This is a genomic window from Variovorax sp. FW305-3-2-15-B-LB1 (genome assembly GCF_058787635.1).
The window spans coordinates 1-201,829 of sequence record NZ_JBYSZY010000004.1 but is presented as its reverse complement, the minus strand read 5'-3'; the positions used below and the strand labels follow the sequence as shown (position 1 = coordinate 201,829).

Sequence of the window (201,829 nt, the reverse complement as noted above, 5' to 3'; positions counted from 1 at the left end):
GGCAGGCGTGGGGCATGGGCGGCAGGGGACGCATGGGACAAGGCTCCTGGAAACGTGTGCATGCCCATGGTGAACCGATGCTTCTCCCCAAGCCAATGAATGTTCATTGCAAATGAGTGCAAAAAAACTAATATGAATCCGATGGACATCGGCCTCGCCCGGACCTTTCTCGAAGTCGCGGCCACCGGCAGCTTCGTGGCCGCGGCCGAGCGGCTGCACCTGACGCAGACCGCCGTCAGCGCGCGCATCCGCCTGCTCGAAGACCAGCTCGGGCGGCGCCTGTTCGTGCGCAACAAGGCCGGCGCGCGGCTCACCGCCTCGGGCGAGCGCTTCGTGGCCCACGCGACCACGCTGGTGCAGGTGTGGGAGCGCGCGCGCCAGCATGTCGCGCTGCCGCCGGGGATCGAGGAGGGCGTGAGCGTGGGCAGCGAGCCCAGCCTGTGGCATCCGCTGCTGGCCGACTGGCTGATCTGGATGCACCGCGTCTGCCCCGAGATCGCGCTGCGCGCCGAGGTCGACAGCGCCCAGCGCCTACTCGACGCCGTGCAGGGCGGCGCGCTCGACCTGGCCGTGCTCTACAACCCGCCGCAGCGCCCCGGCCTCGTGGCCGAACTGCTGGCCGAGGAGCGGCTGGTGATGGTCACCACCGACCCCGAAGGCCGGCTCGACCGCACGCGCTACGTGTCGGTCGACTGGGGCCCGGCCTTCGCGGCCAACCACGAGGCCGTGTTTCCGGAGCTGGCCCACGCGCCGGTGTCGATCTCGCTCGGGCCGCTGGCGCTCACCTACCTGCTTGCCGTGGGCGGCGCGGGCTACTTCCGCATCGGCGTCGCGCGGCCCTTCCTGGCCGATGGCCGGCTGCGGCTGGTGGAGGGCGCGCCCGAGTTCTCGCACTCGGCCCACGCGGTGTATGCACCGCAGCGTGAGAACGAGACGCTGGCGCGCGTGCGCGCCGGGCTGCGGCTGGTGGCGGCAGCGGAAGAAGGGCGCCAGGGCAGCGGCATGCATTCGCCGGCTTGAGGCGCCGTCCTGCATCGCCGGGTGCTACTTTCAGGTACTTACGCTCGGGCCACCGGGACTCCGACAATCGGACGCATGCCACCCCGCGCAACGCGGGGAAGAAAAATAAGTTCGGGGAGTTTCATGTCCAACCACGGCAGCGTGCCTGTGCGCATGCGTTCGTCGTCACCATCCGCTGACCGCAGCGCCCTGTGGGCCGAGCTGAGCCAGACGGCGCGGCTGTACCGCCTCGAAGCGCCGAGTGCTTCGTCGTCCTCCAACAGCGCCGCGCGCGAGAGCATCGACGCCTTGCGCGTGGAAGGCTGGGTGCAGCGCGAGGCGGTGTCGCAGCTGTTCGAGCTGCGCATCGTGTGCCTGAGCCTGCGTGCGGACCTGGCGCTGTCATCGCTGGTTGATCAACCTCTGACGCTGGTCACCGTGCTGGCCAATGGTTCACTCGCACGACGTACGGGCTTGATCCGCGCCGTCGAATCGCTGGGCGCCGACGGCGGCCTGGCGCGCTACCGCCTCACGCTCGTGCCCTGGCTCTGGCTGGCCACCCAGCAGGGGCGCAGCCAGGTCTTCCAACAGCGCAGCGTCGCGGACATCATCGAGCGCGTGCTCGCGCCGTACGCCGAAGCCGGCAGCTGGGCCTTCTCTTCCGAAGTGAACGGTTTCCTCGCCGACGCCCCCGTTCGCACCTACTGCACCCAGTACCGCGAGAGCGACTACGACTTCTTCTCGCGCCTGCTGGCCGAAGAAGGCCTGGCCTGGCGCATCGAGGAAGATGCCCAGGCCCCGACGGGCCACAAGCTCGTGATCTTCTCGTCCAACGACACCCAGCCCGCCGATGCGGGCTCGCCCGTTCGCTTTCACCGCAAGAGTTCGCAGGAACGCAGCGACGCCGTGCAGGCGCTGGTGCGCCGCATGCGCCAGTCGGTGGCCCAGGTGCATTTGAGCGCCTGGAACGTCGACGGCAAGCGCCAGCTCACAGGCAGCGCCCCGGCGCGCTTTCCGGTCGGCGGCAAGAACGCCCCGCGCCTGGAATACGACGACGTGCTCGGCCTGAACGACCGCAGCCGCGGCTGGGACACCAACCGCACCGTCGAGCGCTACGCCGCATTGATGATGGAAGCGGCCGAATGCCGCGCCGACCTGATGCTGGGCCACAGCACCGTGCGCACCCTGCGCGCGGGCACGCGCCTCGAGATCGACGACGCACCTGCACTCGGGCTGCAGGCCAAGCCGGCACTGCTGCTGGACACCATCGAGCATGTGGGCATCAACAACCTGCCCAAGGACACGGCCGCGTCGATTGCGGCGCAGCTGGGCGAGCTGACGGAACACCTGCTGTTCGATCAGCCGTGCGCATCCGTGACGGCCGAGTCCGATGTGTTCGGGCTGGTGTCTGCAGCAGTGGCAACGAGCAACGACAACCACATCTACCCGCAGCCCCAGAGCCTCGCAACCGCGCAGGCCCAGGGCTACGCCAACAGCTTCTCGGGCGTGCACGCCCCGCGCCCCTGGCGCCCCGCACTGGCGGCAGCCGACGGTGCCCGCCTGCACGCCAGACCCACGGCCAGCGGCGTGCACAGCGCCATCGTGGTCGGGCCCTCGGGCGAGACCTCGCCCAATGGCGCCGACGAGCTGTACTGCAACGACCGCGGCGACGTGCGCGTGCGCTTCCACTGGCAGAACAACGCCAGCGACAGCAGCAACGGCGACAACGCCCAGGACAACCGCAGCACCCGCTGGATCCGCGTGGCCCAGCGCCAGGCCGGCCCCGGCATGGGCTGGCAGTGGCTGCCGCGCATCGGGCAGGAAGTGCTGGTCAAGTTCGTCGACCTGGATGTGGACCAGCCCGTCATCGTCGGCGCGCTGTACAACGGCCGCGGCGACGGCGGCATCGCCCCCACGCCCGGTGGCGTATCGCGAGCCGGTGAAACCAATGAAGATGTCTTCGCCCACGCGGGTAACGCCTCGCCCAGCGCCCAGGCCAACCTCGCGGCGGGCCACGCCCCGCCCTGGCACGGCGCCAGCGCCGACGACAAGGGCCACCGCAATGCAGCGGCCCTCAGCGGCTTCAAGACCAAGGAGTTCGGCGGCGAGGGCTTCAGCCAATTGGTGTTCGACGATTCGAACCAGCAGCTGCGCGTGCAGCTGCACGCCAGCACCGCCCACAGCCAGCTGAACCTGGGCCACCTGATCCACCAGGCCGACAACTTCCGCGGCAGCTTCCGAGGCCAGGGGCTGGAGCTGCGTACCGACGGCTATGCGGCCCTGCGCGGCGGCAAGGGCGTGCTGCTGAGCACGTACCACGGCGCAGGCGGCCAGAAGCTGGAGCCCGTGGGCGACTTCGCCGCCGGCATGGCGCTGCTCAAGCAGGTGCAGCAGCTGGGCCAGGCCCTGAGCGATGCCGCCAGGACCCACGAGACCGTGCAGCTGGCCGGGCACATCGGGGCCGGCAAGGCCGACGAATCGCAGCTGGACAAGGAACGCGCGCCGTACGCCGCGATGGAGCGCACCGCCAGCGGCATGGTCGCCGCCGATGCGCTCGATGCCGCCTACACAGATGCGTCCGACAAGGCCGTCGCCACGGGCGAAGGCAAGGTGCCCCACACCAGCGACGCCGTGATCGCACTGGCTGCGCGCGGCGGCCTGGCGATGGTGGCGGGCCAGCAGCTGCAGGTCGTCAGCGGCGAGACCGCCACGCTGGCCAGCGGCGGCGACATCAACCTGGCGCTGGCCGACGTGCTGCGCGTGCACAGCGGCCAGGCCATCGGGGTTCTGGCCGGGGCGCAGAAGGCCGATGCCGACACGGGCCTGTCGGTCATCGCGGGCAACGACGACCTGGACTTCCAGGCGCAGCACGACGAGTTGCGCGTGCAGGCCAAGGAGGCCCTGAAGATCGCCAGCACCGACCAGACGGTGGAGTTCGCGGCCAAGAAGAAGATCCGCATCGCGACGGCGCAGGGCGCGTCGATCACGCTGCAGGATGGGGACATCACCTTCGAGTGTCCGGGGAAGATCACTTATCACTCGGTGCAGCGGAAGTTGGCTGGGCCGGTGCAGAAGAGCTACCCGCTGCCGGCATTCCCCAAGAGCATCTGCGTGGCGTGCCTCCTGAAGTCGCTCAAGTCGGCGCCGGCCTTCACCCAGGTGGAGTAACGCACGATGAACCTGATCGACAAGCACGTACCCGGATGGATCGACGCCCTGTTTGCGGACGACGGCCCTCTTGCCTCCGGCACCGAGGGATTTCGCTACGCCTTGATCGATTGCGCATTCGCTCCGCAATGCCATCAGCTGCTCGAGAGCCACCTGGGTTCCGGCTCTTGGCGGTCGCTCTACGAGAACATGCCCGGCGCTTCAGACGAAGCGATCCGGCATTCACCGGTTCTGCTGAACATCGATGCCGTCGAGAGGCCCTTGCTCGATCGTGTGCTGCTGCTGACGAATGGCTTGCCGATGCTCAGCTTCATCCGCTCGAACGAACCGCTCGAATCGCTGTTCGAACGCCTGAGCCCCTGGTGCATCGTGAATGCGGACGGGCAGTATTTCGTGCTGCGCTTTCCCGACACGCGCCGCCTGCCGGATGTGCTGGCCGCGCTGTCGCCGTTGCAGCAGATGGCGTTCTGCGGTCCCGGAGCCACATGGCATTTCCGTCGGCGCGACGCCAGCTGGAGCACTTTCCTTGCCCCGGGGAAAATGGCATCCACGTCGCTGGCTCCATGCGCACCGGTACTCGACGGTGATCAATGCGCGGTGCTCATTGCCGGCAGCGAAGCGGATGAAGTGATCGCGAACCTGCTTCAACTCTCGCCAGCCTACGAAGCGCAGCACCGGCCCTCGGTGCTGCACGCACTGGCTGTATGCGGGCTCGCCGCAGCCGATGCCATGCAGTTCGACACGGTGGCGCAACGGATGAGGCTGTGTGAAGTTTTTTGGCAGCACCCCGAACTCAGCCACGGCGCTGGCCCGGACCATGAAGCGCTGCGCGCCTTGATGGTCTAGCGCATTGCCGCAGGAACAACAGATGATTCTCAAAAACTGGCTCCTTCCCCTCGCGCTTCTTGCATCCCTGGCTACGGCAGGATGTGCCACCGGTCGTGCTGACACGGTTCCGGCCTCGGTCAGCGGCGTCAACTACACCGACCAGGACATCCGTTACCGGCTGTTCGATCCCAAGGACCCGAAGCAGACCGTGGTCGCTTCCGAAGAGATCGGTCCGTTTGCCGCAGGAGGCGTGATCTGTTGCTACAACGTGCCGAAGATGTGGGCGCCTGGCATCCAGGTCGGTGTGATCCTGCAGAGCTACGACAACAAGGCGGGCGACTATCGGCCGCGCCAGACCTTCATCGTCGATCTGCCGCCTTACGACAAGAGCGGCAAGGCAGGGGATGTGTGGTTCATCAACTATCCCGATGGAACGGTGGGGGTGGTTTCAACCGCGTACCGTCCCAATGGCGACGAGTGGCCCGGGAAGATCAAGGGGTGGCCCAAGCCTTCATTGGCCTTTCAACGTGAGTTGTGGGAGCGAGACATGCGGTTGGCGCAGGAGAGTCTCAACGCAAGCAAGAAGTCCATGGATGAATTCAATCAGGACCCATTGGCGTCTCTCAAGAAGACTTGGGACTTCTACTTGGAAGAGCGAAAGCAAAAACGACCTCCCAAAGAACTCCAGATGTTTACTGGCCCAGCCGACCCGGAATTTCTCATCCACGAACGTCAGTGGAAGGAAAAATCACTGCAGTACTCACGCGAAAAGGTCGAGCACCTCATGAAGGTGAAGCCATGACTGCGCAGCTCATTTCCTCACTTGATGAGCTTGCTTTTTCAGATCTTTTGAACCGAGAGCGATTTTTCGGAGGGGATCAAAGTGAACGCATCAGAAGAAATTACGAGATAGGTCGGGAGTTGCGCCCCATCGGTCAGCCCGGCAAGTCCTGTGACGTGAACCTCTTCATGGGCTTCTTCTTCGACGGCACGCGCAACAACTACGACCGCAGCACCAGAGAAAAGGATCACACGCATTCCAACGTCGCGCGCCTGTACGGTGCCTATCCAGGCCAGCATGTGCCCGGGGTGCCAGCCGACCCCGATGCGCAGTGGACCACGAACCCCGACAACTACCAGCAGTTCTTCAAGGTGTATGTGCCGGGCGTGGGGACGCCGTTCACGCAGGTGGACGACAGCGGCACCGGCAAGGACGCGCTGCTGGGCAACGCCACGGCGCTCTACGGCGAGCGCCGCATCCTGTGGGCGCTGGCGCAAGCGCTCAACTGCGTCTACCGCTACCTCACCCGAAGCGGCAACGGACCAGGGCTGTTCTCAACCGAAGAAGTGCTGAAGTTTTGCAAGGCTTTCGACCTCGGGCGGGAGGAGCTGCTGGAAGCGGGCAAAGGGCCCGCCGACAAACGCCAACGCGAGAACAAGAATCGTCGCACGCTCGAAGCGATGCTCAACAAGCTGCACGAGTCGGTCAAGCCGCACATGATCGATCCCACAACGGGTCAGTGCAGCAAGGTTGATCCAGGGCGCGTGCAACGCATCTTCGTCAGCGCATTCGGCTTTTCGCGAGGTGCGGCGGAGGCACGGGTCTTCGTCAACTGGTTTCTCGCGATGTGCGAGATCGATGCCGAACTCCGTGGGCAGACCGGGCCGACGCTGGCATCGTTTCCGGTGACCTTCGACTTCCTGGGACTGTTCGATACCGTCGCGTCGGTCGGTGTGGCGGCCTCGTCCCTTTTCGCCGACGGCCATGGCGGCTGGGCTGACGCTGACACTTCGATGCGCATCCCGGCCGACGTGCCCTGCCTGCACATCGTGGCCGCGCATGAGTTCCGTCGCAGCTTTCCATCGGATTCCATTCATGTCGGCAATACGTTGCCTGAGAACTCTCGGGAGTGGGTGTGCCCTGGCATGCACTCGGACGTCGGCGGAGGCTACATGCCGAAGGAGCAGGGCAAGGGGATCGATGAGGCGGGCGAGGACATGCTTTCGCGCATTCCCTTGGCCCTGATGTACCGCGAAGCACGAATCTTGGGCGTGCCCCTGAAACTGGAACTGGCACGCCCAGTCATCCAGAAGCAGTTCATGGTCGCCAAGGACCTGATCCGGGACTTCAACGCTTACCTTGCCGTATGCCGGGTCAAGCAAGGGGTGCTGCGCGACATCATGGCGGAACAGCGCAAGCTGTTCATCCAGTGGCGCAAGTCCTGGGCTGGCCACGCGGCCACGATGCCGTTCGTTTTGCGCGCTTCGAAGGAAGACCAGGCGGACCTCAAGTCGGCCGACGAGCAGTTCGTCAAGGAAGCGAAGGACTTCGAAGCCTGGCTCAAGAAAAAGAAGCGGATCAGCGGCCGCAACAGCCCCGACGGCACGCCGCACGAAGTCGACAACGTGCCCGGCATCGATTCGGAGCGGGTCGGCGAGTGGGGGCGCATCGAGCCGTACTGGAATGAGCCCGTGCTCACCAGCAAGCTGTTCGAAGACCGCGTGCACGACTCGCATGCATGGTTCAAGCTCACCGGGCCCGAAGCGGCCGAGTTCAAGGAGCAGCTCGAAAAACTGGTGGCCCGGAAGAAAAGGGCGGACGAGGCGCACGGGCAGATCGATCCACCCAGGGGCGGGGCGCCCGCCGGGCTGACGCGCCGGCAGGAGCAATGGGTGAACCTGTACCTGACCAAGGGCGAGTACGCGCCCGAATTCACGGAAGGGCGCGAATGGTATGCATGGGGGGCCGGCTACTTGCGCTACCGCCGTGTGTATGCGGGCGCGGACGAGACACGGCTGACCCAGAACCGTCGGCCCGCCGAAAGGGAATCGCGGGAGCCGATGACGGCTTGATCGGAACGGCGGGGCGGCGCCCTGCCGCTCCCTTGTTCAGAACGGATAGTGCCGAGGCGTCGTCTGCACCGTGATCCACCGCAGCTCCGTGAACGCTTCGACGCCGGCCCGCCCACCGAACCGCCCGTACCCTGACGACTTGACACCGCCAAACGGCATCTGCGCCTCGTCGTGCACCGTCGGCCCGTTGACGTGGCAGATCCCCGCCTCGATGCGCTGCGCCACGTTCCATGCACGCGCCACGTCGCGGCCGAACACCGCTGACGACAGGCCGAACTCGTTGTCGTTGGCGATGGTCACGGCTTCCTCCACGCCGTTGACGCGCACCACGGCCTTCACTGGACCGAAGGATTCCTCGCGGTAGATCTCCATCGCCGGCGTCACATGGTCGAGCACGGTCGCCGGCATCAGCGTGTTCTCGGCTTTGCCTCCGCACACCAGCGTCGCGCCCTTGGCCAGCGCATCATCGATGAGCGCGTTGCAGCGCTTCACCGTGCTCATGTCGACCACCGAGCCGAGCACCACCGGGCCTTCACGCGGATCGCCCAGAGGCAACGCCCGCGCGCGCGCCGCGAACTTAGAGACGAACTCGTCGGCCACCGCGTTGTCGACCACGATGCGTTCGGTTGACATGCAGATCTGCCCCGAGTTGGCGAACGAGCCGAAGATGGCAGCGTTCACCGCCGCGTCGACGTCTGCGTCGTCGAGCACCACGAAGGGCGCCTTGCCGCCGAGTTCGAGCACGGCGGGTTTCAGGTAGGTGGCGCAGGTCTGCGCGATGAGGCGGCCCACGCGCGTGGAGCCGGTGAAGTTGACGCGCCGCACCGCCGGGTGCGCGACCATGGCTTCGACCACGGCGCCCGCGTCGGCGGGCGCGTTGGTGACGAAGTTGACCGTGCCCTTGGGCAGGCCGGCCTCGGCCAGCGCTTCGATGATGAGCGCGTGCGTCTCGGGGCACAGCTCGGAGCCCTTGAGCACGACGGTGTTGCCGCAGGCCAGCGGCGTGGCGATGGCGCGCGTGGCCAGGATCACGGGGGCGTTCCAGGGCGCAATGCCCAGCACCACGCCGGCGGCCTGGCGCACGCCCATGGCAAGGCTGCCGGGCACGTCGGACGGGATGACCTCGCCCGCGATCTGCGTGGTGAGCGACGCGGCCTCGGTGAGGATGCCGGCCGCCAGGTGCACGTTGAAGCCGGCCCACAGCGCCGAGGCTCCGGTTTCGCGCGCCATGGCCTGCACGAAGGCGTCGGCGCGCGCTTCGAGTGCGTGCGCAGCCTTGAGCAGCAGGGCGCGGCGTTCGTTGGGGCCGGTCTGCGACCAGGTGGCGAAGGCGCGCTGCGCGGCGTCGACAGCGGCCACGGCGTCGGCCGGCGTGGCGGCGGGGGCGCGCGTGGCGATGCCGCCGTCCAGCGGGTTGCGGCGCTCGAAGGTGGCGCCGCCGGTGGCCGCGCGGCGTTCGCCGTCGATGAGCATGGAGATGTCGGTCATGGGTGTCCTTTGCAAGAAAGAGGAAGAGGGTGTTCAGGCCACGCCCAGGTAGGCCTGGCGCACGGCGTCGGAATGCAGCAGCGCCTGCGCTTCGCCCGAGGCGACGACGCGCCCGCGTTCGAGCACGTAGCCGCGGTCGGCGGCCTGCAAGGCCTTGCGCACGTTCTGCTCGACCATGAGCACGGTCACGCCCTGGTCGGCGATGCGGCGCACGATGGCGAGCAGCTCGTCGACCATGCGCGGCGCCAGGCCGAGCGAGGGCTCGTCGAGCATCAGCAGGCGCGGCCCGCTCATCAGGGCGCGCGCCACGGCGACCATCTGCTGCTCGCCGCCGCTCATGGTGCCGGCGAGCTGCGTGGCGCGTTCCTTCAGGCGCGGAAAGTCATCGAAGGCGCGCGCGAGCCGCTCGGCGCGCAGCCGCGCGGGGATGAGCCAGCCGCCGAGCTCGAGGTTCTCGGTGACGGTCATCTGCGGGAACAGCTGCCTACCTTCTGCCACCAGCGCGAGGCCACGCCGCACGCAGGCTGTGGCATCGGCGGACGGCAAGGCCGCACCGTCGAGCACCGCGTCGCCCGTGCGCGGCAGCAGCCCCGCGAGCGCCTTGAGCAGCGTGGTCTTGCCCGCGCCGTTGGGCCCGAGCACGACGGTGACGCCGGGCGTCACGTCGAGGTCCAGGCCCTGGATGACCTGGAAGCCGTGGTAGCCGGCCGAGAGGCCGCGCACGGTCATGAATGTGCCGCTCATGCCGTGGCCTCCATCTCGTCGCCCAGGTAGGCCTCGATCACCTCGGCATTGCGCACGACCTCGGCCGGCGTGCCGTCGGCGATCTTGCGGCCCTGGTGCAGCACCAGCACGCGCTCGACGTACTTCAGCAGCGTGGTCGCCGCGTGCTCGATCCACACGACGGCGAGGCCGTGGTCGTCGCGCAGGCGGCGGATGCGCCGCGCCATGGCATCGACCTCCGCCTCGGTGAGGCCGGCCGCCACTTCGTCGAGCAGCAGCACGCGCGGCCGGGTGCCGAGCGCCATGCCGATCTCGAGCAGCCGCTGCTGCGAGGGCGTGACGTCGGCCGCGATCTGCGTGGCGAGGCCGCCCAGGCCCAGCATGTCGAGGATCTCGCCGGTGCTGCCCAGGCCTGCGATGGGCGCGCGGCGGCGCCCCGCGAACTGCATGCCGAAGCGCACGTTGTCCTCGAGCGTCATGTCGGCCATCACGCGCGGTGTCTGGAAGGTGCGCGCGATGCCGTGGGCGGCGTACAGGTGCGGGCCGCGCCGCGTGAGGTCGACGTCGCCTTCCACCAGCAGCTGCCCCGAGGTCGGCATGACCACGCCCGAGATCGCGTTGAAGAAGGTCGTCTTGCCCGCGCCGTTGGGGCCGATGATGCCGACCAGCTCGCCCGCATGCAGCGTGGCACTCACCGTGTCGACGGCGGTGAGCCCGCCGAAGCGCACCGTGAGGTCGCGGGCTTCGAGAAGCGGCGTGGCCTTCATGGTGCGTGCCTCCGCAACGCCGCCGCCTTGCGCTGCCACAGCGACGCGAGGCCGTTGGGCAGGTACATCACGCACAGGATCAGCAGCAGCCCCAGCACCATCATGTAGCCGTAGGGCAGCTGCAGCCGCAGCGTCTCCGACAGCAGGCTGAACACGATGGCTGCGGCCACCGGTCCGCCGATGCTGACGGCCCCGCCGATCATCGCGATCAGCACGGTCTGGAAGCCGATGAAGGGGCTGAACACGGCGGCCGGCTCGATGTAGGTCCAGCGCACGGCCATCGCGGCGCCGACCGCGCCGGCGAAGGCGGCGGTGAGTGCGAAGCCGGCGATCTTCACGCGGCGCGTGTCCACGCCCAGCGTCTGCGCGCGCTGCTCGTCGGCGCCGATGCCGGCCAGCGCCAGGCCAAAGCGGCTGCGCTTGACCAGCAGGGCCGTTGCAATCGCAACTCCCGCAATCGCCAGCACAGTGAGGTACACCGTCTCGTTCGACGGCACCACCGTGAGCACGCGGCCCACGGTGCCCGAGACCTGCTTCTCGACGAAGGTGACGGCATGGCGGATCAGCTCGGTCATGCCGAAGGTCAGCACCGCGAAGTAGGTGCCGCGCAGGTGCAGCACGGCCGCGCCCATCAGCACCGCCACCGCGCTCGCGATGGCCGCGCCGCTCAGGATCACCAGCGGCCAGGGCAGCACCTCGAGCAGCGTCGCGCTCGCATACGCACCCAGGCCGAAGAAGGCCGAGGTGGCGAGCGACAGGTAGCGCGTGGCACCGCAGAACAGCGACCAGCTCGTGGCCAGCGCGATGTACATCAGGCAGCCGAGCGCGACAGACGCGATGAACTCGCTCGCGACCCACGGCACGGCGGCCGCCAGCACGAGGCCGATGCCAAGCACCCACCACGGTTTGTTTTGAAAGAGGGAAATCATCTTCTGGAGAACAGTCCGTTGGGCCGCCAGATCAGCACGCCGATGAACACGGCATACGACAGCAGCATCTTGAGCGAGGGGCTCGTGTAGTACATGCCCAGCGCTTCCACCACGCCCAGCAGCAGGCCGCCGACGAGGCTGCCCGCGATGCTGCCGAAGCCGCCGAGGGTGATGACGATCAGTGCCGTCACGGTGTAGGGCTCGCCCATCGAGGGCGAGATCTCGTAGGTCATCGACAGCAGCGCGCCCGCCACGCCCGACAGGCCCAGGCCGATGCCGAACATCAGCGGGTGCAGCCGCTTCGTGTTGATGCCCACGAGCTGCGCGCCGGTGGGCGACTGCATCAGCGCGCGCACTGCCTTGCCCAGCAGCGTGAGCTTGAGCAGCGCGATGAGCACGAGGCTCAGCGCCAGCGCCACGCCGAACAGCACCAGCTTGTTGGCCGTGAAGCGCATCTCGCCCAGCTGCACCGGTTCGGCCAGGTAGTCGTAGCCGCGCAGGTCGCCGCCCCACACGAGCAGGGCGGTGTTCTGCACGAAGAACATCAGGCCGAAGCCGACCATCAGGCTGCGCGCCTCGAACACGTCGACGTTCGGCGCGCGCGCCGCCACCTGCCGGAAGCACAACCAGTGCACCGCCATGCCCAATGCCATCAGCAGCACGAAAGCCACCGGCATGAACACCAGCGGCGAGATGCCCAGCGCCGTGTGCGCCCACCAGGTGAGAAAGGCACCGAGCATCAAAAACTCGCCGTGCGAGATGTTCATGATGCGCATCAGCCCGTACTGCAGGTTCAGTCCGATGGCCACCAGCGCATAGATGCCGCCCGTGATCAATCCGCCGGCCAGGAGCTCGGCCCATCCAGAGAACGACACGCTGTTATTTCCAGGCCGGCTTCGGCATCAGTTGCGCGGTGGCGCGGTCTTTGGGCCACACCACTTCGAAATCGCCGCCCTGCCACTGCGACACGGTGCCGGGGATCGACGCGTTCTCGCTGCCCTCGAAGCGGATCGGCCCCAGGATGGTCTTGAACTCGTTCTTGGCGATCTGCTCGCGCAGCGCCTTGCGGTCCAGGCCCACTTTCTCCACCGCCTGCTGCAGGATCTGCAGGCCGGCCCACGCGTGGCCGCTGGCCCAGCGGTCGGGCTCCTTGCCGAACTTCTTCGTGTGCGCGTCGAAGTAGGCCTTGGCCTCGGGGCTGGTCTTGCCGTTCCACGAGCCCATGCCGATCACGCCCTCGGTGTTGGCGGCCATCACGTTCTTGTAGAGCTGGAAGGCGGTGCCCACCGAGGCGTAGAAGTACTTCGGGTTGAAGCCCACCTCGCGCGCCTGCCGGCTCGCCAGGATGGTGTCCGGCGGGTAGGTGATGCCGATGAAGGCGTCGGGGTTCAGGTCCTTCATGGTGCGCAGCACGGGCGCGAGGTCTTTCACGCCCAGCGGGTAGCTCTTGCGGTCGAGCACCTGGATCTGCGTCTTCTTCAGCGCGTTGTTCAGCGCCGCGAAGTTCTCCAGGCCGAACAGGTCGTCCATGTAGACGATGGTGATCGTCTTCACGTTCTGCGCCACCAGCATGTCGACCAGCGAGCCCATCATCTTGTCGGGCTGTTGCAGCAGCGAGAAGAAGAAGGGCAGGCGCATGTCGATGAGCTTGCGCGACAGGGCCGTGGGCGCGAGCAGCGGGTAGCCGAAGCGGTTGGCCAGCGGCGCGACCGCGAAGTTGGCACCCGACCCCCAGGGCGGCAGCACGAGGTCGACCTTGTCGCTGCCCATGAGCTTTTCAAACGTGCGCACGCAGGTCTCGGTCTCGCTGCGGTCGTCGTAGCCGATGAGCTCGATGGGCCGCTTCGTGCCCTTCACCGACAGGCCGCCCGCGGCGTTGACCTGCTCGGCCCACAGCAGGTAGTTGGGTTCCTGGCTCACTTGCGCGCCCGCGGCCCAGGGGCCGGTGCGGGCGATGGCGTAGCCGATGCGAACGGGCGCGCCTTGCGCGAACAGCTGCGGCGCGACGGCGGCCGCGCCCAGCGCAGTAGCCGTGCCCTGAATCCAGTGGCGGCGAGTCGGGTGAAGCATGAGGGTCTCCTTCCGGGCGTCGGTATGCGCCCGCTGACCGGGATCGTAGAAACGCACGCCCTTTGCCGCTGTGCCTGCCGCGCACAAAGCACTTGACGCAGCGTGCAGGCGCCTAGTGGTTAACCCGCAAAGGCGAGGGCTTTGCGGGCACTCCACAATGCGCGGCATCCCGCTGCCGTGTTGCAATCTTTCGTCTTCACTGCTTTCGCCCCATGACCGCGTCCCTGCTCCTGTCCACCGACGCCATCCCGCCGAAGGAACGCGGGCCACTGTGGTGCGAGTGGGTGTGGCGCCACTTCGGCGGCCTCGGCTCCGACCTGTATGGCGACAGCGATTTCGACGGCCACCTGGCGTCCTCGCACGCGGGCGACGTGATCCTCACGCGGCTGGAGGCCAACCGGCATCGCGTGTTGCGAACCCCGCAGATGGCGCGCCTGAGCGATGCGCCCTACCTGAAGATCGTCGCGCCCTGGCAGGGCTCGGCCGAGGTCACGCAGCGCGGGCGCGCGGCGGCGGTGCGCGCGGGCGGCTGGACGCTGTACGACACCACGCTCGACTACACCGTGGCCAACCCCGAGCGCAGCGACCACCTCATCGTGATGCTGCCGAAAGACCAGATCGCCTCGCCCGCGCTGCCGCTGGGCGACCTCGTGGCGCGGCGCATCGGCGGCGACAGCGGCATCTCGCGCGTGGCGCTGGAGACCATGCGCAACACCTACCTGGAGCTGCCTCACATGAGCGAGGCCGCCGCGCGCGGCGCGGGCGAGCTGCTGATCCAGCTGGTGCGCCTGTCGCTCATGGAGCTGGCGGGCCGCAGCACCGCCCAGACCCAGCGCGAGGCGCTCAAAGACCGCATCCACCGCCACGTGGCGCAGAACCTGCGCGACCCGGCGCTGTCGATCGACGGCATGGCGCTGGCCCTGCGTTGCAGCAAGCGCCTGCTGCACCAGGCCTTCGCGGGCGACGACGACACGCTCACCGGCTACATCCAGCACCAGCGGCTGGCGGCCAGCATCCGCGACCTGATCGATCCCGCGAACGCCGCGCGCTCGATCACCGACATCGCCTTGGGCGCGGGCTTCGGCAACCTCTCGCACTTCAGCCGCGTGTTCCGCGCGCACACGGGCGGCAGCCCGAGCGAGTTCAGGCGGCAGGCGACGACGCGCTAGCGGCCTTGCGGGCCAAGAAATCCCCCAAACGTGGGATGTTCCTCTACACATGTGCGCCCGAAGAATGCCGGACTTCCGCGCCCCTTCGCTTGTGCCGGATCTGCGGCGGGCGCTCGAACGGCCGACGGACAGCGGCAACGAATCTGCTCCTGCACGGAGTCAAAAACCTGAACAGAAAGAACCATGAATACGTTGAAATCCGTCGGCTTTTCATTGCTTGTTGCTGCGTCGTTCACGGCCTGGGGCGCCAGTCCGTTCTTTTATCCACGCACGCCCGATGTCTCCCGCTTTGCCACGCCTCCTTCCTGGTTGCTCAATGCCAAGGGAGATGACGGCTACGTGATGGTCACGGCGGAAACTGATCTGCCACAAGACAAAGGCTGTGTCGCGCTCGGCGATGCGGGATGGTTGAAGACCTTCTTCAAGAAGGAGATACAACTGTCGACCTCTATCGTCATTGATGGTCTCGATGCACCGCAAAGTGGCCGCGAGACGATGCTCCTGACACTGGACGGCAGAAAAAACGCGGGCGGATGCGTTCTTGCCAGTACCGCGCAACAACTCGTTGTGCCCTTGACGCCGACAAGAAAGATTGGTCCTGGCGATCCGGGCGACCTGAAGTTCACTGTGCTCGTTCGGTCCACAACCGAGTCCAAGGCAAATCTCGTTGCTCCGGCGCAATCGATGTTGGCCGTGGCGGCGGTCTTTGCGACCGGAGGCGCCGCAACGACCGTGTCTGGCCTTTCCACGGCATTGACCAAACCGGCGTTCGATCGAGCGGAGAAGTTCATAGACCTTCAGTTTGGCAACACCCTGCCTTCACAGAAGACCGCGTCACTTACTTGGAGGGACCACATCTACACTGGTGTCCAAACAGTTCAAGTGCCGGTTTACATCGGAGAGGCCAAAGGTGGACAGACGGCTTCGCAGGCCAGCGAAGCCTTGCAGAAACTTGCCCCCGAAGAAGCCAAAAAAGCGTTCACGGTTCGACTCCAATTCCGGTACTACAAATCGGTGTTTGATCCCACGCTGACGGCCGAGTCGGCGGTCCCGTCAATCGATACAGTGGGATCCGCCGATGTGCTCGCCTATCCGAATCGCCCGGAGCAGCTGACCTTGCTCCAGATCTTGATGGGTGGAGGCGCCCCATCCAACTTGCTTCAAAGATTGGGGACCTCTTCGGGTGGTGAACTCGCAGAGGCTTGTTCCGACGTGCTTCAAGTCCTGTCCAAAGCCGGACTGAACAAGCTGGATCGTGCGATCACCCTGAAATCTTTTCTCGACGTTGCGAACAAGGGCGTCGATTGGTACGGCAACGCCAAATATGAGAGCTGCTTTGCGAAGCACCAGGACATCAGGCAAATAGTTCGTCAGGTGTATGGCAACGAACCCAGCGTCAAGTTCGTCAGTCTCGAAGCTCAGTCGCTGCCTGGGGTAGCGTCGGCCAGCCAGCGGATGTGGGAAGAGAGCGTTCCGCTCTTGAGCCGTGTTCAGCGTGCATTGCGTGCCGAAGTCAGCCGAGAAGAGCTGATGATGACGGTGACCGCAAATGATGACATTGCACTCAGCATCAGCTCCGCCGGCTGGCCCGTGCTTGCGCCTGCGGCTAATGGTTCGGATACAGCCGCGCCGATTGCCAGGAAAAGCCCCGGAATCCAGAGGTTGGTGGCGAAGCAGATCAAGTCGGCCGGTTGCTTCATGGCCGGCGCTGATCCCGCGAAGGAGAACGCGATGCTCTTGCTCGACGAGCAAGATGAGGTTTGGCTCGCAAAATTCGGGTATGGGACAGGTGAAGGTCGAAAAATCCAGAGTGTCGATTTGTCGAAGCTCAAAAGCACGTCAGATTGGAGCAATCACGTTTCGGAACTAAAGAAGCGCGCGCTCTTCCCTGAGGGTGGGGAGTGCAACTCGAAAATTCTGCCGAAGACTGTCTAGGTCGATTCACCGAATAACGAAGACTTGACCGATGGTCGATAAGTGCCCAATCCGCCGACCGTCGACTGTTTTGAGGTGCGTTCTCCGGATTCACTGCGTCATCCACACTGCACGGCGCATACACCTTGGCGAGCACGTCGCGCGCACCGTCCTTACCGTGCGCCAGCGATAGGCGGGCGCCGCGCACCCGAATCTAGGCCGAGAAGTCGCACGGAGCCTCGGCCTGGCGATGTTCAAGCTGCCGGTGGCCGTGCCGCCCGAGCAGGTGCTGCAGGCCTGGCATCCACGCGACGACGTGGGCCCGGCGCACCGTTGTCTCCGCGATGTGCAGGCCCCGATGCGCGGGCGCGCGTTGGCGGCACACCGCGCGCCGCTTGCAGAGTTGCCATGAATGCTTAAGCAGCGCTTGTGTAGAAGCGGGTATCAAACTTAAATCTTCTTGGTTAACTGGTTTCGCAACGAGCGTTGCCGGCTCAAAAAAAAGATGCATTAACGCGTGCGCAGCCTCGGGAGCGACGCTTCCCGCTGGTATGGTCGTGCGCGCAATTCAGCTCCACGCCATCACGCCCGTTGTCGACGCATTGGGTACTTGCTTCACATGCCCCTTCGTCACGACCGCATCTTTCCGCGCTACGCGTTCTACTGTGTGCTGGCCGGCCTGGCCGCGATCTATGTCTTCTGCGCCATGGTGCTGGTGCCGGCAAAGATCTACATCCTTCCGTACCTCATCACGCCGGACTTCGTGCGCTACAAGGGCGCCTTCTTCGTGCTGGTGCTGGCGATCCCGGCCGCGATCTACCTGATCTGCTGGAAGGGCAGCGACTTCTTCGCGTGGCTGCGCACCCCGCAGGTGCTGACGCTGACCGCGCACGGCCTGCAGCTGGGCACGCAGACGGTTGCCTTTGCCGACGTGACGCGGCTGCGCCATCGCCACAACCGCAACCACCTGCTGCTCACCACCCGCGACGGCCAGACGCTGCGCCTTCGGCTCGACCTGTGGGACGACCCGTATGCGCTCGTCGCCGAAGTGGAAGAGGCCGTCGGCGAGGTGCTGCGCCACGACGTGGAGCGGCGCCTCCATGCCGGCGACACCGTGCCCTTCGGCGCGCTGGCCCTCAATGCCGAAGGGCTGGTGCACAAGGGCCAGCTCATCGCGTGGTCGAGCATAGACACCATCCGCACGCAGTCGGACGCCGAAGCGATGGACGTCGACGAGCACCTGCTCATCGTCGCCAACGGCAAGACCCGCAAGATCGATCGCTCGAAGATCGACAACGAGCCGGTGCTGATGAGCTGCCTCATGCAACGCCTGCCGTCGGCCTGACTCCCTCTTCTTTTTCTTTCTTCAATCTCCAAAGTACAGCGACTCCAAAATGGAAATCTACAGCTCCGCCAGCCAACAGGAAAAAACCCGCCAGGACCGCCCCGTCTTCTACTCCCGCACACGGCTGATCGCCGGTGCCACGCTCTGGGTGGTGGTCGCGGTCGTGCTCGCCGTGCTGTGCATCCGCGCGCAGGACAAGAACATCGGCATCCTCATTGCGGCGGGCTTCGGCCTGCTGGCCGCTTGGCTGGCCGTCAAGTGCATCCGTACGCTGGCCAACATCGCAACGCCCGCCTTCGTCATCGGCCGCCAGGGCCTGACCTTCGAGAACGGCCTGCTGCTGCCGTGGCACAACATCGTCGAGAACACCTGGGTCAACCAGGACTACATGGGCATTCCCATCGGCAAGCAGATCCAGATCAAGACCGATCTGCCCAAGCCGAAGGCCCGCGTGCTGCGCCGCGCGACGGCGCTGGAGATTTCGGGCGACGAGTACCTCGCGCTGTGCGACGCCTATGCGGCGTGACGGGCAACAACCGCGCGTTTGAGCCGCCAGGCGCCTGCTGGTAGGCTGGCGGGCCGCCATCCTCCGGGCTCGCTTTCGCGGGCCTCCCGCGCATGAACGCCTCTCACCGCCGGCCGGTTCCGCTGAACAAGGCCTACCGTCTCCTGAACCACGGACCCACCGTCCTCGTGAGCGCCGCGCACGATGGCCGGCGCAACATCATGGCCGCGGCCTGGGCCATGCCGCTGGACTTCGATCCGCCCAAGGTGGCCGTGGTGCTCGACAAGAGCACCTGGACGCGCGTGCTGCTCGAAGGCGCGGGCACCTTTGCGCTGCAGGTGCCCACGCGCGCGCAGCTCGACCTGACCGAGGCGCTGGGCAACAGCTCGGGCCGCGAGATCGCCGAGCGCGACGGCAGCGACAAGTTCGCCGCCTACGGCCTCTCGACCTTCGCGGGCGAGGTCACCGGCACGCCGCTGCTCGAAGGCTGCGCGGCCTGGCTCGAATGCCGGTTGCTGCCCGAGCCGCCGATCCAGCAGCGCTATGACCTGTTCCTGGGCGAGGTGATCGCGGCGCAGGCCGATGCGCGCGTGTTCTCGGAAGGCCGCTGGCATTTCGAGGGGCATGACGACCTGCGCACGCTGCACCACGTGGCGGGCGGGCACTTCATCGTCGACGGCGAGGCGGTCGATGCGAAGGCGCTGTCGCGCCTAGCGCCGTAGCCTGCATGCCGGACCTGAACCAGATCATCACCGTGGTCGGCTACAGCCTCATGGGCCTGCTGGCGGCCATGATGGGTTCGCTGGGCCTGGCGGCGCTGTGGACCTGGCGCGACTGGCCCGGCGCCGACCGCCTGACCGGCCTGGCCGCGCGGCTCGCGATCCTCACGTGGATGGTGGGTGGCGTGATGCTGATCGTCGGCGGGCTGGCGATGGCCGGGCTGGCGACCTGGGTCATCTTCTGGGCGTCCAAGCCGCTGCCGTCCACGGTGCTCGGTATCGCGGGCTACGTGGCCTCGCGGGCCGTGCTCGTGGGCATGGCGGTGCTGCTGGTGCGCAAGGGCTGCCTGGTGCTCTCCGCCTGGTGGGGCGCGAGGAAAGAAGAGGGCGCGCTCGAAGCGCCAGGCAGCGCTACAGCACGAAAGGAATGAAGCGTCGCGTGCCGCGCATGTACGCGCGGTAGTCGTCGCCGAAATGCGCGAGGCATTCCTTTTCGTCGCGCAGCGCCGTCAGGAAAAGGAACAGCGTGGCCGCGAGCACCAGCGCCAGCGTGAGCCAGGTGAACTGCTTGAGGAAGGCGCCCCAGGCCAGCAGCATCAGCGCCGTGTACATCGGGTGGCGGATGTAGCGGAAGGCGCCGGTGGTCACCAGCGCCGAGGTCTTTTCGAAACCGTACAGGGCCGGGTCGTCGTTGCGCGCCTCGCTCGGCTTGCCCTGCGCCTTGAGCAGCCGCACCGCGTGGATCGGCAGCCAGATCGACAGCGCCAGCAGCACGCATGAGAGCAGCTGCGTGAACGAGAGCGGATCGACATGCCACACCGGCAGGTTCAGCACGATCAGCACCAGCATGCATTCCCACGCGAAGAAGCGGTAGAAGCCGTGCGAGCCGGGCTGGCTCAGCGGCCCGCGCGACACGTACAGCAGCGCGGCCGTGCCGGCGACGAAAAGAAAGAGCTGGAACCAGAGGAGCATGGCGGCCGAATTTACACGGCCCGCAAGACTCAGCCGGAGATCGAAAACCCGCCGTCGACCGGGATGGCGGTGCCGGTCACGTAGTCGGAGGCGGCGCTGGCCAGGAACACGGCCGTGCCCGCGATGTCCGAAGGCTGGCCCCAGCGGCCGGCGGCGGCGCGCGTCTTCACGCGCTCGTACAGGCCCGGGATCTGGGTGCGCGCACCGTCGGTCAGCTCGGTCTCGAACCAGCCCGGAAGGATGGCGTTGACCTGGATCTGGTCGGCCGCCCACGAGAGCGCGGTCGACTTGGTGAGCTGCACGATGCCGGCCTTGCTCGCGGCGTAGGCCGGCGCGTAGGGCGCGCCGAAGATCGACATCATCGAGCCGATGTTGATGATCTTGCCGCCGCCCGCCTTCTTGAGATGCGGGTGCGCGGCGCGGCTGCACAGGAAGGCGCTGGTGAGGTTGGTGTCCATCACCTGGTGCCACTCGGCCAGCGCGAGCTGGTCGACCGGCTTGCGCACCGTGGTGCCGGCGTTGTTCACGAGGATGTCGAGCCGGCCGCAGCGCGCGGCGACCTCGTCGAAGGCCTGCTGCACCGAGGCTTCGTCGGTCACGTCGAGTGCGAGCGCGAAGCTGTCGCTGCCCAATGCCTTCAGCGATTCGACCGCGGCGGCCGACTTCTGCGCATTGCGCGCCGCAATGATGACGCGGGCGCCGGCCTTGGCGAGGCCCTGCGCCATGCCGAGGCCGATGCCGCCGTTGCCGCCGGTGACGAGCGCGACTTTTCCTGTGAGATCGAACATCAGGGGGAGCTTTAGGTGGTGGGTTTCTTGGAGACGAGCGTCAGGATATCGTAGCTCGCGACCAGTTCGCCCAGCTGGTTGGTCACCTCCACGTCCCAGGCCACCACGCCCTGGCCCTGGCCGCTCGCGTCCTTCTTGTTGCGGTCGATCTTGCGCTTGCAGGTCAGGCGCGCCTGGATGGTGTCGCCGATGCCCACGGGCTTGACGAAGCGCAGCGTGTCCAGGCCGTAGTTGGCCAGCACCGGGCCGGGCGAGGGCGACACGAACAGGCCCGCGGCCGCCGACAGCACGAAGTAGCCGTGCGCGATGCGCTTGCCGAAGGGCGAAGCCTTGGCCGCCTCTTCGTCGAAGTGCATGTAGAAGTAGTCGCCCGAGATGCCGCCGAAGGCGACGATGTCGGCCTCACCCACCGTGCGGCGGTGCGTGAGCAGCGAGTCGCCGATGCGCAGTTCCTCGAAGTAGCGGCGGAAGGGGTGCACCTCGCTCTCGCGCAGCGCGGCGCCGCGCACGTGCTCGCCGGTCACGGCCGCGAGCATGGTGGGCGAGCCCTGCAGCGCGGCGCGTTGCAGGTAGTGCTTCACGGCGCGCAGGCCGCCGAGCTCTTCGCCGCCGCCCGCGCGGCCCGGGCCGCCGTGCTTGAGCACCGGCAGCGGCGAGCCGTGGCCGGTCGATTCGGCGGCGGCTTCGCGGTCGAGCACCAGCAGGCGGCCGTGCCAGGCGGCGGCGACCGGGATGGCCTTGGCCGCGATGGCCGGGTCGCGCGTGACCAGCGTGCCCACGAGGCTGCCCTTGCCGCGCGCGGCCAGTGCCAGCGCTTCGTCGATGCCGTCGTAGGGCATGAGCGTGCTGACGGGGCCGAAGGCCTCGACGTCGTGCGCCGCATCGTGTTCGAGCGGCTTGCGGCTCAAGAGCAGCGTGGGCGCGAAGAACGCGCCTTCGCTCACGCCGTCGCCCACCGGCGCGAAGCCGTCGCGTTCGCCGTACACCAGCTCCGCGCCCTGCAGCAGCGTGGCGACGCGCTCGGCCACGTCGGCCTGCTGGTCGCGCGAGGCGAGGGCGCCCATGCGCACGTCTTCGCGCGACGGGTCGCCGATGACGGTCTTGGCCAGTCGTGCGCGCAGCTTCTCGGCCACCGCATCGAGGTGCTGGCGCGGCACGATCGCGCGGCGGATGGCGGTGCACTTCTGGCCGGCCTTGATGGTCATCTCGCGCGCCACCTCCTTCACGAAGAGGTCGAACTCCTCGTCGTCGGGCGTCACGTCGGGCGCGAGGATCGCGCAGTTGAGCGAGTCGGCCTCGGCGTTGAACGGGATCGACTGGCGCACCAGGTTCGCGTTCACGCGCAGCTTGGCGGCGGTGTCGGCCGAGCCGGTGAAGGTGACCACGTCGGGCCCTTCGAGGCGGTCGAGCAGGTCGCCGGTGCTGCCGATCACGAGTTGCAGGCTGCCCTCGGGCAGGATGCCCGACTGCACGATGAGCTTCATCAGCGCCTCGGTGAGGTAGCTGGTGGCCGTGGCCGGCTTGCCGATGCAGGGCATGCCCGCGAGGAAGCTGGGCGCGAACTTCTCGAGCAGGCCCCACACCGGGAAGTTGAAGGCGTTGATGTGCACCGCCACGCCGCCGCGCGGCACCAGGATGTGCGTGCCCGCGAAGCCGCCCTTCTTGCCCAGCGGGAAGGCCGGGCCTTCGTGCACGAGGTTGCCCGAAGGCAGCTCGTTGGTGCCGATGCTGGCGTAGGCGCTGAGCGTGCCGGCGCCGCCCTCGATGTCGATCCAGCCGTCGGCGCGCGTGGCGCCCGTGTGGGCCGACACGGCATACAGCGCTTCCTTGTTCGCGGCCAGGTACTTGGCCAGCGCCTTCAGGCGCTCGGCGCGCTGCTGGAAGTCGAGCTTCATGAGCGCGGGGATGCCGACGCGGCGCGCGTGCGCCAGCGCCTCGGCGAAGTCGATGGCCTCGGCGTGCGTGCTCGCGACGGCCTGGCCGTTGACGGCGCTGCGCAGCGATTGGGCGGCTTGCTGGCCGATCCAGCGGCCGGCGATGTAGCTTTGAAGGGTGGTCATGGCGCGTGTCCTTTGAAGAGGGAAGGCGCAGCGGCGCGGTGCGCGCGCTGCGCGGGGGTCATTTCTTGTTGCCGATGCCCAGGTAGGTATCGATGATTCGCTGGTCGTGCAGCAGATCTCCGGCATTGCCTTCGAGCGCCACGGCGCCCATCTCGAGCACGTAGGCGCGGTCGGCCACCTGCAGGGCGGCGCGGGCGTTCTGTTCCACCAGCAGCACCGACACGCCGTGCCTGCGCAGCTGCGACACCACGCGCAGCACCTCGCGCACCACCAGCGGGGCCAGGCCGAGCGAAGGCTCGTCGAGCATCAGCAGGCGCGGGCGCGCCATGAGCGCGCGGCCGATGGCCAGCATCTGGCGCTCGCCGCCGGAGAGCGTGGAGGCCATCTGCGGACGGCGCTCCTTCAGGCGCGGAAAGATCTCGAAGATCTCGTCCATGCGCGCGCGCTGGTCGCGCTGGCCCTTGCGCCACTGGTAGAAGCCGCCGAGCAGCAGGTTGTCTTCGACCGACATCTCGCCGAACAGCTCGCGCCGCTCGGGCACCAGCGCCACGCCGCGCGCCACCATGGTCTCGACGCCGGGGCGTGCGATGCGCTCGCCGTCCAGCGACAGCTTGCCGGTCGACTGCAGCAGGCCCATGGCCGCGCACAGCAGCGTGGTCTTGCCGGCGCCGTTGGGGCCGATCACGGTGACGATCTCGCCCTCGTTCACGTGCAGGCGCACGCTGTGCACCGCCTCGACGGTGCGGTAGGCGACGCAGAAGTCTTCCAGTTGAAGGATCGGATGGCTCATCGTGCGTCTTCCAGCAGTTCGTCGTCGGCGCCGCCCAGGTAGGCCTCGAGCACGCGCGGGTTGGCCTGCACTTCGGCTGGCGTGCCGGTGGCGATCACGGTGCCGAACTCGAGCACGGTGATGCGGTCGGCGAGGTTCATCACGAACTCCATGTCGTGCTCCACCACGAGGATGCCCAGGCCTTCGGCGCGCAGCTGGCCCAGCAGCTCGGAGAGCGCGCGCTTTTCCAGGTGGCGCAGGCCGGCGGCGGGTTCGTCCAGCAGCAGCACCGAGGGCTGGCCGGCGAGCGCGCGGGCGATCTCGACCACACGCTGTTGCCCCAGCGAGAGCGAGGCGGCCGGCGTGTCGGCGTGCGCGCCGAGGCCGCAGCGCTCGATCTGCTTGCGGGCTTCGGCCATCAGTGCAGCTTCTTCGGCGCGGTCCAATCGCAGCATGGCGGCGAGCCAGCCGCGTTTGGCGCGCAGGTGCGCACCGAGCGCCACGTTCTCGACCACGCTGCGCTGACCCAGCAGTCGCACGTGCTGGAAGGTGCGGCCCAGGCCGCGCGCCGCGAAGGCGCGCGAGGGGCGGCCCGACATGGCATCGCCTTCGAGCCGCACTTGGCCCGAGCTGGGGTCGTCCACGCCCGAGATCATGTTGAAGAAGGTGCTCTTGCCCGCGCCGTTCGGTCCGATCAGCGCGTGGATCTCGCCGGCCTTCAGCGTCATCGAGATGTCGTTGTTGGCGATGAGGCCGCCGAAGCGCTTGCTGACCGCGTCGGCCTGCAAGAGCATCGTGCCTGCCGCCGGCAGCACGCGCTGCGCGAGCTGCGCCGCCGGGGCCGTGGCCGAACCGGCTGCGGGCGCCTTGGCCACCGGCCGCACCCAGCGGCTCACGAGCCGCGCCAGCGTGGGCCACAGGCCGTCGGCAAAGCGCTGCAGCACGAACAGCATCAGCAGGCCGAACACCACCACCTCGAAGTTGCCGCTGGTGCCCAGCAGCGCGGGCAGGATGTCCTGCAGCTTTTCTTTCAGCAGCGTGATCAGCGTGGCGCCGAGCACCGCGCCCCACAGGTGGCCCGCGCCGCCGACCACCGCCATGAACAGCATCTCGATGCCGATGTTCAGGTTGAAGGGCGTCGGGTTCACGAAGCGCTGCATGTGCGCGTAGAGCCAGCCCGACACGGCCGCCAGCAGCGCGGCCAGCACGAACAGCTTGATGCGGTGGCGCGCCGTATCGACGCCCATCGACTCGGCCATGAGCCGGCCGCCCTTGAGCGCGCGGATGGCGCGGCCTTCGCGCGAGTCGAGCAGGTTGTGCAGCGCCCACAGCGCCAGCAGCAGCACGGCCCAGATCACCACGCCGAGCGCGCGCGGCGAGGCCAGCGAGACGCCTGCGACCACCAGCGGCGGCACGCCCGTGATGCCGGTCTGGCCGCCCAGGAACTCCATGTTGCCGAGCAGGAAGTACAGGCTCAGGCCCCAGGCGATGGTGCACAGCGGCAGGTAGTGGCCCGACAGCTTGAGCGTGACCGCACCGAGCGCCCAGGCCAGTGCGAAGGTCAGCACCAGACCGAGCAGCAGGCCGAGCCACGGCACCAGCGCCGAACCGGCGATGCCGCCGAGCCAGCCCGCGGCCGTGGGCGAGGTGCAGATCCACGCCGTGGCATAGGCACCCATGCCGACGAACGCGGCCTGGCCGAAGGAGGTCATGCCGCCCACGCCGGTCAGCATGACCAGCCCGGCGGCCACCAGCGCGTACAGGCCGATGTTGCTGAGCACCGCGACGGTGAAGTCGGGCAGCCAGCCCCAGGCCAGCGCGAGCGCCACGATGCACGCCAGCGTGAGGGTGCGCGGCGTGACCAGCGGACGGCCCGCGTGCGCGGCGGTGGCGGGCGAAGATGAAGTCGACGGCGCGCTCATTCCTCGTCCTCCACGTGGTGGCTGCGCAGCGAACGCCACCACAGCACCGGAATGATCAAAGTGAACACCAGCACTTCCTTGTACGCGCTGGCCCAGAACGAAGAGAAGGCCTCCAGCAGGCCGACCAGCAACGCGCCCGCGAGCGCCAGCGGGTAGCTCGCGAGCCCGCCGACGATGGCGGCCACGAAGCCCTTCAGGCCGATGAGAAAACCGGTGTCGTAGTAGACCGTGGTGATCGGTGCGATCAGCAGACCCGACACCGCGCCGATGAGCGCCGCGAGCGCAAAGCTCAGGTCGCCCGACAGCTCGGTGGGAATGCCCGAGAGCCGCGCGCCCACGCGGTTGATGGCCGTGGCGCGCAGCGCCTTGCCGACCATGGAGCGGCCGAAGAACCAGAACATGGCGATCACCAGCAGCAGCGTGACGCCCACCACCACGAGCGACTGGCCGCTCACGGGGATGCCGCCGATGTCGAAGCGCACGTCCGAGAACGGCGTGGTGCGCGAACCTTCGGCACCGAAGAAGAACAGGCCCAGGCCGACCAGCACGCCGTGCAGCGCGACCGAGACGATCAGCAGCATCAGCACCGTGGCGTCGGCCAGCGGGCGGTAGGCCAGGCGGTACAGCAGCGGGCCCAGCGGCGCGATCAGCACCAGCGTGGTCACCGCCTGCATCGTCATCGACGTGGGCTTGAGGCCCAGCACCAGCACCGCGGCGATGGCCGGGAAGGCGACGCACCAGGTGAAGGCCGAGCGCCAGTCGATGGTCGCGCCGCGCTTCCAGCGCCACACCTCCACGGCCAGCGCCATGACGCCCAGCGCCACCAGCAGCCACAGCGTGGCCGGCGTGCGCCCGCCCTGCAGCGCCGCCATGGAGAGCGCACCGAAGGCGACGAACTCGCCCTGCGGAATGAAGATCACGCGCGTGACCGAAAACACCAGCACCAGCGCGAGCGCCATCAGTCCGTAGACCGCGCCGTTCACGATGCCGTCCTGCCCCAGCAACAGGGCAATCTGCAAGTCCATATGAAAACCTTCGGGCGGGGCCCGTGATTCAGATCAAGAACACCGAGGCACCGGCTGTGCCGGACCTCAGGTGTTGCCCCCGGTCGGGGGTGGGAGAGGCGACACGCAGGGCGCGAAGCCTGGATGGCTTAAGGCTGGTACTTCCAGGCGCCGTTTTCGATCTTCACCATCACGCGCGCGCGCTGGTCCAGGCCCAGGTGGTCGGCCGCGGTCATGTTGAACACGCCGTGCGCGCCCGACACGTCCTTGGTCTGCTCGAGCGCATCGCGCAGCGCGGCACGGAACTCGGGCGTGCCCGGCTGGGCCTTCTTCAGCGCGACCGGCACGGCCGAGCTCATCAGGAGGCCCGCGTCCCAGGCGTGCGCGCCGAAGGTCGAGACCGTGCCCTTGCCGTAGGCGGCTTCATAGGCGGCGACGTAGGCGAGCGCAGACTTCTTCACCGGGTTGCTGGCGGGCAGCTGGTCGGCCACGAGCACGGGGCCGGCCGGCAGGAAAGTGCCGTCCACGTCCTTGCCGCCCACGCGCAGGAAGTCGGCGTTGGCCACGCCGTGCGTCTGGTACATCTTGCCGGTGTAGCCGCGCTCCTTGAGCGTCTTCTGCGGCAGCGCGGCCGGCGTGCCGGAGCCGGCGACCAGCACCGCGTCGGGCTTGGCCGACATGAGCTTCAGCGCCTGGCCGGTGACCGAGGTGTCGGAGCGCGCATAGCGTTCGTTGGCCACGATCTTGATCTTCTTCAGGTCGGCGGCCTTGGCGAACTCCTGCGCCCAGCCTTCGCCGTACGCGTCGGAGAACCCGATGAAGCCGACGGTCTTCACGCCGTTGGCGGCCATGTGCTCGGCGATGGCCAGCGACATCATGATGTCGTTCTGAGGTGTCTTGAAGACCCACTTCTTCTTGGCGTCCATCGGCTCGATGATGCGGGCCGAGGCAGCCACCGAGATCATCGGCGTCTGTGCTTCGCTGGCCACGTCGATCATCGCGAGCGAGGCCGGCGTGGTGGTCGAGCCCAGGATCACGTCGACCTTGTTCTCGGCGATCAGCTTGCGCGTGTTGTTCACGGCGGCCGTGGTGTCGGAGGCATCGTCCAGCACGATGTAGTTGATCTTCTGCCCGCCGATGGTCTTGGGCATCAGCGCGATGGTGTTCTTCTCGGGAATGCCGAGCGACGCCGCCGGCCCGGTGGCCGAGATGGTCACGCCGACGTTGACGTCGGCCCAGGCCGAGAGGGCCGTGGCGCACAGGGCGGCGATCAGCAGGGGCTTGAAGAATTTCATGGTTGGTTTGTCTCCGGGTTGAAAGGGGAAAGGCCGAGGGAAAAGCCGTGCGTTCAACGCTCGTCGAAGGACAGCGTGACGCGTTCGGTCAGGGGGTGGGCCTGGCAGGTCAGCACGAATCCCGCGGCCACCTCATTCTTGTCGAGCGCGAAGTTTCTTTCCATGCGGACTTCCCCGTCCACGCACTTCGCGCGGCAGGTGCCGCACACGCCCGAGGTGCACGAGAACGGCACCTCGAGCCCGGCCGCCGACGCCGCATCGAGGATGCTGGGCTGGCCCTCGGTGTAGGTGATCTCGCGCTGCAGGCCGTCGCGCACGATGGTCACGCGCGCCTGCTTGGCGTCGCCCGGCTGCGCCTCGTGCACCACCGCGCCGACCTGGCTGGCCGAAGGCAGCGCGACGCCGAAGCGCTCGATGTGGATGCGGTCCTCGGGCACGCCCGCGGCGAGCAGCGCGGCCTCGGCCTCGTCGTTCATCTGGAACGGGCCGCACACGTACACGTGGTCGATCTGCGCGGCGGGCACCACCGAGGCCAGGAACTCACCGATCTTCTCGCGGTTCATCACGCCGAAGCCCAGCGGCGAATCGGTGTGCTCGTCGGAGAACACGTGCTGCAGCACGAGCCGCGTCATGTAGCGGTTCTTCAGGTCCTCGATCTCTTCCTTGAACATCGTGGACTGCAGCTGGCGGTTGCCGTAGATCAGCGTGAAGCGGCTCTTGGGCTCGCGCGCCAGCACGGTCTTCATGATCGACAGGATCGGCGTGATGCCGCTGCCGCCGGCGATGCCGACGTGGTGGCGCGCGGCCTCGGGCTCGATAGGCACGAAGAAGCGGCCTTGCGGCGCCATCACCTGCAGGCTGTCGCCGGGTTGCAGGTGGGCGTTGATCCAGTTGGAGAACACGCCGCCGCGCACCTTGCGCACGCCGACGCGCAGCTCGCCGTCGTCGAGGCCGGCGCAGATCGAATAGGAACGGCGCAGGTCCTGGCCGTCGATGTCATGGCGCAGCGTGAGGTACTGGCCCTGCGTGAAGCCGAAGACTTCGCGCAGCGCCGGCGGCACCTCGAACGAGACGATGACGGCCTCGTGCGTGTCGGGCTCGATGGCCTTCACGCGCAGGGGGTGGAAGAGGGTGCTCATCGTGGGCGTGCCTCAGATAGGCTTGAAATGTTCGAAGGGTTCGCGGCAGGCCATGCAGCGATAGAGCGCCTTGCAGGCGGTGGAGCCGAAAGCAGACAGGCGCTCGGTGCGCTCGCTGGCGCAGCGCGGGCAGGCGATGCGCTCGCCGGCCATGCGGCCGAAGAGCTTGATCGGCATGGCGGTGTTGGCCGCCATTTCGGGCGTGAGGTGCGCGGGCGGCGCGATGCCGTAGGCCTTGAGCTTGTCGCGGCCTTCGTCGCTGATCCAGTCGCTGGTCCAGGCGGGTGCGCGGCGCAGCGTGGCGCGCGCACGGCCCAGGCCTGCGTTCTCGATGGCGGCCAGCACGTCGTGCTCGATGGCTTCGGTCGCGGGGCAGCCGGAGTAGGTCGGCGTGAGCACGATCTCCAGGCCGTCCTCGTGCTCGATCACCTCGCGCACGATGCCCAGGTCGCAGACCGACACGGCCGGCACCTCGGGGTCGGGCACCGAATGGAGCACGGCCCACGCCGCGTCAATGCGCGACGCCACGGCGTTCATCACCACACGCCTCCGGGGAAGCTGCGCTGCAGGTGCTGCATCTCGGCCAGGATGTAGCCCATGTGCTCGCTGTGCACGCCGTGCTTGCCGGTGCTGCGGAACGCGGCTTCCTTCGGCATGGCGAGGCCGGCGGCGTCGAGCACCTGCTGCATCTCGGCCAGCCACGGCTCGCGCAGTTCGCTCCAGGCCGGGCCGAGGCCGCTGGCGCTGGCCTGCGCGTCGACGTCGTCGCTGTCGAACAGCTCGGGCACGTAGAGCCACAGCTGCTTGAGCGCCTTCTCGGTGCGGCGGCGCGATTCGTCGGTGCCGTCGCCCAGGCGCACGACCCAGTCGGCCGAGTGCTGCTGGTGGTAGCGCGCTTCCTTCAGCGCCTTGCCGGCGATGGCGGCCACCTCGGCGTCGCTCGACGCGGCCAGGCGTTGCCACAGCAGCTTGAGCAGCGTGGCGACCATGGTGTTGCGCAGCACGGCAAAGGCGAAGTCGCCGCGCGGCAGCTCCACCAGCGTGAGGTTGAAGTAGTCGCGCTCGTCGCGCAGGTAGGCGAGCTGGTCTTCGTCGTGCGCGCGGCCGGCGCCTTCGAGCTGGCCGGCGTGCGTGAGCACCGCGCGGGCCTGGCCGACGAGGTCGAGCGCGATGTTGGCCATCGCGATGTCTTCTTCGAGCACCGGTGCGTGGCCGCACCATTCGCCCAGGCGCTGCGCGAGCACCAGGCAGGTGTCACCGATGCGCAGCAGGTAGTGCACGGCGGGCGTGCGGTTCAGTTCGATCGAGGCTTGCATGGCGTGCCGCTCGCTCACATGTGGTCCACGGACTTGGGCAGTGCGTAGAAGGTGGGGTGGCGGTACACCTTGTCTTCGGCCGGGTCGAAGAACATGTCCTTGTCGCCCGGGTCGCTGGCCACGATCTGGTCGGAGCGCACCACCCAGATGCTGCTGCCTTCCTGGCGGCGCGTGTAGACGTCGCGCGCCATCTGGATCGCCATCTTGGGGTCGGCCGCGTGCAGGCTGCCGCAGTGCTTGTGATCGAGGCCGGCCTTGCTGCGCACGAACACTTCCCACAGGGGCCACTCTTGCTTCACTTCGGTGCTCATGCTGCTTCCTTCATCGGTTGTTTGTTGGCGTGGGCCATTGCGGCTTCGCGCACCCAGGCGCCGTCGTCCCAGGCGTCCACGCGGGCCTGCAGGCGTTCGCGGTTGCAGGGGCCGTCGCCGGCGATCACGCGCCAGAATTCGCTCCAGTCGATGACGCCGAAGTCGTGCGCCTGGCGTTCTTCGTTCCACTTGAGGTCGGGGTCGGGCAGCGTCACGCCGAGGATCGCGGCCTGTTCGACGGTGGCGTCGATGAACTTCTGGCGCAGCTCGTCGTTGCTGAAGCGCTTGATGCCCCAGCGCATCGACTGCGCCGAGTTGGGCGACTGGTCGTCGGGCGGGCCGAACATCATGATCGAGGGCCACCACCAGCGGTTGACCGCGTCCTGCACCATGGCCTTTTGCGCGTCGGTGCCGTGGGTCATCATGGTCAGCAGCGACTCGTAGCCCTGGCGCTGGTGAAAGCTCTCTTCGCGGCAGATGCGGATCATGGCGCGCGCATACGGTGCGTACGAGCAGCGGCAGATCGGCACCTGGTTCATGATGGCCGCGCCGTCGACCAGCCAGCCGATGGTGCCCATGTCGGCCCAGCTGAGCGTGGGGTAGTTGAAGATCGAGCTGTACTTGGCCTTGCCCGTGTGCAGCGCGTCGAACATCTGGTCGCGCGAGGTGCCCAGCGTTTCGGCGGCGGCGTACAGGTACAGGCCGTGGCCGCCTTCGTCCTGCACCTTGGCCAGCAGGATGGCCTTGCGCTTGAGCGTGGGCGCGCGGCTGATCCAGTTGCCCTCGGGCAGCATGCCGACGATTTCCGAATGCGCGTGCTGGCTGATCTGGCGCACCAGCGTCTTGCGGTAGTGCTCGGGCATCCAGTCTTTCGCCTCGATGAAGTCGCCGGCGTCGATGCGCGCGTCGAAGCGTTCCTCGAGACGCAGCTCGTCGGCGGAGCGCACGGCCTTCTGCTTGCCGTCGCCTGCGTCCTTGCCCATCGTGTCCATGGCCTGGGTGTACATGTGCGTGTCCTTTCGGTGCGGTGTGTGGGGGCGCGGGCGCTCAGCGCGGGCGCGTGTCGACGACGCGCCGGGCCTTGCCGGTCTGCGTGCGTTCCATTTCGTCGGGGCCGTGCACGACCACGCGGGTGGAGATGCCGATGAGCGTCTTCACGCGGTGCTGCACCCACTCGGAAATCGCGTTGCGGTCGGCCGCGGCGGCTTCGTGCGGCGTGAGTTCGCAGTGCACCTCGACCTGGTCGAGCAGGCCTTCGCGGCTCACGCGCACCTGGTACAGGCCGGTGAGGGCGCTGTGCGCGAGCACGATCTCTTCCACCTGCGTGGGAAAGACGTTCACGCCGCGGATGATCATCATGTCGTCGCTGCGCCCGACGATCTTGCCCATGCGGCGGAACGATCGCGAGGTGGGCGGCAACAGGCGCGTGAGGTCGCGCGTGCGGTAGCGCACGATCGGCATGGCCTCCTTGCTCAGCGAGGTGAAGACCAGTTCGCCTTCTTCGCCGTCGGCCTTCAGCTCACCGGTTTCGGGGTCGATGATCTCGGGGTAGAAGTGGTCTTCCCAGATCACCGGGCCGTCCTTGCTCTCGACGCATTCGCTGGCCACGCCCGGACCCATCACTTCACTCAGGCCGTAGATGTCGACGGCGTCGATGCCGGCGCGCGTCTCGATGTCGCGGCGCATGGCTTCGGTCCACGGCTCGGCGCCGAAGATGCCGACCTTGAGCGAGCTGTCTTTGGCATCGAGGCCCTGGCGCTCGAACTGCTCGATGATCACCTGCATGTAGCTGGGCGTGACCATGATGATGTCGGGCTTGAAGTCCTGGATGAGCTGCACCTGCTTCTCGGTCTGGCCGCCCGACATCGGGATGACGGTGCAGCCCGCGCGCTCGGCGCCGTAGTGCGCGCCCAGGCCGCCGGTGAAGAGGCCGTAGCCGTAGGCGACGTGGATCATGTCGCCCGGCCGTCCGCCCGCCGCGCGGATCGAGCGCGCAACGAGGTCGGCCCAGGTGTCGATGTCGTTCTTGGTGTAGCCCACCACGGTCGGCTTGCCGGTGGTGCCCGACGATGCGTGGATGCGCGCCACCTGCGTGCGCGGCACGGCGAACATGCCGAAGGGGTAGTTGTCGCGCAGGTCGGTCTTCACCGTGAACGGGAATTTCGACAGGTCGGCCAGCGACTTCAGGTCGTCGGGGTGCACGCCCTTGGCATCGAAGGCCTGGCGGTAGTGCGGCACGTTGTCGTAGGCGTTGCGCAGCGTGGCGCGCAGGCGCGTGAGCTGCAGGGCGGCGATCTCGTCGCGGCTGGCGGTTTCGATCGGCTCGAGGTCGCCGGGGGCGGGGCGTTTCACGGTCATGGTGGGGTGTCTCCTCAAGCGGCCGGGACGGCCGGCCGGCCCTTGGCGGTGTACGAGCGACCGCGGAACATCGCGATGCGCTCGCCGCGCTGGTTGGTGATTTCGGTGTCGTACACGCCGGTGCGCCCGGCCTTGGAGACTTCGAAGCAGCGCGCGGTGAGCACGTCGCCCTCGCGCGCCGGCGCGAGGAAGTCGATGGCGAAGCCCGAGGCCACGGTCAGCTCGTTGTACGAGTTGCAGGCGAAGGCGAAGGTGGAGTCGGCCAGCGTGGCCATGAAGCCGCCGTGGCAGATGGCGTGGCCGTTGAGCATGTCGGGGCGCACGCGCATCTCGAGCGTGGCCTGGCCGGGGCCGACCTCCACGATGCGCATGCCCAGGCCCTTGCTGGCGTTGTCGTTCGCGAACATGCCGTCGCGCACGAACTCGGCGGTCTGTTGCGGGGTGCGGGAAGCGTCGGTCATCTCAGCGGTCCTTGAACACCGGGGCGCGCTTGGCGCGGAAAGCCTCGACACCTTCGCGGTAGTCGTCGGCGTTGCCCATCTCGCGTTGGATGCGCGCTTCTTCGGCAAGTGCCGCGCCCAGGTCGAGGTTTTGCGCGGCGGCCATCGCTTCGCGGGTGGCCACGAGTGCGCGCGTGGGCATGCCGGCCAGGCGCGCCGCCAGCGCGGCGGCGGTGTCGGCCAGGGCCGCGTCGTCCACGCACTGCCAGATGAGGCCGATGCGCGCGGCGTCTTCGGCCGGGAGCTTGTCGCCCAGCATCGCGATGCCCAGCGCGCGCGCCGGGCCCACGAGGCGCGGCAGCAGCCAGGTGCCGCCGGTGTCGGGCACGAGGCCGATCTTGGTGAAGGCCTGGATGAAGCTGGCCGAGCGGCCGGCCACGACGAGGTCGCAGCACAGCGCGAGGTTGGCGCCCGCGCCGGCCGCCACGCCGTTGACGGCGGCAACCACGGGCACTGGCATCGAGCGCAGGCGCCCGACCAGCGGGCCGTAGTAGGTGGAGATGACGTGGCCCAGGTCCTTGGGCGCGGCGCCCGGCGTGGGGTCGGGCGCGACCGACGGGTCGGCCAGGTCCTGCCCCGCGCAGAAGGCGCGACCGGCACCGGTGAGCACCACGCAGCGCACGCTGCTGTCGGCGGCAGCGGCTTCGAGTGCGGCCAGCAACTCGGCGTGCAACCCGGTCGTGAAGCTGTTGAGCGCCGCGGGGCGGTTCAGGCTCAGCGTGCGGACGGCGCCGCTGTCGCTGATGAGTACCAAAGGCTCAGTCATGCGTGTCTCTTTCATCCTTTGTGGGGACGGCTCGGTGCGTAAACACTATTGACCGACCGTTCGGTTGATTTTAGGATCGACCTCGATTCCGGCACAAGCGGGGTGCCTTCAGGGCAAACCCTGAGGCCTGCGAAAAAACAAGGAGACCGAATGCCCAGCTATTCCATCGACGGCGTGATTCCTGTCGTCGACCCGAGCGCCTACGTGCATCCCACGGCCGTGCTGATCGGCGACGTGATCGTGGGCCCGAACTGTTATGTCGGCCCCTGCGCCAGCCTGCGCGGCGACTTCGGCCGCATCGTCTTGCAGGAGGGCTCGAACGTGCAGGACCACTGCTGCATCCACGGCTTTCCCGACAACGACACGGTGGTGGAGGTCAACGGCCACATCGGCCACGGTGCGATCCTGCACAGCTGCATCGTGCGGCGCGACGCGCTGGTGGGCATGAACGCGGTGGTGATGGACGAGGCCGAGGTGGGCGAGAAAGCCATCGTCGCGGCCTGCGCCTTCGTGCCCGCCGGCATGAAGGTGCCCGCGCGTTCGCTCGCGGCGGGCATCCCGGCCAAGGTGCGGCGCGAACTCAGCGACGAAGAGATCGCCTGGAAGCTCGAAGGCACGCAGACCTACCAGGCGCTGACGGTGCGCAGCCTGGCCAGCCTGCACGAGGTGGCGCCGCTCGCCGAGGTGGAAAAAGACCGCCCGCGCCTGCCCGCCACCGACGTGAAATCCCTGATCGCCACCCGCCGCGGCTAGCCCTGCGGCTTCATGCAAGATCGAGCCTGCTGCACGCCAGCAACCGACAGACAACCCAGGAAGAAGACCCGATGCCGCGTGGAAGATCCGCCACCTACGACGACCAGCGCGAACTGATCCTCGCGCAGGCCGCCCAGCTGTTCGCCCGCCGCGGCTACCCCGCGACCTCGATGAACCAGGTCGCCGAGGCCTGCAACCTCTCGAAGGCCACGCTCTACCACTACTACAAGGACAAGAGCAGCCTGCTCATCAGCATCGCCGAGACGCACGTCTCGAAGCTGGCGGCGCTGGTGGCCGAGGAAGAGGCCCAGCCGTCCACCGACGAAGAGCGGCTGCGCCGCTTCATCTACCGCATCGTCGAGGAGTACGCCGGCGCGCAGGACGCGCACCGCGTGCTGACCGACGACGTGCGCTTTCTCGAGGACGAGGACCGCGAGCGCGTGCTCGACCAAGAGCGCGCCGTGGTCGCCGGTTTTGCGCGCGCGGTGTCGGCGCTGCGCCCCGGCGCGCCGAGCGACGAGCTCGCCAAGCCGCTGACCATGCTGCTGTTCGGCATGATCAACTGGATGTTCACCTGGATGAAGCCCGGCGGCCGGCTCGACCACGCGGCCATCGCGCCGATCGTGGCCGACCTGTTCCTGGGCGGCGTGGGGGCGGTGAAGATGCCGCCTGCTGCACCCTCGGCGAGCGCTAAAGAATCCGGTTGAACCAGAGCAGCGACAGTCCCGCCGACAACAGCGTGAGCACCGCCGCGCCCAGCGCGAACAGCGCCGAGATCTCGGTTTCCTTCTTCTCGACCGTGAGCTTGGAGCTCAGCGTCTCGTAGACCTTCTTCAGGTCGCTCGCGGTGCCGGCGTAGAAGTACTCGGCGCTGGTCTTGTTGGCGATGGCCTTGAGCGTTTCTTCGTCGAGCCGCACGCGCATCGACCAGCCTTCGAAGCCGATGGTCTCGCCGTCGACCGTGCCCACGCCCACCGTGTAGATGCGCACGCCGCGGTCGGCCGCGGCCTTGGCGGCGTCCAGCGGGTCGACGCCCGTGGTGCGCTGGCCGTCGGTCAGCATGATGATCGCGGCCGAGGTGAACGAGCCGGGCGCCACGGGCGTGAACTCCTTGAGCTGCTTCTCGTTCTGGTCGATCGGGATGCCGCGCTGGCGGCTGGGGGCGCTGAACTGCGAGATGTCGATGCCCGCGTCGGGAAACAGCGTGGCCAGCGACACCACGATGGCGTTGCCCGTGGCCGTGGCGCGCTGCAGCTGGAAGCTGTCGATGGCCGTCACGAGGTCGTCGTGGTTGGTGGTGGGCAGCTGCGCCACCTGCGCGCTGCCCGCGAAGGCGACGATGCCCACCTTCACGTGGCGCGGCAGGTCCTTGATGAAGCTCTTGGCCGCCTCCTGCGCGGCCACCAGCCGGTTGGGCTGCACGTCGGCCGCGCGCATGCTGCCCGACACGTCCATCGCCAGGATGATGGTCTGCTGGTTCGACGGCAGCACCACCACCGCCATCGGCCGCGCCGCCGCCACCAGCATCGCGGCCATGGCCACCAGGAACAGCAGCGGCGGGATGTGGCGCCGCAGGCTCTGGCCCGGGCCCATGGCCTCGCGCACGATCGACAGGCTGGCGTAGCGCACCGCCATCTTCTTCTTGCGGCGGATCAGCCAGACATACAGGAGCACCAGCAGCGGCAAGGCCGCCAGCAGCCAGAGGAATTGAGGCCAGAGGAATGTCATGCCGCCACCACCGCCTTCCCGCCACCCGCTGCGACGCCGCGGACCCGGCGCTTGCGCAGGTCCGCGAATCGCACGATGGCTTCGACCAGATCGTCGTTGGTCGAGAGTTCGAGGGCGTCGACGCCGGCCCGGGCCAGCGACTCGCGCAGGGTGGTCTCGCGTTCGGCGGCCAGCCGCGCGAAGCGTTTGCGGAACCCCGCGTCATGGGTGTCGACCCACAGCTGCTCGCCGGTCTCGGCATCGCGCAGCGGCACCAGGCCGAGGTCGGGCAGCTCGAGTTCGAGCGGATCGAACAGGCGCACGGCAATCACTTCGTGCCGCTGCACCAGCTGGCCCAGCGGGCGCTCCCAGCCGGGCTCGCTGAGAAAGTCGGACACCACGAACACGGTGGAGCGGCGCGGCATGAGCGAGGCGGCGGAGGTCAGCAGGTCGGCCAGGCGCGTCATGCCCTTCTGCGCGGGCGCGGCCTCGGCCTGGTTCGCGCGCTTTTCCATCGCGTGCAGCAGGTGCAGCACATGGCGGCGGCCGGTGCGCGGCGGGATCACGGCCTCGAGGTCGCGGCCGTAGACCAGCGCGCCGACCCGGTTGCCGTGCCGCGTGAGCAGCCGCGCGAGCACGCCGACGAAGCCGGCCGAGATCTCGCGCTTGGCCTTCAGGCCCGAGCCGAAATCGACCGAGCGGCTCAGGTCGAGCACGAACCACGCGGCCATCTCGCGGTCTTCGGTGAACACGCGCACGTGCGGCGTCTGCAGCCGCGCGGTGACGTTCCAGTCGATGTGGCGCACGTCGTCGTGGTGCTGGTACTCGCGCAGGTCGGCCAAGTCCAGGCCGGTGCCGCGCATCAGCGTGCGGTAGTCGCCCTGCAGCAGCCCGTCGAGGCGGCGGATCACGGTCCATTCGAGCCGGCGCAGCGCGCGTTCGGCCCCGCCGGCTTCGATCGCGAGCCGGTCGTCGTTCGCGGCCTCGGGGGCCTTACGCCACCAGCTTTTCATGTTCGAGGGGCTTGGGAGGAGCGGGGACGGCCTTCATGATCTTCTCGATCAGCCCGTCGGGCGTGAGCCCTTCGGACAGGCCTTCGTAGGACAGCGTCACGCGGTGGCGCAGCACGTCGGGCACCAGCGCGCTCATGTCTTCGGGCAGCGCGTAGCTGCGGCCGCGCAGCAGCGCCAGGGCGCGCGCGCCTTCGGTGAGGCTGATGCTGGCGCGCGGGCTGGCGCCGAAGGTGATGAAGCGGCGCAGGTCCTTCAGGCCGTGCTTCTCGGGCGTGCGCGTGGCCGACACCAGCTTCACGGCGTACTGGATCAGCGAAGGGTCGACGTACACGCGCCGCGCCTCGGCCTGCAGCTCGGCCAGCTGTTCGGTGGTGGCGACCGGCGTGGCCGAGACGGGCGGGCCGATCACGCGCTGCACGATCACGAACTCTTCCTCGTCGCTCGGGTAGTCGACCATCACCTTCATCATGAAGCGGTCGACCTGCGCTTCGGGCAGCGGGTAGGTGCCCTCGGTCTCGATCGGGTTCTGCGTGGCCATCACGAGAAAGGGGCGCGGCACCTTGTGTGTCTCGCCGGCGATGGTGACCTGGCGCTCCTGCATCACCTCGAGCAGCGCGCTTTGCACCTTGGCCGGCGCGCGGTTGATTTCGTCGGCCAGGAGCAGGTTGGCGAACACCGGGCCCAGCGAGGTGCTGAACTCGCCCGTCTTCTGGTTGTAGATGCGCGTGCCCACGAGGTCGGCCGGCACCAGGTCGGGCGTGAACTGGATGCGCTTGAACTGGCCGCGCACGGTGTCGGCCAGCGTCTTGATGGTGAGCGTCTTGGCCAGCCCCGGCACGCCTTCGACCAGCAGGTGGCCGCCCGCGAGCATCGCGACCATCACGCGCTCGAGAAAGCGGTCCTGCCCCACGACCACGCGCTTCACCTCGTAGAGGATCTGCTCCATCAGCTCGGCGGTGGCGGGGGCTGTTGCAAAGGTCGACGAGGTCGGGTTTTCTGTGCTCATGCGAAAGGCTTTCGAAGAAATCAGAAGGGCGGCGAGCCGGCCGCCGAAGCGGCGTTCTCGATCGGCACCGCGAAGCCGATGCCGATGAAGGTGCGCTGCTGCGTCGGGTTGAGGATGGCGGTGACGATGCCCAGCACCTCGCCGTCCATGTTGATGAGCGGGCCGCCCGAATTGCCGGGGTTGGCGGCGGCGTCGAACTGGATCAGGTTACCCAGCTCCTGCTTGCCCTCGGGCGAACGGAAGGAGCGCTTCAGGCCCGACACCACGCCGGCCGACACCGACGGCCCGATGCCGAACGGAAAGCCAACGGCCGCCACCTGGTCGCCGGAGCGCAGGTCGGCGGTGGAGCGCATCACGGCGGGGATCAGGTCGTCGGGAATCTTCTGGGCCTGCAGCACGGCCAGGTCGTTCTCGGGCTGCACGCCGGTGATGACGGCGATGGCCTCCAGGCCGTCGGCGAAGGTGACCTTGATCTTCTCGGCGCCGGCGACCACGTGCAGGTTGGTGAGGATCACGCCCTTGTCGACGATCACCACGCCCGTGCCCACGCCGCGCTCGACCTCGCCCGGCGTGCCGCCGTCGGCGGGCGCCTCGGGCGGCTTGCCCTTGGCCATGTTGCGGCCGCGCTTCTGGGTCTTGGCTTCGGGCGTGGCCTTCTCGGGGCCGTAGCCGACCACGCGCACCACCGAGGGCCGCACGATGTCGGCGGCCTTGGCCGCGGGCGAGGGCAGGGTGGCGGTCTGCAGCGTGCGCAGCACGGCGGCGTCGATGTCTTTCTGCGTGAGCGCCTTGGCGCCCTGGCGCGGTGCCCAGAAGGCGCCGCCGGCGGCGATGGCGATGCAGCCGACGGTGAGCAGCGCGAAGGCGCGGCGCCCCGGCTGCCAGCGTGCGCGAGGGGGTGGGGCTTGCGCGGCGTCGGCCTCGGCCACAGCCGCGGCATCCGCCGGCGACCCGGCCGCCGGTGCTGCGGCCGGCGGCAGCGTGCGGGGCGAGCGGCTGTAGAAAGCGGGCCTGCGCATCGGAGCACCTCCGGCAAAAAAGGACGCGTGAAGGAGTTCACAGTAGCACGCTTTCCGCGCCTGTGCATCCCTTCGGGCATCATCGCGCGATGGCTGCGTTTGTCGATACCCACTGTCACCTCGATGCGCCCGAATTCGGTGCCGAGATGCCCGTCATCCGCGCCCGCGCGGCGGCGCAGGGCGTGGTGCTGTGCGTCATTCCGGCGGTGGCGGCCTTCAACTTCGCCACCGTGCGCGAGCTGGCGCACGCGCAGGGCGACGCCTACGCGCTGGGCATCCACCCGCTGTGCACGGGGCAGGCGAGCGATGCGGACCTGCAGACGCTCGACGACGAGCTGCACGCGCGGCGCGACGATCCGCGCCTGGTGGCGGTCGGCGAGATCGGGCTCGACTACTTCGTCGAAGGCCTGGACGCCGATAGACAGGAACGCTTCTTTCACACTCAGTTGCAACTGGCGCGCAAGCACGGGCTGCCCGTGCTCATCCATGTGCGGCGCTCGGTCGACAAGGTGCTCAAGCATCTGCGCCAGACCGCGGGCGGGCGGCCGTGGCAGGGCATCGCCCACGCGTTCAACGGCAGCGAGCAGCAGGCGCAGGCCTGCATCGAGATCGGCCTGAAGCTGGGCTTCGGCGGCGCCGTGACCTTCGAGCGCGCGCTGCAGCTGCGCCGGCTCGCGGCCACCCTGCCGATGGACGCGCTGGTGATGGAAACCGACGCGCCCGACATCCAGCCGCACTGGCTGTACCGCACGCAGGCGCAGCGCGAGGCGGGCGAAGCACAGGGCCGCAACGAGCCCGGCGAGCTGCCGCGCATCGCCGAAGTGGTCGCGCAGCTGCGGGGCATCGACATCGCGTCGCTGGCCGAAAACACCACGCGCAATGCGGTGGCAGCCCTGCCGAAGCTCCAAAGTCTGCTGAACGTGTCGGAGGGGCGTCCGCCCGCCGCGTAGGCCAAGTTCCCGAGTTGCGCCAGCGCAGGCCATCGGGCCCTTTTTGCTGTCATCCTTGAAGTTCGAAGTGACGTTGGTTGTCCAGTGGCACTGTCGTCACTCCGCACTTCACTCAAAAAAGGAGTCTTTCATGACCACATCTTTTGTTCGTACCCTGCCCGTCGCGCTCGCACTGGCGCTGGCCTCCATCGGTGTGTCGGCCATCGCGCAGACCACCGCGGCCGAGCCCACGACCACCGAGAAGGTGAAGGAAGCCGGCAAGGACGCCGTCGATGCGACCGCACGCGGCACCGAGAAGGCCTGGGACGCCACCAAGAGCACGACCAAGAAGGCCGTGAACGCGACCGAGAGCGGCGCCGAGAAGGCCTGGGATGCCACCAAGAGCGGCACCAAGAAGGCAGCCAACGCCACCGAGCGCGGCACCAAGAAGGCTTGGAACGCGACCAAGAACACCACCAAGAAGGCCACCACCGCCACCAAGAAGGCGGCCGTGAAGACCGGCGACGCCGTGGAAACGGCCGGCCACAAGACGGCCGACGGCATGCGCAGCGCCGGCAAGGCGATCGGCGAGAAGGTGCCGGGCACGGCCGAGAACGAAGCGGCCAAGAAGCCGTAACTTCCATGCACCGGGCTTCGTCCCGTGCTTGACGAAAGAACCCGCTTCGGCGGGTTTTTTCATGGGCGTTCAGGCACACCGCGCGGCAATGCCAAGATACCGCCCATGAAACCGACCGCCATCCCGTCTCCGACCGTTGCCGCCACCGCCGGCATGGTGCTGACCGGCCTCGCGCCCATCGTCTCGCCCCACACACGTGTGCTCATCCTCGGCAGCTTCCCGGGCGTCAAGTCGCTCGAGCGGCAGCAGTACTATGCGCATCCCCAAAATCAGTTCTGGAAGATCTTGCAAGCCCTCTGGCCCGACCCCCTGCTTCCGACGGGCGCAGACAGCTACCGCGCGCGCTGCGACTGGCTGCTCGATCGCGGCCTCGGCGTGTGGGACGTGTACGGCGCCTGCGAGCGCGAGGGCAGCCTCGACACGGCGATCCGCTCGCCGGTCGTGAACGACATCGCCGGCCTGCGACTGCCGAAGCTCGCCGCCATCGCCCACAACGGCGGCGAGAGCTTCAAGCACGCACGCCACACGCGCACCCTCGGGGTGCCGGTGTATTCGCTGCCCTCCACCAGCCCCGCCAACGCGTCGTGGTCCTTCGAGCGCAAGCTCGCGGCCTGGCGCGAGGTCTTCGTTGCCCACCACCTTCTCTGATGGCTTCTTCCGCTTCTTCCAAGAAAACCCTCGTCCTGCCCGAAGTCAATTTTTCCGACTGGGGCGACATCCGCTACCTGCACCTGGGCACCGAATGGGTCCAGGGCTCGATGAAGCTCGACGCACCCTTCGAGATCGAGCTCGAGTACGTGCAGCGCATGATGGCCTGGCTGCTGTTCGTCGACAGCAAGGGCGTGGGCAACCGCCACGCGATGCAGCTGGGCCTGGGCGCGGCCACGCTCACCAAGTTCAGCCGCAAGACGCTGCGCATGCGCACCACCGCGGTCGAGCTGAACCCGCAGGTGGTGTCGGCCTGCCGCGGCTGGTTCAAGCTGCCGGCCGACGACCTGAAGCTGCGCGTGGTGATCGCCGATGCGGCCGAGGAAATCCGCAAGCCCGAATGGCAGGGCACGGTCGATGCGCTGCAGGTCGACCTGTACGACCACGAGGCCGCCGCGCCGGTGCTCGACAGCGAGGCCTTCTATGCCGACTGCCGCGCGCTGCTCACCGAAGACGGCTGCATGACGGTCAACCTCTTCGGCCGCTCGTCGAGCTACGAGCGCAGCCTCGAGAAAATCGCCGCCGCCTTCGGCGCCGACGCGGTCTGGGCCTTCAAGCCGACGCGCGAAGGCAACACGGTGGTGCTGGCCCAGCGCACGGCGTCGCGCCCGAAGCGCGAGGTGCTTGCCGAGCGCGCCCAAACCATCCAGACTCGCTGGGGCCTGCCCGCGCCGAAATGGCTGCGGGTGTTCAAGCCGATGACGCTTTCCCTCACCACCTGATCACCTGACCTCCGGTTCATGAGCGCTGTACCCGCCGCCGCTTCCGCCTCTGCTGCCCGCCACGAAGGTCCGCTCGACCTGCGTCGCCTGATCGAATGGCTCGCCACCGACGGCGTGATCTCGCCGATGGAGGCCAAGCGCACCATCGCGCGCTGCGCCCAGGCCGAGAGCCGACAGGCGCCGCTGGTGCGCCTGGCCAACGTGGCCATGACGCGCGAGGCCGACGGCAAGCCGCTCGACCTCGAAGCGCTCACGCAGTGGCTGGCCGGCCGCGCCGGCCTGGCTTATCTGCGCATCGATCCGCTCAAGGTCGACGTGGGCAAGGTGGCCGACACCATGAGCGCCGGCTACGCCGAGCGCCACAAGGTGCTGCCCGTGCAGGTGCTGCCGAACGAGGTGGTGGTGGCCACGGCCGAACCGTTCCTCACCGACTGGATCGCCGAGGTCGAGCGCCAGTCCAAGCGCACCGTGCGCCGCGTGGTGGCCAACCCGGCCGACATTCAGCGCTACACGGCGGAATTCTTCGCGTTGGCCAAGTCGGTGCGCGCCGCGCAGAAGGCCGGCGGCAACACCGGCGGCGCGAGCTTCGAGCAGCTGGTCGAACTGGGCAAGAGCACGAAGCAGCTCGACGCCAATGACCAGAGCGTGGTGCAGGTGGTCGACTGGCTGTGGCAGTACGCCTTCGACCAGCGCGCCAGCGACATCCACCTGGAGCCGCGCCGCGAGCAGGGCGTGATCCGCTTTCGCATCGACGGCATCCTGCACCCGGCCTACCAGATGCCCATGGGCGTGATGAACGCGATGGTCGCGCGCATCAAGCTGCTGGGCCGCATGGACGTGGTCGAAAAGCGCCGCCCGCTCGACGGCCGCATCAAGACCCGCAACATGCGCGGCGACGAAATCGAAATGCGTTTGTCGACCTTGCCGACGGCCTTCGGCGAGAAGATGGTGATGCGCATCTTCGACCCCGACACCGCGGTGAAAGACCTCGACGCGCTGGGCTTCGCGCAGCACGACGCGCAGCGCTGGGAGCAGCTCGTCACGCGGCCCAACGGCATCATCCTGGTGACCGGGCCCACGGGCTCGGGCAAGACCACCACGCTGTACTCCACGCTCAAGCGCGTGGCGACCGAAGAGGTCAACGTGAGCACGGTGGAAGACCCGATCGAAATGATCGAGCCTTCGTTCAACCAGACCCAGGTGCAGCCGCAACTCGACTTCGGCTTCACCGAGGGGCTGCGCGCGCTGATGCGGCAGGACCCGGACATCATCATGGTCGGCGAAATCCGCGACCTCGCCACCGCCGAGATGGCGGTGCAGGCCGCGCTCACCGGCCACCTCGTGTTCAGCACGCTGCACACCAACGACGCGCCCAGCGCCATCACGCGGATGATGGAACTGGGCGTGCCCTCGTACCTCATCACAGCCGTGATGCTGGGCGTGCTCGCGCAGCGCCTCGTGCGCACGCTGTGCCCGCATTGCAAGCAGCCCGACGATGCGGTCACGCGCGAGAGCCTCGAGGCCATCGTCAAGCCGTGGCAGATCACCGGTCCGGTGCGTGCCTACAAGCCCGTGGGCTGCGTCGATTGCCGCATGACCGGCTACATGGGCCGCATGGGCCTGTACGAACTGCTGAGCGTGACCGAGCCGTTCAAGGACCAGGTCACCAAGGAGCCCAACCTCACGGGCCTGCGACGCCAGGCCGTGATCGACGGCATGCGGCCGCTGCGCCTGGCCGGTGCGCTGCGCGTGGCCGAGGGCGTGACGACCATCGAAGAAGTGCTCAGCGCAACGCCTCCTCTGGAATAGGTCCTCCCCCAGGCTTCGCGCACTTCGTGTCGCTACGCCAACCCCCTCGCCGGGGGCAACACCAGCGGCCCGGCAAAGCCGGTTCCGCGGTGTTTCTTGAAGGGATCCCATGAGTCATTTCGGGTTATCCCTAGTCCTTCGGTTAGTGGAATCCACATCGGCCTGACCGGAGGCTGACTCGACAATCCCGCATCGAAATTGTTCGAGGAGACTGTTCGTGAAAATCAAAAGTCAGAAAGACTTTTTCTCGGGACTGATGTTCACCGTCGTGGGCGTGGCGTTCGCATGGGGCGCCACCACCTACAGCGTGGGCAGCGGCGCCCGCATGGGTCCGGGTTACTTCCCGCTCATGCTGGGCATCCTGATGGCGCTGATCGGCCTGGGCATCATGTTCAGCGGGCTCACCGTTGAAACGACCGATGGCGAAAAAATCGGCAAGTGGGCCTGGAAGCAAGTGGTGTTCATCCTGGGCGCCAACCTCGCCTTCGGCGTGCTGCTCGGCGGCCTGCCGAGCATCGGCGTGCCGGCCATGGGCATGATCATCGCGATCTACGCGCTCGTGATCATCGCCAGCCTCGCGGGCCACGAGTTCAAGCTGCCCACCGTGCTGATCCTGGCCACCGTTCTGGCCATCGGCAGCTACGTTGCATTCATCTGGGCGCTGAAGCTGCAGATCCAGGTCTGGCCGACCTTCATCGGTTGAGAGAAGAAAGCTGCTCACATGGAACTGTTTGAACACCTCTCAATGGGTTTTGGCGTTGCCTTTACCTTCACGAACCTGCTGTACTGCCTGGTCGGCTGCATTCTGGGCACGCTGATCGGCGTGCTCCCGGGCATCGGCCCGGTCGCGACGATTGCGATGCTGCTGCCCGCCACGTATGCGCTGCCGCCTGTGTCGGCGCTGATCATGCTGGCCGGTATTTATTACGGCGCACAGTACGGTGGCTCGACCACCGCGATTCTGGTGAACCTGCCGGGCGAATCGTCGTCGGTGGTGACCGTGATCGACGGCTACCAGATGGCGCGCAAGGGCCGTGCAGGTCCGGCGCTCGCTGCGGCCGGTCTGGGCTCGTTCTTCGCAGGTTGCGTCGGCACGCTCATTCTTGCCGCCTTCGCGCCGCCGCTGACCGAGCTGGCCTTCAAGTTCGGCCCCGCCGAATACTTCTCGCTGATGATCCTGGGCCTGATCGGCGCCGTGGTGCTGGCCTCGGGTTCGCTGCTCAAGGCGATCGCGATGATCGTGCTGGGCCTGCTGATGGGCCTGGTCGGTACCGACGTGAACTCGGGTGTCGCACGCTACAGCTTCGACATTCCCGAACTCACCGACGGCATCGGCTTCGTGGCCATCGCCATGGGCGTGTTCGGATACGGCGAAATCATTGCCAACCTCTCGCGCCCGGACGACGAGCGCGAAGTGTTCACCGCCAAGGTCTCGGGCCTGTTCCCGACCAAGGAAGACTTCAAGCGCATGGTGCCTGCCGTGCTGCGCGGCACGGCGCTGGGTTCGGCCCTGGGCATCCTGCCCGGCGGCGGTGCACTGCTGGCGGCTTTCGCGGCCTACACGATCGAGAAGAAGACCAAGCTGAAGCCGGGCGAAGTGCCCTTCGGCAAGGGCAACATCCGCGGCGTGGCGGCTCCCGAGTCGGCCAACAACGCCGGTGCGCAGACCTCCTTCATTCCGCTGCTCACGCTGGGCATTCCGCCCAACGCCGTGATGGCGCTGATGGTGGGTGCGATGACCATCCACAACATCCAGCCCGGCCCGCAGGTGATGACCAGCAACCCCGAGCTGTTCTGGGGCCTGATCGCCTCGATGTGGCTGGGCAACGCGATGCTGATCGTGCTGAACCTGCCGCTGATCGGCATGTGGATCAAGCTGCTGTCGGTGCCCTACAAGTTCCTGTTCCCGGCGATCGTTCTGTTCTGCGCGATCGGCGTGTACTCGACCAACAACAACACCTTCGACATCTGGATGGTGGGCATCTTCGGTCTGGTGGGCTACACCTTCTTCAAGCTGGGTTGCGAGCCTGCGCCGCTGCTGCTGGGCTTCATCCTGGGCCCGATGATGGAAGAGAACCTGCGCCGTTCGCTGCTGCTGTCGCGCGGCGACTGGAGCGTGTTCGTCACGCGTCCGATCTCGGCCAGCCTGCTGGCGGCCGCGGCCCTGCTGCTCATCATCGTGCTGCTGCCGGCCGTGAAGTCCAAGCGCGAAGAGGCCTTCGTCGAAGACTGATCGACGGGCTTTCTCTGAACGCACAAACGGCGCCCTCGGGCGCCGTTTTTCTTTGGGGGATGCCGTCGTCCCTATCTGCCCAGCGCGCTGAGCACCACCACGGTCATCGCGTGCACGCCGGTCTTGATCGACGGCTCGGGCACCGGCGCGAAGAAGGGCGAATGGTTGCGGGCCAGCGGCTTGCCGCCGGGTTGGGCGGAGGCCGCGATGTCCCGCGCATCGAGCACGCCGATCGTGAAGTACATCGACGGCACGCCGGCGTTGATGAAGGCCGAGAAGTCTTCGCTGCCCGTCGAGGGCACCGTGGATTGAACGACCTGCGCTGCGCCCAGCGCCTGCTTGAGCGCGGCGGCCGCGCGGGTCACGACCGCTTCGTCGTTGACCAGCGCTTCTCCGCCCGACACCAGCTTGACCACGGGTTCGGGCGCGCCGCCCGTCGCGGCGGCGGCCATGGCCATGCGGCGCACGCCGGCCAGCAGCTGTTCGCGCACCTGCGGCTTGTACGAGCGGATGGTGCCGCGCAGCGTGACCGTGTCGGGAATGATGTTGCCGGCGGTGCCGCCCTGGATGGCGCCGATCGTCACGACACCGAATTCGGCCGGGTCTTTCTCGCGGCTCACCACGGCCTGCACGTCGGTCACGAAGCGCGCGGCGATCACGATCGGGTCGATGGTGGTGTGCGGCCGCGAGCCGTGGCCGCCGCGTCCCTTGAAGACGATTTCCAGCGCGTCGGAGTTGGAGCTGCTGATGCCGACGCCGTAGCCGATGGCGCCGTGGGGTGTGGGCGCCGTGTGCAGCGCGAACGCGGCGTCGGGCTTGGGAAAGCGCGTGAACAGGCCGTCCGCGAGCATCGCCTTGGCGCCCGAGACGGTTTCTTCGGCGGGCTGGCCGATGAACATCAGCGTGCCTTTCCATTGGTCCTTGAGCGCGACCAGCGTGCGCGCGGTGCCGAGCCAGCTGGCCATGTGGATGTCGTGGCCGCAGCTGTGGGCCACGAAGCTGTCGCGCCCGCCCCAGTCGGTGCGGGCCTGGCTGGCGTAGGGCAGGCCGGTCTTTTCTTCCATCGGCAGGCCGTCCATGTCGGTGCGCACCATCACGACCGGCCCGGGGCCGTTGCGGTACAGCGCCACGACGCCGGTGCCGCCGACCTTCTCGGTCACCTCGAAGCCGATGGCGCGCATCTCGGCGGCGAGCAGGGCGGCGGTGCGCGTTTCCTTGAAAGCAAGTTCGGGGTGGGCGTGCAGGTCCTTGTAGAGGGCGTCGAGCCGGGGGTACATCGCATCGACGAGCGGCGGGATCGCCGACGCCTGCGGTGATGCGGCGGGCTGGGCCTGCGCGCCTGCGCCGAAGGCGAGGAGGGCGGCCACGGCCAGGGAACGAAGCGCAAAGGTGGAGGTGTGGGTCAACATGGAATGAATGCAGGGGCGCATGAAAACGAAGATCAGAAGATGTGGCGGATGCCGAAGTCGTAGCCCGTGGCGCTGCGCGGGCGCCAGCCGCTGGCGGCCAGGTAGCCCGGATAGGGCGCGTCGCTGGCGCTCGTCACGGAGCCGATCGCCTTGTCGTTCTGGCCGTCCCGGATGCGAACGCGCGCGAACGTGGCGTACAGCGCCGTGCGGCGGGACAGGTGGTGCACGTAGCCCAGCGCCCATTGGCTGGCGCTGGCGCCTTGCGCGGTGTCTCCCGGCAGGCCGGTGGCGCCGGGCTTGTAGCTGACGCGACCGAACGACGCGCGAACGAGCCCCGGGCCCACGGGCACCGTGGCGCCCACCAAATAGCCGTTGTATTTGTCGGTGCGATCCTGCATCCAGGGCTGTGCCTGCGCGCGCCGGTGCCGCAGTTGCGACAGTTCGCCCAGCAGCTTGACGGGGCCGAAGTCGTAGGTGGCGCTGAGGCTGACGGTCTTCAGCCGGTCCTCGCCGCCGGCGTCGACGGGCGGCCGGGCCGCGGCGCCCGAGGGCAGGCGGTCCTTGTTGTCTTCACCGAACGCCAGCGCCACGTTGAGCGGTCCCTTGGCATAGCCGAAGCGCCCGCCCAGGTAGCGCCCGCGCGCGTTCGTCGGCGTCACGTCCGGGCTGTAGCGGATGTTCTCGGGCAAGGCGTACTGGAGCTGCCCGTGGAAGCCGCCGAGGTCCGGCGGCAGGAAGTAGCCGATGCTGTTGCTGGCGCGTGCGTAGTTGTCGCCAGCGGCCACGCCGGCCGGTGCGCCGCCCAGGAGCGTGGACGAGGCGCTGTTGACGCGCGCGATCACCGACAGGCCTGCGCCCTGCACGGCGAAGGGGTCGGCCAGCGAGTCGTTGCGAAAGATCGGCGTGTAGTCGCGGCCCAGCCGCAGCTCGCCGAAGCCGCCCGACAGGCTCAGCGTCGAACGCTTGGCGAACGAGGCCAGGCCCGTCTTGCCGTCGTCGTTGGCGATGTTCGACTCCAGCCAGAAGCTCGCCGCCAGGCCGCCGCCCAGGTCTTCCGTGCCCCGAAAGCCCAGGCTGCTGCCGCGGTAGCCGCCGCGCGACAGCGTGGTCTGGCTTTGCGTCACCCGCGGCACGGCCGCGGCGAGCAGGGCGGCGGCAGGGCGCCGCGGATCGAACGCCGGGCGGTACTCGCTGACGGTCTCGAAATGGCTGACGCCCGCATCCATGACGCCGAACAGCGTCACCGAGGACTGCGCCGAGGCCGCGCCGGCCAGTGCCAGCAGGGCCAGGCCGAGCGGGTGCCGCTTCACGCGAAGAACGCGCGAGCTGAAGCAGAGGGCGCCGGCATCGGCGCCCTCGAGGGAAGGAAAGTTCAAGGGGAGGTCTCCTGTGCGCCACTTCTGTGTCGAGTGGACTGGCGCGACTATCGGACGGCAGGGCGCCCGGGAGGAAATACCGTTTGCTGATGCGACCCCATCGCTATTTCTGATGGTCGGGCGTAAGGCCTCGCGCCGCGTGATGGCCGTGGCAACATTGATGCGCCAGATTCATATATCTATCCGATAAATCCATTTCCCTTTTCAATGCCCCGCGTGTCCAATCCTGCGGCCACGTCGGACAAGGCGCGCTCCCGACACACCACCTCGGACACAATGAATTCCATGAAACGAACCACCCGCGCCGCGCTTGCCGCGGCTGCGCTGGTGCTGGCCGCGGTGCCCGCACTGGCCCAGAACTACCCGAACCGGCCCATCCGCCTGATCGTGCCGTTCCCGGCGGCCGGCGCCACCGACCTCTTTGCCCGCACGCTGGGCCAGAAGATGGGCGAGAAGCTCGGCGCCACGCTGGTGGTCGACAACAAGCCCGGCGCCGGCGGTGCGATCGGTTCCGACCTCGCGGCCAAGGCGCCGCCCGACGGCTACACGCTGCTGCTCGCGACCACGAGCACGCACGCCATCGGCCCGGCCATCACGCCCAAACTGCCCTACGACACGGTGCGCGACTTCACGCCCATCGCCCACGTGGGCGATGCGCCGAGCATCATGCTGGTGCCGGTCAACACGCCTGCGAAGACGGTGCGCGAGTGGATCGACCACGCGAAGAAGAACCCCGGCAAGCTCAACTACGCATCGAGCGGCAACGGCACCATCGTGCAGCTCACGGCGGAGCTGTTCAAGGCGCAGGCCGGCGTGTTCGTCACGCACATTCCCTACCGCGGCACGGCGCTGGCGGTGCCCGACCTCATCAGCGGCAAGGTCGACGTGCTGTTCGACTCGCTGCCCACCGGCATGCCGCACGTGCGCGACGGCCGGCTGCGCGCGCTGGGCGTGACCTCGCTCAAGCGCAGCCCGCTCGCGCCCGAGCTGCCGCCCATCGCCGACACGCTGCCCGGCTTCGAGTCGACCACCTGGTTCGGCTTCTACGGCCCGAAGGGGCTGCCGGCCGACATCGTGGCGCGCGTGAACAAGGCCGCCAACGAGGCGCTGGCCGATCCGGAACTGAAGGACAAGCTCGCCCGCCTGGGCATCGAGCCGGCGAACGCGGGCACGCCCGAGCAGTTCGCAAAGATGGTGGCGACTGACGCCGCCAAGTGGAAAAAGATCGTCGCCGATCGCAAGATCACGAATGACTAACGAGAGCACGCCGACATGAACTTCGACTTCAACAACCCCTACCTCTCGACCCGCCTCCCGGTCTTTGCACGCAACGTGGTCGCGACCTCGCACCCGCTGGCTGCGCAGGCGGGCCTGCGCATCCTGCAGCAGGGCGGCAACGCGGTCGACGCGGCCATTGCCACGGCCGCCGTGATGACGCTGGTCGAGCCCGTGAGCAACGGCCTGGGCAGCGACGCCTTCTGCATCCTGTGGGACGGCAAGGAACTGCACGGCCTCAACGCCTCGGGCCCCGCGCCGAAGGCATGGACGCCCGAGTATTTCAAGGCCAAGTACGGCGCCGACGCCGCCACGCCGCCGATGCGCGGCATCGACTCGGTCACGGTGCCGGGCGCGGTGCGCGGCTGGGTCGCGATGAGCGAGCGCTTCGGCAAGCTGCCTTTCGCCGACCTGATGGCGCCCGCCATCGACATCGCCGAGCGCGGCTACCTCGTGCCGCCGGTGGTGCAGGGCAAGTGGGCGGCGGCCACGCCGATCCTGCAATCGCAGCCCGGCTTCGCGCAGGCCTTCCTGCCCTGGGGCCGCGCGCCCGAGGTCGGCGAGCTGTTCCGCTTCACCGCGGCGGCCCGCGCGCTCAAGGCCATCGCCCGCACCAAGGGCGAGGCCTACTACAACGGCGAGATCGCCGAGGCCATCGCCAAGTTCTCGCAAGAACAGGGCGGCGCGCTCACCGTGGCCGACATGGCGGCCTACCAGCCCGAGTGGGTGAAGCCGATTTCGCGCGACTACCGCGGCCACACGCTGCACGAGATCCCGCCGAACGGCCAGGGCATCGCGGCGCTGATCGCGCTGGGCATCCTCGAGAAGTTCGACATCGCCTCGCTGCCGGTCGACTCGGTGCAGTCGCAGCACCTGCAGATCGAAGCCATGAAGCTGGCCTTCGCCGACGTGTACCGCTACGTGTCGGAGCCATCGTCGATGACGGTGACCCCCGCGCAAATGCTCGATGACGCCTACCTGGCTTCGCGTGCGAGACTCATCGACGTGAACAAGGCGCAGGACTTCAAGGCCGGCAACCCCGTCAAGGGCGGCACCATCTACCTCACGGCCGCGGACGAGAGCGGCATGATGGTGAGCTTCATCCAGAGCAACTACATGGGCTTCGGCTCGGGCTGCGTGGAACCCGAGTTCGGCATCAGCTTGCAGAACCGCGGCCACGGCTTCAGCCTCAAGGCCGAGAGCCCGAACGTGGTGGCGCCGGGCAAGCGCCCGTTCCACACCATCATCCCGGCCTTCCTCACCAAGGACGGCCAGCCGGTGATGAGCTTCGGCGTGATGGGCGGCAACATGCAGCCGCAGGGTCACATGCAGACGCTGGTGCGCATGCTCGACTACAAGCAGAACCCGCAGGCCGCCTGCGATGCGCCGCGCTGGCGCTTCAACGCGGGGCTCGAGATCAACGTCGAGGCCGCGATGAATGCCGGCACGCTGCAAGGGCTGCGCGACCTGGGCCATCACCTCGAGGTGATCAACGACTCCTACCAGGACTTCGGCGCCGGCCAGTTCATCTGGCGCGCGGGCGAGCCTTCGGTCGAAGGCTACGTGGCCGCGAGCGACCCGCGCCGCGACGGCCTCGCTGCAGGCTACTGAGGATCAAGGGATGATCGGGGGATGAACAAGACAGCCGCATCGGTCGGCATTCCCCCGCACGGACACGAGGCCGCCCGCAAGGGCTACGCCACCGGCCTCGTCCTTGCCACGCTGGGCGCCATCGCGTTCAGTGGCAAGGCCATCATCGTCAAGCTGGCGTACCGCTACGGCGTCGACGCCATCACGCTCATCATGCTGCGCATGCTCTTCGCGCTGCCGTTGTTCGCGCTGATGGCGTGGTGGGCCGGGCGCGGCAAGCCTGCGCTCACGACGCGCGACTGGCTCGGCATCCTGGGGCTCGGCTTCTCGGGCTACTACCTCGCGAGCTTTCTCGACTTTGCGGGGCTGGCCTACATCTCGGCCAGCTTCGAGCGGCTGATTCTTTACCTCAACCCCACGCTGGTGCTGTTCTTCGGCTGGCTGCTGTACCGGCGCCGCCCGACGCGCCCGCAGGTGTTCGGCATGGTCGTGAGCTATGCCGGCGTGCTGCTGGTGTTCGGCCACGAGCTGTGGACCGGCGGCGACGGCAAGGGCGGCGGCGCGGCTGCATGGGGCGCGTTCCTCGTGTTCCTGAGCGCGGTGAGCTATGCGGGCTACCTCGTGTACAGCGGCGAGTTCGTCAAGCGGCTCGGGTCGCTGCGGCTCGTGGGGCTCGCCACGACCGTGGCCTGCGTGCTGTGCATCCTGCAGTTCGTGCTGACGCGGCCGATGAGCGCGGCGATGGCGGTCGCGCCCGAGGTGATCTGGCTGTCGGTGCTCAACGCCACGCTGTGCACGGCGGTGCCTGTCCTCATGGTGATGATGGCCATCGAGCGCATCGGCCCCGCCATTGCGGCACAAACCGGCATGATCGGGCCCCTGTCGACCATCCTCATGGGGGTGGTCATACTGGGTGAGCCGTTCACCGCGTGGATCGCGGCCGGCACGGTGCTCGTCATCGCGGGCATCTTCGTTTTCACACGCAAGGGGCGGTAGCCCCTGCAGCATCGATCGAACGATCGACTGGAGCAAACACATGGATCTGGGCATTGCAGGCAGGACCGCACTGGTGTGCGGCGCGAGCAAGGGGTTGGGCTACGGCTGCGCCGAGGCGCTGGTGCGCGAGGGCGTCAACGTGGTGATCGTGGCGCGCGGCGCCGAGGCGCTCGATGCGGCGGCCAAGCAGCTGGTGGCAGCGGCCGGGCCGTCGGGTCCGTTCGTCAAGCACGTGGCGGCCGACATCACCACCGAAGCCGGCCGCGCGGCCGTGTTCGCGCTGGGCCACGACTTCGACATCGTCGTCACCAACGCCGGCGGCCCGCCGCCCGGCGACTTCCGCAACTGGGACCGCGAGGCGTGGATCAAGGCGGTCGACGCCAACATGCTCACGCCCATCGAGCTCATCAAGGCCACGGTGGACGGCATGGCGAAACGCGGCTTCGGTCGCATCGTCAACATCACGTCGAGCTCGGTGAAGTCGCCGATCGACATCCTGGGTCTGTCGAACGGCGCGCGCAGCGGCCTCACGGGCTTCGTGGCCGGCGTGGCGCGCACGTCGGTGGCGGCGCAGGGCGTGACCATCAACAACCTGCTGCCGGGCTCCTTCGAGACCGACCGCCTCAAGGGCACGATGGCCGGCGCGGCGCAGAAGTCGGGCCAGGACTTCGACACCGTGTGGGAAGCGCGCAAGAAGAACATTCCGGCCAAGCGCTTCGGCAACCCGGCGGAATTCGGCGCGATCTGCGCGTTCCTGTGCAGCATGCAGGCCGGCTACATGACCGGCCAGAACGTGCTGGCAGACGGCGGCGCCTACCCGGGCACTTACTGATCGACGAAGCGGCGCGCGCTCAGCGCCGCGACGACACCACGATCCCGCCCACGATCAGCACGAAGGCGGCGCCGTGGTACCAGTACGGCGCCTCGCCGAGGAAGGCCGCTGACAGCACGGCCGCGAACAGCGGCGTGAGGTTCATGAAGATGCTCGCCGCCTGCGGGCCCGCGCGTTGCACGCCGGTGCCCCAGCAGCGGTAGGCCAGCACGGCGGGGCCGATGCCGATGAACAGCATCGCCGCAATGAGCGGCCAGCCCAGGTCGATGTGGGCGTCGGTCAGTGTCCATTCGCCGGTGGCCAGCGCGCCCGACCACGCGACACCGAACACCAGCTGTGCCATCAGGAAGGCAGCCCAGTCGCTGCGCACGTTGGTGGGCTCGTGCGTGCGCGCCAGCAGCCAGCTGTAGAAGGCCCAGGCGATGGTGCCCGCGATCATGTACAGGTCGCCCGGCACCAGCCGCAGCGCGAGCAGCTGCTGCCACTCGCCGCGGCTCAAGACCAGCAGCACGCCTAGCATCGACAGCAGCGCGCCGCCCAGCGCGCGCCGGCTGACGCGCGCGCCGAAGCACAGCGTGCCCACGGCCAGCATCCACAGCGGCAGGCTGGAGCCCACCAGCGTGACGTTGATCGGCGTGGAGGTCTGCAGCGCCAGGTACTGGAAGGCGTTGTACAGGCCGATGCCCAGCAGGCCCAGCAGCGCATAGCGCCGCCAGTGCGCCCACAGCGGGCTGTCGCGGCGCAGCACCCAGGCCGCCAGCGGCAGCAGCAGCACGAACGCGATCACCCAGCGCACGAAGTTCAGCGTCAGCGGCGACACCAGCGCGCGCACCAGCCGGCCGACCACCGCGTTGCCGGCCCACAGCAGCGGCGGCACGGTGAGGAGCAGGGCGGTGAGGGGCGTGAGGCGGTGGTGCGATGCGGACGACATGGCCGCCGACTCTACCGGGCCCGCGCAGTGTCCGTGGCCCGTCGAGAAATGGTCAAACGTGGCACGATGCCCGTCCCATTCTTTTTTCCCCTGCGTGGAGACAGCAACGATGTTGAGCAAAGCCGTCCGTATCGACCGCCACGGCGGTCCCGAGGAACTGAAGGTCGTCGAGGTCGAGGTGGGCGAGCCCGGCCCCGGCGAGATCCGCATCCGCCACAAGGCCGTGGGCCTGAACTTCATCGACACCTACCAGCGCACCGGCCTGTACCCGTTCCAGATGCCGCTGCAACTGGGCATGGAAGCCTCGGGCATCGTCGAGGCGGTGGGCGAGGGCGTGACGCACCTGAAGGCGGGCGACCGCGCCGCCTACGCGAGCCAGCCGCCCGGCGCGTATTGCGAGCTGCGCGTGATGCCGGCCAAGTGCGTGTGCAAACTGCCCGACGACATCTCCTTCGAGACCGGCGCGGCCATGATGCTCAAGGGCCTCACCGCGCAGTACCTGCTGAAGAAGACGCTGCCCGCCGAAGGCCTGCAGCCCGGCGACTTCGTGCTGTTCCATGCGGCGGCCGGCGGCGTCGGCCTCATCGCCTGCCAGTGGGCCAAGGCGCTCGGCCTGCAACTCATCGGCACGGCCGGCAGCGACGCCAAGTGCCAGCTCGCGCTGGCGCACGGCGCGGCGCACGCCATCAACTACAGCACAGAGAACTTCGCGGCGCGCGTGAAGGAGATCACCGGCGGCCAGGGCGTGAAGGTGGTGTACGACTCGGTGGGCAAGGACACCTTCGAAGGCTCCATCGACAGCCTGCGCCCCTTCGGCCTGCTGGCGATCTTCGGCAACGGCTCGGGCCCGGTGCCGCCGGTCAACCTCGGCCTGCTGGCCTCGAAGGGCTCGCTCTACGTGACGCGCCCGACGCTGTTCACGCACATCGCCACGCGCGAGCGCACGCAGGCCATGGCCGACGACCTGTTCGCCGTGGTGCAAAGCGGCGCGGTGAAGATCCCGATCGACCAGCGCTACGCCCTGGCCGACGTGCAGCAGGCGCACCGCGACCTCGAGGCGCGCAAGACCACGGGCTGCACCATCCTCACGCTCTGAGGCTGGCTGCGGGCGGCGGGTGATGTCCTACGCGCGGTGGGGTGTCACACCTTCGACTTGTGGCGGGCGCAATTTGTAGCCTGCACTTGTCCCTTTGCAGAGCCCGCCATGACCACCGTCCGCGCCTTCATCGTCGAAGACAACCCCGCCCAGCGCGCCAGCCTGGCGGGCACGCTGCGCGAGATGGCGCGCATCGATCCGGTCGGCCAGGCCGAATCGGAGGCCGAAGGCACGCGCTGGCTCACGCGCAACCCGGCGCTGTGGGACCTGGCCATCGTCGACCTGTTCCTGGGCGACGGCACGGGCTTCAGCGTGCTCGAGGCCTGCCGCAACCGCGACCCGAAGCAGAAGATGGTGGTGCTCAGCAACCACGCCACGCCAGAGACGCGCCGCAAGTGCGCGCAGCTCGGCGCCGACGCGGTGTTCGACAAGGCCACCGAGGTGGAGGAGCTGATCGACTTCTGCGTGCGCCAGCGCCAGGAGCGCTTCTTCAGCGCGCCTTCGTCGGCGGGGCCGCGGGCGCCTCACTGAGCGCGGCCGTCTCGCGCACCATGCGCCAGACCCGCTGCGCCAGCGGCGACAGCTCGCGGTTGCGGCGCCGGATCAGCATGATCGCGCGCTGCACGTTCGGCACCAGCGGGCGCACCACCAGCCGCGCCAGCCCCTCGGGCGGCAGCGACAGGCCCGGCATCACGCTGATGCCGATGCCGGCCTCGACCATGCGGAACACGGTGGTCGCGTGGCCCAGCTGCTGCTTCACGTCGCAGCGCGCGCCGTGCCGCTCCAGCGCCTGGTCGATGAGGCGCCGGCTGCCCGAGGCATGGTCGAGCAGCACCAGCGGCTGGCCGTCGAGCGCCGACCAGTTCACCGAGGCCTTCTTTTCCGTCAGCCGGTGGCCGGGTAGCGTGACCACCATGAAGGGGTCGTTGAGGATCGACTCGCAGTGCAGGTCGTCGGCCTCGGAGGGCTCGATCACCACGCCGAAGTCGACCTCGCCGCTGCGCACGCTGTCCAGCACGTCCTGCTGGATGCGGTCGAGCAGCAGAAACTGGATGCCCGGCGCCTGCACCGCGCAGGCCGCGATGCAGTCGGGCATGAGGTTGGCCGAGAGCGTGGGGCTGCTGGCCACGCGCACCTTGCCGCCGCGCGCGCTGGCCAGGCCGGCCACGTCCTGCAGCGTCTGGTCGAGTTCGTCGAGCACGCGGTCGAGCCGGGCCGCGAACGAGTGGCCGGCTTCGGTCAGCACCACCTCGCGCGTGGTGCGGTCCAGCAGCTTGAGGCCGAGCTGGGCCTCGAGCTCCGAGATCGACCGGCTCACTGCCGGCTGGCTCAGGCCGACCTGGTCGCCGGCGCGGCTGAAGTTGCGGCCCTCGGCCACCGAGCGAAAGACGCGGAGTTGGCGCAGCGTGACGTTCATGCGCTCAAATCATATATCCATCCGATAAATCCATTTCTCTTTTGAATGGCCGGAAGGTCCAATGCAGGCCATGGCACGTTCACGCTTTCTTCCTGACAACTTCACGCTCACGCTCGTCGCGGTCGTCACCCTGGCCAGCCTGCTGCCCGCCAGCGGCCGCGTGGCCCATTTCTTCGAGGGCCTGACCACGGTCGCGATCGGGCTGCTGTTCTTCCTGCACGGCGCCAAGCTGTCGCGCGAGGCGATCCTTGCGGGCATCACGCATTGGCGGCTGCACCTGCTGGTGTTCGCCTGCACCTTCATCCTGTTCCCGATGCTGGGGCTCGCGCTGCGGCCTGTGCTGGGGCCGCTGGTGACGCCGCAGCTGTACACGGGCGTGCTGTTCCTGTGCGTGCTGCCGGCCACGGTGCAGTCGGCGATTGCGTTCACTGCGATGGCACGCGGCAACATGCCGGCCGCCATCTGCAGCGCCTCGGCCTCGACCCTGTTGGGCGTGTTCATCACGCCGGTGCTGGTGAGCCTGGTGGTGCTGCCTGAAGGCGGCGCGGTGGCGTCGTCTTCGTCGCTCGACGCGATCGGGCGCATCCTGCTGCAGCTGCTGGTGCCGTTCGTCATCGGTCACCTGTCGCGTCCGTTGATCGGCAAGTGGATCCAGAAGCGCGCCGCGGTGCTGAAGTTCGTGGACCAGGGTTCGATCCTGCTGGTGGTCTACACGGCTTTCAGCGCGGCGGTGATCGAAGGGCTCTGGAAGCAGATTCCCGTGAGCGCGCTGCTGGGCCTGCTGCTGGTGTGCGGCGTGCTGCTGGCGCTGGCGCTGGGCCTGACGACCTTCATGGCGCGGCGCTTCGGCTTCAGCGTCGAGGACGAGATCACCATCGTCTTCTGCGGCTCCAAAAAGAGCCTGGCGAGCGGGATTCCGATGGCCAAGGTGCTGTTCGCCTCGCACGCCGTCGGCGCGATCGTGCTGCCGCTGATGCTGTTCCACCAGATGCAGCTGATGGTGTGCGCGGTGCTGGCGCAGCGCTATGCGCGGCGCGCGGCGCCAGCCCCGGCGCCTGCGCTGCGCACGGCCGAGTAGGCTGCCGGCGCAGGGCGTTCACGCACCGGCCGGCGCGTGAACGCAAAACAACACCCGCGAGGGGAGGGCTGGCGTCCACCAGATTCCTCCAATTTTGAACAGGACCATCCGGTCAGCGGCTCGATGAAGAGCAGCTGAAAACCCCGGAGAAACCTGAATGAAGAAATCCCTCACGGCACTCGCCGCGCTGGCCGTCACCGGCCTGGCCTCTGCCCAATCGTCGGTCACCCTGTTCGGCGTCGTCGATGCCGGCGTGAGCTACCAGAGCGCCACCTCGCGCAACCCCGTCACGGGCACCACCAGCAAGCAGAGCCAATGGAGCCTGGCCAACTCTGGCTACAACTCCAGCCGCATCGGCTTTCGCGGCACGGAAGACCTGGGCGGCGGGCTCGCCGCGAGCTTCTGGCTCGAGGCGCCGATCAGCAACGATGACGGCGCCACCGGCATCGCCAACTTCAACCGCCGTTCCACCGTCAGCTTGTCGGGCGGCTTCGGCGAAGTGCGGCTGGGCCGCGACTACACGGCCACGTTCTGGAACGACACGGTGTTCGACCCGTTCGGCACCAACGGCTCGGGCTCCAGCGTGATCAACACGGTCAGCGGCAGCACCGCGCTGGGCAACACGAACTACGTGCGCGCCAGCAACATGGTCGGCTACTTCCTGCCGCCCAACCTCGGCGGCTTCTACGGCCAGCTGCAGTACAGCCTGAACGAGAACACGAAGACCAGCGCCACCGACACCACGGCCGCCACCAGCAGCAGCGCCGGGCGCTATGTGGGCGGGCGTTTCGGCTATGCGAACGGGCCGCTGGACATCGCGCTGGCGGTGGGCCAGAACGTGGCGGTCGACACCACCACGCTCACGCGCAAGGTGCAGACCATCAACCTCGGTGCGTCGTACGACTTCGGCCCGGTCAAGCTGTTCGGAGAGCTGTCGAACGTGAAGAACAAGTTCGACCTCGCGGCGCTGGGCAACAGCCATGACAGTTACAACGGCTACCTGATCGGCGCGAGCATGCCGGTGGGCGCGGGCCTGATCCGCGCGTCGTACTCGACGGTGCGCTACAACGAAGGCGCGGTCGGCGTCACGGGCGACGATCCGCGTGCGAACAAGCTCGCGATCGGCTACGTGCACAACCTGTCCAAGCGCACTGCGCTGTACGCCACCGTGGCGCGCGTGAGCAACCGCAACGACGCGAACTACACGGGCAGCCTCACGGCCGCGAGCACCACGGGCTACGGCAGCACCGGCGTGGGCTACACGGGCCTGCCGCGTTCGTCGACGGGCTACGACTTCGGCATTCGCCACGCGTTCTGATCGGCCTGCCTTCGCGTGCGGTGGCGCTGCCGGCGCACGCGAACGGCCCCTGCCGTCGAACCAGTCATGCATCGATTCACATGATCCGAATTCATCACCTCGCAGGCGTGCTGGCAGCGCTCGGCCTGTCGGGCTGCATCGTGCTGCCGCCCCCTCTTTATCCGCCCGGGCCACCGCCGGGGTTTCGCGGCGAGGGGCCGCCGCCCCCGCCACGCTGCGAGGCCCCGAGCGGCTGCGCGCGGCCGGCCTTTCCCGAAATGCGCTGAGGGCTGTCGACGATGTACGGCAGTTCACTCGGCCTGGTCATTGCCACGCTCATCGGCCTCGGCCTGGCCGGCGTGCTCGCGTTGATGGGTGCGCTGTTCGTCGCCAACGCCCGCGCGGCCGTGCACGCCCGTGGCCTCGCGCAGCGGGCCCGCACCGAGCTGCACCAGCACCTGGCGGACAGCCGCGTGCAGGATCTGCGGCCTTTGCTCGGCGCGACGCCCGATGCTGCAGACGCGTTGCTCCTCGCTGTGGACCTGCCCGCGGAAGCGGTGCCGGTCTTCGGCATTCCGTCGGAGCTGCGCGAGCTGCTGACCAAGGTGGCCGCGCATGCCGCGCGCGTGATGGCGGCGGGCGCGACGCTGCAGGTGCGCGCGCGCATTGAAGGCACGCAGGCCGTCGTTCACTGGCGCGACCTCGACGCAGACAGCGAACGGCCCCCGCTGGCGCGCTTTTTCGATGCGCTCGACGCCGCCTCGCTGGCCAGTGCGCGCATCTGCGAGCGCATCGCGGGGCGCCACGGCGGGCGCATCTATTCGGCGCCGGACGACGGCGGCGTGCTCGGGCTGACGCTGCGCCTGCCGCTGTACGCGCCAGTGACCGCTGGATCAGTCGACTGAAGTGCGCGTCGGCGCCGATACGCCCGAAAGTTCAAGGGCCTCGAGCGCCTCGTACTCCAATGCCAGGAAGTCCACCAGCTTGCGCACCGACGGCAGCAGGCCGCGGCGCGAGGGGAACACCGCGTGCACGATGCCGCTGCGCGGCGCCCAGTGCGGCAGCGCGTCGACCAGGCGGCCGGCCTGCAGGTCGTCGCGCACCATCATCGTCGGCATCTTGGCCACGCCCACGCCCTGCAGGGCGGCATGCCGCAGCGCGGCCATGTCGTCTGTCACCAGGCGGGGCTGGTGGCGCACCTCGGCGCTCGCGCCGTCGGGGCCTTCGAGCGACCAGGTGTGGTGCGGCTGGGCCGGACCGAGGTCCAGGCTGGGCAGCAGGCCGATGTCGGCGGGGCTGGCCGGCGCCGTCAGGCCTTCGAGCAGGCGCGGGTGGGCCACCAGCCGCTGCGTGCTGTGGCCCAGCACCTTCATCACGAGGTCGGTGTCCTCGAGCGGCGGAAAGCGCACGCGCAGCGCGAGGTCGAAGCCCTCGCGGATCACGTCGACGCGGCGGTTGGTGCTCTCGAGTTGCACGGTCACGCGCGGGCACTCGGTCATGAAGCGGGCGAGCATCTCGGCCACCTGGTAGTACACCAGCGCCGGCGGGCACGACAGCCGCACCAGCCCCTGCGGCTGGGCCTGCAGGCGGTCGATGGCCTCCTGCGCGGCGTCGGCCTCGACCAGCATGGCCACGCAGTGCTCGTAGTACTGGCGGCCGATGTCGGTGACGCTGAAGCGGCGCGTGGAGCGCTGGATCAGGCGCACACCCAGCCGCTCCTCGAGCAGCGCGATGCGCCGGCTCAGGCTCGACTTGGGCACGCTGAGCGCGCGGCCGGCCGGGGCAAAACCGCCGTGGTCGACCACCTGGGCGTAGTAGTAGAGATCGTTCAGGTCGCGCATGGCTTTTTGGGGCCCTCCGTGCCGTTGATCGTTCGCCAGATGGAACGATGAGGGCGAATTCTGGCATCTACTCAAAGCATCGTTGCGGCCCCATCCTTGATCCATGGCTTTCCCGTTCCGGGCGAGCCGCCAGATGGAAAGGAACACAGACCATGAAGAAGATCCTCGGCACCTACAGCGCACCGCGCCCGCACTGGGTGGGCGACGGTTTTCCCGTGCGCTCGCTGTTCAGCTACGACACGCTGGGGCGCCACGCCAGCCCCTTCCTGCTGCTGGACTACGCCGGCCCGGCCCAGTTCACGCCGACCGCGCAGCCGCGCGGCGTGGGCCAGCACCCGCACCGCGGCTTCGAGACCGTGACCATCGTCTACAAGGGCGAGGTGTCGCACCGCGACTCGACGGGGCAGGGCGGCACCATCGGCCCCGGCGACGTGCAGTGGATGACCGCCGGCGCGGGCATCCTGCACGAGGAGTTCCACTCCGAAGCGTTCACGCGCGACGGCGGCGAGCTCGAGATGGTGCAGCTGTGGGTCAACCTGCCCGCCAAGGACAAGATGGCCACGCCCGGCTACCAGGCTATCGTCGATGCGCAGATTCCGTCGGTGCCGCTGCCCGAAGGCGCGGGCAGCGTGCGGGTGATCGCGGGCGACTACCTCGGCCACAAGGGGCCGGCGCACACTTTCACGCCCATCGACGTGTGGGACCTGCGCCTGAACCAGGGCGCGCAGGTGACGCTGCCGGTGCCCGAAGGCCACACGGCCGCGGTGGTGGTGCTGCGCGGCACGGTGCAGGTGAACGGCGAGACGGTCGTGCGCGACGCGCAGATGGTGCTGCTCGACCGCGCGGGCGACGCGCTCACGCTGGACGCCAACAACGACGCGGTGGTGCTGCTGCTCAGCGGCGAGCCGATCGACGAACCCATCGTCGGCCACGGCCCGTTCGTGATGAACACGCGCGACGAGATCGTGCAGGCGATGAAGGACTTCGGCAGCGGGAAGTTCGGGCAGATGCCGGAGGCCGTGGCGCATTGAGCGGGCGCCGCGTTCGCCGCCGCCCTGGTTGAAGAATCAGGCGGCGGTGAGCATGCCGCGCGTTTCGATGAAGGCGACCACCTCGGCGACGCCGGTCAGCGTCTTGAGGTTGGTCATCACGTAGGGGCGCTGGCGGCGCATGCGCTGGGTGTCCTGTTCCATCACGTCGAGGTTCGCGCCCACGTAGGGCGCGAGGTCGGTCTTGTTGATGACGAACAGGTCGCTCTTGGTGATGCCGGGGCCGCCCTTGCGCGGAATCTTTTCGCCGGCGGCCACGTCGATCACGTAGATGGTGAGGTCCGACAGCTCGGGGCTGAAGGTGGCGGCCAGGTTGTCGCCGCCCGATTCGACGAACACGATGTCGGCGTCCGGAAAGTCTTCGAGCATGCGGTCGATGGCTTCGAGATTGATCGACGCGTCTTCGCGGATCGCGGTGTGCGGGCAGCCGCCGGTTTCCACGCCCATGATGCGCTCGGCCGGCAGCGCGCCGGCCACGGTGAGCAGGCGCTGGTCTTCCTTGGTGTAGATGTCGTTGGTGATGGCGACGAGGTCGTACTTGTCGCGCATCGCTTTGCAGAGCATTTCGAGCAGGGTGGTCTTGCCCGAGCCGACGGGGCCGCCGATGCCCACGCGCAGCGGCGGGAGCTTCTTGGTGCGGTTCGGGATGTGGTGCAGGGCGGAGGTCATGGGCGAAAAGGTCCGGTTCGGTCAGCTTCGGAAGAGGCGGGAATATTGTGTTTCATGGCGGGCCGACAGCACCGCCAGCAGGGGCGCGAAGGCCTGGCGCTCGTCGTCGCCCAGGGCCATCGCACGCTCGACGGCCGCAGGGATTTCGTTCGCCAGCCGCGCCAGGATGCGCTGGCCCGCGCTCTGGCCCAGCGGCACGGCCTTGACGGCGGCGGCCACCATGTTCTCGGCCCAGCCGAAGGCGAAAGCCAGGCAGCCGTCCTGCACGGTGGCTTCGGTGCGGCTGGCCGCGAACGCGAAGGCCACGGGGTAGGTCGCGGGCAGGCCGGCGAAGACCTCGACCGTGTCGGCATGGTGCAGCTTGAGCCACTCGACGAAGGAGCGGCCCATCTGCTCGGTCTGCAGGAAGAACTCAGCGGATTCGCGGGTGTGCAGCACCCAGTCGTTGAGGGTGCGGATGCGCTGCGCGTCGTTCGCCCGCCAGGCGGTGATCGCCTGGGCTGCGAGGGCGAGGTCGCCGCGTGCGAAGCTCAGGTGCAGCTGGTCGGAGAGCCACTCGGTGGCGCTGGCTTCTGATTGGATGCCGGCCCATTCGACTGCGGCCTCGACGCCCTCGGAATACGAGAAGCCTCCCACGGGCAGGGCGGGGGAGGCGAGCCAGATGAGCTGGAGGAGGCTGTGCGGGGTCGGCATTTCTTGCGCTGTGGTTCAGGGCGCGTGCGCAGGCCACCGGGTACTTCCCTCCGCGAATGTCCCCCGGGGCTTCGCCCCTCCTCCTTGATTTCGCTGCGGGAAGCACCCGGTGTCCTGCGCACGGGAAGGGCGGTGGGTCATTTCAATGCGAGTGGCCGTGGGAGTGGTCGTGGCCGTGATCGTCGTCGAGCAGTTCGGGGGCGAGCACGAGGGGCTTCGGGCCGCTGCTGTGCGAGTGCCCGTGGTCGTGACTGTGGTCATGGTCATGGCTGTGGCCGCTATGCGAATGCCCTTGCGCGCCATACGCGCCGCCTTCGGGCTCGAAGGCTTCCTCGACGGCGACGACGATCAGGTGCATCGAGCGCAGCATGTCGGCCAGCACGTGGTCGGGTTCGATCTTCAGGTGGTCGGGCTTGAGCTCGATCGGCACATGCCGGTTGCCCAGGTGGTAGGCCGCGCGCGTCAGGTCGAAGGGCGTGCCGTGGGCGGTGCAGTGCGTGATGCGCAGCACCGGCTGCGGCGCCGCGATCACGCGCACCAGCGAGCCGTCTTCCGCGACCAGCACGTCGCCGCCGCGCACCGCGGTGCCGCGCGGCAGGAAGATGCCGATCTGCCGGCCCTGCGAGTCGGTGGCGTCGAAACGGCTTTTCTGGCGCACGTCCCAGTCGAGTTCGATGGTGGCGGCACGCTTGAGCAGCACGGGCGCGAGACCGCGGCCCTGGGGCATGAGTTTGTTGGCGGTGAGCATGGCGGGTTGCAGGGTCGAATGAGGCCGATGAATGTAGCGCCTCTTGCAGCCCCTGTTCGGCGTGGTGTCCCAAGCCCGTCGGCGAGGCCAACGTGCCGGGAGCGGGCTTTCTTCCGTTAGCAAATATCGGGCCTTGTGGACTCGGGGGCTTGCCTGCGCGCCCCATCCGCCCCAGCATCCGCGTCATGAACAGCCTGGCCTACCTGACGACCGACGTTGCCACCCCGCTGCGTTTCGACTACTGGCACGACGTCGTGTGCCGCCACTGCATTCCCGCGGCCAGCCGTGCGATGACGGCCGAGCCGTTCGAAGGGCGGCTCGACGTGCGCGAGGTGGGCGCGGTCAGCGTCAACCGCATGTCGGCGCCGATGCATCACTGGTCGCGCGACGCGCCCCACCTGCGCCGGCACCCGCTGGACGACCTGTGGCTGGCGTTCGTGCAGGAGGGCGAGGGCACCTTGGTGCAAGGCGGGCGGCAGGGGCGGCTGCGCAGCGGCGACATGCTGCTCTACGACGCCGGCCGGCCGTTCGAATGCACGCTGGACGCGCGCTCGGTCTACCTGGCGCGCATGCCGCGCCGGCTGCTGCTGCGGCGCTTCGCGAAGGCCGAAGACTTCACCGCCCGCACCATCGCCGCGGACCGCCCCGGCGCGGCGCCGCTGCACGCGATGCTGCGGGAGACGGCGAACCCGGCGTTTGCGCAGCCGCATTCCGCCGCCGCCGAACGCTTCGGCGGCGCGCTCATCGATCTGCTGGCCGTGACGCTCGAACTGCAGCAGGACATGACCGGCGACGCCGGCGCCGAACGCGGCCTGCATGCGCGCATGACGGCCTACATCGAGCGCCACCTGGACGACCCGGCGCTCTCGCTCGAGGCGCTGGCGCAGGCGCACCACGTCTCGGCGCGCACCGTGGCGCGGGCGTTCGCGCGACAGGGCGCCACGGCGATGGGCGCGGTCTGGCAGGCGCGCCTGGCGGCCAGCCGCGAGGCGCTGGTGGGCGGGCGCGCGCACAGCGTGACCGACGTCGCGTTCCAGCACGGGTTTTCCGACCTGTCGCATTTCAGCCGGGTCTTCCGCAAGGCCTACGGCTGCGCGCCGCACACGCTGCTGAAGCCACGCTGAGCGCCGCGCGCGGGGTGTCCGCCCCAGCACAAGTGCATGTCCGGAAGAGACCAGCGCGGGCCGCCGCGCGCCGATAAGGTTCGCCCGGGGTGGCAGCGTCGCCACTTGGATTCGGACCTTCTTTCTCAACCCTACACACGCGGGAGTCAGTCATGGCGGACAAGGAATTGCATCATCTCGAACTGCTGGAAGTCGGCCGGCAGATCCAGTCGCGCGAGCGCTCGTCGGAAGAAGTCACGCGCGCCATGCTCGCGCGCATCGAGGCCGTCGACGGCCGGCTGCGCAGCTACGCGACGCGCATGGACGCACAGGCGCTCGACGAGGCGCGCCGCGCCGACACCGAGATCGCCGCCGGCCGCGCGCGCGGGCCGCTGCACGGCGTGCCGCTGGCCGTGAAGGACCTGCTGTGGACCGAGGGCGTGCCGAGCGCGCACGGCATGACGATCCACCAGGCGTTCCGCCCGACGGAAGACGCGACCGTGGTGCGCCGCCTGCGCGAGGCCGGCGCGGTGATCCTGGGCAAGCTGCAGCAGACCGAAGGCGCCTTTGCCGACCACCATCCGCAGATCGCGTCGCCGGTCAACCCGTGGGACGCCACGCTGTGGCCCGGCGTGTCGTCCAGCGGCTCGGGCGTGGCCACGGCGGCGGGGTTGTGCTTCGGCGCGCTGGGCACCGACACGGGCGGATCGATCCGCTTTCCGTCGGCGGCCAACGGCATCACGGGCCTGAAGCCGACGTGGGGGCGGGTGAGCCGCCACGGCGCCTTCGAACTCGCCGCCTCGCTCGACCACATCGGCCCGATGACGCGCAGCGCGGCCGACGCGGGCGCGATGCTGGCAGCCATCGCCGGCGCCGACCCGCGCGACCCGACGGCCAGCACGCTGCCGGTGCCCGACTATCTGGCGACGATGACGCGCGGCCTGGCCGGCCTGCGCGTGGGCATCGACCCTGCGTGGACGCTGGACCGCGTGGACGCACCCACGCGCGCCACGCTCGCCGCTGCGATCCGCACGGTCGAATCGCTGGGCGCCTCGGTGCGCGAGGTGGTGTTTCCCGACACGACGCAGGCCGTGCTCGATTGGTCACCACTGTGCGCGGTCGAGACCGCCGTGGCGCACGAGGCCACGTACCCGTCGCGGCGCGATGAGTACGGCCCGGGCCTCTCGGGGCTGATCGACCTGGGCCTGTCGCAAAGCGCCACCGACTACCAGAAGCTGCTGCTGCGCCGCGCCGATTTCACCGGCCGCGTGCGCACGTTCTTCGAACAGGTCGACCTGCTGCTGATCCCGGCCGTTCCCTTCGCGGCGCCGACGCTCGAGCGTGCCGGCCAGCTCGGCGTGGACCCGGAGCTGCTGGCGGGCATGCTGCGCTACACCTGCCCGTTCGACCTCACGGGCAGCCCCACGCTCACCTTGCCGGGTGGCGCCACCGAGGCGGGCGTGCCGGTGGCCTTCCAGTTCGTGGCGCCGCACTTCGGCGAAGACCTGCTGGTGCGCGCGGGCTGGGCGTTCCAGCGGGCGACGGACTGGCACCGCCGGCATCCCGCGGTCTGAGTCTTCAGAACAGGAAGTAGCGCTGCGCCATTGGCAGCACCTTGGCCGGCTCGCAGGTCAGCAGCTGGCCGTCGGCGCGCACGGCGTAGGTCTGCGCGTCGATCTCCATCTTCGGCGTGTAGCCGTTGTGGATCAGGTCCTGCTTGCGCACGTTGCGGATGTTCTTCACTGCGCTCAGGTGCTTGCTCAGGCCGTAGCGCTCCTTGATGCCCGCGGCCAGCCCGGCCTGCGAAACGAAGGTCAGCGAACTCTTGGCCAGCGAGCCGCCGTAGGCGCCGAACATCGGCCGAAAGTGCACCGGCTGCGGCGTGGGGATCGACGCGCTGGGGTCGCCCATCGCGGCCATCGCGATGGTGCCGCCCTTGATGATGGTGAAGGGCTTCACGCCGAAGAAGGCCGGCTTCCAGACCACGAGGTCGGCCCACTTGCCGACTTCGATGGAGCCCACCTCGTGTGCGATGCCGTGCGCGAGGGCCGGGTTGATCGTGTACTTGGCCACGTAGCGCCGCGCGCGGAAGTTGTCGTTGCGCTCGCTGTCCTCGGGCAGCGTGCCACGCTGCTGCTTCATCTTGTGCGCGGTCTGCCAGGTGCGGATCACCACCTCGCCGACGCGGCCCATGGCCTGGCTGTCGGAGCTGAACATGCTGATCGCGCCCAGGTCGTGCAGCACGTCTTCGGCGGCGATGGTTTCCTTGCGGATGCGCGACTCGGCAAAGGCCAGGTCTTCGGCGATGCCGGCGTCCAGGTGGTGGCACACCATGAGCATGTCGACGTGCTCGTCGAGCGTGTTCACGGTGTAGGGCATCGTCGGGTTGGTCGACGAGGGCAGGAAGTTCGCCTCGCCCACCACGCGCAGGATGTCGGGCGCATGGCCGCCGCCCGCGCCCTCGGTGTGGAAGGCGCAGATGGCGCGCCCGCCCACGGCGGCGATGGTGTTCTCGACGAAGCCCGATTCGTTCAGCGTGTCGCTGTGGATCGCCACCTGCGTGTCGGTGGCGTCGGCCACGTCCAGGCAGTTGCTGATGGCCGCGGGCGTGGTGCCCCAGTCTTCATGCAGCTTCAGGCCCATGACGCCGGCCTCGATCTGCTCGTGCAGCGCATCGGGCAGGCTGGCATTGCCCTTGCCGAGAAAGCCCAGGTTCATCGGGAACGCGTCGGCTGCCTGCAGCATGCGTTCGATGTGCCACGGGCCGGGCGTGGCGGTGGTCGCGAAGGTGCCGGTGGCCGGGCCGGTGCCGCCGCCGAGCATGGTCGTCACGCCCGAGGCCAGCGCCTCCTCGATCTGCTGCGGGCAGATGAAGTGGATGTGGCTGTCGATGCCGCCCGCGGTGACGATGGTACCCTCGCAGCTGATGATCTCGGTGCCCGGGCCGATGACGATGTCCACGCCCGGCTGCACGTCGGGGTTGCCGGCCTTGCCGATGGCGGCGATGCGGCCGTCCTTCAGGCCGATGTCGGCCTTCACGATGCCCCAGTGGTCGAGGATGAGGGCGTTGGTCATCACCGTGTCGACGGCGCCCTGTGCGCGCGTGCGCTGCGACTGCGCCATGCCGTCGCGGATCGTCTTGCCGCCGCCGAACTTCACCTCTTCGCCGTAGCCGCCGGCGCGCAGCGTGTAGTCGGCTTCGACTTCGATCAGCAGGTCGGTGTCCGCAAGGCGGACCCGGTCGCCCACGGTGGGGCCGAAGATTTCTGCGTAGGCGCGTCGCCCGATGGTGGCCATGTTTTAGAGCTTTCCTTGAACCAGGCCGCGAAAGCCGTAGACGATGCGATCGCCCGAGAAGTCGACCAGCTCGGCCGTGCGTTGCTGGCCCGGCTCGAAGCGCACCGCGGCGCCCGAGGCGATGTTCAAGCGCATGCCGCGCGCGGCGGCGCGGTCGAAGTCGAGGGCGCCGTTGGTCTCGGCAAAGTGATAGTGCGAGCCGACCTGGATCGGCCGGTCGGCCGTGTTGCGCACCACCAGCGTGAGGGCGCGGCGGCCGGGGTTGAGCGTGTGCTCGCCGTCGTCGGTGAGGAGTTCGCCGGGCGTCATGGCCGCCTCAGACCGCCTGGGCCAGCAGCGTGGCGCCCAGGGCAACGACCGCAGCGCCGGCCACGCGGGGCAGCCAGGCGTTGGCATGGCGCAGCGCCCAGCCCAGCGCGATGCCGGCCGCGTGCAGCAGCAGCGTGGCGCTGACCATGCCGGCCAGCGTGAGGGCGGCGCCGTGCTCGCCCGCCAGTTCGTGGCCGTGCGCCACGCCGTGGAAGACGGCGAACAGGCCCACCACGGCCATGGCGACGCCGGCCGGCAGGTGCACGCGCGTGGCGACCAGCAGGCCCAGCACCAGCAGCGAGGCGGCGATCATCGGTTCCACCGCCGGCAGCTGCACGCCGGCCAGCCCGACCAGCGCGCCCGCGAGCAGCATGCCCGCGAAGGCCAGCGGCGCCCACAGCAGGTCGGGCCAGGCGCGGCGCGCGACCAGCGCGCTCCACAGGCCGACTGCGACCATCGCCGCGAGGTGGTCCGCGCCGGTGAGTGGGTGCATGAAGCCGGTGACGAAACCGTGGTGCACGCCACCGTCGACGCCCGTGTGGGCGCCGGCGGCCAGCGGCAGCAGGAGGGTGACGAGCAGGGCGGAAGTCTTTGCGAAGCGCATGGAGGGGTCTTTCTTCTTGTGGCGGAGGTTCAGACGATCGGCTGGTGGACGGTCACGAGCTTGGTGCCGTCGGGAAAACTGGCCTCGACCTGGATGTCGGGAATCATCTCGGCGATGCCGTCCATCACGTCGGCGCGGGTGAGCACGCTGCGGCCCTCGCTCATCAGCTCGGCGACGCTCTTGCCGTCGCGGGCGCCTTCCATCACGGCGGCGGTGATCAGCGCGACGGCCTCCGGGTAGTTGAGCTTGAGCCCGCGCGCCTTGCGGCGCTCGGCCAGCAGCGCCGCCGTGAAGATCAGCAGCTTGTCTTTTTCGCGCGGAGTCAGTTCCATGGCGGGGGTGGGGTCGGGTGGCGGTCGGTGATTATGGGCAAGGCTGTGGCTTTGCAACAGTCGTGCCCTGTTCGCCAAATGCCGTATCCGGTGGCATGAAAGCTGCACCGAAACGGTGTGAACCCCGCCGACGCACCCCTCCTGACTGACGACGCCCCTCAGCGCATCGTCAAGGTGCGGCGCGACTACAACAGCTGGGTCGCGAGCGAAACGCTGGAGGACTACGCGCTGCGCTACACGCCGCAGCGCTTTCGCAAATGGTCCGAATGGCGGGTGGCCAACACGGCCTTCGGGGCGGCCTCGTTCCTGGTGCTGGAGGCGGTCGGCGCCACGCTGCTGGTGCAGTACGGATTCGCCAACGCCTTCTGGGCGATCCTCGTCACGGGGCTCATCATCTTCCTGGCGGGGCTGCCGATCAGCGTGTACGCGGCGCGCTACGGCGTCGACATGGATTTGCTCACGCGTGGCGCGGGCTTCGGCTACATCGGCTCCACGCTCACCTCGCTGATCTACGCGAGCTTCACCTTCATCTTCTTCGCGCTGGAGGCGGCCGTGATGGCCTATGCGCTCGAGCTGGCGCTGGGCATTCCGCCGGTGTGGGGCTACCTGGTGTGTGCGCTGGTGGTGATTCCGCTGGTCACGCACGGGGTGTCGGTGATCAGCCGGCTGCAGCTGTGGACGCAGCCGCTGTGGCTCTTGATGCTGGTGGTGCCTTTTGTCTTCGTGCTCGTGCGCGATCCTGGTGCGTTCGCGGGCATCACGCACTACGGCGGGGCGAAGCCGGGCGCGCAAGGATTCAACCTGCACCTGTTCGGTGCTGCGCTGACGGTCGGCATCGCGCTCATCACGCAGATGGGCGAGCAGGCCGACTACCTGCGCTTCATGCCGGCGCGCACCGCGGGCACGGCGCGCCGCTGGTGGGCCGGCGTGCTGGCGGGCGGGCCGGGCTGGGTGGTGCTGGGCGTGGTCAAGATGCTGGGCGGCGCCGCGCTGGCCTACCTGGCGATCACGCACATGGTGCCGGTGGAGCGCGCGGTCGACCCGAACCAGATGTACCTGGCGGCCTACGAGTACGTGTTTCCGAACTACGGCTGGGCGGTGGCGGCGACGGCGCTGTTCGTGGTGGTCTCGCAGCTGAAGATCAACGTGACGAACGCCTATGCCGGTTCGCTGGCCTGGAGCAATTTCTTCTCGCGCGTGGCGCACAGCCACCCGGGGCGCGTGGTGTGGGTGGTGTTCAACGCGCTCATCGCCTTCATGCTGATGGAGATGAACGTGTTCGAGGCGCTGGGCGACGTGCTCGGCCTCTTCGCCAACATCGCCATCGCCTGGATGATGGCCGTGGTGGCCGACCTGGTCGTCAACAAGCCGCTGGGGCTGTCGCCGCCGGGCATCGAGTTCAAGCGCGCGCACCTGTGGGACATCAACCCGGTGGGCGTGGGCGCGATGGCGCTGGCGTCGGTGCTGTCGATCACGGCGCACCTCGGCGTGTTCGGGCCGCTGGCGCAGGCGTTCTCGGCGCTGATCGCACTGGGCACGGCGCTGGTCGCGTCGCCGCTGCTGGCGTGGGCCACGGGCGGCAGGTACTACCTGGCGCGCACGTCCGACGCGGGTGGCTCGGTGCTGTTTGCGCCGGCGGCGGGCGGGCGCAAGGTGCGCTGGGCACGGGTCGAGCCGTCGCCGGACGAAGGCGGCAGCTACCAGCGCCTGAAGGTGCAGCACTGCGTGATCTGCGAGCGCGAGTACGAAGGCCCCGACATGGCGCACTGCCCGGCCTACCAGGGCGCGATCTGCTCGCTGTGCTGCACGCTCGACGCGCGCTGCGGCGACCTGTGCAAGCCGCACGCGAGCCTGTCGGCGCAGTGGTCCGCCGTGCTGCGCTGGCTGCTGCCGCGCCGCAGCTGGCGCTACCTCGACACGGGGCTCGGGCACTTCCTGCTGCTGATGCTGGTCATCGTGCCGCTGCTGGCGGTGGTGTTCGGCGTGCTCTACCAGCAGGAGCTGCGGGCCCTGAGCGAGGGCGCGCTCGCGCTGGCGGCGCAGGTCGACGTGGCCGGGGCGCTGGTCGCCGTGCAACAGGCCTCGCTGCGCTCGGGCTTTCTCAAGGCCTACATGGCGCTGCTGGTCATCGCAGGCATCGTCGCGTGGTGGCTGGTGCTGGCGCACCAGAGCCGCAAGGTGGCGCAAGAGGAATCGAACCGCCAGACCCACCTGCTGATGCGCGAGATTGCGCTGCACCGCGAGACCGACCGCGCACTGCAGGACGCCAAGCAGAGCGCCGAAGAGGCCCGCGAGATCGCCGAGCACGCCAAGCTCGCGGCCGACCAGGCGCGGCGCGCGGCGGACCTCGCGAACCAGGCCAAGAGCCGCTACATCAGCGCCATCAGCCACGAGCTGCGCACGCCGCTCAACAGCATCCTGGGCTACGCGCAGCTCATGGGCGAGGACCACTCGGTGCCGCCGCACCGCCAGCAGGCCGTGGCCGTCATCAAGCGCGGCGGCGAGCACCTGCTGTCGCTCATCGAAGGCACGCTGGCCATCGCCCACATCGAGGCCGGCAAGCTCACGCTGGACGCGCGGCCGATGCGCTTTGCCGACGCGATGCGCGAGCTGGCCGACATGTTCGAGTTGCAGGCGGCCGAGAAGGGCCTGCGCTTTCGCTTCGAGGCGGCCGGTGCGCTGCCCGACGTGGTGCGCGCCGACGAGAAGCGCGTGAGCCAGATCCTCATCAACCTGCTGGGCAACGCGATCAAGTTCACGGCGGCGGGGCAGGTGGTGTTGCGCATCGCCTACGCACGCGAGTTCGCCGCCATCGAGATCGAGGACACCGGGCCGGGCATGACGGCGGCCGACATCGAGCGCATCTTCGAGCCCTTCGCGCGCGGCCACGCGGCGGTGTCGTCGGCACCGGGCGCGGGCCTGGGCCTGACCATCGCGAAGATGCTGACCGACCTGATGGGCGGCGAGATGAAGGTGCGCAGCACGCCGGGCGAGGGCTCGCTGTTCTGCGTGCGGCTGTTCCTGCCGCGCGTGCACGAGGCGGTCGCGGGCACTGCGCGCATTGCGCCGGCACCGCGCGCGCGGCGCGGCTACGAGGGCGCGCGCCGGCGCCTGCTGGTGGTCGACAACGAGGAGGCCGACCGCGAGCTGCTGGGCCATGTGCTCGCGCCGCTGGGCTTCGAACTGCGCAGCGCGGCCAGTGGGCACGACGCGCTGGACCTCATCGCCGCCGGCTACCGGCCCGACGCCATGTTCGTCGACCTCGCGATGCCCGGCATCGACGGCTGGGAGACCATCCGCCGCGCGCGCAAGCTGGGGCTGGCCGAGGCGTCGGTGGCCATCGTCTCGGCCAATGCCTTCGACAAGGGCCTGGACAACGACGTGGGCATTGCGCCCGGAGACTTCTTCGTCAAGCCCGTGCGCCACACCGAACTGCTCGACTGGCTGGAGCGCCGGCTCGTCCTGCAATGGACCGACACCGCCGCGCGGCCCGCGCCCGCCGCGGCCGCGCCGCGCGCGATGCAGCCGCCGTCGCTGGCGCGTCTGCGCGCGCTCGACGAGGCCGTGGGTCTGGGCTACTTCCGGGGCATCATGAACCAGCTCGACGACATCGACGCCGCGCAGCCCGAGTGCGCCGCGTGGACCGAAGCCCAGCGCGCGCTGGCCCGCCAGTTCCAGTTCGAAGCCATGGGCCGCGCGCTGGCCGAAGCCGCCGAGGGCGCCGCATGACCCTGTTGTCTCCACCGACCCTGCCCGCTTCACCGCTCGCCCGGACGCTGCGCGAGCAGCAGGGCGCCCACGGCGACCTGGTGCTGATCGTCGACGACGTGCCCGACAACCTCGCCGTGCTGCACGACGCGCTCGACGAATCGGGCTACACCGTGCTCATCGCCACCAACGGCGAGCAGGCGCTGCAGCGCGCCGCGCAGGCACGGCCCGACATCGTGCTGCTCGACGCGATGATGCCGGGCATCGACGGCTTCGAGGTGGCGCGCCGGCTCAAGGCCGACGCGGCCACCGCGCACATTCCCATCGTGTTCATGACGGGCCTCACTGAAACCGAGCACCTCGTGGCCGCGCTCGAGGCGGGCGGGGTCGACTACGTCACCAAGCCGATCAAGCCCAAGGAGGTGCTGGCGCGCATGAACGTGCACCTGCAGGGCGCCCGCCGCGCGCGGCAGGAGGCGCACCAGGCGGGGCAGGCACGCAATGCGCTCGACGCCTTCGGCTACGCGAGCATCACGGTGCGCCTGCCCGAGGGGCGGCTGATCTGGCAGACGGCGCTGGCGCGCGACCTGCTGGCGCGCTACTGCGAGACGCAGGCGCCCGAGACGCCGCCGGCCGTGCTCGGCTGGCTGCGCCAGCACGCGCCCGACGCCCGCGCGCGCGGCATCGAGCCGCCGGCCCTGGTCATCGCGCAGGGGGCCCGCAGCCTGAGCCTGCGGCTGCACCGCCAGACCGGCGAGGACGACGCCGGCGACGAGTGGATGATCGTCATGCGCGAGGTCTCCCACACCGCCGTGATCGAGGCCATGAGCCTGAGCCTGAAGCTCACGGCGCGCGAGGCCGAGGTGCTGTACTGGGTGGTCAAGGGCAAGACCAACAAGGACATCGGCGAGATCCTCGGCAGCAGCCCGGCCACCGCCAAGAAGCACCTGGAGCGCGTGTACGTGAAGCTGGGCGTGGAGACGCGCACCGCCGCGGCGGGCGTGGCGATCAAGCGCATCCGCGAGCTGCAGCCGCAGTTCGAACTCTGAAGGGCGGGGGATGGCGTTGCCGCGTCATGGCGCGGACTTTCCGGCTTCCTAGAATGAGGCAGGGCTCTCTGAGGGAAGCACGAGATGAAGAACAACAACAACCGCACCGCACGCCTGCTTCTTGCCGCAGTCGCGGCGTTGCCGGGCCTCGGCGCGCAGGCCGCCGGCCACTTCGATGTCGACGACGCCGGCACGCTCGACCCCGGCCAGTGCCAGTACGAAACCTGGTGGGGCCGCAGCGGCGCCGAGCCGGTCACGACGGGTTTCCATGTCGGGCCGGCCTGCCGGGTCGGGCCGGTCGAGCTGGGGTTGAACTTCGACCGGCTCTCGGCGCAGGGCGTGCATTCGGTCACGGGCGGACCGCAGCTCAAGTGGACCTTTGCCGGCGCGGCCGCCGACGCGCCTTTCAGCGCCGCCGTGTCGATGGGCGCGGTGGCCGACCTGCGGCGCGGCGGTCGCTGGGGCGGCCAGCTGGTGGTGCCGCTCACCTGGCGGCCCACGGCCAGCCTGCAGATTCACGCCAACCTGGGCGCCGACTGGGCGCTGGGCACTGGCGCGCGCACGCCGCGCGGCGGCCTGGCCGTGGAGTGGGCTCTGAACGACGCCGTGTCGCTGATCGCCGAGCGCAACCGGGCCGGAGGCCTGTGGACCTCGCGCGTGGGCGGCCGTTTCAGCCTGACGCCGCTGATCAGCGTCGACATCAGCACCTCGCGCACCGGGCCGCAGGGCGTGCGCGGCGTGGTGATCGGGCTGAACCACGAATTCAGCTGGAAATAAGTGAAGGAAAACTGAAATCCGCTGCAATGGGATGAACTCCCGTATCGTGGATTTTGTTGATTTTGAATAAGATTCGGTCACATTTATTAACGAGTCAACGATCCGTGACCCCATCGCCCGTTCTGGACTTCAAGTTCACCGCGCCGCCGGAGAGCCCCGCGCAGACCTTCCTGCCGGGCCGGCCGGCCGGGGTGCTCGGCCGCTCGTTCACGCCGCAGCGCAATCCGCGCCTGCAGGGGCTGCAGTGCCTGCGCTGCGACGCGCTGTACCCGGTCACGCTCGCCAACGACGGCTGCCCGGCCTGCCGGCAGGCCGGCTTCCACGTCGGGCTGCGCGCCAGCTACCGGCCCGGCGGCCCGGACGTGGTGCCGATGCCGTACGTGCAGGGCTTCTCGCTCGGCGAGGGCAACACGCCGCAGCACGACATGCCCGAGCTGGCGCGGCAGTTCGACATCGCGCGCCTGAGCATCAAGGACGAATCGCGCAACCCGACCGGCTCGCCGAAAGACCGGCTGACCGCGATGGGCGTGGCGCAGGCGCTGGACGCCGGGGCCCACACGCTGGTGCTCGCGTCGTCGGGCAACACGGCGGTGTCGGCGGCGCACTACGCGTGGGCCGCGGGGCTCGGTTGCGAGGTGGCCTCCTACGAGGCGATGCCCGCCACCTACGCCCGCCAGCTCGACGCGCTGGGCGCGCGGCGCTATGTGTTCGCCGACAACACCGGCCGCTGGGGCTTCGTGCGCGAGCGCTCGCAGTACCCGGGGTATTTCGCGCTGTCCAATTACCGCCTGCCCGCGCTGGGCAGTGCGCCCTTGGGCGTGGAGGGCTACAAGGCCATCGCCGAAGAGTGCCTGAAGGACGGCGGCCTGCCCGATCACGTCGTGGTGCCGACCGGGCGCGGCGACATGGCCTGGGGCATCTACGCCGGTTTTCGCGAGCTGCTGGCGGCGGGGCGCATCGCGCGCCTGCCGCGGATGTGGCTGGTCGAGCCCTTCCCGCGGCTGTCGCGCGTGCTCGGCGGCGGGGCGCTCAACGGCAGCTACCCTGGTCGCACGGCGCAGCTGTCGAGCGCGGGCGCGACGGTCACGTATCTGCAATGGCAGGCCGCCACGGCCAGCGGCGGCGGTGCCGTGGTGGTGGGCGACGACGAGGCCCGCGCGGCGCGGCGGCTGCTTACTGCGGCCGGCGTGAGTGCCGAACTGGCAGCAGCGGCGGGCCTGGGGGCCGTGCGGCAACTGCGCGAGGCCGAGACCATCGCAGCCGACGCGCATGTCGTGATGGTGCTGACCTCCGACGCGTCGAGCGACCCGAGCTGGCCCGACCGCGCCGTGACCGCCTGAGGCGGTGTGCCATCCCGGGGCTCAGCGCCCCGTGTGCACCTTGATGCGGATCGTCGCGACGTCCCAGCCCCGGTTCTTCAGCCGCGTGACCAGCATCGGCGACAGCTGGCGCAGCTTGGCGGCCGCGGCGCTGCCCTTGACCAGCAGGCACCACACGTCGCCCTCGGCCGGCCCCGGCTGGATGGCCGCGCGCATGGCCGGTGGAATCAACCCTTCGATCGCCTTCAGCCGCTCGGCCGTGTCCCGCGCGCGCGCCATCAGGCTCCCCAGGGTGGGGGCGCCTGCCGCAGCATCGTGCAGTGAAATGGCGGGGGGCAGTCGGCGATACATGGGTAATCCAGGGGTTAGAAACAAGACAGCTAAAATGCCCGGTTTGCCGACGCGTGCGTCGGCGTTTGTTCCGGAACGGGGCCATCCGACTTCGAGACTTGCGAAGCTTGCATTCGAAGAAGGTGCGCCCAACTGCTTTCACCATATCTTAGGGAATCCGGTCGCAGTGCCTGTCGTGTCAGGTGCCCGCCCCTCTCCACGCCCATGGCAACCAACTTCCTGACCCAGATCTTCGGCAGTCGCAACGACCGGCTCCTCAAGCAGTATCGCAAGACGGTGACGCGCATCAATGCGCTCGAACCCGAATTCGAAAAGCTCAGCGACGACGCGCTGCGCGCCAAGACGCAGGAATTCAAGGACCGCATCGCCAAGGGCGAGTCGCTCGACGACCTGTTGCCCGAAGCCTTCGCCACCGTGCGCGAAGGCTCCAAGCGCGTCATGAAGATGCGCCACTTCGACGTCCAGCTGCTCGGCGGCATGGCGCTGCACAACGGCAAGATCTCCGAAATGCGCACCGGCGAAGGCAAGACGCTGACCGCCACGCTGCCCGTGTACCTGAACGCGCTGTCCGGCAAGGGCGTGCACGTGGTCACGGTGAACGACTACTTGGCCAACCGCGACGCGACCTGGATGGGCCGCCTGTACAACTTCCTGGGCCTGTCGGTCGGCATCAACCTGCCGCAGATGCCACGCGAAGAGAAGCAGGCCGCCTACAGCAGCGACATCACGTACGGCACGAACAACGAGTACGGCTTCGACTACCTGCGCGACAACATGGTCTACGAGCCCGGCGACCGGGTGCAGCGCGGCCTGAACTTCGCGATCGTCGACGAGGTGGACTCCATCCTGATCGACGAGGCCCGCACGCCGCTGATCATCAGCGGCCAGGCCGAAGACCACACCGACCTGTACCTGGCGATCAACAAGGTGGTGCCGCTGCTCAAGAAGCAGGAAGGCGAAGCCGATCCGCGCACGGGCGAGGGCGTCACGGTGCCCGGCGACTTCACGGTCGACGAGAAAACCCACCAGGTGTTCCTGACCGAAGATGGCCACGAGAACGCCGAGCGCATCCTGGGCGAGCTCAAGCTGATTCCCGAAGGCGCGTCGCTGTACGACCCGGCCAACATCACGCTGATGCATCACCTGAATGCCGCGCTGCGTGCCCGCCACCTGTACCACCGCGACCAGCACTACGTGGTGCAGCAGGGCGAAGTGGTCATCGTCGACGAATTCACCGGCCGCCTCATGAGCGGTCGCCGCTGGAGCGACGGCCTGCACCAGGCCGTGGAAGCCAAGGAAGGCGTCGAGATCCAGGCCGAGAACCAGACGCTGGCCTCGATCACCTTCCAGAACTACTTCCGCCTGTACGGCAAGCTGGCCGGCATGACCGGCACGGCCGACACCGAGGCCTACGAGTTCCAGGAAATCTACGGTCTCGAGACCACGATCATTCCGCCCAACCGCATCAGCAAGCGCGACGACCAGCTCGACCGCGTCTACAAGACCACGCGCGAGAAGTACGAAGCAGCCATCCAGGACATCCGCGAGTGCTACGAGCGCGGCCAGCCGGTGCTGGTGGGCACCTCGTCCATCGAGAACTCGGAAATCATCGACGCCCTGCTCGAGAAGGCAGGCCTGCCGCACCAGGTGCTCAACGCCAAGCAGCACGCCCGCGAAGCCGACATCGTCGCGCAGGCCGGCCGCACGAAGATGATCACCATCGCGACCAACATGGCCGGCCGCGGTACCGACATCGTGCTGGGCGGCAACATCGAGAAGATGATCGAGGCGATCGAGGCCGACGAAGGCCGCGACGAAGCCACCAAGCAGGCCGACATCGCCCACGTGCGCGCCGAGTGGACCAAGGACCACGAGTTCGTGAAGTCGCTGGGCGGCCTGCGCATCATTGCCACCGAACGCCATGAGTCGCGCCGCATCGACAACCAGCTGCGCGGCCGTTCGGGCCGCCAGGGCGACCCGGGTTCCTCGCGCTTCTACCTGAGCCTGGACGATCCGCTCATGCGCATCTTCGCGGGCGACCGCGTGAAGGCGATCATGGACCGCCTGAAGATGCCCGACGGCGAAGCCATCGAGGCCGGCATCGTCACGCGCAGCATCGAGAGCGCGCAGCGCAAGGTCGAGGCGCGCAACTTCGACATCCGCAAGCAACTGCTCGAGTACGACGACGTGTCGAACGATCAGCGCAAGGTGATCTACCAGCAGCGCAACGACATCCTCGACGCGGCTGACCTCACGGCGCAGATCGCCGCGCTGCGCGAAGGCTGCTTCACCGACCTCGCTCGCCAGTACGTGCCGCGCGAATCGGTCGAAGAGCAATGGGACCTCGACAGCCTCGAGAAGAGCCTGTTCAGCGAGTGGGGCATCGACATGCCGCTCAAGCAGCAGGTCGAGGCCTCCGAAGCCATCTCCGACGAGGAAGTGGTCGAGAAGATCGTGGCCTACGCCAACGAGAGCTTCGACGCCAAGGTCGCACTCATCGGTCAGGAGAATTTCACCCAGTTCGAACGCATGGTGCTGCTGCAGAGCATCGACACCCACTGGCGCGAACACCTGGCCTCGCTCGACTACCTGCGCCAGGGCATCCACCTGCGCGGCTATGCGCAGAAGCAGCCCAAGCAGGAATACAAGCGCGAGGCCTTCGAGCTCTTCGGCCAGCTGCTCGACTCGGTCAAGAACGAAGTCACGCGCCAGCTCATGACGGTGCGCGTGCAGTCGGGTGAACAGCTCGAGCAGGCGGCCGAAGAGATGGAAAGCCGCGGCGAGAACGTCTCGAACATCACCTACACCGCGCCCACCGAGACCGGCGAGGTCGAGGTGCGCGTCGACGAAGAGAACCAGCGCCGCCTGGCGGCCGTCGGCACCGGCGCGCTGAGCGCCGAAGCCGCTGCCTTTGCGCGCGTCGGCCGCAACGACCCCTGCCCCTGCGGCAGCGGCAAGAAGTACAAGGCGTGCCACGGCAAGCTGAACTGAGCTGAAGTCCCGCACCTTTCATTGAGAGAAATCCCATGCCCGTGAACCTGTCCGCTCCCGATCCCGCCGCCTTGTTCGCGGTGCCCGGCGTCCGCATCGGCGTGGCCGAAGCCGGCGTGCGCAAGGCCAACCGCAAGGACCTGACCGTCGTGCTGATCGACGAAGGCTCGGCGGTCGGCGGCGTGTTCACGCAGAACCGCTTCTGCGCCGCCCCGGTGCAGGTCTGCCGTGACCACCTGAAGGCCAACTACGGCATCCGCGCGATGGTGATCAACACCGGCAACGCCAACGCCGGCACCGGCGAAGACGGCCTGATGCGCACGCGCTCGACCTGCATCGCGCTGGCGCGCCATCTGGAGTTGGCACCCGAGCAGATCCTGCCGTTCTCGACCGGCGTGATCATGGAGCCACTGCCCGTGGACCGCATCGAAGCCGGCCTGCCGGCCGCGCTGGCCGACGCGTCGGAAAACAACTGGGCCCGTGCCGCCGAAGGCATCATGACCACCGACACGATCCCCAAGGCGTTCAGCCGCCAGGTGAAGATCGGCGGCGCCACGGTCACCATCACCGGCATCAGCAAGGGCGCCGGCATGATCCGCCCGAACATGGCGACCATGCTCGGCTTCATGGCGACCGACGCGAAGATCGACCCCGCGCTGATCCAGCCGCTGGCCACGCAGCTGGCCGACGCTTCGTTCAACCGCGTGACCATCGACGGCGACACCTCGACCAACGACTCGTTCGTGGTCATCGCCACGCAGAAGGCCGCGCACGCCACCATCACCTCGCTCGACTCGGCCGATGGCCAGGCGCTCGTGGCCGCGATGCGCGACGTGGCCCGCCTGCTGGCGCAAGCCATCGTGCGCGACGGCGAAGGCGCGACCAAGTTCATCACCATCCAGGTCGACGGCGGCAAGGACGGGGCCGAGTGCCGCCAGGTGGCTTATGCCGTGGCGCATTCGCCGCTGGTCAAGACCGCTTTCTTCGCTAGCGACCCGAACCTGGGCCGCATCCTGGCGGCCGTCGGCTATGCCGGCATTGCCGACCTCGACCAGACCGGCATCGACCTGTTCCTGGACGACGTGCACGTGGCGGTGAAGGGCGGGCGCAACCCGTCGTACCGCGAGGAAGACGGCCAGCGCGTGATGAAGCAGAGCGAGATCACCGTGCGCATCGGCCTGGGCCGCGGCACCGCCAGCGACACCGTGTGGACCTGCGACTTCAGCCACGAGTACGTGACCATCAACGCCGATTACCGGTCATGAACGAGCAGTTCCAGAAGCTCATCGAACGCGCCGAACAGCTCATCGGCCGCATCGAATCGATCCTGCCCCAGCCACTGGCCGCGCCAACCGACTGGAGCGCCTCCATCGCGTGGCGCTACCGCCGTCGCAGCTCCGGCCATGGTGTGCTGGAGCCCGTGAAGCACGTGGCCACGATGGCGCTCGATTCGCTGAGGGAAATCGACGTCCAGAAGGAAAAGATCGAGCGCAACACGCGCCAGTTCGTCGAAGGCAAGCCGGCCAACAACGTGCTGCTGACCGGCGCGCGCGGCACGGGCAAGTCGTCGCTGATCCGCGCCTGTCTGCAGGCCTACGCGCCGCAGGGCCTGCGCCTGATCGAGGTCGACAAGGCCGAGCTCACCGACCTGCCCGACATCGTCGAGGTGGTGTCGCAGCGCCCCGAGAAGTTCATCGTCTTCAGCGACGACCTGAGCTTCGACGAGGGCGAGCCGGGCTACAAGGCGCTCAAGTCGATCCTCGACGGATCGATTGCCGCCTCGACGCCCAACGTGCTGATCTACGCCACCAGCAACCGGCGCCACCTGCTGCCCGAGTACATGAAGGACAACCTCACGTACAAGCACACGGACGACGGTGAGGTGCATCCGGGCGAGGTGATCGAAGAGAAGATCTCGCTGTCGGAGCGCTTCGGCCTCTGGGTGAGCTTCTATCCCTTCAGCCAGAACGAATACCTGACGATCGTGGGCCAGTGGCTCTCGTCGTTCGGTGTCGACGACGCGGCCATCGCGGCGGCGCGGCCCGAGGCGCTCGTGTGGGCGCTGGAGCGCGGCTCGCGCAGCGGCCGCGTGGCCTACCAGTTCGCGCGCGACTACGCAGGGCGGGCCGGCGCGTGAGCGAGGCTGTGACATCGGCGCGCAAGCACACCGAAGTGGCCGTCGGCGTGCTGATCCGTCTGGCCGACGAGGCGCTGCTGCTCACCACGCGCCCCGAAGGCAAGGCCTATGCGGGCTACTGGGAGTTCCCGGGCGGCAAGATCGAGGTCGGCGAAACGGTCGAGGAAGCCCTGCGCCGCGAGCTGCAGGAAGAGCTGGGCATCACCATCGGCGGCGCCGAGGTCTGGAAGGTCACGGAGCACGACTACCCGCATGCGCTGGTGCGCCTGCACTGGTGCAAGGTGACGGACTGGACCGGCGAGTTCGAAATGCGCGAAAGCCAGGCCATGGCCTGGCAGCAACTGCCGCTCGACGTGGCGCCGGTGCTGCCGGGCGCGCTGCCGGTGCTGCAGTGGCTGGTCGAGGAACGCGGCCTGCCCGCGTCGGCCGCCGAGGCGGTGTCGAGCGTCGCCTGACGACGCACGGCACGACCGTGGTCCAGAAGTAAGAGATATGCATCCCAAGTACCGTGCCGACATCGACGGCCTGCGCGCCGTGGCCGTGGCCTCGGTCGTCATCTTCCATGCGTTCCCGAAGCTGCTGCCTGGCGGCTTCATCGGCGTCGACATCTTCTTCGTGATCTCGGGCTTCCTGATCACGACGATCATCATGCAGAGCCACGCGGCCGGCGATTTCAGCTACCGCGACTTCTATGCACGGCGCATCCGCCGGATCTTCCCGGCACTGATGCTGATGCTGGCGGGCGTGCTGGCCTTCGGCTGGTACGTGCTGCTCAACAAGGAATTCGTCGAGCTGGGCAAGCAGGCGCTGGGCGGCGTGGGCTTCGTGGCCAACTTCGTCTTCTGGAGCGAGGCCGGCTACTTCGACACGGCCGCCGAGACCAAGCCGCTGCTGCACCTGTGGTCGCTGGGCATCGAGGAACAGTTCTACATTTTCTGGCCGCTGCTGCTCGGGCTGGCCTGGCGCCGGCGCTGGCCGATCGTGCGCGTGCTGTGGGTGCTGGCGGTGGTGTCGTTCCTCATCAACGTGACGACGATCCACCCGTTCCGCACGGCGGCCTTCTATTCGCCAGCTTCGCGCTTCTGGGAACTCATGGTGGGCGGCATCCTGGCCTGCATGCGGATGAAGCCGTCGGCGCCGAGCGTCTGGCGCAGCCATGTGCAGTCGGTGCTGGGCGTGGGCCTGATCGTGCTGGGCCTCGTGATGATCCGCAGCGACAAGGCCTTCCCCGGCTGGTGGGCGCTGCTGCCGACGCTGGGCGCGGTGAGCTGCATCGCGGCCGGCCCGACGGGCGTGCTGAACAAGTACTTCCTGTCGAACCGCGCGATGGTGTGGATCGGCCTGATCAGCTATCCGCTGTACCTGTGGCACTGGCCGCTGCTGGTGTATGCGCGGATCGTCAAGGGCGCGGAGCCGTCGGTGGGCACGCGCGTGACGATGGTGGTTGCGAGCGTGCTGCTGGCCTGGTTGACCTACCGCTTCATCGAGCGCTTCACGCGGGCCCGCCTCGGCGCAGGCATGCTGCGCACGCTCGTGGGCACCGGTGCGTTCGTGGCCGTGGCCGGCGTGGCGGTGCTCAACGGTTTGCCCGCCCGCCATAACAGCGAGCTGCTGCAGAAGGTGACCGATGCGACGGTGGACGGCGACTACTACGCCGGCTTTTCCTCCGAAAACTTCGGCCCCTACGCGGTGAATCGCATCGGCAACGGCGCCCGCAAGGTGCTGCTGATCGGCGACAGCCACGTCATCGAATACGGCCCCCGCGCCGCGGAGCTGGCACGCCTTGCGCCCGAGCGCATGGCTACCACCTACTTCTTCACCTACGGCGCGTGCCCGGCCATTCCGAACGTCTTCGCCGAGCAGAACCCCGGCTGCGGCCCGGCCCGCGACCAGTGGATGGCGATGGCGCGCGACCCGCAGATCGACACGGTGCTGATCGGCAGCTGCTGGAACTGCTACTTCACAGGCGATTTCCCGCTGGACTACGTGCTGCGCGCGAACGGCGCGTCGCTCTCCCTGACCCGCGGCGACCGCGCCGGCATCGAGCCCTCGCTGGTGGCGCTGCAGGCGTGGGTGACCGAGCTGGTCAAGCAGAAGAAAAAGGTCTATCTGCTGCTGGACAACGCGCTGGGCGACGACTTCGAACCTCGCCGCATGATCGAAGGCAGCCGCCTGCGCACGCTCTCGGTGGTGGGCAATTCGCCCACCGCGCCCGTGCTCGCCGACCAGGTGAAGCTCAACCAGCGGCTTCTGCAGATCGCGGCCGCCAGCGGCGCGGAGGCGATCGACGTGCTGGGCGCCCTGTGCAAGGACGGCCAGTGCCCGCGGACGATGCCTGACGGTGCGCCGGCCTACAAGGACCACGGCCATCTGCGGCCCGCGTTCACGCGGCAGTTCGCGACCTACCTGGACAAGGTGTTCCTGGAAGAGGGCGTGCAGCCCGCGGCAGCCAACTGACGGCCCCACAGCTCTGGGCTGCGGCGGCGTGCATGCAATCTATTGCTGCAGCTTGGGATCGCCGAAGGGCTCTTCGTCGGGCGGTGTCTCCGCCGGCATCCTGAATTCCTCGGTCGCCCAGGCGCCGAAGTCGATGCCCTTGCAGCGTGCGCTGCAGAACGGCCGGAACGGGTTGCGCTCCGCGTAAATGCTGTCGCCGCCGCAGGTCGGGCAGCGGACGATGCGTTCGTCTTCTTTCTTCTTGCTCACACCGGGCCTCACGCGCAGAGGGTCAGTTCGAAAGGGGTGTCTTCCGTGCTCGGGTGCAGGCGGTCGTCGGCTTCGTGCCGCATGAGCCGCACCGAGACCATGAGGCGGTTGCCGCTGATTTCCGGGACCAGGCCCAGCTTGGGATCGATGCGCAGCCGCAGCAGCTGGAAGCTGCGTCCCTGCGGCAGGTTCTGCTGGAACTGCCCGTGGGTGGCGATCACCTTGTAGGGCACGTCGGCGTCGCGCAGCAGCTTGAGCAGCAGGTAGATCGACGAGGCCAGCGGCGACAGCGTGTTCGACCAGCGCTCCAGGTCGGCGCGGCGGCTGGCCGGCGTGCGGTGCTGCCACGCGTAGTAGGCGGGCAGGTCGAACTCGCAGGTGCCGCCCGGAATGCCGGCGCGGCTGCGGATGCTCATGAGCCACTCGTTCTCGGTGAGTGCCTGTCCCGCCTTGCCGGCCACGCCGTTGAGTGCACTGAAGTTGCGTTCGAGCTGGTCGACCACCTGGTTCAGCACCGTCTCGGCGATGGCCGGATTGCCCCGGTAGCTGTTGAAGACGTTCTTGTGCTTGTCGAGGTCGCGCAGCACGTCGGCCTTGAGGTCGGCGCGCGCCGCCACGTCCATGATCTCGAAGATCGTGACCAAGGCGTAGTGGTGCGAAAGCGGCGATTCCGAGGGCACCAGTTCCCCGAGGCGACGGAACAGATGCTCCAGCCTTAGGTACGTGCGGATGCGCTCGTTGAAGGGGTACTCGTAGAGGATCACGCGTATTTGTCGGTTTCCTGTCGCGGAATCATAACTTCAGGGCGATTTGGAAGGGGGTGTGGGCATCACTTCACGCACCGCGGCCAGCATGCGCTCGCCGAGGGCGAGCTGTCCGTGCATGGACATGTGCGTGTCGTTCGAGAAGTAGAAGTCGCGGATCTGCGTGTGCTTTTCGCGGGTGAAGGCGTAAAGGTCGGGGCCCAGCTTCGCGTCGCGGAAGCCGCTTTCGAAGTCCTTCGAGAAATCGGGCTTGAGGTAGACCGTGGTCTTGTTGGGCACCACCATCCACAGGAGCGGGATGGTGCTGTGCGCAGCGGTGAAGTTCTTCATTCGCGCCAGCGTGTCGGAGGTCAACGGGCCATTGTCCTCGTCTTCCTGGAAGAAGGGCATCCGGTCGCACTGGCGATGCGAGAAGAATTTGCAACCGTCGGGGACTTTCCTTACCCAGGTGTCACGATCGAAATAGGTGTCTACCGGCGAGTTCTTGGCCTTCCACGTGTGGTAGTAGGTCACGACGCCGGTCATGTACTGCACTTCCCAGTTGGGCGCGAAGGCCGGCACGGTCTCGTCGGGCTCGATGAGGGGCTCGGCCTTGGCGCTGTAGGGGAAGATGGTCTTGCCGTCCTTGCAGCGCTCGCTGTAGCGCATGCGCATGTCCAGCAGGCGCTCCACGCTTTCGATGATCACCAGCTTGCCCTTGAAGCCGGAGTCGTGGACCCACTGGCTGAAGTCGCCGCACAGCGATTCGCCGTACTGGCCCCAGTACGAGGTCGAGACCCGGTAGCCGGCCTTGGCGAGCACGGACTGCCAGCGGTGCGTCATGGAGAAGCTGTCGCCCACGACCATCACGTCCGCCTGTTCGATGGGCGTGCTGGCCAGGTAGACCGGGTCGACCTTGGGCGGCGGATCGCGCCAGCCGAACTCGCGTTCGGACAGGCGTCCGATGCGCGTGAGGTCGCCGTAGGGCACCGGGCTGGTGAGCGAAATGATCCACAGGGCCATCAGGACGAAGTAGCCGAAGAGGAAGAACCGCAGCCAGACTTTCGCGGGCGTCGTGGTCGTCGTCATGTCGAATCAGAATTGGAAATAGAGGAAGGGGCTGTAGCCGCCCAGCTTCGAAACGCACCACGCGAACAGTGCGAAGGTACCGATGGCGAGCACCACGGTCGACAGGCGGGCCATCACCGGGCGGCCTGCCATCGACTTCGGATGGGGAATCCAGCGCTCCAGGGTGATGGTCGGCGGCAGCGTCAGGCAGATGACGATCGCCACCAGCATGAGCTGGAAGAACTCCGGCTTGCGGAACGGCACCTTGCCGAACTCGCTGAACGCCGAGACCGGCGCGCCGTGCAGGCCCAGCATGCCCTTGTAGATGGACATGGCCGTGTTCATGCCGTCGGCGCGGAAGACGATCCAGGCCACCACCACACACAGGAAGGTCAGCAGCCAGCCCAGCACGCGCGCGATGCGCCCCGGGGTGGCGTTGCGACGGACCTTGGCGTTCCAGAGGTGATTGACCATCAGGAACGCGCCGTGCATCGCGCCCCAGACCACGAAGGTCCAGGCCGCGCCGTGCCACAGGCCGCCCAGCAGCATCGTGAGGAACAGGTTCAGGTAGCGCCGCGCCGGGCCCTTGCGGTTGCCGCCCAGCGGCACGTAGAGGTAATCGCGCAGGAAGGTGGACAGCGAGATGTGCCAGCGACGCCAGAACTCGATGATGTTGGTCGACTTGTAGGGCGAGCGGAAGTTCAGCGGCAGCTGCACGCCCAGGCACATCGAGAGGCCGACGGCCATGTCCGAGTAGCCCGAGAAGTCGAAATAGATCTGCAGCGTGTAGGCCAGTGCACCGAACCACGCGGTGTACAGCGTGGGCTCGATGCCCTTGTGAACGCCGTTGAACATCAGGTCGGCGTACTGCCCCATGGGGTCGGCGATCAGCAGTTTCTTGGCGAGGCCGAAGACGAAGATCGTCAGGCCGATGGCGACCTTGTTCGGGTCCATCCGGTAGGTCGCGGGGCTCGCGAACTGCGGCATCATCTGCGCGTGGTGCAGCACCGGGCCCGCGATCAGGTGCGGGAAGTAGGTGACGAACAGCACGTAGTGGATGAAGCTGCGCTCGTGCACCTTGCCCTGCCAGCAGTCGACCAGGAAGGCGATCTGCGTGAAGGTGTAGAACGAGATGCCGATCGGCAGCACGATGTGCACCAGATCGATCGGCGTGAGACCCGCGGCGACCAGCCCCGCATCGACGTTTTCCAGGAAGAAGTTGGCGTACTTGAAGACGGCCAGCACGCCCAGGTTGATCACCAGCGCGGCGATCAACAGCGTCTTGCGCTTGCGGTCGTTGCGCCCCGGCGCGGGCGTCAGCTGCAGGCCGAACCAGTAGTTGACGCAGATGGAACCCAGCAGCAGCGGCAGGGCCTGCACGCTCCACCAACCGTAGAAGAACAGCGAGGCCAGTCCGAGGAAGCCGGCGGCGGCGCGGGCGTTGCGCTTGCCGATCAGGAAGAACCCGATCAGGACCAGCGGGAAATAGACAAAAATGAAGGGATACGAGTTGAAAAGCATCTCGGGGAGGGCACTGCAGGGGCGAGCGCCTTTTTGTCGTAATCGTTATAGAGCCGCCGGGGCGGCTGGTCTCGGATTATCGCGTGGTGGCCGCAGCCCACAGCTTCCAGAGACCCCGCACCTCGGTGCCCAGTTCCGCGAGCGTCAACGACTCGTTGTAAATCACGGCGTCGGCGGCGGCCCGGCGCGCCTTGCGCGGCGCCTGTTGGGCGATCACGGCGCGCACGGCCTCGGGCGTCCATCCCGAGCGGGCCATCACACGCTGCAGCTGCGTGTCTTCGCGGGCATCGACCACCAGCACGCGGTCCACGAGGGCGCGCCAGCGGCCGGATTCGACCAGCAGCGGGACGTCGAACACGACGACCGCATCGTCGCCCGCTGCGGCGGCCTGGCGTTGCGTCTCGGTGCCGATCAGCGGATGCAGGATCGCTTCGAGGCGGGCCTTGGCGCCCGCGTCGGCGAACACCAGCTGGCGCATGGCGGCCCGGTCGAGGCCGCCGTCGGGCGCGATGACCGAGGCGCCGAATGCGGCCTCGATGGCGGGCATCGCGATGCCGCCGGCCTGCGCGATGCGGCGCGCGATGGCGTCGGTGTCGACCAGCACCGCACCTTCGGCCTCCAGCAGCGATGCGACCGTGCTCTTGCCGCTGCCGATGCCGCCGGTCAGGCCGATGCGCTTCACCGCCATGCCGCTGTCGTTCTCAAAGGGCCAGGGCCCCGAAAGGGAAGGCGAAGGGAATCCACTGCTTGACGACGGCGGGACCGGCCACGAGGCAGATCAGGCCGGCGCCGGCCAGGAAGGGGCCGAAGGCGATGGGAATGTCCTTGTGGGCCAGCTTGCCGGCGAAGCGCAGCGTGAGGCCGATCACGGCGCCCACCACCGACGAGACGAGGATGATCGCAATGAGGTAGTCGGCGCCGAGCCAGGCGCCCAGAGCAGCGAGCAGTTTGAAGTCCCCATGTCCCATGCCTTCCTTGCCTGTGGCCAGGCGGTAGGCATGGTACACAAGCCACAGGCTCAGGTAGCCGAACACGGCACCCCAGACCGCAGCGTTCAGGCTGATGCCGGTCCAGCCCATGGCGGCACCGACCAGGCCGAGCCAGAGCAGCGGGTAGTTCAGGGCGTCGGGCAGGAACTGGGTGTCGAAGTCGATCAGGAACTGGCAGATCAGCAGGGCGCCGAAGGCCGCCCAGAGCGCGCCCGTAGGAGTGATGCCGAAGCGGTGTGCGCACAGGGCGAACAGCGCGCCCGTGATCAATTCGACGAGCGGGTAGCGGGGACTGATCGAGGTCTTGCAGTTGGCGCACCGGCCACGCAGCACGAGGTAGCTGAGCACGGGGATGTTCTGGTACCAGCGGATCTTGTGGCCGCACGTGCCGCAGCGCGAGGCGGGGCGCGTGAGATCGAAAGGCGGGAGCTTCTCGAGCGCTTCGGCGGCCTTGTCGGCGGCCGCCTCGAGCCCTGCGGGCGGCACGGCCTTCGGACCGAAGACCAGTGACCAGAGCGAAGGCATGTCCTTCGACGACATGAGGTTGGCGACCGCATCGCCCAGCCAGCCCCGGTACATCATGACCGGGGTGCGGTAGATCACCACGTTGAGGAAGCTGCCGATCAATAGCCCCAGCACACCGGCCAATGCGGTGTCGAACCCTTGCGACACCAGCATCAGACGACCTGGCCGAGCTTGAAGATGGGCAGGTACATCGACACCACGATGCCGCCGATGATGACGCCCAGGAACACGATGATGATGGGCTCCATCAGGCTGGAGAGGCCGGCGACCATGTCGTCGACTTCGGACTCGTAGAAGTCGGCGGCCTTGCCGAGCATGTGGTCGATCGAGCCCGACTCCTCGCCGATGGCAGTCATCTGGATCACCATCGACGGGAACAGGTTGACGTTGGTCATGGCCGTCGTGAGGCTGGTGCCGGTCGAGACCTCCTGCTGGATCTTGGCGGTGGCATCGCCGTAGACCGAGTTGCCCGATGCGCCGCCCACCGAGTCGAGCGCCTCCACCAGCGGCACGCCGGCCGCGAACATGGTGGCGAGCGTGCGGGTCCAGCGGGCTATGCAGGATTTTTCGATCAACGTGCCGAAGATGGGGAGGCGCAGCAACAGGCGGTCCATGACCTTCTGGACACGCTCATTGCGCTTCCAAGCTTGTAGGAAGAAATAAATGCCACCGCCTAGCACGCCGAAGATCAACCACCAGTAGGAAACGAAGAACTCGCTGATTCCCATCACGATCAGCGTCGGCGCGGGCAGGTCGGCACCGAAGGAGGTGAACACCTCCTTGAACGCGGGGATCACGAAGATCATGATGATCGCCACCACGATGAAGGCCACGACGACCACCGAGGTCGGGTACATCAATGCCGACTTGATCTTCGACTTGATCGCCTCGGTCTTCTCCATGTAGGTTGCGAGACGGTCCAGCAACTCTTCCAGGATACCGGCCGCCTCGCCGGCCTCCACCAGGTTGCAGTAGAGGTTGTCGAAGTACTTCGGGAACTTGCGGAAAGCGGCCGACAGCGAGGTGCCGGTCTCGACATCGCTGCGGATGTCGTTCAGCAGCTTGGCGACACTCGCGTTCGCGTTGCCGCGGCCCACGATGTCGAAGGACTGCAGCAGCGGCACGCCCGCCTTCATCATGGTCGCGAGCTGGCGTGTGAAGATCGCGATGTCCTTGGGCTTGATCGCCTTGCCCGAGCGCATGCGGCGCTTCTTGATCTTGGAGGCCAGTACGCCCTGGCGACGCAAGGCCGCCTGCACCTGGTTCTCCCCGGCAGCGCGAAGTTCGCCGCGCACCAGCTTGCCGTTGCGGTCTTTGCCTTCCCATTCGAAGACGAATTCCTTGTGCGTGACCTGGGAGCGGGAGGATGCCACTGTTGCCATTCGATCTCCGGTTCAGTGTGTTCGTTATAGGTTGGTGCAGGCGACGACTTCTTCGAGCGAAGTGAGGCCCTGCATGACTTTTCGAAGGCCGGACTGGCGCAGCGAGCGCACGCCTTCGGCTTCGGATTGGTTCGCGATGTCCAGTGCGCTGCCATCGCGCAGGATGATTTCCTGGATGGCTTCCGAGATCGGCATCACCTGGTAGATGCCGACCCGGCCTTTGTAGCCGCCGCTGCAGGCGGCGCAGCCGACCGGGCGGTAGGGCTTCCAGGTGCCGTTGATGTCTTCCTCGTTGAAGCCGGCTTCGAGCAGGGCTTCGCGTGGGATGTCGATCGGCGCGCGGCACAGCATGCACAGCCGGCGCGCGAGGCGTTGCGCGGTGATCAGGATCACGCTCGATGCGATGTTGAAGGGCGCGATCCCCATGTTGCGCATGCGCGTGAGCGTGGTCGGGGCGTCGTTGGTGTGCAGCGTCGACAGCACCAGGTGGCCGGTCTGCGCGGCCTTGATCGAGATGTCTGCGGTTTCGAGGTCGCGGATTTCGCCGACCATGATGATGTCGGGATCCTGTCGCAGGAAGGCGCGCAGCGCCGCCGCGAAGGTGAGGCCGGCCTTCTCGTTGACGTTGACCTGGTTGACGCCGGGCAGGTTGATTTCCGACGGGTCTTCTGCCGTCGCGATGTTGACGCCCGGCTGGTTGAGCAGGTTCAGGCAGGTGTATAGCGACACGGTCTTGCCCGAGCCCGTGGGGCCGGTCACCAGCACCATGCCATAGGGGCGGCCGATGGCGTGGAGGAGCCGTTCCTTTTCGTCGGCGTCGTAGCCCAGGGCGTCGATGCCCATGCGCGCGCTGCTCGGGTCCAGGATACGCACGACGATCTTCTCGCCGAACAGCGTGGGCAGCGTGCTCACGCGGAAGTCGATCACGCGATCGGGGCCGATCTTGAGCTTCATGCGGCCGTCCTGCGGCACGCGCTTCTCCGAGATGTCGAGCCGCGAAATGACCTTGATGCGCGAGGCCAGCTTGTCCTTGATGACCGTGGGTGGGCTGGCGATTTCTCGCAGCTCGCCGTCGACTCGAAAGCGCACCCGGTAGTGGTGTTCGTAGGGCTCGAAGTGGATGTCCGAGGCCCGCATGCTCACGGCGTCGAGCAGCATCTTGTGCAGGAAGCGCACCACGGGTGCGTCTTCGACTTCGGCAATGGCCTGCTCGTTGGCATCGCCCGAGGTGTCGGCCGTGACGTCGTCGAACTCGAACTCGGTGCCGACGATGCTGTTGATGGTTTCAGCCGCGCTCGCAGCGGCGGCTTCGATCATGCGCGAGAGCTTGTCGTACTCGGCGATGACCCAGTCCACGCCCATCTGCGACGCGAACTTGATTTTTTCCGCGGCCTGCTGGTCCGACGGGTCGGCCGTCGCGACGATCAGGCGGTTGTTGCGCTTGCTGAGAACGACGATGCGGTACGCATGGCAGAGCTTCGGATCGAGCAGGTCCTTGGGCAGGCGCTGGTGATCGATGGCATCGAGGTCGAGCAGCGGGGCTCCGAAGGCGCTCGACAGGGTGTGGGCGAGGTCCGCAGCCGAAACGGCGCCGGTGCCGGTCAGTTCGGCGATGAAGCTGGTGCGGCCGCTCAGCGACTTCTGATAGATGTCTTCGGCTGTCTTCGCCGCGAGCTTGCCGGCCGACACGAGGGCGCGCGCCAGGCCGGGAAGGGCTATCTGCGTAGTTTCTTTAACGGGAATTTCGGCAGCGGCCATTCAGCGAATGCAAAAGATGTGAAAAAGTGCTTCACGATCATCGCTGAACACGCCTGTGCTGTAAATCGTTACACAGCAACAGGGGCTGACATTAACTGGACCAGTCGAGAAAAACTGGTCGGGGTGAGAGGATTCGAACCTCCGGCCTCTACGTCCCGAACGTAGCGCTCTACCAGGCTAAGCTACACCCCGATTGGTTGCAAGAAAAAGAACTCGTCCTAGATGCCAACTCTGTGGAGGTGTTTCAGGCACGTCGCTCAAGCAACTGAGCCGCTAATTGTAGCAAACCTGAAGCGTGCAAATTCGACGGGAGGTCGCGCAATGCATGAATTGCGCGTTCGGCCTCTGCCGCAGCAGCCGCGCGTGAGGCTTCCAGCGCGCCGGTTTCGCGAACGATCTCGACGATTTTTCCCAGCTGTGCGGTGTCGCCGGCCTCGATGGCGGCGCGCACCAGTGCGCTCTGCTCAGGGGTGCCGCGTTGCATGGCAAAGATCAGCGGCAAAGTGGTCTTGCCTTCGCGCAGGTCGTCGCCGACGTTCTTCCCGGTTTCCTGGGCATCGCCTGCGTAATCGAGCACATCGTCGATCACCTGGAAGGCGGTGCCCAGCGCTTGTCCGTAGGTGGCGCAGGCCTCTTCGACTTCGGGCGTCGTGCCGGCCAGCACGGCCGCCAGCCGGGTGCTTGCCTCGAAGAGCTTGGCGGTCTTGGAGCGGATCACGCGCAGGTACGCCGCTTCGTCCAGCGAGGCGTCGTGCATGTTCATCAGTTGCAGCACCTCGCCTTCCGCGATCACGTTGGTCGCTTCGGCCAGGATCTGCATGATGCGCATGTTGTTTGCATCCAACATCATCTGGAAGGCGCGCGAATACAGGAAGTCGCCCACCAGCACGCTGGCGGGGTTGCCGAAGGATTCGTTGGCGGTGGCGCGGCCTCGGCGCAGGGTCGATTCGTCGACCACGTCGTCGTGCAGCAGGGTCGCGGTGTGGATGAACTCCACCACGGCCGCCAGGTTGAAGCGCTGTTCGCCCGTGTAGCCGAGCGCGCCTGCCATGAGCAGCAGCAGCGCCGGCCGCAGCCGCTTGCCGCCGGCCGAGATGATGTATTGCGAAACCTGGCTGACCAGCGGAACGCCGGTGTTCAGGCGTTGGGCGATCACACGGTCGACTTCGACCATGTCGCCGGCAATCAGGTCCAGCACGGTGGCGGTGGGGGAGGTGTCGGCGGCGGGAACTGGCAAAGCGAAGGCGCGGGGCGCTGCGAGGATGAGGGCGGCCCTGGAGGCCGGAACGCGGGAATTATAGGGAGCCGTGCACGATTCCCTGGAGCGTCTCAGCATCGGGGTGGTGAGTGTCCGCAAACCGCGCTATAATCTTGGGCTCTGCGGAATTCGCTGCGGAGACTCATTTCTAAGAGGTTTACATGTACGCGGTCATAAAAACCGGCGGCAAGCAATATCGCGTTGCTTCCGGCGAAAAAATTAAAGTAGAACAGATTGCTGCGGACGTAGGCCAGGAAATCGTGATCGACCAGGTTCTGGCTGTCGGAAACGGCGCTGAAATCAAGGTTGGTACGCCCCTGGTGTCCGGCGCAACGGTGACAGTCACGGTACTGTCGCACGGCAAGCACGACAAGGTCGGCATCTTCAAGATGCGCCGTCGCAAGCACTATCAGAAACGTCAAGGCCATCGCCAGCAGTTCACCGAACTGCAAATTGGCGCGATCGCCGGCTAAGGAGCACATTCCATGGCACAGAAAAAAGGCGGCGGCTCCACGCGAAACGGGCGCGATTCCAAGCCCAAGATGCTTGGCGTGAAGGCCTTCGGCGGCGAACTGATCAGCGCAGGCTCGATCATCGTGCGCCAGCGCGGCACCCAGTTCCACCCCGGCGTGAACGTCGGCGTGGGCAAGGACCACACGCTCTTCGCCCTGGTCGACGGCCACGTGTCGTTCGGTCACAAGGGTGCGCTGAACAAGCACATGGTCAACGTGACGCCCGCGGCCTAAGCCCCGCAGTCACTTCGATCTTTCCGAGGCCCCGCATTGCCGGGGCTTCTTCATTTGTAAACTGGACACCCCATGAAGTTCGTCGACGAAGCCTTCATCGACATCGCCGCGGGCGATGGCGGCAACGGCTGCGTGTCGTTCCGTCATGAGAAATACAAGGAGTTCGGCGGCCCCAACGGCGGCGACGGCGGCCGTGGCGGCCACGTGTTCGCAGTGGCCGACTCGAACCTCAACACCCTGGTCGATTTCCGCTACTCGCGCCGGCACGAAGCCAAGCGCGGCGAGCACGGCATGGGCTCCGACATGTTCGGCGCCGCCGGCGACGACATCGTCCTCAAGATGCCCGTCGGCACGATCATCACCGACGCTGAAACGGGTGAGGTGTTGTACGAGCTGCTCAAGGACGGCGAGGTCATCACCATCGCCAAGGGCGGCGACGGCGGCTTCGGCAACATGCGCTTCAAGAGCGCGATCAACCGCGCGCCGCGCCAGAAGACGCCCGGCTGGCCCGGTGAGAAAAAGAGCCTCAAGCTCGAACTCAAGGTGCTGGCCGACGTGGGCCTGCTGGGTATGCCGAATGCCGGTAAATCGACGCTGATCAGCGCCGTTTCGAACGCCCGCCCGCGCATTGCCGACTACCCCTTCACCACGCTGCACCCGAACCTCGGCGTCGTGCGCGTCGGCCCCGAGCAGAGCTTCGTGGTGGCCGATTTGCCCGGTCTGATCGAGGGTGCCTCGGAAGGCGCCGGTCTCGGTCACCTGTTCCTGCGTCACCTGCAGCGCACCCGCCTGCTGCTGCACGTGGTCGACATGGCGCCGTTCGACGACAGCGTCGATCCGGTCGCCCAGGCCAAGGCGCTCGTGGCCGAGCTCAAGAAGTACGACGCGGCGCTGCACGAGAAGCCGCGCTGGCTGGTGCTGAACAAGCTGGACATGGTGCCGGACGACGAGCGCGCCGCGCGCGTCAAGGACTTCGTCAAGCGCCTGCGCTTCAAGGGCCCGGTCTTCGAGATCTCGGCGCTCACGCGCGAAGGCTGCGAGCACCTGATCAAGGCCGTGTACCAGCAGGTCAAGGCGCAGCAGGTGGCCGAGCACGAAACCGTCGTGGTCGATCCGCGCTTCGTTCCGCTGCCGCCCGAAGGAAACTGAGGGCGTCGCGGCACCTTCGGTGCTGCAAAATGGATAGCAAGCAGCGCAGGCTGCATTCCTGAAACACGCCTTCTTTCTTCATGACCTCGAATTCCGGTTCCACTGCCTTGCGGGATGCCCGCCGTATCGTCGTCAAGGTGGGCTCCAGCCTCGTGACCAACGAGGGGCGCGGCCTCGACGAAGGTGCCATCGGCGAGTGGTGCCGGCAACTGGCCGAGCTGGTGCGCGACGGGCGCGAAGTGGTCATGGTGTCGAGCGGCGCGATCGCCGAGGGCATGAAGCGCCTGGGCTGGAAGACCCGTCCGCACGAAGTGCACGAGCTTCAGGCGGCGGCGGCCGTCGGGCAGATGGGCCTGGCCCAGATGTACGAGACCAAGCTGCGCGAGAACCAGATCGGCAGCGCGCAGGTGCTGCTGACGCACGCCGATCTCGCGGACCGCGAGCGCTACCTCAATGCACGTTCGACCCTCGTCACTTTGCTGCGCCTGGGCGTGGTGCCGGTGATCAACGAGAACGACACCGTGGTCAACGACGAGATCAAGTTCGGCGACAACGACACGCTCGGCGCCCTGGTCGCCAACCTGGTCGAAGCGGATGCCTTGATCATCCTGACGGACCAGAAAGGCCTGTACACGGCCGACCCGCGCAAGGACCCAGGCGCGAAATTCGTGCACGAGGCCGCCGCGGGCGACCCGGCGCTCGAAGCCATGGCGGGCGGCGCCGGCTCGAGCATCGGGCGCGGCGGCATGATCACCAAGATCCTCGCGGCCAAGCGCGCGGCGGGGTCCGGCGCTTCCACGGTCATCGCCTGGGGCCGCGAAGCCGACGCGCTGCTGCGGCTCACGCGCGGCGAATCCATCGGCACGCTGCTGGTGGCGCAGACCGCCAAGCACCAGGCACGCAAGCGCTGGATGGCCGATCACCTGCAACTGCGTGGTGCCGTCATCGTCGATGCCGGTGCGGCTGCCAAGGTGCGCGGCGAAGGCAAGAGCCTGCTGCCGATCGGCATGACGGGCGTGTCGGGTGAGTTCTCGCGCGGCGACGTGATCGCGGTGCGCGACGTCGACGGCGTCGAATTGGCCCGCGGGCTGGCCAACTATTCGAGCGTGGAGGCCCGGCTGCTGTGCCGCAAGCCTTCGGCCGAGTTCGAGCGGCTGCTGGGCTACGCGGCCGAGCCGGAGATGGTGCACCGCGACAACATGGTGCTGATGCCCGGTTGATCTTCAGGGCGGGGCGCCGTGCCCCGCCGTCGCATCAGGGCAGTTCGCGCAGCGGGTTGCGGATGTTCTGCACCATCTCGTTGACCGAGCTGCGCGGTGCGTTGCCGCGGCACAGGCCCTGCGACGCCAGCGCCGGCACGTAGCTGGAGTTCATGTCCTTCACGCGCTTCCACTCGGGCGACTTCGTTTCCTGCCAGGCGCCGTTGTTGTAGCGGGCATAGCTCTTCATCTCGGCTGTCGAGCAGCGCACGCCTTCGTAGAACGCATTGACGGCGCCACCGGCCCGGTTCTGTGCCACCACCACGTAGCGCACGATGCCGTCCTTCGTGATGGCGATGGTGTTCGGGTCGACGCCGAACTTCAGCGTCATGTAGGGCGGCATCGCGATCGGCAGCAGACGGCTTTCGCTGAAGGCGGGCGGCGGCGGCACCGCGGTTTCTTCCCACTCCTTGTCCTGCTCGGTGCTCTTGGGCGCCGGCGGCATGCCGGCCTGGGCCCAGTCGGGGTTGTCGGTGTCGTAGCCGCGGGAGGCGCAGGCGGCCAGCAGGCTGACGCAGGCGATGACGAGCGCACGCTCAGCGTGGCGTCGGGAAAGAAGAAGGCGCGCTGTTCTTGGGAGGAGGTTCATCGCTCGCAGAAGGAATGTCGGGATGCGGGTCGAAGCTGCCGCCGGGCGGCAGGTCGAGGCCCGCAGGTGCTCCATGGTCCAGCGTGTGGCGCTCGAATTCTCGGGCGCGCACGTTGCTGCGCAGGAAGCGGTTGCGGAAATCCTGCCGGGGCAGGTAGCGAGCAAGCTCGGTAAGCGCCATCTCGTAGACGCCGCGCTTGAACTCGACGACCACGTCGAGCGGGACCCAGTAGTCATGCCAGCGCCAGGCGTCGAATTCGGGATGGTCGGTGGCACGCAGGTTGAGATCCCAGTCGTGGCCGACAAGTTGCAGCAGATACCAGATCTGCTTCTGGCCTTTGTAGTGGCCCCGTGCGTCACGGCGGATGAACCGATCCGGCACCTCGTAGCGCAACCAGTCGCGGGTACGGGCCACGATGCGCACATGCTCCGGGTGGAGCCCGACTTCCTCGTGCAGTTCCCGGAACATGGCTTGCTCGGGACTTTCGCCACGGTCGATGCCGCCTTGCGGAAACTGCCAGGAATGCGTGCGTATGCGCTTGCCCCAGAAAACCTGGTTTCTCTGGTTGAGCAGGATGATGCCGACGTTGGGCCTGAAGCCGTCCCGGTCGAGCATAATCAAACCCCAATTTTTGAACTGAGTCGATTATGCATGCCGGGTTGCACTCGGCAAGCGACCGGTTCCGGGCTCTCAGGGTCTCTCCGGGGTGCCTGTCTCCCTCCTCACTTCGAACCCACCTGCGCGATCCCGATGAAAGCTTCCCGATTCTTTGTCTCCACCCTGAAGGAAGCGCCCGCTGACGCCGAGGTCGCGAGCCACCGCCTCATGATGCGGGCCGGCATGATCAAGAAGCTCGGCACGGGCATCTACACGTACATGCCCATGGGCCTGCGCGTGATCCGCAAGGTCGAGGCCATCGTGCGCGAGGAAATGAACCGCGCCGGCGCCGTCGAGCTCACGATGCCCGTGGTGCAGCCGGCCGAGTTCTGGCAGGAGACCGGGCGCTTCGAGAAGATGGGCCCCGAGCTCTTGCGCATCAAGGATCGCCACGACCGCGACTTCGTGATCCAGCCGACCAGCGAAGAGGTGGTGACCGACATCGCGCGCCAGGAAATCCGCAGCTACAAGCAGCTGCCGAAGAATTTCTACCAGATCCAGACCAAGTTCCGCGACGAGCGCCGTCCGCGCTTCGGCCTGATGCGCGGGCGCGAGTTCATCATGAAGGACGCCTACAGCTTCGACCGCGACCTCGACGCGGCCAAGGCCAGCTACCAGGTGATGGCCCAGGCCTACCGCAACATCTTCGACCGCTTCGGCCTGCGCTACCGCGCCGTGGCGGCCGACAGCGGCGCCATCGGCGGCGACCTGAGCGAAGAGTTCCAGGTGATCGCCGCCACCGGCGAAGACGCCATCGTCTACTGCCCCGACAGCAATTACGCCGCCAACATGGAAAAGGCCGAGGCCCTGGCCCCGGCGGGCCCGCGTCCTGCCGCCGCCAACGCGCTCGAGAAGACGCCCACGCCCGGCAAGAGCACCTGCGCCGACGTGGCCGAACTGCTCGGCGTGCCGCTGGCCACCACGGTCAAGTCGCTGGTGCTGGCCACCGACATCCTCGACGACGCCGGCAACGTCAAGGGCGCGCAGATCTGGCTGCTGCTGCTGCGCGGCGACCACGACATGAACGAGATCAAGGTAAGCAAGCTGCCTGGCCTGGACAAGGGCTTCCGCTTTGCCACCACCGCCGAGATCGACGAGCACTTCGGCTGCAAGCCGGGCTACCTCGGCCCGCTGAACCTCAAGAAGCCCGTCAAGCTCGTGGCCGACCGCGAGGCCGCCGTGCTGGCCGACTGGATCACCGGCGCCAACGAGATCGACTTCCACATGACCGGCGTCAACTGGGGCCGCGACCTGCCCGAGCCCGACCTGGTCGCCGACCTGCGCAACGTGGTCGCCGGCGATGCCTCGCCCGACGGCAAGGGCGTGCTGGCCATCGAGCGCGGCATCGAGGTGGGCCACGTCTTCGTGCTCGGCACCAAGTACAGCAAGGACATGAACGCCACCTACCTCGACGAAGGCGGCAAGCCGCAGTTCCTCGAGATGGGCTGCTACGGCATCGGCATCACGCGCCTGCCGGCCGCCGCCATCGAACAGAACCACGACGAGCGCGGCATCATCTGGCCCGACGCGCTGGCACCGTTCACGGTCGTGGTCTGCCCGATCGGCATGGACCGCAGCCCCGAGGTCAAGGTCGCGGCCGAAGCGCTCTACGAAGAACTGCTGGCCAAGGGCGTCGACGTGCTGCTCGACGACCGCGGCGAGCGCCCCGGCGCGATGTTCGCCGACTGGGAACTGATCGGCGTGCCGCACCGCGTGGTCATCTCCGACCGTGGTCTCAAGGAAGGCCAGCTCGAGTACCAGGGCCGGCGCGACACCGCCGCCACCAAGGTGCCCGCGGCCGGCGTCGCCGACTTCATCGCCGGCAAGCTCGCGGCATGAGCGTGGCGGGGGGCCTTTCGCGACGCAGCTGCCTGCTGGGCAGCGCCGTCGCCGGTGCCCTCACTGCTCTGTCGCTGCCGCAAACGGCCTGGGCCGGTGCGCAGATCGAAGAGCCGCTGATCGACTCGGTGCGCACCGCGCTGAGCTCGGCCATCCACAACAAGGCGCCGCCGGTGCCGCAGTTCGCCGACACCGAGGCCCGCCTCGCGTACCTGCGGTGGCTCGGCGAGATGAGCGAGCGCCTGCGCAAGAAGGTCGCCGACCCGGCCACGCGCATCGAGTTCCTGCAAACCGTCTGGTACGAGGCCAAGCGCTCGGGGCTTGACGTGAGCCTGGTGCTGGGCCTGATCCAGGTCGAGAGCAACTTCCGCAAGTTCGCGGTTTCCAGTGCGGGCGCGCGCGGCTACATGCAGGTGATGCCGTTCTGGACCCGCGTGATCGGCGACAGCGATTCGGCCAAGCTGTTCCACATGCAGACCAACCTGCGTTTCGGCTGCGTGATCTTGCGCCACTACCTCGACCGCGAGAAGGGCGACCTGTTCATGACGCTGGGCCGCTACAACGGCAGCCGGGGCCGCGCGCCGTACCCGAACGCGGTGTTCGCGAACCAGCGGCTCTGGGCGTACGTCGACAGGGACCGCTCGGCGGCCTGAAGGTCGTCGCTCAGTCGGCGACCACCGCCTTGGCGGTCGCCGAGCCCTTGGTGACCATCACCTGGTCGATGCGGTAGCTGTCGACGTCCATCACCTCGAAGGTGTAGCCGCCCCAGGTCACGCTGTCCGTGCGCTTGGGCACGCGGCGCAGCATCACCATCAGGAAGCCCGCCAGCGTTTCGTACTCCTCGGCATGCGGCAGCTCGTCGATGTGCAGGGCGCGCTGAACGTCCTGGATGGGCGTGATGCCGTCGATCAGCCACGAGTTCTCGTCGCGCTTCACGATCTGCTCTTCTTCGGGCGTCGAGGTCGACACCAGGTCGCCCATCACCGTGCTCATCACGTCGTTGAGCGTGATCACGCCCACCACCAGGCTGTACTCGTTGACGATGATCGCGAAGTCTTCGTGCGCCTGCTGGAACTGCTCGAGCACCTCGGTGAGCGAGAGGCGGTCGGGAATCACCAGGGCCTTGTGCAGCGTCAGGCCCTGGTCGAAGGCCAGCGGCTGGCCGCTGAGCACGCGCTGGAACATGTCCTTGGCATCCACGTAGCCCAGCACGTGGTCGATGTCGCCGTCGCACACCGGGTAGGCGGAATAGGGCTCGGCCACGATGCGCGCGCGCAGCACCGACTCGGGGTCATCGTGCAGGAACCAGGCGATGCTTTCGCGCGCGGTCATCACGCTGCTGACGAGGCGCGTGTCCAGCTCGAACACGTTGGCGATCACCTGCTGCTCGCGCGCCGCCAGCACGCCGGCCTGCGCGCCGGCCTCGGTCATGGCCAGGATGTCGGCCGAGGTGATCTTGTCGTCGCGCGCCATCGGCATGCCCAGCACCTTGAACAAGAGGTCGGTCGCGCGCGTGAAGAACCACACCAGCGGCTTGAAGGCGGTGATCAGCAGCAGCATCGGCCCGACGATGCGCACCGCGAGCCGCTCGGGTGCGCTCATGCCCAGGCGCTTGGGGAACAGGTCGGCGAACACCAGGAACACCGCGATCACGATCACGAACGAGCACAGGAAGGCGATGTTGGCCGCCACCTCCACGCTCAGCCAGTTCTCGAAGAAGCGGGCGAAATACGGGCTCAGCGAGCCTTCGCCCACCACGCCGCCGAGGATCGCCACGGCGTTCAGGCCGATCTGCACCACGGTGAAGTAGTGGCCCGGCTGCTCCTGCACGCGCAGCACCTTTTCCGCGCGCGGGTCGCCCTCGTCGGCCATCTGGCGCAGACGCAGGCGGCGCGAGGCGGCCAGGCAGATTTCGGCGAGGGAGAAGAAGGCGCTCATCGCGATCAGCAGCGCGATGATGAGCAGGCTTTGGGTGAGGGTCATGGCGGCACGTCGTAGACCGCCATGGTGCCATGACTGGCACCGGGTCCGGGCGCGCGCGGGGCGCGGCGCCCGTCAAACGGGGAGCGGAAGACTCAGGCGGACGCGCCGCCGCCGATCACCTGCTGCAGCTCGCCCGACTCGTACATCTCCATCATGATGTCCGAGCCGCCCACGAATTCGCCCTTCACGTAGAGCTGGGGGATGGTGGGCCAGTTGCTGTATTCCTTGATGCCCTGGCGGATGCCGTCGTCTTCGAGCACGTTGACGGTCTTGAGCGTCTTGGTGTCGACGCCCACGGCCTTGAGGATCTGGATGGCGCGGCCCGAGAAACCGCACATCGGGAAGCTGGCGTTGCCCTTCATGAAGAGCACGAGTTCGTTGGACTTGACGAGGTCGTCGATGCGTTGTTGAGCGTCGGACATGGGGACTCCTGAAGAAAAGTGGGCTGGGGGGATTATTTCACCGTGCGCCAGATGCCGCCGGAGCAGCGCGCGATGCCGGCGAGGTCGTCACGGCTTTGCACCTCGGCAAAGCCGCGTTCGGCCAGCAGCTGGCGCACCGCCTCGGCCTGGTCGTGGCCGTGCTCCAGCAGCAGCCAGCCGCCGTCGGCCAGGTGGGCGGGAGCGTCGCGCACGATCTGGCGGATGTCGTCCAGGCCGTCGGCGCCGGCGACCAGCGCGCGGGTCGGCTCGTGGCGCAGCGCGGGCAGGTGCGGATCGCCGGCGGCGATGTACGGCGGGTTGCTGGCGATGACCGCGTAGCCGTCGGCGGCGCCGTCGAGCCAGCTCGATTCGGTGAAGCGCACCGGCAGGCCCAGGCGCTGCGCGTTGGCTCGGGCCACCGCGAGCGCGTCGGCGCTGGCGTCGACCGCGTCGACCTGCGCATCGGGGCGTGCATGCTGCAGCGCCAGCGCGATCGCGCCGCTGCCCGTGCCGAGGTCGAGCACGCGCGGGGCCGGGCGGCTGTCCGGAGATGCAAGGCAGGCCAGGGCCCACTCGACCAGCGTCTCGGTGTCGGGGCGCGGCACCAGCACGCGGGCGTCGACCTGCAGCTGCAGGCCGTGGAATTCCTTCTCGCCCAGCAGGTAGGCGACAGGCTCGCCCGCCGTGCGGCGCGACAGCTGGCGCGCGAACGCGGGCCAGGCCTCGCCGGGAAACGAATCGGTGTCGTGCGCGAGCAGCCAGGCGCGGTCGTTCACGGGGCGGCCCAGCGCGTGCAGCAGCAGCAGCTGGGCGTCCAGGCGATCGATGCCCAGGGCCATGGCCGCGGCCAGTGCCTGCGCCACGGTGGACGGTGCGGCGGCGTCGGTCATCACGCGGGCAGGCTCGATTCCAGCTCGGCCAGCTGCTCGGCCTCGCGTGCGGCACGCAGCGCCTCGAGCACGTCGCCCAGGTCGCCTTCCATGATGGCGAGCAGCTTGTAGAGCGTGAGGTTGATGCGGTGGTCGGTGAGCCGGCCCTGCGGGAAGTTGTAGGTGCGGATGCGGTCCGAGCGGTCGCCGCTGCCGATCAGGCCCTTGCGCATGGCGGCGTCCTTGGCGGCGCGCTCGCTGCGCTCCTTTTCCTGGATGCGCGCCGACAGCACCTGCAGCGCCTTCGCCTTGTTGCGGTGCTGGCTGCGGTCGTCCTGGCACTCGGCCACGATGCCGGTCGGGATGTGCGTGATGCGCACGGCCGAGTCGGTCTTGTTGATGTGCTGGCCGCCGGCGCCGCTGGCGCGGTAGGTGTCGATGCGCAGGTCGGCCGGGTTGATCTGCACCGCCACGGTCTCGTCGGGCTCGGCCAGCACGGCGACCGTGCACGCGCTGGTGTGGATGCGGCCCTGCGTCTCGGTGGCCGGCACGCGCTGCACGCGGTGGCCGCCCGACTCGAAGCGCAGGTGGCCGAACACGTCGTCGCCCACGATGCGGATCACCACTTCCTTGTAGCCGCCGAGCTCGCTCTCGCTTTCGCTCACCACCTCGCAGCGCCAGCCGGCGCGCTCGCAGTAGCGCGTGTACATGCGCAGCAGGTCGCCCGCGAACAGCGCCGATTCGTCGCCGCCCGTGCCGGCGCGGATTTCCATGAAGGCGTTGCGCGCATCGTCGGGGTCTTTGGGCAGCAGCAGGCGCTGCAGCTCGTCTTCGAGCTGCACCAACTCGGCCTCGGCGCCGGCGATTTCTTCCCTGGCCATCTCGGCCATGTCGGGGTCGTCGAGCATTTCCTTCGCGCCCGCGATGTCGGCCTCGCGCTGCTTGAAGCGCTCGTAGCGGCCGGCGATCTGCGTGACCTCGGCATGCTCGCGCGAGATGGTGCGGTACTGCGCCATGTCGCTCATGATGTCTTCGCGCGAGAGCAGGAAGTCGAGCTCGCCCAGGCGTTGGGCGTAGCGTTCGAGTTGGTGGCGCAGAAAGGATTTCACGACGGAAGGGGCTCGAAAAATGGGGAGGGGAACGCCGCAGTGCAGCGGCAGGGCGCATGAACGAAGACCGCGGCCCGCGCGGCGGGCGGGGCCATCGACGCGCGTCGTCGCTAACGCTCTTTGCGCAGGAACAGGCGCGACAGCGTCTGCGCCGTCTGTTCGCGCGAGGCGGCATCGCCCGCGTGCAGCTCGGCCATGGCGCCATGCATCATCTTCTGCGTGAGGCCGCGAGACATGGCTTCGAGCACGGCCTCGACCGATTCGCCCTTGGCCAGCAGCTTGCGCGCGCGGGCCATTTCGGTGGCGCGCCATTCGTCGGCCTGCGCGTTGAGCTGCTGGATCAGCGGCACGGTGCCGCGCTGGCCCAGCCAGTGCATGAAGCTCTGCACGCCGGCGTCGATGATGACCTCGGCCTGCGCCACGGCGGCCTGGCGGTTGGCTTGGCCCTGCTGCACCACCTGGGCGAGGTCGTCCACGGTGTACAGGTAGATGTCCTCAAGCGCCTTCACTTCGGGCTCGATGTCGCGCGGTACGGCCAGGTCGACCATGAACATCGGGCGGTGCTTGCGCGCCTTGAGCGCGCGCTCCACGGCGCCCAGGCCGATGATCGGCAGCGTGCTCGCGGTGCAGCTGATGACGATGTCGAATTCGGCCAGCCGCGCCGGCAGGTCGGCCAGCCGCATGGCTTCGCCGCCGAAGCGCGAGGCGAGCTTTTCGCCGCGTTCCAGCGTGCGGTTGGCGATGGCGATGGCCTTGGGTTCCTTGGCCGCGAAGTGCGTGGCCGCGAGGTCGATCATTTCGCCCGCGCCGACGAACAGCACGCGGGTCTTGCGCAGGTCTTCGAACAGCTGGCCGGCCAGGCGCACGGCGGCGGCGGCCATGCTGATCGAATGCGCGCCGATCTCGGTCGCGGTGCGCACTTCCTTGGCGACCGCGAACGAGCGCTGGAACAGCTGGTTGAGCGTGCTGCCGAGTGCGCCGGCGGTTTCGGCCGCGCGCACGGCGTCTTTCATCTGGCCGAGGATCTGGGCTTCGCCCAGCACCATGGAGTCGAGCCCGCTGGCCACGCGGAAGGCATGGCGCGCGGCTTCGTCGTCGTGCAGGGTGTAGGCGTGCGAGCGCAGCAGGGCGGGGGCTACGCCGCCGCTCTGGGCCAGCCAGCCGAAGGTGTGGTCGAGCGCGATGTGCTCGGAGGCGCAATAAATCTCGGTGCGGTTGCAGGTCGAGATGATCGCGGCCTCGACCTGCGGGTGGCTGCTGTTGCCGGCGAAAGAGCTGCGCAGGCTGTGCAGCGTCGGGGCGATCTGGTCGAGCGCGAACGCGAAACGACCGCGCAGATCGAGCGGCGCGGTCGTGTGGTTCAAGCCGAGAGCCCAGACTGACATGTCCATGATTATAAAATCAGCAGCCGGGCGAGGTTTGCCGAGGGGCAAATGGCTTTCCCTATGACAGCCATATGTGCCGCCACATGGCCTTGCGCTCACTCACAGCCCCTCATGGACCTGCTGGACCTCTTCAACCACCTGCTTAATTTTGCGGCACCGGCGGCCTTCATCGCCTTGGTGCTGGTGGCTGTCGGGCGCTTCCTCGGCGGCCCGCGCACCGGCATTGCGCGCTGGTGGAAGCAATGGGCGATCACCTTCGGGGCCGGCCTGCTGACCTCGCTGGCCGGGCTGATCCTCACGGGACGCGACGGCTCGATGGCCACCTATGCCGCGCTGGCTGTGGTCTGCGGCACCGTGCAGTGGATCGCGATGCGCGGCTGGGGCCGCTGAGCCGGCCTCAGTCCAGCCGGCGGGCCATGTAGACCGAGTCCCCGGGGTAGGTCGCCAGCCGGGCCTGCTGCAGGCCGTCGGCCGGCACCGTGGCCGCGTAGCCCTGGCGTTCCCAGAACCCGACCGAAGCCTGCACCGACACCAGCGTCGAATGCCGCCAGCCGGCGCGCAGCGCGCGGGCCCAGGCGTGGCGCACGAGGCGCGGGCCCAGGCCCAGCCCCGAGGCCTCGGGGTGCACGGCCAGGTCGTGCAGGTACAGCGCGTCGGCGTCGGGTGCGACCTCGAAGTCGCCGTGCAACGGCGTGAGCTTGCCGCGCTGCGACGGGTAGGCCGCCAGGTAGGCCCGCACGGCGCCGCCGTGCTCGGCCACCCAGCCGGTGTGCGGCGAGGCCGCCAGCCGCCGCGCGATGAGCACGCCGTCCTCCACGAACCCCGCGCCGTAGCAGGCGAGTTGGATCGCCAGCACCGCGTCGAGGTCGTCGGCGCGCATGTCGCGCACGAGGAGAGGGGAAGGCGCTGCGTCCATCAAGCGAGCAGCAGCTTGTCGTCGTCCAGCTTCTCGCCGCGCGTCTGCTCGAACATGCGCAGCAGGTCGGGCACATCGAGGCCCGAGCGCTGGTCGCCGGCCACGTCGAGGATCACCTGGCCTTCGTGCAGCATCACGGTGCGCGTGCCGTAGTCCAGCGCCTGGCGCATGCTGTGCGTGACCATCATCGCGGTGAGCTGGCTGCCTTCGACGATCTTGGCGGTGAGCTCCAGCACGAAGGCCGCGGTCTTCGGGTCGAGCGCGGCCGTGTGCTCATCGAGCAGCAGGATGCGCGAGGGCCGCAGCGAGGCCATCAGCAGGCTCACGGCCTGGCGCTGGCCGCCCGAGAGCAGGCCGATGCGGTCGGCCAGGCGGTTTTCCAGGCCCAGCTTCAGGATCGACAGCTTCTCGCGGAACAGCTCGCGCAGGTTGCGGTTGAGCGAGAAGCCGAAGCCCCTGCGCTCGCCGCGCTTCCACGCCAGCGCCATGTTCTCCTCGATGGTCAGCGCCTCGCAGGTGCCGGCCATCGGGTCCTGGAACACGCGCGCCACCATGCCCGAGCGCTGCCAGGCGTTCAGGCGCGTCACGTCCTTGCCGTCGATGTCGATGCGGCCCTTGTCGACCATCAGGTCGCCGCTGATCGCATTGAGGAAGGTCGACTTGCCCGCGCCGTTCGAGCCGATCACGGTGACGAACTGGCCGGTCGGAATGTCCAGGCTCAGGCCGCGCAGCACGCGGTTCTCGATCGGCGTGCCCGGGTTGAAGGTGATTTCGAGTTGTTGGGCGCGCAGCATCAGTTCTTCCCCTTGAAGAGTCCGCCCAGCTTGCGCTTGTAGGCGGGCACCAGCAGCGCGAACGCCACCAGCACGGCGGTGACCAGGTTCAGGTCCTGCGCCTGCAGGCCCATGAAGTCGGTGTTCAGCGCCATCGCGATGAAGAAGCGGTACAGCAGCGCACCCAGCACGCAGGCCAGCGTGGTGATGACCATGCTGCGCGCGGGCAGCAAGGTCTCGCCGATGATCACGGCGGCCAGGCCGATCACGATCGTGCCCACGCCCATCGAGATGTCGGCCGTGCCCTGGCTCTGCGCGAACAGCGCACCGGCCAGCGCCACCAGCGCATTGGACAGCGCCAGGCCCGCCATGGTCTGGAAGTCGGTCGAGATGCCCTGGGCCCGCGCCATGCGCGCGTTGCCGCCGGTGGCGCGCATCGCCAGGCCCGCTTCGGAGGCAAAGAACAGGTCGACGACGATCTTCGCGGCGATCACGATGATCAGCAGCAAGAGCGGCTTGGCCCACTGCTCGGGCATGCCGCCGAAGCTGACCATGCTGAACACCGTGGGTTCGGTGATGAGCGCCACGTTGGGCTTGCCCATCACGCGCAGGTTGATGGAGTACAGCGCGATCATCACCAGGATGCTCGCGAGCAGCTGCATGATCTTCAGCTTGACGTTGAGCCAGGCCGTGAGCCAGCCCGAGGCGGCACCGGCCACGCAGGCCACGGCCGTGGCGGCGACGGGGTTCCAGCCCGCGACGATGAGCGTCGCGGCCACGGCGGCGCCCAGCGGAAAGCTGCCGTCCACCGTGAGGTCGGGAAAGTTGATGATGCGAAACGACATGAAGACGCCCAGCGCGACCAGTCCGAAAATCAGACCGATCTCGATGGCGCCCAGCGAAGCAATGAGGGACATGGGGGCTTCCGGCGGGAGCGCAGTCGGCGGGCCCCGGCGCCCGGCCTGCGCCGGGAGCAAAAAGGCCCGCCGGGGCGGCGTTTACTTGGTGCTGACGACCTTCGCCGACTTCAGCAGCGCGTCCGACAGGGTCACGCCCTGCAGCTTGGCCGCGCCGGGGTTCACCACCAGCTCGAAGTTGGTGCTGGTCTGCGAGGCGATGGTGCCGGGCTTCTCGCCCTTGAGGATGCGCACCACGATCTTGCCGGTCTGGCGGCCGATGTCGGTGTAGTTCAGGCCCAGTGCGGCCACGGCGCCGCGCTCGACGGTGGCGGTGTCGGCGGCCACCACGGGCAGCTTGGCCTGCTGGGCCACCTTCACGATGCCCTCGAAGGCCGAGACCACGTTGTTGTCGGTGGGCGTGTAGATCACGTCGACCTTGCCGACCAGGCTCTGGGCGGCGGTGGGCACGTCGACCGTGCGCGCGGCGGCGGCTTCGACCACCGTCATGCCGGCGGCCGAGGCGGCCTTCTTGAGCGACTCGACGATCGCCACCGAGTTGGCTTCGCCGGGGCTGTAGATCACGCCGACGCGCTTGGCCGTGGGCACGACCTTCTTGATCAGGTCGATGTGCTTTTCGAGCGGCGACAGGTCGGACACGCCGGTCACGTTGGTGCCCGAGGGCTCCCAGTTCTTCACCAGCTTGGCGGCCACCGGGTCGGTGATGGCCGAGTACACGACGGGAATGGTCTTGGTGGCGGCCACGGTCGCCTGCGCCGACGGCGTGGCGATGGCAACGATCACGTCGGGCGCATCGCCCACGTACTTGCGGGCGATCTGGGCGGCGGTGCCCACGTTGCCCTGGGCGCTCTGGTAGGTGAACTTGAGGTTCTTGCCCGCTTCGTAGCCGGCGGCCTTCAGCTCTTCCTTCACGCCGTCGCGCACGGCGTCCAGCGCCGGGTGCTCGACGATGGCGGTCACGGCGACCGACTTGTCGGCGGCCAGGGCCGGTGCGGCGGCGAGCACGCCGAGGGCCAGGGCCACGGCGCTGAAGGGGGTGCGAAGCAAAGCGTTTTTCACGTAAGGGTCTCCGGGTGGGGAAAGGGGTGTGGGTGCGTTCGAAGCCGCCGGCAAGGCACCGGCAAAGCACCAGGGCGCGCAATTCAGCGGCCCGGCGTGGCGCAACGCCGTCCGGGCGCGTCGAAGTCTAGATCGTACTTTGCACAATTAAGGTGCATGAATGCCTCGGGCTTTCCCCGCTTTAGGAAACATAATTGCATCATTGATGCGTATGGAGAGATGAAATTGCAGATCATTGAACTCGACCGGACCGATCGGCGGATTCTGGACCACCTCCAGGCGCACGGCCGCGCGTCCAACCTGGACCTGGCCGAGGTGGCCCAGTTGTCGCCAGCGCAGTGCCTGCGGCGCCACCGGCGGCTCGAGGAGCTGGGGCTGATCAGCGGCTACGCCGCGCGGCTCAACGCGCGCCACATCGGGCTGGGCGTGATCGCCTTCATCCACGTCACGATGGCGCGCGGCCATGTCGACGAGCTGCCCAAGTTCCAGGACCTGATCGCCGACATGCGCCAGATCCTGGAGTGCTACTCGGTGACGGGCGACTTCGACTACGTGCTCAAGGTGGTCGCGCGCGACCTGGAGGCGCTGTCGCAGTTCCTCATGCACACGCTGATGCACATGCCGGGCGTGTCGGCGGTGCGCTCCAGCGTGTGCCTGAACGAGATCAAGTGCACGGGGGCGCTGCCGCTCGAATAGGACAGCGGGCGCAACAGGCGCTTCAGGTGCTTGTGGTGCCCGGCAGCGGAGACGCCGGCGTGGCCGGCGCCGGCGACGGCTCGGCGGGCAGCACCGGTGCGGGTGCCGCCATCACCAGCGTCGTGGGCGTGGCCAGCGGCAGGTCGGCCTGCTTGAGCGCGTCGAGGATCGTGAACAGCAGGTCGCTGCGCACGCCGCCCGCCAGCCGGGGGCTCGGCACGTAGGCGATGGCCTGGAAGATCAGCAGCCCGTTCTCGATGCCTTCGAGCGTGAGCGAGGGCGCCGGCGTTTCCAGCACGCCCTCGTGCGCGCGGCAGGCCTCGAGGATCAGCTCGCGCACGCGCTGCGCGTCGGTGGTCAGCGGCATGGGCAGGCGGATCAGCACGCGGCCCTCGGCGTTGGCCAGCGTCATGTTGCGCACGGTCTTGGTGATGAACTCCGAGTTGGGCACGATCAGCGTCGAGCGGTCGCCCAGCTGGATCTCGGTGGCGCGCACGTTGATGCGCCGCACGTCGCCCTCGGTGGTGCCCAGCACCACCCAGTCGCCGACCTTCACCGGCTGCTCGGCCAGCAGGATCAGCCCCGAGATGAAGTTCTGCACGATGGCCTGCAGGCCGAAACCGATGCCCACCGACAGCGCGCTCGCCACCCACGCGATGCGCTCGATGCCGATGCCCAGCGCCGACAGCGAGAACGCCACCACCAGGATGCCGCCCACGTAGCCCAGCAGCGTGGTGATCGAGCTCTGCATGCCCGGTTCGAACTGCGTGCTCGGCAGGTAGCTGCGCGAGAGCCAGCGCTTGAACACCCGCAGCACGATGAAGCCGATCACGGCCACCGCCACGGCGCTGAGGATCGCGCCCGGCACCAGCTGGAACTCGCCCACCTTCACGCCGGTGCCGAGTTTGCCGCCGCGCTGGAACACCTCGCCCGGGCCCGTGCCCAGCGGCGCGGCCAGCGCCACCAGCATGTAGAAGAACAGCGCCACGCGGCTCAGGCCCGAGAGCACCGTGGCCGCCTGGTCGAGCGTCTGCGGCGCCAGGCCGAAGCTCTTCTGCAGCCGCTGGCCGGAGGCGCTGCGCGAGGACACCACGGCCATGAACAGGTCGTCGGCGAACTTGAACAGCACATAGAAGGCCGCCGCGACGATGCCGCTCCAGGTGAGCTGCGAGGCCAGGAAGCTCGCCAGCGCCACGTAGCCGAAGGCCACCAGCACCCAGATCGCGATCACCAGCACCACGATCAGCGCCACCAGCACCCCGACCCACATCGGCCGTTCCGGCAGGCCGGCGTCGGGCGCGTCGGCGCGCAGCGCCTTCAGGCGGTACACGACGGTGCCGACCAGCGCGGTGAGCAGCAGCGCCGTCGCCACGTGCGTGGTGACCACGGCGGCAAAGCTGGCGTCGATGAGCGCGTTGATCTCGGCCGGCGTCCACGCCAGCGCGGCCACCAGCGCCACCAGCCACGGCAGCGCCGACAGGCGCTGCGCCGTGAGGTCGGGAATGGCCGGCAGGCGCCACGACGGCCGCCCCGTGGCCAGCAGCCCGCGCCCCAGGCCGATGATGAACGCCATGAAGGTCAGCGTCTGCGCCGCCGATTGCAGCGCCTTGCGCGCCTGCGCGTCCCACATCGCGTGGGCCTTGAGCACTTCGACGACGCCGTGCGCGGCCACGGCGACCAGCAGCACGTGCGTGGCGACGATGGCGATCACCAGCAGCGAGCGGCGCAGCCGCCCGGCCGGCAGCACGCGCGTGGCCAGGCGCGCCAGCCCGCGCTCGGCGGCCCAGACGCCGAGCCAGGCGAGCAGCAGCGCGCCGATGAACGAGGCGATCACCGGCGTGCGGCTTTCGGGCTGCAGCGCCTGGTCGAAGCCGTCGCCGAGCGCTGCCCCGATCGCCTGCAGCCGCTCGAAGTCGTCGGGCCAAGCCTCGCGCAGGTCGTCCCAGAACTCGCCGCTGAGCGGCGAGGCGGCGCGGCTGGTGAGCTCGGCCTCGAACTGCTGGCGCCGCTGCGACACCACGTCGGTGCCGCGCTGGCGCACGTCGATCGCCAGCAGCTTGGCCAGGCGGATGTCCGCGTCGAGCGCGTTGCGCTCCTTGGTCAGCTGCGCGCGCTGGCGCGTGATGTTGGGGTCTTCGGTGGCGCCGGCCGCGGGCGGGTTGCCGAGTTCGCCGAGCCGCGCGTTCAGGTCGGCCAGTTCGCTGGTACGGGCGGCGACGAACTTGTCGGCCTGCACGCCGATCTCGTTGATCTGCGCGAGCTGCTTGCGTGCGTCGTCTTCGGCGCCCGGAACGACACTGGCGTTGGCCTTGCCCGAGGGCGCGATGCGGGCGAACTGCGCGCGCATCTCGGCGATGGTGGGTGGCGGGGCCGCGGCGGCGGCCACGGTGTTGGCGCTGTTGTTGGGGTTGCCGTTGCCTGCGTTCATGCTGGCGTCCGGCTGCGCGAAGGCGCCGCCGCACGTCAGCAGGGCCCACAGAGCCAGGAGGGCGGGAAGGCACAGGCCCGCCAGGCGAGAGGTCCGATTCATGGCCGCATCATAGAAGCCGCCATGACGTAAGAACGGGTAAGAAATGCAGCGTCAGCCCGCGGGGCTGAACAGGTCCACCCGGTCGGTGATGATGCCGTCGGTGCCCAGGTCGATGAGCCGCTGCGCCGCCCAGTCGTCGTTCACCGTGTAGCTCAGCGAGCGCAGGCCCGCGCCATGCACCTGCGCCACCGTGGCGGCGTCCCACAGCGCGTGGTTGCAGACGATGGCCTGGCAACCCAGGCTCAATGCCGTGTCGAGCCAGCCGTTCCAGAGCGTGTCGAGCAGCAGGCCGCGCGGCAGCTCGGGCTGCACGGCCTGTGCGCCCTTCAACGCATCGACCTGGAACGAAGTGAGCAGCGGCGGCACCGCCGCACCTTGCCACAGGCGCGCGGCTTCGCGTGCCACCACCTCGCCGGTCTCGCGCTCGGTGCCGGGCGTGGGCTTGATCTCGATGTTCAGCAGCAGGTCGTTGGCACGGCAGTAGCGCGCCAGGTTCTCCAGCGTGGGCAGCGGCTCGCCCGCGAAGGCGCGCGAATGCCAGCCGCCGGCGTCGAGCTGCGACAGCGCGCTCCACGCCTGCTGGCCGCCGATGCCGTGGCCGTTGGTGGTGCGATCGAGCGTGGCGTCGTGCATCAGGAAGACCACGCCGTCGGCGCTGAGCTTGGCGTCGCACTCGAACATGCGGTAGCCATGCGAGGTGCCGAAGCGGAAGGCCGCGAGCGTGTTCTCGGGCGCCAGCTTGCCGGCGCCGCGGTGCGCGACCCAGCGAGGGTAGGGCCAGGGGCTGCGTTCGGCCATCGCTCAGTCGGCGCGCTTGCCGGAGCCGGCGTCGAACCAGTGCAGCTTGTCTTCGCGCGCGGCGATCTTCACCGTGTCGCCGGCCACCGGCGGGTGGTCGCCTTCGTCGGTGCGCATGATGATCTGCTCCTCGCCGATGCGGCCGTACACCAGGCGCTCGGCGCCCAGCAGTTCGACCTGCTCGACCTGCACCGTCCAGCCGCTTTCGTCGAGCTTCATGTGCTCGGGGCGGATGCCCAGGATCTGGCCCGGACGCACGCCCGGTGCGTGCTTGAGCAGGTTCATCGGCGGCGAGCCGATGAAGCTCGCCACGAAGGTGGTGGCGGGCCGGGAGTACACCTCTTCGGGCGTGGCGAACTGGTCCATCACGCCGCCGTTCATCACGATGATGCGCTGCGCCAGCGTCATGGCCTCGACCTGGTCGTGCGTGACGAACAGCGAGGTGATGCCGAGCTCGCGGTGCAGCTTCTGGATCTCGAGGCGGGTCTGCGCGCGCAGCTTGGCGTCCAGGTTCGACAGCGGTTCGTCGAACAGGAACACCTGCGGCTGGCGCACGATGGCGCGGCCCATGGCCACGCGCTGGCGCTGGCCGCCCGAGAGCTCGCGCGGCTTGCGCTCGAGCAGGTGGCCCAGCTCGAGGATCTTGGCCGCCTTGTCGACGCGCACCTTGATTTCGGCCGTCGGCACCTTGGCGATCTTCAGGCCGTAAGCCATGTTCGCGAACACGCTCATGTGCGGGTACAGCGCGTAGTTCTGGAACACCATGGCGATGTCGCGCTCGGAGGGTTCGAGCTGGTTCACGACCTTGCCGCCGATGCAGATTTCGCCGGCCGAGATTTCCTCCAGGCCCGCGACCATGCGCAGCAGCGTCGACTTGCCGCAGCCCGAAGGGCCGACGATGACGATGAATTCGTGGTCGGCGATCTCGGCGCTCACGCCGTGGATGACCTGGTTGGCTTTCGGCCCGTGGCCGTAGCGCTTGATGACGTTGCGTAGAGAGAGAGCAGCCATAGTTATTTTTCAGTGTCCACGAGGCCCTTGACGAACCACTTTTGCATCAGGATCACCACCAGCGCGGGCGGCAGCATCGCCAGGATGGCGGTGGCCATCACGACGTTCCATTCGTTCTGTCCGTCGCCGCCGGCAATCATCCGCTTGATGCCGACCACCACGGGGTACATGTCTTCGCTCGTGGTCGCCAGCAGCGGCCACAGGTACTGGTTCCAGCCGTAGATGAACTGGATCACGAACAGCGCCGCGATCGAGGTCTTGGACAGCGGCAGCAGCACGTCGAAGAAAAAGCGCATGGGGCTCGCGCCGTCCATGCGCGACGCTTCGGTGAGCTCGTCGGGCACCGTGAGGAAGAACTGGCGGAACAGGAAGGTCGCCGTGGCCGACGCGATCAGCGGCACCGTCAGGCCCGCGTAGGTGTTCAGCATGTTCAGGTCGGACAGCACCTTGTAGGTGGGCAGGATGCGCACCTCCACCGGCAGCATCAGCGTCACGAAGATGGCCCAGAAGCAGATCTTCTTGAACGGGAAGCGGAAGTACACGATGGCGAAGGCCGACAGCAGCGAGATGGTGATCTTGCCGATGGCGATGACCATGGCCGTCACGAAGCTCACCCACATCATGTGCGCCACCGGGGCGTTGGAGCCCGCGCTGCTCTCGCGCCCGAACAGCGCGCCCTTGTAGCTGTCGACGATGTTCGAGCCGGGTGTCAGGGGCATCGGCGCCTGCACGATCTCCTGGGCCGTGTGCGTGGACGCCACGAACGCCAGGTAGAGCGGGAAGGCGACGATGAACACGCCCAGGATCATGATGACGTGGGCCAGGATGCCCTGCGTGCCGCGTTTCTCAACCATGCTGCGCTCCGCCCAGTTCGATTTGTTCTTGTTGCTTCATCAGTACTGCACTTTCTTCTCGACGTAGCGGAACTGGATGACGGTCAGCGCCACCACGATCACCATCAGCACCACCGACTGCGCGGCCGAGCCGCCCAGGTCCAGGCCCTTGAAGCCGTCGTGGTAGACCTTGTAGACCAGGATGGTCGTGTCCTTGCCCGGGCCGCCCTGCGTGGCCGCATCGACGATCGCGAAGGTGTCGAAGAAGGCGTACACCACGTTGATCACCAGCAGGAAGAAGGTGGTGGGCGACAGCAGCGGGAACTGCACGGTCCAGAAGCGGCGCCACGGGCGCGCGCCGTCGATGGCCGCGGCCTCGATCAGCGACTTCGGAATCGACTGCAGGCCGGCCAGGAAGAACAGGAAGTTGTACGAGATCTGCTTCCACACCGAGGCCATCACGATCAGCGTCATGGCGTGGCCCGAGTCGAGCAGGTGGTTCCAGTTGATGCCGATCTTGCCCAGGGCATAGGCCACCACGCCCAGCGAGGGCGAGAACATGAAGACCCACAGCACGGCCGCCACGGCGGGCGCCACGGCGTACGGCAGGATCAGCATGGTCTTGTAGAACATGCCGCCGCGCACGATACGGTCGGCGAACACGGCCAGCATCAGCGACAGGCTGATGCCGATGCCGGCCACCAGCACCGAGAACAGCGCGGTGGTCTTGAACGACTCGGCGTAGGCCGGGTCGTCGAACAGGTGGCGGAAGTTGTCGAACCCGACGAACTCGACCGACGTGCCGAACGCGTCCTGCTGCTGCAGCGACTGCAACAGCGCCTGGCCGGCCGGCCAGAAGAAAAACACGAGGATCACCGCCATCTGCGGTGTCAGCAGCAGCCAGGGCAACCAGCCCGAGCGAAAGAAAACGCGTTTTTCCATGAAGCCCCTACATAAAAAATCCCGCCCGGCGCACCCTGGAAGAAGGGCGTGCGGGGGCGGGCGATATTAGCCGGACACGGAGCCCGGATCTTCAATCGTTAGCTTTTGTTCGCCTTTTGGAAGCGTTCGAGCTGTTCGTTGCCGCGGGTCACGATCGAATCGAGGGCTTCCTTGGCGGTCTTCTTGCCGCCCCAGACCTGTTCGAGCTCTTCGTCCTCGATGGCGCGGATCTGCACGTAGTTGCCCAGGCGGATGCCGCGGCTCTTGTCGGTGACCTTGCGGATCATCTGCGTCACGGCCACGTCGGTGCCGGGGTTCTGCTTGTAGAAGCCCGATTCCTCGGTGAGCTTGTACGAGGCGGTGGTCACCGGCAGGTAGCCGGTGCGCTTGTGGCTGGCGGACTGCACTTCAGGCGTCGAGATGAAGCTGAAGAACTTGGCCACGCCCTTGTACTCGGCCGGCTTCTTGCCCGACATGACCCACAGGCTGGCGCCGCCGATCACGGTGTTCTGCGGTGCGCCCGGCACGTCCGGGTAGTAGGGCAGGGGGGCCAGGCCGTAGGCGAACTTGGCGTTCTTGGCCACGTTGCCGTAGAAGCCCGACGACGTGTTGATCATGGCGCACTCGCCCGACACGAACGAGGCTTCAGGCACGTTGCCGCGGCCCTTGTAGATGAACAGGCCCTGCTTGGACATGCTGGCCAGGTTCTCGATGTGGCGCTGGTGCAGGGGCGAATTCACCTTCAGGCGCGCGTCCAGGCCCTGCAGGCCGTTGGCCTTGCTGGCGAACTCGACGTTGTGCCAGGCCGAGAAGCTCTCGACCTGCGTCCAGTTCTGCCAGGCGGTGGTGAACGGGCACTTGTGGCCGCTGGCCTTGAGCTTGGCGGCGGCGGCGACCACTTCGGGCCAGGTGGCGGGTGCCTTGTCGGTGGGCAGGCCGGCCGCCTTGAAGGCGTCCTTGTTGAAATAGAAGATGGTGGTCGAGCTGTTGAACGGGAAGCTCAGCATCTGGCCGTTGGGGGCGGTGTAGTAACCGGCCACGGCGGGGATGTAGGCGGCCGGGTCGAACTTCTCGCCCGCGTCCTTCATGACCTGGCCGACCGGAATGACGGCGCCCTTGCTGGCCATCATGGTGGCGGTGCCCACTTCGAACACCTGCAGGATGTGCGGCGCGTTGCCCGAGCGGAAGGCCGCGATGGAGGCCGTCATCGATTCGTCGTACGTGCCCTTGAAGGTCGGGACGATCTTGTATTCCTTCTGGCTCTCGTTGAACTGCTTGGCCAGGTCGTTGACCCACTCGTTGTTGACGGCGGTCATGGAATGCCACCACTGGATCTCGGTCTGGGCCTGGGCTGCATTGAACAGCGTGGCGGCCAGCGCCGATGCCAACGCGAGCGTCTTGAATCGCATGAAGACTCCTGAAGGGAAAAAATGGAAAGCGCGAATGCTAGGGCATGTGCGTGACACAGCCGCGTCACATTGGGGCACGGACCGAAGGGTTCCTCCAATCGGGGAAACCCCTTTGGCGCCAAGCCCGGCGCGGGTTGCGGGGCTCATGCTGCGCTGCACCATGCTAGCATCGTCCTCCCCTTTTTTGGCCTAGCTTGTCGCCATGGCCGGGGCCTCCTCGAGTACGCCATGAGCAGCAAAACCTCCCTCGACAAAAGCAGGATCAAGTTCCTTTTGCTCGAAGGCATCCACCCCTCGGCCGTGGAGGTGCTGCGCGCCGCCGGCTACACCAACATCGAGTCGCTGCCGGGTGCATTGCCCGACGCCGAACTCAAGGCCAAGATCGCCGACGTGCACTTCGTGGGCATCCGCTCGCGCACCCAGCTGACGGCCGACGTGTTCGCTGCCGCGCACAAGCTGGTGGCGGCCGGGTGCTTCTGCATCGGCACCAACCAGGTCGACCTCGAGGCCGCCCGCGAACATGGCGTGGCCGTGTTCAACGCCCCGTACTCCAACACCCGATCGGTGGCCGAGCTGGTGCTGGCCGAAGCCATCCTGCTGCTGCGCGGCGTGCCCGAGAAAAGCGCCGTGGCGCACCGCGGCGGCTGGCTCAAGTCGGCCGAGAACGCCTTCGAAATCCGCGGCAAGACGCTGGGCATCGTGGGCTACGGCTCGATCGGCGCGCAGCTGTCGGTGCTGGCCGAGGCGCTGGGCATGCACGTGGCCTTCTACGACGTGGTCACCAAGCTGCCGCTGGGCAACGCCCGCCAGGTGCGCGAGCTGCACCAGCTGCTGGACCAGAGCGACATCGTGACCCTGCACGTGCCCGAGACCCAGGCCACGCAATGGATGATCGGCGCGGCCGAGATCGCCGCCATGAAGCCGGGCGCCATCCTGCTGAACGCCTCGCGCGGCACCGTGGTCGAGATCGAGCCGCTGGCCGAGGCCCTCAAGAGCAAGAAGCTGTTGGGCGCCGCCATCGACGTATTCCCGGTCGAGCCGCGCACCAACAAGGACGAGTTCCAGTCGCCGCTGCGCGGGCTGGACAACGTGATCCTCACGCCGCACATCGGCGGCTCGACCATGGAGGCGCAGGCCAACATCGGGCTCGAAGTGGCCGAGAAGCTGGTCAAGTACAGCGACAACGGCACCTCGACCTCGTCGGTCAACTTCCCCGAGGTGGCGCTGCCGGCGCACCCGGGCAAGCACCGGCTGCTGCACATCCACCGCAACGTGCCGGGCGTGCTGTCCGAGATCAACAAGATCTTCTCGGACAACAACATCAACATCTCGTCCCAGTTCCTGCAGACCAACGAGAAGATCGGCTACGTCGTGATGGACATCGACGCCGCCTCGTCCGACCTGGCGCTGGAAAAGCTGGCGAAGGTGGGCGGGACGATCCGCAGCCGCGTGCTGTTCTGAGCCCGCCGGGGCCCGTGCGGGCCCCGCGATAGGGAATAGCGGCCGGGCACGGCAAAGCCCCCGGGGCCTGCCCTAAAATCGACCCCCCGGCTACATGGGCGCGCAGCGCCTGGCCAAGGGCCCCACCCGATGAATGCTCCGACCGCGTTGAATACGCTGTTGTCACAGGCCGCAGAGCCTGTACGACTGCGCGAGATCCCCTACAACTACACCAGCTTCTCCGACCGGGAGATCGTGATTCGCCTCCTGGGCGAACGCGGCTGGGACCTGCTGCAGACCCTGCGCGCCGAGCGCCGCACCGGCCGATCGGCGCGCATGCTCTACGAGGTGCTGGGCGACATCTGGGTGGTGCAGCGCAACCCCTACCTCGTCGACGACCTGCTCGACAACCCGCGCCGCCGCGGCCAGCTGGTCGACGCCCTGCGCCACCGCCTGGGCGAGGTGCAGAAGCGCCGCACCCCCGACAGCGACCTGCCGCGCGACCAGCTGGTGGGCGAGCTCACCGGGCTCGTCAGCCAGGCCGTCGCCGCCTTCGACGACACCTTCCGCGACGTCGCCGCGCTGCGCCGCAAGGCCACCCGCGTGCTGGGCCGGCTCACGGCCAAGGACAACATCAAGTTCGACGGCCTCTCGCGCGTGTCGCACGTGACCGACGCCACCGACTGGCGCGTCGAGTACCCCTTCGTCGTGCTGTGCCCCGACACCGAGGCCGAGATGGCGCTGCTGGTCAAGGGCTGCATCGAGCTGGGCCTGACCATCATTCCGCGCGGCGGCGGCACCGGCTACACCGGCGGCGCGATCCCGCTGACCTGGAAGAGCGTGGTCATCAACACCGAGAAGCTCGAGGCGATGACCGAGGTCGAGCACGTCGCGCTGCCCGGCCTGGCCGCGCCCGTGCCCACCATCTGGACCGAGGCCGGCGTGGTCACGCAGCGCGTGGCCGACGCGGCCGAGCGCGCGGGCTTCGTGTTCGCGGTCGACCCGACCTCCGCCGAGGCCTCGTGCGTCGGCGGCAACGTCGCGATGAACGCCGGCGGCAAGAAGGCCGTGCTCTGGGGCACGGCGCTGGACAACCTCGCCTCGTGGCGCATGGTCACGCCGCAGGCCGAATGGCTCGAAGTGACCCGCATCGGCCACAACCTGGGCAAGATCCACGACGCCGAAAGCGCCGTGTTCGAGCTGCAGTACTACGCCGCCGACGGCAAGACGAAGCTGCGCACCGAGCGCCTCGACATCCCGGGCCGCACCTTCCGCAAGGAAGGCCTGGGCAAGGACGTGACCGACAAGTTCCTCTCCGGCCTGCCGGGCATCCAGAAAGAGGGCTGCGACGGCCTCATCACCAGCTGCCGCTGGGTGGTGCACAAGATGCCGGCGCACACGCGCACCGTGTGCCTCGAGTTCTTCGGCAACGCGAAGGACGCCGTGCCCAGCATCGTCGAGATCAAGGACTTCATGTTCGCCGAGCAGAAGCGCTCGGGCGTGCTGCTGGCCGGCCTGGAGCACCTGGACGACCGCTACCTGAAGGCCGTGGGCTACGCCACCAAGTCGAAGAAGCACGGCGGCCTGCCCAAGATGGTGCTGTTCGGCGACATCGCCGGCGACGACGCCGATGCGGTGGCCCGTGTCACCTCGGAAGTGGTGCGCATCGCCAACTCGCGCAGCGGCGAAGGCTTCATTGCCATCAGCCCCGAGGCGCGCAAGAAATTCTGGCTCGACCGCAAGCGCACGGCCGCCATCAGCAAGCACACCAACGCCTTCAAGATCAACGAAGACGTGGTGATCCCGCTGCCGCGCATGGCCGAGTACAGCGACGGCATCGAGCGCATCAACATCGAGCTGTCGCTGCAGAACAAGCTGGCGCTCACCGACGCGCTCGAAGCCTTCCTCACGCGCGGCAACCTGCCGCTGGGCAAGACCGACGACGCGCACGAGATTCCGGCGGCCGAGCTGCTGGAAGACCGCGTGGCGCAGGCCGTGGCGCTGGTGCACGAGGTGCGCGCGCTGTGGGCCGGCTGGCTGCAGAACGTCGACTCGCTGTTCCCGCAACTGCAGGACCACACGTTGCGCGCGAGCTGGAAGACCCAGCTGCGCCAGCCGCTGCAGGAGATTTTTTCGGGCGCCGAGTTCGGGCCGATCCTGGCCGAGTGCACCGCCATCCACAAGCAGGTGCTCAAGGGCCGTGTGTGGGTCGCGCTGCACATGCACGCGGGCGACGGCAACGTGCACACCAACCTGCCCGTCAACAGCGACAACTACGAGATGCTGCAGACCGCGCATGCCGCGGTGGTGCGCATCATGGCGCTGGCACGCAGCCTGGACGGCGTGATCTCGGGCGAGCACGGCATCGGCATCACCAAGCTCGAGTTCCTCACCGACGAAGAGCTGCGCCCGTTTACCGAATACAAGGCCCGGGTCGACCCCGAGGGCCGCTTCAACAAGGGCAAGCTGCTGCGCGCGCCCGCCGGGCAGGCGCAGACCCTGCACGCCGACCTGACCAACGCCTACACGCCGAGCTTCGGCCTCATGGGGCACGAGTCGCTGATCATGCAGCAGAGCGACATCGGTGCCATCGCCGACAGCGTGAAGGACTGCCTGCGCTGCGGCAAGTGCAAGCCGGTGTGCGCCACCCATGTGCCGCGCGCCAACCTGCTCTACAGCCCGCGCAACAAGATCCTGGCGACCTCGCTGCTGGTCGAGGCCTTCCTCTACGAGGAGCAGACCCGGCGCGGCATCAGCATCAAGCACTGGGAAGAGTTCGAGGACGTGGCCGACCACTGCACCGTGTGCCACAAGTGCCTCACGCCGTGCCCCGTGAAGATCGACTTCGGCGACGTGTCGATGAACATGCGCAACCTGCTGCGCAAGATGGGCCAGAAGAGCTTCCGCCCTGGTAACGCGGCCGCCATGTTCTTCCTGAACGCGACCAACCCGCAGACCATCAAGGCGGTGCGCGCGGGCATGGTGGGCATCGGCTTCAAGGCGCAGCGCATGGCCAACGACCTGCTGCGCGGCCTCGCGAAGAAGCAGACCGGCGCGCCGCCGGCCACGCTGGGGCCTGCGCCCATCAAGGAGCAGGTGATCCACTTCATCAACAAGAAGATGCCGGGCAACCTGCCGAAGAAGACGGCGCGCGCGCTGCTCGACATCGAGGATGCGGACTACGTGCCGATCATCCGTGACCCGAAGACGACCACCTCGGAAACCGAGGCGGTCTTCTACTTCCCGGGCTGCGGGTCGGAGCGGCTGTTCTCGCAGGTGGGCCTGGCCACGCAGGCGATGCTCTGGCATGCGGGCGTGCAGACGGTGTTGCCGCCGGGCTACCTGTGCTGCGGCTACCCGCAGCGCGGCAGCGGCCAGTTCGACAAGGCCGAGAAGATGATCACGGACAACCGCGTGCTCTTCCACCGCGTCGCCAACACGCTCAACTACCTCGACATCAAGACGGTGGTGGTGAGCTGCGGCACCTGCTACGACCAGTTGCAGGGCTACCAGTTCGACAAGATCTTCCCGGGCTGCCGGATCATCGACATCCACGAGTACCTGCTCGAAAAGGGCATCACCCTGGCCGATGCGGGCGGTGGCGGCTACCTGTACCACGACCCCTGCCATTCGCCGATGAAGCAGCAGGACCCGATGAAGACCGTGAAGGCGCTGGTCGGCGACAACGTGCTCAAGAACGACCGCTGCTGCGGCGAGTCGGGCACGCTGGGCGTGTCGCGGCCCGACATCTCGACGCAGATCCGCTTCCGCAAGGAGGAAGAGCTGAAGAAGGGCGAGGCCGCGCTGCGCGAGAGCGGCAATGTTGGCGCGACCGACAACGTGAAGATCCTCACCAGCTGCCCGAGCTGTCTGCAAGGCCTCTCGCGCTACGGCAACGACCTGAACAACGGCCTGCTCGAAGCCGACTACATCGTGGTCGAGATGGCGAACAAGCTGCTCGGCGACGACTGGATGCCGAACTACGTGGCCGCCGCCAACCAGGGCGGCATCGAGCGGGTGCTCGTATGACGGCGGTGGCCGGTTGCCCGCTGTGCGACGCGCCCGGCGGGCGCATCGTGTTCGAAGGCGCGAAGCTGCGTGTCATCCATGCACAGGAAGAAGGCTTTCCGGCCTTCTACCGCGTGGTGTGGCAAGACCATGCGGCGGAGTTCTCCGACCTCGACGCGGCCGACCGCACGCTGTGCATGGAGGCCGTGGTGCGCGTGGAGCAGTGCCTGCGCGACGCGCTGGCGCCCACCAAGCTCAACATCGCCGCGCTCGGCAACATGGTGGCGCACCTGCACTGGCACGTGATCGCGCGCTTCGACTGGGACAGCCATTTCCCCGGCTCGGTCTGGGCCGCCGTGCAGCGGGCCGCGCCGACCGAGCGGCTGGCCGCCGTGCAGGCGCTGCTGCCGCAGGCGGAGGCCGACATGGTCCGCCGGCTGGCGACGCTGGCCTGAGGCCTTCGCTTTTTCTTAGTTGGCCGCGGCGGTGCGCGTCGCGCTGCCTGCCTTGCGGTCCGCGCAGGCCTGTTTGAATTCCGGCGTGGCGCGCGTTTCCTTCGAGAAGCGCTTCGAGGCCACGCTGCCATCCCTGCACACGCGATCGAGCTCGGCCTGCGCGCTCTTGTTGCCCGCATGTGCGGCGTGGGCCAGCAGGCGCACCGCGTGGAAGGGCAGTGCGCCCGAGCTGCCGGGTGACGCGGTTGCTGCAGTGGTCGTCGGCTGCGGTGTTGCTGCAGCCTTGACCGGCTCCGCAGGCAGCGTGCGCGCGGTGCCCGCCGAGGTCGGCATGCGCTCGACGGCGGTGAAGTCGCCGCTCTTGCCAGCGCGCTCGACCATCTGCCGGTAGCTGTCCATCATGAACGACGTGTCCTTGGGCGTGAGCTCCTTCGCGGGCTTGGCAAGGTAGGCCGCGACCTCGGGTGGCAGCGCGGCGTTCACGGTGCTCAGTTCATGCGCGCCGCCGAAGCCGCGCGAGCCGGCCTGGGCGGCATGCGCGGCGTCGTCGCCCAGCGCCATCGCGCCCTTGGCGGCCACGCCGGTTGCACCTTCGGCTGCCACCGCGCCGGCGCCGACCGCCGCGCCCTTGCCCGCGACGCCGGCCGCCTTGCCGGCGGTCGCGGCCTTGCCTGCCGCTTTGCCGATCAGGCCCCAGAAGGCATGGGCCGGTGGGGCGAGGGCGGTGCCCGCGAGCGCGGCGCAGAGGACGATGGCGGCCCGGTTCGGACGCGACAGGAGGAGGGGAGAGCGTGTGCGTGACGGCATGCGGCAATGCTAAGCGCAGGCGGCCGACACGCTGGCGCGCAGCGCGCGGCATACTGCGCGAGTCCTCTCCCTTTTCTCTTCTTCCGAACGGATTCCCCATGGCAGGTTTGCAAGCCGGCGCGCCGACACCCCAATCGATCACCGTGCATGGCCAATCGCGCGTGCTCGAGGTCGGCTTCTCGGACGGCGCCACCTTCCGCATCCCCTTCGAGCTGATGCGCATCTACTCGCCGTCGGCCGAGGTGCAGGGCCACGGCCCGGGGCAGGAGGTGCTGCAGACCGGCAAGCGCGACGTCGACCTGGTCGGGCTCGAGCCGGTGGGCAACTACGCGGTGCAGCCGGCCTTCAGCGATGGCCACAACTCCGGCATCTACACCTGGAGCCTGCTCTATGACCTGGGCGCGCGGCAGGCCGAGCTGTGGGCCGATTACGAGCGGCGCCTGGCCGCGGCGGGCGTGGACCGCGACGCCCCGATGGCCGACAAGGGCGGCCACGCCTGCAGCAGCCACTGAGCGTCGAGGAACCGAGGGTAAACATACCCTGTTGCTATTGAAAAGATAGCCTTACACACAGCAAAGACGCGCGTTGCGGCGGCCCTCCGTTGGAGGAAAAAGCAACAAATGTCCGCCGTGCCCGCGGGGTCGTCGCCTTGAAGGAATGCCTTCCGGCCTAACATCCAGCGCATGAGTACAACCCACTTCGGCTTCGAGAAAGTCGACGAAAGCGAGAAGGCGCAACGCGTTCGCGGCGTCTTCGACTCGGTGGCCTCGCGCTACGACATCATGAACGACCTGATGTCGGCCGGACTGCACCGGGCCTGGAAGGCCTACACCGTGATGGTCGCGAACGTGGGCGAAGGCTCGCGCGTGCTCGACATCGCGGGCGGCACCGGCGACCTCGCGCTCGCCTTCTCGAAGAAGGTCGGCGCCACGGGCCAGGTGGTCCACACCGACATCAACGAAGCCATGCTGCGCACCGGCCGCAACCGCCTGCTCGACGCCGGCGTGGTGCTGCCCACCACGGTCTGCGACGCCGAGAAGCTGCCCTTTCCCGACGACCACTTCGATGTGGTCACCGTGGCCTTCGGCCTGCGCAACATGACGCACAAGGATGTTGCCCTCAAGGAAATGAACCGCGTGCTCAAGCCGCGCGGCAAGCTGCTGGTGCTCGAGTTCTCGAAGGTCGCCAAGCCGCTCACGAAGGCCTACGACTGGTATTCGTTCAACGTGCTGCCGCGCCTGGGCAAGCTCGTGGCCGGCGACGATGCGAGCTACCGCTACCTGGCTGAATCGATCCGGATGCATCCCTCGCAAGAGGAGCTCAAGACCCTCATGAAAGAGGGCGGTTTCGGACATGTGGACTATCACAACATGACGGGGGGAATTGCTGCCCTCCATGTTGGAATCAAGTGTTGATCACGATGACGACGCGAATTTTTCGCTCAAGAGGAGACGGCATGAAGAGTTTGGGTTCTTTGTTCTTGGCAGCAGCACTGGTGCTGGTGAGCGTTCAGGCGGAAGCTGCTCGCATGGGTGGCGGCAAGTCCGTCGGTCGCCAGTCGTCCAACGTGACGCAGCGTCAGGCCACGCAGCCCGCGGCCCCCGCGCAGCAGAACGCGACCAATGCGGCGCCCAAGCCCGCAACGCCCGCAGCCGCTGCACCGAAGCGCCCGTGGGGCGCGATGCTCGGCGGTCTCGCCGCCGGCCTGGGCCTGGCATGGCTCGCGAATTCGCTGGGCCTGGGTGCCGGCTTCGCCAACATCCTGCTGATCGCGCTGCTGGCTTTTGCCGCGCTCGCGGTGTGGCGCATCTTCAAGGCGCGCTCGGCCGCGTCGTCGGGCAACGCCAACCGCCAGGGCGCTTTCGCTTTCCAGGGCGCCGGCAGCCCCGCCGATGCGCGCGCACCGGCACAGTACAGCCCGGCCAACGTCGGCAACGACGCCTCGGCACGGCCGTGGGAGCGCAACGCCACGGCGTTCGACGCCGCGCCGGCATCGCACGGCAGCAGCCTGTCGGCCGCGGGTGCCGCAGCCGGCGGCAGCATGATCGGTTCGGCACTGGCCGGTTCGCAGTCCTGGGGCATCCCCGCAGGCTTCGATGCCGACGGTTTCCTCACCGCCGCCAAGCGCAACTTCGTGACCCTGCAAGACGCCTGGGACCGCGCCGACGTGTCGATGCTGCGTTCCATGATGACCGACAGCATGGTCGAAGAGATCCGCACGCAGCTGGCCGATCGCGCCAGCCACACGGGCGGTGCGCTCAACAAGACCGAAGTCGTGATGCTCGACGCCAAGCTGCTGGGCATCGAAGAGCTGCCCGACGCCTACATGGCGAGCGTGGAGTTCTCCGGCATGATCCGCGAAGACGCCTCGGCGGGCCCGGCCCCGTTCCGCGAAGTCTGGAACATGACCAAGACCGGCAGCGCTGGCTGGCTGGTGGCAGGTGTGCAAGCGCTGCAGTGACAAAAACCTGAGCCACGGCCGTCACCCGGCCGTAGCACTGACGGGATAATGGGGACCATGGCTACACCATCGTCCCCTTTTTCTTTGCTCGGCGACCTGTTCAACCGCATCGGCGAACGCCTGCAACCGCCGGCCTGGGCCGTCCACGAGATCCAGCACCGCGCGGTCCTGTTCCTGAACCACGTGCTGCAGCAGGAACCCGAAGCGCAGCAGCGGCTGCTGCGCCAGCAGGGCAGGGTGGTGCGCTTCCAGTGGCGCTTCGTGACGATGGAGCTGGTGGCCACGCCGGCCGGCCTGCTCGACCTGGCACCTGCCGGCTCTACGCCCGAACTCACGCTCACCGTGATCGATGACTCTCCCTTCGACATCGCCCGCGCCACGCTGCGCGGCGACAAGCCTTCCGTGCAGATCGTCGGCGACGTGCAGCTCGCGGCCGAGGTCAATTGGCTGGTCGACCACGTGCGCTGGGACGTCGAGGACGACCTGGCCCGCGTGATCGGCGACGTGCCTGCGCACACGCTGGGCAACGGCGTGCGGCGCGTGGTCGGCGCGCTGCGCCAGTTCGTCGGCGACCGCTCGGCCCGTGCCGGCGGTGCGGCGGGCCACGCCGAATGAGTCGCTTCTATCGCGGCCTGTTCATCGTCTGGGTCGCACTGCGCTATGGCCTGGACGAGCTCGTGCTCACGAGCTTCCAGAAGCCCTGGCTGCGCGTGGTGGCACGCATCGTCTCCGTTGGACGCAACCTCGACGCCCCGCGCGGCCAGCGCCTGCGCGAGGCACTGGAGCGGCTGGGCCCCATCTTCGTGAAGTTCGGCCAGGTGCTGTCCACGCGGCGCGACCTGCTGCCGCCCGACATCGCCGACGAGCTGGCCTTCCTGCAGGACCGTGTGCCGCCGTTCCCCTCGGCGGTGGCGGTCGCGACCATCGAGCGCGCCTTCCGCCGTCCGGTCAGCGACGTGTTCGTGCAGTTCGACGAAACGCCCATCGCCAGCGCCTCGATCGCGCAGGTGCACTTCGCGACCATCCGCACCAACCAGGGCGAGATCCGCGACGTGGCGGTGAAGGTGCTGCGTCCCAACATGCGCGGCGTGATCGAGAAGGACCTGGCCCTCATGGCCATGATGGCCGGCTGGATCGAGAAGCTCTCGCCCGACGGCAAGCGCCTGAAGCCGCGCGAGGTGGTCGGCGAGTTCGACAAGTACCTGCACGACGAGCTCGACCTCGTGCGCGAGGCCGCCAACGCCGCGCAGCTGCGCCGCAACATGGCCTCGCTCGACCTGGTGCTGATCCCCGAAATGTTCTGGGACTTCTGCCACCCCGAAGTCATCGTGATGGAGCGCATGAACGGCGTGCCCATTGCGCAGATCGACAAGCTGCGCGCTGCCGGCGTCGACATTCCGAAGCTCGCGCGCGACGGCGTGACGATCTTCTTCACGCAGGTGTTCCGCGACGGCTTCTTCCACGCCGACATGCACCCGGGCAACATCCAGGTGAGCCTGGCGCCCGAGACCTTCGGGCGCTACATCTCGCTCGACTTCGGCATCATCGGCACGCTCACCGAGTCCGACAAGGAGTACCTCGCGCAGAACTTCGCGGCCTTCTTCCGGCGCGACTACAAGCGCGTGGCCGAGCTGCACCTGGAGAGCGGCTGGGTGCCGCAGGGCACGCGCATCGACGAGCTCGAGGCGGCGATCCGCACCGTGTGCGAGCCGTACTTCGACCGGCCGCTGAAGGAGATCTCGCTGGGCATGGTGCTGATGCGCCTGTTCCAGACCTCGCGCCGCTTCCACGTCGAGATCCAGCCGCAGCTGGTGCTGCTGCAGAAGACCCTGCTGAACATCGAGGGCCTGGGCCGCAGCATCGACCCCGAGCTCGACCTCTGGGCCACGGCCAAGCCCTTCCTCGAGAAGTGGATGATCGACCAGATCGGGCCGAAGAAGCTGTTCCAGCAGCTGCGGGCCGAGGCGCCGCGCTACGCGAAATTGCTGCCGCAATTGCCGCGTTTGCTGCACGATTTCCTGGAAAATCGGCCGCCCGATCACCGCCGCGAGTTGCAGGAACTGCTGGCCGCGCAGAAGCGCACCAACCGGCTGCTGCAGGCCATCCTCTATGGCGGCATCGGATTTGTCCTGGGGTTGCTCGCCATGCAAGTGCTGGTGCGCGTGCGTTTGTTCTAGAGGCTGGAGGAGTTTCGCCGTGTTGTTGACGCTGGTCATCGTCTATCTGCTGGTCACCATCGCCATCGGCCTGTATGCGGCCAAACGGGTGAAGAACACCACCGACTTCGCGATCGCGGGGCGGCACCTGCCGCTGTTCATGATCATCACGACCACCTTCGCGACCTGGTTCGGGTCCGAGACGGTGCTCGGCATCCCGGCCAAGTTCATCGAGGGCGGCCTGAGCGGCGTGGTCGAAGACCCGTTCGGCGCGGGCACCTGCCTGATCCTGGTGGGCCTGTTCTTCGCGGGCAAGCTGTACCGCATGACGCTCTTGACCATCAGCGACTACTACCGCGAGCGCTACGGCCGCAGCGTGGAAGTGGCCTGCTCGCTGATCATCATGCTGAGCTACCTGGGCTGGGTCTCGGCGCAGGTCACGGCGCTGGGGCTGGTATTCAACGTGCTGTCGGCCGGCGCCATCAGCATCCCGCTGGGCATGGTGATCGGCGTGGTCTCGATCCTGGCCTACACGCTGTTCGGCGGCATGTGGTCGGTGGCCGTGACGGACTTCATCCAGATGATCATCCTGGTCGTCGGCCTCGCGGTCATCGCGATGTTCGCGGGCGACATGGCCGGCGGCGCCGACAAGGTGGTGGCCTTCGCGGTCAGCAAGGACCTCTTCAAATTCTGGCCCGAGCCCAACTGGCACGACATGGTGTTCTTCTTTGCCGCGGCCATCACGATGATGCTGGGCTCCATTCCGCAGCAGGACGTGTTCCAGCGCGTGATGTCGGCCAACAGCGTCAAGGCCGCGACCCGCGGCCCGGTGATCGGCGGCGTGGCCTACATCCTGTTCGCCTTCGTGCCGATGTTCCTGGTGGCCAGCGCGCTGCTGATCATGCCGGAGGAGGTGGCGGTGCTGCTCAAGGAAGATCCGCAGAAGGTGCTGCCCACGCTGGTGCTGCAGAAGATGCCCTTCGTGATGCAGGTGCTGTTCTTCGGCGCGCTGCTGTCGGCCATCAAGTCGACCGCCTCGGCCACCTTGCTGGCGCCCAGCGTCACCTTCACCGAGAACATCTGGCGCCAGTTCCGTCCCGCCGGCACCGACCGCGAGAACCTGATGACCATGCGCATCACGGTGCTGCTGTTCAGCGCCGCCGTGCTGGCCTACGCGATCCGCATGCAGGGCACGCCGATCTACGAACTGGTGTCGGGCGCCTACCAGGTGCCGCTGGTCGGGGCCTTCGTGCCGTTGGTGTGCGGCCTGTACTGGCGCCGCGCCACCACCCAGGGCGCCATCGCCTCGATCGTGGGGGGCATCGGCGTCTGGCTGCTGTTCATGGCGATGCCCTGGGGTACCGCCTTCCCGGCCCAGCTGGCGGGCGTGCTGTCCTCCTTCGCGGGCATGGTCATCGGCTCGCTGCTGCCGCAATGGATAGCGAACACTCACACGCCGCACCGCCTGCTGGCGACCGAGCCGGCCTGACGGCGGGCCGGGCCGCGCCCCCACGGCCCCTGCGGGCGGGGGCGCCCCTATAATTGAGGGCTTTGCGAGCGGCAGCTGCGTCGCTCATTCCCACCCCGATTTTCCATGCCCATTTACGCCTACAAGTGCAGTTCCTGCGGCTTTGCCAAGGACGTTCTGCAGAAGATGTCGGACACGCCGCTCTCGGTGTGCCCGGAATGCGGTGCGAGCGCATTTGAAAAGCAGGTCACGGCCGCCGGCTTCCAGCTCAAGGGCTCGGGCTGGTACGTGACCGACTTCCGCGAGGGCGGCGGCAAGAAGTCCGAGGCCGCCACCGCGCCCGCTGCGTCCGGCGACGGCGCCAAGTCGGCCGACGCTTCTTCTTCGTCCCCCGCCTCCAGCCCCGCACCGGCGCCCGCTCCCGCGCCGGCCCCCGCTGCAACGGCTGCCGCCAAGAGCGGCGACTGACGGAACCCTCTCCCATGTCCGCCCTGCGCAAATGGTTGTTCTCCGGCTTGCTGGTGATCGTTCCGCTGTTCATCACCCTGGCGGTGCTGAAGTGGATCATCGACACGCTCGACCAGACGCTGTGGGTGCTGCCGGGCGCATGGCAGCGCTGGCTCTACGACAACAACATCCGCGGGCTCGGTGTGCTGCTCACGCTGGCCATCCTGCTGGTGGTCGGTGCCATTGCGAGCAACTTCGTCGGCAAGCGCCTGCTCGGCTGGGGCGACGCCGTGGTGCGCCGCATTCCGGTCGTGCGCTCGATCTACTCCAGCGTCAAGCAGGTGTCGGACACGCTGTTCTCCGAGAACGGCAACGCATTCCGCACGGCAGTGCTGATCCAGTGGCCGCGCGAGAGCGTGTGGACCATTGCCTTCGTGACCGGCGCGCCGGGCAACGAGGTGGCCGAGTACCTAGGCAGCGAGGAATTCCTCAGCGTCTACGTGCCGACCACGCCCAACCCCACGGGCGGCTACTTCGTCATGCTCAAGCGCAGTGACTGCGTCGAACTGAAGATGAGCGTGGACGAAGCGCTCAAGTACATCGTCTCGATGGGCGTGGTCGTTCCAGGCGGCCCCTCCTCGGTGGCGATCAAGCCATCCAACTCATAAAAACGAACGCGCCACGACGGCGCCGGAAGTCATCTCTATGGCCATGCGTACTCACTATTGCGGTCTTGTGACCGAAGCCCTGTTGGGCCAGACCGTCACCCTGTGCGGGTGGGTCAACCGTCGCCGCGACCACGGCGGCGTGATCTTCATCGACGTGCGCGACCGCGAAGGCTACGTGCAGGTGGTGTGCGACCCCGACCGCGCCTCGACCTTCGCCGTGGCCGAGAACCTGCGCAACGAGTTCTGCGTGCAGATCACCGGCCTGGTGCGCGCGCGCCCCGAAGGCACGACCAACGACAGCCTCAAGAGCGGCAAGATCGAAGTGCTGTGCCACGAACTGAAGGTGCTGAACCCCTCGGTCACGCCCCCGTTCCTGCTGGACGACGACAACCTGTCGGAAACCACCCGCCTCACGCACCGCGTGCTCGACCTGCGCCGCCCGGCCATGCAGCGCAACATGATGCTGCGCTACAAGGTGACGATGGAAACGCGCAAGTTCCTCGATGCCAACGGCTTCATCGACATCGAGACGCCGATGCTGGGCAAGTCCACGCCCGAAGGCGCGCGCGACTACCTCGTGCCCAGCCGCGTGCACGACGGCAGCTTCTTCGCGCTGCCGCAGTCGCCCCAGCTGTTCAAGCAGCTGCTGATGGTGGCCGGCTACGACCGCTACTACCAGATCGTGAAGTGCTTCCGCGACGAAGACCTGCGCGCCGACCGCCAGCCTGAATTCACGCAGATCGACATCGAGACCTCGTTCCTCGCCGAAGAGGAAATCCGCGAGATGTTCGAAGGCATGATCCGCAACGTGTTCCGCAACGCCGCGGACATCGACCTGCCGGTGTTCCCGACCATGAGCTACGCCGACGCGATGTTCAAGTACGGCTCGGACAAGCCCGACCTGCGCGTGAAGCTCGAGTTCACCGAACTCACCGAGCTGATGAAGCGCGTCGAGTTCAAGGTGTTCTCCAACGCCGCCACCATGGCTGGCGGCCGCGTCGTCGCGCTGCGCGTGCCCGGCGGCGGTGCCGAGGGCGGCCTGTCGCGCGGCGAAATCGACGCCTACCAGGAGTTCGTGAAGATCTACGGCGCCAAGGGCCTGGCCTACATCAAGGTCAACGACGCAGCCGCCGGCCGCGACGGCCTGCAAAGCCCGATCGTCAAGAACCTCGACGACGCCACGCTGGCCGAGATCATCGCCCGCACGGGTGCGCGCAACGGCGACATCCTGTTCTTCGGCGCCGACAAGGAAAAGGTCGTCAACGACGCCATCGGCGCGCTGCGCGTGAAGATCGGCCACAGTGCCTTCGGCAAGAAGGCGGGCCTGTTCGACGACCGCTGGGCCCCGCTGTGGGTGGTCGACTTCCCGATGTTCGAGTTCGACGAGGAAGGCCAGCGCTGGAGCGCCGTGCACCACCCGTTCACCGCACCGAAGGACGGCCATGAAGACCTCATGGACACCGCGCCCGAGAAGTGCATCGCCAAGGCCTACGACATGGTGCTCAACGGCATCGAAATGGGCGGCGGCTCGGTGCGTATCCACCGCGAGGAAGTGCAGAGCAAGGTGTTCCGCGCGCTGAAGATCAGCGCCGAGGACGCGCAGCTCAAGTTCGGCTTCCTGCTGGACGCGCTGCAGTACGGCGCGCCGCCGCACGGCGGCATCGCCATCGGCCTGGACCGCCTCGTCATGCTCATGACCGGCGCCGAGTCGATCCGCGACGTGATCGCGTTCCCCAAAACCCAGCGCGCGCAAGACCTGCTGACGCAGGCGCCGAGCCCGGTCGACGAGAAGCAACTGCGCGAACTGCACATCAAGCTGCGCAACACGCCGCAAGCGGCCTGATGCAGCCATGACGACCGGCACCCGGCCCTGGAAGATCCCGGAGTCGGTGCTGGTCGTGATCCACACGCCGGCACTCGATGTGCTGCTCATCCGGCGTGCGGATGCCGAGTCCGACTTCTGGCAGTCGGTCACTGGAAGCAAGGACGCAGTCGACGAGCCGCTCGCGCTCACCGCCGCACGCGAAGTGGCCGAGGAGACCGGCATCGATTGCAGTGAAGGCACGCCGCTGGCGTCGCAACTGGTCGACTGGCAGCTGCGCAACGTCTACGAGATCTACCCCGGCTGGCGCGTGCGCTACGAACCCGGCGTCACCCACAACACCGAGCACCTGTTCGGCCTGTGCGTGCCCGAGCGCCTGACACCCCGGCTCGATCCGCGCGAGCACACCGACTGGCAATGGCTGCCGTACCACGAGGCGGCGGACGCCTGCTTTTCCCCGTCGAACGCCGAAGCCATTCTGTTGCTGCCAGAATTTGCGCGATGAACCCACCGGCCGCCGCAGCAGCAGCAACGCAGAACCTCCGGGTCGCGACCTACAACATCCACAAGGGTGTGCAGGGGATCGGGCCGGCGCGTCGGCTCGAGATCCACAACCTGGGCCACGCTATCGAGCAGCTCGATGCCGACATCGTCTGCCTGCAGGAAGTGCGCAAGATGAACCGGCAGGCCGCCGCCCGCTTTCCGCGCTGGCCCGAGCTGCCGCAGGCCGACTTTTTGGCGCCCGAGGGCTACACGGCCGTCTACGAGACCAACGCCGTCACGCGCCACGGCGAGCACGGCAACGCGCTGCTCACGCGCTGGCCGGTGATCCGCACCAGCCACCAGGACATCTCCGACCACCGCTTCGAACAGCGCGGCCTGCTGCATGCCGTGATCGACGTCGAAGGGCGCCGGGTGCACGCCATCGTGGTGCACCTGGGGCTCATCAAGGGCAGCCGCGTGCGGCAGGTGGCCCGACTGCGCGAGTTCATCGAGCGCGAGGTGCCGGCCGACGAGGCCGTGGTGGTGGCCGGCGATTTCAACGACTGGGGCGCGCGCATGCGCTACGCCATGAACGCCATGGGCCTGCGCGACACCAGCGACCTGCGCGGCCCGCGCACGCTCACGTACCCCTCGCGGCTGCCCGTGACGCAGCTGGATTTCGTCTACGGCCGCCAGCTCGAACCGCTGGCCTGCAATGTGCCGCGCGGCCCGATCTGGGCCCGCATGTCCGACCACCTTCCGCTGGTAGCCGACTTCGCGCTACCTAATTGATAGCATTGCTCCGAGAAGGGGCGGGCGTTGTAGCCCGAATCCCCTGGGGCCATTCACTGGTACGATCCCCGCCATGCTGAGGAAAACCGACGTCGAACCGCTTCCCGATCGAAAAGACGATGACGAGGGCACCCCCGTCTCCGTCAAGATCCGCGAGCGACTGAATGCAGCGCGCAAGCGTTTCAACGCCAACGACAACATCGCCGAGTTCATCCAGCCGGGCGAGCTGGAGTCGCTGCTCGACGAGGTCGAGGTCAAGATGAAGGGCGTGCTCGAGAGCCTGGTCATCGACGTCGAGAACGATCACAACACCGACAACACCGCGCGCCGCGTGGCCAAGATGTACCTCAACGAGGTGTTCCGCGGCCGCTATGTGCCGGCGCCTCCGCTCACCGAGTTTCCCAACGCCGAGCACCTGAACGAGCTGATGATCGTCGGCCCGATCACCGTGCGCAGCGCCTGCTCGCACCACTTCTGCCCGATCATCGGCAAGCTGTGGATCGGCGTGATGCCCAATGAGCACACCAACGTGATCGGCCTGTCCAAGTACGCGCGCCTGGCCGAATGGGTCATGGGCCGTCCGCAGATCCAGGAAGAAGCCGTGGTGCAGCTGGCCGACCTGATCCAGGAAAAGACCCAGCCCGACGGCCTGGCGCTGGTCATGGAGGCCGAGCACTTCTGCATGGCCTGGCGCGGCGTGAAGGAAATGGACAGCAAGATGATCAACTCCGTCATGCGCGGCGTGTTCCTGAAAGACCCGAGCCTGCGTCGCGAATTCCTCTCCCTCCTGCCACGAAAGAGCTGAGCCATGCTGGTCCGACTTCTCTATGCCAGTCGCGCCGTCGATACCAGCCCCGAGGCCATCGAGGCGATCCTCGCGAAATCGCGCACGCACAACCCGGCCTGCGGCATCACCGGCATCCTCTGCTACGGCGCCGGCACCTTCTTGCAGGCCATCGAGGGCGGGCGCGACGCCATCAGCGATCTCTACGGCCACATCCAGCGCGATCCGCGCCACAAGGACGTGGTGTTGCTGCACTACGAGGAAATCTCCGAGCGCCGCTTCGGCGGCTGGACGATGGGGCAGGTCAACCTCTCCAAGCTCAACGCCTCGACGCTGCTGAAGTACTCCGAGAAGCCCGAACTCGACCCCTACAAGGTCTCGGGCAAGGTCTCGCTCGCGCTGCTCGAAGAACTGATGGCCACCGCGGCCATCGTCGGCCGCCACTGATCCCGGTTCGACCGGGGTGCCCCTTTCCGCTTTCGCACTGATCCTGCTGGCCGGGGTCATCCACGCCAGCTGGAACATCGCCGCCAAGAAGGCGAACGGCGATTCGCGCTTCGCGTTCCAGAGCGGCGTGTTCATGGCCGTGGTGTGGGCGCCCGTGGGCATCACGCTCGGCTGGAGCGTCGTGCCGACCTGGGGCACGAAGGAGTGGGCCTTCATCGTGCTGAGCGGCGTGCTGCACGTCTTCTATTACGTCGTGCTGCTGCGCGGCTACCGCAAGTCCGATCTCACGGTGGTCTATCCGCTGGCGCGCGGCTCGGGGCCGCTGCTGTCGTCGCTGGTGGCGATCCTGTTTCTCGGCGAGAAGATCAGCCTCGTCGGCGTGGCCGGCATCTTCGGCGTGGTGCTCGGCGTGTTCCTGGTGGCCGGCGGCCCGCGCCTCTTTCACAAGAAGCACGACCCGGTGCAGCGCGAGCGCGTGCACAAGGGCATGCGCTACGGCGTGCTGACCGGCGCCTTCATCGCGGCCTACACGGTCACCGACAGCTACGCCGTCAAGTTCCTCGCCATGTCGCCGATCCTGCTCGACTACATGAGCAACTTCGTGCGCCTCGTGCTGCTGCTGCCCGCCGCGCTGCAGGACCGCGCGACCACCGCGCGCATGTGGCGCGACCAGTGGAAGTACGCGCTGCTGGTGGCGGCGATCAGCCCCGTCTCGTACGTGCTGGTGCTGTACGCGGTGCAGCAGGCGCCCATCTCGCACGTCGCGCCGGCGCGCGAGGTGTCGATGCTGTTCGCCGCGCTGATCGGCGGGCACCTGCTGCGCGAAGGCGACCGCATGCTGCGGCTGCTGGGCGCGCTGTTCATCGCGGCCGGCGTGATCGCGCTCGCACTGGGTTGACCGAGGGCGGGCGATGCTCTTCGGCTGCGATTTCTCGAGCGCACCGACCGCCCGCAAGCCCATCGTCGTGGCCGTCGGTGAGATGGCCGGCTCGGACGCCGTCACGCTGACCGGCCTGCACCGCTTCGCCACGCTCGACGCCTGGGGCCAATGGCTCGACAGCAGCACGCCCGCCTGGGTCGGCGGATTCGACTTTCCCTTCGGCCTGCCGCGCGAACTGGTCGAGCACCTGCAGTGGCCGGCCGCGTGGGACGCGCTGATCGCCCACTACGCCGGCCTGAGCCGCGCCGAGATCCGCGACACCTTCGCCGCCTTCTGCGCGGCGCGTCCGGTCGGCGGCAAGTTCGCGCACCGTGCGACCGATGCGCCGGCCGGATCGAGCCCGTCGATGAAATGGGTGAACCCGCCCGTCGCCTACATGCTGCACGCCGGCGTGCCGCGCCTGCTCGCGGCCGGCGCCACCTTGCCGGGCCTGCACGCGGGCACGCACAAGGAGCGCATCGCGCTGGAGGCCTATCCCGGCCTGCTGGCCCGCGAGCTGATCGGCCGGCGCAGCTACAAGAGCGACGACCTCGCGCGCCAGTCGCCCGAACGCGAGGCCGCGCGCGCCGACCTGCTGGCCGCGCTCGAGGCCGGACGCTCGCGGCTCGGCCTGCGCCTCCAACTCACGGCCGCGCAGCGCAACGGGCTGCGCGCCGACGCCAAGGGCGACGAGCTCGATGCGGTGCTGTGCCTGCTGCAGGCCGCCTGGGCCCGCCAGCGCGCCGGCAGCCCCGGGCCGGGCTATGGATTGCCGGGGTCCATGGACCCGCTCGAAGGCTGGATCGTCAGCGCCTGAGCCGCCTGCCGTCGCTTGCTTGTCCTACAGCGCTTCGGGCCTGCGGCGACACCCGGGCGCGGGCGGTGGGGACTAGATTGACTGGCGTGGACCAAGCCGGTCCATGCACCCATTTCCGACCGCAGGAGGATTTCCCATGACAACGTCGAACCGTTCCCTCGCTCCCTTTGCCACCTCGCGCACCTGGCTCGCCGTGCTCGCCGCCGGCGCCGCGCTGACCCTGGCCGCCTGCGACAAGCCGGGCAACCAGACCGCCGGTGAGAAGCTCGACAGCGCCGTCGCCAAGACCGAGCAGGCGGCCTCCGATGCCAAGGCCAAGACCGAACAGGCCGCGGCCGACGCCAAGACCGGCATGGCCGGCGCCACGGCCGATGTGAAGGAAGCCGCCAAGGACGCCACTGCCGCCGTCACCGCCACGGTCGACGATGCCGCGATCACCGCCTCGGTCTCGGCCGGCCTGGCCAAGGACCCGGACCTGAGCGCGATCAAGATCGATGTCGACACCAAGGGCGGCGCCGTGAGCCTCAAGGGCCCGGCACCGACGGCCGCCGCCAAGTCGCGCGCCGAGGAGATCGCCAAGGCCGTGCAAGGCGTGAAGTCGGTGAACAACCAGCTCGAAGTGAAGGGCTGATCGGTCCTTCTGCGTCAAGCAGCAAAAAGCCCGGCTCGGCCGGGCTTTTTCTTGGGTGCGTGCAGCAGGCGTGCAGGTCAGGGCGGGTCTTGCCGAGGCGGCCGCCCAGGCTTCTGCAGCAGCGTGTTGACCAGGTCGGCCACGTCGGAGGTCTTGAGCACCGCCGCGATCACGGCCGTGGCCGAGAGCAGCCGCCAGGGCCGCACGAGCACCAGCAGCGAGCCCGTGGCGGCCGCGGCGGCCATGAGCTTGACGGGCTCGGTGCGGGCGTAGTGTTCGAGCAGGGGGCGGGCCAGCTGGCCGGCCGCGTGCGCGGGATGGCGGCGCCACCAGCGCTGCACCACGCCGCGCGCCATCGCGCTCCAGACGTTGTGGCGGCGCCCCGGCGAGGCGGGCGGCGCATCACCCGCGTCGGTGTGTGCGTATTCGAGATCGTCGTCGGCGTTGCCGGCAGCCAGGGCGCGATGGGGCGCCGGGGCGTCGGGCTCGCCGTTCAGTTGCCGCACGAGCGCGCGGCGAGAAAGGGCCAGCCGCTGTTGCGGCGTCAGCTGCGGTGCGCCAGGGCGGCGGGGATCAGGGCTGCTCATGGCGGGCTCCGGCGGCATGCAGCGCGTCGAGGTCCGCGGCCAGTTGGGCGCGCAGATCGTCGAAGCCGTAGTTCGGACTCGGGCGGGTGGCGATCCAGATGCAGATCGCCGCGATCGCCACTGCCACGGCAGGCACGGCCACCAGCACCCAGTGGAAGCTCCCGTGCAGCACGCCGAGCAGCACGGCCACGCCGATCAGCCCGAGTGCTAATACGGCGGTGGCCACGGCCAGGACGCCCGCGACCAGTCGGGCAACCAGGCCGCGTCCCGCCACGGCACTCTCCTGCCGGACAAGGGCGGCGTAGTTGGCGATGTGATCGGCAATGAGCTCCGGGTGCCCGAGCACCGTCGAGAAGATCGGATGAAGCATGTGCGAGGGTGGTCGGGCGGGGTCGGTCGGTCAGTGGCGATGCAACAGCGGATCAGTAGTCGTCGCGGTTGCGGCGGCTGGCCAGCACGATCAGTGCCGTGATGGCGGCGCCGGCAGCGGCGGCCAGCAGCACCGAGCGCACGGGCTGGTCGGAGATGTAGCGGCCGGTCACGTCGGCGGCCTGTTCGATGCGGCGGTGCGCGCGGGCGCTGGTGGTCGAGGCGGCGTCGAGACCGCGCTGCACGGCTTGCTGCACGCGTGCGGCCAACTGCTCGACACCCGGCTCGGCGTCGCGGCGCAGTTCGCGGACCTTTTCGCCCGCCGCATTCACCGCGTTCTGAGCGTAGGCGCGGGTGGTTTCGGCCGCTTCCTGGGCGGTCTGGCGCACGTCGTCGGCGAGTTGCGAAGGGGTCTTGGTCGTGTTCATGGGAGAGTCCTTTCCGGGAAGATGAAATGCGGGAGCCTGTGGATCGTAACTACGCTACTTGCGTCGTAGCAAGCCGGCCAGGAAGCTGGCGATGGCGAGCACGGCAAAGATGATGAAAAGGACCTTGGCGATCCCCACCGCGCTGGCGGCAATGCCACCGAAGCCGAACACGGCAGCGATGAGTGCGATGACCAGAAATACCACGGCGTAGTGCAGCATGCGGAACTCCTTCGAGGCTTCCCTCTTTGTGGTTTGAAACCATGCATCCGGGCGCATCGCTGAAGACGCGGCCCGGTGCCGGATGACACAGGACCCACCTTAAGGGCAGGGCCGCATCGGCCCTGTCAGCGACCGGGGCGGGGGTGCGTAGGAGGCGACCGAGTCGCCGCAGGCCCGGGGCGTGAAGAAATGCCAGCGCCTGCGTCAGGCGCTGCGCGGCGCCGGCGTGTCGGGGCTCGCCGTCGTGCCGGCCTGCGGTGCCGGCTTCACCACCGGCAGCATCGCGGTGAGCCGCGTGCCCTGGCCGGGCGCCGAGGTGATGGTGAGCTTGCCGCGCGCCGCCTCGACCCGGTGGCGCATGCCCGCCAGGCCGTGCGTCGACGGGCGCATGCGCTGCGCGTCGAAGCCCTTGCCGTTGTCGGCGACTTCCACGATCACGTGGTTGGCGTAGTTCTTCAGCACGATGGTGGCTTCGCTCGCCTCGGCGTACTTGCCGATGTTGGTCAGGCTCTCCTGCACCATGCGGTAGATCGTGAGCTGGCGCGATTCGTCCATGGTCACGGGCTCCAGCGCCATCTCGATCTCCAGGCCCGAGCGCTCTCCGAACTCGCGCCCCAGGATTTCCAGCGAGGCGACCAGCCCGAGGTTGGAGAGCGACGAAGGCCGCAGGTCCTCGATGATGCGGCGCTTCAGCGCGATGCCGCTATTGAGCAGCTCGGTCAGATGCTGCAGCCGCTGGATCGCGTCGGGCGAGTCGGCCAGGCGCGACTTCAGCCGCGCCACGTCGAGCTTGGCGGCCGTGAGCAGCGAGCCCAGCTCGTCGTGCAGCTCGCGCGCCAGGTAGCCGCGCTCGGTCTCGCGCACGTCCTGCAGGTGGGTGGCGAGCTCGGCCAGCGAGGCGGTGCGCTCGCGCACCTCGTCTTCGAGCGCGTTGCGTTCGCGTTGCAGCGCTTCCTGCTGGCGCTCGCCCACGGAGCGCAGCGCGTGCGTCTGGCGCAGGTACAGGAAGAAGGCGATCAGCGCCGCGAGCGCCACGATGCCGGTGCCGACGCGCGCCAGCTGCAGCGACTTCATCACCTGCAACTGACCGGCCTGCAGCGTCGCGTTGCTGGTCTTCACCAGCTCGTTGGCCGTGGCGCGGATGGCTTCCATCTCCTCGCGGCCGACGTCGGTGGTCATGACGAACTTCCAGGCGTCCTCGTTGCCCTCGTGGCGCAGCCGCACGCTCATGTCCATCTCGGCGATCTTGCGCAGCACGTGCTTGGACAGCTCGGACAGCTGGGTGCGCTCGGCCGGGCGTTCGGCGTACAGCTGGCGCAGCGTGGCCAGGTTGCCGTCCACCTGCTTGACCGCGATGTCGTAGGGCTGGCGGTAGGCGGCTTCGCCCGTGAGCAGGAAGCCGCGCTGGCCGGTTTCGGCGTCCAGCATGTTCTGCAGGATCTGGTTGAGCGTGCCGCGGATCTGCTGCGCCTCGTCGATGTCCGCCAGGGCGCGGCTCGATTGCCGGTATCCTGCCTCGTTGATGCCCACGAGGGCCAGTGCGGCCAGCGCCGCGAGCAACAGGCTCACGGCCATTTTTTGGGGGGCTAACCAGTGCATGACACCCTTAGGGTCGCATTCAATGCAACTTCGTGAATAATTGATAACAATCAGGGACCGGCATGCTGCGGCTTCCAAAGCTGCGGCACAACGACGAAAGTAACAGATGATCAAAATTGGAATTGTGGACGACCACGCCATCGTGCGATCGGGCCTCCGGCAGTTCTTCTCCGAGCACGTGGACCTGCGCGTGGCGGGCGAGGCAGCGAGCGGCCGTGAAGCCATCGAGCTGGTACGCACCACCGAACTGGACGTGCTGGTGATGGATCTCTCCATGCCGGGACAAAGCGGTATCGATGCACTCGCCATGATCCGCGCCAAGGCGCCGGACGTGGGCATCCTGATCCTCAGCGGCTACCCCGAGGAGCACTACGCGATGAACCTGATCCGTCAGGGCGCCAGTGGCTACCTCAACAAGGAATGCGATCCCATCGAGATCGTGAACGCCATTCGCACCATCTCGCTGGGCCGGCGCTACATCACGCCCGCTGTGGCCGAACTGCTGGCCCGCCAGCTCGACCGCAAGGACGACGCCGCGCCGCACGAGCAGCTCTCGGAGCGCGAGTTCCAGGTGTTCCTGAAGCTGGCCAAGGGCGAGACCGCCGGCGACATCGCCAAGACGCTGTCGCTGTCGGTGAAGACCGTGAGCACCTACCGCACGCGGCTGATGGAGAAGATGAACCTGTCCTCCAACAGCGACCTGACCTACTACGCGCTGAAGAACAAACTCATCGATTGAGCTGCGCCTAGGCATCGCCGGGCGCGGACCGCAGCGCGGCGGCCTGGCGGATGCAGAAATCGACCAGTGCGTCGATCTCGTTCGACTTGTCGAACACCGCGTCGACCCCGAACTCGGCGCAGCGGCGCCGGATGTCGGGCGTCGCATAGTTGCTGAGCACCACCACCTTCTGGCCGGGCTTGCGCGACTGGCAGGCCTGCAGGATGCCCAGGCCGCTTCCCTGCTTGAGAAAGAGATCGACGATGGCCAGGTGCCACTCGTCGGCATGGTCGTGCAGCCAGTCGCGCGCGTGCTGCTCGGTTTCCGCAAAGCCCACGACCGTGGTGCAGGTGAGCTCTTCCAGAGTGCCGATGAGGTTTTCACGGATCGTGGGGTTGTCTTCGACAACGTAGGTCTGCAATCTGGAATCCATGCCGAACCGCGCTTCCTCTGAGGTGGGCAGGTGCTCGTGTCCAAGCGCCCTGCGGAGGAGAGAGCCTGCCCATGGACATTGAGGCTTTCCCGCAGCGGATCATGCAGGGTTCAAGGGCCGCGCGTTGTAGGCGGGTTCTGACGCATGTGCAGGCGGCTGTCTCCACGCCGCCTCGCGCCCGCCCGTAGGCCAAGCCGCACGGGGTCTGCGGCCCGCCGCCGACCCGGTTCGGGCGCGCATCCGGGTAAGAATCGACCATGGCAACCCAATCCCTTCGCACCCGGCCGCGCTGGCAGAAGCTGCTGGCGGTCTTCGTGCTGCTGGTCGCCGTCCTGCTGACCGCGTTCGCGCTCCTCGTGGCCTTCTTTCCGTGGGACACGCTGCGCGAGCCGCTCAACCGTTTCGTGAGCGAGAAGACCGGGCGCAAGTTCGAGATCACCCGCCGGCTCGACGTGGATCTGGGCTGGAAGGCCGCCACCATCCACTTCGACGGCATCGAATTCGCCAACCCCGACTGGGCGCGCGACCCTTACCTGGTGAAGGCCGAGCGCGCGAGCTTCGAGATCCGCCTTTGGCCGCTGATCGACAAGCGGGTGGTCATTCCGAGCCTGGCGCTGACCGCGCCCACCGTCGGCCTGCAGATGGAACCCGACGGGCGCCGCACCTGGGCCTTCGGCAAGGACACCTCCGACACCGGCACCGTGCCCACCATCGGCCTGATCCAGGTCGACAAGGGCGCCGTCGACTTCCTGGCCCAGCACCTGGGCGTCGACGTGCACGCCGACCTGGACTACGACAGCAACCGCGGCGAGCTGCCGCTGCACTACCGCATCAAGGGCCGCTACAAGGGCCAGCCGCTCACGGCCGACGGGCGCACCGGCAACGTGCTGCAGATCAACGCCGCGGGCGCGCCGCCGTTCCCGCTGGAGATCAACGCCGCCGCCGGCCAGACCCGGCTCAAGGCCAATGGCACGGTGGCCCAGCTCGCGGGCTTCGACGGCATCGACGCCACGTTCCAGATCAAGGGCCAGACGCTGAGTGCGCTGTACCCGCTGCTGGGCATCGTGCTGCCGCAGACCCCGCCCTATGCGCTGAGCGGCGGCCTGCGCAAGCGCGGCAAGCTCTGGGAGGCGGCGGGGCTCAACGGCCGGCTGGGCCTGTCGGACATCGGCGGCGACATGGCCTTCGACCAGGCCGGCAAGGTGCCGCGCCTGTCGGGCACGCTGCGCTCGCGCGTGATGGACATGGACGACCTCGGCCCGCTGATCGGCCTGCCGCCCACGGCGCGCTCCGCCAACGCGGTGGAGGGCGTGGCGCCGGTCGCCTCGGCCCAGCCCAAGCGCCCGCCCGGCGGCAAGGTGCTGCCGACCACGCCGTTCGACTTCGGGCGGCTGCACGCCATGAACGCCGACGTGGCCTACACGGCCGAGCGCATCCGCAACGTGCGCGAGGTGCCGCTGGACCGCGGCAGCGTCAAGATCCGGCTGACCGACGGCGTGCTGTCGCTCGACCCGCTGGACCTGGGCGTGGCCAACGGCAAGCTCGTGGGCGCGATCCGCATCGACGCCACGAAGACGCCGGCCGACATCCGCGCCTCGCTCGACGTGCGCGGCCTGCGGCTGGCGCGGCTGATTCCCAAGCTGGAGAACTCGGGCAACAGTGTCGGCCGGCTCGACGGGCGCATCAACCTGTCGGGCGCCGGCAATTCGGTGGCCAGCTGGCTCGGCGGCGCGTCGGGCGACATGGCGGTGCTGTCGGGCCGCGGCCAGTTCGGCAACCTGATGCCCGTGTTCGCGACGCTGGTGGGCGGCGACATCCTCAAGTTCCTGCTGCGCGGCGACCGCGACGTCGAGCTGCGCTGCGCTGCGCTGGCCTTCGACGTGAACAAGGGCGTGATGAACGGGCGCACGCTGGTGCTGGACACCACCAACGCCGTCTTCACCGCCACCGGCCAGGCCAACCTCGCGACCGAGACGCTGGACTTCGTGATCCGGCCGGAGCCCAAGAGCGCGAGCTTCCTGTCGCTGCGCACGCCGCTGGTCGTGAGCGGCACCTTCGGCGCGCCCAAGGGCGGCGTCGAGATCGGGCCGCTGGCCGGCCGCGGTCTGGCGGCGCTGGCGCTGGGCGCCATCAACCCGCTGCTGGCGCTGGCCGCGACCATCGAGACCGGCCCCGGCGAGAACGCCGACTGCACGGGCGTGCTGGCGCTGGCGAACCGGCCCACGGCCGGGGCCGCCGCGCGCGGTGCCGCGCGGGCCAAGGGGGCTCGCCAGCCTTAACGAGGGGAAAGAAGAGGGCAGGCGGGCGCTCAGGCGCTGGCCTGGGGCCGCTGCGCGCAGACGCTGCAGTGCGGGTCGCGCGAGACGCGCAGGGTGTCGAAGCCGGTGCTGCGCCCGTCGAACATCAGCAGCTTGCCCGCCAGCGACGGGCCGATGCCGGCCAGCAGCTTGAGCGCCTCGCTGGCCTGCAGCGTGCCGATGGTTCCGACCACCGGGCCGAACACGCCGAGCACCGCGCAGCGCGTTTCCTCGAAGCTGGCCTCGGGCGGGAACAGGCAGGCGTAGCAGGGGCAGGCGGCGTCGCGCGTGTCGTACACGCTCAGCTGGCCGTCGAAACGGATCGCCGCGCCCGCCACCAGCGGCTTGGCGTGCGCCACGCAGGCGCGGTTCACGGCCTGCCGGGTGGCGAAGTTGTCGCAGCAATCGACCACCACGTCGGCCTCAGCCACGAGCCGCGACAGCAGCGCCTCGTCGGCGCGCACGGCGTGGGTCTCGATGGCGATGCCGGGGTTGATGTCGCGCATGGCCTGCGCGGCGGATGCGACCTTGGACTGGCCCACCCGCGCATGCGTGTGAGCGACCTGCCGCTGGAGATTGGTGAGATCGACCTCGTCGTCGTCGACCAGCACGATGTGGCCGACCCCCGCTGCCGCGAGGTACAGGGCCACCGGTGAGCCCAGCCCGCCGGCACCGATGACGAGCACCCGCCCGGCACTGACGCGCGCCTGGCCGTCGATGCCGAATTCTTCGAGGAGGATGTGCCGCGAATAGCGCAGCAGGTCGTGATCGTCCATGCGCGCCTGCCTGGGCCTGTGCGGGGGAGGGGAAAACGCCGGTGGCGCGAACCGCACGGTGCGTGCGGCCCGCTCGCCGGGATCAGTTTTCCTTCTTCTCGTCCTTGTTGTCGACGATGACCTGCGTCTTGCTCACGAGCACCGGCTGGCCCTTCAGGCGGTTGAGCGCCTGCACCAGCGGGAAGTCCTTGTCGGTGCCGAACTCGGGCACCTTGCGGTCCTGCGGCGGCTTCTTGGCTTCTTCCTCGAGGCGCTTGCGGGCTTCGTCGCGGGCCTTTTCACGCTCGGGGTCCTTCACCTCGGGGCCCTGGCCGCTGGCCAGGTGCTTCTCGAGGTCGGCCTCGCGCATGCGCAGGGCGGCGAAGGGGCTGCCCTCGGCGCTTTCGTCGACCAGCACGTTGGGCACGATGCCCTTGGCCTGGATCGAGGTGCCGCTGGGCGTGTAGTAGCGCGCGGTGGTGATCTTCAGGCCGGTGTCCGGGCCGAGCGGGCGCACGGTCTGCACCGAGCCCTTGCCGAAGGTCTGGCTGCCCATGATGGTGGCGCGCTTGTGATCCTGCAGTGCGCCGGCCACGATCTCGCTGGCCGAGGCCGAGCCTTCGTTCACCAGCACCACCAGCGGCACGTTCTTGAGCGCGGCCGGCAGGTTGCGCAGCGGGTCGCTGCCCGAACGGCGCTGGTAGTACTCCGGCGCCGCCTTGTAGATTGACTTGCTTTCGGCCAGCTGGCCGTCGGTGGTGACCACCGTGACGTTCTCGGGCAGGAAGGCCGCCGACACCGCCACCGCCGCGTCGAGCAGGCCGCCCGGGTCGTTGCGCAGGTCGAGCACCAGGCCCTTGAGGTTCGGGTCTTCCTTGTAGAGCTCCTCGATCTTCTTGACGAAGTCGTCGACCGTGCGCTCCTGGAACTGCGACAGGCGGATCCAGCCGTAGCCCGGCTCGATCATCTTGCCGCGCACCGACTGGGTACGGATTTCCTCGCGCGTGATCGTGACCGGGAAGGTGCGGCTCTCGTCCTTGCGGAAGATGGTCAGCAGCACCTTGGTGTTGGCCTCGCCGCGCATGCGCTTGACGGCTTCGTTCAGCGACAGGCCGCGCACGGCGGTGTCGTCGATCTTGGTGATCAGGTCATTCGGCTTCAAGCCGGCGCGGAAGGCCGGCGAGCCCTCGATGGGCGAGACGACCTTGATGAGGCCGTCTTCCTGCGAGATTTCGATGCCCACGCCGACGAAGCGGCCCGTGGTGCCCTCGCGGAATTCCTTGAACGACTTCTTGTCGAAGTACTGCGAGTGCGGATCGAGCCCGGCGACCATGCCCGAGATGGCGTCCGAGATGAGTTTCTTCTCGTCGACCGCCTCGACATAGTCGCTCTTGACCATCCCGAAGACGGCCGCGAGCTGCTGCAACTCCTCGAGCGGGAGCGGCGCGAGCGAACCCCGCGCGACCGTCTGCAGCGAGACGGTGGTCAGGACGCCAGCAACGGCGCCGGCGGCGACCCAGCCGGTGATCTTCAGTTTCTGGCCCATCATGAGTGAAATGTCCTGTATGTCGACGGCTGTCGAACCAATATACACAGCTTGGAAGCAAATTGCCTGCCGGGGTTCCACGGAGGAACCGGCAGGCGGGGTTTTCTTCTTTTGCTTACGTCTTCAGCCCTTGCCCTGCGAAGCCACCGCGGCGGCGGCCTTTTCGGCGGCCGCGGCATCGCCCAGGTAGTAGTGGCGCAGGGGCTTGAGGTCGTCGTCCAGCTCGTACACGAGCGGGATGCCGTTCGGGATGTTCAGGCCGACGATGGCGTCGTCCGAGATGCCGTCCAGGTACTTCACCAGTGCGCGGATCGAGTTGCCGTGCGCGGCCACGACCAGGCGGCGGCCGGTGCGGATGGCCGGGGCCATCGATTCGTTCCAGAACGGCAGCACGCGCGCCACCGTGTCCTTCAGGCATTCGGTCAGAGGGATCTGCTCGGGCGACAGCTTGGCGTAGCGCACGTCGGAACGCTCGCTGCGCGGGTCGTCGGCTTCCAGCGGCGGCGGCGGGGTGCTGTAGCTGCGGCGCCAGACCAGCACCTGCTCGTCGCCGTACTTCTTGGCGGTTTCGGCCTTGTTCAGGCCCTGCAGGCCGCCGTAGTGGCGCTCGTTCAGGCGCCACGAGTGCACCACGGGCAGCCAGGTGCGGTCGAGTTCGTCGAGCGTGTGCCAGAGGGTGCGGGTGGCGCGCTTGAGCACGCTGGTGTAGGCCACGTCGAAGTCGTAGCCCTCGGCCTTGAGCAGCCGGCCGGCCTGCTTGGCCTGCTCGACGCCGGTTTTGGTCAGGTCGACGTCGGTCCAGCCGGTGAAGCGGTTTTCGAGGTTCCAGGTCGATTCGCCGTGGCGGATCAGTACCAGTTTGTGCATGTCGGAGGCCTTTGGCAGCGCGTGGGAAAACCAGCATTCTAAAATCCCGGGTTTGCCATCCAAGGAACCCCCGTGAAATTGATCGAATTCGTCACCGCGAACTGGATGCTGATCCTGATGGCGCTCACTTCGGGCGGCATGCTGGCCTGGCCGATGCTCCGGGGGGCGGGCGGCGGCACGCTCACGGCCCAGGGCGCCGTGCAGCTCATCAACCGCGAACGCGCGGTGCTGGTCGACGTGCGCGAACCCGAAGAATTCGCGACCGGCCACATGATCGGCGCCAAGAACGTGCCCCTGAACCTGCTGGACGAGAAGCTGGCCAGCACGGTCAAGAACAAGAACGTGCCGCTGCTGCTGGTGTGCGCCACCGGCGCCCGCGCCCAGCGCGCCGTGGCCACGGCCAAGAAGCTCGGCTACGAGCAGGCCCAAGCGGTGGCCGGCGGGCTCAAGGCTTGGAAAGAGGCTAACCTGCCGGTTGAAAAAGCCTGATTTCCCCCAAGGTAGAGCGCATGCAAGCCGTCAAGATGTACACCACCGCCGTCTGCCCGTACTGCACGCGTGCAAAGCAGATCCTCAAGGCCAAGGGCGTCGAGCAGATCGAAGAGATCCGCATCGACACCGACCCGCAAGCCCGCACCACCATGATGGAGATCACCCAGCGCCGCACGGTGCCGCAGATCTTCATCGGCGACACCCACGTGGGCGGTTGCGACGACCTCATGGCTCTGGACAGCCGCGGCGGACTCGTTCCGCTGCTGCAAGGCGCCTGAAGCCCCGCGCGGCCGGGCGTCACGAAAGTGCGCGGGCCGTCGGGCGATAATCGTTTGTTCCCTCATCTGCAGCCCGCTGCGGGACCCTCTCCCCGGCGGGCATTGTTTTGATCCTCGAAAGTTCAGCCATGGCCGACCAGCAAGCCCAAGATCCCGTGTTCCAGATCCAGCGCGTCTACCTCAAGGACCTGTCGCTCGAACAACCCAACTCGCCCGCTATCCTGCTGGAGCAGACGCAGCCCACCGTCGACATCCAGCTCGGCGTGGACGCCCAGCCCGTGGCCGACGGCATCTTCGAGATCACCGTGTCGGCCACCGTGCAGACCAAGATCGAAGACCGCACCGTGTTCCTGGTCGAAGCCAAGCAAGCCGGTATCTTCGAGATCCGCAACCTGCCGGAAGACCAGATGGGCCCGATCCTGGGCATCGCCTGCCCGCAGATCGTCTACCCGTACCTGCGCGGCAACGTGGCCGACGTGATCCAGCGCGGCGGCTTCCCGCCCGTGCACCTGGCCGAAATCAACTTCCAGGCCATGTACGAGCAGCAGCAAGCCCAGGCCGCCGGCCAGGCTGCCCCCACCCTGGCCCAGTAAACCGGCCGCACGACGCCGCCAGCGCACGATGAAGATCTGCGTTCATGGCGCCGGTGCCTGGGGCACGGCCGTCGCAGTCAACGCGGCGGCCCGCCACGAGGTCACCCTCTGGGCGCGCGACGCCGCCCAGGCCGACGCCATGTCGGCCGCGCGTGAAAACACCCGCTACCTTCCCGGGCTGGCCCTGCCGGCCTCGCTGGCCGTGCGCGCGGGCGACATCGCCCAGGCGCAGGCCGGGGCCGACCTCGTCATCGTGGCCACGCCCATGGCCGCCCTGCGCGAACAGCTGATCGCCTTGCGCGGCACCAGCGCCCAGGTGGCGTGGCTGTGCAAGGGCGTCGAGCCCGCGCTCGATGCCTCTCCCACCGCCTACGGCCTGCTCGCCCACGAGATCTGGGCCCAGGTCGCCCCTGAATTGAAGGCAGGCGTGCTCAGCGGCCCCAGCTTTGCGCAGGAGGTCGCCGAAGGGCGTCCGACCGCGCTGGTGGCCGCCAGCCCGCACGCCGGCGTGCGCGATGCGCTGGTCGACGCCTTCCACGGCCCGGCCCTGCGCGTGTACGCCAACGACGACATCGTCGGTGTCGAAGTCGGCGGCGCCGTGAAGAACGTGCTCGCCATCGCCACCGGGCTGTGCGACGGCCTCGCGCTCGGGCTCAACGCCCGCGCGGCGCTGATCACCCGCGGCCTGGCCGAAATGACCCGTTTCGGCCTGGCGCTCGGCGCCCGCGCCGACACCTTCATGGGCCTGTCGGGCCTGGGCGACCTCGTGCTGACCGCCACCGGCGACCTGTCGCGCAACCGCAAGGTCGGGCTGCTGCTGGCCCAGGGCCGCACGCTCGCGCAGGCCGTCGATTCGCTGGGCCACGTGGCCGAGGGCGTGTACTGCGCCCGCACCGTGGTGCAGCGCGCGCGCGGCCTGGGCATCGAGATGCCCATCGCTGAAGGCGTGGTCGCGCTGCTCGACGGCCAGGTGAGCCCGCGCGACGCCGTCGCGGCGCTGACCGGGCGCGACCCGGTGCCCGAGTCGGTGCAGCCGCCGGCCGGTCCGGCCTCGCGCCATTCCTCCTGAAGAAGATTAGAGATTCCAGAGACATGAGCCCTCGCTTTGATTTCTCGGCGTCGGCCGTCGCCGCGCTGGCCGAGTCCGACGTCGCCCGCGCCCTGCAGGAAGACGTCGCCGACGGCGACCTGACCGCCTCGCTGGTCGACGCCTCCCGCACCGCCCATGCCCGCGTGCTCGCGCGCGAAACCGCCGTGGTGTGCGGCGCGCCCTGGGTCGAGGCCACCGTGCGGCGGCTCGATCCGCAGGCGCGCATCACCTGGCTGTGCGGCGAAGGCCAGCGCTGCGCCGCCGACCAGCCCGTGCTCGAAATCGAAGGTGGCGCCCGCGCGCTGCTGACGGCCGAGCGCACCGCGCTCAACTTCCTGCAGTTGCTGAGTGCGGTCGCCACCAAGACCGCGCTGTACGCCGACGCTGTAAAGGGCACCCGTGCCCGCATCGTCGACACCCGCAAGACCCTGCCGGGCCTGCGCCTGGCGCAGAAGTACGCGGTGCGCACCGGCGGCGGGCTGAACCACCGCATCGGCCTGTACGACGCGGTGCTCATCAAGGAAAACCACATCGCCGCGGCCGGTGGCGTGGCCGCCGCCCTGCGCGCGGTGGCGCCCGTGGCCGCGCAGGCCGCCTTTGTCGAGGTCGAGGTCGAGACCCTGGCCCAGCTGCAGGAAGCGCTGGACGCCGGCGCCCGCATGGTGCTGCTCGACAACATGGACCTGCCCACGCTGCGCGAGGCCGTGCGCCTGAACGACGCCGTGGGCGAGGGCCGCAAGGCCGTGCTCGAGATCTCCGGCGGCGTCACGCTCGACGGCCTGCGCGCCCTGGCCGAGACCGGTGTCGACCGGATCTCGATCGGCGCGTTGACCAAGGACGTGAAGGCCATCGACTACTCGATGCGCTTCCTGACCCACTGAACCGCCATGACGACCGCTTCCGTCATCGATGTCGACTACGAACAGCCCGCGCAAGGCGCGGTCTGCGACACGCGCCACGCCTGGGCCCGCGTGCCCCCCGAGCCTTCGCCCGACGAGCGCGTCGCGCTGAAGGAGCGCATCCGCCGCCTGCTGCGCGAGCGCAACGCGGTGATGGTGTCGCACTTCTACGTGCACCCCGATCTGCAGGACCTGGCCGAGGAAACCGGCGGCATCGTGAGCGATTCGCTCGAGATGGCGCGCTTCGGCCGTGACCACGCCGCCACCACGCTGGTGGTGTCGGGCGTGCGCTTCATGGGCGAGACCTCGAAGATCCTCTCGCCCGAAAAGCGCGTGCTGATGCCCGACCTGGACGCCAACTGCTCGCTCGACCTGGGCTGCCCGGTCGACGAATTCAGCGCCTTCTGCGACCAGCATCCCGACCGCACCGTGGTGGTCTACGCCAACACCAGCGCGGCCGTGAAGGCGCGCGCCGACTGGCTCGTCACTTCCAGCTGCGCGCTCGACGTGGTGAATGCGCTGCATGCGGCCGGCCAGAAGATCCTCTGGGGCCCCGACCGCCACCTGGGCGACTACATCCGCCGCCAGACCGGCGCCGACATGGTCAGCTGGAACGGCGCCTGCATCGTGCACGACGAATTCAAGGCGCTCGAACTCGAGCTGCTCATGAAGGAACACCCGAAGGCCAAGGTGCTGGTGCACCCCGAGTCGCCCTCGGACGTGATCGCGCTGGCGCATGCGGTGGGCTCCACCTCGGCCATCCTGAACGCGGCGCAGCGCTTCGACGCGACCGAGTTCATCGTCGCCACCGACACCGGCATGCTGCACAAGCTGCGCACGCTGAACCCCGGCAAGACCTTCATCGAAGCGCCCACGGCGGGCAACGGCGGCACCTGCAAGAGCTGCGCGCACTGCCCGTGGATGGCGATGAACGGGCTCGTGGAACTGGCGAATGCGCTGGAGACCGGCGCAGGCGAGATCCACGTCGATCCGGCGCTCGGTGTGCGCGCGCGCGTGCCGATCGACCGCATGCTGGCGTTCACCGCCGGGCTGAAGAACGGCCAGGCGCCGGGCAGCCTGGTCGCCGGCATCGGCGCCGCCTGACCGGCGGCTAGAACTCCACCGTACAGCTGTCGCCGAGCGCCTCGCGCCACACGCGCACGCGCGCCAGCGACGGCCGCAGGTCGGGCAGCGCGTCGGCGATGAACACGCACAGGTTCTCCAGCGTCGGCGGATGCAGCCCCGGCACGTCGTCCAGCAGGTGGTGGTCGAGCTGTTCGCGCACGTCCTCGAGCCGGCGGCGCAGCAGGCCCAGGTCGATCACCATGCCCGTCACCGGGTCGCGTTCGCCCGCGAGCCACACCTCCGCGTGGTAGGTGTGGCCATGAATACGGCGGCTGCCTTCGACCTCGATCTCGCGTTTGAGCGTGTGGGCGGCGTCGAAGAAGAAGCGTTGGCTGATGGTGAAGCGCATCGTCAGAAAAAGAAAACTCGAAACTGAAACGGGCCGCGCGTCAGCGGATGCCCGTGATCTTGTGGGTCTGCACGCTCAGGCGCCACACCGGCTGCTTCATGCATTCGGCGATGCACAGCTCGGTGTTGGCGAGCCGGTCGGGCCCGTCCATCGGCTGCAGAAAGCGGTGCGTGAACTCGCCCGTGCGTGCCATCGCATCGAGCTCGATGCCGGCCTGCGGCCACACCAGCTTCAGCTCCTGGCCGCGCTGCTGCACCCAGGGCGCACCGGCCTTGGGGCTGATGCACAGCCAGTCGATGCCCGCGGGCGCGGCGACCGTGCCGTTGCTCTCGACCGCGATGCGGAAATGCCGCGCGTGCAGCGCATCGACCAGCGCCGCATCGACCTGCAGCAGCGGCTCGCCGCCCGTGAGCACGACCAGCCGGTGCGCGGTGTCGCCGGCGGGCCATTGCGCGGCGATGGTGTCGGCGAGTTGGTCGGCGTTCTTGAACTTGCCGCCCAGCGTGCCGTCGGTGCCGACGAAGTCGGTGTCGCAGAAACGGCAGACGGCCGTGTCGCGGTCTTCCTCGCGGCCGGTCCAGAGGTTGCAGCCGGCGAAGCGGCAGAACACGGCCGGCATGCCGGCCTGGCCGCCTTCGCCTTGCAGCGTGTAGAAGATTTCCTTGACGCTGTAGGTCATGCCGAAAGAGGAGTGTCGATTTCGAGGTTGTCGATGAGCCGCGTGCTGCCCAGCCGCGCGGCGGCCAGGGCCACGAGCGCATCGCCGGGCTGCGGCGCCTGCAGGTCGGCGCGGCGGCGCAGCACCACGTAGTCGGGCTGCCAGCCGCGCTGCGCGAGCGACTGCATGGCGCGCGCCTCGAGGGCGGCCACGTCGCGCTCGCCGGCGCGCACGGCCTCGGCCATGGCCCGCAGCGCCTGCGACAGCTGCACGGCCTCGGCGCGCTCGGTGGCGCTCAGGTAGCCGTTGCGCGACGAGAGCGCCAGGCCGTCGTCGGCGCGGAAGGTCTCGCCGCCGACGATCTCGATCGGCAGCGCGAACTGCCGCACCATGTGGCGGATCATCATGAGCTGCTGGTAGTCCTTCTTGCCGAACACGGCCACGCGCGGCTGCACGCACTGGAACAGCTTCATCACCACCGTGCACACGCCGATGAAGAAGCCGGGGCGAAAGTGCCCTTCGAGCAGGTCGGCCAGCGCCGGGTCGGGATGCACCTTGCAGGTCTGGGGCTCGGGGTAGAGCGCCTTCTCGTCGGGCGCGAACAGCACGTCGCAGCCGGCGGCGCGCAGCTTCTCGCAGTCGCTGTCCCAGGTGCGCGGGTAGGTGTCGAAGTCTTCGTGCGGCAAAAACTGCAGGCGGTTCACGAAGATGCTCGCCACGGTGGCGTCGCCCAGCGGCTTGGCCTGGCGCACGAGCGCGAGGTGGCCCTCGTGCAGGTTGCCCATGGTGGGCACGAAGGCGGGCCGTTGGCTGGAAGACAGGTGCTGGCGCAGTTCGTCGATGGTCTTGGCGATGTACATGGTCGGTGTCCTTCTGTGCTTACCAGGCGTGGAGGCGGTCGTCGGGGAAGCTGCCGTTCTTCACGGCCTGCACGTACGCCTGCAGCGCGGGCAGCACGCCCGGCGCATCGGCCATGAAGTTACGCACGAACTTCGGCATCTTCCCGAGGTTGATGCCCAGCATGTCGTGCAGCACGAGCACCTGGCCCGCGGTGGCCTTGCCGGCGCCGATGCCGATGGTGGCGCAGTGCTTCAGCTCCGTGGTGAGTTCGGCGGCCAGCGCGGCCGGCACCATCTCGAGCACCAGCATGGCGGCGCCCGCGTCCTGCAGCGCGTGGGCCTGCTGCTTGAGCAGCGCGCCGGCGGTGTCGCCCTTGCCCTGCACGCGGTAGCCGCCGAGCGCATGCACGGTCTGCGGCGTCAGGCCCAGGTGGGCGCACACGGGAATGCCGCGCTCGACCAGGAAGCGCACCGTTTCGGTGGTCCAGCCGCCGCCTTCGAGCTTGACCATGTGCGCGCCGGCCTGCATCAGCACGGTGGCGCTGGCCAGGGCCTGCTCGCGCGATTCCTGGTAGCTGCCGAAGGGCAGGTCGGCGATGAGCCAGGTCGTGCCCTGCACGCGGCGCAGGCCGCGCGAGACGCTGTCGGTGTGATAGCGCATGGCCTCCAGGCTCACGCCCACGGTGCTGTTCAGGCCCTGGCAGACCATGCCCAGCGAGTCGCCGACCAGCAGGCAGTCGATGCCGGCCGCGTCGGCCATGGCCGCGAAGGTGGCGTCGTAGGCGGTGAGCATGGCGATCTTCTCGCCGCGCGCATGCATGTCCGCCAGCCGCGGCAGGCTCACGGGCTTGCGCTGCGCCAGGGGCGAGGCGGGCGGCAGCGTGCCGTAGGGCGAGGCGGGCGGGGCTTCGGACGGTGGGGTAAGTGAGGTAGGGGTGTTCGACATGGTTGGCTTTCTCCCTGCGGGCGTCGGTGGCCGGGCATCCTGAGGGTGATCGAAAGGTGACGAAGGGTGGGCTCAGTCGACCGGCGGCACCAGCACGGTGGGTGCGGTGGGCTCGGCCAGCGAAGGGTAATCGCGACTGAAATGCAGGCCACGGCTCTCGTGGCGGGCCTGCGCGGAACGCACGATCAGCTCGGCCACCTGCACCAGGTTGCGCAGTTCGAGCAGGTCGCGCGTGACGTGGAAGTTCGCGTAGAACTCCTGGATCTCGGCCTGCAGCAGCGCGATGCGATGGCTCGCGCGCTCCAGGCGCTTGTTGGTGCGCACGATGCCGACGTAGTCCCACATGAAGCGGCGCAGCTCGTCCCAGTTGTGGGAGATGACCACGGCTTCGTCGGCGTCGGTGACGCGGCTTTCGTCCCAGGCGGGCAGCGCGGCGCGTTCGCGCGACGGGGCTTGCGCGATGGCGTCGGCCGCGGCGCGCGCGAACACCATGCACTCGACCAGCGAGTTGCTGGCCAGCCGGTTGGCGCCGTGCAGGCCGGTGCAGGCGGTTTCGCCGATGGCGTACAGGCCCGGGATGTCGGTGCGACCAGCCAGGTCGCTGAGCACGCCGCCGCAGGTGTAGTGCGCGGCGGGCACCACGGGAATCGGCTCGCGCGTGATGTCGATGCCCAGCTCCAGGCAGCGCGCCAGGATGTTGGGGAAGTGCTCCTTCAGGAACGCGGGCGGCTGGTGCGAGATGTCGAGGTACACGCAGTCCAGGCCGTGCTTCTTCATCTCGAAGTCGATGGCACGGGCCACCACGTCGCGCGGCGCGAGTTCGGCGCGCTCGTCGTGCTTGGGCATGAAGCGCGTGCCGTCGGGCAATTTCAGCAGCCCGCCTTCGCCGCGCACCGCCTCGCTGATCAGGAACGACTTGGCATGCGGGTGGTACAGGCAGGTCGGGTGGAACTGGATGAACTCCAGGTTCGACACCCGGCAGCCCGCGCGCCAGGCGGCGGCAATGCCGTCGCCGGTGGCGGTGTCGGGGTTGGTGGTGTACAGGTACACCTTGCCCGCGCCGCCCGTGGCCAGGATGGTGTGCGGCGCGCGGAAGGCCAGCACCTCGTCGGTCTCGTCGTCCAGCGCGTACAGGCCCTGGCACGACAGATCGGCCAGTCCGAGCTTGGTGCCGGTGACCAGGTCGACCAGCGTGTGGTGCTCGAACAGCGTGATGTTGGGCGTGCGGCGCACGCGCTCGATCAGCACCTGCTGCACGGCCGCGCCGGTGGCGTCGGTCACGTGCACGATGCGGCGCTGGCTGTGGCCGCCTTCGCGCGTCAGGTGCAGGTCGCCGCCTTCTTCCGAGAAGGGCACGCCGAGTTCGCGCAGCCAGCCGATGGCCTGCGGCGCGCCTTCGACCACGAAGCGCGTGGCCTCGGGGTCGCACAGGCCGGCGCCGGCGACCAGCGTGTCTTCCACGTGAGCGTCGAAGCTGTCGCCCGCCGCCAGCACGGCCGCGATGCCGCCCTGCGCCCAGGCGCTGGAGCCGTCGTTCAGCGCGCGCTTGGTGAGCACGGCCACGCGGTGCGTGGGGGCCAGGTGCAGCGCGGCGGAGAGGCCTGCGAGGCCGCTGCCGACAATGAGGACGTCGAAGTCGCGAACGGCGGAAGTCACAGGCGTGGGAACCGGTTGGGTCAGGCCGGCGAGTAGGCCAGTCGGACGTAGATGGGGGCGAAGGCCTCGGCCTGCGTGATGTCGATCAGCGTCTCTTTCGCGAGTTCGAGCATCGCGATGAAGGTGACGATCAGCACCGGCACGCCGCGCGAGACGTCGAAGAGCTTCTCGAACTCGACGAAACGCTGGCCCTGCAGGTGGCGCAGCACGATGCTCATGTGCTCGCGCACGTTGAGCTCTTCGCGCGAGATCTTGTGGTGCTGCACGAGCTTGGCGCGCTTCATGATGTCGGCCCAGGCGTCGCGCAGCTCGACCACGTCGACGTCGGGAAAGCGCGGCTTGATCGACTGCTCGATGTAGACCTGGGCCTTCCAGAAGTCGCGCCCGTAGGTCGGCAGGGCGCTGATGGCGGCGGCCTGCAGCTTGGTCTGCTCGTACTCCATGAGCCGGCGAACCAGCTCGGCGCGCGGGTCTTCGGCCTCTTCGCCGTCGGCCACCTTCTTGGGCGGCAGCAGCATGCGCGACTTGATCTCGATCAGCATCGCGGCCATCAGGAGGTACTCGGCCGCGAGCTCGAGGTTGGTCTGGCGGATCTCGTCGACGTAGCTCAGGTACTGCCGCGTCAGGCCCGCCATCGGGATGTCAAGGATGTTGAAGTTCTGCTTGCGGATCAGGTACAGCAACAGGTCGAGCGGGCCCTCGAAGGCCTCCAGGAAGACCTGCAGCGCCTCGGGCGGGATGTACAGGTCTTTCGGCATCGCGAACAGCGGCTCGCCGTAGAGCCGGGCCAGGGCGACCTGGTCGACGACCTCGGGCATGCTGGCCACGATCGTGCCGTTGTCCTCGTCTGCGCTCATGAGGAGGTTGCTATCAACTTAATAGCTGTGCGCGCAGGCTGGGCGACGGGATGCCGGGTGAGCACCATTCACTTGGGTTGGGTCTGGTAGACGTACGGCTGCATCGGCACGCGCGCTTCGCTGTACTCCTCGAGCAGGCTGCGGTCGAGGTGCTTGTCCCAGAGCAGGGCGCGGCCGGCGCGCTGTTCGGATTCCAGCGTCGGCTTCTTTTGCTTCATCTCCTCGATGAAGTTCGTGATCTCGGAGGTGTAGTGGGGGCGGCGGAAGATGGACATAGACTGGACCTTTATCGCTCGAATTTTACCGGGGACGGCATGCAACGATTTCAGAAGGGCCGGATCGGCCTCGTGGCAGGACTGCTGGCGGCGCTGATCGGGCTCGCGGGCTGCGATCCGCAGCGCATCAGCGAGCTCGAAGAGGGCGTCTCGACCGAGGCCGACGTGCGCGCGCGCTTCGGCGAACCCGAGAACGTCTGGGACGTGCCCAACGGCCGCGTGCTGGAGTTCAACCGCCAGCCGCAGGGCCAGAAGAACTACATGATCACCATCGGCGCCGACGGCAAGATGAGCGCGCTGCGCCAGGTGCTCACGCCCGAGAACTTCGCCAAGGTGCAGCCCGGCATGATGATGGAAGACCTGCGCAAGCTGCTGGGCAAGCCGGCCAAGGTCACGCCCTATGCGCTCAAGCGCGAAACCGAATGGGAATGGCGCTGGGTGCAACCACCGAATTCGTCGATGGTCTTCACCGCCACGCTGAACGACGACCAGCGCGTGGTGCGCAGCGGGTCGTCGCCCGACCGGGGCACCGAGGCGCCCTGACAGCTACGCGCCGTGCGACGCGCCGGGCTGGCCCGTCGTCAATTCCTCGGCGAACCCCGAGCGCTCCAGCACCTCGAGCGGCTGTGGCTGCAGCGACTCGATGCGCAGCAATCCGTCGCGCGCCAGCACCGCCCGGTGCAACTGCCGCAGCGCATCGACGCCGGTGGCGTCGATGTAGATCAGGTGCGTGGCGTCCAGCACCAGCGTCATGCCGCGCGGCGCGCGCTCCGCGGCGTTCACTGCTTCGTCGAGCTTGGCCGCCGCGCCGAAGAACATGGCGCCGTACAGCCGGTAGGTGAGCACCGGCGGCTGCAGCGTCACCAGCTCGACGCTGAACAGCCCGCTCATGCGCCGGATGAAGAGCGCGCACGCCAGCACGATGCCCACCTGCACCGCCACCGTGAGGTCGAACACCACCGTGAGGAAGAAGGTGCCGAGCATCAGGAGCCGGTAGTGGCGGCTGAAGTGGCGCAGCTGGCCGGGCGTGAACTCGCGCCATTCGCCCATGTTCAGCCCCACGAACACCAGGATGCCCGCCAGCACCGCGAGCGGCACATGGCGCGCCAGCGGCGCTGCCAGCAGCACCACGACCAGCAGCGTGACCGCATGCACGATGCCCGCAATGGGCGAGCTGCCGCCGGAGCGGATGTTGGTCACGGTGCGCGCGATGGTGCCCGTGGCGGGCATGCCGCCGAAGAAGGGCGTGACGATGTTGGCGATGCCCTGCGCCATCAGCTCCTGGTTCGGGTCGTGGCGCGGCTGGCCGCTGACCTGGTCGGCCACGCGCGCGCACAGCAGCGACTCGATGGCGCCGAGCAGCGCGATGGTCAGCGTCGGCGTCACCAGCTGCTTGACGGTCTCCCACGAGAAATCGGGCAGCGCGAAGGCCGGCACGCCCTCGGGAATGCCGCCGAAGCGCGTGCCGATGGTTTCCACCGGCAGCGCGAAGCCCCACGACACCAGCGTGAGCGACACCAGCGCGACGATCGGCCCCGGGATGCGCCCGACGATCTGCACCGGGCGCGTCTGCACCCAGCGCCCGCCCACGCGCTGCACCGCGCGCGCCAGCGCCGAGTCGCCGCGAAACAGCCGCGACCACGCCAGCAGGCCGAGCACGCAGGCCAGCCCGAGCGCGAAGGCATGCGGGTTGAACGTGTCCAGCCGCAGCGCCATCGCGTGCAGCTGCGAGAACACGTCGGCCGGCATGCGCTCCACCGTGAGGCCCAGCAAATCCTTGAGCTGCGACAGCAGGATCAGCACCGCGATGCCGTTGGTGAAGCCCACCACGATCGACAGCGGCACGAAACGCACCAGCCGCCCGAGCCCGAACAGCCCCGCCATGAACAGCAGCACGCCCGCGCAGGCGGTGGCGATCAGCAGGTTGGCCACGCCGTAGCGCTCGACGATGCCGTAGACGATCACGATGAACGCGCCCGCCGGGCCGCCGATCTGCACGGCCGAGCCGCTCAGCAGCGAGATCAGGAAGCCCGCGATGATCGCCGTCCAGATGCCGGCCTCGGGCTTGAGCCCCGAGGCGATGGCGAACGCCATGGCCAGCGGCAGCGCCACGATGCCCACCGTGGCGCCCGCGCCGAGGTCTCCCAGGAACCGCCCCCGGTCGTAGCCGGCCATCGTGTCCAGCAGGCGGGGGCGAAAGCGGGTGAGGTTCAGCGGCGACGACATGTGCGGTCATTGTGGCCCGGCCGTCGCGGCGGGCCCGCGATTTCCAGGCGGTGAGTACTTTCAGTCAGCTTATCGGCGGCGAGGCTGGCAGATACATTTTTGACGTTTTGAAACAAACGTCAATGAGGCCGCCCATGCACATCCTGCTCGTCGCGAGCGCGTTCAACAGCCTCACGCAGCGCGTGCTGGCCGAGCTCCAGGACCGGGGCCACACAGCAGGCGTCGTGCTGGCGCTCGGCGATGACGAGGCGCTGCGTGAAGCCGTGCGCCAGCACGCGCCGGCACTCATCGTCGCGCCGATGCTGACCACCGCGATTCCCGAGGACGTCTGGCGCGCCCACACCTGCCTCATCGTGCATCCGGGCCCGCCCGGCGACCGCGGCCCGTCCTCGCTCGACCGGACGCTGCAGGGCGGCGTCGACAGCTGGGGCGTCACCGTGCTCGAGGCCGTGGCCGAGATGGATGCGGGCGATGTCTGGGCCTGGTCGCCGCTGAAGGTGCCGCCGCAGGCCGGCAAGAGCGACCTGTACCGCGGCGAGGTGGCCGATGCCGCCGTCGACGCCGTGCTGCTGGCCGTCGAGCGCTTCGCCTCGGGCACCTACAAGCCGAAGCGGCAGAAGGCGGCCGACCTCGCCGCCGGCTGGCGGCCCTTCATGAAGCAGGCCGAGCGCCGCATCGACTGGGCCACGCAGACCACCGAATCGGTGCTGCGGCAGCTGCGCGCGGCCGATTCGCAGCCCGGCGTGCTCGACGAGCTGCTGGGCGCGCCGTGGTACCTGCACGGCGGCCATGCCGAGGACGAGTTGCGCGGCACGCCCGGCGAACTGATCGCCACCCGCGCCGGCGCCGTCTGCCGCGCCACCGTCGACGGTGCGGTCTGGCTCACCCAGCTGCGGCCTTGGCGCGAGCCGGGTTCCGGCCTGCCGAGCTACAAGCTGCCGGCCGTCGAGGCGCTGGGCGCGCGGCTGCCCGCCGGCCTGCCCGAGGTGGCCGCGCCGCTCGAGTTGCCCGCTGGCCGTCGCACCTGGACCGACATCCGCTACCGCGAGCACGGGCCGGTCGGCGTGCTGAACTTCTCGTTCGCGGGCGGGGCCATGAGCACCGCGCAATGCCGGCGTCTGCTGTCGGCCTACCGCTTCGCCTGCACCCGCCCGACCTCGGTGCTGGTGCTCGGCGGGCTGCGCGACTTCTTCTCCAACGGCATCCACCTGAACGTGATCGAGGCGGCGGCCGATCCGGCGGAGGAATCGTGGGCCAACATCCACGCGATGAACGACCTGGTCGAGGCTGTGCTCACGACCACCGATCGCCTCACCGTGGCCGCGCTGGGTGGCAATGCCGCGGCCGGCGGCGTGATGCTCGCGCTCGCGGCCGACGAGGTGTGGTGCCGCGACGGCGTGGTGCTCAACCCGCACTACAAACTCATGGGCCTGCACGGCTCCGAATACTGGACTTACAGCCTGCCGCGCCGCGTGGGCGCCGACGAGGCCGAGCGGCTCACGCAATCGGCGCTGCCCGTGAGCGCCAAGCGCGCGGTGGCGCTGGGCCTGGCGCAGCGCGTGCTGCAGGCTGCGCCGGAAGAACTGGGAGACGAGGTCGGCCGGCTGGCCGCGCAACTGGCGGCATCGCCGGACCTGGCCGCGCGCCTGGCGGACAAGCAGGCGGCGCGTGCCCGCGACGAGGCGGCCAAGCCGCTGCAGGCCTATCGCGACGAGGAGCTGGCGCACATGCGGCGCAACTTCTTCGATCCGGCCGAGCCGCACGCGGCGCTGCGCTCGGCCTTCGTGCGCAAGGAAAAAGCGCAGCACACACCCGCGCACCTCGCGGCGCTGGGCCTGCCGCGCTGAACGGCCGTCAGTCCTTGCTGTCGGGAATCACCGCGTCGGCCGCCGCGCCCACGGCTTTGCCGGTGATGCGCGCGGTGCCGATGGCCGCATCGGCCGCGAGGCCGACCGCGCCGGCGCCCACGCTCACGGCGGTGCTCGCGACGCTGACCACCGCGCAGCCGCTCAGCAGCAGCGCACCCGCGAGGCCGAGCGCGGAAAGGACGAAGGGGCGGAGGCGGTCACTGCGTTGCATGGGCGGATTCTGCACCCGCAGCGCTGGATCGGGCGAGCGACGCCAGGATCGCCTCGCGGTCCTGGTCCAGCCGCGGCGGCTGCCGTCGCACCTGCGTGCGCAGCCCGCCGACGTGGACCGGGTTGCCCGCCACCGTGAGCGGCTGACCGCCCTGCGTGCGCACCTGCACCAGCATCTCGCGCGCCTGCACCTGCGGGTCGTTCACCACCGCGGCCACGTCGTTGTAGTCGCCGGTGGGGATGTTGTGCTGCATCAGCAGCGCCTGCCAGTGCGCGCAGGGCGCGGTCGACAGGCGCTCTTCGAGCAACTGCTTGAGCGCCTCGTGGTGCTGGCAGCGCGCCGGGTTGGTGGCAAAGCGCGCGTCCCCGGCGAGTGCGGGCAGCTCGAGGGCAGTGCACAGGCGCTGGAACAGCGCGTCGTTGCCCGCTGCGATCACGAACCAGCCGTCGGCCGCGCGGAACACGTCGAAGGGCGTGATCGACGGATGCCGCGAGCCGATCGGCCCCGGTGCGCGGCCCTCGGCCTCCATGCGCGAGATCGCGTTCTCGAGCAGCGCGACCTGGCAGTCGAGCATGGCCACGTCGACCCGGTCGCCCACGCCCGTGCGCCCGCGCTGCAGCAGCGCGGCCTGCGTGCCGATGGCCGCGTACAGGCCGGCGCCGAGGTCGCCGATCGACACGCCCACGCGCGTCGGCGGCGCGCCCGGGTGGCCGGTGAGGCTCATGATGCCGCCCATCGCCTGCACCACCATGTCGTAGGCGGGGCGCCTGCTGTAGGGCCCGGTCTGGCCGAAGCCCGAGACCGAGGTGAACACGAGTTTCGGAAAGCGCGCGTGCAGCGTCGGCCAGTCGTAGCCCAGCTTCTCCATCGTGCCGGGCCGGAAGTTCTCGACCAGCACGTCGGCCGTGGCCAGCAGCTGCTCGAAGACCGCGCGGTCGGTCGGCGCCTTCAGGTCGAGTGCGATCGACTCCTTGTTGCGGTTGACCGACATGAAGTAGGCCGAGTCGCCCTCGACGAAGGGGCCGATCTGCCGCGCGTCGTCGCCCAGGCCGGGTTGTTCCACCTTGATGACGCGCGCGCCCAGGTCGGCGAGCAGCAGCGTGCAGTACGGGCCCGCGAGCACGCGCGTGAGGTCGATGACGGTGAAGCCCTGCAGCGGGCCTGCCTTGGGTGCGTGCGTGCTCATTCGACGCTCGCGCCCGAGCGCTCGGTGAGTTCCTTCGACTTCGCGCCTTCGGCCAGGGCCCAGGCGCGGAATTCGGCGAGCGACTTCGACGGCGCCGACTCGTTGCCCGACTTCTCCATTCGCGCCTTGACCTCGGGGTCGTTCAGCGCCGCCACGCTGGCGTCGAACAGCTTCTGCGCCACCTCCGGCGGCAGGCCGGCCGGGCCGAAGAGGCCGAACCAGAAGGTGTAGTCGTAGCCCTTCACGCCGGCCTCGGCCACGCTGGGCACGTCGGGAAAGAGCGGCGAGCGCTGGCCCGAGGTGACGGCCAGCACGCGCAGCTTCTGGCCCTGCGCCATCGGCAGCACCGAGGGCGGCGTGCCGAAGGTGAGCTGCACGTCGCCCGCGGCCACGGCCTGGATCGACGGTGCGCCGCCCTTGTACGGCACATGCAGCATCTGCACGCCGGCCGCCTTCTCGAACGACAGGCCCGCCAGGTGCGTCACCACGCCCGCGCCCGACGACGAGTACGCCAGCTTGCCGGGGTTCTGCCGCGCTTCGGCGATCAGCGCCTGCACGGTCTTGGCGCTCACGTCCTTGTTCACCGCCAGCAGCATCGGCGCCGAGCTCCAGCGCGAGATCGGCACGAAGCTTTTCGCGCCGTCGTACTTCACGCTCTTGTAGAGCAGCTTGTCGCTGCCGTAGAGGTTGGCGCTGCCCAGCAGCAGCGTGTAGCCGTCGGGCGCGGCGCGCGCGACCTGGTCGGACGCGATGGTGGTGCCCGCGCCCGGCTTGTTGTCGATGACGATGGGCTGGCCGAGCAGCTTGCCCAGCTTGTCGCCGACGATGCGCGCCACGGTGTCGGCGCCGCCGCCGGCGGGGAAGCCCACCAGCAGCGTGATCGGGCGCGAGGGATAGGTGTCGGCCAGTGCACCGGCCGAGGCCAGCAGCGCGGCGGCGGCGAACGAGAGGGCTCGCAGTTCTTGCTTCATGGGTTGTCTCCTGGGTCTTGTGTGGGGAAGGGGCGGGCGCGCTCAGCGGCCCTGGAACACCGGCGTGCGCTTCTCGCGCCAGGCCCGGCCGCCCTCGGCGAGGTCTTCGGAGGCGACGGTGCGCTGCACCTCGCGCGAGATCGCGGCGGCGTCGGCGGTGCCGCGCGCGATCTGGTTCAGGTGCTTCTTCATGCCCAGCAGCGCCAGCGGCGCCATGCCCGCGAGCACGGTGCGCAGGCGCTGCACCTCGGCGTCGAGCGCGGCGGCGTCGTCGACCAGCTGCGTGAGAAAGCCGCAGTCGCGCATGGCGGCGCCGTCGAGCTTCTCGGCGGTGAGAAAGAGGCGCTTGGCCGTGTCCAGCCCCAGCCGCGACACGTAGCGTTCCATGCCGCTCTGGTAGTAGTGCAGGCCGAGCCGGGCGGCCGGCATGAACATCTCGGCGCTGCGGGCGCCCACGCGGAAGTCGCAGGCCAGCACGAGGTCGGTCGCGCCGCCGTAGACGCCACCGTGCACCGCCGCGATGGTGACGGCGCGGCAGTTTTCGAACACATCGACCATCTCGCCGAAGCTGCGGCCCTCGGTCTGGCTCTGGGTGGCCACCTCTGATATATCAAATCCGCTGCAGAAGTACTTGCCCTCGGCGCGCAGGACCAGCACCAGCACCTCGGGCGTGCGGTTCACTGTGTCCACATGCTGGATCAGCACGGGAAGATCGTCCGGCGTGAGCTTGTTGGCGGCCTGGGGACGGTGTAGCGTCAGGTAGGCCACGTGGCCGTCGATCGCGAGGGTGGGAGACATTGATGTACCAAACAGATGAATTGATATATCTGTAAGGTTAGCTAATATCCAGATCGCCATGCAACCCGCGAAAACCCTCGACACCCACAGCCTGCAGGACCGCATCCGAGCCCGGCTCGAACAAGACATCCTGGGCGGCGTGCTGTCGCCCGGCATGGCCATCGACGAAAAGGCCCTGGCCCTGAGCTTCAACACCTCGCGCACGCCGGTGCGCGAGGCGCTGCTGCTGCTCAGTGCGCGCGGGCTGGTCGACATCGTTCCGCGCACCGGCATCTACGTGCGCCAGCTGCGGGCGAACGAACTGGTGGCGATGATGGAAGCGCTCGGCGAGCTCGAAGGCGTGCTGGCGCGGCTGGCCGCGCTGCGCATCGGCCCGGCGCTGCGCGAGGAGCTGCTGCGCGCCCTGGCCGGCACCGCCGCGCAGGCGCTGGCGGACGACGCCGAGGCGTACCAGCAGGCCAACGCCGCGCTGCACGACGTGATCTACCGCGCCAGCGGCAACCCCTTCATCGTGGAGCAGGCGCAGACCGTGCGGCTGCGCATCTCGGCCTACCGTGGGCGGATGTTCGAGAAGCCCGGCCGGCTCGCCGCTTCACAGCGGGAGCACGAACGGGTGGTCGAGTGGATTCTGAAAGGCCACGCGGACAACGCCGCGGAGGCGATGCGCGACCACATCTCGGTGGGCGGCAAGGTGTTTGCCGACCTCGTGTTGAGCAACAAGTTCGGCTAGTTCTTCTTTGCGTGGTCGGGTCAGCGCACGCGCATGCCCGGCGTCGCGCCCGCCCAGGGCTCGAGCACGTGGATGCCCGGGTGGGCTTTTTCGTCGCCGTGGCTCGCGGCCAGCACCATGCCTTCGCTGACGCCGAACTTCATCTTGCGCGGCGCGAGGTTGGCGACCAGCACGGTGAGCTTGCCCACGAGCTGTTCCGGCTGGTAGGCCGAGGCGATGCCGCTGAACACGTTGCGCGTCTTGCCTTCGCCCGCGTCGAGCGTCAGGCGCAGCAGCTTGGTCGAGCCCTCGACCTTCTCGCAGGCCACGATCTTCGCGATGCGCAGGTCGATCTTCGCGAAGTCGTCGATGGTGATGGTCGGCGCGATGGCTTCGCCGCCGGGCAGCTCCTGCGCTTCGGTGGCGACGGGTGCGGCAGCCGCGGCTTCGGGCACGTCGAACAGCTTGTCGACCTGCTTGGGGTCGGCGCGCTGCATCAGGTGCTTGTAGTCGCCGATGGCGTGGCCGGCCGGCAGAGCCTGCGCCGCGTCGGCCCAGACCAGCGGGGCGATCTTCAGGAAGGCCTCGACGTTCACGGCCAGCGCCGGCAGCACCGGCTTCAGGTACAGCGTGAGCAGGCGGAAGGCCTCGATACACACCGTGCACACGTCGTGCAGGCGCGCCTCGGCGCCTTCCTTCTTGGCCAGTTCCCAGGGCTTGTTCTGGTCGACGTACTCGTTCACCTTGTCGGCCAGCGCCATCACCTCGCGCAGCGCGCGGGCGTAGTCGCGGCCGTCGTACAGCGACTGCACCTGCGTGGCCGCAGCGCGCAGCGTGGACAGCAGCGTGTCGCCGTCGGCCGACACCGCACCGAGCTGGCCGCCGAAGCGCTTGCCGATGAAGCCGGCCGCGCGGCTGGCGATGTTGATGTACTTGCCCACGAGGTCGCTGTTCACGCGCGCCACGAAGTCGTCGGGGTTGAAGTCGATGTCCTCGTTGCGGCCGTTGAGCTTGGCGGCGATGTAGTAGCGCAGCCATTCGGGGTCGAGCCCGATCGACAGGTACTTGAGCGGGTCGATGCCGGTGCCGCGGCTCTTGCTCATCTTCTCGCCGCTCACCGTCAGGTGGCCGTGCACGTACACGGCATTGGGCGCCTTGCGGCCGCTGAAATGCAGCATCGCGGGCCAAAACAGCGTGTGGAAGGTGATGATGTCCTTGCCGATGAAGTGCACCTGCTCCAGCTCGGGGTCGGCCATGTACTCGGTGTACGAGATGCCGTCGCCGCCCAGCTCGATGCAGCGCTTGTCCAGCAGGTTCTTCAGCGAGGCCAGGTAGCCCACGGGCGCGTCCAGCCACACGTAGAAGTACTTGCCCGGCGCATCGGGGATCTCGATGCCGAAGTAGGGCGCGTCGCGGCTGATGTCCCAGTCGCCCAGGCCGCCCTTGCCTTCGTCGTCCTTGTAGAGCCACTCGCGGATCTTGTTCTGCACCTCGGGCTGCACGTGGCCGGGGGCGGCGGTCCATTCCTTCAGGTAGGCCTCGCAGCGCGGGTCCGACAGCTTGAAGAAGAAGTGCTCCGAGCTGCGCAGCTCGGGCTTGGCGCCCGACAGCGCCGAGTAGGGGTTGATCAGCTCGGTGGGCGCGTACACGGCGCCGCACACCTCGCAGTTGTCGCCGTACTGGTCCTTCGAGTGGCAGTTGGGGCACTCGCCCTTGATGAAGCGGTCGGCCAGGAACATGCCCTTGGCCGGGTCGTAGAACTGCTCGACGCTCTTGGTCTCGATGAGGCCGTTGGCGCGCAGGTCGCGGTAGATGTCCTGCGCCAGCTGGTGGTTCTCGGGCGCGTCGGTCGAGTGCCAGTTGTCGAAGGCGATGTGGTAGCCGTCCAGGTAGGGCTTGCGGCCCGCGGCGATCTCGGCCACGAAGGCCTGCGGCGTCACGCCGGCCTTGTCGGCCGCGATGGTGATGGCCGCGCCGTGTGCGTCGTCGGCGCACACGAAGTTGACGTCGGCGCCATTCATTCGCTGGTTCCGCACCCAGATGTCGGCCTGGATGTATTCCATCATGTGGCCGATGTGGAACTTGCCGTTGGCATACGGCAGGGCGGTGGTGACGAAGAGCTTGCGCGGGGCGGACATCGGGGAGGGCGCTTTCGGGAGTGACGAACGGAAGGGGCGCGGGGCCCGTGGAGGCGGCCAGGGGCCGCGTCCGGGAACCGGGCATTTTAGGCGGCCCGTCCCGGGGCCGCCGCCATGGGGCTGCTCACCCCACCGGCGGGGTACCCGGAGTGACCCCGAAGGCCGCGGGGGTGTCGCCCGTGCGACGTATGCTCGCAGCCTCTTTACTGAAAGTGAGCCGCCGCCGATGACCACCTCGATCCCTGCAACCCTCATCCCCGGCGACGGCATCGGCCCCGAGATCGTCGACGCGACCCTGGCGGCGCTCGACGCGCTGAAGGCGCCTTTCGTGTGGGACACCCAGATCGCCGGCCTGGGCGGCGTCAAGGCCTCGGGCGACCCGCTGCCCAAGGCCACGCTGGACAGCATCCGCAGCACCCGCCTGGCGCTCAAGGGCCCGCTCGAAACCCCTTCGGGCGGCGGCTACCGCTCGTCGAACGTGCGCCTGCGCGAGGAGTTCCAGCTGTACGCCAACCTGCGCCCCGCACGCACCATCATCCCGGGCGGGCGCTACGACAACATCGACCTGACCGTGGTGCGCGAGAACCTCGAGGGCCTGTACATCGGCCACGAGCACTACGTGCCCATCGACGGCGACCCGCACGCCGTGGCCATGGCCACCGGCGTCAACACCCGCAAGGGCAGCCGCCGCCTGCTCGAATACGCGTTCGACACCGCCGTGGCCACCGGCCGCAAGAAGGTCACGCTGGTGCACAAGGCCAACATCATGAAGGCGCTCACCGGCATCTTCCTGGAGACCGGCCTCGACCTGTACGAAGAGAAGTACAAGGGCCAGTTCGAGCTCGACACCGTGATCATCGACGCCTGCGCGATGAAGCTGGTGCTCAATCCCTGGCAGTTCGACATGCTGGTGACCACCAACCTGTTCGGCGACATCCTCTCGGACCTCGTGGCCGGCCTGGTCGGCGGCCTGGGCATGGCGCCCGGCGCCAACATCGGCACCAACGCCGCGATCTTCGAGGCCGTGCACGGCTCGGCGCCCGACATCGCCGGCAAGGGCATCGCCAACCCGATCGCGCTGATGCTGGCGGCCGCGCTCATGCTCGACCACGTCAAGCGGCCCGAGCTGGCCACGCGCCTGCGCACCGCCATCGACCAGACGCTCAACCTGGACAACGTGCGCACCGGCGACCTCGGCGGCAGCGCCGGCACGGCGGCCTTCACGAAGGCGCTGGTCGCGCGCATCAACGGCGGCTGAGCGAAAAAAAGAGGCAGCGCAGGTCGTCGCATGAAAAAACTGCTGCTGCCTGCGCTGGTCTTCCTGCTCGCCGGCCTGGCGTGGTCCGCCGCCGCCGGCGGCGTGGACGCGCCGCCGCGCTACACCGTCGTCAAGGTCGACCTGCGCACCGACAAGCTCGCGCTGTTCCTGAACGACGACACCGGCGCCGCCTTCAAGCGCTTCGACCGGCTCGAGGCCTGGCTGAAGGCGCGCCACAAGCAATTGCTGTTCGCGGCGAACGCCGGCATGTACCACGCCGACTTCGCACCCGTCGGGCTGCTGGTGCGCGAAGGCCGCGAGGAAGCGCCTTTGAGCCTGGCCGACGGCGTCGGCAATTTCTTTCGCAAGCCCAACGGCGTGTTCCTGGTGACGGCCGAGGGGCCGCGCATCGTCGAGGCGTCGGAATACCCGTCGATCGCTGCGAAGGGCGGTGTGCAGCTGGCGACCCAGTCGGGCCCGCTGCTGCTGCGCCACGGCGCGGTGCACCCGGCGCTCATTCCGAATTCGGATTCGCGCAAGATCCGCAACGGCGTGTGCGTGTCGAGCAGCACCGCGGTCTTCGTCCTTGCCGAGACGCCGGTGAACTTCTACGACTTCGCGCTGTACTTGCGCGACGCGCTGCATTGCCGCGATGCGCTGTACCTCGACGGCACCGTGTCGGCGATCTATTCGAAGACACTGCAGCGCAACGACTTCGTGCGCGATCTCGGGCCGATGCTGGCCGTGGTGGCGCCCTGAGGCCCGGTTGCCTTTTCACTTCTGCCCTTTCTCCCAGAGCCATGTCCACACCGCTGCCCGTCCTGTCCCTCCTCGAAACCCGCGTCCTCGGCGTGCTGGCCGAAAAGCAGCGCACCGTGCCCGACAGCTACCCGCTCACGCTCAACTCGCTGGTGTCGGGTAGCAACCAGAAGACCAGCCGCAACCCGGTGCTCGAACTCAGCGAGTCGCAGGTGCAGGCCGCCATCGACAGCCTGAAGGGCTACAGCCTCGTGGCCGAGACCAGCGGCGGGCGCGCCTTCCGCTACGAGCACAACATCGACCGCGTGCTGCGCATTCCGTCGCAGTCGGTGATCCTGCTCACCGTGCTGATGCTGCGCGGCCCGCAAACAGCAGGCGAGCTGCGCATCGCATGCGACCGCATGCACAACTTCGCCGACATCTCGTCGGTTGAGGGTTTCCTCAACGAACTCGCCGAACGGCCAGCCGGTGCGCTGGTGGTGAAGCTGGCGCGCCTGCCGGGCGCGCGCGAAAGCCGCTGGGCGCACCTGCTGAGCGGGCCGCCGGCGGAAGAGATCGCAGGGCCGGGCGCATCGGGCGACGGCGCCTTCGCCACGCACGGCGACTCGCTCGGTGAGGTCGCGGCGCTCAAGGCCAACGTGGCGCGGCTCGAGACCGAGGTGGCGTCGCTGAAGGCGCTGCTGGGGCGCGTGTGCGCGGAACTGGGCATTGCGCCCGACGCGCCGACAGCCTGATACCGCGCTTCACACAGGCTTCATCCAGCCCGCACATTCGCTGCCTACCGTCGGACCCATTGCGAACCAATGGAGCTCCGACCATGGACCACGGACAAACGGCCACCTGGCGCGACCCCGCGCCCTTCGACGACATCACCCGCCGCCTGCTGGGCGGGCTGGCGGCCCTGGCCGGCGTGGCCAGCCTCTACGCCTTCTTCTGGTGGGCCGCCTCGGCCACCGGCTTCCTGCTGTTCGACGGCTGGTGGCACACCTGGCGCGGCCTGGGCACCGCGCTCGCGTTCCGCGACGCCGACTCGGCGTTCTACCTGCTGAGCTGGACGCTGTCGGTCCTCGGCGGTGCGATCGGCTGGGTTGCGCTGGTCGCGCTCGCCGTGACCCATGGGCGTGGCTGGGGCGCGGTGCCGACGTGGATCAAGGTTGGCTGCCTGCTCGGCGCGGTCGCGGGGCTGGCCTTCGAACCCGGCCGGCTGCTGGCGCTGGCGCCGATCGTCGGCGCGGTGCTGTTGATGCTGCGGTCGATGCTGTCGGCGCGCTGAGCGCATCGGCTATCGTCGGCTTCCACCTCGTTCGCGGGAGCCGCATGACCTACGCCTGTCCCCATTGCCGCCAGCCGGGCATCGCCGCCGTTGCCAAGCGCTGGTCCAGCCGCGAAACGCCCGCGGCGTGCGGACTTTGCGGCAAGCTCTCGCATGTGCTGGCCAGCACCTCGAGCGGGATCGGGGTGGCGGGCCTGCTGATCGTCGTGCTGTCGGGCATCGCAGCAGCCGCATGGGACATGGCGCCGCTGCTCTTGCTTGGCGTGGGCCTCGCGGTGGCGAACAACTTTCGCGCCTGGCGCCGCGCCAAGCTGTGGCCGATCTCGAAGGAAAGCGCCGAAAGCGCCAAGAAGGCCGGCTGGTTCATTCTGGGCCTGCTGGCGCTGTTCGGCCTGGGTTCGTGACGCGCCCTCAGCCCCCCACCGACACCGGCACATCCAGGCTCACCTTCACCGGGTCCATCGTCACCAGCGTGCGAAAGCGCTTGACGTTGTTGCTCTGGAAAAACAGCTGGCGGGTTAGCGCGGTGTACTGCGCCATGTCGCGCACCACGCACACGAGGATGAAGTCCCACTCGCCCGTCACGTAGTAGCACTGCTGCACCTGGGGGCAGTCGCGAAAGCTTTGCTTCATGGCGTCGAGCCGTTCGATCTGCTCGCTCTCGGCTTCGACCTCGACCACGATGGTGAGCGGGTGCCCGAGCGCGGCGGGCGACAGCACGGCGCCGTGGCGCTGGATCACGCCCTCGTCGCGCAGGCGCTTGAGCCGGCGGTTCACCGCCGCCGTCGACAGGTGGATGCGCTCGCCCAGTTCGCCCTGCGAGAGGCGGCTGTCGGCCTGGATCAGTTCGAGCAGGCGCAGGTCGAGGGCGTCGAGGGGTGTCATGAGAAAGGGCAGGCTTCACGCAAAAACGTTGCGTGGCGGCGGCTCATTTTGCGCACCTGTCCCGCTGGGTTGTCAATAGCATCTCGCCATGAAGTTTCCTGACGCACCCCTGCGCGACCAGCTGGCCGGCTGGCGGCACCAGCTGCATGCGATGCCCGAGACCGGCTTCGAGGAGGCGAAGACCTCGGCCTTCATTGCCAGCGCGCTGCGGGCGCTGGGGCTCGAGGTGCACACCGGCATCGGCGGCACCGGGCTGGTCGCCAGCCTCACGGTGGGCAGCGGGACGGGCGTGATCGGCCTGCGCGCCGAGATGGACGCGCTGGCCATCACCGAGCTGGCGACCGAGCGGCCGTACGCCTCCGGCACGCCCGGGCGCATGCACGCCTGCGGCCACGACGGCCACATGGCGATGGTGCTCGGCGCCGCGCAGCTGCTGCGCGAGCGGCGCGATTTCGACGGCACCGTGCGCTTCATCTTCCAGCCCGCCGAAGAACACGGCCGCGGCGCCCGGGCCATGATGGACGACGGCCTGTTCGAACGCTTTCCGGTCGACGAGATCTACGGCCTGCACAACATGCCCGGCCTGCCCGCCGGCACCTTCGCCACGCGCGCGGGCGGCCTGATGGCGAGCGAGGACAACTTCGTCATCCACATCCACGGCCGGGGCACGCACGCCGCGCGGCCGCACATGGGCATCGACCCGATCGTGATCGGCGCGCAGATCGTGCTGGCGCTGCAGACCATCGTCTCGCGCACGCTCGACCCCGGCGCGCAGGCCGTGGTGTCGTGCACCGAGTTCATCACCGACGGCATCCGCAACGCGATTCCGTCGAACGTGGTCATCAAGGGCGACACGCGCAGCTACGACCCGGCCGTGCAGCGCATGCTCGAGGCGCGCATGCGCGAGATCAGCGAAGGCCTCTGCCGCATGCACGGCGCGGAGTGCACGTTCAGCTACACGCACGAGTTCGCGCCCACCGTGAACTGGGCCGAATGCGTGCCGACCGCGGTGGCCGCCGCCACGGCCGTGGTGGGCGCCGAGAAGGTCGACGCCAACGTCGCGCCGATGATGATCTCGGAAGACTTCGGCGCCTTCCTGCGCGCCGTGCCGGGCGCTTTCGTCTTCCTGGGCAACGGCGCCGAGGGCGAGCCCGGCGGCACGCCGCTGCACAACGGCCGCTACGACTTCAACGACGCGGTGCTGACCACGGGCGCGCGCTACTTCGCGCAGATCGTGCGCCAGCGGCTTCCCGTGCGCGCCGCCGCCTGATCCATTCTTCTTTTCTGGTTTTTTTCCCATGCTCTTCGCCAACCCTCACGCGCAACGGCGCGGCTACGACGCGGCCCTGCAGGCCGTCATGAACATCGCACGCGGCCGCGAGAGCCGCCAGTGGCTGTCCACCTGGGACCGGCTCTCGCCGCAGCCGACGCCGGCGTGGCCCTTGCCCCGGCTCGCCGCGCAGCTGGGCATCGCGCAGGTGGTTGTGAAGGACGAATCGCGCCGCTCCGCGCTCGGCAGCTTCAAGGTGCTCGGTGCGCCCGTGGCCTTGCTGCGGCTCGTGCTGCGCCGCTGGTCCGAGCAAGGCTGGACGCCCGCCGACCTGTTCGCGGGCCGGCATGCCGAGGCGCTGCGCGACTTCGTCGTCATCAGCGCGACCGACGGCAACCATGGCCGCGCATTGGCCGCGGCCGCGCAGAGCATGGGCTGCCGCTGCGTGATCGTGCTGCACGCGCAGGTCAGCGAAGAGCGCGAGGCGCCCATCGCCGCGCTCGACGCCGAGATCGTGCGCATCGCCGGCAACTACGACGCCTCGGTCGAAGAAGCTGCGCGCCTGGCCCGGGTGAACGGCTGGGAGGTCGTCTCCGACACCTCCTACGAAGGCTACGAAGAGATTCCGCGCGACGTGATGCAGGGCTACGGCATCCTCGTCGACGAGCTGCTCGAGAACACCGCGCCCGGCGCGCCGTGCCCCTTCACCCACGTCATCGTGCAGGGCGGCGTTGGCGGGCTCGCGGCCGGCGTGGCGAGCCATTTCTGGGAGCGCTACGGCGCCGCGCGGCCGACCTTGATCGTCGTCGAGCCCGAACAGGCCGACTGCCTGCTGCAGAGCGCGCGCAGCGGCCGGCCCGACCGCGCCACCGGCAGCGTCGATTCCGTGATGGCGGGGCTGGCCTGCGGCGAGACCTCGCCGCTCGCGTGGCGCTTCCTGCAGCCCTCGGTCGATCTCTTCATGACCGTCGCCGATGCCGACGCCGAGCACGCCATGCGCACCTTCGCCACCGGCGAGGCGGGCGACGTGCCCGTGCTGGTCGGCGAATCGGGCGCGGCCGGCCTGGCCGCGCTGCAGGTGCTCGCGGCCGACCCCGAACTGGCGCGCGCGGCGGGCCTCGACGCCACCTCGCGCGTGCTGCTGTTCAGCACCGAAGGCGCGACCGCGCCCGGCGTGTACCGCGCGCTGACGGGCCGCTCGGGCGAAGAAGTGGTCGCGGCGCAGACGCAATGGCTGCAGCGCGAAGGCATCGCCGAAGCCGCGCTGATGGCGCGCATCGACGACCACGCCGCCATCGGCGCGACGGCGCAGGGCGGTGTCTGCCGCATCGCGCTCACCGACGCCGACCGCGCGGGCCGCGACCGACTCGTGCAGTGGATGCGCGAGCTGGACCTCACCGTGCGCATCGACCGCATCGGCAACATCTTCGGCATCCGCCCCGGCCAGCTGCCCGATGCGAAGCCCGTGATGACCGGCTCCCACATCGACACCGTCGCCACGGGCGGGCGCTACGACGGCAACTACGGCGTGCTGGCCGGCCTGGAGGTGGTGCGCTGGCTCAACGAACGCCAGCGCCAGACGCTGCGCCCCTTCGTGGTCGCCGCGTTCACCAACGAGGAGGGCGTGCGCTTCATGCCCGACATGATGGGCTCGCTGGTGCACGCGGGCGGGCTGGCGCTCGAGGCGGCGCTCGATACCGTCGCCACCGACGGCGCGCGGCTGGGCGACGAACTCGCGCGCATCGGCTACGCGGGCGACATGGCCTGCGGCGCGCTGGTGCCGCATGCGTTCGTCGAACTGCACATCGAGCAGGGCCCGGTGCTGGAGGCCGGGGGCGTCACCATCGGCGCGGTGGCCGACCTGCAGGGCATCTCGTGGCAGGAGATCGTCGTCACCGGCCAGTCGAACCACGCGGGCACCACGCCCATGCACCTGCGCCACGACGCCGGCTACTGCGCCGCCGCCATCGCGGTGTTCGTGCGCGAACTGGCGCGCCGCTACGGCGGCAGCCAGGTCGCGACCGTCGGCGCGATCGACCTGCACCCGAACCTCATCAACGTGATCGCGGCGCGCGCCACGCTCACGGTCGACCTGCGCAACACCGACGAGGCGACGCTGAAGGACGCCGAAGGCGAGTTGGCGGACTACCTGCGGCAACTCGAAACAACCGAAGGCGTGACCATCGAAGCCCGCACGCTGGCGCGCTTCGAGCCGGTGCAGTTCGATGAACGGCTGGTGCGCCTCGTCGAGGCCAGCGCGCACGCCCGCGGCCTGAGCCACCGCCGCATGACCTCGGGCGCGGGCCACGACGCGCAGATGATGGCGCGCATCGCGCCCGCCGCCATGGTCTTCGTGCCGAGCGTGCGCGGCATCAGCCACAACCCGAAGGAGCACACGGCGAGCGCCGACCTGGCGCAGGGCGCGAACGTGCTGCTGGACGTGGTGCTGGGGCTGCTGGACGAGGCGGGGTGAGCGGCGCGAACTCAGCCGGTCGCGTGCGCCGTCACGTCGGCACCCACCCGAAGAACCGCAGCACCTCGTCGCGCTGGCGCATCGCGTCCGCGCGCCCCAGCGCCATGAGCTCGCGCGTGTAGGCCGACTCGAACAGCAGGTAGCTGGCGAGCGCGCCGCCCTTCACGTCGGCCGCGACCTTCGAGCCGCCCAGCAGGTGCCGTACGGCGCCCGGCAGCGCGTCGACGTGGCGCGCCGCGATCATGTCGATGCGCTCCGACGGCGAGATCACCAGCAGGTCGAGCGGGCGCAGCGTGCTCGCGGCGCGCGCCTCTTCGGGGATCAGGCCCAGCGTGTGGTTGATGCGGCGCAGGCGCTCGATGTCGACCGCCAGCGCATCCAGAAAGATGCTCGACAGCGCATGGCCGGCGATCTGCGCCATGGTCGGATAGCCGCTGTGGGTGTTGGGCGCGTCCTCGTCGCGCGGCTCGTGCATGCGGCCCGCGCCGATCACCACGATGCGCTGCGCACCCAGATGGATCGCCGCCGCGATGGGCGCCGACTGGCGCATCGAGCCGTCGCCGAAGTACTCGGTGTGGCCCGGCGGCATCGGCAGCGCGGTGGCCGGGAACACGAAGGGAATGGCCGACGAGGCCATCAGGTGCGCGTGCGTGATGCGGTCGCGCACCGACAGGCGCTGCGAGCGCACCCAGGGCTCCATCGGCACGGCCGCCTCGAAGAAGGTCACGTGCTCGCCCGAGCTGTAGCTCGAGGCCGTGACCGCCAGCGCTTGCACGTGGCCCTGCTGCATGAGCGTCGGCAGGCGGTCCAGCGGCACCAGGCGTTGCAGCAGGCCGGCCAGCGGGGAGTTGTCGAGCAGCGACTTCGGCTTGATGCGCATCCAGTTGGCCGCAAAGCGCCCCAGGCCGAGCAGCATGCGCCAGCGCGCGCCGCTGCCGAGCACCGAGAGCGAGTCGGCGCGGTAGATCTGCTCGGCGCGGAATTCGCCCCACACCTGCGCGATGTGCGCGACCACGCGGTCGAAGTCGTCGGCGCCGCAGGCCAGCGCGGCGGCGTTGATGGCGCCGGCCGAGGTGCCGGTGATGATCTGGAACGGGTTGCCGCCGCCGATGGCCGCACCCGCCGCCACGGCGTCGCGCCGGATCTCGGCGATGGCTTCGAGCACGCCGACCTGGTAGGCGGCGCGGGCGCCGCCGCCTGTCAGCAGCAGGCCGGTGGCGGGGCTTGTCTCGGGCATTGCGTCGGTGTCTTTTCTTCTTCGGCGTTTTTCGGACGGGAAATGAGCGCGTCCCGGTACGGGCTTGGCGGGCGGAATAGACTACCCGCCATTCAGGAGTTTGATCAATGGCACTCACCCCCGACGGGCTCATGGACGCACTCAAGAGCGTCACGGACCCTAACACCGGCAAAGAATTCGCAGCGACCCGCTCGCTCAAAAACCTGCAGATCGCCGAGGGCGATGTCTCGTTCGACCTCGAACTGGGCTACCCCGCCAAGAGCCAGCACGCGGCCATCCGCAAGTCGCTGGTGGCCGCGGCCAAGGCCGTGCCGGGCGTGGAGAACGTGTCGGTCAACATCGTCACCAAGGTCATCAGCCATGCGGTGCAGCGCGGCGTGCAGCTGATGCCCAACGTGCGCAACATCGTGGCCGTGGCCTCGGGCAAGGGCGGCGTGGGCAAGAGCACCACGGCCGCCAACCTGGCGCTGGCGCTGGCCGCCGAGGGCGCCAGCGTGGGCCTGCTCGACGCCGACATCTACGGCCCGAGCCAGCCCATGATGATGGGCCTGGACGGGCGCCCCGAGAGCATCGACGGCAAGAACATGGAGCCCAAGGAGCGCCACGGCGTGCAGGTGATGTCGATCGGCTTCCTGGTCGACGCCGACCAGGCCATGATCTGGCGCGGCCCCATGGCCACGCAGGCGCTCGAGCAGCTGCTGCGCCAGACCAACTGGAAAGACCTCGACTACCTGATCGTCGACATGCCGCCGGGCACCGGCGACATCCAGCTCACGCTGAGCCAGCGCGTGCCGATGACGGGCGCGGTGATCGTCACCACGCCGCAAGATATCGCGCTGCTCGACGCGCGCAAGGGCATCCAGATGTTCGAGAAGGTCGGCGTGCCGATCCTGGGCATCGTGGAAAACATGGCGGTGCACATCTGCTCCAACTGCGGCCATGCCGAGCACATCTTCGGCGCCGACGGCGGCAAGAAGATGGCGGCCGAGTACCAGATGGCCTACCTGGGCGCGCTGCCGCTGGACATCAACATCCGGCTGCAGGCGGACAGCGGGGCGCCCACGGTGGTGTCCGACCCCGACGGCGAGGTGGCCGGGCTCTACAAGGCCGTGGCGCGCAGCGTGGCGGTGGGGATCGCGGAGAAGGCGAAGGACTTTTCCGCGAAGTTCCCGACGATCTCGATCAGCAAGAACACCTGAGGCAGAGGCGGGGCGAGGGCCTGCGCAGGCGCCCCGGACGAGAGTCCCCAAGAAGAAAAAGGACGCACGCAATGAACCTGCTCGCCTCGATGCGCTACCTCGTCGCACTCAGCGAGCACAAGCATTTCGGCCGCGCCGCCCAGGCCTGCCACATCACGCAGCCGGCGCTGTCCAACGCGCTGCGCGCGCTGGAAGGCGAGTTCGGCGTCGTCATCGTCAAGCGCTCCCGCGTGTACGTGGGCCTCACGCACGAAGGCGAGCGCGTGCTGGCCACGGCGCAGCGCATGCTGCGTGACAACGAGGTGCTGCTGCAGGAGCTGCGCAGCGAGGCCGGCGACCCGCGCGGGCGCCTGCGCATGGCCGCCGTGCCCACCGCGATCCCGATGCTGTCGCGCTTTGCCGCGATGCTGCAGCAGCGCCATCCGGGCATCGTGCCGGCCGTGCTGTCCATGAGTTCGCAGGAGCTGGAAACAGGCCTGGAAAACCTCTCGGTCGACCTCGCGCTGGGCTACACCGAGCGCATGCACCTGCCGGGCGTCAAGCTCAAGGCCTGGCCGCAGAGCATCGAGCATTACTTCCTGCTGCGGCGCGCGAAGAAGCCCTCGGCCGACCGGTTGCGCATCGGCCGCCCCATCCCCTGGGCCGAGGCCGGCAAGCTGCCGCTGTGCCTGCTCACGCCCGACATGCACAACCGCGCCATCATCGACCAGGCCCTGCGCGAGGCCGGCGTGGCCGCGGTGGCGCCCGCCATCGAGACCAACTCGGTGCTCACGCTCGCGCTGGCCGTGAGCGCGGGCACCGTCAGCAGCGTGCTGCCCGGCGCCATGGTGGCGGCCGTGCGCAGCCACCGCGAACTGGAGGCGCTGCCGCTGGTGGCGCCCGAGGTGCGCACGCCCATCGGCTTCATGACGCAGGAGGGCGTGCGGCCCGCGCGGGCGCTCGATGCGGCGCTGGCCTTTTTGCAGACGCCCGAATGGCAGGCGCAGGCGCGCCAGCACAGCGGCGCGCTCGACGCCGCGTAGCCCCGGCCGACGGGTGCTGACGGCACCCGGATGGTTTACCCTTCGCGCCATCATGAAATCCAAAGCCCAGTTCCGCCTGCGCATCTACCGGGACGACACCATCGCCATCGGCCCCGGCAAGATCGCCGTGCTCGAAGCCGTGGCCGAGACCGGTTCGATCTCGGCGGCGGCCCGCCTGCTCGGCATGTCGTACCGCCGCGCGTGGATGCTGATCGACGAGATGAACCAGACGCTGGCCTCGCCGGCCGTGAACACCGCCGCCGGCGGCTCGCGCGGCGGCGGCACGGCGCTCACGCCCGTGGGCGAGGACATCGTGAAGCGCTACCGCGCGATCGAGAACGCCGCGCGCCTGGCGACGGCGGCCGACGTTCGCGCGCTCACGCGCCTGCTGGCCCCATGAACGCCGCCGACATCGACCCTGTCGTCTGCCGCCCGGTCGGCATCGTGCGCAGCCGCTTCACCGAGACCTCGGGCATGCCCATCCAGACGGCCGGCGCGCCCGACGAAACGGGGCGCCTGGAGGTGTTCGCCGAATTCGCGCCGGGGCTGCGCGACATCGAAGGCTTCGACTACCTGATCCTCGTGACGCACCTGCACCGCTGCGCGCACGAACGGCTCGAGGTGGTGCCCTTCCTGGACGACGCCACGCACGGCGTGTTCGCCACGCGCGCGCCCGCGCGGCCCAACCGGCTGGGCCTGTCGATCGTGCGGCTCACGGCGGTGGACGGCGCGACGCTGCACTTCAGCGGCAACGACATGGTCGACGGCACGCCCGTGCTCGACATCAAGCCCTACGTGCCGCGCTTCGACGTGCGCGAGACCGAACGCGTGGGCTGGTTCGGCGCGCGGCTCGATCAGCTGCCGCGCACGCGCTCCGACGGCCGGATGGACTGATCGCCGTCGGCTGACGCCTCGCCGGCCGCGCCCGGCAGCAGGTCGCCCTGCCAGCACGACCACACGTCCTGCGACAGCGTCTCGCGCGCCTGCGGCGGCGCCTCGCGGATCGTGCCCATGCTGATGAAACCCGCCAGGTACTCGCCCGGCTGCACGCCGACCTGGCGCACCAGCGTCTCGTCGAAGCAGCGCTCGCCGCTCAGCACGATGGCGCCGTAGCCCAGCTGGTGCGCGGCGGCCAGCAGGTTGCCCAGCGCCGCGCCGGCGCCCAGCCACTGTTCGCGCGCGGGGATCTTGCTGCGCTCGCGCGGCGACACCACGAAGCCCAGCAGCAACGGCGGACGCGTGGCGTGCTCGCGGGCGCGCCGCAGGTCGGTCGGGCTGGCGAGCGGATCGCGGCGCAGCTTTTCCTGTTCGAAGCACCAGGCCAGCGCCTCGCGGTTCTGCGGGCGGAACTCGATCACGCGCCACGGATGCAGCCCGCCGTGGTCGGGCGCGCGCAGGCCGGCCTGAAGGATGGCGTCGAGTTCGTCGGGGTTCGGGCCGGGCGATTGCAGCCGCCGCGGCGACACCGAGCGCCGCGTCAGCAGGACTTCGAGGATGCGTTCCGCACCCGTCATGTGGCGCCACATGGTGGTCATTGCTCGCGCCGGTCGGTCCATGCGGCGCTGCGGCGCAGCACCTCGCCGATGTCCTGCGCGTCGCCCGGCGCCACCAGGAACGACTGGCTTTCGCCGCCCGGCGCGATGATCGACAGCACGAAGCCGCCGGCGTCCAGCGTGCGCTCGATGCGCCATTCGTGCACCTGCGTCACATGGCGAAGCTCGGGCCTGCCGGAGGTCGAGCGGACAACGGTGTCATGAGGGGAAAGGCGCATGGGGCGGATGGACAAAGTCTCCAACGCTGTATCCGCCAGTATATGAAGACCGGCGCATCCGTGCATCCCCGTGGGAACCAGAAGGCCGCTCATGTAACAATTGCGCCGTATCTCAATGAACACGACGACCACCTCTTCGCTCATCGCCACCACCGACTGGTCGCCGCTGGTCCTGTCGCTGCAGGTCGCGGCGGTCGCGACCTTGCTGGCGCTGGTCGCGGGCGTCGCGCTGGGCTGGGTGTTCGCACGCAAGCAGTTCACCGGCTCGGGCGTGCTCGAGGCCGTGTTCATGCTGCCGCTGGTGCTGCCGCCCACGGTGATCGGCTACGCCATCCTGGTGGCGGCGGGGCGCCGCAGCCCGCTCGGCGCCTGGCTGCGTGAGCACTTCGACTACACCATCATCTTCAGCTGGCACGGCGCCGTGGTGGCGTCGGCCGTGGTGGCGCTGCCGCTGGTGCTCAAGTCGGCCAGCGCGGCGTTCTCGAACGTCGACCGCTCGCTCGAGGCCGCCGCGAGCACCTTGCGCCAGTCGCCGTTCTCGGTGTTCTTGCGCGTCACGCTGCCGCTGGCCTGGCCCGGCATCCTGGCCGGCACGCTGCTCGCGTTCGCGCGCGCCATGGGCGAGTTCGGCGCTTCGCTGATGGTGGCCGGCTCCATTCCCAAGCAGACCCAGACCCTGTCGATGGCCATCTACGACGCCGTGCAGGCCGGCCACGACGACCTGGCGCTGCTGCTGGTGGTCGTCACGTCGGTGCTGTCGATTGCCGTGCTGGTCGTGTCGAACCGCTTCTTTTCGCTTCGTTGATTCCCCCTTTTTCCAGGAGACTGTGCCCATGCGTCCGTTGCGTCTTTTGTCCGTCGTGCTTGCCCTGGCCCTGCCGTTTGCGGCCGCCGCGCAGCAGATCACCGTGTCCGCCGCCGCGAGCCTGACCGACGCGTTCAAGGAAATCGGTCCCAAGTTCGAAGCCGCCAAGGCGGGCAGCACCGTGCGCTTCAACTTCGCGGCCTCGGGCGTGCTGCTGCAGCAGATCGGGCAAGGCGCGCCGGTCGACGTGTTCGCCAGCGCCGACCAGGAAACCATGAACCGCGGCAACGACCAGAAGCTCATCGACACCGCCACCCGCAAGGACTTCGTCACCAACAGCCTCGTGCTGGTCGAGCCCGCGCAGGGCGCCGTCGGCCTGAAGTCGCTGCAGGACCTGAGCGGTGCGAACGTGAAGAAGATCGCCGTCGGCAAGACCGCCACCGTGCCGGTCGGCCGCTACACCAAGCAGGTGCTGGACAACGCCAAGCTCTGGACCGCGCTCGAACCCAAGTTCGTGCAGGCCGACAGCGTGCGCCAGGTGCTCGACTACGTGAGCCGTGGCGAGGTCGAGGCCGGTTTCGTCTACCGCACCGACGCGGCCGTGGCCGGCGACAAGGTCAAGGTCGCCTTCACGCCCACCGGCCACACGCCCGTGACCTACCCCATCGCCGTGGTGGCCGAGAGCAAGCAGAAGGCGCTGGCCGGCGACTTCATCGCCTTCCTGTCGACGCCTGCGGCCCAGGAAGTGCTCGCGCGCTACGGTTTCGGCAAGCCATGATCGATGTCGATCTGCAGCTCACGGTGAAGGACGGGGCCCGGCGCTTCGACCTCGCCGTGCGCTTCCAGACCGACGTTCCTTTCGCCGCCCTCTACGGCCCTTCGGGGGCCGGCAAGTCGCTCACCTTGCAGGCCATCGCCGGCCTGCTGCATCCGTCGGCGGGCCATGTGCGGCTGGACGGCCGCACGCTGTACGACGCGGCGCAGCGCATCGACGTGCCCGCGCCGGCGCGCCGCATCGGCTATCTGTTCCAGAACTACGCGCTGTTCCCGCACCTCACGGTGCGCGAGAACGTGGCCTTCGGGCTCACCGCGTGGCACCGCCGCACGCTGCCGGCCCGCGACGCCGAGCGCGTGCAGGCGCTGCTAGCCAGCTTCGGCCTCGCCGCGCTGGCCGACAGCCGGCCGCAGAAACTCTCGGGCGGCCAGCAGCAGCGCGTGGCCCTGGCGCGCGCGCTGGCCTGCGAGCCGCAGGTGCTGCTGCTCGACGAACCCTTTGCCGCGCTCAACCCCATGCTGCGCGCCGAGCTGCGCAACGAACTCGCGCAGGTGCGCAAGCAATGGGGCATTCCGGTGCTGATGATCACGCACGACATCGAGGACGTGCTCGCCCTGGCCGACGTGGCCTTTGTCTACAAGGACGGGCAGGTGGTGCGCGAGATCGACCTGCACAACGCCGACAGCCGTGACTTTGCGCTGCGGGAGATTGCCGGGGTGCAGGAGGTGGAGGAGACGCCGCTGCGCAGCAAGCTGCGGGGTTTGTTGATGGGTGGCGCGCGCGAGGCCTGAGCGCCGTTTTCTTCCTTCGTCATTTCCATTTTGAATCGTCGCATGTCGCGATTCAATTTGACGCCACGCCCCCTCAGGCCAACACTGCCGCCATGAGCGAGCAGAAGATCGAGTTTTACAAGGGCCCCGCCGGTGGCTGGGGCGCGTTGCGCAGCGTGACGAATGCGCTGTTGCGACAGGACATTCCGGTCAAGGGCGCGAAGACGCTGCTCTCGGCCAACCAGCCCGACGGCTTCGACTGCCCCGGCTGCGCCTGGCCCGACCGCAACCATGCCTCGACCTTCGAGTTCTGCGAGAACGGCGTGAAGGCCGTGGCCGCCGAGGCCACCGCGCGCCGCGCGGGCCCGGAACTGTTTGCCAAACACACCGTGGCCGAGCTGGCCCAGCAGAGCGACTTCTGGCTCGAAGACCAGGGCCGCCTCACGCACCCCATGGCCTACGACGCGGCCAGCGACAGGTACGTGCCCATCGACTGGGACGAGGCTTTCGCATTGATTGCGCGCCACCTGAACGCGCTGCCCGACCCGAACCAGGCCATCTTCTACACCTCGGGCCGCGCGAGCAACGAGGCGGCTTTTCTGTACCAGCTGTTCGTGCGCGAGTACGGCACCAACAATTTTCCCGACTGCTCGAACATGTGCCACGAGCCCAGCGGCAGCGGCATGCGACCGCAGCTGGGCGTGGGCAAGGGCACGGTCACGCTGGAAGACTTCGAGAAGGCCGACGCGATCTTCATCTTCGGCCAGAACCCGGGCACCAACCACCCGCGCATGCTCGGCGAGCTGCGCGCGGCGTCCAAGCGCGGCGCGCGCATCGTGAGCTTCAACCCGCTGCGCGAGCGCGGCCTGGAGCGCTTTGCCGACCCGCAGGACAAGCTGGAGATGGCCACGCTGGGCTCCACGCCGATCAGCACGCACTACTTCCAGCTGCGCGTGGGCGGTGACTTCGCGGCGGTGAAGGGGATGATGAAGCACGTCATCGAGCGCGAAGACGAGGCGGTGGCGCGGGGCGAGCCTTCGGTGCTCGACCACGCGTTCATCGCCGAGCACACCCTGGGTTTCGAGGCGCTGGCCAGCGACCTGCGCGCCGAATCGTGGCCGCTGCTGGCGCAGGAGTCGGGCCTGAGCGAAGCGCAGATGCGCGCGGCGGCCGACGTGTACCTGGGCGCGAAGCGCGTCATCGCCTGCTGGGGCATGGGCATCACACAGCACCAGCATTCGGTGGCCACGATCCAGATGATCGGCAACTGGCTCATGCTGTGCGGCCACATGGGCCGCGAGGGCGCGGGCGCCTGCCCGGTGCGCGGCCACAGCAACGTGCAGGGCGACCGCACCATGGGCATCTGGGAGAAGCCGCCGGCCGCGCTGCTCGACCGGCTGCAGCAGGTGTTCGGCTTCGAGCCGCCGCGCCAGAACGGCGTGGACACGGTCGAGGCGATCCAGCTCATGCTCGACGGCAAGGGCAAGGTGTTCTTCGCGCTGGGCGGCAACTTCGCGGCCGCCACGCCCGACACCTACCAGACCTGGAAGGCGCTGCAGCAGTGCGACCTCACGGTGCACGTGACGACCAAGCTCAACCGCAGCCACATCATCCACGGGCGCGAGGCGCTCATCCTGCCGTGCCTGGGCCGCACCGAGATCGACATGCAGGCCAACGGTCCGCAGGGCGTGACGGTCGAAGACTCGATGAGCATGGTCCACATCTCGATGGGCATCAACCCGCCCGCGTCGGAGCACCTGTTGTCCGAACCGGCCATCGTGGCGCGCCTTGCTGCAGCCACCATCGGCGCGTGCAGCAAGACGCCGTGGCTTTGGCTGGTGGAAGACTACGCCCGCATCCGCGACAAGATCGAAGCCGTGTTCGACGACTTCAAGGACTTCAACGCACGCGTGGCGCACCCCGGCGGCTTCCGCCTGCGCAACACGGCGAGCGAGCGCGTGTGGGCCACCGCGTCGAAGAAGGCCGTGTTCTTCACGCACGCCGTGCCGCTGGACACGCACGCCCACCGGGCCCGCGCGCGCTTTGCGTCGCAGCGCGACACGCTGGTGTTCACGCTGCTCACCACGCGCTCGCACGACCAGTACAACACCACGATCTACGGCATGGACGACCGCTACCGCGGCGTGTTCGGCCAGCGCCGCGTGGTGTTCATCCACAAAGACGACATCCGCCAGCTCGGCATGAAGGACGGCGACTGGGTCGACATCCAGACCGTGTGGAGCGACGGGCAGGAACGGCGTGCCGACCGCTTCAAGCTGGTGGCCTACGACATCCCGCGCGGCAACCTCGCGGCCTACTACCCCGAGACGAACCCGCTGGTGCCGCTGTCGTCGGTGGCCGAGAACGCGGGCACGCCGACCTCCAAGTCGATCCCCGTGGTGCTGTCGCTGCATGTGGCGCCGGTCGCGGTGGAGGCCGACGCCGTGGCGGCATGAGCGATTCGGGGTTCGACGCCGACGCCTTTTCCATCGCGATCCTGCGCGCACTCGCTGAAGCTCCGGGCGAGGGCGGCATGTCGCTGCCGCGCCTGGGCAAGCGGCTGGGGCAGGGCGCGAGCGTGGTCATGCGCCAGCTCACGCTGATGGGCGATGCCGCATTGGGCGGCGTGCGCGGACCGGGCTGGGTGCGCGTGGTGCAGCTGGACGATCGCTGGGTCGCGCACCTCACCGACGCCGGGCGCGCGATGCTCGAGCGCCTGCCGGCTGACGAAAAACCCGGCTGAGCGGACAATGGCCGCGGCCATGGAAAACACCCCCGAATCCGACTCGCTGCCACCGCTCGCGCGGCATGCCGTGCACGTCTTCGGCGAGCGCGGCCTCGCGCCCGAAGGCGTGGTGCGCGACGACACGCTGGCCGCCGAGGTGCCGGTGGCGCTGGTGTTCAACGGCGTCTCGCACGCGGTGATGATGGCCACGCCGCAAGACCTGGAAGCCTTCGCGCTGGGCTTTGCGCTGAGCGAAGGCATCCTCGACAGCGCCGCCGATTGCCGCGGCATCGACGTGCGAACGGTCGAGGCCCTCGATGCGGGCCTGCCCGAAGGCATGCCGGGCATCGAGGTGCAGCTCGAAGTGTCCACGCGCAGCTTCGAACGCCTGAAGGACCGCCGCCGCAGCCTCGCGGGCCGCACCGGCTGCGGTGTGTGTGGCGTTGAAAGCTTCGCGGGGCTCGACCTGTCGCCGCAGCGCGTGTCGCCGCGCGACTGGATCGAACGCATCGACCTGGCCACCGTGCTGCGCGCCTTCGCCGCCATGCCGCCGCGCCAGGTGCTCAATGCCGAAGCCGGCGCGATCCATGCCGCGGCATGGGCCACGGTCGACGGCGAACTCACGGACCTGATGGAAGACGTCGGCCGTCACAACGCGCTCGACAAGCTGCTCGGCGCGCTGGCGCGTGCGAATCGGCTGCAGGAGCCCGGCTTCGTTTTGATGTCCAGCCGCGGCAGCCACGAGCTGGTGCGCAAGTGCGCGCGCCTGGGCATCGCGGCGATGGCGACCATCTCGGCGCCGACCGCGATGGGCGTGCGCATGGCGGAACTCAGCGGCCTGCGTTTCTGGGGGCTGTGCCGCGCGCCGCGCGGCGTGCTTTATGCCAACGGGCTCGGTGCGCCGAGCGCCAGCACCGCGTCGGCCACGGCCTCGATGCCCTGATCCGAGAGGTCGGACGCCCCCACGCGCTGGCGCTTCGTCCACGCACGAAAGTGCGTCTCTTGCGACTTCTGGTAGTGCGGGTCGTAGTGCAACGACATTAGCTCGGCGAACAGGTGCGGCAGGTCGGCCTCGTGGGCCCACTGCTGCCAGCGCGTCACCGTTTCCTTGCCCTGCAGTTCCTTGAGCACGCCCATCTTCTCTGCGAGCGCCGCGCGGTCGTCGCCCAGGTAGGCGTAGTCGCGCAGCAGGTAGGCCAGCCGCGCCTCGGGTGTGGCCTCCACCTCGATGCACGGCGCGGCGCGCATCTGCGCCACCAGCGACAGCGGCAGCGACAGCCGCCCGATGCGCACGCTCTCGCCCTCGACATACAGCGGGCGCGAGAGGTCGATGGCTTCGAGCACGGTCGCGATGCGCGTCTCGAACTGCTTTTGCGAGGGCTGCGGCACGCCCGGCAGCGCGCCGAGCAGCGAGCCCTTGTGGTTGGCGAAGGCTTCCAGGTCGAGCACCTGTGCGCCGCGTTCGGCCAGCGCGTGCAGCACGCGCGTCTTGGCGCTGCCGGTGGCGCCGCAGACCACGCGCAGGTCAAGCTGCGGCGTCAGCGCGTCGAGCTGCGAGATCACGTGCCGGCGAAAGCTCTTGTAGCCGCCCGCGAGCTGCTGCGCGTCCCAGCCCACGAGCCGCAGCCAGGTGACCATCGAGCCGCTGCGCATGCCGCCGCGCCAGCAGTAGACCAGCGGCTTCCACTTCTCGGGCCGGTCGGCCAGCGTGTCGCGCAGGTGCGTCGCGATGTTGGCCGCCACCATGGCACCGCCGATGCGGCGCGCCTCGAAGGCGCCGGTCTGCACGTAGACCGTGCCGACGATGTGGCGCTCCTCGTCGTTGAGCACGGGGCAGTTGATGGCGCCGGGGATGTGGTCGAGCGCGAACTCGGCGGGCGAGCGGGCGTCGATGATCGAATCGAAGGCGTGGCGGTCGGCCACCCAGACGGGCTGGCGATGACTCATGGCTGAAGGGACCTCATGCCGCCATTGTCGGCCACTCAGGCGTAGGCGGGACCTAGGCCTTTTCGCAAGCGAGCACTCGCCAAGTCGACAAAGGTGACCAGCACGAACATCGCGATCAGCACCGTCATCGCCTGCTGCTGCTGGAAGATCGACAGGTGGAAGTACAGCAGCTGCCCCAGCCCGCCGCCGCCCACGAAGCCCAGCACGGCCGCCATGCGGATGTTCATTTCCCAGCGGTAGAGCGTGTAGGCCACCCACTGCGGCAGCACGATCGGCAGGCTGGCGTAGCTGAAGGCGGCGACCGGGCCGGCGCCCGAGAGCGCCAGCGCCTGCTCGGGCTCGCGCGGTGCGTTCTCCAGCGCTTCGGCGAAGAGGCGCCCGAGCACGCCGGTCGTGTGCAGCGACAGCGCCAGCGCGCCCGCGAACGGCCCGATGCCGGCGGCCAGCACCATCAGCGCGGCCCACACCAGCTCGGGCACGCTGCGCAGGAAGTTGAGCACGAAGCGCGCGCCATGGCGCAGCGGCCCGCCGATGCGGCCCGAGGCCGGCAGCGCGAGCACGGCGCCCGCCACGGCGGCCAGCACGGTGCCCAGCGCCGACACGGCCAGCGTCTGCAGCGCGCCGTGGCCGACCTTGGCCAGGAACTCGGGCGACACGTCGGGCGGGAAGAACTCGGCGATGAACTTGCCCATGAGCTTGAGCGATTCGGCCGAGCCCAGCGCGCCATAGTCGATGCCCAGGTAGACGAAGCTCGCGACCACCGCCGCGGCGATCAATGCGACGGCGAGCCAGCAGCGCAGGCACAGGGGAGGGCGTGGCAGCAGCGTCGTCATGCCAGGAGCTTTCGCAGCGCGTTGCTCAGCATGTCGGCCAGCAGCACGAGCGCGAGAAACACCAGCAGGATGCTGCTGGCCTCGCCGCCGTTGAGCATCTTCATCGACTGGTCCATCAGCTGCCCGAGGCCGCCCGCGCCCACGAAGCCCATCACCACCGAGGCGCGCACCGCGCATTCCCAGCGGTACATGGTGTACGAGGCCAGCTCCTGTGCCGTGTGCGGCAGCAGGCCGTAGCACAGCGCCGCGAGCCGGCCGCTGCCGCTTTCGAGCAGGGTGCGCGCGGGGCGCGTGTCGGTCGATTCGAGGATCTCGGCGTAGACCTTGCCCAGCATGCCGCCATAGGTGATGGCCAGCGCCAGCACGCCGGCCGCGGGGCCGAGCCCGAGCGCGCGCACGAACAGCAGCGCCCACACGATCTCGGGAATGGCGCGCAGCACCATCAGCAGCCAGCGCGCCGCCTGCCGGACGATGCCGGCCTGCACGCGGCCGGGGCCGGGCCCGATGCGCGAGATGGAGAGCGCGCGCGTGGTCACGAAGCCCAGCGGCGCGCCGATCAGCAGCGCCATGGCCGTGCCGGCCGTGGCCATGGCCAGGGTCTCGAGCGTGGCCTTGGCGAGCAGCGCGAGAAAGGCCGGCGAGCTGTCGGGCGGAAAGAAGCCCGCAAGAAAGCCGCCGATGACGGCGAGGTTGCCGCTGCCGAACAGCGCCCAGGGCTTGAATTCGGAGAGCGCGAGCACCGGCCAGGCGACGGCCAGCGCCGCGAGCCAACCGGCCAGGCGGCGGCCCGCATGCGGATCGCGCAGGGCGGGGCGGGCGAGTGTCGCCGTCACGGGCAGTCCGGCCGATGGAAGGTCGGCTCGGCGGTGCCGGCCACCGGTGCGACCGGCAGCGGGCCCTGCGTCGCCACGCCGCCTTCGCTCGCATAGAGCGCCTCGAGCAGCGCCGGCGTCACCTGCGCGGCCGGCAGGTCGAAGGCGACCTGCCCGTCGCGCATGCCCACGATGCGCGGAAACCAGCGCAGTGCCAGATCGACCGCGTGCAGCGACGCGACCAGCGTGGCGCCGGTCGATTCGCTCTGCGCCACCAGCTGGCCCACGGCCGCGTGCGCCAGCGTGGGGTCGAGCGCCGACACCGGCTCGTCCGCCAGCAGCAGCGCGGGGCGCTGGTACAGCACGCGCGCAATGCCCACGCGCTGCAGCTGGCCGCCCGAGAGGCGGTCGCAGCGGTCGAACAGCCGGTCTTCGAGCGCGAGCCGGGCCAGCGCCGCGTGCGCGCCCGCGATGTCGAATGGATAGAAAAGCGAACCCAGCGCGCGTGCCGTCGACCACTGGCCGAGCCGGCCCGCGAGCACGGCCGTGACCACGCGCAGGCGCGGCGCGATCGGCGGGGCCTGGTGCACGGTGCCGATGCGCGCGCGCAGCTGCTTGAGCGCACGGGCCGGCAGCCGCCACGGGTGCTGGCCCAGTGCCTGCACCTCGCCTTCACCGGGTCGCAGCGCCGCGCCGAGCACGCGCAGCAGCGTGGTCTTGCCCGCGCCCGAGGGCCCGATAACGGCGATGCGCTCGCCGTCGCGCGCGGCCAGCGTCACGCCGGCCAGCGCGCGCTGGCCGTTGGGGTGCACCACGCCCGCGCTGTCGAGCGAAAAACTCATCCGCGCATTCCGCTCACTTGATGAGGCCGGCCGACTTGCCCGCCGTCTCGATGCCGTCGTAGTTCGACGACTTGGTGGGGATGAACTTGCTCGCGCGCTGCAGCGCCATGATCTCCTTGTGCGCCGGGTTGGCCGGGTCCAGCTTCAGGAAGGCGTCGGTCAGCTTCTTCGTCACGGCGGCGTCCAGGCCCGGGCGCACGGTCCAGTTGTAGTCGTAGTAGGTCGGCGTGGTGGCCAGCACGCGCACCTTGGCGGCGTTGGGGTTCTTGGCCTCGACCAGCTTGTCCCACACCGAGGCGTTGAGCACGCCCGCTTCGGCGCGCGAGGCGGCCACGAAGGCCACGGTGGCGTCGTGCGCGCCCGAGAACGCGACGGTCTTGAAGTCCTTCTCGGGGTTGATGCCGGCCTGCAGCAGGAAGTAGCGCGGCATCAGGCTGCCCGAGGTGGACGAGGGCGCGCCGAAGGCGAAGGTCTTGCCCTTCAGGTCGGCCAGGGTCTTGGCGGGGCTGTCGATCGGCACGATGAACTTGCTGGTGAACACCTCGTCTTCCGCGCGCTGCACGATCGGCACCGCGCCGCCGTTGGTGCGGATGCGCGCCTGCACGAAGGTGAAGCCGCCCAGCCACGCCAGGTCGATCTTGTTCGTCGCCAGGCCCTCGACCACGGCGGCGTAGTCGGTCACGGGCGTGAACTGCACGTCCATGCCGGTTTCCTTCTTCAGGTAGTCGCCCAGCGGCGTGAACTTGCGCTGCAGCTCGGTGGGCGCCTCGTCGGGAATGGCCGACACGCGCAGCACGCCCTGGGCGAAGGCACCCACGGCGGTGAGGGACAGGGCCAGCGCGAGCGCGAGCCGGGACACGGTTTGTTTCGTTTGCATGGTGTGATGACGCGTTCAGTGGAAAAAGAAAAGGGTGTGTCGGGGCACTCGGGCAGACGGCGGTGCGGGCTTCGATAATCGCGGCTTGTTCCATTCGACCGACCCGCTGCCATGATCGAAGCCGCACCTTCCAAGCTCCTGAATCCGTTGGCGCCGCTGCGGCTCACCAGCTTCTCGCATGGGGGCGGCTGCGGCTGCAAGATCGCGCCGGGCGTGCTGTCGCAGATCCTCAAGAACCATGCGGGCGGGCTGATTCCGCCCGAGCTCATGGTCGGCATCGAGACCGCCGACGACGCGGCAGTCTACCGGCTCAACGACGAGCAGGCGCTGATCGCCACCACCGATTTCTTCATGCCCATCGTGGACGACCCCTACGAGTTCGGCCGCATCGCCGCGACCAACGCGATCAGCGACGTCTACGCGATGGGCGGGCGCCCGATCATGGCGCTGGCGCTGGTCGCCATGCCGATCAACCAGCTGCCGGTGGAAGTCATCGCCGAGATCGTGCGCGGCGGGCAGGACGTGTGCCGCGCGGCCGGCATTCCCATTGCGGGCGGCCACACCATCGATTCGGTCGAGCCGATCTACGGGCTGGTCGCGATGGGGCTGGTGCACCCGAAGCGCGTGCGGCGCAATGCCGACGCGCAGGCGGGCGACGTGCTGGTGCTGGGCAAGCCGCTGGGCGTGGGCGTGCTGTCGGCGGCGCTCAAGAAGCAGCAGCTGTCCGAGGCCGGCTACCGCCAGCTGATCGAGAACACGACCAAGCTCAACACGCCCGGCATCGCGCTGTCGGCGCTCGACGGCGTGCATGCGCTGACCGACGTCACCGGTTTCGGCCTGGCCGGCCACGCGCTCGAACTCGCGCGCGGCGCGGGGCTCGCGGCGGTGGTCGAATGGTCGCGTGTGCCGCTGCTCGACAACGTGATCGCCATGGCCGGCGGTGGGCTGGTTACCGGCGCATCGGGCCGCAACTGGGCGGGCTACGGCGCCGATGTGCAGTTGCACGAGGGCCTGCCGGCCACCGCGCAGGCGCTCATGACCGATCCGCAGACCTCGGGCGGCCTGCTCGTGAGCTGCGCGCCCGAGGCGGTCGAGGCGGTGCTGGAGATCTTCCGCAACGAAGGCTTCGGGCAGGCGGCGGTCATCGGCCGCGTGGAAGCTGGCGCGCCGGGCCTCGTCGTGTTGCCCTGAGCCGGGGCGCCGCCGGGCGGGTGGGGTCGTCATCGACACGCGCTCCTTCGTTTTTTCGCATCGTGCGACAGGTCCGCGCAGCAGGCAACACCCCGCGGCCCTTTCCAATAACCCTTGAGTCCGCCGGTGCCGGTAGGCGTCGGCTATCGTTCGCGGCATGAACGCTTCCCTTCGCCTTGGCTGGCGCACGCTCTGGCGCGACCTGCGCGCCGGCGAGCTGCGCCTCTTGATCGTGGCCGTGGTGCTGGCCGTGGCCGCGCTCACGGCGGTCGGCTTCTTCGCCGACCGATTGCAGGGCGGGCTGCAGCGCGACGCGCGCCAACTGCTGGGCGGTGACGCGGTGGTCGTGAGCGACAACCCGACGCCCGAGACTTTCATCGCACAGGCGAAGTCGCTGGGCCTCGCCGGCACCGGCACCTTCGGCTTTCCCACCATGGCGCGGGCCGAGGATGCCCAGGGCGGCGCCAGCAAGCTCGTGGCCCTGAAGGCCGTGACGCCGGGCTACCCGCTGCGCGGCAACCTGCAGACGGCGACCACGGCCGAGGGCGCGGGCGCGGTGACGCGCGACGTGCCGGCGGCGGGCGAGGTCTGGGTCGATGCCTCGTTGCTCGACTCTCTGGGCCTGAAGGTCGGCGACACGCTGCTGCTGGGCGACACCGGCCTGCGCGTGGGGCGCGTGATCACGCTGGAGCCCGACCGGGGCGCGGGCTTCATGAGCTTTTCGCCGCGCGTGATGCTCAACCAGGCCGACGTGGCGCGCACCGGCCTCGTGCAGCCGGCCAGCCGCGTGGGCTACCGCTATGCCGTGGCGGGCGACGACGCCGCCGTGAAGCGTTTCACCGAATGGGCCGACGCCACCATCAAGAAGGGCGAGCTGCGCGGCGTGCGGCTCGACTCCTTCGAAGGCGGCCGGCCCGAGATGCGCCAGACGCTGGACCGCGCCGAGAAATTCCTGAGCCTGGTCGCGCTGCTTGCGGCGCTGCTGTCGGCCGTGGCCGTGGCACTGGCGGCGCGCGGCTTCGCGGCCAGCCACCTGGACGACTGCGCCATGCTGCGCGTGCTGGGCCAGAGCCAGCGCACCATCGCCGCGGCCTACGCCTTCGAGTTCGCCGTGATCGGCACCGTGGCCAGCGCGATCGGCGTGGCCATCGGCTTCGCCGTGCACTACGTGTTCGTGCTGCTGCTGGCCGGGCTGGTCGAGACCGCCTTGCCCGCCGCCACGCTGTGGCCCGTGGCCTTCGGCCTGGGCATGGGGCTCACGCTGCTGTTCGCCTTCGGCCTGCCGCCGGTGCTGCAACTGGCGCGCGTGCCGCCGCTGCGTGTGATCCGTCGCGACGTGGGCGGGCTCAAGCCCGCATCGCTCGCCGTGCTCGGCATCGGCGTGGCGGGCTTCGCGGCGCTGCTGATGGCGGCCAGCAGTGACCTCAAGCTGGGCCTCATTGCGGTCGGCGGCTTTGCCGGTGCCGTGGCCGTGTTCGCGCTGCTGAGCTGGCTCGCCGTGAAGGTGCTGCGCCGCAGCGTCAGCGAGACCACCGCGCCGCGCTGGCTGGTGCTGGCCACGCGGCAGATCTCGGCGCGCCCGGCCTATGCCGTGGTGCAGGTGAGCGCGCTGGCCGTGGGCCTGCTGGCGCTGGTGCTGCTGGTGCTGCTGCGCACCGACCTCGTGGCGAGCTGGCGCAAGGCCACGCCGCCCGATGCGCCCAACCGCTTCGTCATCAACGTGATGCCCGAGCAGAGCGAGGCGTTCCAGAAGACGCTGCGCGACGCGGGCGTCGCCAAGTTCGACTGGTACCCGATGATCCGCGGCCGGCTGGTGGCGATCAACGACAAGCCCGTGACACCCGACGACTACACCGAGGACCGCGCCAAGCGCCTGGTGGACCGCGAGTTCAACCTGAGCAACAGCACCGCCGCGCCCGCGCACAACAGCGTCACCGCCGGCGCCTGGACGCCCGAGGCGAAGAACGAGGTGAGCGTGGAAGAAGGCCTGGCCGAGACGCTGGGCCTGAAGCTGGGCGACACCTTGCGCTTCGACATCGGCGGCATGCAGAACGACGCGCGCATCACCTCGCTGCGCAAGGTCGACTGGGGCTCGCTGCACGCCAACTTCTTCGTGATGTACACCGTGGCCTCGCTGGCCGACGTGCCCGTGACCTACATGGGTGCCTTCCGCGCGCCCGAGACGCGCGGCTTCGACAACGCGCTGGTGCGCAGCTTTCCCAACGTGACCAACGTCGACATGAGCGCCACCATCAACCAGGTGCAGCGCGTGCTCGACCAGGTGGTGCGCGCGGTCGAGTTCCTGTTCGGCTTCACGCTGGCGGCCGGGCTGGTGGTGCTGTTCGCGGCCGTCACCGCCACGCGCGAGGAACGTGCGCGCGAGTTCGCCGTGATGCGCGCCGTGGGCGCACGCGCCAGCTTGCTGCGGCAGGTGCAGCGCGCCGAACTGGTGGGCGTCGGCCTGCTCGCGGGCTTCCTGGCGAGCATCGTGGCCTCGGTGATCGGCTGGGGGCTGGCGCGCTACGTGTTCGAGTTCACCTGGACCGCGTCGCCGCTCGTGCCGGTTGCGGGCGCGCTGGCCGGTGCGGTGCTCGCGCTGGCGGCGGGGTGGTGGGGCCTGCGCGATGTGCTGCGCCGGCCGGTGGTCGACACGCTGCGCCGCGCGGCCGAGTAGGGCCGCGCAGTCCCGTACAGTTTTTTTCTTTCGCGATCGGCAGGACGGGGCCGGGGATGCAATACATTCCCCGGCCCCGTATTCAATTCAGAAGAGAAATTCCTGCATGCGCTTGGCGTCATTCCAGATCACCAACTATCGCTCGATCCACGACAGCGGCTCCATCGATTCCTCCCAGATCACAGCGATCCTCGGCCGAAATGACAGCGGCAAGTCGAACCTGCTGCGCGCGTTGCACAGCCTGAACCCGACCGACGGGCTCACGGCACTCAGCCCCATCAAGGACTTCCCCCGGCACCGCCGCCTGGACGAATGCACCGACGACACCCCGGTGGTCCACACGCGCTGGGACCTCGACGCCTCCGAACAGCTGGCGCTCGCCGCCATCTTGCCGCGCGCAGCCGGCGTGCGCCAGGTCACGGCCGGCCGCGGCTACGGCGCCACGCGCACGACCGGCTTCGAGGGCCTGGGCCCGCTGTCGATCGACGTGAGCGACATCAAGGCCAAGGTGCGCAAGATCGTGCCCGCCGTGAAGGCCGCGGCCGAGAAGGTTGCCGACGAGTTGAAGCCAGCGCTCGAACAGGAGGCCGACGCCTTCGACGCCGCCATGATCCCGAGCCCCGACTTCGTCAAGTGGTCGGCCGGCGCACTGCTGGCGCTGCAGGCGCTGCGCCAGGCATTGGCCACGGCCGGCGCCGAGATCGCCGACAAGCAGGCGCAGATGCTGACCGAGCTCGAGGAGCTGGCGCGCACGATCGACAACGACCAGCCCGCGCTGGCCCGCGCCCGCGCCTGGGTGCTGGAGAAACTGCCGCGCTTCATCTACGTCGAGGACTACGCCTCGCTGCCCGGCCGCCAGAACATCGCCGAATACCTCACGCGCAAGGGCTGGGGCGAGCGCACGGCGGGCGAGCGCAATTTCGAAAAGCTGTGCCAGGTGGCGGGGCTCGACCCGCAGCAACTGCAGGACCTGCTGGCGAAGAACGACCTGGCGACGCGCAATCAGTTGGTGAACCGGGCCGGCTCGGTCGTCACGTCGGAAATCCGCCGCGTGTGGAAAGACCGCGAACTCAAGGTCCGCTTCAACCTCGACGGGCAGCACCTGGAGACGCTGGTGTCCGACCCCAACGCCGCCTACGAGGTGGAAGTGAACCTCGACGAACGCAGCCGCGGCTTCCAGTGGTTCTTCTCGTTCTACGTTGCGTTCTTCGCGGACACGAGGGGCGCGGCTGATGCGATCCTGCTGCTGGACGAGCCCGGCCTGCACCTGCACGCGCATTCGCAGGCCGATCTGCTGGCGCATCTGGAGCACGACTTCGCCAACCAGATCCTCTACACGACGCACTCGCCGTTCATGGTACCGACCCACCGGCTCGACGCGGTGCGCACGGCCCGCATGAGCGAGGCCGCCGGCACGACGGTGAGCAACAAGGCCGAGGGCGATGTGCGCACGCTGTATCCGTTGCAGGTGGCGCTGGCGCTGAGCCAGGCGAAGCCCGTGGCGCCTGTCGAGGCACCCGCCGTGACTGTCGGCGAACAGGCGGAGCGTCAGCTGGTGGAAGCGGCGGCGTAGGCGTACGCCGGACGTCTCAGGCCGCGTATTGCATCGGGCTCACACGGCGCCAACGAGGCGCCGCATGAGCAGGCCCTTCAGGTCCCTGCGCGTGTCGCAGACGACGTGGATGTAGGCGGTGTCCAGCCGCACCTCGTAGATGATGCGGTTCATGCCCGAGATGACCTGCCGGTACTGGGCCGCGTTCAGGTCTTCCAGTTCCTCGGGAATCCGGCCTGCCTGGGGATGGGCTGCGATCATCGCGACGGATTGCCTGATCTTTGCGTAGCTCGCCGCCCAGGTGTCCGTGCCGAAGTTCTTGAGCAGGTAGCGCCTCAGGTCCTTCAGGTCGGCTTCGGCGGACCGCAGGAACACCACCTTCATGGGGCGTCTTCTTGGTCCAGGTCGGCGAACACATCGTCCGCGGACCGGAACTGGCCCTGTTCGATTTCGCGGTTGCCGAGGGCCAGCACTTTCAGCAGCGCGAGGGTCGCCTCCTGCTCTTCGAAGGAGCGGACATCCATCACCACGAGCTTGGCTTCGCCGTTCTGTGTGATGACCAGAGGCTCGCGGGTGTCCGAGAGGGTCTTCACGATGTCCGCGGCATGGCTCTTGAGATAGCTGATGGGTTTGACCTGCGTGGAGAAGTTCATGGGGTTCACCTGCGGTTGTCGATCGGACCGATTATGGTCTGAATTCAGTCTTTCGATGTTTCCGAGCCATCGTCCCTGAACATGTGTTCACCCGCAAAGTCGACAAACGCCCGCACCTTCGGCGACAACTGCCGGCTCGACGGCCACAGCGCCGAGAACTGCCCCTGCCGCACGAGGTGCGCGGCGAGCACGCGCTGCAGTTCACCACGGCGCAGCGCGTCGCGCGCCAGGAAGTCGGGCATGTACGCAATGCCCAGGCCCGCGACGGCGGCGCCCAGCATGGCTTCCATGTTGTTGCAGACCAGGCCCGGCGGCAGCTGGGGCGGCAGGCCGGGCAGGTCCCAGTCCTCGATCTTTCCGCCGGTCACGAACTTGTAGCGCAGGCAGCTGTGACGGGCGAGGTCGGCCGGCACCTGCGGCACGCCGTGCTGCGCCAGGTAGGCCGGCGAGGCCGCGAGCACGAAGCTGAACGGGCCGAGGCGGCGCGCCACGAGCTGTGAATCGACCAGTTCGCCGCTGCGGATCGCCACGTCGACACCCTCGGCCACCACGTCGACCAGCCGGTCGTTGAAGTCGAGGTCGAGTTCGATCTCGGGAAAGCGCGCCTTGAACGCCGGCAGGATCGGCAGCAGAAAGCGGTAGCCGATGGTCGGCAGGCTCACGCGCAGGCGGCCGCGCGGGGTGGCGACGGCGTCCTGCAGCATGGCGCGCGCATCGCCGAGCTCGTCGAGGATGCGGCGGCAGCGCTCATGGAACATCGCGCCCTCGGCCGTGAGCCGCACCTGCCGCGTGGTGCGGTGGAACAGCCGCACGCCCATCTGCGCCTCGAGCCGCGCGACGTTCTTACCCACGGCCGAGGCCGAAATGCCCAGGTCGCGGCCCGCCCGCGCAAAGCTCTGCAGGTCGGCCGCCCGCACGAAGGATTCGAGTCCGCTGAAGCTGTCCATGGGCTTGATTGGCAACCTGGGGTTGGCAGTGTGAGGAGCTGAGGGCCCATTTTCGTTTCATTGAATCCTTTTTATCTTCGCTTCACGCATTCCCCTTTTCCTTCTCCCGCGTGAAAGCCCTCCCGATGTCCTCCTCCGATTCCAACAAGGCCTGGCTGCTCGCCGCCGTCTGCCTGGCCGCGCTCGGCATGCCGCTGAGCTTCACCGGTCCGGCCGTGGTGCTGCCCGCGATCCGCGACGCGCTGGGCGGCACGCCGGTGCAGCTCAACTGGGTCACCAACGCCTTCATGCTGAGCTTCGGCGCCACGCTGATGGCGGCCGGCGCGCTGGCCGATGCGTACGGGCGCAAGCGCGTCTTTTTGCTGGGCCTGGCGGTGGTGGCGCTGAGCAGCGCGCTGCTGACGCTGGCGCCGGGCATCGTCGCCTTCGATCTCGCGCGCGCCGTGCAGGGGCTGGGCTCGGCAGCCGCTTTCGCAGCCGGCACGGCCGCGCTGGCGCAGCTGTTCGACGGGCCCGCGCGGTTGCGGGCGTTCAGCCTCATCGGCACCTCGTTCGGCGTGGGGCTGTCGTGCGGATCGATCCTCTCGGGCTGGCTCGCCGACACCGTCGGCTGGCATGCCGTGATGCTGAGCCCCGGCGCCGTGAGCCTCGTCGCGCTGGGCCTGGCCGCGCCGCGCATGCGCGAGTCGCGCAACCCGCAGGCGATGGGGCTGGACGTGCCGGGCCCGCTGAGCTTCACGGCCGCGCTGAGCCTGCTCACGCTGGGCGTGCTGCAGGCGCCCGACAGCGGCTGGGGCAGCCCTTGGGTGCTTGCGGCGCTGGCCGGCGCGCTGGCCATGGGCGCGGCCTTCATCGCCATCGAACGGCGCGTGGCGCACCCGATGCTCGACCTGTCGCTGTTCCGCTTTCCGCGCTTCGTCGGCGTGCAGCTGCTGGCCGCGGCGCCGGCCTATGGCTTTGTCGTGCTGCTGGTGCTGCTGCCGATCCGCTTCATCGGGCTCGAAGGGCGCAGCGCGCTGGAGGCGGGCGGTTTCATGTTCGCGCTGTCGGGGCCGATCCTCGTGGTGCCGACGCTGGCGGCATGGCTCGCGCACCGCTTCTCGGCGGGCGTGATCTCGGCCGTGGGGCTGCTGGTGTGCGCGGTGGGGCTCGTGTGGCTCGCCCGCTGCGCGCCGGGCACGTCGCTGCACGGCCTCGTGGGCCCGCTGCTGCTGATCGGCGCGGGTATCGGCCTGCCCTGGGGGCTGATGGACGGCCTGGCCGTGAGCGTGGTGCCACGCGAGCGGGCGGGCATGGCGTCGGGCATCTTCAACACGGTGCGGGTCGCGGGGGAGGGCATCGCGCTGGCGCTGGTGGGGGCGGG

The 201,829-nt window shown here is 68.6% G+C and carries 200 protein-coding genes, 1 tRNA gene and 1 pseudogene; 102 read left to right on the top strand and 100 right to left on the bottom strand.

Annotated elements, in window-relative coordinates; genetic code table 11:
• Positions 1–132 precede the first annotated feature (132 nt).
• From AC3WQR_RS04635 to AC3WQR_RS04615, 5 genes are all read left to right on the top strand, one after another.
• Entirely contained in the window at positions 133–1,020 is an 888-nt protein-coding gene (locus tag AC3WQR_RS04635; protein ID WP_492741262.1) for a LysR family transcriptional regulator, read from the top strand.
• A 123-nt stretch (positions 1,021–1,143) separates the two neighbouring features.
• Positions 1,144–4,167 carry a type VI secretion system Vgr family protein gene (locus AC3WQR_RS04630; protein WP_492741261.1) on the top strand — a complete coding sequence of 1,008 codons (3,024 nt, stop codon included), beginning with the start codon at positions 1,144–1,146 and terminating at the stop codon, positions 4,165–4,167.
• A gap of 6 nt (positions 4,168–4,173) precedes the next feature.
• Positions 4,174–5,013 carry a DUF4123 domain-containing protein gene (locus tag AC3WQR_RS04625; RefSeq protein WP_492741260.1) on the top strand — a complete coding sequence of 280 codons (840 nt, stop codon included), beginning with the start codon at positions 4,174–4,176 and terminating at the stop codon, positions 5,011–5,013.
• A gap of 22 nt (positions 5,014–5,035) precedes the next feature.
• Positions 5,036–5,797, top strand: a complete 762-nt coding sequence (locus tag AC3WQR_RS04620; protein ID WP_492741259.1) for a DUF3304 domain-containing protein — start codon at positions 5,036–5,038, stop codon at positions 5,795–5,797.
• On the top strand, positions 5,794–7,848 hold the full coding sequence (locus tag AC3WQR_RS04615) for a T6SS phospholipase effector Tle1-like catalytic domain-containing protein (protein WP_492741258.1): 2,055 nt from the start codon (positions 5,794–5,796) through the stop codon (positions 7,846–7,848). Before AC3WQR_RS04620 ends, AC3WQR_RS04615 begins: the two co-directional genes overlap by 4 nt.
• Before the next feature lie 36 nt (positions 7,849–7,884).
• On the opposite strand, the gene AC3WQR_RS04610 is transcribed toward AC3WQR_RS04615, so the two are convergent.
• From AC3WQR_RS04610 to AC3WQR_RS04585, 6 genes are read right to left on the bottom strand one after another with little or no spacing between them, the layout of a single operon-like run.
• A complete protein-coding gene (locus AC3WQR_RS04610) occupies positions 7,885–9,336 on the bottom strand; it encodes an aldehyde dehydrogenase (protein WP_492741257.1) in 1,452 nt (483 codons plus the stop codon).
• A 33-nt stretch (positions 9,337–9,369) separates the two neighbouring features.
• Positions 9,370–10,080: an ABC transporter ATP-binding protein gene (locus AC3WQR_RS04605; RefSeq protein ID WP_492741256.1), complete on the bottom strand. Its 711-nt coding sequence runs from the start codon at positions 10,078–10,080 to the stop codon at positions 9,370–9,372.
• On the bottom strand, positions 10,077–10,826 hold the full coding sequence (locus AC3WQR_RS04600) for an ABC transporter ATP-binding protein (protein WP_492741255.1): 750 nt from the start codon (positions 10,824–10,826) through the stop codon (positions 10,077–10,079). Before AC3WQR_RS04600 ends, AC3WQR_RS04605 begins: the two co-directional genes overlap by 4 nt.
• Positions 10,823–11,755, bottom strand: a complete 933-nt coding sequence (locus AC3WQR_RS04595) for a branched-chain amino acid ABC transporter permease (protein ID WP_492741254.1) — start codon at positions 11,753–11,755, stop codon at positions 10,823–10,825. The genes AC3WQR_RS04600 and AC3WQR_RS04595 overlap by 4 nt, the downstream gene beginning before the upstream one ends.
• Positions 11,752–12,630 (bottom strand): branched-chain amino acid ABC transporter permease, encoded by an 879-nt coding sequence (locus AC3WQR_RS04590; protein WP_062478682.1) that lies wholly within the window; start codon positions 12,628–12,630, stop codon positions 11,752–11,754. Before AC3WQR_RS04590 ends, AC3WQR_RS04595 begins: the two co-directional genes overlap by 4 nt.
• A gap of 4 nt (positions 12,631–12,634) precedes the next feature.
• A complete protein-coding gene (locus tag AC3WQR_RS04585; RefSeq protein WP_492741253.1) occupies positions 12,635–13,825 on the bottom strand; it encodes an amino acid ABC transporter substrate-binding protein in 1,191 nt (396 codons plus the stop codon).
• A gap of 212 nt (positions 13,826–14,037) precedes the next feature.
• Between AC3WQR_RS04585 and AC3WQR_RS04580 the strand changes: the two genes are divergently transcribed.
• The 6 genes from AC3WQR_RS04580 (at position 14,038) to AC3WQR_RS04555 (ending at position 19,908) form a co-directional block, all read left to right on the top strand.
• A complete protein-coding gene (locus AC3WQR_RS04580) occupies positions 14,038–14,994 on the top strand; it encodes an AraC-like ligand-binding domain-containing protein (RefSeq protein ID WP_492741252.1) in 957 nt (318 codons plus the stop codon).
• Positions 14,995–15,177: 183 nt separating this feature from the next.
• Complete coding sequence (locus tag AC3WQR_RS04575; RefSeq protein ID WP_492741251.1) at positions 15,178–16,929, top strand: hypothetical protein; 1,752 nt, start codon at positions 15,178–15,180, stop codon at positions 16,927–16,929.
• 598 nt (positions 16,930–17,527) lie between these two features.
• Positions 17,528–18,253, top strand: a complete 726-nt coding sequence (locus AC3WQR_RS04570; RefSeq protein ID WP_095949419.1) for a hypothetical protein — start codon at positions 17,528–17,530, stop codon at positions 18,251–18,253.
• A gap of 49 nt (positions 18,254–18,302) precedes the next feature.
• Entirely contained in the window at positions 18,303–18,779 is a 477-nt protein-coding gene (locus AC3WQR_RS04565; RefSeq protein WP_062478668.1) for a hypothetical protein, read from the top strand.
• Positions 18,780–18,871: 92 nt separating this feature from the next.
• Positions 18,872–19,480 (top strand): flavin reductase family protein, encoded by a 609-nt coding sequence (locus AC3WQR_RS04560; protein ID WP_492741250.1) that lies wholly within the window; start codon positions 18,872–18,874, stop codon positions 19,478–19,480.
• 5 nt (positions 19,481–19,485) lie between these two features.
• Positions 19,486–19,908, top strand: a complete 423-nt coding sequence (locus AC3WQR_RS04555; protein ID WP_492741249.1) for a hypothetical protein — start codon at positions 19,486–19,488, stop codon at positions 19,906–19,908.
• Here AC3WQR_RS04555 and AC3WQR_RS04550 read toward each other — a convergent pair.
• The 15 genes from AC3WQR_RS04550 to AC3WQR_RS04480 all read right to left on the bottom strand — a co-directional run bounded on the left by AC3WQR_RS04550 (position 19,889) and on the right by AC3WQR_RS04480 (position 34,677).
• Positions 19,889–20,449, bottom strand: coding sequence for a methyltransferase family protein (locus AC3WQR_RS04550; RefSeq protein WP_492741248.1), 561 nt, complete (start codon positions 20,447–20,449; stop codon positions 19,889–19,891). The two genes, AC3WQR_RS04555 and AC3WQR_RS04550, sit on opposite strands and share 20 nt — an antisense overlap.
• A gap of 29 nt (positions 20,450–20,478) precedes the next feature.
• Positions 20,479–21,237 carry an SDR family NAD(P)-dependent oxidoreductase gene (locus AC3WQR_RS04545; RefSeq protein ID WP_492741247.1) on the bottom strand — a complete coding sequence of 253 codons (759 nt, stop codon included), beginning with the start codon at positions 21,235–21,237 and terminating at the stop codon, positions 20,479–20,481.
• An 11-nt stretch (positions 21,238–21,248) separates the two neighbouring features.
• Positions 21,249–23,297 (bottom strand): phenylacetic acid degradation bifunctional protein PaaZ, encoded by a 2,049-nt coding sequence (gene paaZ / locus AC3WQR_RS04540; protein WP_492741246.1) that lies wholly within the window; start codon positions 23,295–23,297, stop codon positions 21,249–21,251.
• Positions 23,298–23,355: 58 nt separating this feature from the next.
• Positions 23,356–24,087 (bottom strand): ABC transporter ATP-binding protein, encoded by a 732-nt coding sequence (locus tag AC3WQR_RS04535; RefSeq protein WP_492741245.1) that lies wholly within the window; start codon positions 24,085–24,087, stop codon positions 23,356–23,358.
• The gene (locus AC3WQR_RS04530) at positions 24,084–25,988 is read right to left on the bottom strand and encodes a branched-chain amino acid ABC transporter ATP-binding protein/permease (RefSeq protein WP_492741244.1); all 1,905 of its coding nucleotides are present in this window, start codon (positions 25,986–25,988) and stop codon (positions 24,084–24,086) included. Before AC3WQR_RS04530 ends, AC3WQR_RS04535 begins: the two co-directional genes overlap by 4 nt.
• Positions 25,985–27,013: a branched-chain amino acid ABC transporter permease gene (locus AC3WQR_RS04525; protein WP_062478648.1), complete on the bottom strand. Its 1,029-nt coding sequence runs from the start codon at positions 27,011–27,013 to the stop codon at positions 25,985–25,987. Before AC3WQR_RS04525 ends, AC3WQR_RS04530 begins: the two co-directional genes overlap by 4 nt.
• 128 nt (positions 27,014–27,141) lie before the next feature.
• Positions 27,142–28,287, bottom strand: a complete 1,146-nt coding sequence (locus AC3WQR_RS04520) for an ABC transporter substrate-binding protein (RefSeq protein ID WP_487847869.1) — start codon at positions 28,285–28,287, stop codon at positions 27,142–27,144.
• 53 nt (positions 28,288–28,340) lie between these two features.
• Entirely contained in the window at positions 28,341–29,426 is a 1,086-nt protein-coding gene (paaE, locus tag AC3WQR_RS04515; RefSeq protein ID WP_062478643.1) for a 1,2-phenylacetyl-CoA epoxidase subunit PaaE, read from the bottom strand.
• A 12-nt stretch (positions 29,427–29,438) separates the two neighbouring features.
• Positions 29,439–29,963: a 1,2-phenylacetyl-CoA epoxidase subunit PaaD gene (gene paaD / locus AC3WQR_RS04510; protein ID WP_492741243.1), complete on the bottom strand. Its 525-nt coding sequence runs from the start codon at positions 29,961–29,963 to the stop codon at positions 29,439–29,441.
• Positions 29,963–30,742: a 1,2-phenylacetyl-CoA epoxidase subunit PaaC gene (gene paaC, locus AC3WQR_RS04505; RefSeq protein WP_095949436.1), complete on the bottom strand. Its 780-nt coding sequence runs from the start codon at positions 30,740–30,742 to the stop codon at positions 29,963–29,965. Before paaC ends, paaD begins: the two co-directional genes overlap by 1 nt.
• Positions 30,743–30,756: 14 nt before the next feature.
• Positions 30,757–31,053 (bottom strand): 1,2-phenylacetyl-CoA epoxidase subunit PaaB, encoded by a 297-nt coding sequence (gene paaB / locus AC3WQR_RS04500; protein ID WP_062478634.1) that lies wholly within the window; start codon positions 31,051–31,053, stop codon positions 30,757–30,759.
• Positions 31,050–32,060 carry a 1,2-phenylacetyl-CoA epoxidase subunit PaaA gene (gene paaA, locus AC3WQR_RS04495; protein ID WP_369631630.1) on the bottom strand — a complete coding sequence of 337 codons (1,011 nt, stop codon included), beginning with the start codon at positions 32,058–32,060 and terminating at the stop codon, positions 31,050–31,052. Before paaA ends, paaB begins: the two co-directional genes overlap by 4 nt.
• 40 nt (positions 32,061–32,100) lie before the next feature.
• Positions 32,101–33,411: a phenylacetate--CoA ligase PaaK gene (gene paaK, locus AC3WQR_RS04490; RefSeq protein WP_307696314.1), complete on the bottom strand. Its 1,311-nt coding sequence runs from the start codon at positions 33,409–33,411 to the stop codon at positions 32,101–32,103.
• Positions 33,412–33,425: 14 nt separating this feature from the next.
• A complete protein-coding gene (paaI, locus tag AC3WQR_RS04485) occupies positions 33,426–33,872 on the bottom strand; it encodes a hydroxyphenylacetyl-CoA thioesterase PaaI (RefSeq protein ID WP_056578139.1) in 447 nt (148 codons plus the stop codon).
• Position 33,873: 1 nt separating this feature from the next.
• The gene (locus AC3WQR_RS04480; RefSeq protein WP_492741242.1) at positions 33,874–34,677 is read right to left on the bottom strand and encodes an enoyl-CoA hydratase-related protein; all 804 of its coding nucleotides are present in this window, start codon (positions 34,675–34,677) and stop codon (positions 33,874–33,876) included.
• Positions 34,678–34,827: 150 nt separating this feature from the next.
• Here AC3WQR_RS04480 and AC3WQR_RS04475 point away from each other — a divergent pair, with 150 nt between their 5' ends.
• Both AC3WQR_RS04475 and AC3WQR_RS04470 read left to right on the top strand, forming a co-directional pair.
• Entirely contained in the window at positions 34,828–35,430 is a 603-nt protein-coding gene (locus AC3WQR_RS04475; protein ID WP_095743881.1) for a phenylacetic acid degradation protein PaaY, read from the top strand.
• A 71-nt stretch (positions 35,431–35,501) separates the two neighbouring features.
• Positions 35,502–36,137, top strand: a complete 636-nt coding sequence (locus AC3WQR_RS04470; protein WP_492741241.1) for a TetR/AcrR family transcriptional regulator — start codon at positions 35,502–35,504, stop codon at positions 36,135–36,137.
• Here AC3WQR_RS04470 and AC3WQR_RS04465 read toward each other — a convergent pair.
• From AC3WQR_RS04465 to AC3WQR_RS04450, 4 genes are read right to left on the bottom strand one after another with little or no spacing between them, the layout of a single operon-like run.
• The gene (locus AC3WQR_RS04465) at positions 36,121–37,158 is read right to left on the bottom strand and encodes a VWA domain-containing protein (RefSeq protein WP_070063646.1); all 1,038 of its coding nucleotides are present in this window, start codon (positions 37,156–37,158) and stop codon (positions 36,121–36,123) included. The genes AC3WQR_RS04470 and AC3WQR_RS04465 overlap by 17 nt on opposite strands.
• Positions 37,155–38,150, bottom strand: coding sequence for a DUF58 domain-containing protein (locus tag AC3WQR_RS04460; RefSeq protein WP_070063645.1), 996 nt, complete (start codon positions 38,148–38,150; stop codon positions 37,155–37,157). The genes AC3WQR_RS04465 and AC3WQR_RS04460 overlap by 4 nt, the downstream gene beginning before the upstream one ends.
• Positions 38,131–39,156, bottom strand: a complete 1,026-nt coding sequence (locus AC3WQR_RS04455) for an AAA family ATPase (protein WP_070063644.1) — start codon at positions 39,154–39,156, stop codon at positions 38,131–38,133. The genes AC3WQR_RS04460 and AC3WQR_RS04455 overlap by 20 nt, the downstream gene beginning before the upstream one ends.
• A gap of 20 nt (positions 39,157–39,176) precedes the next feature.
• Positions 39,177–40,175 carry a S1C family serine protease gene (locus AC3WQR_RS04450; RefSeq protein ID WP_492741240.1) on the bottom strand — a complete coding sequence of 333 codons (999 nt, stop codon included), beginning with the start codon at positions 40,173–40,175 and terminating at the stop codon, positions 39,177–39,179.
• A gap of 89 nt (positions 40,176–40,264) precedes the next feature.
• Here AC3WQR_RS04450 and AC3WQR_RS04445 point away from each other — a divergent pair, with 89 nt between their 5' ends.
• From AC3WQR_RS04445 to AC3WQR_RS04415, 7 genes are all read left to right on the top strand, one after another.
• Positions 40,265–41,125, top strand: a complete 861-nt coding sequence (locus AC3WQR_RS04445; RefSeq protein WP_492741239.1) for a TatD family hydrolase — start codon at positions 40,265–40,267, stop codon at positions 41,123–41,125.
• Between the two features lie 130 nt (positions 41,126–41,255).
• Positions 41,256–41,741, top strand: coding sequence for a hypothetical protein (locus tag AC3WQR_RS04440; RefSeq protein ID WP_062479399.1), 486 nt, complete (start codon positions 41,256–41,258; stop codon positions 41,739–41,741).
• Positions 41,742–41,846: 105 nt separating this feature from the next.
• Positions 41,847–42,389 (top strand): DNA-deoxyinosine glycosylase, encoded by a 543-nt coding sequence (locus tag AC3WQR_RS04435; protein ID WP_492741238.1) that lies wholly within the window; start codon positions 41,847–41,849, stop codon positions 42,387–42,389.
• The gene (locus tag AC3WQR_RS04430; protein ID WP_159278211.1) at positions 42,389–43,171 is read left to right on the top strand and encodes a class I SAM-dependent methyltransferase; all 783 of its coding nucleotides are present in this window, start codon (positions 42,389–42,391) and stop codon (positions 43,169–43,171) included. The genes AC3WQR_RS04435 and AC3WQR_RS04430 overlap by 1 nt, the downstream gene beginning before the upstream one ends.
• A gap of 18 nt (positions 43,172–43,189) precedes the next feature.
• The gene (gene tfpB / locus AC3WQR_RS04425; protein WP_492741237.1) at positions 43,190–44,980 is read left to right on the top strand and encodes a type IV pilus assembly ATPase TfpB; all 1,791 of its coding nucleotides are present in this window, start codon (positions 43,190–43,192) and stop codon (positions 44,978–44,980) included.
• A 217-nt stretch (positions 44,981–45,197) separates the two neighbouring features.
• Positions 45,198–45,683 (top strand): tripartite tricarboxylate transporter TctB family protein, encoded by a 486-nt coding sequence (locus AC3WQR_RS04420; protein ID WP_062479410.1) that lies wholly within the window; start codon positions 45,198–45,200, stop codon positions 45,681–45,683.
• A gap of 18 nt (positions 45,684–45,701) precedes the next feature.
• Positions 45,702–47,213 carry a tripartite tricarboxylate transporter permease gene (locus AC3WQR_RS04415; protein WP_062479412.1) on the top strand — a complete coding sequence of 504 codons (1,512 nt, stop codon included), beginning with the start codon at positions 45,702–45,704 and terminating at the stop codon, positions 47,211–47,213.
• 71 nt (positions 47,214–47,284) lie between these two features.
• Here the strand turns inward: AC3WQR_RS04415 and AC3WQR_RS04410 are convergent, their stop codons facing one another.
• Positions 47,285–48,622 carry an amidohydrolase gene (locus AC3WQR_RS04410; RefSeq protein WP_492741236.1) on the bottom strand — a complete coding sequence of 446 codons (1,338 nt, stop codon included), beginning with the start codon at positions 48,620–48,622 and terminating at the stop codon, positions 47,285–47,287.
• Between the two features lie 32 nt (positions 48,623–48,654).
• Entirely contained in the window at positions 48,655–49,932 is a 1,278-nt protein-coding gene (locus AC3WQR_RS04405; protein WP_492741265.1) for a porin, read from the bottom strand.
• Between the two features lie 351 nt (positions 49,933–50,283).
• Here AC3WQR_RS04405 and AC3WQR_RS04400 point away from each other — a divergent pair, with 351 nt between their 5' ends.
• Genes AC3WQR_RS04400 through AC3WQR_RS04385 form a run of 4 tightly spaced genes read left to right on the top strand, consistent with a single transcriptional unit; the run spans position 50,284 to position 54,691 of the window.
• On the top strand, positions 50,284–51,255 hold the full coding sequence (locus AC3WQR_RS04400; protein ID WP_492741235.1) for a tripartite tricarboxylate transporter substrate binding protein: 972 nt from the start codon (positions 50,284–50,286) through the stop codon (positions 51,253–51,255).
• 15 nt (positions 51,256–51,270) lie between these two features.
• On the top strand, positions 51,271–52,884 hold the full coding sequence (locus AC3WQR_RS04395; RefSeq protein ID WP_369631639.1) for a gamma-glutamyltransferase family protein: 1,614 nt from the start codon (positions 51,271–51,273) through the stop codon (positions 52,882–52,884).
• A gap of 21 nt (positions 52,885–52,905) precedes the next feature.
• On the top strand, positions 52,906–53,859 hold the full coding sequence (locus tag AC3WQR_RS04390; protein WP_070063637.1) for a DMT family transporter: 954 nt from the start codon (positions 52,906–52,908) through the stop codon (positions 53,857–53,859).
• 40 nt (positions 53,860–53,899) lie between these two features.
• A complete protein-coding gene (locus AC3WQR_RS04385) occupies positions 53,900–54,691 on the top strand; it encodes an SDR family oxidoreductase (RefSeq protein ID WP_159274987.1) in 792 nt (263 codons plus the stop codon).
• Positions 54,692–54,710: 19 nt separating this feature from the next.
• On the opposite strand, the gene AC3WQR_RS04380 is transcribed toward AC3WQR_RS04385, so the two are convergent.
• Positions 54,711–55,622, bottom strand: coding sequence for a DMT family transporter (locus AC3WQR_RS04380; RefSeq protein WP_492741234.1), 912 nt, complete (start codon positions 55,620–55,622; stop codon positions 54,711–54,713).
• Positions 55,623–55,731: 109 nt separating this feature from the next.
• Here AC3WQR_RS04380 and AC3WQR_RS04375 point away from each other — a divergent pair, with 109 nt between their 5' ends.
• Together AC3WQR_RS04375 and AC3WQR_RS04370 are read left to right on the top strand one after the other, a co-directional pair.
• On the top strand, positions 55,732–56,718 hold the full coding sequence (locus tag AC3WQR_RS04375; protein ID WP_492741233.1) for a quinone oxidoreductase family protein: 987 nt from the start codon (positions 55,732–55,734) through the stop codon (positions 56,716–56,718).
• 108 nt (positions 56,719–56,826) lie between these two features.
• A complete protein-coding gene (locus AC3WQR_RS04370; protein WP_062479432.1) occupies positions 56,827–57,249 on the top strand; it encodes a response regulator in 423 nt (140 codons plus the stop codon).
• Here the strand turns inward: AC3WQR_RS04370 and AC3WQR_RS04365 are convergent.
• Entirely contained in the window at positions 57,209–58,135 is a 927-nt protein-coding gene (locus AC3WQR_RS04365) for a LysR family transcriptional regulator (protein ID WP_062479435.1), read from the bottom strand. The genes AC3WQR_RS04370 and AC3WQR_RS04365 overlap by 41 nt on opposite strands.
• Positions 58,136–58,205: 70 nt before the next feature.
• Between AC3WQR_RS04365 and AC3WQR_RS04360 the strand changes: the two genes are divergently transcribed.
• From AC3WQR_RS04360 to AC3WQR_RS04345, 4 genes are all read left to right on the top strand, one after another.
• Positions 58,206–59,213: a bile acid:sodium symporter family protein gene (locus tag AC3WQR_RS04360; protein ID WP_492741232.1), complete on the top strand. Its 1,008-nt coding sequence runs from the start codon at positions 58,206–58,208 to the stop codon at positions 59,211–59,213.
• A gap of 157 nt (positions 59,214–59,370) precedes the next feature.
• Positions 59,371–60,531 carry a porin gene (locus AC3WQR_RS04355; protein WP_095949392.1) on the top strand — a complete coding sequence of 387 codons (1,161 nt, stop codon included), beginning with the start codon at positions 59,371–59,373 and terminating at the stop codon, positions 60,529–60,531.
• Positions 60,532–60,611: 80 nt separating this feature from the next.
• Complete coding sequence (locus tag AC3WQR_RS04350) at positions 60,612–60,797, top strand: hypothetical protein (RefSeq protein WP_492741231.1); 186 nt, start codon at positions 60,612–60,614, stop codon at positions 60,795–60,797.
• A 12-nt stretch (positions 60,798–60,809) separates the two neighbouring features.
• Positions 60,810–61,415 carry an ATP-binding protein gene (locus tag AC3WQR_RS04345; protein WP_492741230.1) on the top strand — a complete coding sequence of 202 codons (606 nt, stop codon included), beginning with the start codon at positions 60,810–60,812 and terminating at the stop codon, positions 61,413–61,415.
• On the opposite strand, the gene AC3WQR_RS04340 is transcribed toward AC3WQR_RS04345, so the two are convergent.
• A complete protein-coding gene (locus AC3WQR_RS04340; protein ID WP_492741229.1) occupies positions 61,404–62,351 on the bottom strand; it encodes a LysR family transcriptional regulator in 948 nt (315 codons plus the stop codon). The two genes, AC3WQR_RS04345 and AC3WQR_RS04340, sit on opposite strands and share 12 nt — an antisense overlap.
• A gap of 152 nt (positions 62,352–62,503) precedes the next feature.
• Here AC3WQR_RS04340 and AC3WQR_RS04335 point away from each other — a divergent pair, with 152 nt between their 5' ends.
• A complete protein-coding gene (locus tag AC3WQR_RS04335) occupies positions 62,504–63,382 on the top strand; it encodes a pirin family protein (protein WP_095743898.1) in 879 nt (292 codons plus the stop codon).
• 36 nt (positions 63,383–63,418) lie between these two features.
• Here the strand turns inward: AC3WQR_RS04335 and ureG are convergent, their stop codons facing one another.
• The 3 genes from ureG to ureE form a co-directional block, all read right to left on the bottom strand.
• Entirely contained in the window at positions 63,419–64,069 is a 651-nt protein-coding gene (ureG, locus tag AC3WQR_RS04330) for an urease accessory protein UreG (RefSeq protein WP_095949388.1), read from the bottom strand.
• A gap of 21 nt (positions 64,070–64,090) precedes the next feature.
• Positions 64,091–64,762, bottom strand: coding sequence for an urease accessory protein UreF (locus AC3WQR_RS04325; RefSeq protein ID WP_492741228.1), 672 nt, complete (start codon positions 64,760–64,762; stop codon positions 64,091–64,093).
• 142 nt (positions 64,763–64,904) lie between these two features.
• Positions 64,905–65,510 (bottom strand): urease accessory protein UreE, encoded by a 606-nt coding sequence (ureE, locus tag AC3WQR_RS04320; RefSeq protein ID WP_492741227.1) that lies wholly within the window; start codon positions 65,508–65,510, stop codon positions 64,905–64,907.
• A 185-nt stretch (positions 65,511–65,695) separates the two neighbouring features.
• Here ureE and AC3WQR_RS04315 point away from each other — a divergent pair, with 185 nt between their 5' ends.
• Together AC3WQR_RS04315 and AC3WQR_RS04310 are read left to right on the top strand one after the other, a co-directional pair.
• The gene (locus AC3WQR_RS04315) at positions 65,696–66,634 is read left to right on the top strand and encodes an AraC-like ligand-binding domain-containing protein (RefSeq protein WP_492741226.1); all 939 of its coding nucleotides are present in this window, start codon (positions 65,696–65,698) and stop codon (positions 66,632–66,634) included.
• A gap of 152 nt (positions 66,635–66,786) precedes the next feature.
• Positions 66,787–68,187 carry an amidase gene (locus tag AC3WQR_RS04310; RefSeq protein WP_492741225.1) on the top strand — a complete coding sequence of 467 codons (1,401 nt, stop codon included), beginning with the start codon at positions 66,787–66,789 and terminating at the stop codon, positions 68,185–68,187.
• A 4-nt stretch (positions 68,188–68,191) separates the two neighbouring features.
• On the opposite strand, the gene ureC is transcribed toward AC3WQR_RS04310, so the two are convergent.
• From ureC to AC3WQR_RS04290, 4 genes are read right to left on the bottom strand one after another with little or no spacing between them, the layout of a single operon-like run.
• Entirely contained in the window at positions 68,192–69,910 is a 1,719-nt protein-coding gene (gene ureC / locus AC3WQR_RS04305; RefSeq protein WP_354342950.1) for an urease subunit alpha, read from the bottom strand.
• 3 nt (positions 69,911–69,913) lie between these two features.
• Positions 69,914–70,219 carry an urease subunit beta gene (locus tag AC3WQR_RS04300; RefSeq protein WP_492741224.1) on the bottom strand — a complete coding sequence of 102 codons (306 nt, stop codon included), beginning with the start codon at positions 70,217–70,219 and terminating at the stop codon, positions 69,914–69,916.
• Between the two features lie 7 nt (positions 70,220–70,226).
• Positions 70,227–70,823 carry a HupE/UreJ family protein gene (locus AC3WQR_RS04295; protein WP_492741223.1) on the bottom strand — a complete coding sequence of 199 codons (597 nt, stop codon included), beginning with the start codon at positions 70,821–70,823 and terminating at the stop codon, positions 70,227–70,229.
• 29 nt (positions 70,824–70,852) lie between these two features.
• Positions 70,853–71,155 carry an urease subunit gamma gene (locus tag AC3WQR_RS04290; RefSeq protein ID WP_062474548.1) on the bottom strand — a complete coding sequence of 101 codons (303 nt, stop codon included), beginning with the start codon at positions 71,153–71,155 and terminating at the stop codon, positions 70,853–70,855.
• Between the two features lie 102 nt (positions 71,156–71,257).
• Here AC3WQR_RS04290 and AC3WQR_RS04285 point away from each other — a divergent pair, with 102 nt between their 5' ends.
• The 4 genes from AC3WQR_RS04285 to AC3WQR_RS04270 all read left to right on the top strand — a co-directional run bounded on the left by AC3WQR_RS04285 (position 71,258) and on the right by AC3WQR_RS04270 (position 78,029).
• A complete protein-coding gene (locus AC3WQR_RS04285; RefSeq protein ID WP_492741264.1) occupies positions 71,258–74,884 on the top strand; it encodes a hybrid sensor histidine kinase/response regulator in 3,627 nt (1,208 codons plus the stop codon).
• Positions 74,881–75,912 carry a response regulator gene (locus tag AC3WQR_RS04280; protein ID WP_492741222.1) on the top strand — a complete coding sequence of 344 codons (1,032 nt, stop codon included), beginning with the start codon at positions 74,881–74,883 and terminating at the stop codon, positions 75,910–75,912. Before AC3WQR_RS04285 ends, AC3WQR_RS04280 begins: the two co-directional genes overlap by 4 nt.
• An 84-nt stretch (positions 75,913–75,996) precedes the next feature.
• Positions 75,997–76,689 (top strand): PA4824 family protein, encoded by a 693-nt coding sequence (locus AC3WQR_RS04275; protein WP_492734145.1) that lies wholly within the window; start codon positions 75,997–75,999, stop codon positions 76,687–76,689.
• 104 nt (positions 76,690–76,793) lie between these two features.
• Positions 76,794–78,029, top strand: coding sequence for a pyridoxal-phosphate dependent enzyme (locus AC3WQR_RS04270; protein WP_492734146.1), 1,236 nt, complete (start codon positions 76,794–76,796; stop codon positions 78,027–78,029).
• A gap of 21 nt (positions 78,030–78,050) precedes the next feature.
• Here the strand turns inward: AC3WQR_RS04270 and AC3WQR_RS04265 are convergent, their stop codons facing one another.
• Positions 78,051–78,359, bottom strand: a complete 309-nt coding sequence (locus tag AC3WQR_RS04265) for a DciA family protein (RefSeq protein ID WP_062474543.1) — start codon at positions 78,357–78,359, stop codon at positions 78,051–78,053.
• A gap of 204 nt (positions 78,360–78,563) precedes the next feature.
• Here AC3WQR_RS04265 and secA point away from each other — a divergent pair, with 204 nt between their 5' ends.
• Genes secA through AC3WQR_RS04240 form a run of 5 tightly spaced genes read left to right on the top strand, consistent with a single transcriptional unit; the run spans position 78,564 to position 85,944 of the window.
• The gene (gene secA / locus AC3WQR_RS04260) at positions 78,564–81,350 is read left to right on the top strand and encodes a preprotein translocase subunit SecA (RefSeq protein ID WP_492734147.1); all 2,787 of its coding nucleotides are present in this window, start codon (positions 78,564–78,566) and stop codon (positions 81,348–81,350) included.
• Positions 81,351–81,385: 35 nt separating this feature from the next.
• A complete protein-coding gene (gene argJ / locus AC3WQR_RS04255) occupies positions 81,386–82,615 on the top strand; it encodes a bifunctional glutamate N-acetyltransferase/amino-acid acetyltransferase ArgJ (RefSeq protein WP_447741594.1) in 1,230 nt (409 codons plus the stop codon).
• Positions 82,612–83,487, top strand: a complete 876-nt coding sequence (locus AC3WQR_RS04250; RefSeq protein WP_062474537.1) for an ATP-binding protein — start codon at positions 82,612–82,614, stop codon at positions 83,485–83,487. The genes argJ and AC3WQR_RS04250 overlap by 4 nt, the downstream gene beginning before the upstream one ends.
• Entirely contained in the window at positions 83,484–83,942 is a 459-nt protein-coding gene (locus tag AC3WQR_RS04245; RefSeq protein WP_487847844.1) for an NUDIX domain-containing protein, read from the top strand. Before AC3WQR_RS04250 ends, AC3WQR_RS04245 begins: the two co-directional genes overlap by 4 nt.
• A 37-nt stretch (positions 83,943–83,979) precedes the next feature.
• Complete coding sequence (locus AC3WQR_RS04240) at positions 83,980–85,944, top strand: acyltransferase family protein (RefSeq protein WP_062474533.1); 1,965 nt, start codon at positions 83,980–83,982, stop codon at positions 85,942–85,944.
• A gap of 39 nt (positions 85,945–85,983) precedes the next feature.
• Here the strand turns inward: AC3WQR_RS04240 and AC3WQR_RS04235 are convergent, their stop codons facing one another.
• From AC3WQR_RS04235 to AC3WQR_RS04190, 10 genes are all read right to left on the bottom strand, one after another.
• Positions 85,984–86,193 carry a DNA gyrase inhibitor YacG gene (locus AC3WQR_RS04235; protein ID WP_062474531.1) on the bottom strand — a complete coding sequence of 70 codons (210 nt, stop codon included), beginning with the start codon at positions 86,191–86,193 and terminating at the stop codon, positions 85,984–85,986.
• An 8-nt stretch (positions 86,194–86,201) separates the two neighbouring features.
• The gene (zapD, locus tag AC3WQR_RS04230; protein WP_070063618.1) at positions 86,202–86,957 is read right to left on the bottom strand and encodes a cell division protein ZapD; all 756 of its coding nucleotides are present in this window, start codon (positions 86,955–86,957) and stop codon (positions 86,202–86,204) included.
• Positions 86,958–86,993: 36 nt separating this feature from the next.
• A complete protein-coding gene (locus AC3WQR_RS04225) occupies positions 86,994–88,025 on the bottom strand; it encodes an alginate O-acetyltransferase AlgX-related protein (RefSeq protein WP_062474527.1) in 1,032 nt (343 codons plus the stop codon).
• Positions 88,026–88,031: 6 nt separating this feature from the next.
• Complete coding sequence (locus tag AC3WQR_RS04220) at positions 88,032–89,525, bottom strand: MBOAT family O-acyltransferase (RefSeq protein ID WP_492741221.1); 1,494 nt, start codon at positions 89,523–89,525, stop codon at positions 88,032–88,034.
• A 76-nt stretch (positions 89,526–89,601) separates the two neighbouring features.
• Positions 89,602–90,213, bottom strand: a complete 612-nt coding sequence (gene coaE, locus AC3WQR_RS04215) for a dephospho-CoA kinase (RefSeq protein WP_492741220.1) — start codon at positions 90,211–90,213, stop codon at positions 89,602–89,604.
• Positions 90,214–90,226: 13 nt separating this feature from the next.
• Positions 90,227–91,192 carry a prepilin peptidase gene (locus AC3WQR_RS04210; protein WP_492741219.1) on the bottom strand — a complete coding sequence of 322 codons (966 nt, stop codon included), beginning with the start codon at positions 91,190–91,192 and terminating at the stop codon, positions 90,227–90,229.
• Positions 91,192–92,421, bottom strand: coding sequence for a type II secretion system F family protein (locus AC3WQR_RS04205; RefSeq protein WP_492741218.1), 1,230 nt, complete (start codon positions 92,419–92,421; stop codon positions 91,192–91,194). The genes AC3WQR_RS04210 and AC3WQR_RS04205 overlap by 1 nt, the downstream gene beginning before the upstream one ends.
• 24 nt (positions 92,422–92,445) lie before the next feature.
• Positions 92,446–94,179, bottom strand: coding sequence for a type IV-A pilus assembly ATPase PilB (gene pilB, locus AC3WQR_RS04200; protein ID WP_159278183.1), 1,734 nt, complete (start codon positions 94,177–94,179; stop codon positions 92,446–92,448).
• A gap of 115 nt (positions 94,180–94,294) precedes the next feature.
• A tRNA-Pro gene (locus AC3WQR_RS04195) sits at positions 94,295–94,371 on the bottom strand.
• A 52-nt stretch (positions 94,372–94,423) separates the two neighbouring features.
• The gene (locus AC3WQR_RS04190; RefSeq protein WP_070063612.1) at positions 94,424–95,416 is read right to left on the bottom strand and encodes a polyprenyl synthetase family protein; all 993 of its coding nucleotides are present in this window, start codon (positions 95,414–95,416) and stop codon (positions 94,424–94,426) included.
• Positions 95,417–95,598: 182 nt separating this feature from the next.
• On the opposite strand from AC3WQR_RS04190, the gene rplU reads away from it, so the two are divergent.
• The 4 genes from rplU to proB all read left to right on the top strand — a co-directional run bounded on the left by rplU (position 95,599) and on the right by proB (position 98,552).
• Positions 95,599–95,910 carry a 50S ribosomal protein L21 gene (gene rplU / locus AC3WQR_RS04185; protein WP_042578903.1) on the top strand — a complete coding sequence of 104 codons (312 nt, stop codon included), beginning with the start codon at positions 95,599–95,601 and terminating at the stop codon, positions 95,908–95,910.
• Between the two features lie 12 nt (positions 95,911–95,922).
• Positions 95,923–96,183, top strand: a complete 261-nt coding sequence (rpmA, locus tag AC3WQR_RS04180) for a 50S ribosomal protein L27 (protein ID WP_013543198.1) — start codon at positions 95,923–95,925, stop codon at positions 96,181–96,183.
• A gap of 72 nt (positions 96,184–96,255) precedes the next feature.
• Positions 96,256–97,332 (top strand): Obg family GTPase CgtA, encoded by a 1,077-nt coding sequence (cgtA, locus tag AC3WQR_RS04175; RefSeq protein ID WP_062474512.1) that lies wholly within the window; start codon positions 96,256–96,258, stop codon positions 97,330–97,332.
• 80 nt (positions 97,333–97,412) lie between these two features.
• Positions 97,413–98,552, top strand: coding sequence for a glutamate 5-kinase (gene proB, locus AC3WQR_RS04170; RefSeq protein WP_492734154.1), 1,140 nt, complete (start codon positions 97,413–97,415; stop codon positions 98,550–98,552).
• A gap of 34 nt (positions 98,553–98,586) precedes the next feature.
• Here the strand turns inward: proB and AC3WQR_RS04165 are convergent, their stop codons facing one another.
• Together AC3WQR_RS04165 and AC3WQR_RS04160 are read right to left on the bottom strand one after the other, a co-directional pair.
• Complete coding sequence (locus AC3WQR_RS04165; protein ID WP_492734155.1) at positions 98,587–99,180, bottom strand: CNP1-like family protein; 594 nt, start codon at positions 99,178–99,180, stop codon at positions 98,587–98,589.
• Positions 99,128–99,796 (bottom strand): RNA pyrophosphohydrolase, encoded by a 669-nt coding sequence (locus AC3WQR_RS04160; RefSeq protein ID WP_062474507.1) that lies wholly within the window; start codon positions 99,794–99,796, stop codon positions 99,128–99,130. Before AC3WQR_RS04160 ends, AC3WQR_RS04165 begins: the two co-directional genes overlap by 53 nt.
• A 135-nt stretch (positions 99,797–99,931) precedes the next feature.
• On the opposite strand from AC3WQR_RS04160, the gene AC3WQR_RS04155 reads away from it, so the two are divergent.
• Together AC3WQR_RS04155 and AC3WQR_RS04150 are read left to right on the top strand one after the other, a co-directional pair.
• Complete coding sequence (locus AC3WQR_RS04155) at positions 99,932–101,677, top strand: proline--tRNA ligase (protein WP_492734156.1); 1,746 nt, start codon at positions 99,932–99,934, stop codon at positions 101,675–101,677.
• The gene (locus tag AC3WQR_RS04150; RefSeq protein ID WP_492734157.1) at positions 101,674–102,330 is read left to right on the top strand and encodes a lytic transglycosylase domain-containing protein; all 657 of its coding nucleotides are present in this window, start codon (positions 101,674–101,676) and stop codon (positions 102,328–102,330) included. The genes AC3WQR_RS04155 and AC3WQR_RS04150 overlap by 4 nt, the downstream gene beginning before the upstream one ends.
• Before the next feature lie 10 nt (positions 102,331–102,340).
• On the opposite strand, the gene paeA is transcribed toward AC3WQR_RS04150, so the two are convergent.
• The 5 genes from paeA to hemA form a co-directional block, all read right to left on the bottom strand.
• Positions 102,341–103,660: a polyamine export protein PaeA gene (gene paeA / locus AC3WQR_RS04145; RefSeq protein ID WP_062474502.1), complete on the bottom strand. Its 1,320-nt coding sequence runs from the start codon at positions 103,658–103,660 to the stop codon at positions 102,341–102,343.
• A 92-nt stretch (positions 103,661–103,752) separates the two neighbouring features.
• Entirely contained in the window at positions 103,753–104,082 is a 330-nt protein-coding gene (gene grxD, locus AC3WQR_RS04140) for a Grx4 family monothiol glutaredoxin (RefSeq protein WP_062474501.1), read from the bottom strand.
• Between the two features lie 32 nt (positions 104,083–104,114).
• A complete protein-coding gene (prmC, locus tag AC3WQR_RS04135) occupies positions 104,115–104,972 on the bottom strand; it encodes a peptide chain release factor N(5)-glutamine methyltransferase (protein WP_492734158.1) in 858 nt (285 codons plus the stop codon).
• Positions 104,972–106,060, bottom strand: coding sequence for a peptide chain release factor 1 (prfA, locus tag AC3WQR_RS04130; RefSeq protein WP_492728664.1), 1,089 nt, complete (start codon positions 106,058–106,060; stop codon positions 104,972–104,974). Before prfA ends, prmC begins: the two co-directional genes overlap by 1 nt.
• A gap of 110 nt (positions 106,061–106,170) precedes the next feature.
• A complete protein-coding gene (gene hemA / locus AC3WQR_RS04125) occupies positions 106,171–107,445 on the bottom strand; it encodes a glutamyl-tRNA reductase (RefSeq protein WP_492734160.1) in 1,275 nt (424 codons plus the stop codon).
• Positions 107,446–107,556: 111 nt separating this feature from the next.
• Between hemA and AC3WQR_RS04120 the strand changes: the two genes are divergently transcribed.
• Positions 107,557–107,835, top strand: coding sequence for a hypothetical protein (locus AC3WQR_RS04120; RefSeq protein WP_070063606.1), 279 nt, complete (start codon positions 107,557–107,559; stop codon positions 107,833–107,835).
• Positions 107,836–107,842: 7 nt separating this feature from the next.
• Here the strand turns inward: AC3WQR_RS04120 and AC3WQR_RS04115 are convergent, their stop codons facing one another.
• The 4 genes from AC3WQR_RS04115 to AC3WQR_RS04100 all read right to left on the bottom strand — a co-directional run bounded on the left by AC3WQR_RS04115 (position 107,843) and on the right by AC3WQR_RS04100 (position 111,110).
• On the bottom strand, positions 107,843–108,361 hold the full coding sequence (locus AC3WQR_RS04115) for a GNAT family N-acetyltransferase (protein ID WP_492741217.1): 519 nt from the start codon (positions 108,359–108,361) through the stop codon (positions 107,843–107,845).
• On the bottom strand, positions 108,361–109,155 hold the full coding sequence (locus AC3WQR_RS04110; RefSeq protein WP_492685769.1) for an ABC transporter ATP-binding protein: 795 nt from the start codon (positions 109,153–109,155) through the stop codon (positions 108,361–108,363). The genes AC3WQR_RS04115 and AC3WQR_RS04110 overlap by 1 nt, the downstream gene beginning before the upstream one ends.
• Entirely contained in the window at positions 109,155–110,051 is an 897-nt protein-coding gene (locus AC3WQR_RS04105; RefSeq protein ID WP_492694052.1) for an ABC transporter permease, read from the bottom strand. The genes AC3WQR_RS04110 and AC3WQR_RS04105 overlap by 1 nt, the downstream gene beginning before the upstream one ends.
• An 81-nt stretch (positions 110,052–110,132) precedes the next feature.
• Positions 110,133–111,110, bottom strand: coding sequence for an ABC transporter substrate-binding protein (locus AC3WQR_RS04100; protein ID WP_492741216.1), 978 nt, complete (start codon positions 111,108–111,110; stop codon positions 110,133–110,135).
• A 219-nt stretch (positions 111,111–111,329) separates the two neighbouring features.
• Here AC3WQR_RS04100 and AC3WQR_RS04095 point away from each other — a divergent pair, with 219 nt between their 5' ends.
• On the top strand, positions 111,330–111,806 hold the full coding sequence (locus AC3WQR_RS04095) for an Lrp/AsnC family transcriptional regulator (protein WP_492728668.1): 477 nt from the start codon (positions 111,330–111,332) through the stop codon (positions 111,804–111,806).
• A gap of 22 nt (positions 111,807–111,828) precedes the next feature.
• Here AC3WQR_RS04095 and AC3WQR_RS04090 read toward each other — a convergent pair whose 3' ends face one another.
• The 6 genes from AC3WQR_RS04090 to ugpB all read right to left on the bottom strand — a co-directional run bounded on the left by AC3WQR_RS04090 (position 111,829) and on the right by ugpB (position 119,329).
• Positions 111,829–114,336: a DUF3772 domain-containing protein gene (locus AC3WQR_RS04090; protein ID WP_492741215.1), complete on the bottom strand. Its 2,508-nt coding sequence runs from the start codon at positions 114,334–114,336 to the stop codon at positions 111,829–111,831.
• A gap of 51 nt (positions 114,337–114,387) precedes the next feature.
• Positions 114,388–115,134, bottom strand: coding sequence for a glycerophosphodiester phosphodiesterase (ugpQ, locus tag AC3WQR_RS04085; RefSeq protein WP_492741214.1), 747 nt, complete (start codon positions 115,132–115,134; stop codon positions 114,388–114,390).
• Between the two features lie 3 nt (positions 115,135–115,137).
• Positions 115,138–116,145: a sn-glycerol-3-phosphate ABC transporter ATP-binding protein UgpC gene (ugpC, locus tag AC3WQR_RS04080; protein WP_062474484.1), complete on the bottom strand. Its 1,008-nt coding sequence runs from the start codon at positions 116,143–116,145 to the stop codon at positions 115,138–115,140.
• 2 nt (positions 116,146–116,147) lie between these two features.
• Complete coding sequence (ugpE, locus tag AC3WQR_RS04075; protein ID WP_062474482.1) at positions 116,148–116,999, bottom strand: sn-glycerol-3-phosphate ABC transporter permease UgpE; 852 nt, start codon at positions 116,997–116,999, stop codon at positions 116,148–116,150.
• Between the two features lie 39 nt (positions 117,000–117,038).
• On the bottom strand, positions 117,039–117,920 hold the full coding sequence (gene ugpA / locus AC3WQR_RS04070) for a sn-glycerol-3-phosphate ABC transporter permease UgpA (protein WP_062474481.1): 882 nt from the start codon (positions 117,918–117,920) through the stop codon (positions 117,039–117,041).
• A gap of 98 nt (positions 117,921–118,018) precedes the next feature.
• Entirely contained in the window at positions 118,019–119,329 is a 1,311-nt protein-coding gene (ugpB, locus tag AC3WQR_RS04065; protein WP_369644485.1) for a sn-glycerol-3-phosphate ABC transporter substrate-binding protein UgpB, read from the bottom strand.
• A gap of 228 nt (positions 119,330–119,557) precedes the next feature.
• On the opposite strand from ugpB, the gene serA reads away from it, so the two are divergent.
• The 3 genes from serA (at position 119,558) to AC3WQR_RS04050 (ending at position 125,232) form a co-directional block, all read left to right on the top strand.
• Positions 119,558–120,790: a phosphoglycerate dehydrogenase gene (gene serA / locus AC3WQR_RS04060; protein ID WP_492741213.1), complete on the top strand. Its 1,233-nt coding sequence runs from the start codon at positions 119,558–119,560 to the stop codon at positions 120,788–120,790.
• Positions 120,791–120,919: 129 nt separating this feature from the next.
• Positions 120,920–124,798: a DUF3683 domain-containing protein gene (locus tag AC3WQR_RS04055; RefSeq protein ID WP_492741212.1), complete on the top strand. Its 3,879-nt coding sequence runs from the start codon at positions 120,920–120,922 to the stop codon at positions 124,796–124,798.
• Complete coding sequence (locus tag AC3WQR_RS04050) at positions 124,795–125,232, top strand: HIT family protein (RefSeq protein WP_492741211.1); 438 nt, start codon at positions 124,795–124,797, stop codon at positions 125,230–125,232. Before AC3WQR_RS04055 ends, AC3WQR_RS04050 begins: the two co-directional genes overlap by 4 nt.
• A 15-nt stretch (positions 125,233–125,247) precedes the next feature.
• On the opposite strand, the gene AC3WQR_RS04045 is transcribed toward AC3WQR_RS04050, so the two are convergent.
• Positions 125,248–126,039: a hypothetical protein gene (locus tag AC3WQR_RS04045; protein ID WP_492741210.1), complete on the bottom strand. Its 792-nt coding sequence runs from the start codon at positions 126,037–126,039 to the stop codon at positions 125,248–125,250.
• 98 nt (positions 126,040–126,137) lie between these two features.
• Between AC3WQR_RS04045 and AC3WQR_RS04040 the strand changes: the two genes are divergently transcribed.
• The 16 genes from AC3WQR_RS04040 to AC3WQR_RS03965 all read left to right on the top strand — a co-directional run bounded on the left by AC3WQR_RS04040 (position 126,138) and on the right by AC3WQR_RS03965 (position 139,934).
• On the top strand, positions 126,138–126,551 hold the full coding sequence (locus tag AC3WQR_RS04040) for a gamma-butyrobetaine hydroxylase family protein (protein WP_062477026.1): 414 nt from the start codon (positions 126,138–126,140) through the stop codon (positions 126,549–126,551).
• Positions 126,552–126,722: 171 nt separating this feature from the next.
• Complete coding sequence (gene ubiE, locus AC3WQR_RS04035; RefSeq protein ID WP_056578284.1) at positions 126,723–127,454, top strand: bifunctional demethylmenaquinone methyltransferase/2-methoxy-6-polyprenyl-1,4-benzoquinol methylase UbiE; 732 nt, start codon at positions 126,723–126,725, stop codon at positions 127,452–127,454.
• A gap of 41 nt (positions 127,455–127,495) precedes the next feature.
• Entirely contained in the window at positions 127,496–128,500 is a 1,005-nt protein-coding gene (locus AC3WQR_RS04030) for a Tim44 domain-containing protein (protein WP_139700159.1), read from the top strand.
• A gap of 57 nt (positions 128,501–128,557) precedes the next feature.
• Positions 128,558–129,115, top strand: coding sequence for a ubiquinone biosynthesis accessory factor UbiJ (locus AC3WQR_RS04025; protein ID WP_062477123.1), 558 nt, complete (start codon positions 128,558–128,560; stop codon positions 129,113–129,115).
• Positions 129,112–130,677, top strand: coding sequence for a ubiquinone biosynthesis regulatory protein kinase UbiB (gene ubiB / locus AC3WQR_RS04020; protein ID WP_139700161.1), 1,566 nt, complete (start codon positions 129,112–129,114; stop codon positions 130,675–130,677). The genes AC3WQR_RS04025 and ubiB overlap by 4 nt, the downstream gene beginning before the upstream one ends.
• 19 nt (positions 130,678–130,696) lie before the next feature.
• Positions 130,697–132,145, top strand: a complete 1,449-nt coding sequence (locus AC3WQR_RS04015) for a high affinity choline transporter 1 (RefSeq protein ID WP_062477039.1) — start codon at positions 130,697–130,699, stop codon at positions 132,143–132,145.
• Positions 132,146–132,250: 105 nt separating this feature from the next.
• The gene (locus AC3WQR_RS04010; RefSeq protein ID WP_062477042.1) at positions 132,251–132,592 is read left to right on the top strand and encodes an FmdB family zinc ribbon protein; all 342 of its coding nucleotides are present in this window, start codon (positions 132,251–132,253) and stop codon (positions 132,590–132,592) included.
• Positions 132,593–132,606: 14 nt separating this feature from the next.
• Complete coding sequence (locus AC3WQR_RS04005; protein WP_062477045.1) at positions 132,607–133,239, top strand: DUF502 domain-containing protein; 633 nt, start codon at positions 132,607–132,609, stop codon at positions 133,237–133,239.
• Between the two features lie 37 nt (positions 133,240–133,276).
• The gene (aspS, locus tag AC3WQR_RS04000) at positions 133,277–135,082 is read left to right on the top strand and encodes an aspartate--tRNA ligase (protein ID WP_062477047.1); all 1,806 of its coding nucleotides are present in this window, start codon (positions 133,277–133,279) and stop codon (positions 135,080–135,082) included.
• 7 nt (positions 135,083–135,089) lie between these two features.
• Complete coding sequence (nudB, locus tag AC3WQR_RS03995) at positions 135,090–135,566, top strand: dihydroneopterin triphosphate diphosphatase (protein ID WP_492741209.1); 477 nt, start codon at positions 135,090–135,092, stop codon at positions 135,564–135,566.
• The gene (locus AC3WQR_RS03990) at positions 135,563–136,336 is read left to right on the top strand and encodes an endonuclease/exonuclease/phosphatase family protein (protein ID WP_095949358.1); all 774 of its coding nucleotides are present in this window, start codon (positions 135,563–135,565) and stop codon (positions 136,334–136,336) included. Before nudB ends, AC3WQR_RS03990 begins: the two co-directional genes overlap by 4 nt.
• Before the next feature lie 73 nt (positions 136,337–136,409).
• Positions 136,410–137,141 (top strand): GTP cyclohydrolase I, encoded by a 732-nt coding sequence (gene folE, locus AC3WQR_RS03985; protein WP_062477056.1) that lies wholly within the window; start codon positions 136,410–136,412, stop codon positions 137,139–137,141.
• 3 nt (positions 137,142–137,144) lie between these two features.
• On the top strand, positions 137,145–137,567 hold the full coding sequence (locus AC3WQR_RS03980) for a BLUF domain-containing protein (protein ID WP_062477059.1): 423 nt from the start codon (positions 137,145–137,147) through the stop codon (positions 137,565–137,567).
• A 16-nt stretch (positions 137,568–137,583) separates the two neighbouring features.
• Positions 137,584–138,465, top strand: a complete 882-nt coding sequence (locus AC3WQR_RS03975; protein WP_390346141.1) for an EamA family transporter — start codon at positions 137,584–137,586, stop codon at positions 138,463–138,465.
• 13 nt (positions 138,466–138,478) lie between these two features.
• Complete coding sequence (locus AC3WQR_RS03970) at positions 138,479–139,303, top strand: DUF429 domain-containing protein (protein ID WP_492741208.1); 825 nt, start codon at positions 138,479–138,481, stop codon at positions 139,301–139,303.
• Positions 139,304–139,439: 136 nt separating this feature from the next.
• Positions 139,440–139,934 (top strand): BON domain-containing protein, encoded by a 495-nt coding sequence (locus tag AC3WQR_RS03965; RefSeq protein ID WP_062477068.1) that lies wholly within the window; start codon positions 139,440–139,442, stop codon positions 139,932–139,934.
• 77 nt (positions 139,935–140,011) lie between these two features.
• Here AC3WQR_RS03965 and AC3WQR_RS03960 read toward each other — a convergent pair whose 3' ends face one another.
• The 5 genes from AC3WQR_RS03960 to AC3WQR_RS03940 form a co-directional block, all read right to left on the bottom strand.
• Positions 140,012–140,521 carry a hypothetical protein gene (locus AC3WQR_RS03960; RefSeq protein WP_492741207.1) on the bottom strand — a complete coding sequence of 170 codons (510 nt, stop codon included), beginning with the start codon at positions 140,519–140,521 and terminating at the stop codon, positions 140,012–140,014.
• Positions 140,508–140,891, bottom strand: a complete 384-nt coding sequence (locus AC3WQR_RS03955) for a hypothetical protein (protein ID WP_492741206.1) — start codon at positions 140,889–140,891, stop codon at positions 140,508–140,510. The genes AC3WQR_RS03960 and AC3WQR_RS03955 overlap by 14 nt, the downstream gene beginning before the upstream one ends.
• Positions 140,892–140,943: 52 nt before the next feature.
• A complete protein-coding gene (locus AC3WQR_RS03950) occupies positions 140,944–141,318 on the bottom strand; it encodes a hypothetical protein (RefSeq protein ID WP_062477074.1) in 375 nt (124 codons plus the stop codon).
• 54 nt (positions 141,319–141,372) lie between these two features.
• Positions 141,373–141,537 carry a DUF1328 domain-containing protein gene (locus AC3WQR_RS03945; RefSeq protein WP_070063586.1) on the bottom strand — a complete coding sequence of 55 codons (165 nt, stop codon included), beginning with the start codon at positions 141,535–141,537 and terminating at the stop codon, positions 141,373–141,375.
• A 204-nt stretch (positions 141,538–141,741) separates the two neighbouring features.
• Positions 141,742–143,112 (bottom strand): CHASE3 domain-containing protein, encoded by a 1,371-nt coding sequence (locus AC3WQR_RS03940; RefSeq protein WP_095949354.1) that lies wholly within the window; start codon positions 143,110–143,112, stop codon positions 141,742–141,744.
• Between the two features lie 130 nt (positions 143,113–143,242).
• Between AC3WQR_RS03940 and AC3WQR_RS03935 the strand changes: the two genes are divergently transcribed.
• On the top strand, positions 143,243–143,875 hold the full coding sequence (locus AC3WQR_RS03935) for a response regulator (RefSeq protein ID WP_007837167.1): 633 nt from the start codon (positions 143,243–143,245) through the stop codon (positions 143,873–143,875).
• Between the two features lie 7 nt (positions 143,876–143,882).
• Here the strand turns inward: AC3WQR_RS03935 and AC3WQR_RS03930 are convergent, their stop codons facing one another.
• Positions 143,883–144,287, bottom strand: a complete 405-nt coding sequence (locus AC3WQR_RS03930; protein ID WP_062477080.1) for a response regulator — start codon at positions 144,285–144,287, stop codon at positions 143,883–143,885.
• A gap of 257 nt (positions 144,288–144,544) precedes the next feature.
• Between AC3WQR_RS03930 and AC3WQR_RS03925 the strand changes: the two genes are divergently transcribed.
• The gene (locus AC3WQR_RS03925; RefSeq protein WP_492741205.1) at positions 144,545–146,566 is read left to right on the top strand and encodes an AsmA family protein; all 2,022 of its coding nucleotides are present in this window, start codon (positions 144,545–144,547) and stop codon (positions 146,564–146,566) included.
• A 29-nt stretch (positions 146,567–146,595) separates the two neighbouring features.
• Here AC3WQR_RS03925 and AC3WQR_RS03920 read toward each other — a convergent pair whose 3' ends face one another.
• The 3 genes from AC3WQR_RS03920 to gpmA form a co-directional block, all read right to left on the bottom strand.
• Positions 146,596–147,360, bottom strand: coding sequence for a HesA/MoeB/ThiF family protein (locus tag AC3WQR_RS03920; RefSeq protein WP_492741204.1), 765 nt, complete (start codon positions 147,358–147,360; stop codon positions 146,596–146,598).
• 82 nt (positions 147,361–147,442) lie between these two features.
• Complete coding sequence (locus tag AC3WQR_RS03915; RefSeq protein WP_062477129.1) at positions 147,443–148,885, bottom strand: S41 family peptidase; 1,443 nt, start codon at positions 148,883–148,885, stop codon at positions 147,443–147,445.
• 123 nt (positions 148,886–149,008) lie between these two features.
• Entirely contained in the window at positions 149,009–149,752 is a 744-nt protein-coding gene (gene gpmA, locus AC3WQR_RS03910; protein ID WP_492741203.1) for a 2,3-diphosphoglycerate-dependent phosphoglycerate mutase, read from the bottom strand.
• A 105-nt stretch (positions 149,753–149,857) separates the two neighbouring features.
• On the opposite strand from gpmA, the gene AC3WQR_RS03905 reads away from it, so the two are divergent.
• The 6 genes from AC3WQR_RS03905 to nadA all read left to right on the top strand — a co-directional run bounded on the left by AC3WQR_RS03905 (position 149,858) and on the right by nadA (position 154,208).
• Positions 149,858–150,241 (top strand): rhodanese-like domain-containing protein, encoded by a 384-nt coding sequence (locus AC3WQR_RS03905; protein WP_370681259.1) that lies wholly within the window; start codon positions 149,858–149,860, stop codon positions 150,239–150,241.
• Between the two features lie 20 nt (positions 150,242–150,261).
• Positions 150,262–150,522 (top strand): glutaredoxin 3, encoded by a 261-nt coding sequence (gene grxC / locus AC3WQR_RS03900; RefSeq protein ID WP_062477087.1) that lies wholly within the window; start codon positions 150,262–150,264, stop codon positions 150,520–150,522.
• Between the two features lie 128 nt (positions 150,523–150,650).
• Positions 150,651–151,115, top strand: coding sequence for a protein-export chaperone SecB (gene secB / locus AC3WQR_RS03895; protein WP_056578332.1), 465 nt, complete (start codon positions 150,651–150,653; stop codon positions 151,113–151,115).
• 28 nt (positions 151,116–151,143) lie between these two features.
• The gene (locus AC3WQR_RS03890) at positions 151,144–152,184 is read left to right on the top strand and encodes an NAD(P)H-dependent glycerol-3-phosphate dehydrogenase (protein ID WP_492741202.1); all 1,041 of its coding nucleotides are present in this window, start codon (positions 151,144–151,146) and stop codon (positions 152,182–152,184) included.
• Positions 152,185–152,207: 23 nt separating this feature from the next.
• Positions 152,208–153,086 carry a carboxylating nicotinate-nucleotide diphosphorylase gene (gene nadC / locus AC3WQR_RS03885; protein WP_487847817.1) on the top strand — a complete coding sequence of 293 codons (879 nt, stop codon included), beginning with the start codon at positions 152,208–152,210 and terminating at the stop codon, positions 153,084–153,086.
• Positions 153,087–153,092: 6 nt separating this feature from the next.
• A complete protein-coding gene (nadA, locus tag AC3WQR_RS03880) occupies positions 153,093–154,208 on the top strand; it encodes a quinolinate synthase NadA (RefSeq protein WP_492728704.1) in 1,116 nt (371 codons plus the stop codon).
• A gap of 7 nt (positions 154,209–154,215) precedes the next feature.
• Here nadA and AC3WQR_RS03875 read toward each other — a convergent pair whose 3' ends face one another.
• From AC3WQR_RS03875 to AC3WQR_RS03845, 7 genes are all read right to left on the bottom strand, one after another.
• Positions 154,216–154,578 (bottom strand): 6-carboxytetrahydropterin synthase, encoded by a 363-nt coding sequence (locus AC3WQR_RS03875; RefSeq protein ID WP_062477101.1) that lies wholly within the window; start codon positions 154,576–154,578, stop codon positions 154,216–154,218.
• 40 nt (positions 154,579–154,618) lie between these two features.
• On the bottom strand, positions 154,619–155,257 hold the full coding sequence (gene queE / locus AC3WQR_RS03870; protein ID WP_492741201.1) for a 7-carboxy-7-deazaguanine synthase: 639 nt from the start codon (positions 155,255–155,257) through the stop codon (positions 154,619–154,621).
• On the bottom strand, positions 155,254–156,096 hold the full coding sequence (gene panC, locus AC3WQR_RS03865) for a pantoate--beta-alanine ligase (RefSeq protein WP_492741200.1): 843 nt from the start codon (positions 156,094–156,096) through the stop codon (positions 155,254–155,256). Before panC ends, queE begins: the two co-directional genes overlap by 4 nt.
• A gap of 19 nt (positions 156,097–156,115) precedes the next feature.
• Positions 156,116–157,021: a 3-methyl-2-oxobutanoate hydroxymethyltransferase gene (gene panB, locus AC3WQR_RS03860; RefSeq protein ID WP_492741199.1), complete on the bottom strand. Its 906-nt coding sequence runs from the start codon at positions 157,019–157,021 to the stop codon at positions 156,116–156,118.
• A gap of 72 nt (positions 157,022–157,093) precedes the next feature.
• Positions 157,094–158,677 (bottom strand): L-aspartate oxidase, encoded by a 1,584-nt coding sequence (gene nadB, locus AC3WQR_RS03855; RefSeq protein ID WP_492741198.1) that lies wholly within the window; start codon positions 158,675–158,677, stop codon positions 157,094–157,096.
• A gap of 20 nt (positions 158,678–158,697) precedes the next feature.
• A complete protein-coding gene (locus AC3WQR_RS03850) occupies positions 158,698–159,534 on the bottom strand; it encodes a segregation and condensation protein A (RefSeq protein WP_056578351.1) in 837 nt (278 codons plus the stop codon).
• 68 nt (positions 159,535–159,602) lie between these two features.
• The gene (locus tag AC3WQR_RS03845; RefSeq protein WP_070061458.1) at positions 159,603–159,809 is read right to left on the bottom strand and encodes a DUF3460 family protein; all 207 of its coding nucleotides are present in this window, start codon (positions 159,807–159,809) and stop codon (positions 159,603–159,605) included.
• 39 nt (positions 159,810–159,848) lie between these two features.
• Between AC3WQR_RS03845 and AC3WQR_RS03840 the strand changes: the two genes are divergently transcribed.
• Positions 159,849–160,352, top strand: a complete 504-nt coding sequence (locus AC3WQR_RS03840; RefSeq protein WP_062477116.1) for a hypothetical protein — start codon at positions 159,849–159,851, stop codon at positions 160,350–160,352.
• 3 nt (positions 160,353–160,355) lie between these two features.
• Here the strand turns inward: AC3WQR_RS03840 and AC3WQR_RS03835 are convergent, their stop codons facing one another.
• Complete coding sequence (locus AC3WQR_RS03835; RefSeq protein ID WP_492741197.1) at positions 160,356–162,035, bottom strand: SulP family inorganic anion transporter; 1,680 nt, start codon at positions 162,033–162,035, stop codon at positions 160,356–160,358.
• Positions 162,036–162,169: 134 nt separating this feature from the next.
• Between AC3WQR_RS03835 and AC3WQR_RS03830 the strand changes: the two genes are divergently transcribed.
• Positions 162,170–163,882: a hydrogenase maturation protein gene (locus AC3WQR_RS03830; protein ID WP_492741196.1), complete on the top strand. Its 1,713-nt coding sequence runs from the start codon at positions 162,170–162,172 to the stop codon at positions 163,880–163,882.
• A 7-nt stretch (positions 163,883–163,889) separates the two neighbouring features.
• Here AC3WQR_RS03830 and AC3WQR_RS03825 read toward each other — a convergent pair whose 3' ends face one another.
• From AC3WQR_RS03825 to AC3WQR_RS03810, 4 genes are read right to left on the bottom strand one after another with little or no spacing between them, the layout of a single operon-like run.
• Positions 163,890–164,114: a hypothetical protein gene (locus AC3WQR_RS03825; RefSeq protein WP_390346101.1), complete on the bottom strand. Its 225-nt coding sequence runs from the start codon at positions 164,112–164,114 to the stop codon at positions 163,890–163,892.
• On the bottom strand, positions 164,101–165,300 hold the full coding sequence (locus AC3WQR_RS03820; protein ID WP_492741195.1) for a CaiB/BaiF CoA transferase family protein: 1,200 nt from the start codon (positions 165,298–165,300) through the stop codon (positions 164,101–164,103). Before AC3WQR_RS03820 ends, AC3WQR_RS03825 begins: the two co-directional genes overlap by 14 nt.
• Positions 165,297–166,271 carry a Bug family tripartite tricarboxylate transporter substrate binding protein gene (locus AC3WQR_RS03815; protein WP_062478940.1) on the bottom strand — a complete coding sequence of 325 codons (975 nt, stop codon included), beginning with the start codon at positions 166,269–166,271 and terminating at the stop codon, positions 165,297–165,299. Before AC3WQR_RS03815 ends, AC3WQR_RS03820 begins: the two co-directional genes overlap by 4 nt.
• A 42-nt stretch (positions 166,272–166,313) precedes the next feature.
• The gene (locus AC3WQR_RS03810; protein WP_159274934.1) at positions 166,314–167,069 is read right to left on the bottom strand and encodes an enoyl-CoA hydratase/isomerase family protein; all 756 of its coding nucleotides are present in this window, start codon (positions 167,067–167,069) and stop codon (positions 166,314–166,316) included.
• Positions 167,070–167,127: 58 nt separating this feature from the next.
• On the opposite strand from AC3WQR_RS03810, the gene AC3WQR_RS03805 reads away from it, so the two are divergent.
• Positions 167,128–167,799 (top strand): GntR family transcriptional regulator, encoded by a 672-nt coding sequence (locus AC3WQR_RS03805; RefSeq protein WP_492741194.1) that lies wholly within the window; start codon positions 167,128–167,130, stop codon positions 167,797–167,799.
• A gap of 20 nt (positions 167,800–167,819) precedes the next feature.
• On the opposite strand, the gene metG is transcribed toward AC3WQR_RS03805, so the two are convergent.
• Positions 167,820–169,916 (bottom strand): methionine--tRNA ligase, encoded by a 2,097-nt coding sequence (gene metG / locus AC3WQR_RS03800; RefSeq protein WP_492741193.1) that lies wholly within the window; start codon positions 169,914–169,916, stop codon positions 167,820–167,822.
• Between the two features lie 226 nt (positions 169,917–170,142).
• Here metG and AC3WQR_RS03795 point away from each other — a divergent pair, with 226 nt between their 5' ends.
• From AC3WQR_RS03795 to AC3WQR_RS03775, 5 genes are all read left to right on the top strand, one after another.
• Entirely contained in the window at positions 170,143–171,174 is a 1,032-nt protein-coding gene (locus AC3WQR_RS03795) for an isocitrate/isopropylmalate dehydrogenase family protein (RefSeq protein ID WP_492741192.1), read from the top strand.
• Positions 171,175–171,204: 30 nt separating this feature from the next.
• Complete coding sequence (locus tag AC3WQR_RS03790) at positions 171,205–171,933, top strand: phosphodiester glycosidase family protein (protein ID WP_492741191.1); 729 nt, start codon at positions 171,205–171,207, stop codon at positions 171,931–171,933.
• 41 nt (positions 171,934–171,974) lie between these two features.
• Complete coding sequence (locus AC3WQR_RS03785; RefSeq protein WP_492741190.1) at positions 171,975–172,667, top strand: YceH family protein; 693 nt, start codon at positions 171,975–171,977, stop codon at positions 172,665–172,667.
• Between the two features lie 83 nt (positions 172,668–172,750).
• Complete coding sequence (locus AC3WQR_RS03780) at positions 172,751–173,206, top strand: hypothetical protein (RefSeq protein ID WP_070061471.1); 456 nt, start codon at positions 172,751–172,753, stop codon at positions 173,204–173,206.
• 44 nt (positions 173,207–173,250) lie between these two features.
• A complete protein-coding gene (locus AC3WQR_RS03775) occupies positions 173,251–173,610 on the top strand; it encodes a hypothetical protein (RefSeq protein WP_492741189.1) in 360 nt (119 codons plus the stop codon).
• Positions 173,611–173,617: 7 nt separating this feature from the next.
• On the opposite strand, the gene AC3WQR_RS03770 is transcribed toward AC3WQR_RS03775, so the two are convergent.
• The gene (locus AC3WQR_RS03770; protein ID WP_070061473.1) at positions 173,618–174,091 is read right to left on the bottom strand and encodes an Lrp/AsnC family transcriptional regulator; all 474 of its coding nucleotides are present in this window, start codon (positions 174,089–174,091) and stop codon (positions 173,618–173,620) included.
• Positions 174,092–174,179: 88 nt separating this feature from the next.
• On the opposite strand from AC3WQR_RS03770, the gene AC3WQR_RS03765 reads away from it, so the two are divergent.
• From AC3WQR_RS03765 to AC3WQR_RS03755, 3 genes and pseudogenes are all read left to right on the top strand, one after another.
• Entirely contained in the window at positions 174,180–175,361 is a 1,182-nt protein-coding gene (locus AC3WQR_RS03765; protein WP_492741188.1) for a M20 aminoacylase family protein, read from the top strand.
• 28 nt (positions 175,362–175,389) lie between these two features.
• A pseudogene (locus AC3WQR_RS03760) lies at positions 175,390–176,586 on the top strand (diaminopropionate ammonia-lyase); the annotation flags it as partial.
• 9 nt (positions 176,587–176,595) lie between these two features.
• Positions 176,596–177,834 carry a M20 family metallo-hydrolase gene (locus tag AC3WQR_RS03755; protein WP_492741263.1) on the top strand — a complete coding sequence of 413 codons (1,239 nt, stop codon included), beginning with the start codon at positions 176,596–176,598 and terminating at the stop codon, positions 177,832–177,834.
• 31 nt (positions 177,835–177,865) lie between these two features.
• On the opposite strand, the gene AC3WQR_RS03750 is transcribed toward AC3WQR_RS03755, so the two are convergent.
• Positions 177,866–179,071 carry a patatin-like phospholipase family protein gene (locus AC3WQR_RS03750; protein WP_487847803.1) on the bottom strand — a complete coding sequence of 402 codons (1,206 nt, stop codon included), beginning with the start codon at positions 179,069–179,071 and terminating at the stop codon, positions 177,866–177,868.
• 107 nt (positions 179,072–179,178) lie between these two features.
• Between AC3WQR_RS03750 and apbC the strand changes: the two genes are divergently transcribed.
• The 4 genes from apbC to tsaA all read left to right on the top strand — a co-directional run bounded on the left by apbC (position 179,179) and on the right by tsaA (position 182,186).
• Positions 179,179–180,270 (top strand): iron-sulfur cluster carrier protein ApbC, encoded by a 1,092-nt coding sequence (apbC, locus tag AC3WQR_RS03745; protein ID WP_062478984.1) that lies wholly within the window; start codon positions 179,179–179,181, stop codon positions 180,268–180,270.
• Positions 180,271–180,341: 71 nt separating this feature from the next.
• Entirely contained in the window at positions 180,342–181,292 is a 951-nt protein-coding gene (locus AC3WQR_RS03740; protein WP_489059686.1) for a LysR family transcriptional regulator, read from the top strand.
• Between the two features lie 52 nt (positions 181,293–181,344).
• Positions 181,345–181,692: a winged helix-turn-helix domain-containing protein gene (locus tag AC3WQR_RS03735; protein ID WP_062478989.1), complete on the top strand. Its 348-nt coding sequence runs from the start codon at positions 181,345–181,347 to the stop codon at positions 181,690–181,692.
• Positions 181,689–182,186, top strand: coding sequence for a tRNA (N6-threonylcarbamoyladenosine(37)-N6)-methyltransferase TrmO (gene tsaA / locus AC3WQR_RS03730; protein WP_492741187.1), 498 nt, complete (start codon positions 181,689–181,691; stop codon positions 182,184–182,186). Before AC3WQR_RS03735 ends, tsaA begins: the two co-directional genes overlap by 4 nt.
• On the opposite strand, the gene AC3WQR_RS03725 is transcribed toward tsaA, so the two are convergent.
• Together AC3WQR_RS03725 and AC3WQR_RS03720 are read right to left on the bottom strand one after the other, a co-directional pair.
• Positions 182,147–182,827: a nitroreductase family protein gene (locus tag AC3WQR_RS03725; protein WP_492741186.1), complete on the bottom strand. Its 681-nt coding sequence runs from the start codon at positions 182,825–182,827 to the stop codon at positions 182,147–182,149. The genes tsaA and AC3WQR_RS03725 overlap by 40 nt on opposite strands.
• Positions 182,824–183,063 carry a hypothetical protein gene (locus tag AC3WQR_RS03720; protein ID WP_070061480.1) on the bottom strand — a complete coding sequence of 80 codons (240 nt, stop codon included), beginning with the start codon at positions 183,061–183,063 and terminating at the stop codon, positions 182,824–182,826. Before AC3WQR_RS03720 ends, AC3WQR_RS03725 begins: the two co-directional genes overlap by 4 nt.
• Positions 183,064–183,178: 115 nt before the next feature.
• Between AC3WQR_RS03720 and modB the strand changes: the two genes are divergently transcribed.
• From modB to fdhD, 6 genes are all read left to right on the top strand, one after another.
• Positions 183,179–183,868 (top strand): molybdate ABC transporter permease subunit, encoded by a 690-nt coding sequence (modB, locus tag AC3WQR_RS03715; RefSeq protein WP_070061481.1) that lies wholly within the window; start codon positions 183,179–183,181, stop codon positions 183,866–183,868.
• A 28-nt stretch (positions 183,869–183,896) separates the two neighbouring features.
• On the top strand, positions 183,897–184,646 hold the full coding sequence (gene modA, locus AC3WQR_RS03710) for a molybdate ABC transporter substrate-binding protein (protein ID WP_492741185.1): 750 nt from the start codon (positions 183,897–183,899) through the stop codon (positions 184,644–184,646).
• Positions 184,643–185,434 carry an ABC transporter ATP-binding protein gene (locus tag AC3WQR_RS03705; RefSeq protein ID WP_095949325.1) on the top strand — a complete coding sequence of 264 codons (792 nt, stop codon included), beginning with the start codon at positions 184,643–184,645 and terminating at the stop codon, positions 185,432–185,434. Before modA ends, AC3WQR_RS03705 begins: the two co-directional genes overlap by 4 nt.
• 92 nt (positions 185,435–185,526) lie before the next feature.
• Positions 185,527–187,869, top strand: a complete 2,343-nt coding sequence (locus tag AC3WQR_RS03700) for an FdhF/YdeP family oxidoreductase (protein ID WP_492741184.1) — start codon at positions 185,527–185,529, stop codon at positions 187,867–187,869.
• A complete protein-coding gene (locus tag AC3WQR_RS03695) occupies positions 187,866–188,156 on the top strand; it encodes a helix-turn-helix domain-containing protein (protein ID WP_307586209.1) in 291 nt (96 codons plus the stop codon). The genes AC3WQR_RS03700 and AC3WQR_RS03695 overlap by 4 nt, the downstream gene beginning before the upstream one ends.
• Before the next feature lie 19 nt (positions 188,157–188,175).
• Positions 188,176–189,081, top strand: a complete 906-nt coding sequence (gene fdhD, locus AC3WQR_RS03690; protein ID WP_492741183.1) for a formate dehydrogenase accessory sulfurtransferase FdhD — start codon at positions 188,176–188,178, stop codon at positions 189,079–189,081.
• Here the strand turns inward: fdhD and mnmH are convergent.
• The 5 genes from mnmH to AC3WQR_RS03665 are packed head-to-tail and all read right to left on the bottom strand — an operon-like array spanning position 189,018 to position 193,449.
• Positions 189,018–190,085: a tRNA 2-selenouridine(34) synthase MnmH gene (gene mnmH, locus AC3WQR_RS03685; RefSeq protein ID WP_492741182.1), complete on the bottom strand. Its 1,068-nt coding sequence runs from the start codon at positions 190,083–190,085 to the stop codon at positions 189,018–189,020. The two genes, fdhD and mnmH, sit on opposite strands and share 64 nt — an antisense overlap.
• 35 nt (positions 190,086–190,120) lie before the next feature.
• Positions 190,121–190,918: a phosphonate ABC transporter, permease protein PhnE gene (phnE, locus tag AC3WQR_RS03680; protein ID WP_492741181.1), complete on the bottom strand. Its 798-nt coding sequence runs from the start codon at positions 190,916–190,918 to the stop codon at positions 190,121–190,123.
• Positions 190,915–191,751 carry a PhnE/PtxC family ABC transporter permease gene (locus AC3WQR_RS03675; protein ID WP_492741180.1) on the bottom strand — a complete coding sequence of 279 codons (837 nt, stop codon included), beginning with the start codon at positions 191,749–191,751 and terminating at the stop codon, positions 190,915–190,917. The genes phnE and AC3WQR_RS03675 overlap by 4 nt, the downstream gene beginning before the upstream one ends.
• The gene (locus AC3WQR_RS03670; protein WP_492741179.1) at positions 191,748–192,572 is read right to left on the bottom strand and encodes a phosphonate ABC transporter ATP-binding protein; all 825 of its coding nucleotides are present in this window, start codon (positions 192,570–192,572) and stop codon (positions 191,748–191,750) included. Before AC3WQR_RS03670 ends, AC3WQR_RS03675 begins: the two co-directional genes overlap by 4 nt.
• A gap of 13 nt (positions 192,573–192,585) precedes the next feature.
• On the bottom strand, positions 192,586–193,449 hold the full coding sequence (locus AC3WQR_RS03665) for a putative selenate ABC transporter substrate-binding protein (protein WP_062469048.1): 864 nt from the start codon (positions 193,447–193,449) through the stop codon (positions 192,586–192,588).
• Between the two features lie 111 nt (positions 193,450–193,560).
• Between AC3WQR_RS03665 and selD the strand changes: the two genes are divergently transcribed.
• From selD to AC3WQR_RS03650, 3 genes are all read left to right on the top strand, one after another.
• Positions 193,561–194,640: a selenide, water dikinase SelD gene (gene selD, locus AC3WQR_RS03660; protein WP_062469051.1), complete on the top strand. Its 1,080-nt coding sequence runs from the start codon at positions 193,561–193,563 to the stop codon at positions 194,638–194,640.
• Positions 194,641–194,797: 157 nt separating this feature from the next.
• Positions 194,798–197,314, top strand: a complete 2,517-nt coding sequence (locus AC3WQR_RS03655) for an ABC transporter permease (protein ID WP_492741178.1) — start codon at positions 194,798–194,800, stop codon at positions 197,312–197,314.
• 106 nt (positions 197,315–197,420) lie between these two features.
• Complete coding sequence (locus AC3WQR_RS03650; protein ID WP_492741177.1) at positions 197,421–198,887, top strand: AAA family ATPase; 1,467 nt, start codon at positions 197,421–197,423, stop codon at positions 198,885–198,887.
• Between the two features lie 39 nt (positions 198,888–198,926).
• Here the strand turns inward: AC3WQR_RS03650 and AC3WQR_RS03645 are convergent, their stop codons facing one another.
• Genes AC3WQR_RS03645 through AC3WQR_RS03635 form a run of 3 tightly spaced genes read right to left on the bottom strand, consistent with a single transcriptional unit; the run spans position 198,927 to position 200,466 of the window.
• A complete protein-coding gene (locus AC3WQR_RS03645) occupies positions 198,927–199,250 on the bottom strand; it encodes a type II toxin-antitoxin system RelE/ParE family toxin (RefSeq protein WP_159274913.1) in 324 nt (107 codons plus the stop codon).
• Positions 199,247–199,519, bottom strand: a complete 273-nt coding sequence (locus AC3WQR_RS03640; protein WP_070061494.1) for a type II toxin-antitoxin system Phd/YefM family antitoxin — start codon at positions 199,517–199,519, stop codon at positions 199,247–199,249. The genes AC3WQR_RS03645 and AC3WQR_RS03640 overlap by 4 nt, the downstream gene beginning before the upstream one ends.
• A gap of 44 nt (positions 199,520–199,563) precedes the next feature.
• Complete coding sequence (locus AC3WQR_RS03635) at positions 199,564–200,466, bottom strand: LysR family transcriptional regulator (RefSeq protein WP_307637140.1); 903 nt, start codon at positions 200,464–200,466, stop codon at positions 199,564–199,566.
• Between the two features lie 125 nt (positions 200,467–200,591).
• Here AC3WQR_RS03635 and AC3WQR_RS03630 point away from each other — a divergent pair.
• Positions 200,592–201,829, top strand: a 1,238-nt coding sequence (locus tag AC3WQR_RS03630; protein ID WP_492741176.1) for an MFS transporter, incomplete at its 3' end; no start/stop codon positions are given.

Coding starts and splice junctions, on each gene's coding strand:
- AC3WQR_RS04635 (WP_492741262.1), top strand. CDS start 133: ATGAATCCGATGGACATCGGCCTCGCCCGGACCTTTCTCGAAGTCGCG.
- AC3WQR_RS04630 (WP_492741261.1), top strand. CDS start 1,144: ATGTCCAACCACGGCAGCGTGCCTGTGCGCATGCGTTCGTCGTCACCA.
- AC3WQR_RS04625 (WP_492741260.1), top strand. CDS start 4,174: ATGAACCTGATCGACAAGCACGTACCCGGATGGATCGACGCCCTGTTT.
- AC3WQR_RS04620 (WP_492741259.1), top strand. CDS start 5,036: ATGATTCTCAAAAACTGGCTCCTTCCCCTCGCGCTTCTTGCATCCCTG.
- AC3WQR_RS04615 (WP_492741258.1), top strand. CDS start 5,794: ATGACTGCGCAGCTCATTTCCTCACTTGATGAGCTTGCTTTTTCAGAT.
- AC3WQR_RS04610 (WP_492741257.1), bottom strand. CDS start 9,336: ATGACCGACATCTCCATGCTCATCGACGGCGAACGCCGCGCGGCCACC.
- AC3WQR_RS04605 (WP_492741256.1), bottom strand. CDS start 10,080: ATGAGCGGCACATTCATGACCGTGCGCGGCCTCTCGGCCGGCTACCAC.
- AC3WQR_RS04600 (WP_492741255.1), bottom strand. CDS start 10,826: ATGAAGGCCACGCCGCTTCTCGAAGCCCGCGACCTCACGGTGCGCTTC.
- AC3WQR_RS04595 (WP_492741254.1), bottom strand. CDS start 11,755: ATGATTTCCCTCTTTCAAAACAAACCGTGGTGGGTGCTTGGCATCGGC.
- AC3WQR_RS04585 (WP_492741253.1), bottom strand. CDS start 13,825: ATGCTTCACCCGACTCGCCGCCACTGGATTCAGGGCACGGCTACTGCG.
- AC3WQR_RS04580 (WP_492741252.1), top strand. CDS start 14,038: ATGACCGCGTCCCTGCTCCTGTCCACCGACGCCATCCCGCCGAAGGAA.
- AC3WQR_RS04575 (WP_492741251.1), top strand. CDS start 15,178: ATGAATACGTTGAAATCCGTCGGCTTTTCATTGCTTGTTGCTGCGTCG.
- AC3WQR_RS04570 (WP_095949419.1), top strand. CDS start 17,528: ATGCCCCTTCGTCACGACCGCATCTTTCCGCGCTACGCGTTCTACTGT.
- AC3WQR_RS04565 (WP_062478668.1), top strand. CDS start 18,303: ATGGAAATCTACAGCTCCGCCAGCCAACAGGAAAAAACCCGCCAGGAC.
- AC3WQR_RS04560 (WP_492741250.1), top strand. CDS start 18,872: ATGAACGCCTCTCACCGCCGGCCGGTTCCGCTGAACAAGGCCTACCGT.
- AC3WQR_RS04555 (WP_492741249.1), top strand. CDS start 19,486: ATGCCGGACCTGAACCAGATCATCACCGTGGTCGGCTACAGCCTCATG.
- AC3WQR_RS04550 (WP_492741248.1), bottom strand. CDS start 20,449: ATGCTCCTCTGGTTCCAGCTCTTTCTTTTCGTCGCCGGCACGGCCGCG.
- AC3WQR_RS04545 (WP_492741247.1), bottom strand. CDS start 21,237: ATGTTCGATCTCACAGGAAAAGTCGCGCTCGTCACCGGCGGCAACGGC.
- paaZ (WP_492741246.1), bottom strand. CDS start 23,297: ATGACCACCCTTCAAAGCTACATCGCCGGCCGCTGGATCGGCCAGCAA.
- AC3WQR_RS04535 (WP_492741245.1), bottom strand. CDS start 24,087: ATGAGCCATCCGATCCTTCAACTGGAAGACTTCTGCGTCGCCTACCGC.
- AC3WQR_RS04530 (WP_492741244.1), bottom strand. CDS start 25,988: ATGAGCGCGCCGTCGACTTCATCTTCGCCCGCCACCGCCGCGCACGCG.
- AC3WQR_RS04525 (WP_062478648.1), bottom strand. CDS start 27,013: ATGGACTTGCAGATTGCCCTGTTGCTGGGGCAGGACGGCATCGTGAAC.
- AC3WQR_RS04520 (WP_487847869.1), bottom strand. CDS start 28,287: ATGAAATTCTTCAAGCCCCTGCTGATCGCCGCCCTGTGCGCCACGGCC.
- paaE (WP_062478643.1), bottom strand. CDS start 29,426: ATGAGCACCCTCTTCCACCCCCTGCGCGTGAAGGCCATCGAGCCCGAC.
- paaD (WP_492741243.1), bottom strand. CDS start 29,963: ATGAACGCCGTGGCGTCGCGCATTGACGCGGCGTGGGCCGTGCTCCAT.
- paaC (WP_095949436.1), bottom strand. CDS start 30,742: ATGCAAGCCTCGATCGAACTGAACCGCACGCCCGCCGTGCACTACCTG.
- paaB (WP_062478634.1), bottom strand. CDS start 31,053: ATGAGCACCGAAGTGAAGCAAGAGTGGCCCCTGTGGGAAGTGTTCGTG.
- paaA (WP_369631630.1), bottom strand. CDS start 32,060: ATGTACACCCAGGCCATGGACACGATGGGCAAGGACGCAGGCGACGGC.
- paaK (WP_307696314.1), bottom strand. CDS start 33,411: ATGACCGTGAAACGCCCCGCCCCCGGCGACCTCGAGCCGATCGAAACC.
- paaI (WP_056578139.1), bottom strand. CDS start 33,872: ATGACCGACGCTTCCCGCACCCCGCAACAGACCGCCGAGTTCGTGCGC.
- AC3WQR_RS04480 (WP_492741242.1), bottom strand. CDS start 34,677: ATGACTGAGCCTTTGGTACTCATCAGCGACAGCGGCGCCGTCCGCACG.
- AC3WQR_RS04475 (WP_095743881.1), top strand. CDS start 34,828: ATGCCCAGCTATTCCATCGACGGCGTGATTCCTGTCGTCGACCCGAGC.
- AC3WQR_RS04470 (WP_492741241.1), top strand. CDS start 35,502: ATGCCGCGTGGAAGATCCGCCACCTACGACGACCAGCGCGAACTGATC.
- AC3WQR_RS04465 (WP_070063646.1), bottom strand. CDS start 37,158: ATGACATTCCTCTGGCCTCAATTCCTCTGGCTGCTGGCGGCCTTGCCG.
- AC3WQR_RS04460 (WP_070063645.1), bottom strand. CDS start 38,150: ATGAAAAGCTGGTGGCGTAAGGCCCCCGAGGCCGCGAACGACGACCGG.
- AC3WQR_RS04455 (WP_070063644.1), bottom strand. CDS start 39,156: ATGAGCACAGAAAACCCGACCTCGTCGACCTTTGCAACAGCCCCCGCC.
- AC3WQR_RS04450 (WP_492741240.1), bottom strand. CDS start 40,175: ATGCGCAGGCCCGCTTTCTACAGCCGCTCGCCCCGCACGCTGCCGCCG.
- AC3WQR_RS04445 (WP_492741239.1), top strand. CDS start 40,265: ATGGCTGCGTTTGTCGATACCCACTGTCACCTCGATGCGCCCGAATTC.
- AC3WQR_RS04440 (WP_062479399.1), top strand. CDS start 41,256: ATGACCACATCTTTTGTTCGTACCCTGCCCGTCGCGCTCGCACTGGCG.
- AC3WQR_RS04435 (WP_492741238.1), top strand. CDS start 41,847: ATGAAACCGACCGCCATCCCGTCTCCGACCGTTGCCGCCACCGCCGGC.
- AC3WQR_RS04430 (WP_159278211.1), top strand. CDS start 42,389: ATGGCTTCTTCCGCTTCTTCCAAGAAAACCCTCGTCCTGCCCGAAGTC.
- tfpB (WP_492741237.1), top strand. CDS start 43,190: ATGAGCGCTGTACCCGCCGCCGCTTCCGCCTCTGCTGCCCGCCACGAA.
- AC3WQR_RS04415 (WP_062479412.1), top strand. CDS start 45,702: ATGGAACTGTTTGAACACCTCTCAATGGGTTTTGGCGTTGCCTTTACC.
- AC3WQR_RS04410 (WP_492741236.1), bottom strand. CDS start 48,622: ATGTTGACCCACACCTCCACCTTTGCGCTTCGTTCCCTGGCCGTGGCC.
- AC3WQR_RS04400 (WP_492741235.1), top strand. CDS start 50,284: ATGAAACGAACCACCCGCGCCGCGCTTGCCGCGGCTGCGCTGGTGCTG.
- AC3WQR_RS04395 (WP_369631639.1), top strand. CDS start 51,271: ATGAACTTCGACTTCAACAACCCCTACCTCTCGACCCGCCTCCCGGTC.
- AC3WQR_RS04390 (WP_070063637.1), top strand. CDS start 52,906: ATGAACAAGACAGCCGCATCGGTCGGCATTCCCCCGCACGGACACGAG.
- AC3WQR_RS04385 (WP_159274987.1), top strand. CDS start 53,900: ATGGATCTGGGCATTGCAGGCAGGACCGCACTGGTGTGCGGCGCGAGC.
- AC3WQR_RS04380 (WP_492741234.1), bottom strand. CDS start 55,622: ATGTCGTCCGCATCGCACCACCGCCTCACGCCCCTCACCGCCCTGCTC.
- AC3WQR_RS04375 (WP_492741233.1), top strand. CDS start 55,732: ATGTTGAGCAAAGCCGTCCGTATCGACCGCCACGGCGGTCCCGAGGAA.
- AC3WQR_RS04370 (WP_062479432.1), top strand. CDS start 56,827: ATGACCACCGTCCGCGCCTTCATCGTCGAAGACAACCCCGCCCAGCGC.
- AC3WQR_RS04365 (WP_062479435.1), bottom strand. CDS start 58,135: ATGAACGTCACGCTGCGCCAACTCCGCGTCTTTCGCTCGGTGGCCGAG.
- AC3WQR_RS04360 (WP_492741232.1), top strand. CDS start 58,206: ATGGCACGTTCACGCTTTCTTCCTGACAACTTCACGCTCACGCTCGTC.
- AC3WQR_RS04355 (WP_095949392.1), top strand. CDS start 59,371: ATGAAGAAATCCCTCACGGCACTCGCCGCGCTGGCCGTCACCGGCCTG.
- AC3WQR_RS04350 (WP_492741231.1), top strand. CDS start 60,612: ATGATCCGAATTCATCACCTCGCAGGCGTGCTGGCAGCGCTCGGCCTG.
- AC3WQR_RS04345 (WP_492741230.1), top strand. CDS start 60,810: ATGTACGGCAGTTCACTCGGCCTGGTCATTGCCACGCTCATCGGCCTC.
- AC3WQR_RS04340 (WP_492741229.1), bottom strand. CDS start 62,351: ATGCGCGACCTGAACGATCTCTACTACTACGCCCAGGTGGTCGACCAC.
- AC3WQR_RS04335 (WP_095743898.1), top strand. CDS start 62,504: ATGAAGAAGATCCTCGGCACCTACAGCGCACCGCGCCCGCACTGGGTG.
- ureG (WP_095949388.1), bottom strand. CDS start 64,069: ATGACCTCCGCCCTGCACCACATCCCGAACCGCACCAAGAAGCTCCCG.
- AC3WQR_RS04325 (WP_492741228.1), bottom strand. CDS start 64,762: ATGCCGACCCCGCACAGCCTCCTCCAGCTCATCTGGCTCGCCTCCCCC.
- ureE (WP_492741227.1), bottom strand. CDS start 65,510: ATGCTCACCGCCAACAAACTCATGCCCCAGGGCCGCGGTCTCGCGCCC.
- AC3WQR_RS04315 (WP_492741226.1), top strand. CDS start 65,696: ATGAACAGCCTGGCCTACCTGACGACCGACGTTGCCACCCCGCTGCGT.
- AC3WQR_RS04310 (WP_492741225.1), top strand. CDS start 66,787: ATGGCGGACAAGGAATTGCATCATCTCGAACTGCTGGAAGTCGGCCGG.
- ureC (WP_354342950.1), bottom strand. CDS start 69,910: ATGGCCACCATCGGGCGACGCGCCTACGCAGAAATCTTCGGCCCCACC.
- AC3WQR_RS04300 (WP_492741224.1), bottom strand. CDS start 70,219: ATGACGCCCGGCGAACTCCTCACCGACGACGGCGAGCACACGCTCAAC.
- AC3WQR_RS04295 (WP_492741223.1), bottom strand. CDS start 70,823: ATGCGCTTCGCAAAGACTTCCGCCCTGCTCGTCACCCTCCTGCTGCCG.
- AC3WQR_RS04290 (WP_062474548.1), bottom strand. CDS start 71,155: ATGGAACTGACTCCGCGCGAAAAAGACAAGCTGCTGATCTTCACGGCG.
- AC3WQR_RS04280 (WP_492741222.1), top strand. CDS start 74,881: ATGACCCTGTTGTCTCCACCGACCCTGCCCGCTTCACCGCTCGCCCGG.
- AC3WQR_RS04275 (WP_492734145.1), top strand. CDS start 75,997: ATGAAGAACAACAACAACCGCACCGCACGCCTGCTTCTTGCCGCAGTC.
- AC3WQR_RS04265 (WP_062474543.1), bottom strand. CDS start 78,359: ATGTATCGCCGACTGCCCCCCGCCATTTCACTGCACGATGCTGCGGCA.
- secA (WP_492734147.1), top strand. CDS start 78,564: ATGGCAACCAACTTCCTGACCCAGATCTTCGGCAGTCGCAACGACCGG.
- argJ (WP_447741594.1), top strand. CDS start 81,386: ATGCCCGTGAACCTGTCCGCTCCCGATCCCGCCGCCTTGTTCGCGGTG.
- AC3WQR_RS04250 (WP_062474537.1), top strand. CDS start 82,612: ATGAACGAGCAGTTCCAGAAGCTCATCGAACGCGCCGAACAGCTCATC.
- AC3WQR_RS04240 (WP_062474533.1), top strand. CDS start 83,980: ATGCATCCCAAGTACCGTGCCGACATCGACGGCCTGCGCGCCGTGGCC.
- AC3WQR_RS04225 (WP_062474527.1), bottom strand. CDS start 88,025: ATGACGACGACCACGACGCCCGCGAAAGTCTGGCTGCGGTTCTTCCTC.
- AC3WQR_RS04220 (WP_492741221.1), bottom strand. CDS start 89,525: ATGCTTTTCAACTCGTATCCCTTCATTTTTGTCTATTTCCCGCTGGTC.
- coaE (WP_492741220.1), bottom strand. CDS start 90,213: ATGGCGGTGAAGCGCATCGGCCTGACCGGCGGCATCGGCAGCGGCAAG.
- AC3WQR_RS04210 (WP_492741219.1), bottom strand. CDS start 91,192: ATGCTGGTGTCGCAAGGGTTCGACACCGCATTGGCCGGTGTGCTGGGG.
- AC3WQR_RS04205 (WP_492741218.1), bottom strand. CDS start 92,421: ATGGCAACAGTGGCATCCTCCCGCTCCCAGGTCACGCACAAGGAATTC.
- pilB (WP_159278183.1), bottom strand. CDS start 94,179: ATGGCCGCTGCCGAAATTCCCGTTAAAGAAACTACGCAGATAGCCCTT.
- rplU (WP_042578903.1), top strand. CDS start 95,599: ATGTACGCGGTCATAAAAACCGGCGGCAAGCAATATCGCGTTGCTTCC.
- rpmA (WP_013543198.1), top strand. CDS start 95,923: ATGGCACAGAAAAAAGGCGGCGGCTCCACGCGAAACGGGCGCGATTCC.
- cgtA (WP_062474512.1), top strand. CDS start 96,256: ATGAAGTTCGTCGACGAAGCCTTCATCGACATCGCCGCGGGCGATGGC.
- proB (WP_492734154.1), top strand. CDS start 97,413: ATGACCTCGAATTCCGGTTCCACTGCCTTGCGGGATGCCCGCCGTATC.
- AC3WQR_RS04165 (WP_492734155.1), bottom strand. CDS start 99,180: ATGAACCTCCTCCCAAGAACAGCGCGCCTTCTTCTTTCCCGACGCCAC.
- AC3WQR_RS04160 (WP_062474507.1), bottom strand. CDS start 99,796: ATGCTCGACCGGGACGGCTTCAGGCCCAACGTCGGCATCATCCTGCTC.
- AC3WQR_RS04155 (WP_492734156.1), top strand. CDS start 99,932: ATGAAAGCTTCCCGATTCTTTGTCTCCACCCTGAAGGAAGCGCCCGCT.
- AC3WQR_RS04150 (WP_492734157.1), top strand. CDS start 101,674: ATGAGCGTGGCGGGGGGCCTTTCGCGACGCAGCTGCCTGCTGGGCAGC.
- paeA (WP_062474502.1), bottom strand. CDS start 103,660: ATGACCCTCACCCAAAGCCTGCTCATCATCGCGCTGCTGATCGCGATG.
- grxD (WP_062474501.1), bottom strand. CDS start 104,082: ATGTCCGACGCTCAACAACGCATCGACGACCTCGTCAAGTCCAACGAA.
- prmC (WP_492734158.1), bottom strand. CDS start 104,972: ATGACCGACGCCGCCGCACCGTCCACCGTGGCGCAGGCACTGGCCGCG.
- hemA (WP_492734160.1), bottom strand. CDS start 107,445: ATGTCAGTCTGGGCTCTCGGCTTGAACCACACGACCGCGCCGCTCGAT.
- AC3WQR_RS04120 (WP_070063606.1), top strand. CDS start 107,557: ATGGACCTGCTGGACCTCTTCAACCACCTGCTTAATTTTGCGGCACCG.
- AC3WQR_RS04115 (WP_492741217.1), bottom strand. CDS start 108,361: ATGGACGCAGCGCCTTCCCCTCTCCTCGTGCGCGACATGCGCGCCGAC.
- AC3WQR_RS04110 (WP_492685769.1), bottom strand. CDS start 109,155: ATGCTGCGCGCCCAACAACTCGAAATCACCTTCAACCCGGGCACGCCG.
- AC3WQR_RS04105 (WP_492694052.1), bottom strand. CDS start 110,051: ATGTCCCTCATTGCTTCGCTGGGCGCCATCGAGATCGGTCTGATTTTC.
- AC3WQR_RS04095 (WP_492728668.1), top strand. CDS start 111,330: ATGAAATTGCAGATCATTGAACTCGACCGGACCGATCGGCGGATTCTG.
- AC3WQR_RS04090 (WP_492741215.1), bottom strand. CDS start 114,336: ATGAATCGGACCTCTCGCCTGGCGGGCCTGTGCCTTCCCGCCCTCCTG.
- ugpQ (WP_492741214.1), bottom strand. CDS start 115,134: ATGGCCGAACGCAGCCCCTGGCCCTACCCTCGCTGGGTCGCGCACCGC.
- ugpC (WP_062474484.1), bottom strand. CDS start 116,145: ATGGCTGCTCTCTCTCTACGCAACGTCATCAAGCGCTACGGCCACGGG.
- ugpE (WP_062474482.1), bottom strand. CDS start 116,999: ATGGTTGAGAAACGCGGCACGCAGGGCATCCTGGCCCACGTCATCATG.
- ugpA (WP_062474481.1), bottom strand. CDS start 117,920: ATGGAAAAACGCGTTTTCTTTCGCTCGGGCTGGTTGCCCTGGCTGCTG.
- ugpB (WP_369644485.1), bottom strand. CDS start 119,329: ATGCGATTCAAGACGCTCGCGTTGGCATCGGCGCTGGCCGCCACGCTG.
- serA (WP_492741213.1), top strand. CDS start 119,558: ATGAGCAGCAAAACCTCCCTCGACAAAAGCAGGATCAAGTTCCTTTTG.
- AC3WQR_RS04055 (WP_492741212.1), top strand. CDS start 120,920: ATGAATGCTCCGACCGCGTTGAATACGCTGTTGTCACAGGCCGCAGAG.
- AC3WQR_RS04050 (WP_492741211.1), top strand. CDS start 124,795: ATGACGGCGGTGGCCGGTTGCCCGCTGTGCGACGCGCCCGGCGGGCGC.
- AC3WQR_RS04045 (WP_492741210.1), bottom strand. CDS start 126,039: ATGCCGTCACGCACACGCTCTCCCCTCCTCCTGTCGCGTCCGAACCGG.
- AC3WQR_RS04040 (WP_062477026.1), top strand. CDS start 126,138: ATGGCAGGTTTGCAAGCCGGCGCGCCGACACCCCAATCGATCACCGTG.
- ubiE (WP_056578284.1), top strand. CDS start 126,723: ATGAGTACAACCCACTTCGGCTTCGAGAAAGTCGACGAAAGCGAGAAG.
- AC3WQR_RS04030 (WP_139700159.1), top strand. CDS start 127,496: ATGAAGAGTTTGGGTTCTTTGTTCTTGGCAGCAGCACTGGTGCTGGTG.
- AC3WQR_RS04025 (WP_062477123.1), top strand. CDS start 128,558: ATGGCTACACCATCGTCCCCTTTTTCTTTGCTCGGCGACCTGTTCAAC.
- ubiB (WP_139700161.1), top strand. CDS start 129,112: ATGAGTCGCTTCTATCGCGGCCTGTTCATCGTCTGGGTCGCACTGCGC.
- AC3WQR_RS04010 (WP_062477042.1), top strand. CDS start 132,251: ATGCCCATTTACGCCTACAAGTGCAGTTCCTGCGGCTTTGCCAAGGAC.
- AC3WQR_RS04005 (WP_062477045.1), top strand. CDS start 132,607: ATGTCCGCCCTGCGCAAATGGTTGTTCTCCGGCTTGCTGGTGATCGTT.
- aspS (WP_062477047.1), top strand. CDS start 133,277: ATGGCCATGCGTACTCACTATTGCGGTCTTGTGACCGAAGCCCTGTTG.
- nudB (WP_492741209.1), top strand. CDS start 135,090: ATGACGACCGGCACCCGGCCCTGGAAGATCCCGGAGTCGGTGCTGGTC.
- AC3WQR_RS03990 (WP_095949358.1), top strand. CDS start 135,563: ATGAACCCACCGGCCGCCGCAGCAGCAGCAACGCAGAACCTCCGGGTC.
- folE (WP_062477056.1), top strand. CDS start 136,410: ATGCTGAGGAAAACCGACGTCGAACCGCTTCCCGATCGAAAAGACGAT.
- AC3WQR_RS03980 (WP_062477059.1), top strand. CDS start 137,145: ATGCTGGTCCGACTTCTCTATGCCAGTCGCGCCGTCGATACCAGCCCC.
- AC3WQR_RS03970 (WP_492741208.1), top strand. CDS start 138,479: ATGCTCTTCGGCTGCGATTTCTCGAGCGCACCGACCGCCCGCAAGCCC.
- AC3WQR_RS03965 (WP_062477068.1), top strand. CDS start 139,440: ATGACAACGTCGAACCGTTCCCTCGCTCCCTTTGCCACCTCGCGCACC.
- AC3WQR_RS03960 (WP_492741207.1), bottom strand. CDS start 140,521: ATGAGCAGCCCTGATCCCCGCCGCCCTGGCGCACCGCAGCTGACGCCG.
- AC3WQR_RS03955 (WP_492741206.1), bottom strand. CDS start 140,891: ATGCTTCATCCGATCTTCTCGACGGTGCTCGGGCACCCGGAGCTCATT.
- AC3WQR_RS03950 (WP_062477074.1), bottom strand. CDS start 141,318: ATGAACACGACCAAGACCCCTTCGCAACTCGCCGACGACGTGCGCCAG.
- AC3WQR_RS03945 (WP_070063586.1), bottom strand. CDS start 141,537: ATGCTGCACTACGCCGTGGTATTTCTGGTCATCGCACTCATCGCTGCC.
- AC3WQR_RS03940 (WP_095949354.1), bottom strand. CDS start 143,112: ATGGCCGTGAGCCTGTTGCTCGCGGCGCTGGCCGCACTGGCCCTCGTG.
- AC3WQR_RS03935 (WP_007837167.1), top strand. CDS start 143,243: ATGATCAAAATTGGAATTGTGGACGACCACGCCATCGTGCGATCGGGC.
- AC3WQR_RS03930 (WP_062477080.1), bottom strand. CDS start 144,287: ATGGATTCCAGATTGCAGACCTACGTTGTCGAAGACAACCCCACGATC.
- AC3WQR_RS03925 (WP_492741205.1), top strand. CDS start 144,545: ATGGCAACCCAATCCCTTCGCACCCGGCCGCGCTGGCAGAAGCTGCTG.
- AC3WQR_RS03920 (WP_492741204.1), bottom strand. CDS start 147,360: ATGGACGATCACGACCTGCTGCGCTATTCGCGGCACATCCTCCTCGAA.
- AC3WQR_RS03915 (WP_062477129.1), bottom strand. CDS start 148,885: ATGGGCCAGAAACTGAAGATCACCGGCTGGGTCGCCGCCGGCGCCGTT.
- gpmA (WP_492741203.1), bottom strand. CDS start 149,752: ATGCACAAACTGGTACTGATCCGCCACGGCGAATCGACCTGGAACCTC.
- AC3WQR_RS03905 (WP_370681259.1), top strand. CDS start 149,858: ATGCTGATCCTGATGGCGCTCACTTCGGGCGGCATGCTGGCCTGGCCG.
- grxC (WP_062477087.1), top strand. CDS start 150,262: ATGCAAGCCGTCAAGATGTACACCACCGCCGTCTGCCCGTACTGCACG.
- secB (WP_056578332.1), top strand. CDS start 150,651: ATGGCCGACCAGCAAGCCCAAGATCCCGTGTTCCAGATCCAGCGCGTC.
- AC3WQR_RS03890 (WP_492741202.1), top strand. CDS start 151,144: ATGAAGATCTGCGTTCATGGCGCCGGTGCCTGGGGCACGGCCGTCGCA.
- nadC (WP_487847817.1), top strand. CDS start 152,208: ATGAGCCCTCGCTTTGATTTCTCGGCGTCGGCCGTCGCCGCGCTGGCC.
- nadA (WP_492728704.1), top strand. CDS start 153,093: ATGACGACCGCTTCCGTCATCGATGTCGACTACGAACAGCCCGCGCAA.
- AC3WQR_RS03875 (WP_062477101.1), bottom strand. CDS start 154,578: ATGCGCTTCACCATCAGCCAACGCTTCTTCTTCGACGCCGCCCACACG.
- queE (WP_492741201.1), bottom strand. CDS start 155,257: ATGACCTACAGCGTCAAGGAAATCTTCTACACGCTGCAAGGCGAAGGC.
- panC (WP_492741200.1), bottom strand. CDS start 156,096: ATGTACATCGCCAAGACCATCGACGAACTGCGCCAGCACCTGTCTTCC.
- panB (WP_492741199.1), bottom strand. CDS start 157,021: ATGTCGAACACCCCTACCTCACTTACCCCACCGTCCGAAGCCCCGCCC.
- AC3WQR_RS03850 (WP_056578351.1), bottom strand. CDS start 159,534: ATGAGCGCAGACGAGGACAACGGCACGATCGTGGCCAGCATGCCCGAG.
- AC3WQR_RS03845 (WP_070061458.1), bottom strand. CDS start 159,809: ATGTCCATCTTCCGCCGCCCCCACTACACCTCCGAGATCACGAACTTC.
- AC3WQR_RS03840 (WP_062477116.1), top strand. CDS start 159,849: ATGCAACGATTTCAGAAGGGCCGGATCGGCCTCGTGGCAGGACTGCTG.
- AC3WQR_RS03835 (WP_492741197.1), bottom strand. CDS start 162,035: ATGTCGTCGCCGCTGAACCTCACCCGCTTTCGCCCCCGCCTGCTGGAC.
- AC3WQR_RS03830 (WP_492741196.1), top strand. CDS start 162,170: ATGCACATCCTGCTCGTCGCGAGCGCGTTCAACAGCCTCACGCAGCGC.
- AC3WQR_RS03825 (WP_390346101.1), bottom strand. CDS start 164,114: ATGCAACGCAGTGACCGCCTCCGCCCCTTCGTCCTTTCCGCGCTCGGC.
- AC3WQR_RS03820 (WP_492741195.1), bottom strand. CDS start 165,300: ATGAGCACGCACGCACCCAAGGCAGGCCCGCTGCAGGGCTTCACCGTC.
- AC3WQR_RS03815 (WP_062478940.1), bottom strand. CDS start 166,271: ATGAAGCAAGAACTGCGAGCCCTCTCGTTCGCCGCCGCCGCGCTGCTG.
- AC3WQR_RS03810 (WP_159274934.1), bottom strand. CDS start 167,069: ATGTCTCCCACCCTCGCGATCGACGGCCACGTGGCCTACCTGACGCTA.
- AC3WQR_RS03805 (WP_492741194.1), top strand. CDS start 167,128: ATGCAACCCGCGAAAACCCTCGACACCCACAGCCTGCAGGACCGCATC.
- metG (WP_492741193.1), bottom strand. CDS start 169,916: ATGTCCGCCCCGCGCAAGCTCTTCGTCACCACCGCCCTGCCGTATGCC.
- AC3WQR_RS03795 (WP_492741192.1), top strand. CDS start 170,143: ATGACCACCTCGATCCCTGCAACCCTCATCCCCGGCGACGGCATCGGC.
- AC3WQR_RS03790 (WP_492741191.1), top strand. CDS start 171,205: ATGAAAAAACTGCTGCTGCCTGCGCTGGTCTTCCTGCTCGCCGGCCTG.
- AC3WQR_RS03785 (WP_492741190.1), top strand. CDS start 171,975: ATGTCCACACCGCTGCCCGTCCTGTCCCTCCTCGAAACCCGCGTCCTC.
- AC3WQR_RS03780 (WP_070061471.1), top strand. CDS start 172,751: ATGGACCACGGACAAACGGCCACCTGGCGCGACCCCGCGCCCTTCGAC.
- AC3WQR_RS03775 (WP_492741189.1), top strand. CDS start 173,251: ATGACCTACGCCTGTCCCCATTGCCGCCAGCCGGGCATCGCCGCCGTT.
- AC3WQR_RS03770 (WP_070061473.1), bottom strand. CDS start 174,091: ATGACACCCCTCGACGCCCTCGACCTGCGCCTGCTCGAACTGATCCAG.
- AC3WQR_RS03765 (WP_492741188.1), top strand. CDS start 174,180: ATGAAGTTTCCTGACGCACCCCTGCGCGACCAGCTGGCCGGCTGGCGG.
- AC3WQR_RS03750 (WP_487847803.1), bottom strand. CDS start 179,071: ATGCCCGAGACAAGCCCCGCCACCGGCCTGCTGCTGACAGGCGGCGGC.
- apbC (WP_062478984.1), top strand. CDS start 179,179: ATGGCACTCACCCCCGACGGGCTCATGGACGCACTCAAGAGCGTCACG.
- AC3WQR_RS03740 (WP_489059686.1), top strand. CDS start 180,342: ATGAACCTGCTCGCCTCGATGCGCTACCTCGTCGCACTCAGCGAGCAC.
- AC3WQR_RS03735 (WP_062478989.1), top strand. CDS start 181,345: ATGAAATCCAAAGCCCAGTTCCGCCTGCGCATCTACCGGGACGACACC.
- tsaA (WP_492741187.1), top strand. CDS start 181,689: ATGAACGCCGCCGACATCGACCCTGTCGTCTGCCGCCCGGTCGGCATC.
- AC3WQR_RS03725 (WP_492741186.1), bottom strand. CDS start 182,827: ATGACCACCATGTGGCGCCACATGACGGGTGCGGAACGCATCCTCGAA.
- AC3WQR_RS03720 (WP_070061480.1), bottom strand. CDS start 183,063: ATGCGCCTTTCCCCTCATGACACCGTTGTCCGCTCGACCTCCGGCAGG.
- modB (WP_070061481.1), top strand. CDS start 183,179: ATGAACACGACGACCACCTCTTCGCTCATCGCCACCACCGACTGGTCG.
- modA (WP_492741185.1), top strand. CDS start 183,897: ATGCGTCCGTTGCGTCTTTTGTCCGTCGTGCTTGCCCTGGCCCTGCCG.
- AC3WQR_RS03705 (WP_095949325.1), top strand. CDS start 184,643: ATGATCGATGTCGATCTGCAGCTCACGGTGAAGGACGGGGCCCGGCGC.
- AC3WQR_RS03700 (WP_492741184.1), top strand. CDS start 185,527: ATGAGCGAGCAGAAGATCGAGTTTTACAAGGGCCCCGCCGGTGGCTGG.
- AC3WQR_RS03695 (WP_307586209.1), top strand. CDS start 187,866: ATGAGCGATTCGGGGTTCGACGCCGACGCCTTTTCCATCGCGATCCTG.
- fdhD (WP_492741183.1), top strand. CDS start 188,176: ATGGAAAACACCCCCGAATCCGACTCGCTGCCACCGCTCGCGCGGCAT.
- mnmH (WP_492741182.1), bottom strand. CDS start 190,085: ATGAGTCATCGCCAGCCCGTCTGGGTGGCCGACCGCCACGCCTTCGAT.
- phnE (WP_492741181.1), bottom strand. CDS start 190,918: ATGACGACGCTGCTGCCACGCCCTCCCCTGTGCCTGCGCTGCTGGCTC.
- AC3WQR_RS03670 (WP_492741179.1), bottom strand. CDS start 192,572: ATGAGTTTTTCGCTCGACAGCGCGGGCGTGGTGCACCCCAACGGCCAG.
- AC3WQR_RS03665 (WP_062469048.1), bottom strand. CDS start 193,449: ATGCAAACGAAACAAACCGTGTCCCGGCTCGCGCTCGCGCTGGCCCTG.
- selD (WP_062469051.1), top strand. CDS start 193,561: ATGATCGAAGCCGCACCTTCCAAGCTCCTGAATCCGTTGGCGCCGCTG.
- AC3WQR_RS03655 (WP_492741178.1), top strand. CDS start 194,798: ATGAACGCTTCCCTTCGCCTTGGCTGGCGCACGCTCTGGCGCGACCTG.
- AC3WQR_RS03650 (WP_492741177.1), top strand. CDS start 197,421: ATGCGCTTGGCGTCATTCCAGATCACCAACTATCGCTCGATCCACGAC.
- AC3WQR_RS03645 (WP_159274913.1), bottom strand. CDS start 199,250: ATGAAGGTGGTGTTCCTGCGGTCCGCCGAAGCCGACCTGAAGGACCTG.
- AC3WQR_RS03640 (WP_070061494.1), bottom strand. CDS start 199,519: ATGAACTTCTCCACGCAGGTCAAACCCATCAGCTATCTCAAGAGCCAT.
- AC3WQR_RS03635 (WP_307637140.1), bottom strand. CDS start 200,466: ATGGACAGCTTCAGCGGACTCGAATCCTTCGTGCGGGCGGCCGACCTG.